Origin of the sequence: Streptomyces sp. NPDC058371, assembly GCF_042723265.1 — a bacterium.
Lineage (GTDB): Bacteria > Actinomycetota > Actinomycetes > Streptomycetales > Streptomycetaceae > Streptomyces.
Genome location: NZ_JBHXJC010000003.1, coordinates 55,197 through 278,088 on the forward strand (window position 1 = coordinate 55,197; position 222,892 = coordinate 278,088).

Annotated in this window: 214 protein-coding genes, 1 tRNA gene, 2 pseudogenes and 1 riboswitch (2 of these 218 only partly in view); of the genes and pseudogenes, 122 read left to right on the forward strand and 95 right to left on the reverse strand. The window is 71.7% G+C overall.

The annotated features are described in order from the left end of the window. The 5 genes from ACFWM2_RS11795 to ACFWM2_RS11815 all read right to left on the reverse strand — a co-directional run. Window positions 1–17: the start of a response regulator transcription factor gene (locus ACFWM2_RS11795; protein ID WP_383276694.1), read on the reverse strand. The gene continues 715 nt to the left of window position 1, outside the view; 17 of the gene's 732 nt are visible here — the first part of the coding sequence; it begins with the start codon at window positions 15–17; its stop codon lies off the left edge, out of view. Between the two features lie 99 nt (window positions 18–116). Continuing rightward, window positions 117–320: a hypothetical protein gene (locus tag ACFWM2_RS11800; RefSeq protein ID WP_383276696.1), complete on the reverse strand. Its 204-nt coding sequence runs from the start codon at window positions 318–320 to the stop codon at window positions 117–119. Window positions 321–344: 24 nt separating this feature from the next. Further along, window positions 345–1,586, reverse strand: a complete 1,242-nt coding sequence (locus tag ACFWM2_RS11805) for a trypsin-like peptidase domain-containing protein (RefSeq protein WP_383276699.1) — start codon at window positions 1,584–1,586, stop codon at window positions 345–347. A 206-nt stretch (window positions 1,587–1,792) separates the two neighbouring features. Then, window positions 1,793–2,815, reverse strand: coding sequence for a LacI family DNA-binding transcriptional regulator (locus ACFWM2_RS11810; RefSeq protein WP_383276702.1), 1,023 nt, complete (start codon window positions 2,813–2,815; stop codon window positions 1,793–1,795). Between the two features lie 23 nt (window positions 2,816–2,838). After that, complete coding sequence (locus ACFWM2_RS11815) at window positions 2,839–3,693, reverse strand: response regulator transcription factor (RefSeq protein WP_383276705.1); 855 nt, start codon at window positions 3,691–3,693, stop codon at window positions 2,839–2,841. A 247-nt stretch (window positions 3,694–3,940) separates the two neighbouring features. On the opposite strand from ACFWM2_RS11815, the gene ACFWM2_RS11820 reads away from it, so the two are divergent. The 8 genes from ACFWM2_RS11820 to ACFWM2_RS11855 all read left to right on the forward strand — a co-directional run bounded on the left by ACFWM2_RS11820 (window position 3,941) and on the right by ACFWM2_RS11855 (window position 9,303). Continuing rightward, window positions 3,941–4,792, forward strand: coding sequence for an alpha/beta hydrolase (locus ACFWM2_RS11820; protein ID WP_383276708.1), 852 nt, complete (start codon window positions 3,941–3,943; stop codon window positions 4,790–4,792). A 39-nt stretch (window positions 4,793–4,831) separates the two neighbouring features. After that, entirely contained in the window at window positions 4,832–5,086 is a 255-nt protein-coding gene (locus ACFWM2_RS11825) for a MoaD/ThiS family protein (protein ID WP_383276711.1), read from the forward strand. Window positions 5,087–5,095: 9 nt separating this feature from the next. Then, on the forward strand, window positions 5,096–6,340 hold the full coding sequence (locus tag ACFWM2_RS11830; RefSeq protein WP_383276714.1) for a hypothetical protein: 1,245 nt from the start codon (window positions 5,096–5,098) through the stop codon (window positions 6,338–6,340). 171 nt (window positions 6,341–6,511) lie between these two features. Beyond that, window positions 6,512–7,273: a DUF2993 domain-containing protein gene (locus ACFWM2_RS11835; protein ID WP_383276716.1), complete on the forward strand. Its 762-nt coding sequence runs from the start codon at window positions 6,512–6,514 to the stop codon at window positions 7,271–7,273. Window positions 7,274–7,503: 230 nt separating this feature from the next. Beyond that, a complete protein-coding gene (locus ACFWM2_RS11840; RefSeq protein WP_350310325.1) occupies window positions 7,504–7,584 on the forward strand; it encodes a putative leader peptide in 81 nt (26 codons plus the stop codon). Between the two features lie 155 nt (window positions 7,585–7,739). After that, window positions 7,740–8,579, forward strand: a complete 840-nt coding sequence (locus ACFWM2_RS11845; RefSeq protein ID WP_383276719.1) for a sulfurtransferase — start codon at window positions 7,740–7,742, stop codon at window positions 8,577–8,579. A gap of 43 nt (window positions 8,580–8,622) precedes the next feature. Next, window positions 8,623–8,910, forward strand: coding sequence for a DUF1416 domain-containing protein (locus tag ACFWM2_RS11850; protein WP_054232391.1), 288 nt, complete (start codon window positions 8,623–8,625; stop codon window positions 8,908–8,910). Between the two features lie 135 nt (window positions 8,911–9,045). Continuing rightward, on the forward strand, window positions 9,046–9,303 hold the full coding sequence (locus ACFWM2_RS11855; protein WP_383276723.1) for a DUF3099 domain-containing protein: 258 nt from the start codon (window positions 9,046–9,048) through the stop codon (window positions 9,301–9,303). A gap of 36 nt (window positions 9,304–9,339) precedes the next feature. On the opposite strand, the gene ACFWM2_RS11860 is transcribed toward ACFWM2_RS11855, so the two are convergent. Then, window positions 9,340–9,702, reverse strand: coding sequence for a DsrE family protein (locus tag ACFWM2_RS11860; protein ID WP_383276726.1), 363 nt, complete (start codon window positions 9,700–9,702; stop codon window positions 9,340–9,342). Between the two features lie 138 nt (window positions 9,703–9,840). Between ACFWM2_RS11860 and ACFWM2_RS11865 the strand changes: the two genes are divergently transcribed. The 6 genes from ACFWM2_RS11865 (at window position 9,841) to ACFWM2_RS11890 (ending at window position 14,745) form a co-directional block, all read left to right on the forward strand. Beyond that, the gene (locus ACFWM2_RS11865) at window positions 9,841–10,641 is read left to right on the forward strand and encodes a hypothetical protein (protein ID WP_383276728.1); all 801 of its coding nucleotides are present in this window, start codon (window positions 9,841–9,843) and stop codon (window positions 10,639–10,641) included. After that, complete coding sequence (locus ACFWM2_RS11870) at window positions 10,638–11,525, forward strand: hypothetical protein (protein ID WP_383276731.1); 888 nt, start codon at window positions 10,638–10,640, stop codon at window positions 11,523–11,525. Before ACFWM2_RS11865 ends, ACFWM2_RS11870 begins: the two co-directional genes overlap by 4 nt. Further along, a complete protein-coding gene (locus ACFWM2_RS11875) occupies window positions 11,522–12,469 on the forward strand; it encodes a hypothetical protein (RefSeq protein WP_383276734.1) in 948 nt (315 codons plus the stop codon). Before ACFWM2_RS11870 ends, ACFWM2_RS11875 begins: the two co-directional genes overlap by 4 nt. 252 nt (window positions 12,470–12,721) lie before the next feature. After that, a complete protein-coding gene (locus tag ACFWM2_RS11880; RefSeq protein ID WP_383276737.1) occupies window positions 12,722–13,297 on the forward strand; it encodes an FABP family protein in 576 nt (191 codons plus the stop codon). 16 nt (window positions 13,298–13,313) lie between these two features. After that, complete coding sequence (locus ACFWM2_RS11885) at window positions 13,314–13,760, forward strand: Fur family transcriptional regulator (protein ID WP_383276740.1); 447 nt, start codon at window positions 13,314–13,316, stop codon at window positions 13,758–13,760. A 10-nt stretch (window positions 13,761–13,770) separates the two neighbouring features. Next, window positions 13,771–14,745, forward strand: a complete 975-nt coding sequence (locus ACFWM2_RS11890; protein WP_383276743.1) for a YgfZ/GcvT domain-containing protein — start codon at window positions 13,771–13,773, stop codon at window positions 14,743–14,745. Window positions 14,746–14,764: 19 nt separating this feature from the next. Here the strand turns inward: ACFWM2_RS11890 and dtd are convergent, their stop codons facing one another. Next, window positions 14,765–15,190 carry a D-aminoacyl-tRNA deacylase gene (gene dtd / locus ACFWM2_RS11895; protein WP_383276746.1) on the reverse strand — a complete coding sequence of 142 codons (426 nt, stop codon included), beginning with the start codon at window positions 15,188–15,190 and terminating at the stop codon, window positions 14,765–14,767. A 171-nt stretch (window positions 15,191–15,361) separates the two neighbouring features. Between dtd and ACFWM2_RS11900 the strand changes: the two genes are divergently transcribed. Both ACFWM2_RS11900 and ACFWM2_RS11905 read left to right on the forward strand, forming a co-directional pair. Beyond that, on the forward strand, window positions 15,362–16,009 hold the full coding sequence (locus tag ACFWM2_RS11900) for an AmfC protein (RefSeq protein WP_383276749.1): 648 nt from the start codon (window positions 15,362–15,364) through the stop codon (window positions 16,007–16,009). A 172-nt stretch (window positions 16,010–16,181) separates the two neighbouring features. After that, window positions 16,182–17,438 carry a GNAT family N-acetyltransferase gene (locus tag ACFWM2_RS11905; protein WP_383276752.1) on the forward strand — a complete coding sequence of 419 codons (1,257 nt, stop codon included), beginning with the start codon at window positions 16,182–16,184 and terminating at the stop codon, window positions 17,436–17,438. A 270-nt stretch (window positions 17,439–17,708) separates the two neighbouring features. On the opposite strand, the gene ACFWM2_RS11910 is transcribed toward ACFWM2_RS11905, so the two are convergent. After that, the gene (locus ACFWM2_RS11910; RefSeq protein WP_383276755.1) at window positions 17,709–17,894 is read right to left on the reverse strand and encodes a hypothetical protein; all 186 of its coding nucleotides are present in this window, start codon (window positions 17,892–17,894) and stop codon (window positions 17,709–17,711) included. Between the two features lie 232 nt (window positions 17,895–18,126). Here ACFWM2_RS11910 and ACFWM2_RS11915 point away from each other — a divergent pair, with 232 nt between their 5' ends. Next, the gene (locus tag ACFWM2_RS11915; RefSeq protein WP_383276758.1) at window positions 18,127–19,035 is read left to right on the forward strand and encodes a GntR family transcriptional regulator; all 909 of its coding nucleotides are present in this window, start codon (window positions 18,127–18,129) and stop codon (window positions 19,033–19,035) included. Between the two features lie 29 nt (window positions 19,036–19,064). Here ACFWM2_RS11915 and ACFWM2_RS11920 read toward each other — a convergent pair whose 3' ends face one another. Continuing rightward, on the reverse strand, window positions 19,065–19,253 hold the full coding sequence (locus ACFWM2_RS11920) for a hypothetical protein (protein ID WP_383276761.1): 189 nt from the start codon (window positions 19,251–19,253) through the stop codon (window positions 19,065–19,067). A 212-nt stretch (window positions 19,254–19,465) separates the two neighbouring features. On the opposite strand from ACFWM2_RS11920, the gene ACFWM2_RS11925 reads away from it, so the two are divergent. The 5 genes from ACFWM2_RS11925 to ACFWM2_RS11945 all read left to right on the forward strand — a co-directional run bounded on the left by ACFWM2_RS11925 (window position 19,466) and on the right by ACFWM2_RS11945 (window position 25,733). Continuing rightward, a complete protein-coding gene (locus ACFWM2_RS11925) occupies window positions 19,466–20,350 on the forward strand; it encodes a GntR family transcriptional regulator (RefSeq protein WP_383276764.1) in 885 nt (294 codons plus the stop codon). A gap of 32 nt (window positions 20,351–20,382) precedes the next feature. Next, window positions 20,383–21,084: an HAD family hydrolase gene (locus tag ACFWM2_RS11930; protein ID WP_383276767.1), complete on the forward strand. Its 702-nt coding sequence runs from the start codon at window positions 20,383–20,385 to the stop codon at window positions 21,082–21,084. Window positions 21,085–21,392: 308 nt separating this feature from the next. Next, complete coding sequence (locus ACFWM2_RS11935) at window positions 21,393–22,271, forward strand: winged helix-turn-helix domain-containing protein (protein WP_383276770.1); 879 nt, start codon at window positions 21,393–21,395, stop codon at window positions 22,269–22,271. Window positions 22,272–22,544: 273 nt separating this feature from the next. Next, window positions 22,545–24,806: a phosphotransferase gene (locus ACFWM2_RS11940; RefSeq protein ID WP_383276773.1), complete on the forward strand. Its 2,262-nt coding sequence runs from the start codon at window positions 22,545–22,547 to the stop codon at window positions 24,804–24,806. Between the two features lie 39 nt (window positions 24,807–24,845). After that, the gene (locus ACFWM2_RS11945; RefSeq protein ID WP_383276776.1) at window positions 24,846–25,733 is read left to right on the forward strand and encodes a hypothetical protein; all 888 of its coding nucleotides are present in this window, start codon (window positions 24,846–24,848) and stop codon (window positions 25,731–25,733) included. Between the two features lie 7 nt (window positions 25,734–25,740). On the opposite strand, the gene ACFWM2_RS11950 is transcribed toward ACFWM2_RS11945, so the two are convergent. Beyond that, window positions 25,741–26,712, reverse strand: a complete 972-nt coding sequence (locus tag ACFWM2_RS11950) for a zinc-binding dehydrogenase (RefSeq protein ID WP_383276779.1) — start codon at window positions 26,710–26,712, stop codon at window positions 25,741–25,743. A gap of 219 nt (window positions 26,713–26,931) precedes the next feature. On the opposite strand from ACFWM2_RS11950, the gene ACFWM2_RS11955 reads away from it, so the two are divergent. Together ACFWM2_RS11955 and ACFWM2_RS11960 are read left to right on the forward strand one after the other, a co-directional pair. After that, the gene (locus ACFWM2_RS11955) at window positions 26,932–27,543 is read left to right on the forward strand and encodes a TetR family transcriptional regulator (RefSeq protein WP_383276781.1); all 612 of its coding nucleotides are present in this window, start codon (window positions 26,932–26,934) and stop codon (window positions 27,541–27,543) included. 203 nt (window positions 27,544–27,746) lie between these two features. After that, complete coding sequence (locus ACFWM2_RS11960; protein ID WP_383276784.1) at window positions 27,747–29,789, forward strand: HelD family protein; 2,043 nt, start codon at window positions 27,747–27,749, stop codon at window positions 29,787–29,789. Window positions 29,790–29,875: 86 nt separating this feature from the next. Here ACFWM2_RS11960 and ACFWM2_RS11965 read toward each other — a convergent pair whose 3' ends face one another. The 3 genes from ACFWM2_RS11965 to ACFWM2_RS11975 form a co-directional block, all read right to left on the reverse strand. After that, complete coding sequence (locus tag ACFWM2_RS11965) at window positions 29,876–30,544, reverse strand: SDR family NAD(P)-dependent oxidoreductase (protein ID WP_383276787.1); 669 nt, start codon at window positions 30,542–30,544, stop codon at window positions 29,876–29,878. A 121-nt stretch (window positions 30,545–30,665) separates the two neighbouring features. After that, window positions 30,666–31,526, reverse strand: coding sequence for a nitroreductase/quinone reductase family protein (locus tag ACFWM2_RS11970; protein WP_383276790.1), 861 nt, complete (start codon window positions 31,524–31,526; stop codon window positions 30,666–30,668). 587 nt (window positions 31,527–32,113) lie between these two features. Next, window positions 32,114–33,025, reverse strand: a complete 912-nt coding sequence (locus tag ACFWM2_RS11975; RefSeq protein ID WP_383276793.1) for an NAD(P)-dependent oxidoreductase — start codon at window positions 33,023–33,025, stop codon at window positions 32,114–32,116. 49 nt (window positions 33,026–33,074) lie between these two features. Between ACFWM2_RS11975 and ACFWM2_RS11980 the strand changes: the two genes are divergently transcribed. Both ACFWM2_RS11980 and ACFWM2_RS11985 read left to right on the forward strand, forming a co-directional pair. Beyond that, the gene (locus tag ACFWM2_RS11980; RefSeq protein ID WP_383276796.1) at window positions 33,075–33,425 is read left to right on the forward strand and encodes a winged helix-turn-helix transcriptional regulator; all 351 of its coding nucleotides are present in this window, start codon (window positions 33,075–33,077) and stop codon (window positions 33,423–33,425) included. Between the two features lie 163 nt (window positions 33,426–33,588). Next, window positions 33,589–33,981, forward strand: a complete 393-nt coding sequence (locus ACFWM2_RS11985; protein ID WP_383276799.1) for a hypothetical protein — start codon at window positions 33,589–33,591, stop codon at window positions 33,979–33,981. 67 nt (window positions 33,982–34,048) lie between these two features. On the opposite strand, the gene ACFWM2_RS11990 is transcribed toward ACFWM2_RS11985, so the two are convergent. Then, window positions 34,049–34,978 carry a GNAT family N-acetyltransferase gene (locus ACFWM2_RS11990; protein WP_383276802.1) on the reverse strand — a complete coding sequence of 310 codons (930 nt, stop codon included), beginning with the start codon at window positions 34,976–34,978 and terminating at the stop codon, window positions 34,049–34,051. Window positions 34,979–35,187: 209 nt separating this feature from the next. Between ACFWM2_RS11990 and ACFWM2_RS11995 the strand changes: the two genes are divergently transcribed. After that, entirely contained in the window at window positions 35,188–35,640 is a 453-nt protein-coding gene (locus ACFWM2_RS11995; protein ID WP_383276805.1) for a hypothetical protein, read from the forward strand. 440 nt (window positions 35,641–36,080) lie between these two features. On the opposite strand, the gene ACFWM2_RS12000 is transcribed toward ACFWM2_RS11995, so the two are convergent. Together ACFWM2_RS12000 and ACFWM2_RS12005 are read right to left on the reverse strand one after the other, a co-directional pair. Further along, window positions 36,081–36,494, reverse strand: coding sequence for a DUF5958 family protein (locus ACFWM2_RS12000; RefSeq protein WP_383276808.1), 414 nt, complete (start codon window positions 36,492–36,494; stop codon window positions 36,081–36,083). A gap of 278 nt (window positions 36,495–36,772) precedes the next feature. Next, window positions 36,773–37,243 (reverse strand): DIP1984 family protein, encoded by a 471-nt coding sequence (locus ACFWM2_RS12005; RefSeq protein ID WP_383278273.1) that lies wholly within the window; start codon window positions 37,241–37,243, stop codon window positions 36,773–36,775. A gap of 378 nt (window positions 37,244–37,621) precedes the next feature. Here ACFWM2_RS12005 and ACFWM2_RS12010 point away from each other — a divergent pair, with 378 nt between their 5' ends. From ACFWM2_RS12010 to ACFWM2_RS12020, 3 genes are all read left to right on the forward strand, one after another. Then, on the forward strand, window positions 37,622–38,209 hold the full coding sequence (locus tag ACFWM2_RS12010; protein ID WP_383276811.1) for a helix-turn-helix domain-containing protein: 588 nt from the start codon (window positions 37,622–37,624) through the stop codon (window positions 38,207–38,209). Between the two features lie 75 nt (window positions 38,210–38,284). After that, a complete protein-coding gene (locus ACFWM2_RS12015; protein WP_383276814.1) occupies window positions 38,285–38,881 on the forward strand; it encodes a hypothetical protein in 597 nt (198 codons plus the stop codon). 131 nt (window positions 38,882–39,012) lie between these two features. Continuing rightward, window positions 39,013–39,360, forward strand: a complete 348-nt coding sequence (locus ACFWM2_RS12020) for a DUF2516 family protein (RefSeq protein WP_383278276.1) — start codon at window positions 39,013–39,015, stop codon at window positions 39,358–39,360. Window positions 39,361–39,677: 317 nt separating this feature from the next. Here ACFWM2_RS12020 and ACFWM2_RS12025 read toward each other — a convergent pair whose 3' ends face one another. The 3 genes from ACFWM2_RS12025 to ACFWM2_RS12035 all read right to left on the reverse strand — a co-directional run bounded on the left by ACFWM2_RS12025 (window position 39,678) and on the right by ACFWM2_RS12035 (window position 43,438). Further along, window positions 39,678–40,997, reverse strand: a complete 1,320-nt coding sequence (locus ACFWM2_RS12025; protein ID WP_383276817.1) for a PP2C family protein-serine/threonine phosphatase — start codon at window positions 40,995–40,997, stop codon at window positions 39,678–39,680. 279 nt (window positions 40,998–41,276) lie between these two features. Beyond that, on the reverse strand, window positions 41,277–42,359 hold the full coding sequence (locus ACFWM2_RS12030; RefSeq protein ID WP_383276820.1) for an NlpC/P60 family protein: 1,083 nt from the start codon (window positions 42,357–42,359) through the stop codon (window positions 41,277–41,279). 236 nt (window positions 42,360–42,595) lie between these two features. Then, on the reverse strand, window positions 42,596–43,438 hold the full coding sequence (locus ACFWM2_RS12035; RefSeq protein WP_383276823.1) for a class I SAM-dependent methyltransferase: 843 nt from the start codon (window positions 43,436–43,438) through the stop codon (window positions 42,596–42,598). A gap of 461 nt (window positions 43,439–43,899) precedes the next feature. On the opposite strand from ACFWM2_RS12035, the gene mshA reads away from it, so the two are divergent. The 3 genes from mshA to ACFWM2_RS12050 all read left to right on the forward strand — a co-directional run bounded on the left by mshA (window position 43,900) and on the right by ACFWM2_RS12050 (window position 47,769). Next, window positions 43,900–45,237 (forward strand): D-inositol-3-phosphate glycosyltransferase, encoded by a 1,338-nt coding sequence (gene mshA, locus ACFWM2_RS12040; protein ID WP_383276826.1) that lies wholly within the window; start codon window positions 43,900–43,902, stop codon window positions 45,235–45,237. Between the two features lie 203 nt (window positions 45,238–45,440). Beyond that, the gene (locus ACFWM2_RS12045) at window positions 45,441–45,932 is read left to right on the forward strand and encodes a YbjN domain-containing protein (RefSeq protein WP_383276829.1); all 492 of its coding nucleotides are present in this window, start codon (window positions 45,441–45,443) and stop codon (window positions 45,930–45,932) included. Window positions 45,933–46,050: 118 nt separating this feature from the next. Beyond that, on the forward strand, window positions 46,051–47,769 hold the full coding sequence (locus tag ACFWM2_RS12050) for a glycosyl hydrolase family 28-related protein (protein WP_383276832.1): 1,719 nt from the start codon (window positions 46,051–46,053) through the stop codon (window positions 47,767–47,769). Here ACFWM2_RS12050 and ACFWM2_RS12055 read toward each other — a convergent pair. After that, on the reverse strand, window positions 47,748–48,545 hold the full coding sequence (locus ACFWM2_RS12055) for an AraC family transcriptional regulator (protein ID WP_383276835.1): 798 nt from the start codon (window positions 48,543–48,545) through the stop codon (window positions 47,748–47,750). The two genes, ACFWM2_RS12050 and ACFWM2_RS12055, sit on opposite strands and share 22 nt — an antisense overlap. Between ACFWM2_RS12055 and ACFWM2_RS12060 the strand changes: the two genes are divergently transcribed. Next, window positions 48,544–49,074, forward strand: a complete 531-nt coding sequence (locus tag ACFWM2_RS12060; protein ID WP_383276838.1) for a DUF2000 family protein — start codon at window positions 48,544–48,546, stop codon at window positions 49,072–49,074. The two genes, ACFWM2_RS12055 and ACFWM2_RS12060, sit on opposite strands and share 2 nt — an antisense overlap. Before the next feature lie 87 nt (window positions 49,075–49,161). Here the strand turns inward: ACFWM2_RS12060 and ACFWM2_RS12065 are convergent, their stop codons facing one another. Beyond that, the gene (locus ACFWM2_RS12065) at window positions 49,162–50,418 is read right to left on the reverse strand and encodes an MDR family MFS transporter (protein WP_383276841.1); all 1,257 of its coding nucleotides are present in this window, start codon (window positions 50,416–50,418) and stop codon (window positions 49,162–49,164) included. 175 nt (window positions 50,419–50,593) lie between these two features. Here ACFWM2_RS12065 and ACFWM2_RS12070 point away from each other — a divergent pair, with 175 nt between their 5' ends. Beyond that, the gene (locus ACFWM2_RS12070; RefSeq protein WP_383276844.1) at window positions 50,594–51,355 is read left to right on the forward strand and encodes a phosphoglyceromutase; all 762 of its coding nucleotides are present in this window, start codon (window positions 50,594–50,596) and stop codon (window positions 51,353–51,355) included. Between the two features lie 94 nt (window positions 51,356–51,449). Here ACFWM2_RS12070 and ACFWM2_RS12075 read toward each other — a convergent pair whose 3' ends face one another. Further along, complete coding sequence (locus tag ACFWM2_RS12075) at window positions 51,450–52,058, reverse strand: DJ-1/PfpI family protein (protein WP_383276847.1); 609 nt, start codon at window positions 52,056–52,058, stop codon at window positions 51,450–51,452. Window positions 52,059–52,313: 255 nt separating this feature from the next. On the opposite strand from ACFWM2_RS12075, the gene ACFWM2_RS12080 reads away from it, so the two are divergent. Beyond that, window positions 52,314–52,601, forward strand: a complete 288-nt coding sequence (locus ACFWM2_RS12080) for a hypothetical protein (protein WP_383276850.1) — start codon at window positions 52,314–52,316, stop codon at window positions 52,599–52,601. A gap of 73 nt (window positions 52,602–52,674) precedes the next feature. Here ACFWM2_RS12080 and ACFWM2_RS12085 read toward each other — a convergent pair whose 3' ends face one another. Both ACFWM2_RS12085 and phoU read right to left on the reverse strand, forming a co-directional pair. After that, window positions 52,675–52,827, reverse strand: a complete 153-nt coding sequence (locus ACFWM2_RS12085) for a hypothetical protein (RefSeq protein ID WP_383276853.1) — start codon at window positions 52,825–52,827, stop codon at window positions 52,675–52,677. A gap of 210 nt (window positions 52,828–53,037) precedes the next feature. Continuing rightward, on the reverse strand, window positions 53,038–53,727 hold the full coding sequence (gene phoU, locus ACFWM2_RS12090; RefSeq protein ID WP_383276856.1) for a phosphate signaling complex protein PhoU: 690 nt from the start codon (window positions 53,725–53,727) through the stop codon (window positions 53,038–53,040). Window positions 53,728–53,952: 225 nt separating this feature from the next. Here phoU and ACFWM2_RS12095 point away from each other — a divergent pair, with 225 nt between their 5' ends. Together ACFWM2_RS12095 and ACFWM2_RS12100 are read left to right on the forward strand one after the other, a co-directional pair. Next, window positions 53,953–55,230, forward strand: coding sequence for a sensor histidine kinase (locus ACFWM2_RS12095; RefSeq protein ID WP_383276859.1), 1,278 nt, complete (start codon window positions 53,953–53,955; stop codon window positions 55,228–55,230). Next, window positions 55,227–55,907, forward strand: coding sequence for a response regulator transcription factor (locus ACFWM2_RS12100; protein ID WP_365445914.1), 681 nt, complete (start codon window positions 55,227–55,229; stop codon window positions 55,905–55,907). The genes ACFWM2_RS12095 and ACFWM2_RS12100 overlap by 4 nt, the downstream gene beginning before the upstream one ends. A 109-nt stretch (window positions 55,908–56,016) precedes the next feature. On the opposite strand, the gene ACFWM2_RS12105 is transcribed toward ACFWM2_RS12100, so the two are convergent. Further along, window positions 56,017–56,688 carry a DUF461 domain-containing protein gene (locus ACFWM2_RS12105; protein WP_383276862.1) on the reverse strand — a complete coding sequence of 224 codons (672 nt, stop codon included), beginning with the start codon at window positions 56,686–56,688 and terminating at the stop codon, window positions 56,017–56,019. A gap of 641 nt (window positions 56,689–57,329) precedes the next feature. On the opposite strand from ACFWM2_RS12105, the gene ACFWM2_RS12110 reads away from it, so the two are divergent. From ACFWM2_RS12110 to ACFWM2_RS12135, 6 genes are all read left to right on the forward strand, one after another. Beyond that, the gene (locus tag ACFWM2_RS12110) at window positions 57,330–57,812 is read left to right on the forward strand and encodes a CarD family transcriptional regulator (protein WP_003953493.1); all 483 of its coding nucleotides are present in this window, start codon (window positions 57,330–57,332) and stop codon (window positions 57,810–57,812) included. 359 nt (window positions 57,813–58,171) lie between these two features. After that, a complete protein-coding gene (gene ispD, locus ACFWM2_RS12115; RefSeq protein WP_383276865.1) occupies window positions 58,172–58,960 on the forward strand; it encodes a 2-C-methyl-D-erythritol 4-phosphate cytidylyltransferase in 789 nt (262 codons plus the stop codon). Next, window positions 58,950–59,441 (forward strand): 2-C-methyl-D-erythritol 2,4-cyclodiphosphate synthase, encoded by a 492-nt coding sequence (gene ispF, locus ACFWM2_RS12120; RefSeq protein WP_383276868.1) that lies wholly within the window; start codon window positions 58,950–58,952, stop codon window positions 59,439–59,441. Before ispD ends, ispF begins: the two co-directional genes overlap by 11 nt. A 149-nt stretch (window positions 59,442–59,590) precedes the next feature. Beyond that, on the forward strand, window positions 59,591–60,991 hold the full coding sequence (gene cysS, locus ACFWM2_RS12125; RefSeq protein WP_383276872.1) for a cysteine--tRNA ligase: 1,401 nt from the start codon (window positions 59,591–59,593) through the stop codon (window positions 60,989–60,991). A gap of 88 nt (window positions 60,992–61,079) precedes the next feature. Further along, window positions 61,080–62,021 carry a 23S rRNA (guanosine(2251)-2'-O)-methyltransferase RlmB gene (gene rlmB / locus ACFWM2_RS12130; protein WP_383276874.1) on the forward strand — a complete coding sequence of 314 codons (942 nt, stop codon included), beginning with the start codon at window positions 61,080–61,082 and terminating at the stop codon, window positions 62,019–62,021. 126 nt (window positions 62,022–62,147) lie between these two features. Beyond that, on the forward strand, window positions 62,148–63,824 hold the full coding sequence (locus ACFWM2_RS12135) for a DoxX family protein (RefSeq protein ID WP_383276877.1): 1,677 nt from the start codon (window positions 62,148–62,150) through the stop codon (window positions 63,822–63,824). A 217-nt stretch (window positions 63,825–64,041) separates the two neighbouring features. On the opposite strand, the gene ACFWM2_RS12140 is transcribed toward ACFWM2_RS12135, so the two are convergent. The 3 genes from ACFWM2_RS12140 to ACFWM2_RS12150 all read right to left on the reverse strand — a co-directional run bounded on the left by ACFWM2_RS12140 (window position 64,042) and on the right by ACFWM2_RS12150 (window position 66,680). Then, on the reverse strand, window positions 64,042–64,773 hold the full coding sequence (locus ACFWM2_RS12140) for an NDP-sugar synthase (RefSeq protein WP_383276880.1): 732 nt from the start codon (window positions 64,771–64,773) through the stop codon (window positions 64,042–64,044). An 84-nt stretch (window positions 64,774–64,857) separates the two neighbouring features. Next, window positions 64,858–65,319 (reverse strand): hypothetical protein, encoded by a 462-nt coding sequence (locus tag ACFWM2_RS12145; RefSeq protein WP_383276883.1) that lies wholly within the window; start codon window positions 65,317–65,319, stop codon window positions 64,858–64,860. A gap of 224 nt (window positions 65,320–65,543) precedes the next feature. Next, entirely contained in the window at window positions 65,544–66,680 is a 1,137-nt protein-coding gene (locus ACFWM2_RS12150) for an ABC transporter ATP-binding protein (RefSeq protein ID WP_383276886.1), read from the reverse strand. Window positions 66,681–66,918: 238 nt separating this feature from the next. On the opposite strand from ACFWM2_RS12150, the gene ACFWM2_RS12155 reads away from it, so the two are divergent. Next, window positions 66,919–66,995 (forward strand) — tRNA-Thr (locus ACFWM2_RS12155). A gap of 171 nt (window positions 66,996–67,166) precedes the next feature. Here the strand turns inward: ACFWM2_RS12155 and ACFWM2_RS12160 are convergent. Next, window positions 67,167–68,078: an alpha/beta fold hydrolase gene (locus ACFWM2_RS12160; RefSeq protein WP_383276889.1), complete on the reverse strand. Its 912-nt coding sequence runs from the start codon at window positions 68,076–68,078 to the stop codon at window positions 67,167–67,169. Between the two features lie 114 nt (window positions 68,079–68,192). On the opposite strand from ACFWM2_RS12160, the gene ACFWM2_RS12165 reads away from it, so the two are divergent. Further along, entirely contained in the window at window positions 68,193–68,810 is a 618-nt protein-coding gene (locus tag ACFWM2_RS12165) for a TetR/AcrR family transcriptional regulator (RefSeq protein WP_383276891.1), read from the forward strand. 154 nt (window positions 68,811–68,964) lie between these two features. On the opposite strand, the gene ACFWM2_RS12170 is transcribed toward ACFWM2_RS12165, so the two are convergent. Both ACFWM2_RS12170 and ACFWM2_RS12175 read right to left on the reverse strand, forming a co-directional pair. Next, window positions 68,965–70,380: an NAD(P)/FAD-dependent oxidoreductase gene (locus tag ACFWM2_RS12170; RefSeq protein ID WP_383276894.1), complete on the reverse strand. Its 1,416-nt coding sequence runs from the start codon at window positions 70,378–70,380 to the stop codon at window positions 68,965–68,967. A gap of 9 nt (window positions 70,381–70,389) precedes the next feature. Further along, the gene (locus ACFWM2_RS12175) at window positions 70,390–71,037 is read right to left on the reverse strand and encodes a rhomboid-like protein (RefSeq protein ID WP_383276897.1); all 648 of its coding nucleotides are present in this window, start codon (window positions 71,035–71,037) and stop codon (window positions 70,390–70,392) included. 3 nt (window positions 71,038–71,040) lie between these two features. Between ACFWM2_RS12175 and ACFWM2_RS12180 the strand changes: the two genes are divergently transcribed. Together ACFWM2_RS12180 and ACFWM2_RS12185 are read left to right on the forward strand one after the other, a co-directional pair. Beyond that, window positions 71,041–71,883, forward strand: coding sequence for an aminoglycoside phosphotransferase family protein (locus tag ACFWM2_RS12180; RefSeq protein WP_383276901.1), 843 nt, complete (start codon window positions 71,041–71,043; stop codon window positions 71,881–71,883). Window positions 71,884–71,912: 29 nt separating this feature from the next. Next, a complete protein-coding gene (locus tag ACFWM2_RS12185) occupies window positions 71,913–72,389 on the forward strand; it encodes a GNAT family N-acetyltransferase (RefSeq protein ID WP_383276905.1) in 477 nt (158 codons plus the stop codon). 27 nt (window positions 72,390–72,416) lie between these two features. Here the strand turns inward: ACFWM2_RS12185 and ACFWM2_RS12190 are convergent, their stop codons facing one another. From ACFWM2_RS12190 to ACFWM2_RS12200, 3 genes are all read right to left on the reverse strand, one after another. Further along, a complete protein-coding gene (locus ACFWM2_RS12190) occupies window positions 72,417–73,907 on the reverse strand; it encodes an MFS transporter (protein WP_383276909.1) in 1,491 nt (496 codons plus the stop codon). Window positions 73,908–74,023: 116 nt separating this feature from the next. Then, window positions 74,024–75,004 (reverse strand): zinc-binding dehydrogenase, encoded by a 981-nt coding sequence (locus ACFWM2_RS12195; RefSeq protein WP_383276912.1) that lies wholly within the window; start codon window positions 75,002–75,004, stop codon window positions 74,024–74,026. Window positions 75,005–75,046: 42 nt separating this feature from the next. Then, the gene (locus ACFWM2_RS12200) at window positions 75,047–76,213 is read right to left on the reverse strand and encodes an FAD-dependent oxidoreductase (protein WP_383276915.1); all 1,167 of its coding nucleotides are present in this window, start codon (window positions 76,211–76,213) and stop codon (window positions 75,047–75,049) included. A gap of 223 nt (window positions 76,214–76,436) precedes the next feature. Between ACFWM2_RS12200 and ACFWM2_RS12205 the strand changes: the two genes are divergently transcribed. Next, window positions 76,437–77,168 carry a pentapeptide repeat-containing protein gene (locus tag ACFWM2_RS12205; RefSeq protein ID WP_383276918.1) on the forward strand — a complete coding sequence of 244 codons (732 nt, stop codon included), beginning with the start codon at window positions 76,437–76,439 and terminating at the stop codon, window positions 77,166–77,168. 294 nt (window positions 77,169–77,462) lie between these two features. On the opposite strand, the gene ACFWM2_RS12210 is transcribed toward ACFWM2_RS12205, so the two are convergent. Beyond that, window positions 77,463–77,963, reverse strand: a complete 501-nt coding sequence (locus ACFWM2_RS12210; protein ID WP_383276921.1) for a hypothetical protein — start codon at window positions 77,961–77,963, stop codon at window positions 77,463–77,465. 7 nt (window positions 77,964–77,970) lie between these two features. On the opposite strand from ACFWM2_RS12210, the gene ACFWM2_RS12215 reads away from it, so the two are divergent. Continuing rightward, window positions 77,971–79,404 carry a M1 family metallopeptidase gene (locus ACFWM2_RS12215; RefSeq protein WP_383278279.1) on the forward strand — a complete coding sequence of 478 codons (1,434 nt, stop codon included), beginning with the start codon at window positions 77,971–77,973 and terminating at the stop codon, window positions 79,402–79,404. Window positions 79,405–79,455: 51 nt separating this feature from the next. Here ACFWM2_RS12215 and ACFWM2_RS12220 read toward each other — a convergent pair. The 3 genes and pseudogenes from ACFWM2_RS12220 to ACFWM2_RS12230 all read right to left on the reverse strand — a co-directional run. Beyond that, a pseudogene (locus ACFWM2_RS12220) lies at window positions 79,456–79,965 on the reverse strand (GNAT family N-acetyltransferase); the annotation flags it as partial. 160 nt (window positions 79,966–80,125) lie between these two features. Further along, window positions 80,126–80,431 (reverse strand): hypothetical protein, encoded by a 306-nt coding sequence (locus ACFWM2_RS12225; protein WP_383276924.1) that lies wholly within the window; start codon window positions 80,429–80,431, stop codon window positions 80,126–80,128. Continuing rightward, window positions 80,428–80,736 carry a hypothetical protein gene (locus ACFWM2_RS12230; RefSeq protein ID WP_383276927.1) on the reverse strand — a complete coding sequence of 103 codons (309 nt, stop codon included), beginning with the start codon at window positions 80,734–80,736 and terminating at the stop codon, window positions 80,428–80,430. The genes ACFWM2_RS12225 and ACFWM2_RS12230 overlap by 4 nt, the downstream gene beginning before the upstream one ends. A 160-nt stretch (window positions 80,737–80,896) precedes the next feature. Between ACFWM2_RS12230 and ACFWM2_RS12235 the strand changes: the two genes are divergently transcribed. Then, complete coding sequence (locus ACFWM2_RS12235) at window positions 80,897–81,721, forward strand: Scr1 family TA system antitoxin-like transcriptional regulator (RefSeq protein ID WP_383276930.1); 825 nt, start codon at window positions 80,897–80,899, stop codon at window positions 81,719–81,721. Beyond that, window positions 81,708–82,034 (forward strand): DUF397 domain-containing protein, encoded by a 327-nt coding sequence (locus ACFWM2_RS12240; RefSeq protein WP_383276933.1) that lies wholly within the window; start codon window positions 81,708–81,710, stop codon window positions 82,032–82,034. The genes ACFWM2_RS12235 and ACFWM2_RS12240 overlap by 14 nt, the downstream gene beginning before the upstream one ends. Before the next feature lie 203 nt (window positions 82,035–82,237). Here ACFWM2_RS12240 and ACFWM2_RS12245 read toward each other — a convergent pair whose 3' ends face one another. Further along, the gene (locus ACFWM2_RS12245) at window positions 82,238–82,813 is read right to left on the reverse strand and encodes a TerD family protein (RefSeq protein ID WP_306938732.1); all 576 of its coding nucleotides are present in this window, start codon (window positions 82,811–82,813) and stop codon (window positions 82,238–82,240) included. 176 nt (window positions 82,814–82,989) lie between these two features. Here ACFWM2_RS12245 and arfB point away from each other — a divergent pair, with 176 nt between their 5' ends. The 3 genes from arfB (at window position 82,990) to ACFWM2_RS12260 (ending at window position 84,970) form a co-directional block, all read left to right on the forward strand. Next, window positions 82,990–83,418, forward strand: a complete 429-nt coding sequence (gene arfB, locus ACFWM2_RS12250; protein ID WP_383276936.1) for an alternative ribosome rescue aminoacyl-tRNA hydrolase ArfB — start codon at window positions 82,990–82,992, stop codon at window positions 83,416–83,418. A 209-nt stretch (window positions 83,419–83,627) separates the two neighbouring features. After that, window positions 83,628–84,689: a sigma-70 family RNA polymerase sigma factor gene (locus ACFWM2_RS12255; RefSeq protein WP_383276938.1), complete on the forward strand. Its 1,062-nt coding sequence runs from the start codon at window positions 83,628–83,630 to the stop codon at window positions 84,687–84,689. Between the two features lie 5 nt (window positions 84,690–84,694). Next, window positions 84,695–84,970 carry a DUF1876 domain-containing protein gene (locus ACFWM2_RS12260; protein ID WP_383276941.1) on the forward strand — a complete coding sequence of 92 codons (276 nt, stop codon included), beginning with the start codon at window positions 84,695–84,697 and terminating at the stop codon, window positions 84,968–84,970. Between the two features lie 81 nt (window positions 84,971–85,051). Here ACFWM2_RS12260 and ACFWM2_RS12265 read toward each other — a convergent pair whose 3' ends face one another. Further along, the gene (locus ACFWM2_RS12265; protein ID WP_383278282.1) at window positions 85,052–85,534 is read right to left on the reverse strand and encodes a flavin reductase family protein; all 483 of its coding nucleotides are present in this window, start codon (window positions 85,532–85,534) and stop codon (window positions 85,052–85,054) included. Window positions 85,535–86,117: 583 nt separating this feature from the next. Between ACFWM2_RS12265 and cdgB the strand changes: the two genes are divergently transcribed. Then, the gene (gene cdgB, locus ACFWM2_RS12270) at window positions 86,118–87,803 is read left to right on the forward strand and encodes a diguanylate cyclase CdgB (protein WP_383276944.1); all 1,686 of its coding nucleotides are present in this window, start codon (window positions 86,118–86,120) and stop codon (window positions 87,801–87,803) included. Window positions 87,804–87,922: 119 nt separating this feature from the next. Then, entirely contained in the window at window positions 87,923–88,897 is a 975-nt protein-coding gene (locus tag ACFWM2_RS12275) for a carbohydrate-binding protein (protein WP_383276947.1), read from the forward strand. An 86-nt stretch (window positions 88,898–88,983) separates the two neighbouring features. Here the strand turns inward: ACFWM2_RS12275 and ACFWM2_RS12280 are convergent, their stop codons facing one another. The 4 genes from ACFWM2_RS12280 to ACFWM2_RS12295 all read right to left on the reverse strand — a co-directional run bounded on the left by ACFWM2_RS12280 (window position 88,984) and on the right by ACFWM2_RS12295 (window position 92,691). Next, window positions 88,984–89,445 carry a hypothetical protein gene (locus ACFWM2_RS12280; protein WP_383276950.1) on the reverse strand — a complete coding sequence of 154 codons (462 nt, stop codon included), beginning with the start codon at window positions 89,443–89,445 and terminating at the stop codon, window positions 88,984–88,986. A gap of 74 nt (window positions 89,446–89,519) precedes the next feature. After that, the gene (locus ACFWM2_RS12285) at window positions 89,520–90,449 is read right to left on the reverse strand and encodes a 1-phosphofructokinase family hexose kinase (RefSeq protein ID WP_383276953.1); all 930 of its coding nucleotides are present in this window, start codon (window positions 90,447–90,449) and stop codon (window positions 89,520–89,522) included. A 146-nt stretch (window positions 90,450–90,595) separates the two neighbouring features. Then, window positions 90,596–91,741 (reverse strand): N-acetylglucosamine-6-phosphate deacetylase, encoded by a 1,146-nt coding sequence (gene nagA / locus ACFWM2_RS12290; RefSeq protein WP_383276956.1) that lies wholly within the window; start codon window positions 91,739–91,741, stop codon window positions 90,596–90,598. After that, the gene (locus ACFWM2_RS12295) at window positions 91,741–92,691 is read right to left on the reverse strand and encodes an ROK family protein (protein ID WP_383276959.1); all 951 of its coding nucleotides are present in this window, start codon (window positions 92,689–92,691) and stop codon (window positions 91,741–91,743) included. Before ACFWM2_RS12295 ends, nagA begins: the two co-directional genes overlap by 1 nt. Before the next feature lie 197 nt (window positions 92,692–92,888). Here ACFWM2_RS12295 and ACFWM2_RS12300 point away from each other — a divergent pair, with 197 nt between their 5' ends. The 3 genes from ACFWM2_RS12300 to otsB all read left to right on the forward strand — a co-directional run bounded on the left by ACFWM2_RS12300 (window position 92,889) and on the right by otsB (window position 95,377). Then, the gene (locus ACFWM2_RS12300; RefSeq protein ID WP_383278285.1) at window positions 92,889–94,106 is read left to right on the forward strand and encodes an ABC transporter substrate-binding protein; all 1,218 of its coding nucleotides are present in this window, start codon (window positions 92,889–92,891) and stop codon (window positions 94,104–94,106) included. Between the two features lie 68 nt (window positions 94,107–94,174). After that, a complete protein-coding gene (locus ACFWM2_RS12305) occupies window positions 94,175–94,402 on the forward strand; it encodes a DUF3263 domain-containing protein (RefSeq protein ID WP_383276962.1) in 228 nt (75 codons plus the stop codon). A gap of 120 nt (window positions 94,403–94,522) precedes the next feature. Further along, window positions 94,523–95,377: a trehalose-phosphatase gene (otsB, locus tag ACFWM2_RS12310; protein WP_383276965.1), complete on the forward strand. Its 855-nt coding sequence runs from the start codon at window positions 94,523–94,525 to the stop codon at window positions 95,375–95,377. Between the two features lie 85 nt (window positions 95,378–95,462). On the opposite strand, the gene ACFWM2_RS12315 is transcribed toward otsB, so the two are convergent. Further along, a complete protein-coding gene (locus ACFWM2_RS12315) occupies window positions 95,463–96,866 on the reverse strand; it encodes a trehalose-6-phosphate synthase (protein ID WP_383276968.1) in 1,404 nt (467 codons plus the stop codon). 106 nt (window positions 96,867–96,972) lie between these two features. Then, window positions 96,973–97,917, reverse strand: coding sequence for a glucosyl-3-phosphoglycerate synthase (locus ACFWM2_RS12320; protein WP_383276971.1), 945 nt, complete (start codon window positions 97,915–97,917; stop codon window positions 96,973–96,975). 171 nt (window positions 97,918–98,088) lie between these two features. Further along, window positions 98,089–98,248, forward strand: a riboswitch (SAM riboswitch). Between the two features lie 17 nt (window positions 98,249–98,265). On the opposite strand from ACFWM2_RS12320, the gene thrC reads away from it, so the two are divergent. From thrC to ACFWM2_RS12345, 5 genes are all read left to right on the forward strand, one after another. Next, window positions 98,266–99,567, forward strand: coding sequence for a threonine synthase (gene thrC, locus ACFWM2_RS12325; protein WP_383276974.1), 1,302 nt, complete (start codon window positions 98,266–98,268; stop codon window positions 99,565–99,567). 115 nt (window positions 99,568–99,682) lie between these two features. Next, the gene (locus ACFWM2_RS12330) at window positions 99,683–99,961 is read left to right on the forward strand and encodes a MoaD/ThiS family protein (RefSeq protein ID WP_383276977.1); all 279 of its coding nucleotides are present in this window, start codon (window positions 99,683–99,685) and stop codon (window positions 99,959–99,961) included. A 449-nt stretch (window positions 99,962–100,410) separates the two neighbouring features. Next, entirely contained in the window at window positions 100,411–100,614 is a 204-nt protein-coding gene (locus tag ACFWM2_RS12335; protein WP_005315736.1) for a cold-shock protein, read from the forward strand. Window positions 100,615–100,981: 367 nt separating this feature from the next. Then, complete coding sequence (gene groL, locus ACFWM2_RS12340; protein WP_383276982.1) at window positions 100,982–102,607, forward strand: chaperonin GroEL; 1,626 nt, start codon at window positions 100,982–100,984, stop codon at window positions 102,605–102,607. Window positions 102,608–102,882: 275 nt separating this feature from the next. Continuing rightward, a complete protein-coding gene (locus ACFWM2_RS12345; RefSeq protein ID WP_383276985.1) occupies window positions 102,883–104,016 on the forward strand; it encodes an NADH:flavin oxidoreductase in 1,134 nt (377 codons plus the stop codon). 3 nt (window positions 104,017–104,019) lie between these two features. Here the strand turns inward: ACFWM2_RS12345 and ACFWM2_RS12350 are convergent, their stop codons facing one another. From ACFWM2_RS12350 to ACFWM2_RS12365, 4 genes are all read right to left on the reverse strand, one after another. After that, window positions 104,020–104,607 (reverse strand): hypothetical protein, encoded by a 588-nt coding sequence (locus tag ACFWM2_RS12350; RefSeq protein WP_383276988.1) that lies wholly within the window; start codon window positions 104,605–104,607, stop codon window positions 104,020–104,022. Next, window positions 104,604–106,055: a PTS transporter subunit EIIC gene (locus ACFWM2_RS12355; protein WP_383276991.1), complete on the reverse strand. Its 1,452-nt coding sequence runs from the start codon at window positions 106,053–106,055 to the stop codon at window positions 104,604–104,606. Before ACFWM2_RS12355 ends, ACFWM2_RS12350 begins: the two co-directional genes overlap by 4 nt. A gap of 15 nt (window positions 106,056–106,070) precedes the next feature. After that, window positions 106,071–107,066 (reverse strand): N-acetylmuramic acid 6-phosphate etherase, encoded by a 996-nt coding sequence (gene murQ, locus ACFWM2_RS12360; RefSeq protein WP_383276994.1) that lies wholly within the window; start codon window positions 107,064–107,066, stop codon window positions 106,071–106,073. A 107-nt stretch (window positions 107,067–107,173) separates the two neighbouring features. Beyond that, on the reverse strand, window positions 107,174–108,100 hold the full coding sequence (locus ACFWM2_RS12365) for a MurR/RpiR family transcriptional regulator (protein WP_383276997.1): 927 nt from the start codon (window positions 108,098–108,100) through the stop codon (window positions 107,174–107,176). 55 nt (window positions 108,101–108,155) lie between these two features. Here ACFWM2_RS12365 and ACFWM2_RS12370 point away from each other — a divergent pair, with 55 nt between their 5' ends. After that, window positions 108,156–108,539 carry a hypothetical protein gene (locus tag ACFWM2_RS12370; protein WP_383277000.1) on the forward strand — a complete coding sequence of 128 codons (384 nt, stop codon included), beginning with the start codon at window positions 108,156–108,158 and terminating at the stop codon, window positions 108,537–108,539. Next, entirely contained in the window at window positions 108,536–108,808 is a 273-nt protein-coding gene (locus ACFWM2_RS12375) for a DUF4031 domain-containing protein (protein ID WP_383277003.1), read from the forward strand. The genes ACFWM2_RS12370 and ACFWM2_RS12375 overlap by 4 nt, the downstream gene beginning before the upstream one ends. Before the next feature lie 66 nt (window positions 108,809–108,874). Here ACFWM2_RS12375 and ACFWM2_RS12380 read toward each other — a convergent pair whose 3' ends face one another. Beyond that, window positions 108,875–109,978, reverse strand: a complete 1,104-nt coding sequence (locus tag ACFWM2_RS12380) for a GNAT family N-acetyltransferase (RefSeq protein WP_383277006.1) — start codon at window positions 109,976–109,978, stop codon at window positions 108,875–108,877. A 183-nt stretch (window positions 109,979–110,161) separates the two neighbouring features. Then, window positions 110,162–110,896, reverse strand: coding sequence for a hypothetical protein (locus ACFWM2_RS12385; protein WP_383278288.1), 735 nt, complete (start codon window positions 110,894–110,896; stop codon window positions 110,162–110,164). A gap of 65 nt (window positions 110,897–110,961) precedes the next feature. Between ACFWM2_RS12385 and ACFWM2_RS12390 the strand changes: the two genes are divergently transcribed. Both ACFWM2_RS12390 and ACFWM2_RS12395 read left to right on the forward strand, forming a co-directional pair. Beyond that, window positions 110,962–111,645, forward strand: coding sequence for a maleylpyruvate isomerase family mycothiol-dependent enzyme (locus tag ACFWM2_RS12390; protein ID WP_383277009.1), 684 nt, complete (start codon window positions 110,962–110,964; stop codon window positions 111,643–111,645). Window positions 111,646–111,741: 96 nt separating this feature from the next. After that, window positions 111,742–112,440: a copper homeostasis protein CutC gene (locus tag ACFWM2_RS12395; RefSeq protein WP_383277012.1), complete on the forward strand. Its 699-nt coding sequence runs from the start codon at window positions 111,742–111,744 to the stop codon at window positions 112,438–112,440. Window positions 112,441–112,495: 55 nt separating this feature from the next. On the opposite strand, the gene ACFWM2_RS12400 is transcribed toward ACFWM2_RS12395, so the two are convergent. Next, window positions 112,496–113,680 (reverse strand): MFS transporter, encoded by a 1,185-nt coding sequence (locus ACFWM2_RS12400; RefSeq protein ID WP_383277015.1) that lies wholly within the window; start codon window positions 113,678–113,680, stop codon window positions 112,496–112,498. Window positions 113,681–113,790: 110 nt separating this feature from the next. On the opposite strand from ACFWM2_RS12400, the gene ACFWM2_RS12405 reads away from it, so the two are divergent. After that, a complete protein-coding gene (locus tag ACFWM2_RS12405) occupies window positions 113,791–114,120 on the forward strand; it encodes an ArsR/SmtB family transcription factor (protein WP_383277018.1) in 330 nt (109 codons plus the stop codon). Window positions 114,121–114,138: 18 nt separating this feature from the next. On the opposite strand, the gene ACFWM2_RS12410 is transcribed toward ACFWM2_RS12405, so the two are convergent. Further along, window positions 114,139–116,187, reverse strand: a complete 2,049-nt coding sequence (locus ACFWM2_RS12410; RefSeq protein ID WP_383277021.1) for a HelD family protein — start codon at window positions 116,185–116,187, stop codon at window positions 114,139–114,141. 342 nt (window positions 116,188–116,529) lie between these two features. On the opposite strand from ACFWM2_RS12410, the gene ACFWM2_RS12415 reads away from it, so the two are divergent. Then, window positions 116,530–116,715 (forward strand): hypothetical protein, encoded by a 186-nt coding sequence (locus ACFWM2_RS12415; protein ID WP_383277023.1) that lies wholly within the window; start codon window positions 116,530–116,532, stop codon window positions 116,713–116,715. A 107-nt stretch (window positions 116,716–116,822) separates the two neighbouring features. Then, window positions 116,823–118,025 (forward strand): glycosyltransferase 87 family protein, encoded by a 1,203-nt coding sequence (locus ACFWM2_RS12420; protein WP_383278291.1) that lies wholly within the window; start codon window positions 116,823–116,825, stop codon window positions 118,023–118,025. Here ACFWM2_RS12420 and ACFWM2_RS12425 read toward each other — a convergent pair. The 3 genes from ACFWM2_RS12425 to ACFWM2_RS12435 all read right to left on the reverse strand — a co-directional run bounded on the left by ACFWM2_RS12425 (window position 117,973) and on the right by ACFWM2_RS12435 (window position 122,750). Further along, window positions 117,973–118,257: a type II toxin-antitoxin system RelE/ParE family toxin gene (locus ACFWM2_RS12425; RefSeq protein WP_383277025.1), complete on the reverse strand. Its 285-nt coding sequence runs from the start codon at window positions 118,255–118,257 to the stop codon at window positions 117,973–117,975. The genes ACFWM2_RS12420 and ACFWM2_RS12425 overlap by 53 nt on opposite strands. A 145-nt stretch (window positions 118,258–118,402) precedes the next feature. Further along, window positions 118,403–120,046: a DNA repair helicase XPB gene (locus tag ACFWM2_RS12430; protein ID WP_383277028.1), complete on the reverse strand. Its 1,644-nt coding sequence runs from the start codon at window positions 120,044–120,046 to the stop codon at window positions 118,403–118,405. Window positions 120,047–120,140: 94 nt separating this feature from the next. Then, window positions 120,141–122,750: a helicase C-terminal domain-containing protein gene (locus tag ACFWM2_RS12435; RefSeq protein WP_383277031.1), complete on the reverse strand. Its 2,610-nt coding sequence runs from the start codon at window positions 122,748–122,750 to the stop codon at window positions 120,141–120,143. A 233-nt stretch (window positions 122,751–122,983) separates the two neighbouring features. Here ACFWM2_RS12435 and ACFWM2_RS12440 point away from each other — a divergent pair, with 233 nt between their 5' ends. Together ACFWM2_RS12440 and ACFWM2_RS12445 are read left to right on the forward strand one after the other, a co-directional pair. After that, window positions 122,984–123,973: a hypothetical protein gene (locus tag ACFWM2_RS12440; RefSeq protein ID WP_383277034.1), complete on the forward strand. Its 990-nt coding sequence runs from the start codon at window positions 122,984–122,986 to the stop codon at window positions 123,971–123,973. Window positions 123,974–124,045: 72 nt separating this feature from the next. Beyond that, window positions 124,046–124,663 carry an HAD family hydrolase gene (locus ACFWM2_RS12445; protein ID WP_383277037.1) on the forward strand — a complete coding sequence of 206 codons (618 nt, stop codon included), beginning with the start codon at window positions 124,046–124,048 and terminating at the stop codon, window positions 124,661–124,663. Window positions 124,664–124,726: 63 nt separating this feature from the next. On the opposite strand, the gene ACFWM2_RS12450 is transcribed toward ACFWM2_RS12445, so the two are convergent. Then, window positions 124,727–124,978, reverse strand: a complete 252-nt coding sequence (locus ACFWM2_RS12450) for a hypothetical protein (protein ID WP_383277040.1) — start codon at window positions 124,976–124,978, stop codon at window positions 124,727–124,729. Window positions 124,979–125,174: 196 nt separating this feature from the next. On the opposite strand from ACFWM2_RS12450, the gene ACFWM2_RS12455 reads away from it, so the two are divergent. Further along, on the forward strand, window positions 125,175–125,558 hold the full coding sequence (locus ACFWM2_RS12455) for a cold-shock protein (protein ID WP_383277043.1): 384 nt from the start codon (window positions 125,175–125,177) through the stop codon (window positions 125,556–125,558). A 91-nt stretch (window positions 125,559–125,649) separates the two neighbouring features. Here ACFWM2_RS12455 and ACFWM2_RS12460 read toward each other — a convergent pair whose 3' ends face one another. From ACFWM2_RS12460 to ACFWM2_RS12475, 4 genes are all read right to left on the reverse strand, one after another. Next, window positions 125,650–126,528, reverse strand: a complete 879-nt coding sequence (locus ACFWM2_RS12460; RefSeq protein ID WP_383277046.1) for a 1,4-dihydroxy-6-naphthoate synthase — start codon at window positions 126,526–126,528, stop codon at window positions 125,650–125,652. Continuing rightward, window positions 126,512–127,264, reverse strand: coding sequence for a futalosine hydrolase (locus ACFWM2_RS12465; protein WP_383278294.1), 753 nt, complete (start codon window positions 127,262–127,264; stop codon window positions 126,512–126,514). The genes ACFWM2_RS12460 and ACFWM2_RS12465 overlap by 17 nt, the downstream gene beginning before the upstream one ends. Further along, entirely contained in the window at window positions 127,264–127,764 is a 501-nt protein-coding gene (locus tag ACFWM2_RS12470; RefSeq protein ID WP_383277049.1) for a DUF2771 domain-containing protein, read from the reverse strand. The genes ACFWM2_RS12465 and ACFWM2_RS12470 overlap by 1 nt, the downstream gene beginning before the upstream one ends. A gap of 165 nt (window positions 127,765–127,929) precedes the next feature. Then, window positions 127,930–129,351, reverse strand: coding sequence for an MFS transporter (locus tag ACFWM2_RS12475; protein ID WP_383277052.1), 1,422 nt, complete (start codon window positions 129,349–129,351; stop codon window positions 127,930–127,932). A gap of 456 nt (window positions 129,352–129,807) precedes the next feature. Here ACFWM2_RS12475 and ACFWM2_RS12480 point away from each other — a divergent pair, with 456 nt between their 5' ends. From ACFWM2_RS12480 to ACFWM2_RS12490, 3 genes are all read left to right on the forward strand, one after another. After that, window positions 129,808–130,734 carry a DUF3027 domain-containing protein gene (locus ACFWM2_RS12480; protein WP_383277055.1) on the forward strand — a complete coding sequence of 309 codons (927 nt, stop codon included), beginning with the start codon at window positions 129,808–129,810 and terminating at the stop codon, window positions 130,732–130,734. A 776-nt stretch (window positions 130,735–131,510) separates the two neighbouring features. Next, on the forward strand, window positions 131,511–134,669 hold the full coding sequence (locus tag ACFWM2_RS12485; protein ID WP_383277058.1) for a sacsin N-terminal ATP-binding-like domain-containing protein: 3,159 nt from the start codon (window positions 131,511–131,513) through the stop codon (window positions 134,667–134,669). Window positions 134,670–134,960: 291 nt separating this feature from the next. Then, a complete protein-coding gene (locus ACFWM2_RS12490; protein WP_383277061.1) occupies window positions 134,961–135,812 on the forward strand; it encodes a calcium-binding protein in 852 nt (283 codons plus the stop codon). Window positions 135,813–135,851: 39 nt separating this feature from the next. On the opposite strand, the gene ACFWM2_RS12495 is transcribed toward ACFWM2_RS12490, so the two are convergent. Further along, on the reverse strand, window positions 135,852–138,245 hold the full coding sequence (locus ACFWM2_RS12495; RefSeq protein ID WP_383277064.1) for an HAD-IC family P-type ATPase: 2,394 nt from the start codon (window positions 138,243–138,245) through the stop codon (window positions 135,852–135,854). 104 nt (window positions 138,246–138,349) lie between these two features. Continuing rightward, entirely contained in the window at window positions 138,350–138,607 is a 258-nt protein-coding gene (locus ACFWM2_RS12500; RefSeq protein WP_383277067.1) for a DUF2530 domain-containing protein, read from the reverse strand. Window positions 138,608–138,908: 301 nt separating this feature from the next. Between ACFWM2_RS12500 and ACFWM2_RS12505 the strand changes: the two genes are divergently transcribed. Next, window positions 138,909–140,360 (forward strand): NCS2 family permease, encoded by a 1,452-nt coding sequence (locus ACFWM2_RS12505; RefSeq protein ID WP_383277070.1) that lies wholly within the window; start codon window positions 138,909–138,911, stop codon window positions 140,358–140,360. Window positions 140,361–140,402: 42 nt separating this feature from the next. Here ACFWM2_RS12505 and ACFWM2_RS12510 read toward each other — a convergent pair whose 3' ends face one another. Continuing rightward, a complete protein-coding gene (locus ACFWM2_RS12510; RefSeq protein ID WP_383277073.1) occupies window positions 140,403–140,585 on the reverse strand; it encodes a ribbon-helix-helix protein, CopG family in 183 nt (60 codons plus the stop codon). Window positions 140,586–140,728: 143 nt separating this feature from the next. Between ACFWM2_RS12510 and ACFWM2_RS12515 the strand changes: the two genes are divergently transcribed. From ACFWM2_RS12515 to thpR, 3 genes are read left to right on the forward strand one after another with little or no spacing between them, the layout of a single operon-like run. Further along, window positions 140,729–141,166 (forward strand): MarR family winged helix-turn-helix transcriptional regulator, encoded by a 438-nt coding sequence (locus tag ACFWM2_RS12515; RefSeq protein ID WP_383277076.1) that lies wholly within the window; start codon window positions 140,729–140,731, stop codon window positions 141,164–141,166. 55 nt (window positions 141,167–141,221) lie between these two features. Further along, on the forward strand, window positions 141,222–142,571 hold the full coding sequence (locus tag ACFWM2_RS12520; RefSeq protein WP_383277079.1) for an MFS transporter: 1,350 nt from the start codon (window positions 141,222–141,224) through the stop codon (window positions 142,569–142,571). Window positions 142,572–142,610: 39 nt separating this feature from the next. Next, on the forward strand, window positions 142,611–143,189 hold the full coding sequence (thpR, locus tag ACFWM2_RS12525) for an RNA 2',3'-cyclic phosphodiesterase (protein WP_383277082.1): 579 nt from the start codon (window positions 142,611–142,613) through the stop codon (window positions 143,187–143,189). Window positions 143,190–143,449: 260 nt separating this feature from the next. Here the strand turns inward: thpR and ACFWM2_RS12530 are convergent, their stop codons facing one another. Beyond that, entirely contained in the window at window positions 143,450–144,439 is a 990-nt protein-coding gene (locus tag ACFWM2_RS12530; protein WP_383277085.1) for an aldo/keto reductase, read from the reverse strand. Between the two features lie 120 nt (window positions 144,440–144,559). Here ACFWM2_RS12530 and ACFWM2_RS12535 point away from each other — a divergent pair, with 120 nt between their 5' ends. Further along, window positions 144,560–145,339, forward strand: a complete 780-nt coding sequence (locus ACFWM2_RS12535; RefSeq protein ID WP_383278297.1) for an SAM-dependent methyltransferase — start codon at window positions 144,560–144,562, stop codon at window positions 145,337–145,339. Between the two features lie 29 nt (window positions 145,340–145,368). Here the strand turns inward: ACFWM2_RS12535 and ACFWM2_RS12540 are convergent, their stop codons facing one another. Further along, entirely contained in the window at window positions 145,369–146,043 is a 675-nt protein-coding gene (locus tag ACFWM2_RS12540) for an SGNH/GDSL hydrolase family protein (RefSeq protein WP_383277088.1), read from the reverse strand. A gap of 88 nt (window positions 146,044–146,131) precedes the next feature. Between ACFWM2_RS12540 and ACFWM2_RS12545 the strand changes: the two genes are divergently transcribed. After that, complete coding sequence (locus tag ACFWM2_RS12545; protein ID WP_383277091.1) at window positions 146,132–147,133, forward strand: WD40 repeat domain-containing protein; 1,002 nt, start codon at window positions 146,132–146,134, stop codon at window positions 147,131–147,133. Window positions 147,134–147,297: 164 nt separating this feature from the next. Here the strand turns inward: ACFWM2_RS12545 and serC are convergent, their stop codons facing one another. From serC to ACFWM2_RS12575, 6 genes are all read right to left on the reverse strand, one after another. Next, entirely contained in the window at window positions 147,298–148,416 is a 1,119-nt protein-coding gene (gene serC, locus ACFWM2_RS12550; protein ID WP_383277094.1) for a phosphoserine transaminase, read from the reverse strand. Between the two features lie 195 nt (window positions 148,417–148,611). Then, window positions 148,612–149,826 (reverse strand): cytochrome P450, encoded by a 1,215-nt coding sequence (locus tag ACFWM2_RS12555; protein WP_383277097.1) that lies wholly within the window; start codon window positions 149,824–149,826, stop codon window positions 148,612–148,614. Next, the gene (locus tag ACFWM2_RS12560; RefSeq protein ID WP_383277101.1) at window positions 149,823–150,488 is read right to left on the reverse strand and encodes an ATP/GTP-binding protein; all 666 of its coding nucleotides are present in this window, start codon (window positions 150,486–150,488) and stop codon (window positions 149,823–149,825) included. Before ACFWM2_RS12560 ends, ACFWM2_RS12555 begins: the two co-directional genes overlap by 4 nt. Continuing rightward, window positions 150,469–150,825 carry a DUF742 domain-containing protein gene (locus ACFWM2_RS12565; RefSeq protein ID WP_383277104.1) on the reverse strand — a complete coding sequence of 119 codons (357 nt, stop codon included), beginning with the start codon at window positions 150,823–150,825 and terminating at the stop codon, window positions 150,469–150,471. Before ACFWM2_RS12565 ends, ACFWM2_RS12560 begins: the two co-directional genes overlap by 20 nt. After that, window positions 150,822–151,229, reverse strand: coding sequence for a roadblock/LC7 domain-containing protein (locus tag ACFWM2_RS12570; RefSeq protein ID WP_383277107.1), 408 nt, complete (start codon window positions 151,227–151,229; stop codon window positions 150,822–150,824). The genes ACFWM2_RS12565 and ACFWM2_RS12570 overlap by 4 nt, the downstream gene beginning before the upstream one ends. Next, a complete protein-coding gene (locus ACFWM2_RS12575; RefSeq protein ID WP_383277110.1) occupies window positions 151,226–153,169 on the reverse strand; it encodes an ATP-binding protein in 1,944 nt (647 codons plus the stop codon). Before ACFWM2_RS12575 ends, ACFWM2_RS12570 begins: the two co-directional genes overlap by 4 nt. 230 nt (window positions 153,170–153,399) lie before the next feature. Here ACFWM2_RS12575 and ACFWM2_RS12580 point away from each other — a divergent pair, with 230 nt between their 5' ends. From ACFWM2_RS12580 to ACFWM2_RS12625, 10 genes are all read left to right on the forward strand, one after another. Next, window positions 153,400–156,531 (forward strand): FAD-binding and (Fe-S)-binding domain-containing protein, encoded by a 3,132-nt coding sequence (locus ACFWM2_RS12580; RefSeq protein WP_383277114.1) that lies wholly within the window; start codon window positions 153,400–153,402, stop codon window positions 156,529–156,531. 139 nt (window positions 156,532–156,670) lie between these two features. Next, a complete protein-coding gene (locus tag ACFWM2_RS12585) occupies window positions 156,671–157,645 on the forward strand; it encodes a DMT family transporter (RefSeq protein WP_383277117.1) in 975 nt (324 codons plus the stop codon). Window positions 157,646–157,843: 198 nt separating this feature from the next. Then, the gene (locus tag ACFWM2_RS12590; RefSeq protein WP_383277120.1) at window positions 157,844–158,683 is read left to right on the forward strand and encodes a TIGR03084 family metal-binding protein; all 840 of its coding nucleotides are present in this window, start codon (window positions 157,844–157,846) and stop codon (window positions 158,681–158,683) included. A gap of 91 nt (window positions 158,684–158,774) precedes the next feature. Then, a complete protein-coding gene (locus ACFWM2_RS12595; protein ID WP_383277123.1) occupies window positions 158,775–160,472 on the forward strand; it encodes an acyclic terpene utilization AtuA family protein in 1,698 nt (565 codons plus the stop codon). Between the two features lie 110 nt (window positions 160,473–160,582). Continuing rightward, a complete protein-coding gene (locus ACFWM2_RS12600) occupies window positions 160,583–162,190 on the forward strand; it encodes an acyl-CoA carboxylase subunit beta (protein WP_383277126.1) in 1,608 nt (535 codons plus the stop codon). Between the two features lie 17 nt (window positions 162,191–162,207). Next, window positions 162,208–164,049, forward strand: coding sequence for a biotin carboxylase N-terminal domain-containing protein (locus ACFWM2_RS12605; RefSeq protein WP_383277129.1), 1,842 nt, complete (start codon window positions 162,208–162,210; stop codon window positions 164,047–164,049). Between the two features lie 81 nt (window positions 164,050–164,130). Further along, a complete protein-coding gene (locus ACFWM2_RS12610) occupies window positions 164,131–165,291 on the forward strand; it encodes an acyl-CoA dehydrogenase family protein (protein ID WP_383277132.1) in 1,161 nt (386 codons plus the stop codon). An 8-nt stretch (window positions 165,292–165,299) separates the two neighbouring features. Next, window positions 165,300–166,874 (forward strand): 4-coumarate--CoA ligase family protein, encoded by a 1,575-nt coding sequence (locus ACFWM2_RS12615; protein WP_383277135.1) that lies wholly within the window; start codon window positions 165,300–165,302, stop codon window positions 166,872–166,874. Further along, window positions 166,871–167,605: an enoyl-CoA hydratase family protein gene (locus tag ACFWM2_RS12620; protein WP_383277138.1), complete on the forward strand. Its 735-nt coding sequence runs from the start codon at window positions 166,871–166,873 to the stop codon at window positions 167,603–167,605. Before ACFWM2_RS12615 ends, ACFWM2_RS12620 begins: the two co-directional genes overlap by 4 nt. Beyond that, window positions 167,593–168,237, forward strand: a complete 645-nt coding sequence (locus ACFWM2_RS12625) for a TetR/AcrR family transcriptional regulator (RefSeq protein ID WP_383277141.1) — start codon at window positions 167,593–167,595, stop codon at window positions 168,235–168,237. Before ACFWM2_RS12620 ends, ACFWM2_RS12625 begins: the two co-directional genes overlap by 13 nt. On the opposite strand, the gene pdxH is transcribed toward ACFWM2_RS12625, so the two are convergent. Further along, window positions 168,227–168,865: a pyridoxamine 5'-phosphate oxidase gene (gene pdxH / locus ACFWM2_RS12630; RefSeq protein ID WP_383278300.1), complete on the reverse strand. Its 639-nt coding sequence runs from the start codon at window positions 168,863–168,865 to the stop codon at window positions 168,227–168,229. The two genes, ACFWM2_RS12625 and pdxH, sit on opposite strands and share 11 nt — an antisense overlap. A 429-nt stretch (window positions 168,866–169,294) precedes the next feature. Here pdxH and ACFWM2_RS12635 point away from each other — a divergent pair, with 429 nt between their 5' ends. Then, window positions 169,295–170,395: a citrate synthase 2 gene (locus ACFWM2_RS12635; protein ID WP_383277144.1), complete on the forward strand. Its 1,101-nt coding sequence runs from the start codon at window positions 169,295–169,297 to the stop codon at window positions 170,393–170,395. 28 nt (window positions 170,396–170,423) lie between these two features. On the opposite strand, the gene ACFWM2_RS12640 is transcribed toward ACFWM2_RS12635, so the two are convergent. Then, window positions 170,424–171,452, reverse strand: coding sequence for an isopenicillin N synthase family dioxygenase (locus ACFWM2_RS12640; protein WP_383277147.1), 1,029 nt, complete (start codon window positions 171,450–171,452; stop codon window positions 170,424–170,426). A gap of 753 nt (window positions 171,453–172,205) precedes the next feature. Between ACFWM2_RS12640 and ACFWM2_RS12645 the strand changes: the two genes are divergently transcribed. Continuing rightward, the gene (locus ACFWM2_RS12645; RefSeq protein ID WP_383277150.1) at window positions 172,206–173,591 is read left to right on the forward strand and encodes a PAS domain-containing protein; all 1,386 of its coding nucleotides are present in this window, start codon (window positions 172,206–172,208) and stop codon (window positions 173,589–173,591) included. A gap of 58 nt (window positions 173,592–173,649) precedes the next feature. Here the strand turns inward: ACFWM2_RS12645 and ACFWM2_RS12650 are convergent, their stop codons facing one another. Then, complete coding sequence (locus tag ACFWM2_RS12650) at window positions 173,650–174,405, reverse strand: SIS domain-containing protein (protein WP_383277153.1); 756 nt, start codon at window positions 174,403–174,405, stop codon at window positions 173,650–173,652. A 307-nt stretch (window positions 174,406–174,712) separates the two neighbouring features. Between ACFWM2_RS12650 and ACFWM2_RS12655 the strand changes: the two genes are divergently transcribed. After that, window positions 174,713–175,405: a metal-dependent transcriptional regulator gene (locus ACFWM2_RS12655; protein ID WP_383277156.1), complete on the forward strand. Its 693-nt coding sequence runs from the start codon at window positions 174,713–174,715 to the stop codon at window positions 175,403–175,405. Between the two features lie 645 nt (window positions 175,406–176,050). After that, window positions 176,051–176,980, forward strand: coding sequence for an alpha/beta fold hydrolase (locus ACFWM2_RS12660; RefSeq protein WP_383277159.1), 930 nt, complete (start codon window positions 176,051–176,053; stop codon window positions 176,978–176,980). A 184-nt stretch (window positions 176,981–177,164) separates the two neighbouring features. Here ACFWM2_RS12660 and ACFWM2_RS12665 read toward each other — a convergent pair whose 3' ends face one another. The 3 genes from ACFWM2_RS12665 to ACFWM2_RS12675 all read right to left on the reverse strand — a co-directional run bounded on the left by ACFWM2_RS12665 (window position 177,165) and on the right by ACFWM2_RS12675 (window position 180,369). Beyond that, entirely contained in the window at window positions 177,165–178,802 is a 1,638-nt protein-coding gene (locus ACFWM2_RS12665) for a transporter (RefSeq protein WP_383277162.1), read from the reverse strand. Continuing rightward, the gene (locus tag ACFWM2_RS12670) at window positions 178,799–179,593 is read right to left on the reverse strand and encodes an ABC transporter ATP-binding protein (RefSeq protein WP_383277165.1); all 795 of its coding nucleotides are present in this window, start codon (window positions 179,591–179,593) and stop codon (window positions 178,799–178,801) included. Before ACFWM2_RS12670 ends, ACFWM2_RS12665 begins: the two co-directional genes overlap by 4 nt. Window positions 179,594–179,709: 116 nt before the next feature. Beyond that, window positions 179,710–180,369, reverse strand: a complete 660-nt coding sequence (locus tag ACFWM2_RS12675; RefSeq protein WP_383277168.1) for a bifunctional DNA primase/polymerase — start codon at window positions 180,367–180,369, stop codon at window positions 179,710–179,712. A gap of 429 nt (window positions 180,370–180,798) precedes the next feature. On the opposite strand from ACFWM2_RS12675, the gene ACFWM2_RS12680 reads away from it, so the two are divergent. Both ACFWM2_RS12680 and ACFWM2_RS12685 read left to right on the forward strand, forming a co-directional pair. Beyond that, window positions 180,799–182,184: a transcriptional regulator gene (locus ACFWM2_RS12680; RefSeq protein WP_383277171.1), complete on the forward strand. Its 1,386-nt coding sequence runs from the start codon at window positions 180,799–180,801 to the stop codon at window positions 182,182–182,184. Window positions 182,185–182,469: 285 nt separating this feature from the next. Further along, window positions 182,470–184,434 (forward strand): hypothetical protein, encoded by a 1,965-nt coding sequence (locus ACFWM2_RS12685; RefSeq protein WP_383277174.1) that lies wholly within the window; start codon window positions 182,470–182,472, stop codon window positions 184,432–184,434. A gap of 54 nt (window positions 184,435–184,488) precedes the next feature. Here the strand turns inward: ACFWM2_RS12685 and ACFWM2_RS12690 are convergent, their stop codons facing one another. Then, the gene (locus ACFWM2_RS12690) at window positions 184,489–185,796 is read right to left on the reverse strand and encodes an ABC transporter substrate-binding protein (RefSeq protein WP_383277177.1); all 1,308 of its coding nucleotides are present in this window, start codon (window positions 185,794–185,796) and stop codon (window positions 184,489–184,491) included. A gap of 117 nt (window positions 185,797–185,913) precedes the next feature. Between ACFWM2_RS12690 and ACFWM2_RS12695 the strand changes: the two genes are divergently transcribed. Continuing rightward, on the forward strand, window positions 185,914–186,414 hold the full coding sequence (locus ACFWM2_RS12695; RefSeq protein WP_383277180.1) for a hypothetical protein: 501 nt from the start codon (window positions 185,914–185,916) through the stop codon (window positions 186,412–186,414). Between the two features lie 47 nt (window positions 186,415–186,461). Continuing rightward, window positions 186,462–187,343, forward strand: coding sequence for a formyltetrahydrofolate deformylase (purU, locus tag ACFWM2_RS12700; protein ID WP_383277183.1), 882 nt, complete (start codon window positions 186,462–186,464; stop codon window positions 187,341–187,343). A gap of 166 nt (window positions 187,344–187,509) precedes the next feature. Here the strand turns inward: purU and ACFWM2_RS12705 are convergent, their stop codons facing one another. Beyond that, the gene (locus ACFWM2_RS12705) at window positions 187,510–188,946 is read right to left on the reverse strand and encodes a maleylpyruvate isomerase N-terminal domain-containing protein (RefSeq protein WP_383277186.1); all 1,437 of its coding nucleotides are present in this window, start codon (window positions 188,944–188,946) and stop codon (window positions 187,510–187,512) included. After that, a complete protein-coding gene (locus ACFWM2_RS12710) occupies window positions 188,943–189,524 on the reverse strand; it encodes a sigma-70 family RNA polymerase sigma factor (RefSeq protein WP_383277189.1) in 582 nt (193 codons plus the stop codon). Before ACFWM2_RS12710 ends, ACFWM2_RS12705 begins: the two co-directional genes overlap by 4 nt. Before the next feature lie 365 nt (window positions 189,525–189,889). Between ACFWM2_RS12710 and ACFWM2_RS12715 the strand changes: the two genes are divergently transcribed. Then, the gene (locus tag ACFWM2_RS12715; protein WP_383277192.1) at window positions 189,890–190,270 is read left to right on the forward strand and encodes an STAS domain-containing protein; all 381 of its coding nucleotides are present in this window, start codon (window positions 189,890–189,892) and stop codon (window positions 190,268–190,270) included. Between the two features lie 175 nt (window positions 190,271–190,445). Next, complete coding sequence (locus tag ACFWM2_RS12720) at window positions 190,446–190,958, forward strand: EF-hand domain-containing protein (protein WP_383277195.1); 513 nt, start codon at window positions 190,446–190,448, stop codon at window positions 190,956–190,958. Window positions 190,959–191,049: 91 nt separating this feature from the next. Here ACFWM2_RS12720 and ACFWM2_RS12725 read toward each other — a convergent pair whose 3' ends face one another. Beyond that, complete coding sequence (locus tag ACFWM2_RS12725) at window positions 191,050–192,582, reverse strand: class I adenylate-forming enzyme family protein (protein WP_383277198.1); 1,533 nt, start codon at window positions 192,580–192,582, stop codon at window positions 191,050–191,052. 166 nt (window positions 192,583–192,748) lie between these two features. On the opposite strand from ACFWM2_RS12725, the gene ACFWM2_RS12730 reads away from it, so the two are divergent. The 4 genes from ACFWM2_RS12730 (at window position 192,749) to ACFWM2_RS12745 (ending at window position 196,943) form a co-directional block, all read left to right on the forward strand. Then, entirely contained in the window at window positions 192,749–193,936 is a 1,188-nt protein-coding gene (locus ACFWM2_RS12730) for an amidohydrolase family protein (RefSeq protein ID WP_383277201.1), read from the forward strand. Further along, window positions 193,936–195,090 carry an acyl-CoA dehydrogenase gene (locus ACFWM2_RS12735; protein WP_383277204.1) on the forward strand — a complete coding sequence of 385 codons (1,155 nt, stop codon included), beginning with the start codon at window positions 193,936–193,938 and terminating at the stop codon, window positions 195,088–195,090. Before ACFWM2_RS12730 ends, ACFWM2_RS12735 begins: the two co-directional genes overlap by 1 nt. 8 nt (window positions 195,091–195,098) lie before the next feature. Beyond that, window positions 195,099–195,983 (forward strand): acyl-CoA dehydrogenase family protein, encoded by an 885-nt coding sequence (locus tag ACFWM2_RS12740; protein WP_383278303.1) that lies wholly within the window; start codon window positions 195,099–195,101, stop codon window positions 195,981–195,983. A 477-nt stretch (window positions 195,984–196,460) separates the two neighbouring features. Continuing rightward, window positions 196,461–196,943, forward strand: coding sequence for an ATP-binding protein (locus ACFWM2_RS12745; RefSeq protein ID WP_383277207.1), 483 nt, complete (start codon window positions 196,461–196,463; stop codon window positions 196,941–196,943). Between the two features lie 462 nt (window positions 196,944–197,405). Here the strand turns inward: ACFWM2_RS12745 and ACFWM2_RS12750 are convergent, their stop codons facing one another. Beyond that, window positions 197,406–198,332, reverse strand: coding sequence for a cyclase family protein (locus tag ACFWM2_RS12750; RefSeq protein ID WP_383277210.1), 927 nt, complete (start codon window positions 198,330–198,332; stop codon window positions 197,406–197,408). Between the two features lie 84 nt (window positions 198,333–198,416). Between ACFWM2_RS12750 and ACFWM2_RS12755 the strand changes: the two genes are divergently transcribed. The 4 genes from ACFWM2_RS12755 to ACFWM2_RS12770 all read left to right on the forward strand — a co-directional run bounded on the left by ACFWM2_RS12755 (window position 198,417) and on the right by ACFWM2_RS12770 (window position 203,184). Beyond that, entirely contained in the window at window positions 198,417–199,328 is a 912-nt protein-coding gene (locus tag ACFWM2_RS12755; RefSeq protein WP_383277213.1) for an SDR family NAD(P)-dependent oxidoreductase, read from the forward strand. A 214-nt stretch (window positions 199,329–199,542) separates the two neighbouring features. After that, the gene (locus ACFWM2_RS12760) at window positions 199,543–200,703 is read left to right on the forward strand and encodes an acyl-CoA dehydrogenase family protein (RefSeq protein WP_383277216.1); all 1,161 of its coding nucleotides are present in this window, start codon (window positions 199,543–199,545) and stop codon (window positions 200,701–200,703) included. 37 nt (window positions 200,704–200,740) lie between these two features. Next, the gene (locus ACFWM2_RS12765) at window positions 200,741–201,790 is read left to right on the forward strand and encodes a Zn-dependent alcohol dehydrogenase (RefSeq protein ID WP_383277219.1); all 1,050 of its coding nucleotides are present in this window, start codon (window positions 200,741–200,743) and stop codon (window positions 201,788–201,790) included. 101 nt (window positions 201,791–201,891) lie between these two features. Beyond that, the gene (locus tag ACFWM2_RS12770; RefSeq protein WP_383277222.1) at window positions 201,892–203,184 is read left to right on the forward strand and encodes an MFS transporter; all 1,293 of its coding nucleotides are present in this window, start codon (window positions 201,892–201,894) and stop codon (window positions 203,182–203,184) included. Here ACFWM2_RS12770 and ACFWM2_RS12775 read toward each other — a convergent pair. Further along, window positions 203,065–204,117 carry a GlxA family transcriptional regulator gene (locus ACFWM2_RS12775; protein ID WP_383277225.1) on the reverse strand — a complete coding sequence of 351 codons (1,053 nt, stop codon included), beginning with the start codon at window positions 204,115–204,117 and terminating at the stop codon, window positions 203,065–203,067. The genes ACFWM2_RS12770 and ACFWM2_RS12775 overlap by 120 nt on opposite strands. A 71-nt stretch (window positions 204,118–204,188) precedes the next feature. On the opposite strand from ACFWM2_RS12775, the gene ACFWM2_RS12780 reads away from it, so the two are divergent. Next, the gene (locus ACFWM2_RS12780) at window positions 204,189–205,505 is read left to right on the forward strand and encodes an MFS transporter (RefSeq protein WP_383277228.1); all 1,317 of its coding nucleotides are present in this window, start codon (window positions 204,189–204,191) and stop codon (window positions 205,503–205,505) included. A 58-nt stretch (window positions 205,506–205,563) separates the two neighbouring features. On the opposite strand, the gene ACFWM2_RS12785 is transcribed toward ACFWM2_RS12780, so the two are convergent. Then, window positions 205,564–206,190 (reverse strand): flavin reductase family protein, encoded by a 627-nt coding sequence (locus tag ACFWM2_RS12785; RefSeq protein WP_383277231.1) that lies wholly within the window; start codon window positions 206,188–206,190, stop codon window positions 205,564–205,566. Window positions 206,191–206,301: 111 nt separating this feature from the next. Here ACFWM2_RS12785 and ACFWM2_RS12790 point away from each other — a divergent pair, with 111 nt between their 5' ends. After that, a complete protein-coding gene (locus ACFWM2_RS12790) occupies window positions 206,302–207,276 on the forward strand; it encodes a hypothetical protein (protein WP_383277234.1) in 975 nt (324 codons plus the stop codon). Here the strand turns inward: ACFWM2_RS12790 and ACFWM2_RS12795 are convergent. The 4 genes from ACFWM2_RS12795 to ACFWM2_RS12810 all read right to left on the reverse strand — a co-directional run bounded on the left by ACFWM2_RS12795 (window position 207,261) and on the right by ACFWM2_RS12810 (window position 213,503). Further along, window positions 207,261–208,262, reverse strand: a complete 1,002-nt coding sequence (locus ACFWM2_RS12795; protein WP_383277237.1) for an enoyl-CoA hydratase/isomerase family protein — start codon at window positions 208,260–208,262, stop codon at window positions 207,261–207,263. The genes ACFWM2_RS12790 and ACFWM2_RS12795 overlap by 16 nt on opposite strands. Window positions 208,263–208,320: 58 nt before the next feature. Continuing rightward, window positions 208,321–210,546, reverse strand: a complete 2,226-nt coding sequence (locus ACFWM2_RS12800; RefSeq protein ID WP_383277240.1) for an acetate--CoA ligase family protein — start codon at window positions 210,544–210,546, stop codon at window positions 208,321–208,323. Between the two features lie 368 nt (window positions 210,547–210,914). Then, window positions 210,915–212,093 carry a serine hydrolase domain-containing protein gene (locus ACFWM2_RS12805; RefSeq protein ID WP_383277243.1) on the reverse strand — a complete coding sequence of 393 codons (1,179 nt, stop codon included), beginning with the start codon at window positions 212,091–212,093 and terminating at the stop codon, window positions 210,915–210,917. Between the two features lie 216 nt (window positions 212,094–212,309). Next, window positions 212,310–213,503 carry a flavin-containing monooxygenase gene (locus ACFWM2_RS12810; RefSeq protein WP_383277246.1) on the reverse strand — a complete coding sequence of 398 codons (1,194 nt, stop codon included), beginning with the start codon at window positions 213,501–213,503 and terminating at the stop codon, window positions 212,310–212,312. Window positions 213,504–213,843: 340 nt separating this feature from the next. On the opposite strand from ACFWM2_RS12810, the gene ACFWM2_RS12815 reads away from it, so the two are divergent. The 3 genes from ACFWM2_RS12815 (at window position 213,844) to ACFWM2_RS12825 (ending at window position 215,410) form a co-directional block, all read left to right on the forward strand. Then, window positions 213,844–214,296 (forward strand): DoxX family protein, encoded by a 453-nt coding sequence (locus ACFWM2_RS12815; RefSeq protein WP_383277249.1) that lies wholly within the window; start codon window positions 213,844–213,846, stop codon window positions 214,294–214,296. Next, on the forward strand, window positions 214,293–214,709 hold the full coding sequence (locus ACFWM2_RS12820) for a Zn-ribbon domain-containing OB-fold protein (RefSeq protein WP_383277252.1): 417 nt from the start codon (window positions 214,293–214,295) through the stop codon (window positions 214,707–214,709). The genes ACFWM2_RS12815 and ACFWM2_RS12820 overlap by 4 nt, the downstream gene beginning before the upstream one ends. Window positions 214,710–214,807: 98 nt before the next feature. After that, the gene (locus tag ACFWM2_RS12825; protein WP_383277255.1) at window positions 214,808–215,410 is read left to right on the forward strand and encodes a GNAT family N-acetyltransferase; all 603 of its coding nucleotides are present in this window, start codon (window positions 214,808–214,810) and stop codon (window positions 215,408–215,410) included. A gap of 137 nt (window positions 215,411–215,547) precedes the next feature. Here ACFWM2_RS12825 and ACFWM2_RS12830 read toward each other — a convergent pair whose 3' ends face one another. Together ACFWM2_RS12830 and ACFWM2_RS12835 are read right to left on the reverse strand one after the other, a co-directional pair. Then, complete coding sequence (locus ACFWM2_RS12830) at window positions 215,548–216,219, reverse strand: pyridoxal 5'-phosphate synthase (protein WP_383277258.1); 672 nt, start codon at window positions 216,217–216,219, stop codon at window positions 215,548–215,550. 278 nt (window positions 216,220–216,497) lie between these two features. Beyond that, window positions 216,498–216,725 (reverse strand): hypothetical protein, encoded by a 228-nt coding sequence (locus tag ACFWM2_RS12835; protein ID WP_383278355.1) that lies wholly within the window; start codon window positions 216,723–216,725, stop codon window positions 216,498–216,500. Here ACFWM2_RS12835 and ACFWM2_RS12840 point away from each other — a divergent pair. Continuing rightward, window positions 216,634–216,990 (forward strand): annotated as a pseudogene (locus ACFWM2_RS12840) (GtrA family protein); the annotation flags it as partial. The gene ACFWM2_RS12835 and the pseudogene ACFWM2_RS12840 overlap by 92 nt on opposite strands. Here the strand turns inward: ACFWM2_RS12840 and ACFWM2_RS12845 are convergent. After that, a complete protein-coding gene (locus tag ACFWM2_RS12845; protein ID WP_383278358.1) occupies window positions 216,915–217,193 on the reverse strand; it encodes a hypothetical protein in 279 nt (92 codons plus the stop codon). The pseudogene ACFWM2_RS12840 and the gene ACFWM2_RS12845 sit on opposite strands and share 76 nt — an antisense overlap. Window positions 217,194–217,271: 78 nt before the next feature. Continuing rightward, complete coding sequence (locus ACFWM2_RS12850) at window positions 217,272–218,564, reverse strand: acetyl-CoA acetyltransferase (protein ID WP_383277261.1); 1,293 nt, start codon at window positions 218,562–218,564, stop codon at window positions 217,272–217,274. A 146-nt stretch (window positions 218,565–218,710) separates the two neighbouring features. Between ACFWM2_RS12850 and ACFWM2_RS12855 the strand changes: the two genes are divergently transcribed. Together ACFWM2_RS12855 and ACFWM2_RS12860 are read left to right on the forward strand one after the other, a co-directional pair. Beyond that, complete coding sequence (locus tag ACFWM2_RS12855; RefSeq protein WP_383277264.1) at window positions 218,711–220,051, forward strand: acyl-CoA dehydrogenase family protein; 1,341 nt, start codon at window positions 218,711–218,713, stop codon at window positions 220,049–220,051. Continuing rightward, window positions 220,051–220,539, forward strand: coding sequence for a nitroreductase family deazaflavin-dependent oxidoreductase (locus tag ACFWM2_RS12860; RefSeq protein WP_383277267.1), 489 nt, complete (start codon window positions 220,051–220,053; stop codon window positions 220,537–220,539). Before ACFWM2_RS12855 ends, ACFWM2_RS12860 begins: the two co-directional genes overlap by 1 nt. 313 nt (window positions 220,540–220,852) lie before the next feature. On the opposite strand, the gene ACFWM2_RS12865 is transcribed toward ACFWM2_RS12860, so the two are convergent. After that, window positions 220,853–221,500 carry a TetR family transcriptional regulator gene (locus ACFWM2_RS12865; protein ID WP_383277270.1) on the reverse strand — a complete coding sequence of 216 codons (648 nt, stop codon included), beginning with the start codon at window positions 221,498–221,500 and terminating at the stop codon, window positions 220,853–220,855. A 296-nt stretch (window positions 221,501–221,796) separates the two neighbouring features. On the opposite strand from ACFWM2_RS12865, the gene ACFWM2_RS12870 reads away from it, so the two are divergent. After that, window positions 221,797–222,576: a VOC family protein gene (locus ACFWM2_RS12870; protein WP_383277273.1), complete on the forward strand. Its 780-nt coding sequence runs from the start codon at window positions 221,797–221,799 to the stop codon at window positions 222,574–222,576. Between the two features lie 223 nt (window positions 222,577–222,799). Further along, window positions 222,800–222,892, forward strand: the 5' portion of a protein-coding gene (locus ACFWM2_RS12875; protein WP_383277276.1) for a PQQ-binding-like beta-propeller repeat protein. 2,247 nt of this gene lie beyond the right edge of the window; 93 of the gene's 2,340 nt are visible here — the first part of the coding sequence; it begins with the start codon at window positions 222,800–222,802; its stop codon lies off the right edge, out of view.

Sequence of the window (222,892 nt, forward strand, 5' to 3'; positions counted from 1 at the left end):
CCTTCGGCGGGGCTCATGGGCGTGGGTTCCTAGGGGTGCGGGTGGAACGGGGCTGAACTCGTTCAGCCTCGCACGTTTCCTGGCGGGGACGGAGTGCAACGGCCGGGAAGGCCGGCTCAGCCCCGCAGCGCGCCGAGCCTGCTCAGCGGGACCTTGCGGCGGTGCGGGTGGGCGCCCGACGTACGCAGGCCCATCAGCTCCGGGACCGCCAGTTCCGGCGCCCGTGCCGTCGGCGGGTGCAGCTCACGGGCCACCGCGAGGGCCAGGATGAGCCCGGCCGGGCCGTCGTCCGCGGCCGGGTGGGAGACGAGAGTGATCATGTCGACCTCCAGGGTGGGTCAAGGTCAGTCGGAGCCGCCGGCCCGCAGGGTCGCCAGGTCGGACTTGACGGTGTTGATCGGGATGGCGAAGCCGAGGCCGACGCTGCCCGCGCTCGACGAGGACGTGGCGTCCGCCGCCGAGTACATCGCGGAGTTGATGCCGACGATGTTGCCGTTCATGTCGATGAGCGCGCCGCCGGAGTTGCCGGGGTTGAGGGAGGCGTCGGTCTGCAGGGCCTTGTACGTCGTGGTGGACGATCCGGTGTCGCCGTTGAACTGCTGCCCGCCGAACTCGAACGGCCACTGACCGCTGCCGCCGCCGCCCTGCTGGCCCTGCTGCCCCTGCTGTCCCTCGTCGGTGGAGACGGTGACGTCGCGATCGAGTGCGGAGACGATGCCGCTGGTGACGGTGCCGGTCAGGCCCTCGGGGGAGCCGATCGCGACCACGCTGTCGCCGACCTTGACGGCGTCGGAGTTGCCGAGCGTGGCGGTCTTCAGACCGGAGGGCGCGTTCTCCAGCTCGACCAGCGCGAGGTCCTTCTTGCTGTCGGTGCCGACGGTCTTCGCGGTGTACGACTTGCCGTTGCTCGTCGTCACCTTGATCGCGGAGGCGCCGGAGATGACGTGGTTGTTGGTGAGGATCTCGCCGCCGCTGCTGATGATCACGCCGGAGCCGGTGGACGTCCCGTTGGACAGGGTCGCGGTGATCTCCACGATGCTCGGGCTGACCGCCGCGGCGACACCGGCGACGGTGCCCTTCTGGGCGGCGGGCACGACGGTCGTGCTCGTGCTGCTCGACGCGTTGTCCGTACCGGTGAGCTCCTGGAAGGCGTACGCGGTGCCGCCGCCCACGGCCGCGGCCGCTATCGCCACGGCGGCGAGCAGGGCCAGCGGACCCTTGGCGCGCTTCTTCGGCGCGTGCGCCGGGCCCCCCGGGGCGGGTTCCGCGGCGAGGACCGCCGTGGTGCCGACGGGCGGCTCGGCGCCACCGGAGTAGGCACCACCCGGGGCACCGCCGTAGCCGTCATGACCGCCGCCACCGGCACCCTGGCCGGAGCCCGGCCACACGGTGGTGCCCGGCTCGACGGCGACCGGCTGGACCGGCTGGTAGGCAGGCGGGGCCGGCCACTCGGGGTCGACGGAGGAGGAGGCGTGCTGCTGCTGCTCGGGGTACGCGGGCCGCTGGTCGCTGCCCTGGACGTACCCGGACTGGTCGCCCTGCTCGTGCTGCTCGTACTCGCCGCTGCGGCGGAAGCTCTCGGTCATGGAAAAAAGACTGGCGCGCCATCATGAGAGCTCCCTGAGTGCCCGCTGAGAAGCCCGACAGAACCGCGTATGCCCGATATAAAGACGCCGGGGCCCGGGAAACAGGGGGTGGGGGCGCGCCCGTCAGCGGCGCGGGGGCCTGCGCGACCGGTCACAGCCGGCCCACAGCTCCCGTACAACGGGCTCCCGTACAACGGGCTCCCGTACTACGCGCAGCCGCACGACCGTCGGACGACCAGCTGCGACGGGAAGAGCTTCAGACGCTCACGACGCGACCCGGCCACCCGGAGCCCGTCGTCCAGGACGAGATCAACGGCCGCGCGGGCCATCGCCGACCGGTCGGAGGCGATCGTCGTCAGCGGCGGATCCGTCAGCGCCGCTTCCTTGACGTCGTCGAAGCCGGCCACGGCCAGCTCGCCCGGCACGTCGATGCGCAGCTCGCGCGCGGCCCGCAGCACACCGATGGCCTGGTCGTCGGTCGAGCAGAAGATGGCCGGCGGCCGGTCCGGCCCGGCCAGCAGCTGAAGGCCGACCTGATAGGCGTCGTAGCGGTTGTAGGGCGCCTCGAAGAGACGTCCCTCGGTGGGGATCCCGGCCTCCTGCATGGCGCGCCGCCAGCCCTCGACGTGGTCGGAGACCGGGTCGCCGACGGCGGGGGTCTCGGCCGTACCGCCGAGACAGGCGACGTAGTCGTACCCGTGCTCCAGCAGGTGGCGGGTGGCGAGCTGGGCGCCGCCGATGTCGTCCGTGACGACCGCGACGTCGTCGATGGCCTCGGGCCGCTCGTGCAGCAGCACCACGCGGGCGTCCCAGGCGTCGATCTCCGCGGCAGCGTTGTCGTTGAGCGCGTGGCTGACCAGGATCAGACCGGAGACCCGCATGCCGAGGAAGGCCCGCAGATAGTGGACCTCACGTTCGGCGATGTAGTCGGAATTGCCGACCAGCACCATTTTCCCGCGCTCGGCGGCGGCCTGTTCGACCGCGTGCGCCATCTCCCCGAAGAAGGGCTGGCGTGCGTCCGGCACGATCAGGCCTATCAGCTCGGTCTTGCGCGAGGCCATGGCCTGGGCGACCCGGTCGGGCCGGTACCCCAGCTCCTTGATCGCGGCGAGAACGCGCTCGCGCGTGGCCGGGGCAACCGGCCTCGGTCCGTTGTTGATGACATAGCTGACGACGGCGGTGGACGTACCCGCCAGTCGCGCTACATCATCCCTAGTCACCTTGGCCACGCGCGGAGTCTACGCGGATGGACCTACCTCTGGGCAGGGCGTACGGCGGCTTCCTGGGCCTCCGCTGCGACCCCCGCGGCGTCGACCGCGTCGAGGTGCGCCGTCTCGTCCGCATCCTCCGGCTTTGGCTGGGCCGCCTCGGGCTTCGCCTCTCCCGCGCTCTCGGCTTCGCTCGAGCGGGAGGAGCCCCCACCGGCGCGGTCCGCCTTCTCCGGAGTGACGAATCGATAACCGACGTTCCGGACGGTGCCGATGAGCGACTCGTGCTCGGGCCCGAGCTTCGCGCGCAGCCGTCGTACGTGGACGTCGACCGTGCGCGTACCGCCGAAGTAGTCGTAGCCCCAGACCTCCTGGAGCAGCTGGGCGCGGGTGAAGACCCGGCCCGGGTGCTGCGCGAGGTACTTCAGGAGCTCGAACTCCTTGAAGGTCAGGTCGAGGACCCGGCCCTTGAGCTTGGCGCTGTAGGTCGCCTCGTCCACCGACAGATCGCCGTTGCGGATCTCCATGGGGGAGTCGTCGTTGACGATCTGCTGGCGGCCCATGGCGAGCCGGAGCCGGGCCTCGACCTCGGCGGGCCCGGCGGTGTCGAGGAGGACGTCGTCGATGCCCCAGTCGGCGGTGACGGCCGCGAGGCCGCCCTCGGTGACGACGAGGATCAGCGGACAGCCCGGTCCCGTGGAGCGGAGCAGCTGACAGAGACTGCGGACCTGCGGGAGGTCACGGCGCCCGTCGATGAGGATGACGTCGGCGCCGGGGGTGTCGACGAGTGCGGGTCCCTCCGCCGGGGCCACACGCACGTTGTGGAGCAGCAGACCGAGGGCAGGAAGCACCTCCGTCGACGGCTGAAGGGCATTGGTCAGGAGCAGCAGAGAACTCATCGCGCCCCACCTGCCTGGGTCGTCACAAGGTCATGCACGGTTCGCTTGCCCATAACGTCGGTTCCTCCTCGGTCCCTGCGAGGACGTTTGCGGCACTGCTTTCGTACTGCGTGCGGGTCCCGCGCCCTGGGAACCGCTGTGCCGGCTCCGAACCTTCGTATACCGGTTTCGTATACAACGCTCCAGAAAGCACAAAAGGACCCGGGGGCTACGCTGCCCGAGTCCTCTGCCCAGCAGAATAGCCCACATGAGCTCAGGTACGGCAGGTCATGTGACGCGATCTTCCATTCGTCCACTGGGTGAGACGGCCGGGCGTACCCCTGTGCGGACGTTTCTGCGCACGGTCGACGGGATCACGATCGATGCGGAGTACGCCCCCGGAACGCGTCCGTCCGACGACCTGGTGACCGTTCTCGCGCACGGCTTCACCGGCGATCTGGACCGCCCGCACGTACGCCGGGCGGCGGCCGTCTTCGCGCAGTACGGGGCCGTGGTCACGTTCTCCTTCCGCGGTCACGGACGCTCCGGCGGCCGCTCCACGGTCGGCGACCGGGAGGTCCTCGACCTGGCGGCCGCGGTGGCCTGGGCGCGGGAGTTCGGGCACACCCGGGTGGCCACCGTCGGCTTCTCGATGGGCGGTTCGGTGGTGCTGCGCCATGCCGCGCTGCCCGGGTCGCCGGCCGCGGAGCACGAGGGGCGCACGGAAGCGCGTCCGGACGCGGTGGTGGCGGTGAGCGCACCGGCTCGCTGGTACTACCGAGGTACGGCCCCTATGCGGCGGCTGCACTGGCTGGTAACCCGCCCGGTGGGGCGCGCCGTCGGCCGCTACGGCCTGCGCACCCGGATCCATCACCGCGAGTGGGACCCCGTTCCCGCGTCCCCGGTCGAGTCGGTCCCGCTGATCGCCCCCACGCCGCTGCTGATCGTGCACGGCGACCGGGACGGTTACTTCCCGGTCGACCACCCGCGGATGCTGGCCGCGGCGGCCGGCGGACACGGCGAGCTGTGGCTGGAGCACGGGATGGGCCACGCGGAGAACGCGGCCGACGACGAACTGCTCGGCCGTATCGCGCAATGGGCCGCCTCGGCCGCGGGCTAGCCTGAACGTGTTCACGCAGACCACTGATTGAGGAACGAGATGGCAAAGGGCACGGTGCGGTACTGGGCCGCCGCCAAGGCCGCGGCCGGTGTCGCCGAGGAGCCGTACGACGCGACCACGCTCGCCGACGCGCTCGACGCCGCACGCGCGCGACACCCCGGCGAACTCGTCCGCGTCCTGCGGCGATGCTCGTTCCTCATCGACGGTGACCCCGTGGGGACCCGTGGACATGAGACGGTACGGCTTGCCGAGGGCGGCACGGTCGAGGTGCTCCCGCCGTTCGCAGGAGGGTGACCGGAGAGCATGAGCAACCAGCCCTACGAGCCGTACGAGCCTCCCTACGAGGGGTACGACCCGTATCAGCAGCAGGCGCAACAGCAGCAGCCTCAGCAGCAGCCCGAGTGGCAGCAGTACACCCAGCAGTGGGAGGGGCAGACCTGGGAGACCCAGGCGCAGCAGCCCGTCTCCGCGGCGGACACGGCGTATCTGCCGCCCCAGGGATACAACGACCCGTCCCAGGCGTACCACGACCCGTCCCAGGCGTACCACGAGCCGTCCCAGGCGTACGGCGAGGCGCCCCAGGCGTACGGCGAGGCCTCCCCGTACGGTGCCGCCGCCCGGCCGCTGCCGCCGGAGGCACCGGCGGCGGAGTGGACCTCGGGGTACGACCCCGCCGCCTACGCGGCACCCGGCCCCGACGGCTCGGGGGGTGCGGCCGCCCCCGACGGCAGCGGCAGCGGTGACGAAGCCGCTGCCGGCTACGGTCCGCCGACCGTCACCGGCAACCCCCGCGTCACCGACGCCCAGCGCGCCCGCGCGGAGGGCCGCTCCCCGATCATCGAGCCGGGGATGCAGCCGGCGGGGCTGACCGCCCTGCTGGGGCTGCTGCTCTCCGGGGCGGCGGCGATCGGCCAGTACGCCCTCGTCGTACCCCTGGTGCTGCTGCAGGCCGTCACGGCGGCCGGCTGGTTCCGGCTGAACGGCATGTGGCCGGCCCGGCAGGGCATCGCGCTGGCCTTCGCGGGAGCCCTGGTCGCGGACGCGGCGCTGCTCGCCGCGGGCCGGGAGAACGCGCCCGCGGCGATCCTCGGCACCCTCGGGGTGTGGGTGCTGCTCGTCCTGGTGCTCCAGCTGCGCAGCCATGCCGACCCGGACACGCGGATGTACGGCCTGATGGCGACGGTCGCCTCCGCGGCGCTCGCGATCATCGCGACCGGGCACCTCGCGGCCGAGCCCGACGCCGTCACGGTCGGCGCCGCCGCGGTCGCCGTGGCGATCCTCGCGCGGGCACTGCCGCTGCCCACCGCCGCGTCGGTGGTGGTGGCCCTGCTGGCCGCCGCGGGCGCCGGTATCGCGGTGGGCGGACTCACCGACTACGGGAGCCAGGGCGCCTTCCTGGGCCTCGGCGCCGGGGTCTGCGCGCTGATCGGCCACCGGGTCGCCGGCTACGACTACCCCTCCCGCTTCGTCCACTTCACCGCGGGCGTGGCCCTGCCGCTGGCCGCCGCGGCCCCGGCCGTCTACCTCCTGGGCCGCGCCCTGAGCTGAGCGCCGGACGGGCCCCGGCCCCGTTCCGGCCGGGCTCCGGGGCGCCGGCGGATCGTCACAGCTGATCCACAACCCCGCGGGACACCGGAAATCCGGGGTCCCGCGGGATTAGGCTCCCGCTCAACGGCCACTCAGGTCGTTGGCCGGCCGCCGAGTGGGGGAACACCGAGCATGCGCGCACTGCGAATACTTCTGATCGTCGTCGTGATCCTGGGCGGCCTCTTCGTGATCGCGGACCGCGTGGCCGTCGGTTTCGCCGAGGACAAGGCGGCCGAGAAGATCAAGAGCAGCGAGGGACTGGCCGACACCCCCGACGTCTCCATCGAGGGCTTCCCCTTCCTCACCCAGGTCGCCGGCGGCGAGCTGGACGACGTGAAGATCGGCATCAAGGACTACGAGGCGTCGACCGGCGGCACGGCCGCGGCCACCGACAAGATCCGCATCGACGATCTGAGCGCCGAGATGCACGGCGTCGTCTTCAGCGGCGACTACAGCTCCGCGACCGCCAACAGCGCCACCGGCACCGCGACCATCGCGTACGACGAACTGCTGAAGACCGCCAAGTCGGATCCCATCGACCTCGGACTCGGCGTCACCGCCAAGGTGACCGGCCTGTCGGACGGCGGCAACGGCAAGATCAAGGTCGCGGTCGAGATCAGCAGGGGCGGCACGAAGCTGCCGAAGCCGGTCTACGTGCTGAGCTCGGTCACCGTCCACGGGGACACCATCAACGTGCACGCCGACGAGATCCCCAAGAACGTGGACGTCATGGGCGTCTCGGTGCCGCTGCCCGAGTCGCTGGTCCGCAATGTCACCGACTTCAAGCAGAAGATCGACGAACTGCCCGGCGGCATCCAGCTCGACAAGGTCGAGGCGGCCGAGGACGGCGTCGAGATCACGGTGAAGGGTTCGGACGTCAACCTGGTCGGGTAGGAACGGCCGGGGCGGGGGCCGGCAGGCGGGCCGGGGACCGCGCCTGTCCGAGGAGCGAGACGACCCCGTCCGTACCGCAGATGCGCGGAAGATCGTGACCCGCGACATCGGCACCCGGACACCTTGCGGATAGGGCCCGTTGGTCACCTCGTCCCACATCGCGGACGATCGCATCTCATCATGCGACACGCCGGTGACATGTCCGGCTGTCCCTCCCTACGATCGAGGGCATGAAGCGACAGGCGGATCTCACGAAGCGGCGGGCAGTCGACCTGTGCCGCGTCGCCGCCATGCTCTGTCGCACCTTCTGAGCGGAAGCCTCGTTATTCCGCATTCCGGGCCCTCGGACTCTTCTGCCGGGGCCACCCTGCGCCGTGTACGCCACCGCAGCCGTCAGCGCCGGCCGCGTACCCGCACCTCTCACTACCGCACATCCCCGCCGTAACTGCCCCGGAGGAGAACGAGCATGAGCCGCAGCGACGTCCTGGTAGACGCCGACTGGGTCCAGGCACACCTGGACGACCCGAGCGTGGCCATCGTCGAGGTCGACGAGGACACGTCCGCGTACGAGAAGAACCACATCAAGAACGCCATCCGGATCGACTGGACCAAGGACCTCCAGGACCCGGTCCGCCGTGACTTCATCGACCAGGAGGGCTTCGAGAAGCTCCTCTCGGCCAAGGGCATCGGCAACGACACGCTGGTCGTCCTCTACGGCGGCAACAACAACTGGTTCGCCTCGTACGCCTACTGGTACTTCAAGCTCTACGGCCACGAGAACGTGAAGCTTCTCGACGGCGGCCGCAAGAAGTGGGAGCTCGACTCCCGCGACCTGGTCGTCGAGGTGCCCGAGCGCGCCGCCACCGACTACAAGGCCAAGGCCCAGAACACCGCGATCCGCGCCTTCCGCGACGACGTCGTGGCGGCCATCGGCTCGCAGAACCTGGTCGACGTGCGTTCGCCCGACGAGTTCAGCGGCAAGCTGCTCGCGCCGGCCCACCTGCCGCAGGAGCAGTCGCAGCGTCCGGGCCACGTCCCGAGCGCCCGCAACATCCCGTGGTCGAAGAACGCCAACGACGACGGCACCTTCAAGTCGGACGACGAGCTCAAGGAGCTCTACGCCGAGGAGCAGGTCGACCTGGCCAAGGACACCATCGCGTACTGCCGCATCGGTGAGCGTTCCGCGCTCACCTGGTTCGTGCTGCACGAGCTGCTCGGTGTGGAGAACGTCAAGAACTATGACGGCTCCTGGACCGAGTACGGCTCCCTCGTCGGCGTGCCGATCGAGCTCGGCGCCAACAAGTAAACCGCGGCCTCCGCGACCCCTCATCACCCGAAGGACAGAACTTATGTGTGGAGCGAAGGCCGGCGGCCCCGACGCCTCGACGATCAAGCCCGGTGAGACCACCATCCAGGGCCAGGTGACCCGCGACGGCGAGCCCGTCACCGGTTACGTGCGCCTCCTGGACTCGACGGGCGAGTTCACCGCCGAGGTCCCGACCTCGGCGACCGGACAGTTCCGCTTCTACGCGGCCGAAGGCACCTGGACCGTTCGGGCCCTGGTTCCCGGCGGCACCGCGGACCGTACGGTCGTCGCGCAGACGGGCGGTCTCGCGGAGGTCGCGATCGCCGTCTGAGGCACCACATGAACGGCTGAAGGGCCGCACCCCCGGGGGTTGGACGCTTACCGGATCGGGGTGCGGCCCTTCTCTGCCGTGTACGGGCCGGTCGCCGCCGTGTCGTCCGGGCCCGCGGCGGCCTACGCTGGAGGCATGTACGCGCGACGGCGCCACGTTTACTTCGCCATGATGGGGACGTGCATCGGCCTCTTCGTCCTGGCCTGGGGAGTCGTGCGGATCTGGTCGGTTCCGGTGGCCGTCGGGATGTGTGTGGTCGCCATGGTGATCCCCCCGGTGGCCGCGATGGTGGCCAACCGGCGCGGACCCGACGACCGCTGGTGGGACGACCCGTCCGGTGACCCCAAGTCCGACGACTGGTGGGACGAGCTGGACGGCAAGAAGCGGCGGTAGTCGTAGCCGAGCCGTAGCCGTCTCGCCGGGCGGCGGTCAGTACACGAGCGCCTGGGTCCCGTCGGCCGTCACTTCCTGCACGAACACCTGGGCTCCGGCGATGCGTACGCCGGTGAGGACATCGGCCTCCGTGATCTCACGGCGGGCCGCGCACTGGGTGCACAGGGTGATCCGGCCACCCGACAGGATCGAGTCGACCAGGTCGGGCAGCGGGGCGGCGTGCGGGAGCTCGAAGGTGGCGGCGCGGCCCGGGAGCGCGAACCACGCGGCCTCGCCGGTCAGCCAGAGGGAGACATCGACGCCGCTGGCCACGGCCACCGCCGCGACGGTGAACGCCTGCGAGCAGCGTTCGGGAGCCTCGGCCCCCGCAGTCACCTTGATCACGAGCTTCTTCGCCATGTCCGAATGGTAGTCCGAATCGTGATCAACCCTCGTGCAACCCAGGACGTCCGCTGCGGGTCTCCTGTGCGCGCGGATACGGAATCCGCGATTCACGTTCTGTGGGGGGACGTCTTGGAAGTATCAGAAGCGCCCGAAGTGGCCGAAGCGTCGGTTGTGCCGGAAGGGCCGGTGGCGCCGGACGGGCCCGACGAGGACGCGCCGAACGCGTCCGCGGAGCCCGCTGAGCGGGTGCGCCGGCGTGGGCGTACGACCCTGCTGATCGCCACGGCCGCCGTGCTGGGCCTGGTCGCCGGCACCTGCGCCGGCTATCTGGTCCAGGCCGACCGTGAGCCGACGAAGCTGCCGTCGCTCTCGCAGCCGGCCGTCGCGCAGGCGAAGGGCAGGGGGCCCGAGCCGCTGGCCGCCGCGCAGGACCGCCGGATCAGGACCGACGGCGATCTGCGCAAGCTGCTGCTGAAGCGGCCGAAGGGCGCACGGGCGGCCGCGTACCCCGAGGGCACGGACGGTTGGATGAACCTCGTCGAGTACGCGGACAACTACAACCATCCGGGTGTCGCCTTCAACGACCTCGCCGACGAGGGTTTCCGGCGGGCGGCCGTCACCTCCTGGAGCGTGGGCAGCACGGACTCCGTGGCGATCCGGCTCATCCAGTACAACCAGGAGGAGAGCCTGGCCGCGTCCAGCGCGGCGAACGAGGATCAGGTGTACGCGGGCACCGAGCCCGACACCGACAGCTGGACCATCCCCGGTACTGCCGACGGCTCGGCGTACGTGCACAACAAGCCCGAGCAGAAGGCCGGTTACCTGCCCCTGTACTCGGCCGTGGCGCACGCCTGGCGCGGGGACATCGCCGTACAGATCTGGGTCTACGACACCAGGCCGATCCCCAAGGCGAAGATCATGGACCTGGCCAAGCGGCAGATGGAGCGGCTGTGAGCGAGCAACCCACGCATCAGCAGCCGACGGGTGAGCCCGCTTCTCTGGAGCCGGCGGAGCCGAGAGAGCCGGTGGCGGTCACGCTGCCCGGGACGTCTGCACCGGAGCCCGCGGCGGAGCCCGCACCGGAGGCCGCGCCGAGGAAGCCCCTCCGTCGTGGCCGTGTCGCCGCGATCGCCGGTTCCGTGCTGCTGGCCATCGCCGTCATCGGCGGCGCCGGCTACACCGTTGTCACCGTCGGCGCCGCCGACCGTGACGCGGGCGCGCCCGTGTGGCGGCTCCCGAAGGCCGCGAAGGGCGACGGTGACAAGGCCGAGTCCGCCTCGGGACTCAGTGGCGTACTCGTGCCGTACGAAGCCGACGGCTGGCGCCGGGGCCCGGACATCGCCGACTTCGGTTCCGACGCCTCGCTCAGCGGTCGTCAGGCCACCGCGCTGCGCAAGGAGTCGCTGAGTGACCTGCCCCGCTCCCAGCGGCTGCTGCTGGAGAAGGAGATCGACGAGCAGCACATCAAGGGCATGGCGATGCGCAGCTATCTGGGTACGTCGGACGACGCGGTCACCTACTTCACGGTGAGCATCGTGCTCTCCCAGATGGAGGACGGGGCCGCGGTCCGGGGCATGTCGTCGTTCCAGAACGAGTTCTTCGCCGCCCTCAAGGTCTTCCGCAAGGGTCCGAAGATCGAGGGCCACAAGAACGCCGAGTGCTTCCTGCCGCGGAAGGACGCGGACGAGAAGCTCGACGCCATGGTCTGCTCCGCCTACGAGGGTGACGTGCTGGTCAGCGCCACCGCGTACGGCGCGAAGCCACTGGACACCAAGGGGGTCGCGCAGCTGCTCCGCAAGCAGCTCGACCGCATCAGCGAGCCGGGTGAAGCGGTATGACCGAGCAGACCGAACAGCAGGCGCCGGACAGCATTGAGCGGGCCGATCAGCAGGCGTCGGACAGCACGGCGCCCGCGCCCGCGCGGATACCGGCCGAGGTGTCCGCCGAGGCGCAGACCGCGCTGCCTGCCCCGCCGCCCATGCCCGAGGCGCCGCCCGTCGTGCCGCCGCCGGTGACGAAGGACCGCCGGGTGCTGCGGGCCGTGCTGCGCTGGAGCGCCGCCGCCGTGGTCTTCGCGGCGGTCGGCACGTCGGCCGCGTACGGCATCACGCGGATGGAGCGCACCGACGTACCGGGTCTGCAGACGCAGGCGGACGGACGCTGGGACTACCCGGAGATCGTCAGGCCGCCGCTGCCCAGCGGCCGACCGGGCCCCTTCGCCGAGGCGAACCCGGCCGGGGCCCACTACGCCGACCTGCGCGAGCTCGTCCTGCCCGCCCCCGAGGGCGCGCGGGCCGACAAGGCGCTGCGCGGCACGGACGGCTGGCTGGCGAAGAAGGACTTCCTGGCGGCGTACGGGTCCAAGGACGACCGGGAGACCCTCGGGCAGCTGCTGACCGACTACGGGCTGCGACACATCGCGGCGCGCGGCTGGACTACGCAGGACGGCACGCACACCGGCGTCTACCTGCTCCAGTTCGACACCGCGGCCGTCGTGGACGAACTGGAAACCGCGGAGATGGCCCCCTACAGCTCCCCGAAGTTCGCGCTGCGCGGCGCTGCCGAGGCCCGCCAGGACGAGGGTCTTCCCGAGGAGGCGTGGCTCGAAGGCGAACACCAGTCGGTGTACGACGAGGCCAGGCCGTACGGTGCCGCGCAGGTCCGGCAGGCGTACGTGACCGCGGGGGACACCCTCGCGCTGATCGTGCAGTCCAGGAAGGGCAGCACGAAGGCGGTGCCGTTCCAGCAGACGGTGGTCCTGCAGAGCCAGCTGCTGGGCTGACCCTCCCGCAGGGCGCACCTCACGGAGAGAGCCGGGTCCCGGGCCACTAAGCTGGGACCCGGCTCTTTAGTACCGATCACCCGCTCAATCGAGGAGCACCCCGTGCTTGAAGGATTCTTCGAAGCCCTGCTCGTCCTGGTCTGCGTCGGCGTTCTCGCCTTCACCGGCCTGGCCGTGAAGAAGCTCTACCAGGGCCAGCGCTGACCTCACGACGTCCCTGACCCTCCCGACGCCCCCGACGAAAAGCTGCTCATGATCGAGATCCCGTCCGACCTCCACAAGGACCTCGTCCCGCTCGCCTTCCTGCTCGGCACCTGGGCCGGCGCGGGCGTGCACGACTTCCCCGGCTCCGAGAAGTGCAACTTCGGGCAGGAGGTCACCTTCAGCCACGACGGCCGGGACTTCCTGGAGTACCACTCGCACACCTGGGTGCTCGACGCCGACGGGAACAAGGTCAGGCCGCTGGAGACCGAGTCCGGCTTCTGGCGCATCGACGGCACCCGCAAGGTCGAGGTCGTCATGACCCGCGACGACGGTGTCGTCGAGATCTGGTACGGCGACCTGGCCGACAAGAAGCCGCAGATCGACCTGGTCACGGACGCCGTGGCGCGTACCGCGGCCTCCGGTCCGTACACCGGCGGCAAGCGTCTGTACGGGTATGTGAAGAGCGATCTCATGTGGGTCGGCGAGAAGCAGACCCCCGAGGTCGAGCTGCGGCCCTACATGTCCGCGCACCTGAAAAAGGTCGTCACCCCGGACGACGTGGAGCGCTGGGCCAAGGCCCTCCCGGACGACATGCCGGACGACGGGATCGCTTTCTTCAAGTAGTCCTAGACTTTCGGGTGTGGTGAGCACCGAGAGCACTGACTGGAAGAGCGACCTGCGGCAGCGCGGCTACCGGCTGACGCCGCAGCGGCAGCTGGTGCTCGAAGCCGTGGACACCCTCGAGCACGCGACCCCCGACGACATCCTCGTGGAAGTGAGGAAGACCGCGTCGGGGGTCAACATCTCCACGGTCTACCGGACGCTGGAGCTGCTGGAGGAACTGGACCTGGTCAGCCACGCCCATCTCGGGCACGGCGCCCCGACCTACCATCTGGCCGACCGGCACCATCACATCCACCTGGTCTGCCGGGACTGCACGAACGTCATCGAGGCCGACATCGAGGTGGCCGCCGAGTTCACCGCCAAGCTGCGCGACACGTTCGGTTTCGACACGGACATGAAGCACTTCGCGATCTTCGGGCGCTGCAAGAACTGCTCCCTCAAGACTTCAACTACCAAGTCGTAGGCTTAGGCGTATGAAGAGCCCCCTGCTGTCCCTGCCCGGCGCCGTCCCCGCCGAAGGGGTGGACGAAGGCGTCGCCGCCCACTACGGCGACCTGTTCCGTGAACAGCGCGCCCTTGCCGAAGGCACCGGATTCGTCGACCTCTCGCACCGCGGGGTCATCGCCGTCTCCGGCCCGGACCGCCTCAGCTGGCTGCATCTGCTGCTCACCCAGCACGTCAGCGACCTGCCGGCCGGCCGCGCCACCGAAGCGCTGATCCTCTCCGCGCACGGCCACATCGAACACGCGCTGTACCTCGTCGACGACGGCGAGACGGTGTGGATGCACACCGAGCCGGACACCCAGGACGCGCTGATCGCGTACCTGGAGTCCATGAAGTTCTTCTACCGAGCCGAAGTCGCCGACCGCACGGACGAGTTCGCGGTCGTGTACCTGCCGGCCGGGTCCATCGCCGAGGTCCCCGCGGGCGCCGTCGTCCGCGAGACGCCGTACGGGCGTGATCTCTTCCTGCCGCGCGCGGACCTGGAGTCGTTCGCCCAGGACACCGAGAAGCACGGCCCGGCCGTCGGGCTGCTCGGCTACGAGGCCCTTCGGGTCGAGCAGCACCGGCCGCGGCTCGGCTTCGAGACCGACCACCGCACCATCCCGCACGAGCTGGGCTGGATCGGCAGCGCCGTGCACCTCCAGAAGGGCTGCTACCGCGGCCAGGAGACGGTCGCCCGGGTGCAGAACCTGGGCAAGCCCCCGCGCCGGCTCGTCTTCCTGCACCTGGACGGCAGCGAGGTGCATCTGCCGCCGCACGGCACCGAGCTTCGCCTCGCGGCCGACGGCCCGGACGGCCGCAAGATCGGCTTCGTGACGACGGCCGTACGCCACCACGAGCTGGGGCCGATCGCCCTCGCCCTGGTGAAGCGGAACGTGCCGCTGGACGCGCCGCTCCTCGCCGACACGACGGCCGCGGCCCAGGAGGTCGTCGTAGAGCCGTAGGCCGGGTCCGGAGCGGGCGTCACATCTCCAGCAGGACCGTGAACGGGCCGTCGTTCGTCAGCGCGACGCGCATCTGCGCACCGAACCGGCCCGTGGCCACCGTCGCGCCCAGCGAGCGGAGTTGGGCGACCACCTCGTCGACGAGGGGCTCGGCGACCTCGCCGGGGGCCGCCGCGTTCCAGGTGGGGCGGCGGCCCTTGCGGGCATCGCCGTACAGCGTGAACTGGCTGATCACCAGCAGCGGGGCGTCGATGTCCGAGCAGGACCGCTCGTCGCTCAGCATGCGAACCGACCACAGCTTGCGGGCCAGTTGGGCCGCCTTCTCCTTGGTGTCGTCATGGGTGACGCCCACCAGGACGCACAGTCCCTCGCCGCTGATCTCGCCGACCGTCTCGCCCGCCACGACGACGCTCGCGCCGTCCACCCTCTGCACCACCGCACGCATGGCGCCCATCATGCCGTGCGGTCCCTTCGCATGATTTCCGGGGTCCCGAACCCCCCATCTGGGGCCGATCGGGGGCACTCGGTCACATAGCGGGCCCTTGGGGTGGCACCATGCCTGTACCGCGACGCTCAACGCGGTGGACCGCACCGGTCGAGGGGACGGCAGAGGCACATGAGCACACCGAGTACCGGGCGACCGCCCGGGTCCGTGTCATTGACCCGTACGAGCCCGCGTGCGGGCGCCCGAGGCGTGGGCGTCCCGCACCGGGCACCCGTGCAGCGCACCGACAGCCCGCTGGCCGCCGATCCGCCCGAGCCCGACCTGGCGGTGCTGGGGCTGCCCCGGCTGCGCACCCTGCGCCGGGACGCCCAGCGGGACGAGGCCGACCTCAGCTATCTGCGGCGGCTGCTCCAGGGGCGTATCGACATCCTGCGGGCCGAGCTCGCGCGGCGCGGCGGCGGGGGTCTCGCGGCGCCCGCCGGACTCCTCCCGGAACCGTCGCTCCTCGACCGGCTCCCGGAGATCCTCACGGACGCGCCCGCCCGGCACCGCTCGTCCGCCCGGCACGTGACGGTGGGCACCCCGCACGGCGAGGAGTACCGGCGGCTGGCCACCGACATGCTCGCCGAGGTCGAGCTGTCCGACCTGGAAGCCCGTACGGACGAGGAGCTCAACGCCGGGATGGGCCGCCTCGTGCGCTACGAACAGCAGGTTTCCCGGCGCCGCCAGCGGCTCCAGCACACCGCGGACGGCTGCAGCGCGGAGATCGCCCGCAGGTACCGCGAGGGAGAAGCCCAAGTGGACGACCTGCTCATGTGACGCGGCGATTCCCGTACCTGGGGGCCTTCGCGCCCCCCAGCCCCCGTGCCGCCCCGGCGCGCTCGCCCTCGATCGCCGGGCGGGCCGAGGGACGGCCCGCCGGGGATCGCGGGGCAGCGGGGGCGAGGAAAACCGCACGACACCCCCGCCGTCGGCCACCTAGCGTGGCGGCATGACGTCCCGCGATGCCATCGACGTACGCGTGATCACCGAGGCCGAGATCCCGGACTGGATCCGCGCGCTGAACACGGGATTCGTGCGATCACCGGCCGTGTCGGAGCGGGAGATCGAGGACCGGAGTGCGCACATGCTGCCGGGGCGCACACTGGGCGCCTTCGACGGCGACCGCTGTGTGGCGACCTTCCGGTCGTTCCCGCAGGAGCTCACCGCGGTCGGCGGCGCCCTCGTCCCCGCCGACGCCATCTCGAACGTGACCGTCACCGCCACCCACCGCCGCCGAGGCCTCCTCACCCGCATGATGGCCACCGACCTCGCGGCCGCGAGGGAGCGCGGGGACGTGGTGGCGACGCTGATCGCCGCCGAGTATCCGATCTACGGCCGGTACGGCTTCGGCCCCGCGACCACCGCCGTCGAGTGGACCGTCGAGGTGCCGAGGACGGGCCTGGACCGCCGTTGGTCGGGCCCGGCCGACGGCGGCCGGATCGATCTGGTGGACGGCGAGGACGTACGCAAGGCCGGGCCCGAGCTGCACGAGCGGCTGCGGCGCGTCCAGCCGGGCGCCGTCAGCCGGAACGAGCGCTGGTGGCAGGTCAACACCGGCGCGCTGGTCCTGGGCGGCGACGCGTGGACCGAGCCGTTCTACGCCGTGTACCGCTCGGCGGACGGCGGGATCGAGGGCCTGGTCTCGTACGAGTCGGACGACAACTGGGGCGCGGTGAAGCAGCCGCTCAACACGGCGACGGTGAACTGGCTGATCGCGGTGACGCCGGCCGCCGAGCGCGCCCTGTGGCAGTACCTCTGCTCGATCGACTGGATCGCCACGGTCAAGACCGGCTGGCGGGCCCCCGACGATCTGATGCCGCACTTCCTGCCCGACCCCCGCGCCGCCCGTCTCACCACGCAGGCGGACTGGCTGTGGGTGCGGGTCCTGGATGTCGTACGTGCTCTGGAGGCGCGTACGTACGGGGGGTCCGGGGTGCTGGTGCTCCAGGTCACCGACCGGGACGGGCTGTCCGCCGGGCGGTACCGGCTGGACGCGGGACCGGACGGCGCGTCCTGTGCGCCGACCGCTCAGGACGCCGAACTCACGCTGGACATGGGTGAGTTGGCGTCCCTGTGGCTGGGCGACGAGTCGGCGGTGCGACTGGCCGCCCTGGGCCGGGTGCGGGAAGAACGAGCGGGCGCCGCCTCGGTGGCCGACGCCCTGCTGCGTACGTCCAGGCGACCGTGGTGCCCGGACATCTTCTGACCTCCTGGGTCAGACCTTCTGGCTCTGGCCTTCTGGCTCTGGCCTTCCGGGCCGGGGCCTTCGGGGCCGGGGCCTTCGGGGTCTGACCTCTTGGCCGGGGTCTCCTTTCGGGATCCGGGGTGGATGGCTGTCTTTGCGTATCCGTAGCGATTCAGTTGTTGTGCGTGCGCCCGCGCACGGGTGCGGTGGGCGCGGTGGTGCGACCGGCCGGGCTCCCGGCTCCCCTCCGGAGGGGAGCCCGGCCAGCCGGACTGCCGGACGTGCGTCCGATCAGCCGGACTGGGCGAGCAGCATCACGAGGATTACGGCCCCGATGCCGCTGATCACGGTGTTCTTGGCTTTGAGGCCGATGGACAGGGCGACGAACGCGATGATGCCCATCGGTCCGTACTTCCACTGGATGAGCTGCTCGAATCCGATGGCGAGTGCGGCGATGGCGAGGGCGATGAGCGGCATGACGGTCCCTCCTTCGGGACGTCGGTGGGACGCCTTCGGGATGGGGATGTGGATCCCCCGATGAGGGCCGGTCACCCGGTTGCCGACGGAGCTGCCCGGGATGGCCAACCACTGTGAAGCTTGACCATGTTGCTCAAGTTGGTAACCAACTCCAACTGAGTTATCTCCTCTTGGATGCGTCTCATAACCACCTTCCCGGTAACTGCCCAAAGATGGCCCGAAGTTGTAGTGTTTGGTCGTGGACCCGGAACACGCCCCCGTCAACGGGCGGAAGAGGTCACCAGGGCCTCAGAGGTCACATCGCGAGGTGGCCGAGGAGCTGCGCACCCGGATCAGGTCCGGAGTGCTGCGGCCGGGACAGCGCATGCCCACCCAGGCCAAGCTGGCCGACGAGTTCGGCGTCGAGCGCGGGGCCGTACGACAGGCGCTGCGCATCCTGCAGTCGGAACACCTGCTCGCCAACGTGTCCAAGGGAAGCCCGGCGATCGTCGCCCCCGACCCGGGGCGTGGGCAGGCCGGGGACGCGGCGCCCCCGCAGCCCACGATGGTCGGGCTGGCACCCCGCCTCACCGCCGCCTTCGCGACCCCGCACGTGGCGATCGACGCCCTGTGCCTGACGTCGGTGTCGCTCACGCTCGCCATGAGCGAGCCGTTGCGCCTGATCTACGCGGGGCGTATAAAACCGGCCAAGGTCGACGTCCGGGTGCTGCTGCCCGGTCGCGACATCGATCTCGCCTTCCCGGCCCGGGTGGACGACACGGGCGACGACCGGCTGCAGCGCCGCTGGCTGGCCCAGCGCAACGCCCAGGGGCAGGTGCTGAAGCACAACCTGCTGGCGCTGCGCTCCTCGCACGGCATCGACGTGCACGTCACGTTCCGGGCGCTGCCGTTCACCCCGCCCGTGAAGCTGTACCTGCTCAACGAGTCGGAGGCGCTCTTCGCGTACTACACGCTGACGAAGCGGGACGCGGAGATCGACCACGAGTATCTGGAGATGTACGACGCGCAGGGCACCCAGTCGATGCTCTTCGCGTTCGAGCAGGGTGCCGGACTGCGGGACACGACGTTCGTGGAGCAGTCGCATCTGTGGTTCAACGCGCTCTGGGAGACCATCAGTTCGGAACTGCGGTTCACGAACTGAGGTCTCGTTTCAGGAGCCGGGGCCCGGACTCACAGGGCGGGCGCGGCGACCAGCAGGGCCAGCACGACGGCCCCGATCGAGCTGCACATGGGGCTCTTCGCCTTGATGCCGATGGTGAGCAGCAGCAGTCCGACGATGCCCATGGGGCCGTACTGCCACTGGACGGTCTGCTCGAAGCCGACGACGAAGACGGTGGAGAGGAGGGCGAGGGCCGGCATGGTGGTTCCTCCTTCGGGGGCGGGTGCGGGGCGGGTGCGGACGAGGTGCTGTCTGCATGGGGCTACTACCTGCGGACGGTGTGCGAGAGGAAGCAAAACTTCCGCCAACTCGCTGAAGTTGGCGACCAACTATGCTTAAGTTGTCCCCACTTGGCAGCTACTCATAAACAACTTTCAAACAACTCCCCATAGATGGGCGAGAGTTGTAGCGTTTGGTTGTGACCCAGGAGAACGTTGCAGTGAACGGCGACAGAAAGCGCTCACCCCAGGAGATCGCCGACGCCCTGCGCGGCCGGATCAACGACGGCCGGCTCAAGGCCGGTGACCGGCTGCCCACCCAGGCGGAACTGGCCGAGGAGTTCGGCGTCGAGCGCGGCACGGTCCGCCAGGCGCTGCGCGCCCTCCAGGACGACGGTCTGCTGAGCAACGTCAGCAAGGGGAGCCCGCCGCGGATCGCCGAGGCGTCCCCGGGCCTGGAGGTTCCCCAGCCCACGATGGTGGGGCTCGCCCCCCGGCTGGCCGAGGCGTTCGCGGTCCCGAACGTGCGGGTGGACGCGGCCTGTCTGACCGCCGAGACCCTGATGCTCGCCCTCGGCGAACCGGTCCGGCTCATCCACGAGGGCCGTATCCGCCCGAAGTCCATCGACGTACGGATCCTGCTGCCGAGCCGGGAGATCAACCTCGCCTTCCCGGTGCCCGTCGAGAGCCGTGAGGAGGGCGGCCCGGATCCCGTGCACCGGCGCTGGCTGGACCAGCGCGACGCGCAGGTGCGGGTGCTGCGGCACAACCTCTGGGCCCTGCGCGCCTCGCACGGCATCGAGGTGCACGTGACCTTCCGCGCGCTGCCCTTCACCCCGCCGGTGAAGCTGTATCTCCTCAACGGCGTCGAGGCGCTGATCGCGTACTACATGGTCACCAAGCGCGAGGAGGAGGTGGGCAGCGGAACGCTGGAGATGTACGACGCCCTCGGCGGCAAGTCCCTCCTCTTCTCCTTCGAACGGCGAGCGGGCCGGCGGGACGCCGCGTTCGTGGAGGAATCCCAGAAGTGGTTCGACGCCCTCTGGGAAACCATCACCACGGACCTGACACTCTCCTAGTGACTTCTGATGCGGCGAAGCAGACTGTTCGTGTGACGGAAGAGACGGAATCCCTGCGGGAGTTGATCGAGAAAGCACGGTTCGTGCTGTTCGATTTCGACGGTCCGATCTGTGGGCTCTTCGCGGGCCACAAGGCGGAGCGGGTCGCGAGCGACCTGGTGCAGTGGCTCGAAGGGCGGGGACTGCGTGGCCTGTTGACGGAGAAGGAGCGGGAGTCGCTGGATCCGCACAAGGTCCTGCGCGCCGTCGACCGCCGGCACTCCGGCAGCGACCTGGTGGCGGAGCTGGAGGAACGTCTCACCCAGGAGGAACTGCGCGCCACCGGCTCGGCGATGCCCACGCCGTACGCGGATCCGCTGGTCCGCACCTGGACGGCGGTCGGCGCGCGTCTCGCCATCGCCACGAACAACTCCCCGCGGGTGGTCCGCAAGTACCTCGCGACCCGCGGCCTCATGCCGTGCTTCGCCCCCCACATCTACGGACGCACCCAGGACCTCCACCTGCTCAAGCCGAACCCCCACTGCCTGCACCGGGCCCTCAACGCCCTCGGCGCAGCCCCCAGCGCCGCCCTGATGATCGGGGACACCCCGTCGGACTTCCTGGCGGCTCGGGAGGCCGGGGTTCCGTTTCTGGGCTACGCGCGTAACGAGCGGAAGGAGAAGGCGCTGCGGGAGGCGGGGGCGGGGATGATGGTGGGGTCGCTGGAGCTGGTGCTGCAGACGCTTCGGGGGTAGCCGAGGGCGGCTGGGGAGCGGCAGGCCCCGCTCGCCTGCGCGCGGAGACCTGCCCCCGCCAGGTGAGCAGGGCGAGCAGCCCCGTGATCAACTCGCTCACGTCGATGTGTACGACTCCCCCGAACACTTGGAAGTCCATGATTCCCACCCCTGCCACTTCCAGTGGACCGATCATTTGCAGTCCGATTGGACTGGTTGCCTGAATTTGGTATGCCCTACCCGGCTGATCCCTTAACTGGCCGCAAAAACGGGCCAGTTGGATGTCCGAAAGTGGCATGGATGTCGGCCGGAAGAGGTACGGTCACTGTGTGAGCGGAGAGCAGGCCGGCGAGGGCGGCGGCAGAAAGTTCTGGCATGTTGCCGAGGCGCTGCGCACCCGTATGACCGACGGCACGTACCCGATGGGCGGCCAGCTGCCGGGCCAGCGGGCGCTGGCCCTGGAGTTCGGCGTCTCCCGGGACACCGTGCAGCGCGTGCTGACCGAACTGGCCGAGGACGGCTGGGTCGCTTCCTTCGTGGGCAGCGGAACCAGAGTGATCAGGACGCAGCGGAACCAGACCTCACCGGCAGGGACCGCGCGGCCGGGGCAGAGCGTCACACTGCGCTCGTTCATCGCCGGGGCCTTCGAGCAGGCCACGGTCGCCCTGGACGTCTACACTCTGACCTCGGAATCGCTGGACGCCCACGTCCGGGTGCAGGTCGAGCGGATCCGTGACCGGGAGATCACGCCCGAAAGCATCACGCTGCGCATGCTGTTGCCGGCCGAGACGCTGGAACTGCCGTACCCGAGGATAAAGGGCGACCCGGAGGACCAGCGGGGCAAGGAGCGGCTGCACAACATCACCAAGCGGCACACGTCCTCGCTGCGTGGGGTGCTGAGGGACCTGCAGATCGACGGCCTGGTCCCCTCGGTGGAGATGGACATCCGGCATGCCCGCCTGACGCCGACGTTCAAGCTCTACGCACTCAACAGGGTCGAGGCCTTGTTCGGTCCCTATCCAATGATCGAGCGGACCATCGAGCTGGACAACCACGAGGAGGTCACGGCGCTCGACGTCCTCGGCTTCGGCGCAACGCTGACGCACCACGTCAAGGACGAGGACCCGACCTCGCAGGGCTCCGTCTTCGTGGCGAGCATGCAGTACTGGTTCGACTCCATCTGGAACCTGGGCACGGAGGAAGGTTAGGCCGACGGGGCCCGGGGCCCAGGGCGCACAAGGGTTGCTCCAGGGGCGTGCTGTAGCATTCGCGCACCGCGTGAGCAACCGCACTCGTTGGTGCGTAAGAGAGGGCGGATCCGCCTACATCTCGAACGGCCCGACACAGAAGAGTGGCCACCCGTTCATTCCCCTCGTGGTGGCCGGTGAACCCGGATTCTGGTCGTGCGAAGCACCGCCTCACGATTTACCTTTGCCTCACCTTCCTCAGCTTCCACCTGCGCAAGTCTCCAGGAGCGGCCAGTGGGCCCACGTTCCGTTCCCCGTACGCCTCCCGGGGGACGCGCCACCGCCGACCTGCCGGCGGACCTGCTCGACGATTTTGTGCGGCGGGCTGTGGCAGAAGGTGCGGCGAGCCGTGGGCACCACAACAAGAACTATGTGCTGCCGCTGACCGAACCCATGGCGCGTCTGCTGGGCCGTGAGACCGGGATGTCGTCCATCGTGCGCATTCGGCAGACCGAAGCCCTGCCCGTGGTCATCAGGACCTGGCACGACGAGTCGGCGATCCTCCGCGCTCTCCAGGGGGCCTTGCCGCATGTGCCGGAGTGCCTTGTCTCCCGCAAGAAATTCGCCATCCACAGCTATGTGGAAGGTGTTTCGCTCGCCAGTGTCTGCGGGAACGGGAAGCCCGTCGACGGGTTGGTGATCAAGGCGCTGGCGGGTCTGCTCGCCCAGATGTCGCAGGTGCGCCGGGAGGCGTTACCCCCCCTGCCCGGCAGTTGGCCGCACAACGGCAAGGACGGCCAGGGTTTCCTCCGGGCGCTGGCGTATCTCGGTGACCGTCAGATCCGGCAGTCCAATTGGGGGTCCTTTGGTGGACTGTTCGCCGCGCTGGGCATCCCGGAGGATGCGCTGATCCGACTGGCCGAGCGGGTGCCTCCCATGGCGCGTCGCCCGTACAGCCTCCTCCACGCGGATCTTCACCGTGACAACGTCATCATGACGTATCGCGGTGACCCGCCCCTGATCTGCGTCGACTGGGAACTCGCGACGTACGGGGATCCCCTGCACGACCTAGCCACACACCTGGTCCGAATGCAGTACCCGGATTTCCAGTGGGACGAGGTGATTCAAGCCTGGGCGAAGGCCATGCAGGCCGTCAGGCCCGCGGCAGTCAGGGGTCTCAGCAGCGACCTGCGGCACTACGTCGCCTTCGAACGGGCCCAGTCCGTGTTCCCGGACGTGATGCGAGCGGCCAAATCGCTGGAGAACTCCCTCGGCCAGAAGGCCTTGGACGCTGCCACGGCTTCGGTGTCCAAGGCACTGCGGGCGGCGGCCGAACCACTAAGACTGCCCAATGTGCCGAGTGAGGCCGAGATCGAGCGGGTCCTCTTCCGGTGGCAGGCATCCTGCTGGGAGCGGAGCACCCATCCGCGGGCGGTCATCAACTGGGAACCCGACAATCGAGTGAAAGAGCATCCCGATTTCCCCCATTCCGCAGTCCTCGAAGCCCTGATCTCGGAGGGCGCGGCGCCGGCCGGGCGGGTTTTCAAGGGCACCGCGCATCTCAATTCGGTCGTCCGGGTGGCGGGCAGTGACCTTCCGGTCGTCGTACGGCGCAAGGTGGCATCGGTCTGCCGCCGTGAACGTGGCTTTCTGAGTGAGCACGCGGTGCTGCGGGCCATCGAGCAGTCGGATGTCGCTGTGACGGCGCCGCGAGTCCTTGCCCTGGGCCAGAGCCATCACCTGGTCGCGCCGGACGAGAGCAATCCGAAGGACCCCTTTGCCATCCACACCTACGTGGGCCCGGCCGACAGCGATCAGCCTCCGAATCACCCCGTGCACGGACTGCTGCCGCACGAGGCGGACGGACTCGTGGCACAGCTCGTGGCGCTGACGCAGGTCGACTACAGACAACTCGATCCGGCGGCGGAGGACTCGGACTTCTACGCCTCGCTCAGCGACCGGCTGGTCTCGCTGGTGAGGGATCTGCCGAAGGAGTCGCAGCAGTTGGCGCGTGTGCTGGGCCTGCCCAACGCCGCCCGGCTCAAGGAGATCCTGTCCGCGCATCGGGTCACTCCCCGGTCGCTCAGTCTCCTGCACGGCGACCTGAATCCCTGGAACCTGGTGCGCCGTGACGACGACTTGGCGCTCACGATCATCGACTGGGAGATGGCGATGGTCGGTGACCCGCTCTACGACCTGGTCCGGCACATGCACCTCACGCCGACCAGGCCGGAGATCCGGACGCGGATGTTCCGCCGCTGGGAGCGCGACCTGCCCAGCACACACACCAAGAACTGGCAGCAGGACCGCCGGATCTACCGGTGGATCGAGGTCGTCCGTTCCGCCTATGTGGACCTCGACCGCCTGGTGACGGGCGCCAGCCTGGACGCCCCCAACGTCCGCAGGGCGGTGGACTCGTACTCGATGACGCTGCAGGCCGCCACCGCCTCGCTGGGCCTGCCCCTGCGCTGGCAGGCGAACCCCTATCTTGCCCGTGCGCTGCCGTACGGCGACCATGGCAGCAACACAGTGCTTCGGTTGCCAGTAGGTATGTGACGCACCGTCGGGCGGCCGGGCTTCAGGAGGGGGCTGCGGATGTCCGGCGTGCCGAACAGCCCGGGCGAAGCCGGTGTGGGGGAGCGCCTCAAGCGGTATCAAGCCCGCTTCGAGCCCGTCGTGACGCGTGTCCTGCTGCTGGGGATCTTTGTCACCGGGCTGACGGCCCAGTTCGTCAAGCCGGTCGGGGACGCCCTGGAGGGCAAGGCCTTCGTCGGTGGAGCACTGCTCAGCCTGGTCGGCTACGTGCTGTACGACGCGGTGAAGGACCTCACCGCATTGGTCAGGGCGCCGACCCGTGCCGTGGTGAATTCGCGGCAGCTCGGTGGCTTCGTCAGCGAGGCGTTCGGGGCCCGCAAGGTCGAGATCAGCTTCCTTGGATACACCGGAGAAACGCTCTACAACGAGCTCTACCACCGGTTGGAGGGGCTGCTCGACGTCCCTGGCCCGAGCAAGCGCATCTCCATCCGGATGCTGGTCCCGGACTTCGGTCAGCGGATGACCGTTCCCTCCCGGGTCGGTGCGAACGGGATGCCTGTGGACGACCCGGATTTCCGCAAGCGCATGGAGAGGCGGTGTCAGGAGTACGACGGGATACTGTCCGGGCTGGCCGAGCGGCTCACGGCCGATGGCAGGGTGACCGTCGAGTGCGAATACCGCCTCTATGTCGGCATCCCGCGGGACAAGATCTGCATCTTCAACAGGGAGCAAGTGCTGCACGGGCTCTACAACCTGGCGGCGCGGATGCGTCTCCCTCCCCTGGACTCCGAGTTCTACGACCCCAAGGGCTACAGCACGGATCTCAACGTCTGGACCCGGGAGGGAACGTCCGCCGCAGAGGCAGCCGTCTCCACCTGGGCCAAGCACTTCGACGACTTGTGGAGTCTGGCCACGGTGCCTCATTGGCGCCGGACCGCCGGCACTTGATCCGCGCTCACACCTTCAGCACCACCTTCCCCACCAACCCCCGGCCCTCAATGGCCGTATGGGCGTCGGACGCTCGGTCGAGGGGGAAGGCTTCCGCGATCACCGGGCGCAGGCGGCCGGCCGCCGCTTCGGTCAGGGCGGTGGACGCGAGGCGGGTGCGGTCCGGGTCGGGGAACTGGAGGTCGGCGATGCCGAAGAGGGTGATGGCGCGGCGGGCGGCCGCCGCCGGGTCGACGGGGGTGAAGCCGCCGGTCGGGGCGCCGTGGGCCGAGAAGCGGCCCCCGCCGGCGGTCAGGGGGAAGGCCGCGGCGCCCAGCGCACCGCCCACGCCGTCCAGGACCACATCGGCGGACGGGTCGTCGCCGCCGAGGGCCGTACGGGCGGCGGACGGCCAGTCGGGATGCGTGGCGTCGACCGCCGCGTCGGCGCCCAACTCCCTTACCAGGGCGACTTTTTCGGGGCCGCGAGCCACCGCCACCACCCGGGCGCCCCGGGCGTGGGCCAGTTGCACGAGGAGGGTGCCCATGCCGCCGGAGGCGCCGAGGACGAGGACACGGTCGGTGGGGCCGACGCCGGTCAGCTCGATCAGGCCCGCGGCCGTCACGCCGTCGTGGACCAGGGCGGCGGCGGTACGCAGGTCGAGGCCGTCGGGGACCGGGGTGAGGGCCGACATCCGCGCCACCGCGCGCTCCGCGTAACCGCCCGTCACGAAGGCGGTCACCCGCCGGCCCAGCCGGCTCGACGGCACCCCCGGGCCCACGGAGCTCACTATCCCCGCCACGCCCCCGCCCGGCACGTACGGGAACGTCACCGGGAAGAACTCACGGCCCCAGCCCGACCTGATCTGGGACTCCACGAAGATCGTGTCCACGTATGCGACATCGATCACCACCTCGTCCGGGCCGGCGACCGGGTCCGGGAGCTCCACCGGCACCAGGACCTCCGGACCGCCGAACTCCTTCACCTGAACTGCGAGCATCGTGCTCTCCCCAAAGTCGGTACGTGACTGTCGGCGCGTGACTGTCGGCGCGTGGAAGCCGGTGCGTGGGATTCGGTACGTGCACCGGATTCGTGCGTATGCGATGCAGTCTTCGACCTCGAGTTCGGTTGAGGTCAAGGGGGCATGTCCGGTCGAGGGGCCACGGCGGGGGAGCCGCGGCGGTCGGGGCGGGGCGCGCGCGGTGCGTACGCTCGTCGCATGGGTGAGATCGGGCTGCGCGAGCGCAAGAAGCAGCGGATGTACCAGGCTGTCTCCGACATCGCGATCGGCCTCTTCCTGGAGAAGGGCTTCGACGCGGTGTCCGTCGCCGAGGTGGCCGCCGCCGCCGAGATCTCCAAGCCGACCCTCTTCCGGTACTTCCCGACCAAGGAGGATCTCGTCCTGCACCGGTTCGCCGATCACGAGACCGAGCCGGCCCGGCTGGTCGCCGGGCGGGCCGCGGGGCAGTCCGTGACCGGTGTCCTGCGCGAGCACTTCCTCGCCGGGCTGGAGCGGAGCGACCCCGTCACCGGGCTCAGCGAGGCGCCCGAGGTCCTCGCCTTCCACCGGCTGCTCTACGGGACGCCCTCGCTGGCGGCGCGGCTGCACGGATATCTGGAGCGGTCCGAGGCCGCGCTCGCCGAAGCGCTCGGCGGCGACCTCGACGCCCGGCTCGCGGCGGGACAGATCACCGCCGTGCAGCGCGTCCTCGCCATGGAGAACTGGCGGCGGATGGCGGGCGGGGAGACGGTGGCCGCGGTACGGGAGGACGCGGTCGCCGCGGCGGAGCGGGCCTTCGAGCGGTTGGGGCGGGCGGGCGTGGGCGGATAGGGGTGTACCGGCGCGCGGACGTACGGGTGCATGGGTGTGCTGGTGGCGGAGGTGTCGCCCCCGGGCGCCGGCCTCGGATGCCGGCCTCGGATGCCGGCCTCAGATGTCGGCCTCGGGAGCCGGCATCCGTCCGCGGCGCCGACACTCGTAGTGACCAAGTAAAAAATTTAACTCGGTTACGTTATTCCGTTACGCTCTCTGGAATGACGTCACTCGACCTCGCGCACGCCCTCACCCACGAACGCGCCCATCACGACGCCTGCCGTGCCGCCCTCGCCGCCATGGTCGAAGGGGCCCAGGAACAGGTCGTCACCGGCGAGGACGTCTCCGCCTCCGGTGCCGACGCCGAGGTCCTCGGCTACCGGCTGCGCAGCCACGCCAAGGAGCTGCGCGAGCTCCCCGAGGGGCCGTTGTTCTTCGGACGGCTCGACTTCGACGAGTCCGGGGACGACCACGCCGGGCAGAGCTACCACATCGGCCGGCTGCGGATCACCGAGCGGCCCGCCGCCCCGCCCCTCGTCGTCGACTGGCGTGCACCCGTCTCGCGCGCCTTCTATCAGGCGAGCGCCCGCGACCCGCAGGGCATCGCCGTGCGCCGCCGCTTCGGCTGGGCGCCGGGCAGCCGGGGCGCCTCCGCCGACCTCACCGGCCTGGAGGACGAGCACCTCACGGACGGCGACCAGCCCCAGCGCGGCGACGGCACCCCCGGCCGCATCCTCACCGGTGAGATCGAGCGCCCTCGCGTCGGCCCCATGCGGGACATCGCCGCCACCATCCAGCCCGAGCAGGACGATCTCGTACGAGGGGACCCGGCTGCCTCGGTCTGTGTGCAGGGCGCCCCCGGCACCGGCAAGACGGCGGTCGGACTGCACCGGGCCGCCTACCTCCTCTACACCTACCCGCAGCGCATCCAGCGCGGCGGCCTGCTGATCCTCGGGCCCAACCGCACCTTCCTGTCGTACATCTCGGAGGTGCTGCCCGCCCTCGGGGAGACCGGCGTACGGCAGTCGACCCTCGGTGACGAGATCGCGCGCCATCCCGTCACCGGCGAGGACGGCGAACCGGCCGCGCGCGTCAAGCACGACGCCCGGATGGCGCAGGTGCTGCGCCGCGCCCTGTACGCGCGGGTCGCCACCACGGGCGCCAACTCCCTCGCCGTACCGGACGGTTCGTACCAGTGGCGGATCCCGGCCGAGGCACTCGAACGGATCGTGGACGGCGTACGCGCCGAGGAGCCGCCGTACGCGACCGGGCGGGAGCGGGTGCGGACGCGGGCGGTGCGGTACATCCAGGCGCAGGCCGAGCGGCGCGCCGGGCCGCCGACGAACGCCTGGGTGCAGCGGATCTCCCGGGCCCGCGCGATCACCGCGTACGTCGATGCCGTCTGGCCCCGGGTGCGGGCGGAGGAGGTGCTGGCCGATCTGCTCGCCGGCCCGGACGCGCTGGCCGCGGCGGCGGACGGGCTGCTCGACGCGGACGAGCAGAGGGCGGTCCTGTGGACGAGGCCACCGCGCTCGTACAAGTCGGCGCGCTGGTCCGCCGCCGACCTGGTCCTCCTCGACGAGGTCGCCGGACTCCTCGAACACCCGCAGGGATACGGCCACTTGGTCGTGGACGAGGCGCAGGACCTGTCACCGATGGAGTGCCGGGCGATCGCGCGGCGGGCCGCCTTCGGGTCGCTGACCGTACTCGGGGACCTGGCGCAGGGGACGACCCCGTGGGCCGCCCGCAGCTGGCCCGAACTCCTCGCGCACCTGGGGAAACCGGACGCCGCCGTCGTCCCGCTGACCACCGGCTTCCGTGTCCCGGAGGCGGTGGTCGGGCTCGCCAACCGGCTCCTGGACCAGCTGGCGGTGGACGTACCGCGTGCTCGATCCCTGCGCAGGGACGGGCAGTTGAGGATGCTGGAGGGCGACGACGTGCCGTCCCTCACCGTACGCGCCGTGCGCGAGGCGCTGACGCACGAGGGCTCCGTCGGGGTCATCGCGGCCGACGCGGATGTCGTACGGGTCCGGGAGGCGCTCGGCGCGGCCGGGATCCCGTACGCCGGTCCCGACGAACTCGGCGTGCGGGTCGCGGTGTTGGCCGCGAGCGTCGCCAAAGGGCTCGAGTACGACCACGTCGTGGCCGTCGAGCCGGCGGCGATCGTGGAGGCGGAGGCGCGGGGAGCGCACCGCCTGTACGTGGTGCTGACCCGGGCGGTCTCCCGCCTCGATGTGGTGCACGCACGTCCGTTGCCGTGGTGATGTGGTGCATGCGCGTCCGTCGCCACGGTGAGGCGGTGAGGGGCGCGTCGCGTCCGGGTGCCCTGGGGGTGACCCGGACGGTCGTATCACCAGGGCACCGGCCGGCCGTCGCGGAAGAAGCCGCCGGTCGGGCCGTCGTCCGGGAGGGTCGCCGCCCAGACGACGCTCGCCGCGCCCTCCGTGACCGGCCGGCCGCCGGGGCCGCCCATGTCGGTGGCGACCCAGCCCGGGCAGACCGCGTTCACCAGGATCCCGTCGCCGCGCAGTTCGGCGGCGAGCATGCGGGTGAGGGCGTTGAGCGCCACCTTCGACGCGGTGTACGCCGGGGTCCCGCCGCCCATGCTCGCGAAGGAGGCGGCCTCGCTGGAGACGTTCACGATGCGGGGGTGCGCGCTCGCCCGCAGCCGGGGGAGCAGTGCCTGGGTGAGCCGCCAGGGTCCGTACAGATTGGTCTCGGCGGCTTCCCGTACGACGTCCAGGTCGGCCGTGGCCGCGCGCTGCCAGGTGTCGTACGTGATCGCCGCGTTGTTGACCAGCACGTCGAGGGCGTCGATCCGGCCCGCCACCTCGGCGATCCCGGCCGCCGAGGTGACGTCAAGGCGCAACGGGCGGGCGTTCGGGCCGATCGCGCGCGCCGCCTCCGCGGCGGCTTCACCGGACCGCGCGGTCACGAGCACGGTGTGACCCGCGGTGGCGAGCTGCCGGGCGACTTCGCGGCCGATGCCGCGGTTGCCGCCGGTGACGAGCGCGATCATGAGAACTCCCCGGGAGGCTGGTGGTGATCTCAGCGTACGGAGGAGGATCCGGAGGCCGACGCCTCTCCAGGACGGGGAGGGGGATCCGGAGGCCGATGCCTCTCCAGGACAGGGAGGGGGCTCAGGAAGCCGACGCCCCCTCCAGTACGGGGATCAGCACCTCCTCCTCGTACGTCAGATGCGCTTCGAGCTCACGCGTGAGCCGCTCCACCTCGGGGAGTACGGCGGCGGGGTCCACGTCCTCGGCCGCGAGGACCCGGCGCAGCTCTTCGAGGAGCGCGGCGATCCGCTCGTGCTCGTGTCGCAGCCGGTCCAGGGCCGGTGCGAGTTCCGGGCTCCGCTCGGCGGCGAACGGGAACAGGGCCATGTCCTCGCCGGTGTGGTGCAGGGTGAGGCCCGTGCAGAGAGTGAGGCAGTTGACGCGGAGCTGGGCGCCGAGGGCGGTGCCCGATGCCGCGAACTCCTTCCGGATCAGGGCGAGTTCGCGGCGGAAGGCGTCATGGATCACCTTGACGGCTTCTCCCGGGGAACTCGCCGTGAAGTTCGGCGGGCCGCCCCTGGGGATCTCGCGGAGGGCCACGACGGGGATGACCCGTTCCGTCTTCGCCTGGTACTCCGCCCAGCCCGGGTCGGCCTCGACCGCCCGCGCGAACAGCTCGTCGCGCTTCGTGCCCGTGAGGACGACGGCTTCGGCCTCGTAGGTGAAGACGCCGTTCTCCACGGTGACGCGGGGGTCGGCGACCAGGTTGTGGAACCAGTCGGGGTGCTGGGGCGCCCCGCCGGCCGAGGCGATGACGAGGACCTGGTCGCCGCCGTCGGGGTAGTAGGCGACCGGGGTCGTGTGGCGGGTGCCGGTGCGGGCGCCGGTGGTGGTCAGCAGGAGCAGACGTGCTCCCTCGAAATATCCGCCGACCCGGCCGCCGTTGGCCCGGAACTCGTCAATGACCTGCTGATTGAAGGGGTTGGGCGTTGAGTTGGGCATTCTCTGCTTTCTTCCGTGATGTGGGTGTCTTCCGTTCCGCGTCCGTCATTCCGTGCCCTCCATTCGGCGCCCTTCCTTCGGCCTGCTTTCCGCTGTGTTTTCTCCTGTTTCAAGGCAGGGGAAATCGCCGCGGGGCGGAGGCGTGGGGGTCCGCCCGCGGTGCGGTTGGTGTGTCTGGCGCGGCATGCGCGGCGTGCGCGTCTTGCATGCCCTGCACGGCTTACGCGGCCCAGGGAAAGGCGTCCGACCGGGAGATGGGTCGGAAAAGGGGCAGGGCGGCGCGGAGCCGGGAAGGCAAGGGAGGAGGGAAAGGTGGATCAGGCGCGGGGTGCTCAGGGGAAGAAAAGAGGGGCGGGCTCCTGGCCCGCCCGGGCCTCACTCGGAGGCCGGGCACCCAACTCGCTCACGGCACAAGGCCGACCCGGCAGTCATGAGGGCAACGGTAATGCCGGACACGGCATTTGGGCAATGCCGTATCGGCTCATCGCTCACTTCAATTCTCTGTCGGCTGCTTCAAGGGCGTCCCCGGCCGACGGCCCATTCACGAAGTCCGTGGACGAGCCGTCGCCGGGTGTGCGAGGTGAGACTCAGCCGCGGCCGAGGAGTTCGGTGATCCGGCTGAACCCGTCGGCGCCGTGGCCCCGGCCGATGGCCCGGCGGCCCAGCCCTTCGGCGGCCCGCATCACGCTCGCGTCGATTCCGTGGGCCTCGGAGGTGTGGACGATATGGGCCATGGACGACACCGCCGAGGTGAGCGGGTTGCCCTCGCCGGAGAAGCCGCCGCCGTCCACGTCCTGCGCCCACTCCGCGAAGAGCGGCGGGAGGATCGAGCCGATGCCCTGGGCGAACGGGGCCAGCTCCGGTGCGGAGATGCCTTCGGCCCGGGCCAGCGCGAGGGCGTGCGTGTAGCCGGCCATCGCCGTCCAGAAGATGTCGAGCAGCGCGATGTCGTACGCCGCCGCCCGGCCGATCTCCTTGCCGAGGTGGGTGTGGGTGCCGCCCAGCGCGTCGAGTACCGGTCGGTGTGTCCGGTGCAGGTCCGCCGGGCCGCTGTGGAGGAACACGGCGGCCGGTGTCCCGATCGTCGTGGTCGGCGTCATGATCGCGCCGTCCAGGTAGTGGATGCCGTGGTCGGCGGCCCAGGCGGCGGTGTCGCGGGCCCGGTCGGGGGTGTCGGCGGTCAGGTTCACCACCGTGCGTCCCTTGAGGGCGTCGGTGACAGCGGTACGGCGCAGTACGGCGTCCGAGGCGTCGTAGTTCACCACGCAGACGACGGTCAACTCGCTTGCGGCAACGGCCTCTTCGGCCGAGTGCGCACCGATCCCGCCCCGCTCGACCAGCTCCCGGTCCCGGCCGGGCGTCCGGTTCCAGACCGTGGTCCGCAGACCGGCGTCCAGGAACGCGCCCGCAAGCGACCGCCCCATGGGTCCCAGCCCGAGCACCGTGACGGCGGACTTTCCCGGCTGCACGGCGTGTTCTTGTCCCGTGTGTGAAGACATCGGACAACTCCCTTATCAATAACGGCAATCAGTGAGGAATAGGACGAAGATGACACGCAGCCGTGCCCAGGACCCGAACGTCTGTGGAGTGACCGCCGCGATCGCCGTGATCGACGGCAAGTGGAAGACGGCCCTGCTCTGGCTGCTGGAATCAGGCCCGCAACGGCCCGGCGAGCTGCGCCGGAGCCTGCCGGGCCTCACCGAGAAGGTGCTGACTCAGGCGCTCCGCGAGATGGAGACCGACGGACTGGTGCACCGCGAGGTCCATGACGTACTGCCGCTGAAGACCGAGTACTCCCTGACCCCGTTCGGCCGCGACCTCTCCGAGGCGCTGTCCCCTCTCTCCGACTGGGGCCACCGCCGCCTGGCCCGGCTCACTGCCCCCAACCCGCCTTCCTGACCCACCAGTTCGCCCCTCACCAGACTGACTCCGGGCCGGCTCGACGCCAAGTACCCACAAAAAGGTGGCTAGGGCGGGGTGGGCCACGGTTGGATCCCTCTCATGACGGACTGGCACCTTGAGCTATGACGTGTACGGACTGGGTGTGCGGCGGGAGGGCGAGATGGCTGCGTTCGGAGCCGGGGCGGATGACGACGGCGGTGTTCGCGCAGGGGCCGGGGTCTGGGTGCCCGGTCTGGTGAACCTTGGCCTGGGTGTGCCTGCGATGGTGCCGCTGTACCTGCTGTGGTGGCTGCTGACCGAGTACCTGCCGATGGACTGCAGGAGCGTCGAGGACGCGGCCAGGTCCGGGTCGGTCAACTGCAACTACACGACCCTCGATCATGCGGGTGTCGTGATGTTCCTGGCGGCTGTCACCGGAGCGCTGATCGTGGCGCTGGTACTCGTCGTGGACCTGCTCCTGCCCCTGCGTCGAGGCGCGCGCCTGGGTCCATGGCTCGGCATGGCGGCGCTGATCCCGGTCCCGTTCGCCGTGTGTGTGGCCCTGGCCCGTTAGTCGTGGCTGTGGCTGTGGCTGTGGCTGTGGCCCGTTGGCCGTGCGTGTGGCCCTGGCTCGTTAGTCGTCAACCGACTTCCGGTGCGGTGTACGAGAAGTCGTGCACCGCCCACTCGGTGAGCGGGACGTATCCGATGCGCTGGTAGAGGGCGTTGCTGGTGGGGTTGGACAGGTCCGCGAACAGGACGACGTCCCTCGCGCCCGCGGCCAGCGCGGCCCGGCTCACCTCCGCCGCCACGGCGCCCGCGTAGCCGCGACCGCGCAGGTGGGACGGGGTGTAGACGATGTCCAGCTGGATCTGGCCGCCGATCATCGGGTTCATGCCCGCGAGGGAGACGGGAGTGCCGTCCGGGGTCTCCCAGAGCGTGTAGCGCTTGTCGGCGAAGCGGGTGTCGGCCCACGTGTCGGCGTTGATGGAGACTTCCTCCCCGACGGACTTGGCGAACTCGCCGCACCAGTACATGACTTGATCGAGGTCCCGCTCGCCCAGGACGCGACCTCGGCCCGCCGGCAGCGGCTCCGGCGGGGTGAGGGTGCCGAGGCCGTAGAGACGGAGTCGCGTGTCGAGGAGTGTCGGCGTCGCGCCGGTGTGCCGCTGCCAGGCCTCGGCGAATGCGGTGGCCGTGCCGTGGTCCGCGCCGACGGAGGGAGGGGAGTGCCCGAGGGCGGCCAGGCGGGCGGCGAGGGAGTCGGCCTGCTCGTCCGTGAGCGGGGAGAGACCGATACCGCGGGGCGGGAGACGGTAGAAGGTGGCGTGGACCTCGCCTGCTCGCTCCAGCACGCCGAAGACGGGGGCCGCGCTGCCGAACGCCTCCGCCCCACGCGCTCGTACTCTCTCGGCCCAGGTCAGTTGCATGACGTGCCGGCCGGGCCGCGAGCGCAGGAAGTCCCCGGCTCGGGCGAGGAAGTCGTCGACGTCTTCGGTGAGGTGCCAGTCGTCGTCTTTGGCGAGGTGCCAGTCGTCGTCTTCGCTGAGGTGCCAGTCATCCGGGCGCATGCTTCATGATTCCCCCCGCTGTCCGTGCACCCCGCGGGTTTCCGCCAGGGCGAGGCGGGGGTGCACTGCACGAAGCCCGCATGGAGATCCAGGAGGCGAGGCAACCACGGGCGGCCAGACGCCGTAATCCAAGGCTTGACCGCACGAGCAGGGCAGGTCATAGTTCCCCAACTGATCGAACTCTCGAACTACCTTGGGGGAATGGCTTGTTGAGGAAGCAGCTGAGAAACCGAGTCGTCACGCTCCTGGCGGCGAGTGCACTCTTTATCGGCGGTTCCGTCACTCTCGGGGCGACCAACGCGGCGGCTGCCGACTGGACCTTCGAGAAGGGCGCGGTGTCTGCCGACGGGAGCTTCAGCATCGCGGCCTACAACAGCGGTACGTACGCGGGCGCCATGGTGTGGAACGCCGATCCGGGGTGTTGTGACATCCCCGGGGACGCGTTTCAGGTGGTGGACCGGTATGCCGACGGGTGGGGCATGGAAGCCTCCATGATCGACCCCACGACGGGGCGCGTTGCGACCACGCGCGGGCACTCGTCCCCCTACTCCAGCCCGTGGAACAGCGGCAATCTGGCAGAGGGCACCACCGTCTACATCCAGCTCTGCGCGGTCCAGGGCTCCTCGTGGGACTGCAGCATCGCGTACAGCGGCCACGCGTAGCCCCCGCCGACCGCCTGACCTCAGCGCATATCGCCGCCCGCCCCCGGAAGCCGGGGGCGGGCTGTTGCACGAGCTCCGACTCCAAGGCCAGGCACAGCAGATGGGAAGCAACGCCCGTGCCGGTGCTGCTGCCTGACGCCAAGGGGGTGATGGGGCCTCACTGCTTCAGCTTCAGGTAAGTGCCTGACGGGCACTCGGTGCGATGGCTCTCAGACGGTGATCTCCCTGTGCAGGCCGCCCTCGTCGGCATATGGCTCAAGGCCGAAGCTCCACCCGAACCGCGCGAGCAGCGTCGCAAGGGCATTGAGTTTGTCCGGGTCAATGACTCCGTTCAACAGAGGGACGTGCGATGCAAGGACCAGGCGATGCGCAAACCGCCCAAGCCGAGCGCGGTGGTTCCCCTCCGGCTGCCGGCCCAGTAGACGCGATGGCGCGAGGGATCAGGCCGAAGGTTCGGGGGTGCCGGCAGCCAGTCGATGCCACGCGTGGCCGCAACCGTCGGAGCAGAAGCGCTCCCGTCGGCGTTCGTCGGCGACGGCCAGCACCGCGATCAGTAGCCGGAATGACTTGAGACGCTCGTCGTGCGGGGTGAGACTGGCGATCTTCCCGAGTTGCTGGTCGATCCGCCCTCGTGCGATCAGAACTGCCGGTGTGTGCGTGGCGCGAAGTCCGGCGCGGCGGATGCTTTCCGGGCCGTCCCCGGCGGTGGCACGGGCCTGAATGCAGAAATGTGACAGGAGGCGCAGGGTGTTGGACTGCTCCTCAGTCGAGAGGCCCTCGAACCACTCGATTCCCTGCGGCATCGGCCGAAGTTCCTGGGCGAGCTCGTTGAGAATGATGTACGGATCAGCCACCCTCACTCCCCCCGCTGCGCTCTAATCGCCGCTCGCCATGGTGCTGCGATGTGGAAAGCCCCGAACCCGCCCTCGCCGCCTCGGATCTGCACGTGGTGATGTGCTGTGCGATGTGCACCTTCACCTGTACGCGGTGCTGAGCTGCGCTGTTGATGGGGAGTCGAACCCCCGCGTTGCTCTTCACGCGCCAGGAGTGGGCTGGAAAACCGCCGGCCCTCGGTGTGTGCACGCCTCCGAAGCTGCTACCTGCTCCACATCGTCCCCGCCTGCTGGACTACTCAGTCCAGCAGATCCACCTCCCAGTTCGTACGCTGGATCCGCACATCGACCTCGCGGATCTCCCGCGCGAGAACATCCGCCTGACCGCGCAGTTCCGCGACCGGAAGCGCGGAAAGCATCATCAGTTCGGACCGGAGTTGCCGACCGTATCCCCGCTCGCCGCTACCCGCCGCCGCGTCCGCCGCCGCGGTGACCACGGAGTGGCGCAACCGCAGGACGTCCCGGCGTGCGAGGGCATCGGTGAGCGTGCCGTCCGGACCCATCTCCACGGCGGCGTTGGTCCGGTTGATCCGCCGGATCAACGTTTCCAGAGCGTTCAGCACGTCACCGGCCTCAGCCAACAGCTGAGCGGCGTCCTCGGGGGGCGTCTCCCCTTCTTGGTACCGCGCGCTGCTGACGACGCGCGCTCGCAGCTGTTCCACCCGGCGAGTCGCCTCCGCACGTTCTGCCAGTGCCTCAGCAAGCTTCACTGTCTCCACCTCCCCCTCCAAGAGCTCGCACGAGTATACGAGTGCGAACCAGCTCATACGCACTTGGATTTTTGATCCGCAGAAGGCTCTGACCAGCCACTGGAGCGAGAGCGGACGGCCGCTCAGAGCGTTACGAAAGAGAATCCGACAGCACGACTGAGAACGAGTGGGAATCCGTCAGTTTCAGCGAGGCAGGACAACCGGCCGGCCAGCTTCGCCGGGACTCCGCCAAGTCGTTCGCCAGAAGCGCTGGGACTCGCCACGTCTACTGAGAACGGACACCTACGTTGCGACGGGACACCCGGTCGCAACGTGGCGTGGCGCACTTTTGCAAGCGGCTGCTTGCAATTGTTAGCGGAGGTGGGGCAAGGTAGACGCATGGCATCGCTCAACGTCGGCAATCTCGGTGAGTATCTGCGTGAGCAGCGGCGCAATGCGCAGCTGTCGCTGCGGCAGCTCGCCGACGCCGCCGGGGTGTCCAATCCGTATCTGAGTCAGATCGAGCGCGGGCTGCGCAAGCCGAGCGCGGAGGTGTTGCAGCAGGTCGCCAAGGCCCTGCGGATCTCCGCCGAGACGCTGTACGTGCGGGCCGGCATCCTCGACGCCGAGCGGGACCGGGACGAGGTGGAGACGCGTGCCGTCATCCTCGCCGATCCCACGCTGAACGAGCGGCAGAAGCAGGTGCTGCTCCAGATCTACGAGTCCTTCCGCAAGGAGAACGGATTCGAGATCGCGACGGCTCCCGAGAATGCCCGGAACGTCGACGGGCAGTCGGCCCAGGACGCGCGGCACACGCACGACGCGCACGATCCGCATGACACGCACGACACGCATGACGTACACGATGTGCGCGGTGTGCAGGGCATACAGAACGTGCAGGACATACAGAACGAGCAGGACATCGACCACCGCGGCCCCCGCACGGCCGACGGCAGCGATGCCGGCCCGCAGCAGACGGCCAGTTGAGAACGGCAGACAGGCCCTTCTCGCCGCGGACCGCCAAAACCCTCAGCTGAAAGCCAACCCGGGAGGACCCTCGTCATGGCCATCACCGACGACATCCGCAAGGCCGCCACCGACCCCACCCCGCTCTACTTCCTGGCCGGCACCGCCGACCTGGCCGTCCAGCAGGCCAAGAAGGTGCCCGGCATCGTCGAGCAGATCCGCGCCGAGGCGCCGGCGCGCTTCGAGACCGTCCGCAACATCGACCCGAACGCCGTGCAGGAGAAGGCCGGCGCCCGCGCCAAGGAGGCGCAGGAGACCCTTCAGGCCAAGGTCACCGGCCTCATCGGCACGCTCGACACCGACCTGAAGAAGTTCGGTGAGTCCGCCCAGGACTTCGCCCTGCGCGGTGTCGGCGTCGCCGCCGAGTACGCCGTAAAGGCTCGGGAGGCGTACGAGAAGGTCGCCGAGCACGGCGAGCAGACCGTGAAGACCTGGCGCGGCGAGGCCGCCGAGGAGATCGAGGAACTGGCCATCGCGGTCGAGCCGAAGGCCGAGCCGGCCGAGGGCGAGATCAAGGTCGAGGAGAAGCCCGCCGCGGCCGCCACCGAGACCTCCGCCGCGAAGCCCGCCGCGAAGAAGGCTCCGGCCGCCAAGAAGGCCACCGCCAAGAAGACGACCCCGCCGGCCAAGTAGGGCGGACGTCCGATCCGCCGGGCCGGTGGATCGACAGGGCAGTGTTCGGGCCGGGCACCCTTGGGGTGTCCGGCCCGTTCTACGGGTACGGTGACCGCGTAATTGTCGGGAAGGAACGGGCGGTGGGCAGCATGCTGATGTTGGGCTTCGCGGGGTTGTTGGGACTGCTGAAGATCGTCCTGATGGCCCTGGCCGCCTTCGGGCTGTTCGACGCGGCCTTCCGGCGCGAGGACGCGTTCCGCGCCGCGGAAAAGCAGACCAAGCCGTTCTGGCTGATCATCCTGGCGCTCGCCCTCGTGGTGAGCTACATCTTCTCGATCTTCTCGTTCCTGCCGATCATCGGCGTCATCGCCAGCATCGTCTACATCGTGGATGTCCGTCCCGCGGTCAGGACGGCCTCCGGCGGCGGTGGCGGCCGGGGCCGCCGCGGCGGCTCCAGCAGCGACGGCCCGTACGGCCCGTACAACGGCGGACGCTGACCGTCTGCGTCGACGCAGACACCGGTGACCGGACCCCGTGAGCCCATCACGGCTCCCGTGCAAAGCCGCACACCCGCTGACGCTGACCCTGACGGCCAACACAGCTGGCCCTGACGGCAAGGACAAATGCCGTACACCTGGTACGGCCTGTGCAGCAGTCGCGGTCGGCAGAACGGTGACGGCAAAGACGAATGCCGTACCCCGGTACGGCCTGTGCAGCGGCCTCGGTCCGTACGGCGGCGAGGGCGAAGACAATCGCCGTACGGCGGCCACGGCCCGTACGACAGCGGGCGTCAACGCTGCCCGCGGCGACCCGCCTACCGCCCCCGGTCCAGCAGCAGCACCGCCACGTCATCCGTGAGCTCGCCCCCGTTGAGGTCCCGGACCTCGCTCACCGTCGCCTGCAGGAGCTCCTCGCCCTCCAGGCCCTCGGCGAGCCGACGGCGGACCAGCTCCACCATGCCGTCCTGGCCGAGCCGCTCCTTGCCGGGGCCGATGCGGCCCTCGATCAGGCCGTCGGTGTAGAGCATCAGGCTCCATACGGCGCCCAGCTCCACCTGCATGCGCGGCCAGCGGGCCTGCGGCAGCAGGCCGAGCGCGGGGCCGTTGTACTGGTACGGCAGCAGCTCGGCGGGACGCCCCGGGCGGGCGATCAGCGGCGCCGGGTGGCCGGCCAGGCACAGCCCGGCCCGGCGGCCGTCCGGCGCGATGTCCACCGTGCAGAGCGTCGCGAAGATCTCGTCGTTGTCCCGCTCGTGCTCCAGCACCTGCTGAAGCGTCGAGAGCAGCTCGTCCCCGCACAGACCCGCGAGCGTCAGCGCGCGCCAGGCGATCCGCAGCTCCACCCCGAGCGCCGCCTCGTCCGGGCCGTGCCCGCAGACGTCGCCGATCATGGCGTGCACGGTGCCGTCGGGCGTGCGGACGGTGTCGTAGAAGTCGCCGCCGAGCAGCGCGCGGGAGCGGCCCGGGCGGTAGCGGGCGGCGAAGCGCAGCGGGGAGCCCTGAAGCAGGGGAGTGGGCAGCAGTCCGCGTTCGAGGCGGGCGTTCTCCTGGGCGCGCATCCGGGACTCGGTCAGCCGTCGCTCAGCCGTGTCGGAACGTTTCCGCTCGACCGCGTACCGGATCGCGCGGCTCAGCAGCCGTCCGTCGAGTTCGTCGCGCAGGAGATAGTCCTGGGCGCCGACGCGCACCGCTTCCGCGCCGCGCTCGGCGTCGCCGGAGCCGGTGAGCGCGAGGACGGCGTGCCGGGGCGCGAGCCGCAGCACGTGCTTGAGGGTGCCCAGCTCGTCGTCCCCGTCGGCTGCCCGGCCCGGAGCCGGCAGCGTGAGGTCGAGGAGAATGCAGTGGACGTCGTCGGTGAGCAGCCGCTCGGCCTCGGTGAGGTTGCGCGCGGTACGGATGCGGATCGGCTTGCCCGCGGCGTCCAGCATTTCGGGCACAGGGAGCGAACCGGCCGGGTCGTCCTCGATGACCAGCAGGGTGAGATGGGTGGCGGCGTTGTCGGCAGGGGCCGTGGCGCCCAGGGCCGATCCGCCTGAAGACAGGGCGCCGGACAGGGCACCGGTTGAGGACGCGGCTCGAGCCTGACCACTTTCCGCGGCCGGGATCGCTCTCTGCCGCGGTACGGGTACGGGCATCGTCTTGGGTTCCTTCCCTCCCCCCGAGGGCGTGGTGGGGCGAAGGTCCTCGACCCACCGACGGGGACCATAGCGGTAGCCGGCGCCGCAATGGAATGGTGTGCGGCAAACGGCCAACGTCATATGCCGCATCCCGTACCGCAATTGGGCATGGCGTCGCCCCGGCCAGGATGACGAAGGTCACGTCCCGGGGGTTGTCCGCCCGGGCGGACGTGACTCATCCCACGTGCGGTCCGTCACGTCGTACGGCAGTCGGCACGGATTCCGTGCCGGTATGCGTCACTTGTCGGGTCGTACGACGCCCAGGATCGGCATGGAGCCGGCGCCCGTGATCGTCACCGTGCGGCCCGGGCGGGGGGCGTGGACGATGGCGCCGTCGCCGATGTACATCCCGACGTGGCTGGCGTCGCCGAAGTAGATGACGAGGTCGCCGGGGCGCATGTCCTTGATGTCCACGCGCTCGAGCTGCTGCCACTGCTGCTGCGAGGTGCGCGGAATCGGGTGCCCCGCGGAGGCCCAGGCCTGGGACGTCAGCCCCGAGCAGTCGAACGACTTCGGGCCCTCGGCGCCCCATACGTACGGCCGGCCGACCTGCGCCGTCGCGTACTGAACGGCCTTCTTGCCCTGGGCGGACGCCTTGCTGTTGATCTCGTCGAGGACGCCGGAGCTCAGCCAGGCCGTCTGTGCCTGGTACGCGGTGTCCTCCTCCAGCTTCGCCAGCCGCTTCTTCTCGTCCTTCTCCAGCTGCGATTCCAGCTTCTCGGCGGCGGCGATCCGCTGCTTGATCTTCTTCTTGGCGGCAGCCCTGGTCTTGCGGTTGGCCTCCAGCCGCTCCCACTGCGCGGAGGCGTCCTTCGTGTACTGCGCCAAGTCCTGCTGGGTGCGCTTCATCTCGGCGAGCAGGCCCTTGGTGCCGTGCTCGCCCTGACGGACCCGGCCCGCGCCGTCGAGATACTCCTGCGGGCTGTCGCTCAGCCACAGCTGTGCCTCGGGAGGCAGCCCGCCGCCGCGGTACTGCGCGCGTGCCGCGGCGCCCGCGCGGTCCTGCAGGCTGTCCAGCTTCGCCTGGCCCTTGACGATCGCCTTGGCCAGCTCGACGATCTGCGTCGACTGCTTCCCGGTCTTCTCCTCGGCCGCGTTGTACGCGTCCGTGGCGACCGCGGCGTCGTGGTAGAGCTTGTCCAGCTTCTCGCGGACGGCTTCGAGGTCCTTGCCGGACTTGGTGGTCGGGGCGGCGGGCGGTGTCGGGGTGGGCGTGGGATTCGCGGGGGCCGCATACGCCATGCCCGGTGCGCCCAGCACGGTGATCGCGCAGACCAGGGCCACAGCCGCCGTGGTCAGGCTCCGCTTACCGCATCCCATTACGTCGCCCCCACCTGATTTACCGTCAGTAACTTACGAGCGCCTGGGGGATCGTGCCATGTCGGCGCGCAATACGACAGAGGCGGGCAAGAAGTCCCCTCCTCCGGCCCACGTCCCGCCGTCGCGTTCCCCTTCCCCACTTCACGCCGTCCCCAAGACGATCTCCCCGCCTGTGTGACGAACAACGCACGGAGATCGTTCCCCGCAGGTCACGGGCCCCGCGGCAGCCGGATCGATCAGACCCTCGGCGCCAACGCCGCCCAGCGCAGCGTCACTTCGCCCTGTCGCCAGCGCGACGGCCCGTCCGTCACCGGCCAGTCGGACGCCAGGGCGCGGACCGTCCGTATCCAGCGCTGCCGGGCGCCGTACGAGGCGTAGGGCGCGGCGGCCGCCCACGCGCGGTCGAAGTCCCGCAGGAAGGCGTGCACCGGTTCGCCCGGGACATTGCGGTGGATCAGGGCCTTCGGCAGCCGCTCGGCGAGGTCGGACGGGCGGTCCAGTGAGCCGAGTCGGGTGGCGAAGGTGACCGAGCACGGTCCTTCGGGGCCCAGGGCGACCCACACATGGCGGCGGCCGATCTCGTCGCACGTGCCCTCGACGAGCAGCCCTCCGGACGACCCGACGGTGGCCGGCGCGAGGCGCGCGCACAGCCGCTCCCAGACCGCGGCGACCTGCTCCTCGTCGTACTGCCGCAGCACGTTGGCCGCCCGGATGAGCAACGGGCGGCCGGGTACGGGCACCTCGAAGCCGCCGTGCCGGAAGACCAGCCCCTCGCGCTCGTAGGGGCGGGCCGCCGCGACACGGGCCGGGTCGATCTCCACACCGACCACGCGCGTGTGCGGAGCGACGGTGCGCAGCCGCTCCAGCAGCTCGACCGGCGTCCAGGGCGCGGCCCCGTAACCGAGGTCGACCGCCACCGGGTCGGTGGCGCGGCGCAGTTCGGCGCCGTGCACCGCGGCGATCCAGCGGTCCATGCGGCGCAGACGGTTGGGGTTCGTGGTCCCGCGCGTCACCGTTCCCACGACGGGAGTCCTTCCGGCCGAGCGAGGCCGAGAGTGGGGGAGGGCGCGGGCTGTCATGACTGCGAGGGTATGCGGAGGGGGCGGCCGCCCGGCGAGGCTGTGGACAACGGCCGCGCGCGCACCCGCGGCAGCGAGGCGCGGCTGTGGACGATGACCGCGTACGAACCGTGGCAGCGAGGCGCGGGTGTGGACGCTGGCCGTGTACGGACCGTGGCAGCGAGGCGCGGTTGTGGACGCTGGCCGTGTACGGACCGTGGCAGCGAGGCGCGGGTGTGGACGCTGGCCGTGTACGGACCGTGGCAGCGAGGCGCGGCTGTGGACAACAGTCGCGTACGGACCGGGGCAGCGAGCGGCGGCTGTGGACAGCGACCGCGTATGCACCCAGACGTCGAACGGTTGAGCGATCGACGGCAATGATTCGGCAAAGAGGAAATGGAGCAGACTGCTCCGGCGTTCCCCTTCTTGGAGGGCGCCCTGCACCCTCCTGACGGCATGCCCGCAGCAAGGAGGAACGCCACGTGAGCCAGTACGTCAGCAGGCTCGGGCGTCGCTCTCCGGCGGCGTCCTCAAGGCTCAGGCTGCACCGCAGGCCGCGTCGCGTCGCGATGCTCTCGGTGCACACGTCACCGCTGCACCAGCCCGGCACGGGCGACGCCGGCGGCATGAACGTCTACATCGTCGAGCTCGCCCAGCGCCTCGCCGCGATCAACATCGAGGTCGAGATCTTCACGCGCGCGACGACCGGCGCCCTGCCGCCCACCGTCGAGCTCGCCCCGGGCGTGCTCGTACGGCACGTCGACGCGGGCCCCTACGAGGGCCTCGCAAAGGAAGACCTGCCCGCCCAGCTGTGCGCCTTCACGCACGGTGTCATGCAGGCCTGGGCCGGCCACCGGCCCGGCTACTACGACCTCGTGCACTCCCACTACTGGCTCTCCGGCCACGTCGGCTGGCTCGCCGCCGAACGCTGGGGCACCCCCCTGGTGCACGCGATGCACACCATGGCCAAGGTCAAGAACGCGGCGCTGGCCGAGGACGACACCCCCGAGCCCGCCGCCCGCGTCATCGGCGAGACCCAGATCGTGCGCGCCGCCGACCGCCTCATCGCCAACACCGCCGAAGAGGCCGACGAGCTCGTCCGCCACTACGAGGCCGAGGCCCGCAAGGTCGCCGTCGTCCACCCGGGCGTCAACCTGGACCGCTTCCGCCCCGCCGACGGCCGCGCCGCCGCCCGCGCCCGCCTCGGGCTCCCACAGGACGCCCTGATCCCGCTCTTCGCGGGCCGCATACAGCCGCTCAAGGCCCCTGACGTGCTGCTGCGTTCCGTGGCCGTGCTGCTGGACGAGCGGCCCGAGCTGCGCTCGAAGATCCTCGTCCCGGTAGTGGGCGGTCCCAGCGGCAGCGGCCTCGCCAAGCCCGAGGGGCTGCAGAAGCTCGCCGCCCGGCTCGGCATCGCCGACGTCGTGCGCTTCCGGCCGCCCGTCGGCCAGGAGCAGCTCGCCGACTGGTTCCGGGCCGCGTCCGTGCTGGTCATGCCGTCGTACAGCGAGTCCTTCGGGCTGGTGGCCATCGAGGCGCAGGCGGCCGGCACGCCGGTGCTCGCGGCCTCGGTCGGCGGCCTCCCGGTGGCCGTGCGCGACGGGGAGACCGGCTTCCTGGTGCAGGGACACGACCCCGCCGCCTACGCGCGCGTGCTGCGTGATTTCGCCGACGACGCGGAGCTGTCCCGCCGGATGGGCGGGGCCGCGGCGCGGCACGCGCAGGGCTTCGGCTGGGACACGGCGGCCGCCGCCACGGCGGACGTGTACACCGCGGCGATGCACGACCACCGCAGGCGGGAGCGCGCACACCACGGCTGACGGTGCCCTTCGTGGGTCACGGCTGCGCGTGCCACGGCTGGGCGCGCCGCCGGGTGCGCCACGGCTGGGCGCGCCACCGGGTGCGCCACGGCTGGGCGCGCCACCGGGTGCGCCACGGTCGGCCGCTCCCGTCGAGCACCACGGCCGACCCCGCCGTCCCGGTCGGCACAGGCACGCCTCCCGCCCTGACGTACGCTCGCTCCATGGCTGACGCAGTGTCGATCATCGAGCAGGTTCTCACCGAGGCCGAGCTGGAGTGGGAGAGCCCCGAGACGGGCTCGTACGTCGTGAAACTGCCCGGCACCCGCAAGCTCTCGACGACCGTCTCGCTGATCGTCGGCAAGCACTCGCTCTCGCTGAACGCCTTCGTGATCAGGCACCCCGACGAGAACGCGGAAGCGGTCCACCGCTGGCTCCTGGAGCGCAACCTCAAGCTCTACGGGGTCGGTTACGCGGTCGACCGGCTCGGGGACGTGTACCTGGTCGGCAAGCTGCCGCTGGCGGCGGTCACGCCCGACGAGATCGACCGTCTGCTCGGCTCGGTCCTGGAAGCCGCCGACGGTTCGTTCAACACCCTGCTGGAGCTCGGTTTCGCGTCCGCGATCCGCAAGGAGTACGCGTGGCGGGTGTCCCGCGGTGAGTCGACCCGCAATCTGGACGCGTTCAGCCATCTGACCCAGCGTCCCGCCAACTGACCCTCCCCGCTTACCTGTCAGTTGCTGTTCGACCTCTTCCCCGGCCGGGATCTCCGTGGCATGCTCGCCGCCGACGCACATATGAACGTCGTTCACATCCTTGGAAAGTGGGGCGGGTATGGGCAACGGGTACGCCGATATCGGCAGCGGGCACACGGGCATCACCCGGCGCGGGCTGCTCGGCAGCGCCATCGCGGTGGCGGCCGTGGCCGCGACCGGTGGATCGGCGACGGCCGCCGACGGTCCGACGACCGCCACGGCAGCCGGTCAGCCGGGTCAAGTCCCCGCCATCTGGCGGGAGTTCACCCGTGACACCTTCACCCACCCGCAGATCCCGTACATCGGCAGGTCCGGCTACCGCGCCGGGGCGGCGCACCTCCCCCGCCGCCCCGTCGTGGCCGATGTCCGCGCCTACGGAGCCAAGGCCGACGGCACGACGGACTGTGCACCCGCGATCAACCGTGCCATCGCTGCCGCCGGAAGGGCCGGCGGTGGCACGGTGCTCATCCCGCCCGGCACCTTCCGCATCGACGACCTGATCCACATCGGGTACGACAACGTCGTGCTGCGCGGCGCAGGCAGCGGCCGTACCAAGCTGTACGCGACCAGGAACCTCACCGAGCTGATCGGCGTCTACGGCTCCCGCTACGGCGGGGACAAGTCGTCCTGGTCCTGGGCCGGCGGCCTCATCTGGCTGGCGCCGACGGCCCGTTGGGACTCGCTCGTCACCGCCGTCAAGGCCAGGGCGTGGCCCTTCGAGGGCTGGACCGGCAACAAGCGGGACGAGTGGGAGACGCTGACGACCGTCGCGCCCGCGACCCGCGGCTCCTGGTCGGTGACGGTCGCCGACGCCTCGGAGCTGAGGGCCGGTCAGCTCGTCCTGCTCCGCCTCGCCGACGACGCCGGCCACACGCTGCTGGAGCACATGTCGGGCGGCGGCCCGGGCCCCGAGGCCTACTCCTGGGACGACAAGACCAAGCTGACCAGCTACGTCCCCTACGAGTGGCCGGTGCGCATCGCGCGCGTGCAGGGCAAGAAGGTGACCTTCGAGCGCCCGCTCCCGCTCGACGTACGCCCCGAATGGGACCCGCGCCTGACCACCCACGTCAAGGCGCTGACCGGCTCGGGCGTCGAGGGCCTCACCCTGGAGGCGGTCGAGACCCCGCAGTCCCCGCACCTCCTCGACAAGGGCTACAACGGCGTCACGTTCCAGTGCGCGTACGACTGCTGGGCCGACGACATCGTCGTGCGGCACGTGGACAACGGCTTCGGCCTCGTCGCCGCCTCCGCCTGCACCCTGCGCCGTACGACGGTCGCGGGGCGCGGCTCCCACCACCCGTACTTCTGCCGCGAGGGCTCGCACGACAACCTCATCGAGGACTTCACGATCGAGCAGCGCACCGTCCCGGCCCCCGCCGGAACGCAGCTGCACGGCATCAACGTGGAGGGCCTCTCCTCCTACAACGTCTGGTCGCGCGGCGAGATGGCGATGGGCACGTTCGACTCCCACCGGGGGCTGCCCTTCGCGAACGTCCGCACCGACATCACCGTCCACAACGACGGCCGCCACGGCGGGGACGCCATCGCAGGACCCCTCTTCGGCGCCCGCTTCACCCACTGGAACATCCGCGTCACCAACGGCCGCGCGGGCCTGATGAAGATCGACGGCCTCGCGCCCTACAGCGCCACGGTCGGCGTCAACGAAGTCACCGAGTTCGACCAGATCGACGTACCCGACTTCACCGGAGCCCTCAACTCCCGCCTGGAGCTGTACGGCACCACGGACGTCGTACGGCCGCGGAATCTGTACGACGCTCAGCGCGAGCTGGAGCGGTAGCGGCCGGGGGAGACCCCCACCAACCGCTTGAAGTGGCGCGTGAGATGGGACTGGTCGTAGAAGCCCGCCGCCGTCGCCACCTCGGCCGGCTTCGCGCCTTCGAGCAGGAGCCGGCGGGCGCGATCGACACGGCGGGACATCAGGTACTGGTGCGGCGCGATCCCGAACGCTCCGCTGAACGCCCGTACCAGGTGGGCGGGATGGGCGTGCACGAGCCGTGCGGCCTCGTCCAGGGCCACGCCCTCGACGAGACGCTCGTCGAGGAGTTCGCGCAGGCGATGGGCGAGCGGGCGGTCGGCGCGCAGGGGGCCGACGGCCGGCCCGGGGCCGAGATGATCGCGCAGCCGTTCGCCGATCAGCGTCAGCCTGCTCGCCGCCTCCAGCTCGTCGCCCGGTTGCGCGAGGGCCGTGTGCAGCTGTCCGACGCGCGTGCGCAGTACGGGGTCGGTCAGGTCGGGCGTGTCCACCGCCGCCCCGATGAGGCTCTCGTCGAGGCGGCTCAGGTCGAGGTACAGGACGCGCTTGCGGAAACCGTCCGCGCCGACCGGTGAACCGTTGTGCGGAACGTGCGGCGGGAGCAGGGAGACCGTGTCGTGCGGGGTGCCGTGCTCGTGCCGGTCGAGGTCGTACCGCACGGCGCCGGCGTCGACGATCAGCAGCGTCCACGCGTCGTGCACGTGCATCGGGTACGCGTACTCGGTGTAGTAGGCGTGGAACACCTCCACGACGCCCGGGATCCGCGGGCGCCACGCGGAGATCTCGCGCTGGGCCACCATGCAAGAAACGTACAAGACCAGGTCGTACGACGGTCGGCAGTCTCAAGGCATGAGCACCGACAACCCCGAGGGCCCTGCGCGCCCCGAGACCTCGGAGGGTCCCGTCGACACCGGGCCCGTCCGTTTCGACAGCAAGATCGCCGTGCTGCTCCGCGACGACCTGGAGCCGTGGCAGCGCCTCAACGTGACCGCGTTTCTCGTCAGCGGCCTCGGGACGGTGCTCCCCGAGGTGATCGGGGAGCCGTACGCCGACGCGGACGACACCGCGTATCTGCCGATGTTCCGCCAGCCGGTGCTGGTCTTCGAGGGCTCGAAGGAGACCCTGACCGCCGCGCACACCCGCGCCCTCGGCCGGGCGCTGCCGCGAGCGGTCTTCACCTCCGACCTGTTCGCCACGGGCAACGACCGCGACAACCGGGCCGCCGTCCGGGCCGTCCCGACCGCGGAGCTCGACCTGGTCGGACTCGCGGTGTACGGGCCGCGCAACGGGGTGGACAAGGTGATGAAGGGGGCGCGGATGCACCGGTGAGGCGCCTGGCACCGCACCGCCGCTCCGAGCGCCGGCCGTCGAACCAGCCGAGGGACATGCTGCGCCACTCGGTCTTGACGCGCGGGGTCAGACCGCGCCGACCTCCTGCCGGGCGGCGCCGGACGGCGCGGCGACGGCCGGTTCGTCCACCGGGAGGCGCCGCATCAGGGCCCCGTACCCCACGGCCGCCGCCGTGCCCACCACCGCGCACAGCCCCCACAGCCACTCCGCGCCGAACCGGTCGATCACGAAACCGGACATCAGGGGAGCGACGAGGGAGGCGACGGCCCAGGACATCGTGTACATGCCCTGATAGCGGCCGCGGCCGTGGACGGGCGAGAGGCGGACGACCAGCCCGGTCTGCGTGGGCGCGTTGACGATCTCGGCCAGCGTCCACACGCACACCGTGAGGGCGAACATGCCGACCGAACCGGCGAACGCGGTGAGTCCGAAGCCGTATCCCGCGAGGAGGGACGAGATCACGAGCAGGCGCCGCGGGTCCCGGTGCTCGATGTAACGGGTGACCGGGATCTGCAGGACGACGATGAGCACACCGTTGACCGCGATCGCCATGCCGTAGTCCGCCGGTGTGAAGCCGGCCGCGCCCATCGCCACCGGGAGCCCCACCGAGCCCTGCTGGAAGACGAGGGCCACGAGGAAGGACAGCCCGACGACGCTCATGAAGCGGCCGTCGCGCAGTACCGCGCCGAGGCCGGCGGCCGGTTCGGCGGCGGTCTTGGCCGTGGGCGCCGGCCGGGACTCGGGCAGCTTGGCGAAGACGACGAGGGCGCAGACGAGGGTCATGCCCGCCTCGATGAGGAAGCCGGCGAGGTAGCTGAACTCGGCGATGAAGCCGGCGCCCGCCGAGGAGATCGCGAAGCCCAGGTTGATGGCCCAGTAGTTGAGGGAGAAGGCCCGGACCCGGTCCTCGGGCCGGACGATGTCGGCCATCATCGCCTGCACGGCGGGCCGGGAGGCGTTCGACGCCATGCCGACCAGGAAGGCGACCCCGGCGATCGCCACGGGGTCGTGCATGAAGCCGAGCAGCGCGACGGAGGCGGCCGTCGACGTCTGCGCGATGAGCAGCGTGGGCCGCCGGCCGAGCCGGTCCGTCATCACGCCCGCGCCGAGCGAGGAGATCACCCCGCCGAGGCCGTGCAGGGAGGCGACGAGACCCGCGTACGAGGCGGAGTAGCCGCGGTCCAGCGTCAGATAGAGCGCCATGAACGTGGCGACGAAGGCGCCGAGGCGGTTGACGAGGGTGCTGGTCCACAGCCACCAGAACTCGCGGGGGAGTCCCGAGACGGTCTCTCGGGCAGCGCGTCTCATGACGGCGAGCGGCATCGGTGTTCCCCCACGGGTGTAAGTGGCTCAGACGAAGAGCACAACTTACGAGTGGCGGGTCCCGGGCGGCCAGTCAATTAACAGAAGCCGTCAACCGACCGGCGTGGTGGGGTTCGTGTGTCCGCCTGCCGACCGGGCGCGCGAGGGCTCCGCCCGTTCCATTACGCTCGAAGGCATGGCCGACGCACCGTACAAGCTGATCCTCCTCCGCCACGGCGAGAGCGAATGGAACGCGAAGAACCTGTTCACCGGCTGGGTGGACGTCAACCTCAACGAGAAGGGCGAGAAGGAGGCAGTACGCGGCGGTGAGCTGCTCAAGGACGCCGGCCTGCTGCCCGACGTGGTCCACACCTCGCTCCAGAAGCGCGCGATCCGCACGGCCCAGCTCTCGCTGGAGGCCGCCGACCGCCACTGGATCCCGGTCCACCGCTCCTGGCGCCTGAACGAGCGGCACTACGGCGCGCTCCAGGGCAAGGACAAGGCGCAGACGCTCGCCGAGTTCGGCGAGGAGCAGTTCATGCTGTGGCGCCGCTCGTACGACACTCCGCCGCCGCCCCTCGCCGACGGCACGGAGTTCTCGCAGTCCGACGACCCGCGCTACGCGACCATCCCGCCGGAGCTGCGTCCTCGCACGGAGTGCCTGAAGGACGTCGTCAACCGCATGCTTCCGTACTGGTACGACGGCATCGTGCCCGACCTCCTCACCGGCCGCACGGTCCTCGTCGCCGCCCACGGCAACAGCCTCCGCGCCCTCGTCAAGCACCTCGACGGCATCTCGGACGCCGACATCGCGGGCCTGAACATCCCCACGGGCATCCCCCTCTCCTACGAACTCGACGCCGACTTCAAGCCGCTCAACCCCGGCGGCACCTACCTCGACCCGGACGCCGCGGCGGCGGCCATCGAGGCGGTCAAGAACCAGGGCAAGAAGAAGTAGGCCCGACTGATCAAGCCCCCTGCCTGCGGATTCTCCGCGGGTGGGGGGCTTTTTGGTGGGCCTGGGCCCGTTTCCGGGCCAGACGCGCGGGCCCTCAGCGCAGTACGACCTCGCCCGCGTGGACGGCGCGCAGGGCGCGCTCGACCGTCTCCTGCTCTTCGCCGACCGGAGCCACGTAGCCGATGACGTCGCGCGCGGCGTCCTCCCCGAGCGTCCTGGTGATCACCCACGTGGCGAGATACTGGGACGCCAGGCAACCGCCCGCCGTAGCGATGTTCCCCTCGGCGTGGAACGGCGCGTCCAGCACGGTGACGTTGCGAGCTTCCACAAACGGTCGGCTCTTCATGTCCGTGCACACAGGCATGCCGTCCAGCAACCCGAGCCGGGCGAGCACCAGCGCGCCGGAGCACTGCGCACCGATGAGCTGTCGCGAAGGATCGAGCGCCAGCCTGGAGATCAGCTCGTCGTCGGCGACCACCTCGCGCGCCTTCACCCCGCTGCCGATCAGCACGACGTCGGCCTCGGTCACGAACTCCATGGGGCGCTGTCCGGTCACGTCGACGCCGTTCATGGACGTGACCACCGGCGTCGGAGTCGTGATGAAGGCCTCCAAGCCGTCCTTCCGGCACCGGTTGATCAGCGCGGAGGCGATGAAGCTGTCGAGCTCGTTGAATCCGTCAAAGGTGACCACGGCTACCTGCATGCCATCTCCTCACGGCACGGCACTCGAGTGCAGTGTCTCAGGGCGCGGTTCCCAGGTCGCAGGCCAATCGGCAATCGGTGCCTCATCTGTCGGTGTGGTGGCACGTAGAAGAGAAGCGTGGTCCGGCTTGCGATGGGCCACTTGGCGGGGCACCGGAGACCGTTGCGCTGGATGGGTGCGGGCAGGTTTGCGTGTGACGCGCTCGGTCCATGGCTGTTGACGACCCTGCAACACCCAAGCAAAGGAAGTCTTTTCATGCGTATGCGCACGATTGTCACCGCGGTGATCCTGTCGGCCGGCTGTGTCCTCGGAAGCTCCGGCTCGGCGCTGGCGAACGGCTGGGACGGGCACGGTGACGACGACTCGGCCTGCGGGATCATCTCCGGCGCGGGTGGCGGCCACGCCTGGTACGCCGAGGGCTGTAAGGGCGACGACGACGGCCACGGCGACGACGAGGGTCGTGAGGACGGCCACGAGAACGGTCACGAGGACGGCCAGGAGGGCATGTCCGCCCCGCTGGACTTCGGCGGCTTCCACCACTGACCGGCCCGGCATGGAAAGGGCCCCGCTTCTCGAAGCGGGGCCCTTTCGCCGTCTTACGCGGTGTCGTGTGCGGTCAGCCGCACTGGCAGGGATTGCCCGACTGGCAGCCGCAACCGCAGCCGGAACCGCAGCCGCACGCTCCGAACAGCGGGAGGCTTTTGATCTCGGCGGGCTGCTGGGTGTCGCGGTCCACCGTGGGATCGGGCGTGCTGGGGGATTCGGCCATGGGTCCCTCCTTCGGACACGAAGGTGTACGAGACCGTGCCGGGCACACGGCGCGTCGCACATTTCCTGTTTGCCCATTGCATGCCCACTTCCGTGGGCGCATCAACGGCGCATGGAGGCTTGCGCGCGCCCCGCGGGTCCGTGAGCGCGGCGGAGGGTCCGGTTCCGGGCCGAACCCCGGGGAAGGCCCCGGAGCCCGGCCCCGCCGGGATCAGGCCCCCTCCACCCCCGTGACCGGCTGGATGTCCGCCTGGAGCTCGTCCGCGTGCTCGCCCGTCACCAGGTACACCACGCGCTTGGCGACCGACACCGCGTGGTCGGCGAAGCGCTCGTAGTAGCGGCCGAGGAGGGTGACGTCCACGGCCGTCTCGATGCCGTGCTTCCAGCGGTCGTCCATCAGGTGCTGGAAGAGGGTGCGGTGCAGCAGGTCCATCTCGTCGTCGTCCTGCTCCAGCTGGAGGGCGAGATCGACGTCCTTGGTGATGATGACCTCGGCCGCCTTGGCCATCAGGCGCTGGGCGAGCTGGCCCATCTCCAGGATGGTGGCGTGCAGGTCGTGGGGGATCGCCCGCTCGGGAAAGCGCAGCCGGGCGAGCTTGGCGACGTGCTGCGCCAGGTCGCCCGAGCGCTCCAGGTCGGCCGACATGCGCAGCGACGTCACGACGATCCGCAGGTCCGTCGCGACCGGCTGCTGGCGGGCCAGCAGGGCTATCGCCCGGGCCTCCAGCTCGTGCTGCAGGTCGTCGACCTTCTGGTCCGCAGCGATCACGGTCTCGGCCAGCTTCAGGTCGGAGTCGAGGATGGCCGTCGTGGCGCGCCCGATCGCCGACCCGACGAGCCGGGCCATCTCGACCAGGCCCTCGCCGATCGAGTCCAGTTCCTCGTGGTACGCGTCCCGCATCAGGGTGTCCCTCTCTTACGTCAGCTTCGGGGGTCCGGGGGGCTGGGCCCTGACCGCCGGACAGGCCCTGTGAACCCCACGCTCCCACGTTCCGGCTCGTACGCGTCCGTTTCCGTCACCCCAAATGAACCATCGCTAGCTCCCAGGTGAACTCTGGGCGACGAGTGTTCGAGGTCGCACCCGGATGGCTGTGGCCTGGAGTGACGACATGCCTAACCTGGAGGCATGGACGTGAACGCGGCGGTCGCCGCAGCGGCAGCGATCGCCGGAGTGCTCACCGGTGTCATCGCCGTGCTGGCGTTCCGCTGGAGCGAGCGCGACCAGAAACGCCCCACCCGCACCTCTCTGCACACGGACCCGGTGCTTCCGCCGGGCGTGGACACGGTTCTCTCCGTGCTCCGGTCGTCCGCCGTCGTACTCGACGAGGCGGACGCCGTGGTCAAGGCCAGCTCCGCCGCGTACGCCCTCGGGCTGGTGCGGGGCGGCAAGCTGGCCGTCGAGCCGATGCTCCTGATGGCGCGGGACACCCGCCGCGACGGGGAGATACGCCAGGTGGAGCTGGACCTGCCCCGGCGCGGGACCGGACGGGGCGACGCCCTCGCCGTCTCCGCGCGCGTGGCACCCCTCGGCTCCCGGCTCGTGCTGCTGCTCGTCGAGGACCTCACCGAGGCGCGACGTATCGAGGCCGTACGACGCGACTTCGTCGCGAACGTCAGCCATGAGCTCAAGACCCCCGTCGGCGCGCTCAGCCTGCTCTCCGAGGCTGTCATGGGCGCCTCGGACGACCCCGAAGCGGTGGAGCGCTTCGCCGGGCGGATGCAGATCGAGGCCACCCGGCTCACCAACCTCGTGCAGGAGCTCATCGACCTGTCACGGGTGCAGAACGACGACCCCCTCGAGGACGCCGAGCCCGTTCGCGTCGACGAACTGGTCGCCGAGGCGATCGACCGCTGCCGCCACCAGGCCGGCAGCAAACAGATCACCATGGCCGCCGGCGGCACCGCTGAACTGCACGTCTGGGGCAACCGCGGCCAGCTGGCCGCCGCCCTCGGCAACCTCGTGGAGAACGCCGTCAACTACTCGCCGGCCCGCACCCGGGTCGGCATAGCCGCGCGCCGGGTGAACGCGCCCGGCGGAGACCTGATCGAGGTCGCCGTGACCGACCAGGGCATCGGCATCTCCGAGAAGGACCGGGAGCGCGTCTTCGAGCGCTTCTATCGCGTGGACCCGGCCCGTTCCCGTGCCACCGGTGGCACCGGCCTGGGACTCGCGATCGTCAAACACGTGGCCGCCTCGCACGGCGGGGAGGTCACGGTGTGGAGCTCGGAGGGACAGGGCTCCACGTTCACTCTGCGGCTGCCGGAGGCGGGTGCGGCCCGCGACCGCGTGACCGATCACCACATGCCCGGCCTCGACGAAGAGGACGAGTCCGGCCAGCCCGACGGGACGACCACCGTCACATCCCCGTACGAACCGCTTCCTGCCCCGGAGGTCCTTCCGTGACCCGAGTGCTCGTCGTCGAGGACGAGGAGTCCTTCTCCGACGCCCTGTCGTACATGCTCCGCAAGGAGGGCTTCGAGGTCGCCATCGCGACCACAGGGCCCGACGGACTCGACGAGTTCGAGCGCAACGGCGCCGACCTCGTGCTCCTCGACCTGATGCTGCCGGGCCTGCCCGGCACGGAGGTCTGCCGTCAGCTGCGTGTCCGCTCCAACGTCCCGGTGATCATGGTCACCGCCAAGGACAGCGAGATCGACAAGGTCGTGGGCCTGGAGATAGGAGCCGACGACTACGTCACCAAGCCCTTCTCCTCCCGCGAGCTGGTCGCCCGTATCCGGGCCGTCCTGCGCCGCCGCGGGGAGCCCGAGGAGGTCTCCCCGGCCGCCCTGGAGGCCGGTCCGGTCCGGATGGACGTCGACCGCCATGTGGTCACCGTCTCCGGCTCCAAGGTCGACCTGCCCCTGAAGGAGTTCGACCTGCTGGAGATGCTCCTGCGCAACGCCGGCCGCGTCCTTACCCGGATGCAGCTCATCGACCGGGTGTGGGGCGCCGACTACGTGGGCGACACCAAGACCCTCGACGTCCACGTGAAGCGCCTGCGCGCCAAGATCGAGCCGGACCCGGGCGCGCCGCGGTACCTGGTGACGGTCCGCGGGCTCGGCTACAAGTTCGAGCCGTAAACCGGCCCCCGCCGGGACCACCACAGCGGCCCGGCAACGACAAAGGGCGGGACCCCTTCGTGGGGTCCCGCCCTTCGTGTGTACGACGAGGATGCGGGCGTACGGCCCGTCAGTTGCCGGCAGCCGAGTCGGAGGCCGACTCGGTGGCCGTGGCGCTGGCCGACGCCGCGTCCGACGGAACGCCGGAGGAGGACTCGGACGGCGAGCTCGACGCGCCGGCCGACCCCGACGGCTTGGTGCTCGCGGATGCGGAGGCCCCCGGCGCCGCCGGGACGTCGCTCGGGCCCCACTTGGAGAAGTAGCTCTCGGCGGGCACGACGAACGCCTTCAGGCTCACGTCACCGGTCTTGCTGAAGCTGAAGGTGACCTTCTGCGCGTTGCCGTCCTTGACGGCCTCACGGCTGCTGGCCAGGACCGCGGAGGCGTTGCCCTTGCCGCCGAGGACGACGTGGCCGCCGGCCGGGACGGTCAGCTTGCCGGAGCCCTTGGCGGGCTTGAGCGCGGCGGACTTGCCGGCGACGGTGACGGAGTCCAGCGTCTCCGCGGAGGTGCCGTTGTTGAAGAGGGTCGCGGAGATCACCGCCGGGCCCGTCGACTGGAGGTCGGGCTGGGTGATGACCAGGACGTTCTGGATCTTGATGTTCCCGACGGCGGTCGCCGCGTTGTCCGGCTTTACCTCCAGCGTCTGGGCGTTGTTGCCTGCGGCGCATGCGGCGAGCGAGGCGATCGAGAACGCGATGGCGGCGGCGGCGAGGGCGCCGCGTCGAAGGCTGCTGCTCACGGCGGCGGCAACTCCTAGAACGTGGGCGGTACGTGGGGTGGGCGGCCGTACGGCTGTAAAGCCGCCCTAAGGGTCTGTCAGCGGGCTTAGGTTACCGAGCCGTTCCCGTGCCGCCGCACCCGACCCGCCTCTACGCACCCACGGGCTCCGCTGCGCCGGCCGCGCGCCCCGTCCGGCACGGAGTTCCCGCGGGCCTCATCCGCTCCTTTGGCCGACATCTCGTCCGCCATTCACATAAGTGCCGACCGCATCGGCCTGCGGATTTTCTCGTAAGGATCGGTAAGGGTCGGTAAGGAATGCATGGCGGTCCTGGAAATTGATCATCGACCGTCGTGATCAATTCCGGATTGCTGTCGCACCGGACTGCGTTCACCGAACGGAGTAGCGGAAGTCGCCCTCTTGGAGTCGGACAAAATAGGACGTTCGGACGGTGGATGGCGGCTACGGGTGTGTGTAACGTGCGCGTTTCACTTGGCCCGGAGAGCCGCTCCGACCTGCGAATACCCTCTTCCGTTCGGCCTCCGAAGCACGTTCCTGTTGTTGTTGTCAAGCCCCGAGATATGCCCTGACCTGCGAAAACGCCATTCAGAAGAGGCGGTTCTCGTGTTAGGATGGATAGCCACGGAAGGGGTACCTGTCACATGACGTTCAAGGTTGGCGACACCGTGGTCTATCCCCATCACGGGGCCGCGCTGATCGAGGCCATCGAAACTCGCCAGATCAAAGGCGTGGACAAGACCTACTTGGTGCTGAAGGTCGCCCAGGGCGACCTGACGGTACGTGTGCCAGCGGACAATGCGGAGTTCGTCGGCGTACGTGATGTGGTCGGTCAGGACGGGCTGGACCGGGTCTTCGAGGTGCTGCGCGCGCCGTACGCCGAGGAGCCCACGAACTGGTCGCGTCGCTACAAGGCAAATCTGGAGAAGCTCGCCTCGGGCGATGTCATCAAGGTCGCGGAAGTCGTGCGTGACCTGTGGCGTCGTGAGCGTGAGCGCGGACTCTCCGCAGGTGAGAAGCGCATGCTCGCCAAGGCACGGCAGATCCTGGTGAGCGAGCTGGCCCTCGCGGAGAACACGAACGAGGACAAGGCCGAGGCCCTGCTCGACGAGGTCCTCGCGTCCTGACGCAGGCGGTCGTCAAGACGCTGGTCGTCCTGACGCGGACACAAGCCCGCTGAGCGCAATGAAATGCCGCGGTGCCCGATGACGCAATTGCTGTCGCCGGGCGCTGCGGCATGTTCGTACCCGGATGCCATGTTCGTATCCAGACGCCGGGCCCTGATGTCCTGCCTCGGGGCTCCGCCTGACCGGCTGGTCCGGCCGGCCCCGATACTTGGTGTGCCGGGCCCGGGCTGCTGGCTCGACCGGTTGTCACGGAAGGGTCCCCGGTCAAGGAGTCGCGCCCGGCACTCCCCCGACCTTCGGCCGGGGGTACCCCCAGGCCATACCCACCTCGGCCGAGCACACAAACCTGACGGGAACCGATGTCTGACGATTCGCGCCCTTCGCCTTCGGGAGGCCTCCCCGACGCCCGGCCGCGGCCGGCCGGAGGGGCCGCCACCGCGGCCGTGATCCCGGCCGCCGGCCGGGGCGTGCGCCTCGGTCCGGGCGCTCCCAAAGCGCTCCGCGCGCTGAACGGCACGCCCATGCTCATCCACGCGGTGCGCGCGATGGCCGCATCGCGCGCGGTCTCCCTCGTCGTCGTGGTGGCCCCGCCCGACGGTGCCGCCGAGGTCAAGACGCTGCTCGACGCGCACGCACTGCCCGAGCGGACCGACTTCCTGGTCGTCCCCGGCGGCGACAGCCGCCAGGAGTCCGTGAAGTACGGCCTCGACGCCCTGCCGCCCGGCATCGACATCGTCCTCGTGCACGACGCGGCCCGGCCGCTCGTGCCCGTCGACACGGTCGACGCCGTGATCGAGGCGGTCCGCGACGGTGCCCCGGCCGTCGTACCGGCGCTGCCCCTCGCCGACACGGTCAAGCAGGTCGAGCCCGCGGGGACCCCCGGCGCTCCCGAGCCGGTCGTCGCCACGCCCGACCGGTCCCTGCTGCGCGCCGTGCAGACCCCGCAGGGCTTCGACCGCGACACCCTCGTCCGGGCCCACGAGACGGTCACCGACAACGTGACCGACGACGCGAGCATGGTCGAGCAGCTCGGGCTGCGGGTCGTGGTGGTGCCCGGGCACGAGGAGGCGTTCAAGGTGACCCGTCCGCTGGACCTCGTACTGGCCGAGGCGGTTCTCGCGCGCCGGAGGCTGAACGATGGCTTCTGAGCCCGTGCTGCCGCAGGTCGGTATCGGCACCGACATCCACGCCTTCGAGGAGGGCCGCGAGCTGTGGTGCGCGGGGCTGCTCTGGGAGGGCGAGGGTCCCGGTCTCGCCGGGCACTCCGACGCGGACGTCGTCGCGCACGCCGCGTGCAACGCGCTGTTCTCGGCGGCCGGCCTCGGTGACCTCGGCGCCCACTTCGGCACCGGGCGGCCCGAATGGTCCGGCGCCTCGGGCGTCACGCTCCTGACGGAGGCCGCCCGGATCGTCCGCGCGGCGGGCTTCGTCATCGGCAATGTCGCCGTGCAGGTGGTCGGCCCCCGGCCGAAGATCGGCAAGCGCCGCGACGAGGCGCAGAAGCTGCTCTCGGAGGCGGCGGGGGCACCGGTCTCGGTGTCCGGCGCCACCACGGACGGCCTCGGATTCCCGGGCCGGGACGAGGGACTGATGGCGGTCGCCACGGCACTGGTCGTGCGAGCGGGGTGACGAAGGGGGGCGCGCGGGGGTGTTCTCGCCCCCTCCGGCCCAGCCCTCACCCATGACGGGCCGAATGTCCGCCCCCCGTTGTCACGAATACGTGTGCCTTGAGGCGTAAGGGGCTCTGGGCACTAGCCAGGGCCCACTACCCTGGAGTGGTGACGATTCGCCTGTACGACACCAGCGCCCGGCAGATCCGTGACTTCACCCCGCTCCTGCCGGGTTGTGTCTCGATCTACCTCTGTGGCGCCACCGTGCAGGCCGCACCGCACATCGGGCACATCCGGTCGGGCCTCAACTTCGACATCATGCGCCGCTGGTTCGAGTACCGCGGCTACGACGTCACCTTCATCCGGAACGTGACGGACATCGACGACAAGATCATCACCAAGTCGGCCGAGCAGGGCAGGCCTTGGTGGTCGATCGGGTACGAGAACGAGCGCGCCTTCAACGACGGTTACGACGTGCTCGGCTGCCTGCCGCCCACGTACGAACCGCGGGCCACCGGGCACGTCACCGAGATGGTCGAGATGATGCGCGGCCTCATCGAGCGCGGTCACGCGTACGAGGCCGACGGCAACGTCTACTTCGACGTGCGCTCCTTCCCGGGCTATCTGGAGCTGTCCAACCAGGAGCTGGACAACCTGCTCCAGCCGTCGGGCGAGGGCGAGACCGGCAAGCGGGACCCGCGCGACTTCGCCATGTGGAAGGCCGTCAAGCCCGGTGAGCCGTCCTGGGAGACCCCGTGGGGCCGCGGCCGGCCCGGCTGGCACCTGGAGTGCAGCGCCATGGCCCACAAGTACCTGGGCACGGTCTTCGACATCCACGGCGGCGGCATCGACCTGATCTTCCCGCACCACGAGAACGAGATCGCGCAGGCCAAGGCCTTCGGCGACGAGTTCGCCAAGTACTGGGTGCACAACGCCTGGGTCACCATGAGCGGCGAGAAGATGTCGAAGTCCCTCGGGAACTCGGTCCTCGTCAGCGAGATGGTCAAGGTGTGGCGCCCGATCGTGCTGCGCTACTACCTGGGCACCCCGCACTACCGCTCGATGATCGAGTACAGCGAAGAGGCCCTGCGCGAGGCCGAGTCGGCGTTCGCCCGTATCGAGGGCTTCGTGCAGCGCGTCATCGAGAAGGCCGGGGGAGCCGTCGAGCCCGCCGCCGAGGTGCCGCCCGCCTTCGCCGAGGCGATGGACGACGACCTGGGCGTCCCGCAGGCGCTCGCCATCGTGCACACCACGGTCCGGCAGGGGAACTCCGCCCTCGCCGCCGACGACAAGGAAGCCGCCGTCGCCCGCCTCGCCGAGGTCCGCGCGATGCTCGGCGTCCTCGGCCTCGACCCGCTCGACCCGCAGTGGTCCGGCGAGGGCGACCGCGGTGACGATCTGCACGGCGTGGTCGACACCCTCGTACGCCTGGTGCTCCAGCAGCGGGAGGCGGCGCGCGGCCGCAAGGACTGGGCCACCGCGGACGCCATCCGTGACCAGCTCAACCAGTCGGGCCTGGTCATCGAGGACGGCCCGCAGGGACCGCGCTGGACGCTGGGTCCGCGCTGAGCATTCCTTGATCGATTGTGCCGCCCGGCTCTCCGGGCGGCACACTGCATATACGTACACACGCACGCTTCACACAGACGGGTAGGTCATGGCCGCTAACAACCGCCGCATGTCCGGCAAGAAGGGCGCGCAGGTCGGCAGTGGCGGCCAGCGACGTCGGGGTCTCGAAGGCAAGGGCCCGACCCCGCCCGCCGAGGCGCGCAAGGGGCACAAGAAGAACCGCATCGCCAACGTCAAGGCGAAGCAGGCCACCCGCCGGCCCGCCCCGCGCGGCCGGGGCGGCAAGGGCACGTCCGAGATGGTCGTCGGACGCAACCCGGTCGTCGAGGCGCTGCGCGAGGGTGTGCCCGCCGTCACGCTCTACGTCCAGCAGTTCATCGACAACGACGAGCGGGTGCGCGAGGCGCTCCAGCTGGTCGCGGACCGCGGCGGCGTCCATCTCATGGAGGCGCCGCGCCCCGAGCTGGACCGGATGACCAACGGGCTCAACCACCAGGGTCTGGTCCTCCAGGTCCCGCCGTACGAGTACGCGCACCCCGAGGACCTCGCCGCCGCCGCGTACGACGAGGGCCGGGACCCGCTGATCGTCGCCCTCGACGGGGTGACCGACCCCCGGAATCTGGGCGCCGTCGTCCGTTCCGTCTCCGCCTTCGGCGGCCACGGCGTCGTGGTGCCCGAGCGGCGCGCGGCCGGCATGACCGCCGGTGCCTGGAAGACGTCCGCCGGCACCGCGGCCCGTACGCCCGTCGCCCGTGCCGCCAACCTGACGCGCGCCCTGGAGGCGTACAAGAAGGCCGGTCTCGTGGTGGTCGGTCTCGCCGCGGACGGTGAGGCCGAGATCGGTGACCTGGAAGCGCTGGGCGGCCCGGTCGTGATCGTGGTCGGCAGCGAGGGCAAGGGCCTGTCCCGACTCGTGGGCGAGACCTGCGACTTCCGGGTGCGGATCCCGATGCCGGGCGGCGCGGAGTCGCTGAACGCCGGTGTGGCGGCGGGAGTTGTGCTGTACGAGGCATCGCGGCGCCGGGTCTGAGGCACCTGAACAGATGTGCGCGTAGTCACCCCCGTGGGGCAATCCGGACGAGCGTGATGACCTTGACGCGGTCCGGACAGATCGGCGCGGTCAAAGCAGTGTCCTAAACACACGTCACTCGGTTAGATGAGTGTGGACACCAGAACACCCCGCACACCCACGGGGGACCGCTCGTCGGGATTCGACGACGCTCCCGCGCTGAGCATGGTGAAGGTGCCGAGCGATCCGGCGCAGATCATCGTCAATCATGCGAGCTTCCGCGTGCAGCTAGGAGCCTCCACGCGGACTCAATCCCCGCGTGTCGCACGGCACTTGAGCTCCTCGGACGACACCGCGCGCATTCCCGTCGTCGGCACCGCAGGCAGGGCGGGCGGGGGCGCCGGCGATCCGGCGGCCGTCGCGCGTCGGCGCGCGCCCGTCGTCTGGAGCGGGAAGTCCGCGCCCGACGACACCGGCGCGCACCGGCTGCTGCAGGCGGTGCGGAGCACGAGCGTGCGCCACGGCTCCGCGGATCCCGGCGGCGACGCCGGCGCGACGCAGGTCATCCCGCGCATCGACCTCGGCGAACCGGGCGGCTACGACGGCGACATGACCGTGGACACGGTCGAGACGCCCCTGGTCGGCAGCCAGCGCACCCACGCGCCCGGTGAGACCCGGCTGCTGCCGAACATGCGCAGTGTGGGCAGCACGTACGACGAACCCGGTTACGCGGACGAGGAGTTCGCCGGCGAGGACTTCGAGCAGGACGCGGGCGACGAGGACGATTCGCCGGTCAAGCGGCACGGCGCCGACCCGGTGCGGCACGCGTACTACCCCGGACGCCGGATGAACCTCGGCGTGGTCCTCCTCCCGCTGCGCGTCTTCCTCGGCTTCATCTCGATCTACGCCGGCATGGGCAAGCTCTGCGACCCCGTCTACTTCGACGGCGGCAAGCGCGGCTCCATGGTCAAGTGGCTGAACTCGCTGCACCCCTGGGAAATGGCCGAGCCGCTGCGCCAGTTCGCGCTCCAGCACCCCGTCGGTGCCGGGCTCGTCATCGCCTTCCTCCAGGTCATCGTGGGCGTGCTCACGGTGCTGGGGCTGTGGCAGCGGGTCGCCGCGGTGGTCGGCGCCGGGCTGTCGGCGGCGCTCATCCTCACCGTCAGCTGGAAGACGGTGCCCGCCTACGACGCGCCGGACATCATCTACCTCGCCGCCTGGTCGCCGCTGGTCATCGCGGGCGCCCCGGTCTACTCCGTCGACGGACGACTCGCCGGCGAGGCCTGGCGCACGCTCGGTCCGCGGGCCGAGCTCTGGGAGCTGCGGCGGCGCGTGCTGCGTCGCGGAGCGCTCGTCACGACCGTCGTGGTCGGGCTCACGCTGCTCATCGGCTCGCTCCTCGGCGGCGCCGTCCGCGACGCCGACCGGGTCGTCGTCCCCGGGCCCGGCGAGGCCCCGCGCAACGAACTGCCCGGCTCCCCGCTTCCCGAGGAGCCCGGCAAGCGCCACCACCGCGCCAGCCCCTCCGCCTCGGAGGCGCCGACCCAGGGCAGCTCCTCGTCCCCGTCGGGTGCGGCCACGACGCCGGGCGCGGCCCGCGAGTCGGGCACCGCGGGCACCAGCCCGAGCCAGACCCAGGGCACGGGACAGGCACCGCCCCAGCAGTCCTCGCCGGCCGGGCAGGCGCCGAGCACCAGCTCCGGACCGTCCTCGGGCGGCAGCGCGGGCGGTACGGGCTCGGGCGGCACGTCCGGCGGCAGTTCGGGCGGCGGGGGCAGCAGCTCCGGCGGTTCCGACCGGCTCGTCGGCGGCCTCCTGGGGTGACCCAGGCAGCCGTGCACGACGGTGGGGCCCCGCACATCAGGTGTGCGGGGCCCCACCGTCGTGTCCGAGGCGCTGTGGTCCGTTCTGTGGCCCTTTCGCCGCGCTGTGCGGCAGGGCGGCCGGTCGGCACTCGGAGCGGTTCCTGCGGGCCGCTGGGCGCCGCTGAGCGCTCGGAGGTGCCTGGCGCGGAGCACCGAGGGGCGTCTGCCGCGGGCGGTCAACGCCCCAGGGCCGCCAGCTCCTTCGCCGCCTCCGTCAGGTCCTTCGCCGTGTCGATGGCGCGCCAGTAGGCGCCCTGCGGGAGCGAGAAGCCGGCCAGCCGGCGTTCGCGGGCCAGCCGCGGGAACGTGGTGCGCTCGTGGTCGCCGCGCTCGGGGAGCAGGTCGGCGAACTCGGCGGAGAAGACGTAGACGCCCGCGTTGATCTCGTACTGGGTCGGCGGGGACTCGATGAAGTCCGTGATGCGGCCGAAGCCGTCCGTCTTGACGGCGCCCCACGGGATGCGCGGACGGGCCAGCGCGACGGTCGCGACGGCGTCGCGCTCGGTGTGGAAGTCCGCCATGTCGCGCAGCGAGAAACGGGTCCAGATGTCGCCGTTCGTCGCGAACCACGGCTTGTCCGGGTGGGGGAGATGCGCGGCGGCGTACTTGAGGCCGCCGCCGCGGCCGAGCGGTTCCGTCTCGACGACCGTCGTGACGTTGACCGGGAGGTCGGCCGAGTCCAGCCACTTCTGCAGGACATCGGCCAGGTGGCCGCAGCTGACGACCACGTCCGTCACGCCCTCTTCGGCGAGCCAGACGAGCTGATGGCCGATGATCGGGGTCCCGGTGCCGGGGATCTCGACCATCGGCTTCGGCCGGTCGTCGGTGTAGGGGCGCAGCCGGGAGCCCTGACCTCCGGCCAGGACGACGGCTTGAACGGGACGCGACGCGGCGTTCGGATCGGTCATGACCGAACTGTACGTGGCGTCCCGCTCGCGGCTTTGATCAGCAACCGTTCCGTAACCAGCTGTACTTGAGCGGTTGCCGGGAGCTCAGCCGCGCTGGGCCTCGAGGCCCGTCGCGACCCCCGATGCGAAGGCGGTGTCACAGGCGGGCCGGGCGTACGACTGGGCGCGCGTCGGCCCGTACGCGCGGACTGCTGCCCGGCCGAGTGCGCGGGCGATCGAGGCGCAGTGCTTCGCCAGCGAGGGACGGCCGTTCACCGCCTGCTGGAGATGCGTCAGCGCGACGCCCGGATTCTTCTCCTGGAGCTCCATCAGGAGTCTGTCGCGCAGGACGTCCTGCGGGGCGCGGGAGGACGCACGTGTGGACACGTTCGTCGAGGAGGCGGTGAGCACCGAGTCCGAGGAGTTCCCCGACCAGTTGACTCGGGTGACCGCGAGGGTCCCGGAGAGAACCAGGACGACAGGCAGAACGAGGGCGAGGGTGCGGCCGATCCGGCGGGCGGGGCCACGGCCACGCCGGGTCTGTTGGTTAGTGGTGGAGTGCTTCACGCGAGTGAGGGTAGCGCGGGGTAATGATTTGGCGACATTTAGTCACCGGTTCGGGGGACGGGAAAGCGTCGAATTCGCGGTACGAGGTTGACGTACACGTATCGAAATGACCGGTCTGCCGGGGTATTTGTCGACAACGTCAAGAGCCCCGCAGCAGGCCGCGGGGCTCTTGACGTCAACTTGCGGGAATTCACCCGTTAGCGGGGGTGTGGAACCCCCGCTCCTCAGTCGGTGAGGCGCTCGCCGGTGGAGCTCGAGAACACGTGGGTCTCGCCCGGGCGCGGCACGACGTGCAGCGTGGCGCCCTTCTCCGGGACCGCGCGGCCGCTGACGCGGACGACCAGGTCCGTGAGGTTGTCGTCGACCTTGGCGCTGCCGTAGACGTAACCGTCGGCGCCCAGCTCCTCGACGACGTTCACGGTGACGGCGAGGCCCGCCGGGGCGTCCTCGGTGTCCTTGGTCAGGGACTTCGCGGCGGCGCCACCGTGCTCGACGATGTCGAAGTGCTCCGGGCGGACGCCGACGGTGACCGTGCGGTCGCCCTTGTCGGAGGCGGCCTTGAGCGCCTCGCGGTTGACCGGCACGACCGAGTTGCCGAACTTCACGCCGCCGTCGGTGATCGGGACCTCGACGAGGTTCATGGCGGGCGAGCCGATGAAGCCGGCGACGAACAGGTTCGCCGGGCGGTCGTACATGTTGCGCGGCGAGTCGACCTGCTGGAGCAGACCGTCCTTGAGGACCGCCACACGGTCACCCATGGTCATGGCCTCGACCTGGTCGTGGGTGACGTACACGGTGGTGATGCCGAGACGGCGCTGGAGGCTCGCGATCTGCGTACGCGTCGAGACGCGGAGCTTGGCGTCCAGGTTGGACAGCGGCTCGTCCATGAGGAACACCTGGGGCTCACGCACGATGGCGCGGCCCATGGCGACGCGCTGGCGCTGACCGCCGGAGAGCGCCTTCGGCTTGCGTCCCAGGTAGTCGGTGAGGTCGAGGATCTTCGCCGCGTCCTCGACCTTCTGGCGGATCTCGGCCTTGTTGATGCCGGCGATCTTGAGCGCGAAGCCCATGTTGTCGGCGACCGTCATGTGCGGGTAGAGCGCGTAGTTCTGGAACACCATGGCGATGTCCCGGTCCTTGGGCGGCAGGTGCGTGACGTCGCGGTCGCCGATGTGGATCGAGCCGCCGTTGACGTCCTCGAGGCCCGCGAGCATGCGCAGGGAGGTGGACTTTCCGCAGCCGGAGGGACCGACGAGGACGAGGAACTCGCCGTCCGCGACGTCGAGCTCGAGCTGGTCGACGGCGGGCTTGTCGCCACCCGGGTAGATGCGGGTCGCCTTGTTGAACGAGACAGTGGCCATGGTGAGGGCCCCCTTCACCGGCAGGAACGTGCCGGACGATCCGTTGTAAAGGTGGTGTCCACTACGGAACGCTCCATAGTGGTGGAGTCCACATGAGTGAACTGGGTCAGGACGCTACCTGGCGTTCACCGCCCCTGTCAGTACTCCGGAGCCGGTGAAGTTCGCGGATATTTTCGACAGGGGCCCGCTGTGACGTGGGTACACTGCACGGGCACGCGCGCGCCGCGCACCCGTGCAGGCCTCCTTAGCTCAGCTGGTCAGAGCGCCGCTCTTGTAAAGCGAAGGTCGTCGGTTCGAATCCGACAGGGGGCTCCACGCCTTACCTGGGTCAACGCCCCCGCGATCTTGGATCACGGGGGCGTTGACGTTCATCGTCGGGGTCGCCTGCTTCGCTGCACGGATGATTACGGGGCTCTGGGTCTTCGTTGGCACGGTGTTGGCGCGGTGATCGGGACGGTATTCGTGGCAACGGCGGCGTGGGCGTGGTCAGTCGACGGAGGCCATGAAGTCCAGCATCTTGCGGTTGATCTCCTCCGCGTGGTCGATCTGCGGCCCGTGGCCGGTGTTGGAGATGATCTCGGCTCGGGCGCCGGGGATCAGGCGGGGCACACGCTCTGCCTGCCGCTGCGGGTGCACGAGAAGGCTTCGCCTGCCGAGCACCAGATAGAGCGGGGTCCGGATGGTGGAGAGCTCCTCCTCGGACAGCGGAAGTGGCGCCGGGCGGCGTATGCGGTAGGCGCGAACGGCCGTTCTGATCATGGTGCGCAGTTCCGGCATGACGAGGACCGGCTGCTCCAGCCAGGCCGCCAGCCGCGGGCGAAGCGCCTTGGGTGCGAATGTCGCGAAGAGGCCGGCGAAGATCCAGACGAAGAAGCGCAGCCCCACTTTCTCCAGGCCGCCGGGGTCGAGCAAGGTGACCGAGGCGAGGCGACCGGGCCTGCGGTGCGCCTGGTTCAGCGCGAGCCATCCGCCGTAGGAGGTGCCGATGAGGTGTACGCGATCGAGGCCGAGTCCGGCGAGTGTCTCGTCCAGCCACTGTGCGGCGCGTTCGGGGTCGTGGATCGGCTCGCGCTGCACGCTGCGGCCGGGATCCCCCAGGGTGTCGATCGCATAGATCGGGCGGTCTGCGCTGAGGGCGGGGGTGTTGGGGTACCACATGGCCGAGCAGGAGCCCGCGCCGTGCATCAGGACGACGGGGGTGCGGGATCGGGCCTCGTCGTTCGCGGGGCCGTAGCGGTAGACGTGCGTGATGCCGGAGGACGTCTCCACGTCCTCTTCCGCGAGCGCGGGCGCTCCCAGGGCGTAGACCGCATCGCAGGCCGTGACGTAGCGCTCCTGCCAGGCATCGCTCACGTAGCGGCCGACATCGGCCTGGGTGCGGGCAGCGGTCTCGGGCATGGCCACCTCCGGCGTCTCGGTTTTGTGATACGAACGTACCACGATGTTGGTACAGCTGTATCATTAAAAATTCCCACCGAGCCATGGCAAGAACGACGAGCGGAGAACCGGCCGATGCCCAAGCGCGTGGACCACGCAGAACGGCGCACCGAGATCGCCGAGGCGCTCGTCCGGGTCGCTGGACAGCGCGGGCTGCATGCCGTGGGGATGCGTGACGTGGCAGCGGAGGCGGGCGTATCACTGCGGCTGGTGCAGTACTACTTCCAGACCAAGGAGAAGTTGCTGCTCTTCGGGCTGGAACATCTGGCGGAGAGATTCGGGGAGCGGGTCTCCGCCCGTGTACGGGCTGCCGGGGACAGCCCTGGTCCGCGCGCGATGGTCGAGGCGCTGCTGATGGCGGCGCTGCCGACGGACGACGAGAGCCGCACCTTCCACTACCTCTACACCTCATACGCTGTTCTGGCCGTGAACGACCGGGCGCTCGCAGCGCAGCCCTTCATCAGGAACCCTGATGCCGCCGAAGACGCCCTGACCGATCTCCTCCGGCAGGCGCGGGAGGCGGCTTTGCTCGAGCCCGGTGTGGACGCACGGCTGGAGGCAGCCGGCCTGCTCGCCATGTCTGCGGGACTCGGCACCAGCATTCTCGTCGGTCAGCGCAGTCCGGAGTCCGCCGCCACGGTCCTGGACCATCATCTGAACCGAGTCTTCCGCACCAGTGATGCGGCCGGCTGACGGGCGGCCGCATCACCGCGTGGGAGGCGCTGCCGGCGGGGCGGCCCCACCTCCCACGGTCGAGCCGATCCCATCGCGACACGACGGGCGCTGGGCCGGCCGTCCGAGGTCCGGTCGCTGATCGTTCCCGCCGGGGTTTCCCGGCCGGGTGCCGTCAGTGGCGGCCCGCCGCTCTGTCTGCCAGTTGGGCCAGGTGGGAGGAGTGGGGGCTGCGGGTGGTGAGTTCGCGGGTGTCGGCGGTGCGGTAGGTGGCGTACATGCCGTGGACGCCGAGCCAGCGGAAGGGTTCGGGTTCCCATTTGCGGACCTTGTGGCCGACCCAGGGGAGGGCGGTGAGGTCGGTGGGGCCGGCCTGGCCGGAGTCCTGCTGGACGAGGTCGCGCAGGGTGCGGGCCGCGAGGTTGGTGGTGGCGACGCCGGAGCCGACGTAGCCGCCCGCCCAGCCGAGGCCCGTGGAGCGGTCCAGGGTGACCGTGGCGCACCAGTCGCGCGGTACGCCGAGGACGCCGGACCAGGCGTGGGCCACCCGGACGCCGGTCAGGGACGGGAAGAAGCGGATGAGGATCTCGTACAGGGCCTCGATGGTCGCCTGTTGGGTGCGGCCGTCGTTGTCGGTGCGGGAGCCGAAGCGGTACGGGACGCCGCGGCCGCCGAGGGCGATGCGGCCGTCCGCCGTGCGCTGCGCGTACATGTACGCGTGCGCCATGTCGCCGAGGGTCTCGCGGCCCTCCCAGCCGATGGACTCCCATTGGGACGGGGTGAGTGGATCCGTGGCGATCATCGACGAGTTCATCGGGAGCCAGGTGCGCCGCTGGCCCTTGAGGGACGCGGTGAAGCCCTCGGTGCAGCGCAGGACGTAGGGGGCGCGGACCGTGCCGTACGGGGTGACCGCGTGCCGGGGGCGGATCTCCGTGACCGGGGTCTGCTCGTGGATCGTGACGCCGAGGGCCTCGACCGCCGCCGCCAGGCCCTTGACGAGCTTGACCGGGTGCAGCCGCGCCCCGTGCGGGGTCCAGGTGGAGCCGACGGCGTCCGCGACCCGGACGCGCCCGGCGGTCTCCCGGGCGCCGTACAGCTCGCGGTCCTGCTCGCCGTACGACAGTTCGGTGGCGTGGAAGGCCTTCAGCCGGGCCAACTGGGCCGGGGTGTAGGCCACTTCGAGGACGCCGCCCTGGTGGATGTTCGCCTCGACGCCTTCCTCGGCGGCGACCCGGACGACCTCGCCGACGGTCTCGTTCATCGCCCGCTGGAGGCGTACGGCCGCCTCGTGGCCGTGGAGCTTCGCGTACCGGTCGCGGCCCGCGATGCCGTTGTAGAGCCAGCCGCCGTTGCGTCCGGAGGCGCCGTACCCGCAGAACTTCTGCTCCAGGACGGTGATCCGGAGGAAGGGGGCCGCCTTCTTGAGGTAGTACGCGGTCCACAGGCCCGTGTAGCCGCCGCCGACGATGACGACGTCGGCCGACGCGTCGCCGGGCAGGGGTTCGCGCGGTGCGGGAAGGCCGTCCTGCGCGTACCAGAACGAGATGCCGCCGTTCACCGGGCCGGGGGTGTGCGAGGTGCCGCTGCTCATGAGCGGACGCTAACCCCTGGAGGTGGGCAGTGTCTCCTTCGGATTTCGTGCTTTTCCGCAGCTCCGGACCAGCGGATGGCAGGCCAGACCGATCAGGACCGAGGTGAAGTGTCCGAGGTCGGTGAAGGTGCGCCCGGTGGCCAGCGGGACGCCGTAGACGGCGAGGACGACCACCAGATATGCGTACCGCCATGGCGTCGGGATGCGGTAGGTGAGGACGCCGACGACCCCGGCCAGCGCGTAACTCACGCCTACGTCCAGGGTGTTGACCGCCGAGTGTGGCGCCATGCCGTGCTGGATCGCCCACAGCAGCGCGCCCTCGCTCGCCAGGGTGGCCAGCACGTGCGCGGCGGCGCACACGGCGAGCCAGCGCGCGGTGCCGAGCCAGTGTTCGGCCGGCGCGTGGAAGACGGTGTAGAGCGCGACGTACGGAAGCCAGCGGCCGCCGTCGATCCACATCGCGCTGGCGATCAGCACCCGCACCGGATTGCTGGACAGCTCGTGGATGTTGGTCGAGCGCTGCCGCAGGAACTGCTCCTCGAACTCCGGTGACATGTGATGCAGTGCCACCGTGGTGAGGAAGAGGATCGTCAGCCAGATGTACGTTCCCGGGGCGCGGGCGACGTACGACCTGACGGCGCGCAGAGCTCGACTCATGGGGTGATTGTGCTGGTGCGGGACGCCCGGCTGCTGGAGCGGGGAGCGGAGTTTCTGCGGCGATGGGGGCTGCGGCAGGACGGGGAGGCGATGAGCGGGCATGCCTCGGTCGTGCTGCCGGTGGTGCGCGGCGACGGGACGCGGGCCGCGCTGAAGCTCCAGGACCTCGACGACGAGACGGCCGGTGAGGCGCTCGCGCTGCGCACCTGGGGCGGCGACGGGGTCGTACGACTGCTGGACGACGACCCGGGGACCGGCACGCTGCTGCTGGAACGCCTCGACGAGAACCGGCCGCTGGCCGCCGTACCGGATGTGCTGGAGGCGACCGGGATCCTCGCGGAGCTCCTCGCGCGGCTCACGTCCGTGCCGGCGCCGGCGGGCCTGCGGCACCTCGGCGATCTGGCCGCGGACATGGCCGAGCGGGTGCCCGGGGCGCTGGCGGCGCTGTCGCACGAGAGCGACCGGCGGCTGCTGCGGGACTGTGCGGCGGCGATGCGCGAGGTCGCGGGCGAGCCGGGGGACCGGCTCCTGCACTGGGATCTGCATTTCGAGAACGTGCTGGCCGCCGACCGCGAGCCCTGGCTGGTCATCGACCCGAAGCCGCTCGCCGGCGACCCGGGCTTCGACCTGCTGCCCGCCCTGTGGAACCGCTTCGACGAGGGGCAGTTGCTCCGGCGGTTCGACCTGCTGACCGAGGTACTGGACCTGGACCGGGACCGGGCGCGCGCGTGGACCCTGGGCAGGGTGCTGGAGAACTCGCTGTGGCGGGTCGAGGACGGGGAGGGCCCGGATCCCCGGCAGGCCGCGATCGCGCGGCTGCTGCTCGCGGGGAGGGGACGCGGCTGACCCGGGGAGCCGGCGCGTAGCCTGCCCGCATGATTCGCACCGCCACCCCTGCCGACGTCCCCGTCATCCGCTCGATGATCCGTGAACTGGCCGAGTACGAGAAGGTCGTGCAGGAGGCCCGCGCGAGCGAGGAGCAGCTGCACGAGGCGCTGTTCGGGGACCGGCCGGCCGCGTTCGCGCACATCGCAGAGGAGGCCGGCGAGCCCGTCGGTTTCGCGCTGTGGTTCCTCAACTTCTCCACCTGGCGCGGGGTGCACGGGATCTACCTGGAGGACCTGTACGTACGTCCGCAGGCACGCGGCGGCGGCCACGGCAAGGCGCTGCTCACCGAACTGGCGCGGATCTGTGCCGAGCGCGGTTACGAGCGCCTGGAGTGGGCGGTGCTGAACTGGAACCGGCCGTCCATCGACTTCTACGAGGCGCTGGGCGCCCGGCCGCAGGACGAGTGGACGGTGTACCGGCTGACGGACGACGCGCTCGCGAAGCTCGGCTCACCGGGCGCGTAGTCCGCCCCTGGGTGCCGGGCTCCGCACTCACGGGACCGACTCGGGTACGGGCGTCCCGGCCGGCTCGCGGTTCGGCGCCCGCGCCGTGACCATCAGGCCGGCGACCACGGCCGCGAGCAGCATGATGCCGGCGGCCCACCAGATGGCCACGGTGTAGCCGTGCACGACGCCCTCGCGGACGATCAGCGCCTTCTGCGCGGGGTCGCGGAGGTGGGCGGCGACGAAGGCCGTGCTGCTGGTGGTGGCGATGGTGTTGAGCAGCGCCGTACCGATCGAACCGCCCACCTGCTGGGCGGTGTTGACGGTCGCGGAGGTGACGCCCGAGTCGCGCGGGGCGACCCCCGAGGTCGCGGTGGCGAAGACCGGCATGAAGGTGAGACCCATGCCGAGGCCCATCAGCAGCAGCGCGGGCAGCAGTTCGGTGGCGTACTCGGAGTCGACCGTGAGCTGGGTGAGGATCACCATGCCGCCCGAGGCGAGCAGCATGCCCGGGACCATCATCATGCGGGGCGCGGCGTGCTGCAGCAGCCGGGCCGAGATCTGTGTCGAGCCGACGATGATCGCGGCTGTCAGGGGCAGGAAGGCCATGCCGGTCTTCACGGGCGAGTAGCCGAGGATGACCTGGAGGTAGTAGGTCATGAACAGGAACATGCCGAACATGCCGATGACGGCGAGCCCCATGGTCAGGAAGCAGCCGGCGCGGTTGCGGTCCTTGACGATGTGCAGCGGGAGCAGGGGCTGGGGCGCCCGCGTCTGCCACCACACGAACGTGGCCAGCAGTACGACGCCCGCCGCGAAGAGCCCGAGGACCAGCGGGTCGGTCCAGCCGCGCGGCTCGGCCTCGCTGAAGCCGTAGACGATCGCGACCAGTCCGCCGCAGCCCAGTACCGCGCCCGGTACGTCGAGGCGGGCGCCCGCGTGGCCGGGGCGGTCGTGGAGCAGCGCGAGTCCGCCGAAGACGGCGATCGCCGCGATGGGGATGTTCACGTACAGGCACCAGCGCCAGTTCAGGTACTCGGTCAGCAGCCCGCCCGCGACGAAGCCGATCGCGGAGCCGCCGCCCGCCAGTGCGCCGTAGATCCCGAAGGCCTTTCCGCGCTCCTTCGGGTCGGTGAAGGTGGTGGTGAGGAGCGACAGGGCGGAGGGGGCCAGTACGGCGGCGAAGACGCCCTGGAGCGCGCGGGCGCCGAAGAGCATGCCGGAGGTGGTGGCCGCGCCGCCGATCGCGGAGGCGACGGCGAAGCCGACCAGACCGACCAGGAACGTGCGTTTGCGGCCGACGAGGTCGGCGATCCGGCCGCCCAGCAGCAGCAGTCCGCCGAAGGCCAGCGTGTACGCCGTGATGACCCACTGACGGTTGCCGTCGGACATGTGCAGCGCGTTCTGGGCGGACGGGAGCGCGATGTTCACGATCGTCGCGTCCAGCACCACCATCAGCTGGGCGAGGGCGATGATCACCAGGCCCCACCAGCGGTGAGGATCGGCGCCTGCGGGTTCACCTGTTGGGGTGACACTCATCCGCCCAGAAGACCATGGAACGGGAGGTGTCGCATCTCCGGACGCCTCCTGTTCCGGGCCGGTGGATCCGGCCCGGTCACGGCCTGTTCCCGGGCGCGGCCACCACCCGCGCCCGGTCATGGCTCCAGCACCACCTTGCCGGTCGTGCCCCGCGTTTCGAGGGCGCGGTGCGCGGCGGCCGCCTCGGCGAGCGGGAAGCGCTGCACCGCGGGGGTGAGGCGGCCGGCCGCCGCCTCGGCGAGGGCGCGCAGTTCCAGGGTGCGTACGGGGTTGGGGCCGCCCGCCCTCCCCAGCATCACGGGGCCGAGGACCTGCTCGGACACCCCGTCGACGAGATACGGGGTCCCGCTGCCCAGACCCTCGCCGGCCCAGCCGAAGACGAGGTGCCGGCCGCCGGGACCGAGGAGGTCGACGGCGGCCCGGGCGACCGCGCCGCCGACCCCGTCGAAGACGACGGTGACCGACCGGGCGCCGAGATACTCGCGGACGCGTGCCGGCCAGTCCCCGTCCTTGTAGTCGACGGCCAGGTCGGCGCCGTTCGCCCGGACCAGGGCCACCTTCTCCGGGCCGCCCGCGAGGCCGATCACCGTGGCGCCCGCGTGCTTCGCGTACTGCACGAGGAACGTGCCGATACCGCCGGCGGCCGCGGGGATCACGGCCACGGAGGCGGGCCCGAGGTCGGCGAACTGCAGGATCCCCAGCGTCGTACGACCCGTGCCGATCATGGCGACGGCCTGGGCGAAGTCCAGGTTCTCCGGGATCTCGTGGAGGCGGTCGGCGTCGGTGACGGCCAGTTCGGCGTAGCCGCCCGGGGCGAAGCCGAGGTGTGCGACGACGCGCTTGCCGAGCCAGTCCCCGGTGACGCCCTCGCCGACGGAGTCGACGGTGCCTGCGACCTCGCGGCCCGGGACGGTGGGCAGGGCGGTGGGCCGCGGTGCCGGGCCCTGCGCCCCCTCGCGCAGGGCCGCGTCCAGGAGGTGGACGCCGGCCGCGGCCACGGCGATCCGGACCTGGCCCGGGCCCGGCTCGGGGTCCTCGGTCTTCTCCAAGGTCAGGTTCTCGGCGGGACCGAAGGCGTGCAGGCGGATGGCGTGCATGGCGGGCTCCTCACGGGACGAAGGTGCACCCAGCCTTCAACCTCAAGCTTCCTTGAGGTCAAGGCGGTCGCGGATCCTGAGGGCCAAGGTCACCGCCTCCAAGGCGCTGTTGAAGGACACCTCCGAGAGGACGCCCGGTGCCGCGACCTGGTCGCCGGCGAGATAGACCCCCTCGCCGCGGTCGACGGCGGGGCGGTCGCGCCAGCTGGTGCCGGGCAGGTCGACCGCGCCCGTACGGCCCTGCGCGGTGGCCTCCCGCCGCCAGGTCACGCGCTCGCGCCAGCCCGGGAAGGCGAGGTCGAGCAGCTGCTCGGCGCGCGCGACACCGTCGGCCCGGGACTCGTGCGGTCCGATGGGGATCTGGCCCTGGACGAGCTGCTGCCCGGCCGGGGCGAGGCTGCGGTCCTGGGCCGAGAAGCGTTCGATCCAGCCGGGTGCGTCCAGGTCGGAGACGGCGAACGCGTCACCGCGGCGGGTGCGCACGGCCAGGTCGACGAGGGCCGTACGGCCGCCCGGCCAGACCAGGGAGTCGTCCCCGAGGAGCCGGCGGGCGGCGTCGAGGGAGGTGGCCACGACGACCGGGCCCTGGTCCTCGGGGAGCGCGTCCACGCGCGCGAGGGTCTCCATCCGGACGCCGAGGTTCCAGGCGCGGGCCGCCATCCGGTCGATGACGCTCGCCCAGCCGCCGCGCGGGTAGTGCGCCTCCGGCGGCAGCTTGGTGGCCCGGCGCAGCCGCTCCTGCACGAACGCGGCGGACAACGCGCCGGGGTCGTGGTGGAAGAGGGCGACGGCGGAGTAGTTCGCGGCGGCCCTGGCCCCTTCCTCGCCCGCCCGTGCGGTCGCCCACGTCATGAAGTCGACGTCCACAGGCGCCTGTTGAGCCGTGTGGCGCAGCAGCTTGAGCATCGCGAAGGGCGGGGTGCGGCGCAGTGCGCCCTGGTGGCGCAGCCGCAGCCGGGCGGCCTCCAGGGGCGGCACGGGGGCGAGCGGGCCGAGCAGGTCGCGCTGCTTGAGCCAGGTCCAGTGCGGCCCGCCGCTGTAGAGGGCGTGCGGGCCCTCGTTCGTCCGGTACGGGCCCTCGGCGGTACGGGCCCGGCCACCGAGGGTGTGGTGGGCTTCGTAGACGGTGACCTTGGCGCCGGCCTCGGCGGCGGTGATGGCGGCGGTGAGTCCGGCGAAGCCGCCGCCGATGACGGTGATGCGGTGCATGACTGGGTCTCCCTCTGATCCGGTCCTGCCGGCCCCGGGTCTCGTCGGCCGGGCTGGTGGCTGTGCCTGTGACTGGGCGTCTTCGAGAAGGGCTGGGCGTCTGGCGCCTGCTGGAAGGGCTGTCTGTCTGTGAGAAGGACTGATCCAGGGCACTGGAATGTGACATCGGGGGTGAACTGGCAGGTCAGGGGCGGTTGTCAGTGGTGGGGTGCAGCATGGGGGCATGGTGCGGAAGACGGTGGGCGGGACGAGCGGGTCGGGCAGGGCGGGTCGGGCGGGTCGCGCGGAGAAGCTGGTGAAGGGGGCGCGGCGGCCCGGGGTGCGCCTGCCGCCGCTCGACCCCTTCACGGGCGGCGGGCTGGAGCCGGACGGGGACTACGACGGGCTGGAGTTCCGGGAGACGGATTTCGCCGGGCAGGACGGCGGGGGAGCGCGCTTCATGGACTGCGCGCTCACGGGATGCGCGCTGGACGAGACGCGGCTGCACCACGTGCGCCTGCTGGACTCCGTCCTGACGGGGATCCGGGGGGTGGGCACGGATCTCGCGGAGGCGACCCTGCGGGACGTCGAGCTGGTCGACGCCCGGCTGGGCGGGGTGCAGTTGCACGGTTCCGTGCTGGAGCGGGTGCTGGTGCGCGGCGGCAAGATCGACTATCTGAACCTGCGCAAGGCGCGGCTGAAGGACGTGGTCTTCGAGAGCTGCGTGCTCGTGGAGCCGGACTTCGGGGGCGCCCGGCTGGAGCGCGTGGAGTTCGTGGACTGCGTCCTGAAGGGCGCGGATTTCAGCGCGGCGACCCTGACGGACGTGGACCTGCGAGCCGCGGCGGAGCTGGACATCGCACGGGGCGTCGACCGGCTGGCCGGTGCGGTGATCAGCCCGAGCCAACTGATGGACCTGGCACCGGTGCTGGCGGCGGAGATGGGGGTGCGGGTGGTGGGGGTGGGGGAGGAGTAAGGGCGGCTGGACGGTTGGGCGTGCGGGGGTAGCCCACCTGGGGGTGGCGGGATGGGCCGGGACGAGGACTGTCGTGCGCCGTTCGACTGTGGGCGGGTTCAGCCCACCCAGGGCCGGCGGCCGGGACGGGCCGAGCAGGGGCCCGCCGCGCGCCGGCCGTCTGTGAACGGGCTCACCGCACCCGGGGAGGGCGGGCGCAGCGGTTTGGGGCGGGGGGCGTCCGTAGGTGGGGCAGCCGACGGTCGCCTGGCTCCAGCGGTGGACGTCACCCGTCGGCTCCGGCCGGACGCGGGTTCAGCTCACCCGGGGATGGCGGGCCTGGAGGGTCCAGATCGCCGGGTTGTCGCCCAGCCCCTCGTGCAGGTCGATGAGGTCGGCGAGCAGGTCGTGCAGGAAGTCGCGGGCCTCGCGGCGCAGTTCGGAGTGGGAGAAGGTCAACGGCTCCTCGTCGCGCCGCATCCAGTCGGCCTCGATGTCCACCCAGCCGAAGCGCCGCTCGAAGAGCATGCGGTCGGACGACTCGGTGAAGTCGAGCTCCGCGTGCTGCGGGCGGGAGGCCCGGCTGCCGCGCGGGTCCCGGTCGAGCAGCTCCACGATGTCGCACAGCGCCCATGCGAAGTCCAGTACCGGCACCCATCCCCAGGCTGTGGACAGCTCCCGGTCCGCCTTGGTGTCGGCGAGGTAGACGTCACCGCAGAACAGGTCGTGACGCAGCGCGCGGACCTCCGCGCGGCGGTAGTCGGTCTGCGGGGGATCCGGGAAGCGGTTGGAGAGGGCGTAGCCGATGTCGAGCACGTACGTGATGGTGTCACGGCCTCGTAGGATCACGGACGTGCCCCGATCTTCCGCCTCCGTACCCTCTGCCCTGGCCGCGGCCCTGGTACTCACCGCGTGCAGCGGAGGTGTGCACGGCACCCCAGGCGCCGCCGGCGTACGCGACCCGTACTTCCCGAAGGCGGGCAACGGCGGCTACGACGTGACGCACTACGGCCTGACCCTCTCCTACGACCCCGACGGCCGGGACCTCACCGGCAGCGCCGAGATCACGGCCCGCGCGACCAAGAACCTCAGCGCGTTCCATCTCGACCTGAAGGGTCTGGACGTCAAGAGCGTCACCGTCGAGGGCCGGGAGGCGAGCTGGAACCGCGCGGGCCAGGAGCTGACGGTGCGCCCGCACGACGACCTCGACCGTGGTGAAACGTTCCGCGCGACGGTCCGCTACTCGGGCAGCCCGGAGACGATCACCGACCCGGACGGCTCCAAGGAGGGCTGGCTGCACACGGCGGACGGCGCCCTGGCGCTCGGTGAACCCACCGGTTCGATGGCCTGGTTCCCCGGCAACCACCACCCGAGCGACAAGGCGTCGTACGACATCGCCGTCACCGTCCCCGAGGGCCTGCGGGCGGTCTCCAACGGGGAGTTGCGCAGCGAGACGACCCGGCAGGGCCGCAGCACGTTCCGCTGGCACACGGCGGAACCGATGGCGAGCTATGTGGCGATGGTCGCGATCGGCGCGTTCGACATCCGGCGCTCGACGACCAAGAGCGGCCTGCCGGTCTACGTCGCCGTCGACCCCGGCCAGGCGAAGGCGAGCGCCGAGGTGCTGGCGAAGCTGCCCGGGATCATGGAGTGGGAGGCGTACAACTTCGGGCCGTACCCGTTCGCCTCGACCGGCGCGGTGGTCGACCAGGGCGACGACGTGGGCTACGCCCTGGAGACCCAGAACCGCCCGGTCTTCCCCGGCGCCCCCGACACCGCGACCCTGGTCCACGAGCTGGCCCACCAGTGGTACGGCGACTCCGTCACCCCCAGGTCGTGGCGGGACATGTGGCTCAACGAAGGCTTCGCGACCTACGCCGAGTGGCTCTACGAGGAGGACCACGGCGGCGACACCGCGCAGGAGACTTTCGATGCGCTCTACCGGGGCGACTACTACGACGACGCGTCCGCCGGCGAGGCGGTCTGGGCCTTCCCGCCCGCGAAGCCGACCAGCGCCGCGCACATCTCCGACAGCCCGGTCTACGAGCGTGGCGCGATGGTCATCCACAAGATCCGCCGGACCGTCGGGGACGACACCTTCTACGACATCATCCAGGGCTGGGCCGCCGCCCACCGGCACGGCAACGCGGACACCGCCGACTTCACCGCGTACGTCGAGAAGAAGGCGCCGGACAAGGACTTCAGCGGGATCTGGAAGGACTGGCTCTACGGCGACGGGAAGCCGGCCAGGCCCTGACGCACCGGCCTCCGGTCACAGCGTTTTGCGCAGTACGGCGGCGGCCGGTCACAGCGGTTTGCGCAGTACGGTGCAGGATCGCCCCAGCTGAAGATCCTTGCGGCGGCCGATCACCTCGTAGCCCAGCGCGGTCCAGAAGGCGAGGCCGGCGGGGTTGTTGTCGAGGACGGCGAGGCGTACGGCGGCGCGGCCCGCGGAGCGGAACCGGTCCTCGACGAGGGACGCGATCTGCCGTCCGTGGCCCTTGCCCTGCTCGCCCCCGTCCACCAGGAGCAGCCCGATCCAGGGATCGGGGTCATCCGGGTCGGGATGGCGCGCGAGGGTGATCGCCACCCCGACGAGCCGCCCGGCACCGCGGGCCAGGAGCACCTCCGCGTCCGGATGGGCCAGCTCGTCGGCGAGCGCCGTCGCCACCTGCTCGGGCCGGATGTCGTCCGGGTCCGGGAAGTCCCCGCTGAGCGCGTAGAAGTCACGGTTGGAGACATGAAGCGCGGTGAGCTCGGTGAGCAGCGGGGCCGGGATGTCGTGGTCGGGGGTGAGACGGAGGGGTTCGAGGATCATGCGCGGCACCCTACAAAGGGCCGCCGGCCCTCGGTCGGATAAGTCGCCGCCCCATCTTCGCCGACTGCCGGTTGCGTCCCTTCGTCTCCCACCACTCTTCCGGATGGGCCGGCTGACCGACCTTGTAGGCCGTCAGGAGGTCGTTGACGTTCGCTGTCTGCTACGTGATCTCGTCGTAAGCGGGCCCCGGCAGGCGCGCGCCCCGGCTCTCCGCGATGCGGTGCACGTCGGTCAGGGACTCGCTCATCCGCGCGAGCAGAAACCGGAGCTGTGCGGAGGTGGACGTGTGGTCGGCGAGCATGTCCGCCGCGTGGTCCAGGAGGTCGCCCGCCATGCCCAGCTGGACGCTTTCGATGTTGTCCGCGACCCGGGAGAGATAGCCGGTGCCGTCCGTCACGAGGTAGCAGCACTTGCCCTCCGGGGTGGCCCACGGAAGAAGTCGCAGGGTGTCCGGTCGGCCGGTCATGCCGTCACCTCCATGCCGTGGATGAGGCGCGGTCCGATGTCGACGCCGTGCACGGCCAGCCACAGTGCACGTCGCCGTGCGCGTTGGCGCCGGGCTTCCTCACGTTGCTCGTGGGCGACCAGGTAGGGGCGTACGAGCCTGGTGTCCTCGCCTCGGATCAGGGCGGTGACGGCGTGTGGCCGACGCGGGGCCCGTGTTGCCGGGTGCGGTGCGATGGCGGGTGCGCCTGTCGCCCGGTGGCGACCCCGGGCAGGGAAGAGGAGTCGCAGCAGCGGTTCGATGAGGCGGGCGATAGCGTAGGTCATGTCCTCAACTCCCTAGTAGTTGATGGCCACGCCCCCGGGCCGGTGATGCGGTCGCGGGGGTCTTCTGTGTGACCCTTCCGTCACAGAATGTGGTCGCCATCGCTACCCTGCTAGTAGTTCGAGCCTGACAAAGCGGCTTTCAAGTCCGGGAGTTGATCGCATGGCGCAGGGGCACAAGCCGCGTTCACCCAGAGAGAAGTACGGACACGAGTTGAAGCTCCGGCGCACCGCGGCCGACATGACGCAGGAAGCGCTGAGTGACGGCGTTGTGTGTTCGCCCACGTTGATCAGCCACATTGAAGCGGGGCGCAGGCTGCCGAACCCTGAGGACGCCAAGCGGATCGACAAGGCGTTGGGCACGGACGGGTTCTTCGCCCGGTGGCTGCTGGACCTGGAGTCGAAGTACGCCGACCACTTTGCAGCTGCGGCCGAACTGGAGCGGATGGCGGCGCAGATCCAGCATTACGGCGCGTTGCTGGTGCCCGGCCTGCTGCAGACGGATGCCTACGCGCGGGCGGTTTTCCGTGCGTACAGCCCGAACTTCCGGCCGGACGACCTTGACAGGCGTGTTGTCAATCGCCTGGAGCGTGGGCGCATCCTTGATGATCCAACGGGCCCCGTGGTGTGGACTTTGCTGGATGAGGCGGTACTCCGGCGCAGGGTTGGCGGCCCGCAAGCGATGGCCGAACAGCTGCACAAGATCGCGGACATGGCCGAGGTCGGGCGTCTGCGACTGCACGTGCTGACGTTCGCGGATGGGGAGCATGCCCTCATGGAGAGCATGGTGTCGCTGATGAGCTTCACCGACGCTCAGCCGGTTGCCTACGTCGAGGGGCTGTGCAGCGGGCGTTTGATGGATGATCCGGCCCTGGTAAGCAGCTGCCAGTCCGCCTACGATCTGGCCCTGAGCGACGCTGAGTCGCACAAGGATTCCCTAGCCCTTGTGAGAGCGGCAGCGGAGGAACATGAACATGGCCAGCGGTAACCGCACCATTCCCGACGCGTCTGCCCTGACCGGGTGGCGCAAGTCCAGTTACAGCGGAGGCGGTAACGGCGACTGCCTCGAAGTGATAGACGGGCAGGGCGCCGTCCCCGTCCGCGCTTCCGCGCTCAGTGGCTGGCGCAAGTCCACGTACAGCGGATCCGACCAGGGCAGCTGCATCGAGGTTTTCGACGGCTTCCCCGCCGTCGTACCCGTCCGCGACTCCAAGGACCCGCACGGTCCTGCTCTGGTCATCTCGGCCGGCGGATGGTCCTCGTTCGTCGATGCCGTCAAGGGCGGCAAGTTTCCCGTCTGAGCTCGAGGCGCACCCCGAGCGAGTGGCCTCTGCCGTATGTGACAGGGGCCGCTGTCACATACGGCGCCATGCGGCTGTGTGCCGTGCGTACGACTGACGGTCGCCGGATGGTCAGCGAAGACGGTGCGGATCAGGGGTGTTGGGCAGGGCTGGGCCCCCGGTGGGTACCGGGGGCCCAGCAACTCGTGCCAGACGGGCGGAACTCAGACGTTCACGCCGAAGTCCTGGGCGATGCCCGTCAGGCCCGACGCGTAGCCCTGGCCGACGGCGCGGAACTTCCACTCGGCGCCGTTGCGGTAGAGCTCGCCGAAGACCATGGCCGTCTCCGTCGCCGCGTCCTCGGAGAGGTCGTAGCGGGCGATCTCGGTGCCGCCGGCCTGGTTGACGATGCGGATGTACGCGTTGCGGACCTGGCCGAAGTTCTGCGAGCGGGTCTCGGCGTCGTAGATCGAGACGGGGAAGACGATCTTGTCCACGTCGGCCGGGAGGCCGGCCAGGTTGACGTTGATCGCCTCGTCGTCGCCCGCGCCCTCGCCCGTGCGGTTGTCGCCGGTGTGGACGATGGTCTGGTCCGGCGTCTGCTTGTTGTTGAAGAAGACGAAGTGGGCGTCCGAGTAGACCTTGCCCTCGGGGTTGACCGCGATGGCCGAGGCGTCGAGGTCGAAGTCGGTACCGGTGGTGCTGCGGACGTCCCAGCCGAGGCCTACGGTGACGGCGGTCAGGCCCGGAGCCTCCTTGGTGAGCGAGACGTTGCCACCCTTGGACAGGCTTACAGCCATTGTTGGGAGTCCCTTCCCTCGTTGAGTACGAACGGGCTTCGCACTGAGGACGAAGCTACCGTCACCCCTATGAACGCCGAGGGGGGTACTCGAGGTTCCGCCTCCCTTTACTTTCTTTACCCGACCGCAGGGAAAACCGGGTGACGTGGACCGGACAGGCGCGCGACCATGGACCCATGTCCGGTCCCTACGTCATCCGCGGCTCCGTCTCCCTGCCCGAGGCCGAGCTCCTGTGGCGTTTCTCGCGGTCCTCGGGACCCGGCGGTCAGCACGTCAACACCAGCGACTCCCAGGTCGAGCTGCGGTTCGACCTCGCGAAGACCGAGGCGCTGCCGCCGGTGTGGAAGGAGCGCGCCCTCGCCAGACTCGCCGGCCGGCTGGTCGACGGGGTCATCAGCGTGCGCGCCTCGGAGCACCGTTCGCAGTGGCGGAACCGCGAGACCGCGGCCGTACGGCTCGCCTCCCTGCTCGCCGAGGCGAGCGCGCCGCCGCCCAAGCAGCGCCGGGCCACCCGTATCCCGCGCGGGATCAATGAGCGCCGGCTGCGCGAGAAGAAGCAGCGGTCGGACACCAAGCGCGGGCGTACCGGCCGCGACTGGGGTTAGGCCCTCAGGGCCGGCCTCCCCCGACCCGCGTCACCTTGGTACCGCTCTGTCCCTCGGTACCGCTGTCACCTTGGCGCCGCCTTACCTCGGTACTGCTGTCACGTCGGTACTGCTGTCACGTCGACGCCGCTGTCACATCGGCGGCCCCTCATCCGTCAAGCCACTGACGGATCAAGCCACTGACGGGCCGCGACCAGGAGATGTGAGCGATGAGCGACAGCGAATTCCCGAAGGCCGCCCCGCGGTATCCGGGGAGCCGGACCACCGCGCAGAGCCCTCTCCCGAAGGCACCCGTCTCCAAGGCGGAGGAGAACGAATTCCTCGCCGCCCGCTTCGAATCCCACCGAGCCCATCTGCGTTCCGTCGCCTACCGCATGCTCGGCTCGCTCACCGAGGCGGACGACGCCGTCCAGGAGGCCTGGCTCAGGCTCAGCCGCTCCGACACCACCCAGGTCGGAAATCTCGGCGGCTGGCTGACCACCGTCGTCGGCCGGGTCTGCCTCGACATGCTCCGCTCCCGCAAGAGCCGTGGCGAGGAGCCCCTGGAGGAGCCGGGCCTGCGGATGCCGGAGCCGGTGCTCAGCCCGGTGACCGGCGTCGACCCGGAGCAGCAGGCGCTGCTCGCCGACTCGGTGGGCCTCGCGCTGCTCGTCGTCCTGGAGAACCTGGCCCCGGCCGAGCGGCTCGCCTTCGTGCTGCACGACCTCTTCGCGGTGCCCTTCGACGAGATCGGGCCCCTCGTGGGCCGTACGCCGGCGGCGGCCCGGCAGCTCGCCAGCCGGGCCCGGCGCCGGGTCCAGGGCGGCGCTCCGGCGCCCGACGCCGGCCCGGTGCAGCAGCGGGAGGTCGTCGACGCCTTCCTGGCCGCGGCCCGGGGCGGCGACTTCGACGCGCTCGTCGCCGTTCTCGCGCCGGACGTGGTCGCCCGCTCCGAGGCCGGCGTGACGACCGGCGCGGCGGCCGTGGCAGCGGGCGCGAGCAGCTTCGCCCACCTGGCCCGTGTCGCACTTCCCGCCCTGGTCAACGGCGTCGCCGGCCTCGTGGCCGTCGCCGACGGGCGCCCCGTGAGCGTGCTGGCCTTCACCGTCGTACGCGGGAAGATCGCCGTCATCGACATCCTGCGGGACCCGGAGCGCCTGGCCGCCCTCGACGTGACGGTCCTCGGTCAGGCTCTGTCCGCCGCGTATCCGGTCGCACCCCGTGCGGTCACGGGCCCGGGGGCTCATTCTGGAAGGAGCGGGAAGCCCCGGTCCCAGGGGCCCCGGAGGTGATCGTGATGGCACAGACAGCTGTCGGATGGCATGTCGAGCTGGAATTCGCGGAGGACGACCACCGCACCCGTGCCGCCGCCCTCGTACGACTCCCCGACGGGAGCGAGGTGCGGGCGCACGGCTACTCCAGCCGCCACCCCTCCGACTCGAACCAGCCGCGGGTGGGCGAGGAGGTGGCCGGCGCCAGGGCGCTCAACGAACTGGCGATGCGGCTGCTGACCAAGGCGCACGACGAGATCGACGAGGAGTCGGGCCGGACGTCCCACCCGCTGACGGCGTGACGGCCCCTGCGCGCCGATCCGGCACCGATCCGGCACCGCCCAGACCGGAGCGGCGCCGGCACCGCTCCGGCCGGAGCGGCCCTAGCCCAGCTGCCGGTACCGCCCCTTGAAGTGCAGCAGCGGCGCCCCCTCGGCGCTGGGCACGGACGCGGTCAGGACGCGGCCGATGACGAGCGTGTGGTCGCCCGCGGGCACGCGCTGCTCCGTGCGGCACTCCAGGGTGGCCAGCGCGCCGCCCATCAGCAGGGCGCCGGACTCCGCGCCGCGTACGTACGGGATGTCCTCGAAGAGGAGCCGGTCGCTGATGCGGCCCTTCATGGCGAAGCGGCCCGCGATGTGGCGCTGGCTCTCGGACAGCACCGAGACCGCCCAGTCGGGCTGCTCGGCGAGCAGGTCGTCCATCCGGGAGCCGTCCCGCAGGCTGACCAGGACCAGCGGCGGGTCCAGGGAGACGGACATGAAGGCCGTCGCCGTCATGCCGATGTCGTCGCCGCCGGGCCCGTCCGGATCAAGGGCGGGCTCGTGCGCGGTCACCAGGACGACGCCGGCGGCCAGCCGTGACATGGCGGCGCGGAACTCTTCGTTGCTCACCCCCTCAGCATGCCCGTCGGCGGGAGACGCGTGAGCCGCGCGGGGCACAGCGGACCCGGTGGGGGCGGGGCCCTCGGCGGTACGGGCGGCAGGGGGAGTCTTCAGCACCCGGAAAACGCTAGTCCCCGGCCCCGGCCCGGCGCATCGGGCCAGGGCCCGAGCCAGGTCCTAGGACCAGCGACGGACCCGGCGGCCAACCCGGCGGCGGACCCGGTGACGGACCCCCTCGGCACCCGCTCCCCTGCGTGACGGACACAACCGCTCACAGGCTCCGCACAGTCCCCCAATTTGCGGTCGGTAAACGCACAGCGAAAATGCAGAAACTCCACTCAATTGCTCATGTTCTGCTGTGACTTGAGTCACAGGAGCCATATTTTGTTGACCCTGTGTACCGAGTGAGCAGCGCGCTGTGATTCAGTGGCTGGGACGCTGCGAGCAGCTGCCCGTGAAGCTACCAAGCAGTACGGAACAGGCGGTTCGAAGCAGTACGTCGAAGAGCACCCAAGTACGCCGAAGAGAACCCTGGAGTTGCTGCGAGGTCTCGGGGGGAGGGCGAATGGAGACCGAGTCGGAGCCGTACGTCCGCCTGACGACCCTGCGGCAACTGCATCAGGTGATGGCGGACATGAACACCGCGCGCAGCCTGGCGGACACGCTGCAGACGGTCGCCGACGGCGTGGTCAACGGCCTCGGCTACGAGCTGGCGTGTGTCAATCTCGTACGCCCCGACGGCGACCTCGTCGTCGCCGCGCTCGCCGGCAACTCCGCAGCCGAGGCCCTCATCACCGGCCGCGTCGGCTCCCGCACCTCCTGGGACCGTCGGCTCAACATGGGCGAGGCCTGGGGCGACCTGCGCTTCATACCGCACACCGAGGGCTGGGTCCTCGACGAGGACGACGTACCGCAGTGGTACACCGACGGGCCCGCGCCCCGCTTCGAGGACGAGTGGCACCCCTCCGACCGCCTCTTCGCGCCGATGCACACCCCCGGCGCCCAGGGCGGCGGCTCCGGTGAGCTGATCGGCGTGCTGTCCGTCGACCGCCCGCGCAACGGCCGCAGGCCCGGCGCCTGGGGCCGCGAGGCGCTCCAGATGTACGCGTTCCAGGCGGCCATCGCGATCAGCAACGCCCGGCTGCGCGCCAACATGCAGCGCGCGCTGGTGCGCCTCGAGCGCGAGCAGCAGGCCCTGCGCGCCAGCGAGGAGTCCTTCCGCCAGGCCTTCGAGTACGCGCCCTCCGGCATGGCCATCGCCGAGATGGGCGGCGACCAGCACGGCCGGATCCTGCGGACCAACGACGCCCTGTGCCGGCTGCTCGGCCGCCCCGCCTCCGCGATGCGCCGCTACTCGTTCTCCGACCTCGTCCACCCCGAGGACGTCGGCACGCTGCTGCGGACCTCCGCCGAGGGCGGCCGCGCCGAGCTGCGCCTCGGCCGTCGCGACGGCACGTATGTCTGGGTCAGCCTGCGCAACTCCGTGGTCGCGGACGCCGCCGACGGGCCCCGCTTCCTGCTCACCCACGTCGAGGACATCGAGGAGCGCAAGCGCCGCGAGCTGCAGCTTGCCCACCGCGCCTCGCACGACTCGCTGACCGGCCTGCCGAACTCGGCGGAGCTGCGCTCCCGGCTCGGCGCCCGCCTCTGCCAGCGGCCGCAGTCCCTGCCGCCCGGCGCCGTCGCCTCGCTGGACGCGGCGTACGGGCACGCCCCGCTCACACCGGAGCTTCCCGCCACGTACGACGGGGACAGCGGACACGCCTTCGACTTCCGGCCCGGCCCCGGGCCGTTCGACGCCTTCGACCACCATGTCCACACCATCGCGCCCGAGGGCGAGACCGACGACGGCGCCAAGGGCCTCGCGGTGCTCTTCTGCGACCTCGACGGCTTCAAGTCGATCAACGACCGCTTCGGGCACAACGCGGGCGACGCGGTGCTCGTCGAGGTGGCGAGACGGCTGACCAACGTCGTCCGGGACGGTGACACGGTCGCCCGGCTCGGCGGTGACGAGTTCGTGGTCCTCGCCGACGGGCTCGGCCGGGCGGACGCGCAGGACCTCGCCGTACGGCTGCGGAACGCGATCATTCCGCCCATCCGGGTCGACGGACGGGCCGTCCGGGTGGGTGCGAGTTTCGGCATCGGATGGGCACACTGCGGCATGACGGCGGACGAGGTGTTGAAATCCGCTGACGAGCGGATGTACGTAGAGAAACGGTCTCGTCCCAAACAGCATCGGCGTGCTGGATAACACCCTGGTCAGTGGATGGGTGAGGGCTGAGTCACCCGTTTGGACCCGCCGGAGCGGGTAGGCTCGCCATTCATCCATGTACCGCATCGCACCCGCACCCGTTAGAGGAGTACCTAGGGATGACGCCCGGCAACAACGGCGCGAGCACGCCCGAGGACGACGACCCGTTCGGCTATCTGTACGCCGACGGGCAGGCCGCCGGAGCCCAGCCGCCGAGTGGCGGCGGTGGCTACGGCTACCCCGGCTCGGTGAACCGGGTGCGCGCGGTCGGTGAACGGCAGTACGGCCAGGGCCAGACCGCGCAGTACGGTCAGGCCCAGACGGCGCAGTACGGCCAGGTCCCGCAGCAGCAGTACGGCCAGCAGCAGTCCTACGGGCAGCCGAGCGCGCACTACGCGGCGCCCGAGACCGGCCCCGGTGGACCGCCGCCCACTCGGCAGTCGCCCACCGGCGACGGCGGCGGGCGGGGCCGCGGTCCCAACACCAAGGGGCTGCTGATCGGCGCGATCGCCGTGGTGGCCGCCGTCGTGATCGGCATCGGCATCGCGATGCTCGGCGGCGACTCGGACGACGACAAGGGCGGCAGCGCGACGGGCGCGACCTCGACTGCCTCCAACAGCGCCGAGCCCAGCGAGTCGGCCACCCAGCAGTCCGGTGACGAGGGCGCCCTGCCCACGATCGACGCCAAGGCCCTGAAGCTGGACGGCGGCGCGACCACCGCGTCCGACGTCAAGGGCGCCAAGGCGGCCGGCGGCGTCTATGTGACGAACTTCAACCAGGCCGGCGCCGCGGTCACCTGGACGGTGAACGACATCCCGAAGAGCGGGAAGTACACCGTCTACACCGGCTACAGCGTGCCCGGCGTGGACGCCAACGCCACCCTCACGGTCAACGGCAAGCCGCAGACCAATCCGCTCGACCTGAAGAACTGGACGGGCGCGAGCCAGGGCGACTACGAGAAGGGCTGGACGAAGACCTACAACTACATCCAGCTCAACAAGGGCACGAACACGATCAAGGTCTCCTGCGAGCAGGGGAACCAGTGTGACGCCTATCTCGACCAGCTGTGGCTCGTAAAGGGCTGGAAGAAGTAGCCGATCCGTCGGCCTGCCAGGACGGTCCGCCGGCCTTCGCGTCCCGCTCCGCTGCTGCCGGGCGGGCGGGGAGGCCGCCGCTGTCCCTACTCTCCGGCGCGCTTCCACTCGACGACCCTGCCGCAGCGCCGGCAGCGATAGAGCAGGATGTTCCTCTCGGACACCGGGTGCCGTCGGCCCGTCTCCCTTATCTCCTTGATCCGGGTGTGGGCGCACCGGGTGCCGGCCGCTTCGGCTTCCGCACGGTGTCCGCGGTACCACCAGGAGCCGTCCGGCCCGAAGTTGAACTGTTTTCCCGACTCCTGGTCGCGTGCCGCCAGCCAGCACCGCAGCAGGCCACCGAGTCCGACCCACAGGGTCCATTCGGCGCCGCACACCGGGCAGCACCAGCCGCTCCCGTTCTCGTACCTGGCCAGCGAGTGGCTCCAGCCGGGCTGCCGCCGGTAAGGGGACAGGCCGGAATACTCTTCTCGCCAAGGGTGCAGGCTGTAGGCCCTGGGCCGGCCGTAGCTCTGACACGAGTGCCCCCACATGCGCCTGTTGCTCATGCTCCCCAACTCCAGCCGGATTCCCTGTTGTCGTGAGCGGCGGGCGCCCGGCGCCGGGCGGCGGGCGCCCGCACTCAGGCCGCCGTGGCGCCTTCCGTGACCGCCACCCGCTCCAGTAGTTCCTCGTATGCGGAGTGGTCGAACTCGCCCGCCACCGGGGCCAGTACGGTCGCCGCCGAGAGGGCCACCGCCCGGGCCAGGCGCTCCGGCCACGGCAGGCGTTCCACCAGCCCGGACAGCAGGCCCGCGACCGCCGAGTCGCCCGCGCCGGTCGGATTGCCGCGCACCCGGCGCGGCGGTGCCGCCCGCCAGCGGCCCTCCGCGTTCACCGCGAGCAGCCCCTGCGCGCCCAGTGAGGCCACCACCGTGTGCGCGCCCCGTCTGCGGGCGTCCCGGGTGGCCTGCAACGGGTCGTGGGAGCCGGTGAGTTCGGCCAGTTCGTCGGCGTTCGGCTTGACGATGTCAGGACGGGCGGCGATGCCCCGGCGCAGCGGCTCCCCACTGGTGTCCAGGAGGACCGGGACCCCTGCCGTGCGGGCCGCCCGGACGAGTCCCGCGTACGCCCCGACCGGCACCCCGGGCGGCAGGCTGCCGCACAGGGCCACCGCCGACACGGAGCGCAGCAGGTCCTCGTAGACCTCGTGGAAGGCGGCCCACTCGGCCGAAGTGATCGTCGGTCCCGGCTCGTTGAGCTGGGTCGTGTCGCCCGTCGCCGTGTCCGCCACGGCTATCGTGCGGCGGGTCGCGCCCGCCACCGGAAGCAGCGCGTCGACCACTCCCGCAGTGTGCGTCAGCCGGTCCCGCACGGCGTCTCCGGTCGCGCCGCCTACGAAGCCCGTGACCGTCACCTCGTGACCGAGGGCGGCGAGCACCCGGGCCACGTTCAGGCCCTTGCCGCCGGGGCGTTCGGTCACCTCCGTCACCCGGTGCGAGGTGTGCGGGGTCAGGGACCGTACGCGATAGGTGATGTCGAGAGCGGTGTTCAGCGTGACCGTGAGGATCATCTGGGCCGACCTCCCCCGAAGTTGAAGCTGGGTACCCGCTTGCCGGGCTGTTCCGGAGGTTCCGATCATGCCAAAGACAACGGCGGTCGGCCCAGTCCTCCGGGTCAACCGCCGTACGTTCGAGTGCGCTCCAACAAGCGGACGGATCACCCCAGTTGGGGAACGACCACCCATTCGCCGCGCCGCATCACGCCCTTGAGCTCGAACTCCGCGTCCAGGACCACCAGATCGGCGTCCTTGCCCGGTTCCAGGGAGCCCACTCGGTCGTACATGCCGAGCAGGCGGGCCGGGTTGGCGGACAGGGCCGTGACGACGTCCTCGACCGGCAGCCGGTCGATGGTGACCGCCCGCTTGAAGGCGCGGTCGAGGGTGAGGGTGGAGCCCGCGATCGAGCCGCCCTCCACCAGGCGGGCGACGCCGTCGCTGACCTCGACCCCCAGCGGGCCGAGCATGTAGAGGCCGTCGCCGAAGCCCGCCGCGTCCATCGCGTCGGTGATGAACGCCACCCGGTGCGCGCCCGCGTGGTGGAAGGCGAGCTCCAGGGAGGCGGGGTGCAGATGCGTGCCGTCGTTGATCAGCTCGACCGTGACGCGCTCGTCCTCCAGAAGCGCCGCGATCGGGCCGGGGGAGCGGTGGCCGAGCGGGGGCATCGCGTTGAACAGGTGCGTCGCCACGGTCGCGCCGGCGTCGATGGCGTCCTGCGTCTGCTCGTACGTCGCGTCCGTGTGCCCGATCGCCGCGATCACCCCGTGCTCGACGAGCAGCCGTACGGAGTCCAGGCCACCGGGCAGCTCGGTGGCGAGGGTGACCATCTTGGCGTGACCGCGGGCGGCGTCGATCAGCTTGCGGACGTCCGCCGGGTCCGGGTCGCGCAGCAGCTCCTCGGAGTGCGCGCCCTTGCGGCACGGCGAGATGAACGGGCCCTCGAAGTGGACGCCCGCGATATCGCCCTGCTCGGCCAGCTCGGAGAGCAGCCCGGCGCGCTGGGCGAGACCGTCCAGGTCACCGGTGACGGTGGAGGCGACGACCGTCGTCGTGCCGTGCAGCCGGTGGGTGTGGACGCCCTTGAGGACGTCCTCGACCGTTCCGGAGGTGAAGGACGCGCCACCGCCGCCGTGGTTGTGCAGGTCCACGAAGCCCGGGACGAGCCAGTGGCCGGAGAGATCGAGGGTCTCCGAGTCCGCGGGAGCGCTCCCGGCGATGCGCGTGCCGTCGACGATCACGCGGCCGCCGTTCACGGTCCCGGTGGGCAGGACCACCTGGGCGCCGGCGAGAACCTTGCTAGGGGCCATCAGGTGGTTACCTCCGAGCGGTCGGTGCTGTCGGTTTCGAGTAGATCCCAGGCGAGGAGTCCGGCGCCCAGACATCCGGCCGTGTCTCCGAGGTCGGCGGCGACGACGGCCGGCAGTTTCTGGAAGGTGACGCGCCGTTCCACGGCCGCCCGCAGCGGTGTGAACAAGGTTTCTCCGGCCTCGGCGAGACCGCCACCGATGATCAGGGTGCGCGGGTCCAGCAGGGTGAGCGCGGTGACGAGCCCGTCGGCGAGCGCGTCCACGGCGTCCTGCCAGACGCGTACGGCCCGTTCGTCGCCGGACTCCACGGCCTTGGCGCAGTCGGCCGCGTCCGCGCCCGGGTCCCCGGACGCCTCCGCCCAGGCCTGGCTGACGGCCGCCGCGGAGGCGTACCGCTCCAGACAGCCGCGCTGGCCGCAGGGGCAGGCGGTCCCGCCGGGCCGTACGACGATGTGGCCGATCTCGCCCGCGAAGCCGTGCGCGCCCGCCTCGACCTTGCCGTCGATGCCGATCGCGCCCGCGATCCCGGTCCCCAGCGGCACGAACAGGAAGCGGTCCGCTCCCTGCCCCGCGCCGATCCGGCCCTCCGCGAGGCCGCCGGTGCGCACGTCGTGGCCGAGCGCGACCGGGACGCCGTGCAACCGCTCGCTGAGCAGCCGGCGCAGCGGCACGTCCCGCCAGCCGAGGTTGGCCGAATACACCGCGAGGCCGAGGGCGGCGTCGACGATGCCGGGGACGGCCACGCCGGCGGCCGCGGCGGGTTCGCCGAGGTGCAGTTCGCCGTGGGCGCGCAGTTCGGCCGCGAAGCCGAGGATCGTCTCGACCACGGCGTCGGGCCCGCGCTCCCGGCCGGTCGCCCGGCGGGCCTGGTGGAGCAGCTCGCCCTCGGCGCCGACCAGGGCGGCCTTCATCCCGGTGCCGCCCACATCGAGGGCGATGACATGTCTCACGGGGACAGTGTCGCCCCTTACCCCAGGAGAGGTCTAGTCCACTTACGTGGTGTAGACCTTGTCTCCATACTTCGAGACAACTGTCGGGACAGTGACGTCCGGACGAAGCGCCCGACAACGGGCACTGAAGGCAGGGTTGGGGACGGGCTGTGCAGCGGCGTAGGACAGGACTGATCGCGGTGGGGTCCGCGCTGGGCATGACGGCGACCCTCGCCGGCTGCGGCGGCTCGGCGGGCTCAGGTGACGTGACCCTGCGGCTGGTGGCCGCGGACTACGGCGACTCCTCGGCGAACAGCTCGAAGAAGTACTGGGACGAACTGGTCAAGGAGTTCGAGGCCGAGCACTCCGGGATCAAGGTCGAGGTCAGCGTCTACTCCTGGAACGACGTCGACCGCAAGGTCCGGGAGATGGTCGACGCCGGCAAGGCGCCCGACATGGCGCAGATCGGCGCGTACGCCGACTACGCCGCCGCGGGCAAGCTGTACGAGGCCGACGACGTGCTCTCCATACCCACCCAGGCCGACTTCGTCCCCCAGCTCAGTGAGGCGGGGCAGATGAACCGGGTGCACTACGGCATGCCGTTCGCCTCCTCCACCCGGCTGCTCTTCTTCAACAAGACGCTGTTCTCCGAGGCCGGCATCACCCCGCCGCAGACCTGGAGCCAGCTCGCCGCCGACGCCAAGGTGCTGAAGGCCAAGGGCGTGAAGTACCCGTACGCGCTGCCGCTGGGCCCCGAGGAGGCGCAGGCGGAGACCATGCAGTGGCTGCTGAGCGGGGGCGGCGGCTACACCCAGGACGTCGGCACGTACTCGCTGGACTCGCCGGAGAACGTCAAGACGTTCGCCTGGCTCAAGAACGACCTGGTCGGCAAGGGGCTCACCGGCCCGACCGCGCCCGCGAAGCTCAACCGCGCCGACGCCTTCGCCGCCTTCGCGCGCGGCGAGGTCGGCATGCTCAACGGGCATCCCACGCTGATGAAGATGGCCGCCGAGAAGGGCGTGAAGTTCGGCATGGTGCCGATGCCCGGCATCAACGGCAAGGCCAAGGCCACGATGGGTGTCGCCGACTGGATGATGGCCTTCAAGCAGCACGGCCACCGCGAACAGGTCCGCGACTTCCTCGACTTCGTCTACAGCGAGAAGAACGTGCTCGCCTTCTCCCACCAGTACGACCTGCTGCCGGTGACCACGTCCGCGTCCGAGGCCATGGCCGCCGACCAGGACGACAAGGACCTCGCCTCCTTCCTCAAGGAACTCCCCTCCTCGCAGCTCTACCCGGTCGGCAAGACCTCCTGGGCCGGCGTCAGTGCCGACATCAAGAGCCAGATCGGCAAGGCGGTGAGCCCGAACGGCAGCTCGTCGGCCGTCCTGGGCGAACTGCAGCGCAAGGCGGCGCAGGCGGAGGCCGCGGAGTAGCCGGGCGGGGCGCCTGTCCCGGGCTGTGCCGCCTCTCGTTGTCGGTGCCGGGGGCTACCGTGTCGGCCATGGAAGAGCTCACCCCCCGGGAGCGGGCCGTCCTCGCCATGGAGCGCCGGGGCTGGCCGGGACCGGGCGCCAAGGAGCGGGCGATCCGCGAGCAGCTGGGCCTGGTGCCGGTCAGGTACTACCAGCTGCTCAACGCCCTGCTGGACGATCCGAGGGCGCTTGCCCACGACCCGGTGACGGTGAACCGACTGCGCCGGGTCCGCGACGCCCGCCGGGCGGAGCGCTGAGCCGGGGAGCGCCGCCGGTCACTTCCTGACTCACTGCCGGTCAATCCTGACGCGCTGCCGATCACTCCATGACCTGATGAGCCATGGGTGCGCCCGGCCCCGCCCGGATAGGGTCGAGGCATGGGCAGCCATACGGACTCCAGGGACCCCTTGCCGACCCCCGCGACCCCGGCCGGGCGCGAGGGTCTCGACGCCATCCTCGCGCGGCCGGGCCGCGCCGTGATCGCGCTCGACTTCGACGGGACGCTCGCACCGATCGTCGCCGACCCCGAGCAGGCCCGCGCCCACCCCGACGCGGTCCCCGCCCTCGCGGCACTCGCCCCGAAGGTCGCGTCCGTGGCGGTCGTCACCGGCCGGCCGGCCGGCGTCGCGGTCCGCCACGGGGGCTTCGCGGGCGTACCGGGCCTGGAACACCTCGTCGTCCTCGGGCACTACGGCGCCGAGCGCTGGGACGCGGTGAGCGGCACGGTCAACGCCCCCGCGCCGCACCCCGGCGTCGCCGCCGTCCGGGCCGAACTGCCCGGATTCCTGGACGAGATCGGCGCCTGGCAGGGCACCTGGATCGAGGAGAAGGGGCGCGCGGTCGCGGTCCACACCCGCCGTGCGGCGGACCCGCAGGCCGCCTTCGAGACGCTGCGCGAGCCGCTCGCCGGCCTCGCCACCCGCCACGGCCTGATCGTCGAGCCGGGCCGGATGGTCCTGGAGCTGCGGCCCCCCGGCATGGACAAGGGCGTCGCCCTCCTGGAGTACGTCCGCGAGATCGGCGCGGAGGCCGTCCTCTACGCCGGCGACGACCTGGGCGACCTGCCCGCCTTCGCCGCCGTCGACAAGCTCCGCTCCGACGGCGTCCCGGGCCTGCTGGTGTGCAGCGGCAGCGTGGAGGTGGCCGAACTGGCGGACCGCGCCGACCTGGTGGTGGACGGCCCGCCCGGCGTCGTCGCCCTGCTCACGTCACTGGCGTCCCGACTCGGCTGACTGCCGTAGGACGACGTGCCGGGCGTCGTGGGCTGCGGACCTTGTTCGAGGGCCGGCTCGGCTGACGGCCGTGGGCCGTTCGTGATCAGGCCTCCAGGGCGTGCAGCTGCTCCAGGAACCACTGGGCGGGCGGCAGCGCCGTCGCCGCGGCGGCCAGCCGCTTGGTGCGCCGGACGCGTTCGTCGACCGGCATCGTCAGCGCCTCGTGCAGCGCGCGGGCGGTGCCGATCACGTCGTACGGGTTCACCGTGACCGCGTCCTCGCCCAGCTCCTCGTGCGCCCCCGCCTCCCGGGACAGCACCAGCACGCATCCCTCGTCGGAGACGACCGGCACCTCCTTGGCGACCAGGTTCATGCCGTCCCGGATGGGGTTGACGAGCGCCACGTCCGCGAGCCGGTAGGCGGCCAGCGAGCGGGCGAAGTCGTCCTTGACGTGCAGCACCACCGGGGTCCAGTCCGCCGTCCCGTACCGGGAGTTGATCTCGTCCGCGACGCGCTGCACCTCGGCCGTGTAGTCCCGGTACACCGCCAGGTCCTGGCGGGAGGGATAGGCGAAGGCGACGTGCACCACCCGCTCGCGCCACGACGGCTGGTCCTCCAGGAGCTGCCGGTAGGCCAGCAGCCCGCGCACGATGTTCTTCGACAGCTCGGTCCGGTCGACCCGCACGACCGCCTTGCGCGGGGCCCCGTCGGAGGTGGTCCCGATCTGCTCCCGCAGTGCCGCCATCCGCTCGTCGACGTCCGCCTCGTGCGAGCGCCTCCGCAGGAAGTCCGCGTCCGCGCCCAGGCCGTGCACACCGATCCGGGTGTCCCCGACACCGCCGACGAGCGCGTCGCAGCAGGCCGTGAAGGCGCTCGCCCAGCGGTGGGTGAGGAAGCCGAGGCGGTCCGCGCCCAACATCCCGCGCAGCACCTGCTCGGCGATGTCGTCCGGCAGCATCCGGAAGTAGTCGACCGGCGCCCACGGGGTGTGCGAGAAGTGCCCGATGCGCAGATCGGGCCGCAGCTCGCGGAGCATCCCGGGCACCAGGGTCAGGTGGTAGTCCTGGACGAGGACGGAGGCACCGGACGCCGCCTCGTCGGCCAGCGCCTCGGCGAAGGCGCGGTTGTAGGTCTCGTACGAGGCCCACTGGCGCCGGAACTCCGCGTCGAAGGCCGGCTCCAGCGGGGTCTGGTACAGCATGTGGTGGACGAACCACAGCACCGAGTTGGCGATGCCGTTGTACGCGTCCGCGTGCACCTCGGCGTCGATGTCCAGCATCCGCACGCCGTCCTCGCCGACCCCGCGCCGCACCGCCTCGCGGTCCCCGTCGCCGAGCGCGGCGCACACCCACAGGGCGCCCGCGTCGGGCCCGATCGCGGACAGACCCGAGACCAGCCCGCCCCCGCCGCGCTTGGCGTGGAGCGAGCCGTCCTCGCGTACCTCGTAGGAGACCGGGCCGCGGTTGGAGGCGACGAGAATCTGGTGGGCGCCGTGCGTGGAAGCCATAAGCCTCAACCTAGCCCGGCTCGGAAACGCTCAAACGTACGGGCCGAGTACGGCGAGACCGTATACAACCGGCGGATTTCGTCACTGAGTGTGTCCGGCGGTCCGGTCAGGCCACTCTGCGTGTCTGGTACTCCCTGATGTCCACCATCGGCGGCCGTTCCTCCGTGTCCACGGAGTAGGTGCGCGGCTCGAAGCCGTCCTCGCCCCGCTCGAACTGGGTGAGGGCGGGACGGATCAGATGCCCGCGGGCCAGCCGCAGCTGCGCGGTCCGGTAGATCGCGGCGGCCATCCGGCCCAGCGCCTGCCCGTCCTGATGGCGGTGCTTGCGGACGCCGACGTCGACCTGGGCGAGCGAGTCGAGGCCCACCAGGTGCAGGGCGTCGACGAGCATGCCCAGCTCGACGCCGTACCCGACCGGGAACGGGAGCTGTTCCAGCAGGGAGCGGCGGGCGGCGTACTCCCCGCCGAGCGGCTGGACGAACCCCGCCAGCTGCGGCCAGTGCATGTTCAGCAGCGGGCGCGCCATGAGCTCGGTGACCCGTCCGCCCTGGCCCGCCGCCGAGCCCAGAGGCCGGTCGTACATGGCCTTGACGAGGTCCACTCCGGGGTCGGTGAGCAGCGGCCCCACGATCCCGGAGACGAAGTCGGACGAGAACTCCTTGAGGTCCGCGTCGATGAAGCAGACGATGTCACCGCTCGTCACCAGCAGCGACCGCCACAGGACCTCGCCCTTGCCGGGGACGGCCGCCAGACGCGGCAGGATCTCGTCCCGGTGGACCACGCGGGCGCCCGCCGCGGCGGCCACCTCCGAGGTGCGGTCCGTCGAACCCGAGTCGACCACGACGATCTCGTCGACGAGCGGGATCTGCTGCATCAGATCGTGGCGGATGACGGCGACGATCTCGCCGACGGTCTCCTCCTCGTTGAGCGCGGGCAGCACTACGCTGACCGTCGAGCCCGAGGTGCGTTTCGCGGCAATGAGCTTGTGGAGCGGGCGATCGGTCATGGACCAGGAGCGGGTGCTCAGCCAGCGCTCGACTTCTTCCAGCACAGTCTGCGGCTCCTCACTGTTCGATCACATGGTCCTTCAGGTATGTGATCCATCTCGCGGTTCGGACGACTATCTCAACTGTCCTGGCCTTCGGTTACAGTCTTGAACAACGCGGATGACCATCGCATGTCCTGGCGCGTCCCCGTGCACCACCGAACAACAACTGAATACCGCTCATCCAGAGGGGCAGAGGGATACGGCCCGTTGAAGCCCCGGCAACCCTCCAGTCGGTTCTCGTCACTGATCGCTGCTGATCAGTTCCGCGAGGCTCCCGACTAGGGAAGGTGCCAAATCCGTCTCACGGCGAAGTGCGTCGTGAGGAAGATGAGGAGAAAGGGCCTCGCCTCCATGGCTGCGCAGACAGTTGCAAGCACCACGAACTCCGCCACCGCCGCGAACTCCGTCGATCTGGGTCCCGCCGCGGCTCTCTCGTGCCGGGAATGCGGACACCGCGTGCCGCTCGGCCCGGTCTTCGCCTGCGAGGAGTGTTTCGGCCCGCTGGAGATCGCGTACGACTTCTCCGGCTACGACACCGAGGAGCTCCGCAAGCGCATCGAAGCGGGCCCCGCGAACATCTGGCGCTACGCGCCGCTGCTGCCGGTCCCCGCGGACGTCGCCGAGAAGCCGAACATCAACCCGGGCTGGACCAAGCTCGTCCAGGCCGACAACCTGGCGCGCGAGCTGGGTGTCGACTCCGGCAAGCTCTTCGTCAAGGACGACTCCGGCAACCCGACGCACTCCTTCAAGGACCGCGTCGTCGCCCAGGCGATCGAGGCCGCCCGCGCCTTCGGCTTCACCACCCTCTCCTGCTCCTCCACGGGCAACCTGGCCGGCGCCGTCGGTGCCGCCGCCGCCCGCGCCGGCTTCCGCTCCTGTGTGTTCATCCCGCACGACCTGGAGCAGGGCAAGATCGTCATGGCCGCGATCTACGGCGGCGAGCTCGTCGGTATCGAGGGCAACTACGACGACGTGAACCGCTTCTGCTCCGAGCTGATCGGCGACTCGGCCGGCGAGGGCTGGGGCTTTGTCAACGTCAACCTGCGGCCGTACTACGCGGAGGGCTCCAAGACCCTGGCGTACGAGATCTGCGAGCAGCTCGGCTGGCAGCTGCCGGACCAGCTGGTCGTGCCGATCGCCTCCGGCTCCCAGCTCACGAAGATCGACAAGGGTCTGAAGGAGCTGATCGAGCTCGGGCTCGTCGAGGACAAGCCGTACAAGATCTTCGGTGCCCAGGCCGAGGGCTGTTCGCCGGTGTCCGTCGCCTACAAGGCCGGGCACGACGTCGTACGGCCGCAGAAGCCGAACACCATCGCCAAGTCGCTCGCCATCGGCAACCCGGCCGACGGGCCCTACGTGCTCGACATCGCGCGGCGCACGGGCGGTGCGGTGGAGGACGTCAACGACGAGCAGGTGGTCGACGCGATCAAGCTCCTCGCGCGCACGGAGGGCATCTTCGCCGAGACGGCGGGTGGCGTGACCGTGGGTGTCGCGAAGAAGCTGATCGAGAACGGGCTGCTCGACCCGACGCTCACGACGGTCGTCCTCAACACGGGTGACGGTCTCAAGACGTTGGACGCGGTGGCCGGTACGGGGCTCACCGCGACGATCCGCCCGAACCTCGAGTCCTTCAGGGAAGCTGGGCTCGCGTAAAGGTCGTTGTTTCTCTGCGGGCCAGTGGGGGCTGGTCGCGCCCACGCGGCGGAGCCGCACAGTCAACGGAGCCCCGCGCCCCTGGAGGGGCGCTTCCGACCGGAGGTCACAAGGCATGAGCGTCAACGTCCGTATCCCCACCATCCTGCGCACCTACACGGGCGGCAAGGCCGAGGTCCCCGCCGAGGGCAAGACCCTCGCCGAGGTCATCGCGGACCTGGAGAAGAACCACACGGGCATCGCCGCGCGTGTCCTGGACGACCAGGGCAAGCTGCGCCGCTTCGTCAACGTGTACGTGAACGACGACGACGTCCGCTTCGAGCAGGGCCTGGAGACGGCGACGCCGGACGGCGCGGGCGTCTCGATCATTCCGGCCGTGGCCGGCGGCTGCTGACGGGCTGAAGGCCGGACAAACGGCCGCAGCCCCGGTCCGACCACTCAGAGTTCACCGAATTGCCCTCTCCGTGAGAGAAACGGAGGGGGCAATTCTGCATGGTTGAGCGCGGTACAGTTGGGGAAGCCGCTTCTCCTTTCATGCCGGGCGCATATGAGCCTTCGCTCGGTGCCCGACAAGAAGTAGCCAAAATGCCCGGTATTTTTGTGCCGATTACGGCATTTATGGGGCCCGACTTGCCCTGAATGTGTGCAAATTCTCCACATATTCCCGATCGGGCTTGCCCAGAATTCTCGTCCGATTGACCTGTTGCAGACGGCAGTTGGACAGATACATTCAGCCGCGGTCGACGCGTTCCGGCGCACACCCCCAACCGTTTGGGGGGTGAGGTCTGACCCGGATCCGCGAAGTGTGGATCTGTGCAAGGGCCAGTAATAGGGGAGTTAGGCATGGCTCAGGGCACCGTCAAGTGGTTCAACGCGGAGAAGGGGTACGGCTTCATCGCGGTCGACGGTGGTGCGGACGTCTTCGTGCATTACAGCGCGATTCAGATGGACGGCTACCGCACCCTTGAAGAGGGTCAGCGAGTGGAGTTCGAGATCTCGCAGGGCCAGAAGGGTCCGCAGGCGGACATGGTCAAGCTCGCCGTCTGATCTAGGCGCGATCGACCACCGACGCACGCACTCACGTCGAAGGGCTCCCATCCCCCCAGGGTTGGGAGCCCTTCGGGCGTTCCCGGGCAGCCCGCCGGGTACCGTCCGGGCGTTCCCGGATCGCCCGCCGGGTCCTGCTTCGCGCGTCCCCGGACCGCCCCGGGGTTCCCGACAGGCGCTTGCACTCGGAGGGGTCGAGTGCTAATCATTGGCGTTAGCACTCTGAAGGTGAGAGTGACAACTATGGACCGGGTCGGTGAGGCCCGCAGGCCAAGTGGGGCAAGGAACCACGAGGCACGCAGGCCGTCCGTCGCGGGCGCCAACACGGTCCGGAGCAATCCACCCCAGTCCGGGAGGACCACTTCACATGGCCAAGATCATCGCGTTCGACGAGGAGGCACGGCGCGGTCTCGAGCGCGGGATGAACCAGCTCGCCGACGCCGTCAAGGTCACCCTTGGTCCCAAGGGTCGCAACGTCGTCCTCGAGAAGAAGTGGGGCGCCCCCACGATCACCAACGATGGTGTTTCCATCGCCAAGGAGATCGAGCTCGAGGACCCGTACGAGAAGATCGGCGCTGAGCTGGTCAAGGAAGTCGCCAAGAAGACGGACGACGTCGCCGGTGACGGTACGACCACCGCGACCGTTCTGGCGCAGGCGCTGGTCCGCGAGGGCCTTCGCAACGTCGCCGCGGGTGCCAACCCGATGGCCCTCAAGCGTGGTATCGAGAAGGCCGTCGAGGCCGTCTCCGGCGCCCTGCTCGAGCAGGCCAAGGATGTCGAGACCAAGGAGCAGATCGCTTCCACGGCCTCCATCTCCGCCGCCGACACCCAGATCGGCGAGCTCATCGCCGAGGCGATGGACAAGGTCGGCAAGGAAGGCGTCATCACCGTCGAGGAGTCCCAGACCTTCGGTCTGGAGCTGGAGCTCACCGAGGGTATGCGCTTCGACAAGGGCTACATCTCGGCGTACTTCGCCACCGACATGGAGCGTATGGAGGCCGTCCTCGACGACCCGTACATCCTGATCGCCAACTCCAAGGTCTCCAACGTCAAGGACCTGCTCCCGCTCCTCGAGAAGGTCATGCAGTCGGGCAAGCCGCTGCTGATCATCGCCGAGGACGTCGAGGGCGAGGCCCTGTCGACCCTGGTGGTCAACAAGATCCGTGGCACCTTCAAGTCCGTTGCCGTCAAGGCTCCGGGCTTCGGTGACCGCCGCAAGGCCATGCTCGGCGACATCGCCATCCTCACGGGCGGCGAGGTCATCTCCGAGGAGGTCGGCCTCAAGCTGGAGAACGCGGGCGTCGACCTGCTGGGCCGTGCCCGCAAGGTCGTCATCACCAAGGACGAGACCACGATCGTCGACGGCTCCGGCTCTGCCGACCAGGTCGCCGGCCGGGTCAACCAGATCCGCGCCGAGATCGAGAACTCGGACTCGGACTACGACCGCGAGAAGCTCCAGGAGCGTCTGGCGAAGCTGGCCGGCGGCGTGGCCGTCATCAAGGCCGGTGCCGCCACCGAGGTCGAGCTCAAGGAGCGCAAGCACCGCATCGAGGACGCCGTTCGCAACGCGAAGGCGGCCGTCGAGGAGGGCATCGTCGCCGGTGGTGGCGTGGCCCTCATCCAGGCCTCCTCGGTCTTCGAGAAGCTGGAGCTGACGGGTGACGAGGCGACCGGCGCCAACGCCGTGAAGCTCGCCCTGGAGGCCCCGCTCAAGCAGATCGCCGTCAACGGTGGTCTCGAGGGTGGCGTCATCGTCGAGAAGGTGCGCAACCTGCCCGTCGGTCACGGCCTGAACGCCGCGACCGGTGAGTACGTCGACATGATCGCCGAAGGCATCATCGACCCGGCGAAGGTCACGCGCTCTGCCCTGCAGAACGCCGCGTCCATCGCCGCGCTGTTCCTCACCACCGAGGCCGTCATCGCCGACAAGCCGGAGAAGGCCGCTGCCGGCGGCGCTCCGGGCGGCATGCCGGGCGGTGACATGGACTTCTGATCCTGCCGGATCAGGCTCGTCCTTTCCGAGGGCGGCACCCCTTCTCCAGGGGGTGCCGCCCTCGGGTGTTTTCCGGTGCCGCCGCCGGTGTTCCCGGTGTGCTCCGTGCGGCCGATGAAGGCCGGCGTGGCCGGGATCACAGCCGGGGGAGGTGGGGCGGCGGAATGACCTGGCGGGTGGGTCGGTTGACGGGGGAGGGCTGGTTGATGCATGTGCACATACCAGCTGGAATGTCCGACTCCCGACCACTCCCCGAACTTTGAGGAATCCCCCACGTGACTACCACCGCCTCCCCCTCCGCCTCGGCCACCCGGGCGGCCCAGATCCTGTCCCGGCCGGTCTCGCTGAACGGCCTGACCGTCCCCAACCGGATCGTGATGGCGCCGATGACCCGGCAGTTCTCCCCGGGCGGCGTGCCCGGTGAGGACGTGGCGTCGTACTACGCGCGCCGCGCCGCCGCGGGCGTGGGCCTGATCGTCACCGAGGGCACGTACGTGGGCCACGAGTCGGCCGGGCAGAGCGACCGCGTCCCGCGGTTCCACGGCGAGGAGCAGCTGGCGGGCTGGGCGAAGGTCGCCGACGCCGTGCACGCGGCGGGCGGCCGGATCGTGCCGCAGCTGTGGCACATCGGCACGGTGCGCAACGCGGGCGACCCGCCCTTCGCCGACGCCCCGGCCGTCGGCCCCTCCGGTCTGCGCCCCGACGGCACCGAGGGCGGCAAGGCGATGACGCAGGCCGATCTGGACGACGTCATCGCGGCGTTCGCCGAGGCCGCCGCCGCAGCCGAGCGGATCGGCTTCGACGGGGTCGAACTGCACGGCGCGCACGGCTACCTGATCGACCAGTTCCTGTGGGAGGGCACCAACCGCCGCACCGACGCGTACGGCGGCGACCCGGTGGCCCGTACGCGATTCGCGGTCGAGCTCGTCGCCGCCGTGCGCGCGTCGGTCTCCCCGACCTTCCCCGTCCTCTTCCGCTACTCGCAGTGGAAGCAGGACGCGTACAAGGCCCGGCTCGCGGAGACCCCGGCCGAGCTCGACGCCCTGCTCACCCCGCTCGTCGAGGCCGGCGTGGACGCCTTCCACGCCTCCACGCGCCGCTACTGGCTGCCCGAGTTCGACGACTCCGACCTGAACCTGGCCGGCTGGACCAAGAAGCTCACCGGCAAGCCGTCCATCACCGTCGGCTCGGTCGGCCTGGACGGCGACTTCATCAAGGCCTTCCAGGGTCAGGGCGCCGAGACCAAGACGATCGACGACCTGCTGGACCGTCTGGAGCGCGACGAGTTCGACCTGGTCGCCGTCGGCCGTGCGCTGCTCCAGGACCCGCAGTGGGCGGCGAAGGTCCTCGACGGCCGCCTCGGCGAGCTGGGTGCCTACGACCCGGCGTCGCTGCGCAGCCTCGCCTGAGCCCTACACGTTCCCCATCGGCTCGATGTCGATCTTGACCGGGGTGCCCCAGATGCGCAGGACCTCGTAGTCCGTGAACTCATGGACCAGGCGGTAGGCCATGCCGGGCCGCGGGGTTCTGCGCTCGGCCGCGAGGTAGCGCTCGGCCTCGAGGCGGTCGCGCCGCGGGGTGCCGCAGAGCTGCCACGCCTGGCCGCTCCACACCTCCGGGAGCCAGCGCTGCTGAGGCTGGGGGCGGTCCTCGCGAACGCCGTAGCGGGACTTGGTGCGGTCGGGGGACTCGTCGGGGCCGGCGGAGCGGCCGTGCCCGTAGGCGCCGTTGACCTGGGAGCGGCGGGCGGTCCTGCGGCGGGTCTCGCAGAGCAGGCAGAGGTCGCCGGCCCCCTCGTCGACCGGCCCGTTCGGATGCTCGGCGCAGCGTGTGGTGGGGACCGCGGTGGTGACGGTGTCGTCGAGCAGGTCGAGGGCCCGCTTCAGGTCGGCCTTCACCTCGTGCAGCTTCGCGTCGGCGGTGTCGGCGCTCAGCACGTCCCCGTGCTCGCCGAGCAGCCGCAGGGCGCGGCCCAGAGCGGTCAGCTGTGCGTGGTTCACGGTGTTGGGTTCCCTCCCCGGGCGGTGCTCTGTCCTACCGCAGAATCGCACACGTCTCGGACAGTCCCGTCGAAGCCGAAGAACCAGGTGGCCGCGAAGCCGGTGAGATAGCCGGTCAGCAGGCCGCCCGCGTAGATCGCGGCGGTCAGGGCCAGGGACCGGTTGCCGGACAGCAGGGGGAACAGGGCCCAGCCCGAGGGGCCGATCGCCGTCGAGCCGACCCGGTCGCCGAGCATCGAGAAGAACCCGACGAACGCACCGCCGGCGGCGCCGCCCGCGCAGGCCGTGACGAACGGCCGCCCGAGCGGCAGCGAGACGCCGTAGATCAGGGGTTCGCCCACGCCCAGCAGGCCGGCCGGGAGCGCCGACCTGATCGTCGTCCGCAGCGACTGGTCGTGGCGCAGCCGGACGTACACCGCGAGTGCCGCGCCGACCTGGCCCGCGCCCGCCATCGCCAGCAGGGGCAGCAGGACGGTGTAGCCCTGCTGCTCGATGAGGGTGGTGTGGATGGGGATCAGCGCCTGGTGCAGGCCGAGCATCACCAGGGGCAGGAAGAGGCCGCCCAGGACCAGACCGGCGAAGGCGCCCGTGGTGGACAGCAGCCAGTTCGCCGCCGTACCGATGGCGGCCGAGACCTCGCCGGCCACGTACATCAGGCCGTAGAGCGTCACCAGGCCGGCGACGAGCACGGTGACGGCCGGGGTGAGCAGGACGTCGAGGGTGCCCGGGACGCGGCCGCGACAGGCCTTCTCGACGTACGTCGCCAGGAGGGCGGCGGCCAGGGCGCCCAGGACGCCGCCCTGGCCGGGGGAGAGCGTCATGCCGAAGGCCGTCACCTTCGCGACCCCCGCGTACACGACGATCGCCGCGACGGCGCCGCCGAGGACCGGGGTGCCGCCGAACTCCTGCGCGGTGTTGTAGCCCACGAAGACGGCGATCAGGGCCATGAAGCCGGAGGCGATGGCGGTGAGCGCGGGGGTGAGGGACGGCAGCAGGTGGAGGTTGACGAGCAGGCCGTTGAGGCCCGCGATGATGCCGCAGCCGATCAGGGCGGGGATCAGCGGGACGAAGATGTTCGCGAGGCGGCGGAGCAGCAGCCTGAGCGGTGTCGCGTTGCGCTGCCGCTGGGCCGCCTTCAACTGGGCGCCCCTGACCGTCAGTTCGTCGGCGGTGGTCGGGCGCGCGGCCACGAGCGCCTCGAACTCCCCGGCCACCCGGGCGACCGCGCCGGGGCCCAGGACGATCTGGTACGTGTCGTCGTCGACGACGCCGAGTACGGCAGGAAGGGCCCTGAGGGCGTCCTCCCGGACCTGGGCCCGGTCCCGCAGACCCAGCCGCAGGCGGGTCATGCAGTGGGCCACGGAGACGACGTTCTCGGCGCCGCCGACGAGCGGGAGCAGCGCGGCGGCGGTGGTGGTGTGGGGGGCGGGGCCGTTCGTTGTGGGCACCCCCCGAGGGTGCGGTCAGTCGCGGGCGGCGGCCAGCGCGGCGCGCAGGTGGCCCGCGCTGTCCTCCAGAAGGCGGGCGGCCGTCGGCCCGTCCACCCCGCCCAGGATCGTCAGGATCGCGTTCTTGACCTCGCCGTCCGTGGCGGCGAGGGCGGACTCGATCTCCTCGTCAGAGGCGCCGGTGGCCAGGGCCACGATGCGCCGGGAGCGGGCGCGGAGCTTCTCGTTCGACGCGCGGACGTCGACCATCAGGTTCCCGTACGTCTTGCCCAGCCGGATCATCGTGATCGTCGAGAGCATGTTGAGGACCAGCTTCTGGGCGGTGCCCGCCTTCAGCCGGGTGGAGCCGGTCAGCAGCTCGGGACCCACCACGACCTCGATGCCGTGCTCCGCGGCGGCCGCGAGGGCGCTGTCCGCGTTGCAGGACAGGCCGACCGTCAACGCGCCTTGGCCGCGGGCGTGTTCGACCGCGCCGATGGCGTACGGGGTGCGGCCGGAGGCGGAGACGCCGACCACCGTGTCGTCGGCCGTCAGCGAGAGGGCCGCCAGATCGGCCGCGGCCAGCTCCCTGGAGTCCTCCGCGCCCTCGATCGAGGTGACCATGGCGCTCGGACCGCCCGCGATCAGGCCGACGACCTCGGACGGGTCGGTGTTGAACGTGGGCGGGCACTCGGACGCGTCCAGGACGCCGAGCCGGCCCGCGGTGCCCGCGCCCGCGTAGATCAGCCGGCCGCCGCGGGACATCCGCTCCGCGACGGCGTCGATGGCGGCGGCGATGAGCGGGAGCTGCGCGGCGACCGCGGCCGGCACGGTCGCGTCCTCGCCGTTCATCAGCCGGGCGATCTCGACCGTGGGCAGCCGGTCGATCTCGGAGAGTTCGGGGCGGAACGCCTCGGTGGTCAGCGTCTCCAACTCGGCCCGCAGATCGCGGTAGTGGTCGTCCGGGAGGGAGCGCTGGCTCTCGCCCCGGAGATCGCGGTGGTTGGAGGAGGCGTCGGCGGTGGAGGTCATGTGGAACGGCTCTTTCCGGTGCTTTCCGTACGCACGGTGGCGGGTGCGTACGTTCCGTGGATGCGTCGTCGGATCTACGGCAGGCAAGGGCAGGGGACGGGCGGGCGTCAGCGGCGCGCGCTGCCGCGCGGGCTGTGGCGGTGCGCCAGTGCCTCGTACGAGGCGGACAGGGCGGGCGCCGCGGTCTCGTAGGTCCGCTGGGCGACCCCCACGAACAGACAGTCCACGACGAGCAGCTGACTCGTACGGGACGACATCGCCGCCGGCCGCAGCTCGCTCTCGCGGGCCGTCGACGTCGTGAGGATGTGGTCCGCGTACTGCGTCACGGGCCCGTCGGGGCGGCCGGTGACGGCGATCGTCGTCGCACCGCGTTCGAAGGCGACCCGGAGGGGCTCGATGATGTCGCCGGTCGACCCCGAGTGGGTGATCGCGATCGCCACGTCCTTGGCGCGCAGCTGCACCGCGTTGGTGACGGCGAGGTGCGGATCGCTGTGCGCGTGGGCTATCAGGCCGATGCGCAGCAGCTTCTGGGCGAGGTCCTGGCCGACCAGGCCGGACGCCCCGACGCCGTAGATGTCGACGCGGCGGGCGGCGGCGAGCGCGGTGACCGCCGCGCCGAGCTGGACCGTGTCGAGCCCGGCCGCCGTGTCGGCGAGGGTCTGCTGCTCGTCGTAGGCGAGCTTGGCGACGACGTCCGCGATCGGGTCGTCGACCGCGATGTCCGCGGTGACGGCGGGCGCCCGGCCCGACTGCTGCTGGGCGGCGAGGCCGGCCAGGGCGAGGCGCAGGTCACGGTAGCCGGGGTAGCCGAGGAGGCGGGCGGTGCGGACCACCGTCGCCTCGCTGGTGCCGGTGAGCTCGGCGAGGCCGGTGACCGTGAGGGCCGCGCAGCCGGCCGGGTCGCCTGCGACGGCCTCGGCGACCCGCTGCATGGAGCGGGTCATCGACGGAGCCAGCGTGCGCACCTTGGCCGCGAGGGCGGCGGGGGCGGGCGGCGCCTCCCCGGCGAAAATTTCCTTCACAACATGGGTCACCTCTGAAAGATATTTTCCGTTGGGGCATACGGTCAAGGGTGCGCACAATGGGTGCATGGACCCCATCAGCCCCCTGGAGCAGGCGTTGCACGCGGCGCGCGCGCTCGTGCTCGCCGATCTCGTCGCGGGCCAGGTCGCCGAGGCCGACGTCGTCTCCCTGGTCGAGGAGTCGGTGACGCAGCGCCGCTGGTGGGTCGAGCAGTGGCCGGAGGGCACGGCGTACGTGGCGGGTCTGGTCGCCCAGGACGTCCAGGACGCGCTCCTGGAGCGGTACGGGCGGTGGCCGCTGTGCCCCGTCTGCGGCTCGGGCGACCCGCACGCCCTCGACGTGGAGCCCGAGTTGGGGCCCGACCCGCACTGGGTCTGCCACCAGGCGGGAGTGAAGGTCGCGTCGGTGGGCTCACTGGGGCCGGCCCTGGGCGGGACGCCCTCGTCGTGACGCTCTACATAGATCCGCCCACCTGGCCGGGGCACGGGCGGATGTGGTCCCACCTGGTCAGCGACGTGTCGTACGACGAACTGCACCTGTTCGCTGAGGGGTTGGGCGTGCCGCGGCGCGCCTTCGAGCGGGACCACTACGACATCCCGTCGCACCGGTACGCGGAGGTCGTGCGGGCGGGCGCGGTGGAGGTCGGCAGCCGCGAGGTGGTGCGGCTGCTGCACGGCTCCGGACTGCGCAGGGCCAAGCGGTGGGCGGGCCCCCGCTGATCCGTCGGCAGCGGGGGCCCTGCTGACCCGTCGCCGCGTCGGTCGCCGCAGGCCTGCGTGCGTGGCTCAGCTTTCGCGCGCGTACAGCTGCAACGACCGGTCCAGACCGTGCAGTTCGTACGCCTCCCGCTCCACGTCCGCGCTCGCCCGGCCGAACCCGGCGCGCGAAACCACCTTCTGCGAAGGGACGTTGGAGCGCTCGACGGCCGCGAAGAGGAGCTTCACGTCGTCGCGGGCCAGGGCCCACTCGGAGAGCGCGCGCAGGGCCTCGGTGGCGTAACCGTTGCCGCGGGCCGCCTCCACCAGGTCGTAGCCGACCTCGGCGCGGCTCTCCCCGTCCGGGACGCCGTGGAAGCCGATCGCGCCGACCGCGCGTCCGTCCTCGCGCCGGACGAGCACGAACATGCCCCACTCCGGGCGGTGCGTGCCGGCCGCGTACGCCTTGGCGACCATGCCGGCCGCCGAGACCGTGCCCTCGAAGGGGCCGCCCTCGATCCACTCGAAGCCGCCGGTGCCGCCGGCGGTGAGATCGGCGGCGGCCGCGGGCGTGACGCCCTGCAGGGTGAGGCGCTCGGCGGGGACGACCAGGTTGTTGTTCCAGCGCCACTCGGTGAGCGGCGCGCGGTCCGGCAGGTCACCGCGGCCGGTGGCCCACAGCAGGGTGCGCCAGTGATCGGGGCCGGGCCGGACGTGCGGGAAGATCCGCGCGAGGACGTCCTGGCAGAGCTGGGCCGGGGGCTCGTACGACAGGCCGAGTCCTTCGGCGATGTCATGCGTGTGCAGCAGGACTTCGGTGATGCCCATCGCGGCGAAGCCCTCGCGGTTCGCGCCGCCGAAGGGGTACGGGTGGAAGGCGCGGGTCTCGCGGGGCGTGGTGCGTACGGTGGCGGCGAGCAGGGCGCCGGTCGTCTCGATCACCTCGATGACGCCCGCGTTGTCGGTGCCCTCCTCGATCACGATCTCGAAGGGGACGTACGCCGTGGACGCCCGGCCGGCCAGCTGGCCCGCGTACGCGATGAGATCCTCCGCGACGTGCACGGCGGTCGCCCGGCAACTCCACTCCACGCGGCCCGCCTTGACCCCTTCCCAGTCTCGTCCGGCCACCGTCCGCAGCAGTGCCGCGGCCCCCGCGACGGCTTCCTCGACCTGATCCCCGCCCATGTCTCGCATGCGGCGAGAATAGGGGGTTCATACCTCTGTGCGAACCGGATTCCTGGCCGCGGCCGGCCGGCCACCGGGCGTGGGCCGTCGAGGCGCAGCCGAACCCGGCGTCGACGACCGTGCCGTCGAGCCAGGGTCCGCCGGTGGTGCCGATACGGGCCGGTCCAGCGTGCGTGCGGACCCGGACAGGAGCTAGGCGAGCCGGTCCAGCTCCGCGCGGAGGTTGTCCCGGGCGGGTGTCTCCCATTCCCGCTGCCCGTACGGCGTCCGGAACAGCCTTGGCAGGTCCAGGAGTTGACTCAGCACCGCCGCCCGGCCCGCGCGGAAGGCGTCCGGCGGGACGAAGCCGTACTCCTCGCGGACGGCGGCCGTGTAGGCGGCGTACGCCTCCGGGGGTGCGGCCAGGATCCCGAGGTCGGCGTCGCAGAGGACGGCGCCGTCGGCGTCGCCCGGCTGCGGGTCGTGGGTGACGGTGAGGCGGACCAGGCGGGCGACCTCGGCCGTGCGGGACGCGGCCACGCCCAGCTCGGGCAGGGCCCGCTCGGCGAGCCGCGCGGAGCGCTCCTCGTTCGTCGACCGGTCGGGGAGGTACACCGCGTCGTGGAACCACGCCGCGAGCCGGACCACGGCCGGGTCGTCCGCGTACTCCTCCAGTACGTCGACCCGGTCCAGCACCGCGACGAGGTGATCGACGGTGTGATAGCGCCGCTGGGGCTCGGCCCAGCGGGCGAGGAGGTTCTCGGCGTAGGGGAGGGCAGGCGTCCTCCGGATCTCCGGGTCCGGCGCCGCCGGGGTCCGCGAGGGCGCGCTGTCGCCGGAGTCCGTGCCGCGGGCCTCCGCGACCGCCGCCGCCCAGCGCTCCGTCAGGGCCTCGTACGCGGGGTGCCGTGCCGCCGCCCCGGCCCTCGCCGCTTCTTCCTCCGCCATTTCTGCCATGGCGTTCATTGTCCTCTCCGCCCCCACGGGCGGCCCCGCCGCCTAGCGTGGGGGACATGACTTCTGTGGATGCGACGGATGCGACGGACGTACGGGACCCGGAACTGCCCGGGCGGCTGCTGCTCACCGAGCGGGACGCGCTGATACCGCTGCTGCGGGCGCGCCCGGACGGGGACTTCGCGGCGCGGACCGCGTGTCCCGGGTGGACCGTGCGGGATGTGCTCGCGCACTGCGGGGCCGCGTTGATGCGGGTCGTGGAGAGCCGGTTCGAGAAGGGGGTGTTCGAGCCGGCGGCGAACGACCGGGACATCGCCGAGCGGGACGACTGGCCGACGGAGCGGGTCGTCGACGAGCTGGAGCGCGGGATGACCGAGGCCGGCCCGGTGATCGCCAAGGCCGGCGGGATCCTCGACGCGGTCGCGCTCGGCGAGTGGGTGCACGCCGGCGACGTACGCGAGGCCTTCGGGGAGCCGGGGGCCTACGCCGGTGAGGGTCTGCCGTCCGCCCTCGCGCTGCTCGCGCGGATCACCCGTGAGAAGGGCCACGTCCCGCTGCACGCCGACCTCGACGACCTGGACGAACCGCTGCGGCTCGGGGCGGCGTCGGGGACCCGGCCGCCGGCCCGCTACATCGGCGACGCGCCCACTCTCGTACGGCTGTACGCGGGGCGCTCGCTGGTCGGCACCCGGTACGAACTGGCGGGGGCCAGGGAGGCCGAGCTGAACATCTTCGGAGGCTGAGCGGCGCGCTTCTGCTGATCTTCTCGCGGGCGCGGGCCCGACCGGCGTAGTCTTGGATTGGACTAGACCTGTAGCCGCCCCAAGGGAAGAGGTCCTATGAGCAAGCGTGCGGTCCTGGAGGTGATCGCCCTCGATGTCGAGGACGCCGTCGCCGCCCAGGCTGGAGGCGCGGACCGGCTCGAACTCGTCGCGGACATGGCCGCCGACGGGCTCACCCCGGCGGTGGAGACGTTCGCCGGGATCCGCGCCGCCGTCGACATCTCGCTGCGCGTGATGCTCCGGCTGGCCGACGGCTTCGCGGCGGGCGACGCCGCCGGAGTCGACGCGCTCGTCGGGACCGCACAGCGGATGCGGGCCGCCGGTGCCGAGGAGTTCGTGCTCGGGTTCCTCGACGAGGACGGCGGTCCCGACCTCGCCGTCGTGGAGCGGCTGGTGGCGGAGCTGGACGGGTGCCGGTGGACGTTCCACCGCGCGATCGACCGGGCCGCCGACCGTGACGCCCTGCGCAAGCAGCTCGCGGACCTGCCGGGCCTCGACGCCTATCTGACGGCGGGTTCCGCCGCCGGCGTCGACGACGGGCTGCCCACCCTCCTCGCGGAGATCGCGCGCCGCGGCGAACCCGGCTACGAGCCGCAGCTCCTCGTCGGTGGCGGCCTCCGCCTCGACCACCTCCCCGGGCTGCGCGCCGCCGGCCTCGACGCCTTCCACATCGGCGGCGCGGCCCGGCCCGGCGGCTGGACCGCACCGGTCGCCGCCGAGGCGGTACGGGAGTGGCGCGACGCCCTGGACGCCTAGGGAGTGTCCGGAACCCCGGCGAGCCAGGGTTCCGGGTTCCGGCCGTGCTCCTGCCTCAGACCTGTACGGGATCCGGGACCGCGGGTGTCCGGGGTGCGGGTGCGGGTGCCGGTCGGGTCGTGAACACCGAGACCCCCACCGCCAGGGTCATGAGCGCCGTCCCCGCCAGCAGGAACCAGCGGTCGCCGAGCAGCGCCATGGCGAGGCTGCCGGTGCCGCCGGCCGCGGCGATCCCCAGGTACAGCGCGCTGCTGTTGAGGGAGATGAGCAGCGGCGCGTTGGCGGGGTCGAGCGAGGCGAGACGGGCGATGAGGGCGACGGTGACCGCCCAGCCGGCGACCGGGGTGAGCGCGGAGGTCACCAGAGCACTGGGCATGGACTGCAGGGTCCAGGGGGACGCGGCCGACAGCACCGTCGCCGCCGTACCCGCGAAGAGGATGACCCGGCGCGGGCCCAGCCGGTCCACCAGCCGTCCGCCCACCGCGCTGCCGCCGACCGAGGCGATCCCGGACACCAGGAGGAGCAGCGTCAGCCGGTCCTGGTCGCCGCCGGTCGCCGGGTGGGCGGCCACCGTGTAGTAGATGAAGGTCGTCTGGAAGGCGAGGAAGACCAGGAAGGTCGTGAGGGCGGCACCCAGGACGCGGGAGTTCGCGAGCGGTGCGAGACGCTCCCGAAGACCCAACACCTTTGCCGGCTGCGGGAGTTCGCGCAGCATCAGCGCGAGCCCCGCGAACGCGGCCACGCCCAGCGCCGTCACCAGCCACATCGTCAGCCGCCAGTCCGTACGGCCGATCCAGGTGCCGAGCGGCACACCGAGGGCGGTGGCCGCCGTGAGGCCGCCCATCACCACGGCGATGGCCCGCCCGCGCCGCTCCGGTGGCACCAGCGCGGTGGCGACGGCGTTGGCGGTGGGCGTGTAGAGCGCGGCGCCGGCCGCGGCCAGGACGCGGGTGACGAGCAGGACGCCGTACGAAGGGGCCAGCGCCGTAAGGGCGTTGGCGATGCTGAACACGGTGAGCGCGATGAGCAGGGCGCGGTGGCGCGGCCAGCGGGCGGTGACGGTGGCGAGCACCGGCGCCAGTACCGCGTACGACAGGGCGAAGACGGTCACCACCTGACCGGCGACCGAGATGGAGACATCCAGATCGCCGGCGATGAGCGGCAGAATGCCGGCCATCACCATGCCATCCGTTCCCACGGCGAAGGTGCCGAGAGCGAGCAGGAGCAGACGTAGACGCACAGGTCCCCCAGAATCCGTCCGGCGCTGAGCGCAACGGTAAACGGTTTGACGTTGGTCAAACAATAGAGACTGTTGGATGATTGTCAAACGGTCTGGGACGAGGAGGGTCCGTGCACGACGAAGAGGGCGAGTGGCTGCCGCAGCCCGACGTGGCCGACATCGAGCTGGTCAAGGTGCTGCACGCGCTGGGCGACCCGGTGCGGCTGGCCCTGCTGACGGTGTACGCGGGCGGGGAGCAGTTCAGCTGCGCGCCGGGTGCGCTGGGGCTGGCCCATCTGCACAAGTCGACCGTCTCGCACCACATGCGGATCATGCGCGAGGCCGGGATCACGTCGACGCGGGCCGTCGGCCGCAACCGCTATGTGCAGCTGCGGCGCGCCGACCTCGACGCCAGGTTTCCCGGCCTCCTCGAGGCGCTGCTGAAGTCCCTGCCCGAATAGGGCCTCCGCCCCGGCGGTTCAGGCCAGTTGGCCCGGCAGTGGGGCCGCGTGCGTCACGATCAGGCCCGACACCGCTCGGGTCAGCGCCACGTACAGGCGGCGCAGTCCGGTGCGTTCGTCCGGTTCGCCGTCGACCACGGCCCGCGGTTCGTCCAGGACCACGTAGTCGTACTCCAGGCCCTTGGCGAGGGAGGCGGGCACGAGGGTGAGGCGGGTGTCGGGGGTCGTCTCCTCGCCGGGGCCGAGGCAGGTGATCCCGGCCGCGGCCAACGCCTCGGCCAGCGCCGGGATCCGGGCGTCGGCGGCGATCAGCCCGATCGACCCCTCGCGGCGCAGCGACTCCTCGCAGGCGGCGACCACCTCACCGTCCGCGGCGACGGCGCGCACCTCGAACGACCCCGGGTTCTCCCGCACCGACGCCACCGGCGTGAGCCCCGGCGCGATGTGCGGCAGCAGCCGGGACGCGTAGGTGATGACGTCCGCGGGCACGCGGAAGCCCGCCGTCAGCTCCTCGACGACGGCCTCGCTCTTGCCCAGGTGCTTCAGGGCCTCGTCCCAACTCCGGGTCGCCCAGGGCGTCGTGCCCTGCGCGAGGTCGCCGAGCACGGTCGCCGAACCGGTCGTGCAGCGCCGGCCCACCGCCCGGTACTGCATCGGCGACAGGTCCTGCGCCTCGTCGAGCACCACATGCCCGAGCGAGTGCGTGCGCTGAACGAGATCGGTCGCCTCGTCGATCAACACCGCGTCCGCGGCGGACCACTTGGCCGACTTCACCGACCGCGCGGGCTTCGCCTGGAGGATCGTCTTCTGCTCGTCCTCGTCGAGGAGGCCCTCCGCGTGTTCGGCGAGGAAGTCCGCGTCGGACAGCAGGCGCAGCACGAGCCGGGCGGGGTCGACGGGCGGCCACACCGCCTTCACCGCCGCCTTGACCGCGGGGTTGCGGGCGACGGCGTCCTGCACCCGGTCGTCCGGCGCCTCGCCCGACCGCTCCATCTGGACGAGGACGGCATGCGCGATCCGCTGTGGCAGCGCCTCGCGGGCGGCGCCGTAGCGGATGTCGCGGTCCTGCAACTGCCGCACGATGTCGTCGAGTTCGTATGCCGGGACCCGCCAGCGGCGCGAGCCGCGGACGACCACGACCGGCTCGGCGGGCGGGGTCACATGGGAACGGACCGCCCTGCGCAGCACCTCCGCCATCCTGGCGTCGCCCTTGATCACGGCGGCGGGGGCGTCGTCCGTGCCGCGGATCTCCACGTGGGCGACGAGATCGTCCACCGTCGCCTGCTTGACCTCCAACTCGCCCAGTGCGGGCAGCACTTGCTCGATGTAGTGGAGGAAGGAGCGGTTCGGTCCGATGACCAGGGTGCCGGTGCGGGCGAGCCGATCCCGGTGGGCGTACAGCAGATAGGCGACACGGTGCAGACCGACGGCCGTCTTTCCGGTCCCCGGGCCGCCCTGGACGCAGACCGAGCCGGAGAGCCCCGCCCGGACGATCTCGTCCTGCTCGGGCTGGATGGTCGCCACGATGTCGCGCATCGGACCGACACGTGGCCGTTCGATCTCCTGCTGGAGCAGCTTGCTGGTGGCCGCGGCCTCGGCGGGATCGGAGAGGTGCTCGTCCTCGTACGCCGTGAGGTCCCCGCTCGTGTACCCGAAGCGGCGGCGCAGCGCGACGTCCAGCGGGTCCTTCTTGGAGGCCCGGTAGAACGGCTGGGACACCGGGGCGCGCCAGTCGATGACCATCGGGTCCCCGTCGGCGTCGTGCACATGCCGGCGACCGATGTAGAAGCGCTCGCCCGCCGCGCCCTCCGCCCGGTCGGCGCCCGGAGCGTGCAGATAGTCGAGCCGTCCGAAGAACAGCGGGGTGTGGCTGAGGTCGGCGAGGGACTTGATGCGCTCGCCGATCTGGCGCTGGAGGACCTCGGCGTTCACCCAGTTCGCGGTGACGTCGCTGATGTCGAGGGACTCCGCGTCCTCCCGCATCGCGCGCAGAGCGGCACGGGAGTCGGCGAGATGCGTCCGCTCGCGCACCAGGGGGTCGTCGGGAGTTTCCGGCAAGGGTGACACGGGCGTTGCCTCCGGGAGCGACTGTGAGTGAGGTGGCGGTCTGCCGTCCGGTTTCCGTCCGGACGACGGCACTCCGTGAAGGGAGGCGGGCAAGAGCGGAGATTTTAGGCGAGGGCGGGGGGTGGGGGCGAATGGTTTTGCCGGGGGCGACCGTCCGGCGCTGCCGCCGGGCCCGTCGACCCCGGCGACGTCAGGGTTCGTGACCCCGAATTCCCTAGGGGTCGCCGGGGGACGCGTCCCTCCGGAGGTGTAGGACGGGCGGCCCGCAGGTGTACGACGCGGCGGCCGAGGTTACATCCGAAGGCCGACGCGTCCGGGTGGCCGGGATTCCATCATGGAGGTATGAGCGCAGCCACCTTCACCCCACATCACCTCCCCCCGAGCGGGGCGAGCGCCCTCGAGGGGAGCCGCCACCAGCGCCACCGCCTCGGCGACGCCCTGCGCGCCGTCAAGGTGTTCGCCGGCGCCGCGATAGGCGTCGTCCTCCTCGGCGAATACGGCGAGGACGCGGGCGTACGACGCCGCTGACTCCGGGGCCGCCCCTGGAGCCACGGCCCGGGCCGACCGGTCCCGGAGGCTAAGGTTCCGTCGTGATTCGACGGAACGTGACCTTTCGTGCACCCTCCGCAGTCCTCCTGCTCGCCGTCTCCCTCGCCGCCTTCGCCGCGCTGTGCGTCCTCCAGCGCGCCCCGATGGCCGACGCCCTGGTCTACCGGGCGGAAGGCGCGGCCGTCGCCCGCGGCGGCGATCTGTACGGCTTCACTGTCACCGAGTGGCAGCTGCCCGCCACGTACCCGCCCTTCGCGGCCATCCTCTTCGTGCCGCTGGCCTGGCTCCCGCCGGCCGCCCTCAAGGTGGCGTTCCTCGCCGGCAACGCGGCGCTCGTCGCCCTCCTGGTCCGGCTCTCCTGCCGCTTCGCCGGCCTGCCCGCCCCCGCACCCGTCGTGTGCGCCGCCACCGCCTGCGCCCTCTGGCTCGAACCGGTCTTCCAGACGCTGCTCTTCGGGCAGATCAATCTCGCGCTCGTCTGTCTGATCCTCTGGGACCTGAGCCGTCCGCCGGGAGCCCGGGGCCGGGGCATCGCCCTGGGCATCGCGGCCGGCGTGAAGCTGACGCCCGCCCTCTTCGTCGGGTATCTGCTGCTCTCCGGGTGGCACCGGCACCGCGCCGGGAACGAACGGGAAGGGCGGGAGCGGGTCCGGGACGGGCTCACCGCGCTGGCCTCCTGCGGCGGCACCGTCCTGGTCGGCGCGCTCGCGCTCCCCGCCGCGAGCCTCGACTTCTGGACCCGCCGCGTCTTCGAGACGGGACGGGTCGGCAAGGCGTGGCTCGTCGACAACCAGTCGTTGCAGGGGCTCGTCGCGCGAGCCCTGGGCGACCCGTCACCGGGCCCGGCCTGGGCGCTCCCCGCGGTGGCGGCCGGGTGCGCCGGCCTCTGGGTCGCCTGCCGTACCCCGGACGCCCGTTGGGGCGTTCTCGGCACGGCGTTCACCGCGCTCCTCGTCTCGCCGATCAGCTGGTCCCACCACTGGGTGTGGTGCGTACCGCTGCTGGCGGTCCTGCTCGCCCAGGGCCGTACCGCGGTCGCCGCGCTGACGGCCGTCGTCTTCACCGCCCGGACCCTGTGGCTGGTTCCGCACCAGGGGGACCTGGACCTGCGACTGCCGTGGTGGCAACAGGTGTTGGCGTCCCCGTACGTCCTGCTGGTGCTCGCGCTGACCGTGTCGGCCTGGGTGTCGGTGCGCCGCGCGCCCGCGCCGGGCACCGACCAGGGCCCGGCCGCGCTCAGCCCTCTTCGGGAAGCAGAATGTCCGCGTCGTCGAAGATCCGCAGCATGACCAGCAGCAGCCGGCCCCGCGACACCATGTACTCCGCGACGATCTGCGACGTCAGCCGGATCTCCCGGTCCTGGTCGCCCACGCCTATCGCGCGGGACAACTCCGTGTAGGGATCGCGGGCCAGCAGCTCGACCGCCTTGTCGAGGGACGCCCGGCGCGCGGGATCCAGCCGGTCACGGTCACGCGCCGCGGGCTCGGTGTACACCACCTCGTAGAGGTCCTCGTGCCGCATACGCCCTCCCAGCCGTGCCTCGCCCCGTACGGCCAGCGTACCCAGGGAATGCGGGGCCGCACCGGGCGGCCTTCGAGTGGGTGAGGGCGACCGGAGAGCGTGGGCGGTCAGGGACCGGCCGCCCACGTCTGCGATTGCCGCCCCGTCAGCTGCCGGCCAGCAGTTCGTCCGCGTCGACGATCCGGTACGCGTACCCCTGCTCCGCCAGGAAGCGCTGGCGGTGGGCCGCGAAGTCCTGGTCGATGGTGTCGCGGGCGACCACGGAGTAGAAGTGCGCCTGGTGGCCGTCGGCCTTGGGCCGCAGCACCCGGCCGAGCCGCTGCGCCTCCTCCTGCCGCGACCCGAAGGTCCCGGACACCTGGATGGCGACCGTCGCCTCAGGAAGGTCGATCGAGAAGTTCGCGACCTTCGACACGACGAGCACACTGATCTCGCCCTGCCGGAACGCCTCGAAGAGCTTCTCGCGCTGCGCGTTCGACGTCTCGCCCTTGATGACGGGCGCGTCCAAGTGCTCGCCCAGCTCGTCGAGTTGGTCGATGTACTGACCGATCACCAGGGTCTGCTGCCCGGCGAACTTCCGGACCAGCGCCTCCGTCACCTTCCGCTTGGTCGCGGTGGTCGCACAGAAGCGGTACTTCTCCTCGGCCTCGGCGGTGGCGTACGCCAGCCGCTCGGACTCCGTCAGATTGACCCGTACCTCGACGCAGTCGGCGGGCGCGATGTAGCCCTGCGCCTCGATCTCCTTCCACGGGGCGTCGAACCGCTTCGGGCCGATCAGCGAGAACACGTCCGACTCGCGTCCGTCCTCACGCACGAGCGTCGCGGTCAGCCCGAGCCGCCGGCGCGCCTGGAGATCGGCGGTGAACTTGAAGACGGGAGCGGGCAGCAGATGCACCTCGTCGTAGACGATGAGCCCCCAGTCCCGGGAGTCGAAGAGCTCCAGATGGGGATAGATCCCCTTCCGCTTCGTCGTCAGCACCTGGTACGTGGCGATCGTGACGGGCCGGATCTCCTTGCGCGTACCGCTGTACTCGCCGATCTCCTCCTCGGTCAGCGAGGTCCGCTTCACCAGCTCGTGCTTCCACTGGCGGGCGGAGACGGTGTTGGTGACGAGGATGAGCGTGGTCGCCTTCGCCTGCGCCATCGAGCCGGCCCCGACGAGTGTCTTGCCGGCGCCGCAGGGCAGTACGACGACCCCGCTGCCGCCGTGCCAGAAGTTCTCCACGGCCTGCTTCTGGTAGGGCCTGAGCGCCCAGCCGTCCTCGGCCAGCTCGATCGGGTGCGCCTCCCCGTCGACGTACCCGGCAAGGTCCTCGGCGGGCCAGCCCAGCCGCAGCAGCGTCTGCTTGATCTGCCCGCGCTCGGAGGGGTGCACGGCGACGGTGTCCGGGTCGAGACGGGCCCCGACCAGCGGCGCGACCCGCTTCGAGCGCAGCACCTCCTCCAGCACCGGACGGTCGGTGGTGGTGAGCACCAGACCGTGGATCGGGTGCTTGCTGAGGGTGAGCCGCCCGTAGCGGTCCATCGTCTCCGCGATGTCCACCAGCAGCGCGTGCGGCACGGGGTAGCGGCTGAACTCCACCAGCGCGTCCACGACCTGCTCCGCGTCGTGGCCCGCGGCCCGCGCGTTCCACAGCCCGAGCGGGGTCACGCGGTACGTGTGGATGTGCTCGGGCGCCCGCTCCAGTTCCGCGAACGGCGCGATGGCCCGACGGCAGGCGCCGGCCAACTCGTGATCGACTTCGAGCAGGAGTGTCTTGTCGCTCTGGACGATGAGGGGTCCGTTCACACCCGTCCCTTTCTGCGTGCCGGCACCGCCGCGCGGATGCCCGGCCAAACGTCCAGTGTGCCGCACCGGGCGGCGATCATGCGGGGCCCGCGGCTCACGCCTGTTCGTCGGCCAGCTCGGCGACGCCCGTGATGCGGTGCAGCGGATAGGTGCGGACCTCGTCGGCCGTGTGGTCGTACGCGGTGACGAAGCCGCCCTCGACCCGGACGGGGGCGATGACGCGCTGGGTGGCGGCGCCCTCGGCGTTGACGTATCCGATCCAGACGGTCTCGCCGGTCAGGACGGCGGCCTGCATGGTGGCGAGGGTCTCGGCGGAGCCGGTGCGCGGGAGGCCGCCTTCGCCGGCCGGGGCGGTGGCCGGGCCGGTCTTGCGCGGGGTGGTGGAGGCCAGGTCGCCGGCGCGGACGGCACGGATCGCGGCGCCGAGGAGCGTGGCGTCGGGGACCGGGGGCCCCTCCGGGACCGGCTCGGGTGCCGTGCGCGGCGGAGTGCGGTGGGCGTGGGCCCGGGTGATCAGGACGTCGCCCTCCGCGGACTCGGCGGCCGGCGCGAACCCCATCGCCCGCAGGCCGTCGAGGAGCGTCGCCGGGTCGGCCTGGGCGGCGAGGACGGTGGGGGCGAGCCGGCGCAGCCGCAGTCCGGCGGAGCGCTTGTCGGCGAGGATCTCGTTCAGCACCGCGTCGTCGTCGCAGCGGACGTACGCCGAGGCCGCGCCGATCCGCAGATGGCCGTGGCGGCGGGCCACGTCGTCGATCAGATACGTGAGCGGCTGCGGAACCGGGGTGCGCGAGTGGGCCGCGAGGAAGGCGTGCAGGTCGGCGGCGGCCCGGCCGGCGTCGAGCGCGCGGCGCACCGAACCGGGGGTGAACCGGTACACCGTCGCGCCGCCCTTCGACTCGACGTCCGCGAGCACCCCGAGCGTGTCGGCGAGCGGGCGCCGCAGCGGGCCGGGCGCGACCGCGGTCAGGTCCGCCTGGAGGAGGACGTGGTCCAGCGGCTCGGGCAGCAGCGGCGCGAGCAGCCGGGCGGCGTGGGAGGCGTCCGCGGCCCGTTCGGCGGGGGAGCGGGGGGCGCGGGGGACCTCGGCGGCCGGGTGGTGGCGCTTGTGGGCGGGGAGCTTGTCGCCGGGACCGGACGGTTCGGTGTCCTGGGCGGCCACGGCGGGCAGCCCGAGCAGCGCCCGGCCGTGCGAGGAGAGCGCTCCGCGACCCGTGACGCCCAGCGACTCCGCCTCGGAAAGGGTCCAGCGGGCGAGCCGGCTGCGCAGGTCGTCGGTCGGGACACGGGTGCCCGGGGCCGCGGTGCCCGGCGGCTGGGTGCCGCGCAGCGGGCGCTCCCAGTGCAGGCGGGCCAGGACGGAGTCCGGGGCGGCGGAGGCGCCCTCGGGGAGCGTGCCGAGGAGGGCGAGGACGCGGTGGCGGACCTCGGGGGCCGCGGAGCGGTCCAGGCCGGGGCCGAGCGCCGAGAGCGTACGGTCCTTGGCGTCCCGGCCGCCGACCAGGCCCGCCGTCCGGGTCCCGGCGAGCCAGGCCGTGGCGAGCCGGGCCCAGCGCTCGGCGGCGGGCCGCTCCATCCACTCGTCGTACCCGGGCGTGGCGGCGTACCGCTCCTCGGCCTCGCCGTCGGACGCCAACAGGCCGGCCGCGTAGGCGAGTTCGATCCAGAAGGCGGCCACCGGCTCGGTGACGTCCAGGGCCGCCGCCGTCCGCTTCAGGTCCCGCACGCTCAGCCCGCCGGCGCGCATCACCGTCGGCCCGCCCTCGTCCCAGTCCTTGAGCAGTTCCTCCACCGTGGCGAGCGCCGTGTAGGCCTGGCCGGCCGCGGTCGCGTCCACCATCGGCGGCCGGTGCGTCGCGGCCGGCTCGACGGCCGGCGGCAGCGGCTCCGTCTCGCGGTGCGCGCGGCCGGCCCGCAGATGGAGGGCGGCCTCCCGTGGCAGTACGACCGTGCCGGGCGCCGTCGGCAGCAGCAGACCGCAGTCCAGGAGCCGGCGCAGCCTGGGCGCGGGGTCGGCGGTCACCTGGCCGTAGGGCGGGCCCCAGACGAGCCGGGACAGCACCTCCAGCGCGTCCGCGGGGACTTCGTCGAGCAGCGCCGACATCCGCGTGCGGTCCGTGAACAGCCCGGTCAGCGAGGTCACGGCCGAGACGGCGTCGTGGGTGGTCGGCAGCCCGGCCGCGGTCACGATCTCCTGGATACGGCCGGGGGACATGCCCGACGTGGCCTCCGCGACCGTCGGGCCGAGGCCCGTCGGGGACGGGTGCTGCGGGGACGGGGCGAGCAGCTCACGGGCGGTGCGGACCAGCCGGAGCCGGTCGTCCGCGCCCCACACCAGGGCCTGCTCGCGGAGCGTGCCGAGGGCCTGCGGGAGCGCGCCGGTGACCGCCGGGTCGCGGTCGTCGCCGGCCATCAGGGCGAGGAGTTCGTCGTACGTCGCCGGTTCCGGCGCCACGGCCAGGGCTTCCGCCGTCTGCAGCGCGAAGCGGTCCAGCCGTTCCAGGGCGCGGACGACGGAGGCGCGGGTGCCGGCCCGGGTGGCGAGTTGCGTGAGGTCCGTGGGGACCGGGGTGATGAGGTCGGGGCGGGCACGCAGCAGCGCGGAAAGGGAGGCGTCGTCCCGGGTGCGGAGGGATTCCGCGAGGGAACGCGGGGCCGCCCCCGTACGCTCCTTCACCGGCTCCGCCGGGTGCTCCTCGGTGCTCATCCGGTCCACGGTAGCGGGTGCCCGCACCGCGCGGGCCCCCGCCGCTGCCGCCGCGGCCGCCCGGGGACACGGCCGTCGGGCGCCTTCCGTCCGGAGGTTCCCGGGCCCGTCGTCGCGGGGCGGCCCGCAGGCGCGGCGGGGCGCCGGCGTGGGGCGGTGCTGCGTATGTCGGGTATGTACGCGGTACCGTCGGGTCACGGGATGTTCAACGTGCCTGTCCCGGAGGGGACTTCGTGGGGATTGAGAGCGATCAGCTCGTCTTCGACTATCTGAGCCGGGTCGGTGACCTGGCCCAGCAGCGCCAGCTGCCGTCCGGGACGCGGATGCGCCTCGTGTCGGAGCTGCGCGGCGAGATCGACCGGCGCCGGGCGAAGACCGGCATGGACAGCCCGGCCGGCGTACGCCGCATCCTGGCCCGGCTCGGCAGCCCCGACGAGGTCGTCGCCGCCGCGGGCTCCGGCGCCCCCGGGGTGACCTCCGACGCGACGCAGACCCGGGCCGCCGTCCCCGTCCAGCGCACCCGGGAACAGCGACCCCGGGAAGCGCGGGGCCTGCGCCGGGTCGTACCGCGGCCGCGTCCCGCCGAATCCGAACCGGCCGAGGCCCCCCGCGACGTACCCTCCCCGCCGCACCTCGCCTCCGCGCACGAGCTGGGCGACAGCGCCACACAGCCGGACTGGTGGCGGGTCGACAGCAGCCCGTTCGGGCCGGGGGAGAGCGTGCCGGGGTTCGTCGGCGGTGTGGAGATCCCCGAGATACTCAAGCCCCCGCCGGAGCAGCGGGACCCCGCCGACGAGGACGACGAGGGCAAGGACGCCGTCCCGGCACCCGCCGAGGACGTCGTGGAGGCCGCGCCCGCGCGCCGCCGCCGGCTCCCCCGCCTCAGCGGCTGGAGCAACCCGCTCCTGCTGCTCGCCGCCGCCCTCCTCGTCGCCGGCGCGATCCTCGGCAACTGGATCGCCCTCGGCCTCGGCTGGCTGATCGCGTACTCGTCCCGCCGGCTGACGCCCGCCGAGTCGAAGTGGGCGGTCCTGGTCCTGCCGGGGCTGGTGGCCACCGCGGGTGTCGTCTGGCTCTGGGGCCGGACGAACGGCCGGTGGGGCGATCCCGTCGCCGACGGCCACCTGAGCGACGCGATCACCGAGACCTGGCCCTGGGTGGTCCGCGGCGCCGCCGTCACCTCCGCGCTCTACCTGGCCTGGCGTTCCCAGCGCCACCGCTGACCCGGCCGGCCGGCGCGGTCGGCCGCCGGGCGGCCCGGAGGCGGCCACGGGTCACTGGGCACAATGGCCCATATGACTTCGCGCGCGCTGACCGTCGGCTTCGACCTCGACATGACCCTGATCGACTCCCGCCCCGGTATCCACGCCTGCTATCAGGCGCTTTCCGCGCGCACAGGGGTGGCCATCGACTGCGATCTGGTCGTCACGCGGCTCGGGCCGCCGCTGGAGGAGGAGCTCGTCAACTGGTTCCCGGCGGAGCAGGTCGCCGCCGTGGCCGACGTCTACCGTGAGATGTACCCCACACACGCGATCACCGGCACGCTCGCGCTGCCCGGCGCCCGCGAGGCCGTCGAGGCCGTGCACGCGGCGGGCGGCCGTGCGGTCGTCGTCACCGCCAAGTGGGAGCCCAACGCGAAGCTGCACCTGGAGCATCTGCGCATCGACGCCGACGCGGTCGTCGGCAACCTGTGGGCCGAGCGGAAGGCGGAGGCGCTGCGCGAGTACGGCGCGAGCGTCTACGTCGGCGACCACACCGGCGACGTCCGCGGCGCCCGTACCGCGGACGCGTACTCCGTCGCCGTGGCCACCGGCCCCTGCGACGCGGCGGAGCTGCGCGCGGCGGGCGCGGACGTCGTCCTCACGGACCTGACGGAATTCCCGGACTGGCTGACGGCCCACACGGCCGGCTGAGCCCACCGGGGCCGTCCGGCCGCCGTTCCGGGAACGCCCGGCCGCGCCCCGGGGGCGGCCCGGTCACGACCCCGACGCGCGGGCCCGGCGGCGACCCGCGGTGACCGACTGGAACACCCCCGCCCCGGCCATCAGGAAGCCGACGCCCATCAGCATGCTCAAGCCGAACATGTACGTCGGAAAAGGCGTCGTGTCGAGGAGCAGCGGTGCCACGGTGACCAGAGTGGCCACGGCTCCGATGAAGAAGACAATGGCGCCGGCACGGATCAGCCAGTCACCGGCTTCTGCGGAATTCGGTTGGGTTTTGTCACGCACCCGACCAGGGTAGTTCCCAGCGCGAAGGAACAATCCGGCGACGTCTTGTCACCAGCCCCCGGACCATTAGCCTTGGTACCGGCGGGTCCGACGACCCGCTGTAGTGCTATCCAGAGCAGTTTCCGGGCAGTTGCCGACGCGGTTGTCCCAGCAGTTTTCCGAGCAGTTTCCGACGAGTACGAGGACGAGGACAGACGTGCCTACCGGCAAGGTCAAGTGGTTCAACAGCGAGAAGGGCTTCGGCTTTCTCTCCCGCGACGACGGCGGCGACGTCTTCGTTCATTCCTCGGTCCTGCCCGCCGGAGTCGAAGTCCTCAAGCCCGGCCAGCGGGTGGAGTTCGGTGTTGTCGCGGGCCAGCGCGGTGACCAGGCACTCTCGGTGACCATCCTGGATCCGACCCCGTCGGTGGCCGCCGCGCAGCGCCGCAAACCCGATGAACTCGCGTCCATCGTCCAGGATCTGACGACCCTTCTCGAAAACATCACGCCGATGCTGGAGAAGGGCCGCTACCCCGACAAGGCCTCCGGCCACCAGATCGCCGGTCTGCTGCGCGCGGTCGCCGACCAGCTCGACGTATAGCCGCATCCCGCATCCCGTATCCCGCCGAGCGCCATTTCCCGCCAACCAGTACCGCCGGCACCATCCGTTCCCGCCGGTCTCGCGTGGCGTTCTACGGGAAGTTCAGCGCGTCCGGGCCGAGGGGCGGCACCAGTCCCTCGGCCGCCGCGCGGGTGAGCAGCCCGCGGACCGCGGCATAGCCGTCCTCGCCCAGGTCGGCCGTGAACTCGTTGACGTACAGGCCGATGTGCTGGTCCGCGACCGCCGGGTCCATTTCCTGGGCGTGCTCCAGGACATAGGCGCGGGAGGCCTCCGGGTCGTCCCAGGCGGCGCGGACCGAGGCGCGCGCCGACTCGGCGAGCCGCCGCAGCCGCTCCTCGCCCAGCGACCGCCTGGCGATGATCGCGCCCAGCGGGATCGGCAGACCCGTCGTCCGCTCCCAGTGCTCGCCCAGGTCCGCGAGCTTGTGCAGACCGTAGTTCTGGTACGTGAAACGGGCCTCGTGGATGACCAGTCCCGCGTCGACCTTCCCGTCCCGCACGGCCGGCATGATCTCGTGGAACGGCATGACGACGATCTCGCCGACCCCGCCGGGCACCGTGTCCGCCGCCCAGAGCCGGAAGAGCAGATACGCCGTCGACCGCTCGCTCGGCACGGCGACCGTGCGGCCCCTCAGGTCCGCATCCGGCTCCCGGGTCAGGACCAGCGGGCCGCAGCCCCGGCCCAGCGCCCCGCCGCACGGCAGCAGCGCGTACTCGTCGAGGACGTACGGCAGCACGGCGTACGACACCTTCAGCACGTCGAACTCGCCGCGCTCGGCCATGCCGTTGGTGATGTCGATGTCCGCGAAGGTCACGTCGAGCGCGGGCGCGTCCGGGATGCGGCCGTGGGCCCAGGCGTCGAACACGAAGGTGTCGTTCGGACAGGGCGAGTAGGCGATCCGCAGGGGGCCGGCGGGCGTGGACGCGGTGGGTTCAGTGGGTGCGGTCATGTGGGTTCCAACTCTCCAGGACGGGCACGAGCTTCCCGAACGCCTCGGTGAGTGCCGCGAGGGCGTCGCCGATGCGCCAGGCGGCACGGTCGCGCGGGCCGACGGGATTGGAGACCGCGCGCAGCTCCACGACGGGCACGCCGTGCGCGGCGGCCGCCTCCGCGACGGCGAACCCCTCCATCGCCTCGGCGAGGGCACGGGGGTGGCGCAGCCGCAGCTCGGCGGCGCGCGCGGCCGTCCCGGTGACGGTGGAGACCGTCAGGACGGTCCCGGTGCGCGCTCCGGAGGCCGCCGCGAGCTCTCGTACGAGTGCTTCCGGCGGACGGTGACTGACGGTTCCGAAGCCCAGCTCGGTGACCGGGACGAACCCGTCCGCGGTGTCCGCCCCCAGGTCCGCCACCGTGATCTCGTCGGCGACGACGAGCGAACCGACGGGCGCGTCCGGCTGGAAACCGCCGGCGATGCCCGCGGAGACGACGAGGTCGTACGGCGCGCCGCCGAGCGCGGCCGCGGTGAGCGCGGTGGCCGTGGAGGCGGCGGCGAGGGCGGGGCCGACACCGGCAACGAGCAGGTCGTGGCCCCCGACCCGGTGCAGTGCCGGGGTCCGCCCGGGGAGCGGGACCTCATGAACGGCGGACGCGAACGCCCGGGCCACCGCGTCCCGCTCGGCGGGTACCGCGGTGGCCACCAGGACACGTACGGCGGCCGTGTCCGGGAATCCTTCGGCAGACGTGATCAGGAATCCTTCTTGAGCTTGAAGGTCCACAGGCCGGTGACCTTCTGCTCGGTGCCCTCCCTGACGGAGACGAGCGTCGAGTTGCCGCTCGCGCCGTACTGGGCGTTGAAGAACACGCTGCCCGGGATCGTGCGGTAGGTCTTCTTGCTGGAGTCGGTCAGCGGCTGACCGTTCATCAGGATCGTCCAGCCCTTGTCGGCGATGTCGGGGTCCACACCGAACCGCACGGTCTCGTCGGGGTCGACCTTGATGGACTTGATGTCCTTGGCCTTGAGGCACTTCGCCAGGTCGGCGGTGGTCACCGCCTTGCCGTCGTCGTAGCAGTCGGTCTCGGAGTTCACCGAGCTCTTGCCCACCGTGATCGTGGCCAGCGGCGTCGGCTTGTCACAGGCGGACAGGGTGAGAAGTCCGGCGGAAACGGCGCCGATGGCGGCAACGGCGCGGCGGCGGCGCGCAAGGCGGTGTCCATTAGCGGCTCTGCCGCGGGGCAGGGAGGTCATGGCCGAAGGCTATCGGGCACGCCCACCGCTCCCCCCACGTGGGGTGCGGCGTGCCGCGCGCGGCAACGGGTCCTGGGCTTGTCCGGCGGACCCTGCCTCCGCGCAGGGCGGGGCGGGTCCCAGGTCCGACCGGCGTGCCCCCGGATTCCGCGCGGCGGGCGGGCCCTACGTCACTCGCTCCCGCGCCGGCCCGCCGCGGCGGGCCGTGCCGAGCAGCCCCCGCACGGTGGTGAGCCAGCCGGTGGCGACGATCGCGGCGGCCACGGAGAGACCGAGCGTGCCGTTCAGCGGCAGCGCCATGCCGATCCCGCCGCCGATCACCCACGCCACCTGCAGCAGGGTCTCCGAGCGGGCGAAGGCGGACGTACGGACCAGCTCCGGCACGTCCCGCTGGATCAGCGCGTCCAGGGACAGCTTGGCGAGCGCCTGCGCGAACCCGGCCACCGCGGCCAGACAGGCCACCAGGACCGCCCCGAAGAACACGGCCGCGGTGATCGCCGCGCCCAGCACGAACGCGACGACCGTCACGATGATGATCTCGGGAGCGCGTGATTTCAGCCAAGCTCCGACCGCCGTGCCCAGCGCGTTGCCCGCACCCGCCGACACGCCCACTATCCCGAGGGAGACCGCCGCGCTCTCGCCGGTCAGCGGATGCTCGCGCAGCAGGAAGGCGAGGAAGAAGATCAGGAAGCCGGACAGGCAGCGCAGCGCCGCGTTGGCGGCGAGGGCGTGCGTCACGGCCGTACCGACCGTACGGAGCCCCGGGCGCGGGACCTTCAGATGCGGCCCGTGCAGATGCTCCTCGTCCGCGGCCAGCAGCGCCTTGTCCTCGCCCTTGGCCGAGTCGACCTTGGACGGCAGCGAGAACGACAGGAACATGCCTGCCACGAAGATCACGAAGGCGCCGTAGAGCGGCCAGCGCGCCCCGAGCGCCTGGAGACCCGCCCCGATCGGCGCGGCCACCCCCGTGGCGAGCAGGCCGCCGAGCGTCACCCGGGAGTTCGCCTTCACCAGGGAGAAGCGGGGCGGCAGCAGCCGGGGCACCACGGCGCTTCTGACGACCCCGTACGCCTTGGACGCGACGAGCACCCCGAGCGCGGCCGGATACAGCTCGATGCCGCCGGTCACCACCGCGCCCGAGAGCAGCAGTGCGAGCAGCGCCCGGGCGAGCATCGCGCCCGCCATGGCCGCGCGGCGGCCGTGCGGCAGACGGTCCAGGAGCGGGCCGATCACCGGCGCGAGCAGCGTGAACGGCGCCATCGTGATGGCCAGATAGAGGGCGACGCGGCCGCGGGCCTCGTCGGTGGGGACCGAGAAGAACACCGTCGAGGCGAGCGCGATGGTGATCATGACGTCGCCCGCGCCGTTCACCGCGTGCAGTTCGATCAGTTTGCCGAGTCCGGACTCGCCCGCGCCGTGCGCGTGCGTCGCCTTGCGGATTCCGCGTGCCGTCCCCGTCACCGGGAAGTGCAGGGCACGGCCGACCGCGCGGACGGACCCGCTCACCCGGGCCGATCCGCCACCTCGGCTGCTCCCCTTGGCCCCACCGATGCCGGTGGACCCATGGGACGACCTCGCGGCTGCCACTCCGTCATAGTGCCCCGAGAAGGGCGAACGTAGTGCCGTTACCGCGCGTATGGAGCTGTACGGAGGTGTGGCGGGACGGTGTCCGCAGGGCCGATCCGCCGCCTGGCAGGCGGACGTGCGGGCCGCCTGCGCGTGCCTGCCGGGTGGGCGGAACGCCCGTCCGACGCCCGTCCGACGGGCGGACGGACGGGCCAAAACGCCCGCCGCGAGCGGCGGAGAGCCAACCTGGCCGCACGCCGGTGTGGGCCCAGGCGCCGGAAGAAGGTAGCGTGCGTAGCGCGCCTGCGGCGGTTGTTCTCGGCCGCGCGCCTCTCGGCCATCCCGCAGAATGGATGGCGTAGGTGCGCCCGAGCGCGATCGGGCGCGGACGTCGACGCGGTCCTTTGGTCCGCTCCGTCCGCACCCCCGCCGAGTACTGGCGCACCCGTGAGACGGCGTAGGAGAGAAGCGATACCTGTGAGCGCAGCGACAACGCGAAGCCGCACCCCTGACCGCTTGTGCGCCGAGGCCGTCGACCTCGCCCGTGCCGCCGCCGAGGAGGCCGCCGCACCCGGCGTCGTCGGTGAGCACGTGGGGCTGGTCTCCGAAGGAGACCGTGTGGTCACGCACTACTTCGAGTGCAAGGAGCCGGGGTACCGCGGGTGGCGCTGGGCGTCGACCGTGGCCCGGGCCTCCCGCGCGAAGGTCGTCACCCTCGACGAGACCGTGCTGCTGCCCGGTTCCGACTCGCTGCTCGCGCCCGAGTGGGTGCCGTGGAGCGAGCGGCTGCGGCCCGGTGACATGGGTCCCGGCGATCTGCTGCCGACGGACGCGGACGATCTGCGGCTTGAGCCCGGTTACTCCGGCGAGGACGAGCCGGCGCCGAACTCCGCCGTGTCCGACGAGATGGCCGAGCTGGTCGAGGCGGAGGACGCGGAGGTGGCGGGCGGGGCGCCCGCGACGCTGCCGGTCGTGCCGTCCCGCGGGTCGATCGCCTCCGTGGCCGAGGAGCTCGGTCTGCGTCGCGCCCGGGTCCTGTCCCGGTACGGGCTGCACACCGCGGCCGACCGGTGGGAGGAGGCGAGCGGGCCCAAGACCGCGATGGCGCAGGCGGCGCCCGCGGCGTGCGTCAGCTGCGGCTTCCTGCTGCGGGTCGGGGGGTCGCTCGGGCAGGCGTTCGGTATCTGCGCGAATGAGTTCTCGCCGGCGGACGGTCGAGTGGTGTCGTTGGCGTACGGGTGCGGGGGGCACTCGGAGGCGGCGGTCATGCCGAAGCCGCCCCGGCCGGCTCCGCCGGTGATCGACGAGACCCGGGTCGACCCGTTCCCGCTCCGTCCCTCCCCGGACTCGGGGTCGGTGCCGACGGCGGCGGACGAGTCGTCGGCGGAGCTGGGCCACTCTTAGCCGGCGTGGGCCTTTCGCTGGCGGGGGCGCCTTGAGCGGGGATCGCCTTGGGTTGGTGGGTGCGCTGTCCGGTGGGTGGGTGGTTCGCCTGGCGCCGGTGGGTGGGTCGGGTCCGTGCCGGTACATCCGCCCGTCGCCCTACCGGCTGTGCTGTCTTCTGGGGGCGCTCTGTTGCCTGTCCTGACGCATGGCGACGGGCATTTGATGTACCGGCACGGCCCCTTCGGCCGGTTCGCGACCGCGGGTGCGTGGGGGTTGCGGGCCAGGGTGGCCCGCCGTCGCCGGCTTGTGCTGCGGGCAGCGGCAACCGTCTTTGCTGCGAGCAGCGAGCAGCGGGCATGCGGTGGCGGCGAAGCCGCATGGCTGCGGGCGGCGGGCACCCCGGGGGGCGGCGGAGCCGCTATAGCTGCGGGGCAGCGGGCACGCGGTGGGGCCGTACGGTCATAGCTGCGGGCATGCGTGCCGCTAGGGGCGGCACGGGTGGGCGCAGCGGCACCCGCTAGGCGCCGGGCTCGCCGACCCACCCCCACGCCAGCCCCGATGCCGGGTGCCCATGCGGGTACGGGACCGGGCCCACCCGGGCGGCACCCCCGTGGCGCCGGGCTCGCCGACCCACCCCGCGCCAGCGCCAGCACAGGGTGCCCAGGCAGGTAGGGGAATGGGCGCCGCCCCGTGGAGCATGTGGGCGCCGGTGGGGGAGGGGGCCGCGCGCGGTACCTTCGTGCGGCGGCCCGCCCTGCGCTCGCGGCCGCGCCACACGAGAGGGAGAGTGAACCGTGAGCAAGTTCGTGCGGCCGGCAGCCGAGGGCGCGGACCCGTTCGGAACGGCGCGTCTGCGCCGCGGGGTGCTGGACGCCTGGGCCACCAGCCCGGCCCGCTTCCGCGAGGACGCCAACGCCGAGGAAGACCTCGTACTCGGCGGCTACCGGGACAGACTCGTCGTCGAGCTCGCTCAGAACGCCGCCGACGCGGCGGGCCGCGCCGGGGTACCGGGCCGGCTCCGGCTCACCCTCCGCGACGGAGTCCTCGCCGCGGCCAACACCGGCGCCGCCCTCGACGCGACCGGCGTCGAGTCGCTCTCCACCCTCCGCGCCTCCGCCAAGCGCGACGCGGACGACACGGCCGTGGGCCGCTTCGGCGTCGGCTTCGCCGCCGTGCTCTCCGTCACCGACGAGCCCGCCGTCCTCGGCCGCCACGGCGGAGTCCGCTGGTCCCTCGCCGAGGCACGGGAGCTGGCCGGCGACACGGCCCGGCACAGCCCGGGACTCGGGGACGAGATCCGGCGCCGCGACGGCCATGTGCCCCTGCTCAGGCTCCCGTTCGCCGCCGAGGGCAGCGCTCCGGACCCGTACGACACCGTCGTGATCCTGCCGCTGCGGGACACCGCCGCGGAGGATCTCGCCGAGCGGCTGCTGCAGGGCATCGACGACGCGCTGCTGCTCGCCCTGCCCGGCCTCGAAGAGGTCGTCGTCGAGATCGGGGACGGAGAGGTCCGCACGCTGCGGCGCCGTGCCGACGAGGACGGCGTCGTCGTCGAGGACTCCCGCGACGGCAGCACTCGCTGGCGTACGGTCTCCCGCCACGGCCCCCTGGACGCCGTACTCCTCGCCGACCGCCCGGTCGAGGAGCGGCTGCGCCCGCACTGGTCGGTGACCTGGGCGGTGCCCGTCGACTCCGACGGCACCCCGGCCCGCCCCCGCACCAGCCCCGTCGTGCACGCGCCCACGCCCAGCGACGAGCCGCTCGGCGTGCCCGCGCTGCTCATCGCCTCCCTTCCGCTCGACACCACCCGGCGGCACGCCGCTCCCGGGCCGCTGACCGGCTACCTCGTGGAGCGCGCGGCGGACGCGTACGCCGAACTCCTCGCCGCCTGGCGGCCGGTGGGCCCGGGGATCATCGCCCTGGTGCCCGGCCCGCTCGGCAAGGGCGAGCTGGACGGCGCGCTGCGGCAGGCGATCCTGGACCGGCTGCCGCGTACCGCCTTCCTGCCGCCGGCGGTGGAGCCGAGCGGACCGCCAGCCCCGGCCGACTGGGCGGAGCCCGGCGACGAGGAGACGGTGGCCCTGCCCGTCGCGCTGCGGCCCCGTGACGCCGAGATCGTCGAGGGCGCCGGTGACGAGACCGTCCGGGTGCTCGCCGAGGTGCTGCCCAGCCTGCTGCCCGCCGGGCTCGAACGCCGGGTGGAACTGCGCACGTTGGGCGTCGCCCGGGTGCCGCTCACGGAGGCCGTGGACCGGCTGGCCGGTCTGGAGAAGGAGCCCGACTGGTGGCGGCGGCTCTACGACAGCCTCGCGGGCGTCGACCCGGACCGGCTGTCGGGGCTTCCGGTACCGCTCGCGGACGGGCGTACGACCATCGGGCCGCGCCAGGTCCTGCTGCCGACCGCCGACGGCCCCCAGGCCGCCCCCGAGGCGCTCGCCCGGCTCGGTCTCAAGGTCGCCCACCCGGACGCCGCGCACCCGCTGCTGGAGAAGCTCGGCGCGCTGCCCGCCACGCCCCGCGCCGTCCTCACCACCCCCCAGGTCCGGACCGCCGTCGCCGCCTCGCTGGACGACGAGGGCGGCTGGGACCAGGAGGGCCCGGACTCCGAGGAACTCGCCGAGACCGTGCTCGCGCTGGTCCGTGACGCCGGCCTCGAAGCGGGCGACGAGCCCTGGCTCGGCGCACTCGCGCTTCCCGACGAGGACGGCGAACTCGCGCCCGCCGGCGAACTGGTGCTCCCCGGCAGCCCCTTCGCGCAGGTCATGCGGGAGGGTGAACTCGCTTTCGTGGACGCCGAATTCGCGGACCGCTGGGGCGAACAGCCGCTGGCCGCCTGCGGTGTGCTCGCCACCTTCGCCCTCGTCCGGACCACCGACGTGGTCCTCGACCCGGACGAACTGGAGCCGCGCGACACCGACTTCGCCGAGCCGGACGACGCGGGCCTGCTGGACGCCGTCGACGTGTGGTGCGAGGACGTCCTCGACCAGCTGCCCGACACCCCGGTGCCGCCCGTCGCCACCGAGATCGTCGCCGTACGGGATCTGGATCTCGTGGACGACGAGCGGTGGCCGCAGGCGCTGGCGCTGCTGTCCCGGCCACCGCTGCGGGACGCGCTCACCCAGCCCGTGCGGATCCTGCTGCCGGACGGCACCCACGAGATCGTCCGGCCGTACACCGCCTGGTGGCTGCGCGGTCACCCCGTGCTCGACGGGCGCCGGCCGGCCGGTCTGCGCGCGGCGGGCGGCGATCCGCTGCTGCACGGCCTGTACGACGAGGCCGACGCGAGCGGGTTCGACGACGAGCAGGTGCTGCGGGCCCTGGGCGTCCGCACCTCCGTCGCCGCCCTCCTCGACGAGCCCGGCGGCGCGGCCGAGCTCCTGGACCGGCTCGCCGACCCGCAACGGCAGGTCTCGGCCGCCCAACTGCACGCCCTCTACGGCGCGTTGGCCGACCTCGACCCCGAGAAGGTCACCCTGCCGGACGACCTGCGGGCCGTGCTGGACGGCCGAGTGAGCGTCGTGGACGCGGCCGACGCCGTGGTCGTCGACTCGCCCGACCTGCTGCCCTTCACCGGCGGCATGCCACTGCTCCCCGTACGGCCGGCCCGGGCCGCCGATCTCGCCGAGCTGTTCCAGGTACGGCGGCTGAGCGAGTCGGTGACCGGCGAGGTGACGTCCGAGGGCGTCGAGCACGAAGTCCCGGATTCCGTACGGGTGTTGCTGGGCCCCTCGACTCCCACGACGTACGTCGAGCACGAGGAACTCGTCGTCGACGGCACCGAACTCGACTGGCGCCGCACCCGCGACGGCGTGCTCCACGCGTCCACCCTGGAGGGCGTCGCGGCCGGCCTCGCCTGGGCCGCCGCCCAGTGGCCCCGCCGCTTCGAGGTGGCCGCCCTCCTGGAGGACCCGTCCCGCACGGAGGAACTGGAGCGGGACCGCTGGTTCGACTGAGGCCGACACGGACGGCAGGGCCGCCCCACCGGTGAGACTCCGGTGGGGCGGCCCTGTTTCGGCTATCCCCAGATGTGTGCGTACATCGCTGCGTACCGCGTGTACATCCGCCCCAGTTCTCGCGAGCCGTCCCGGTAGATGTGACCTTCGTCATGTGCGCACAAAAACTTCACCCCTCGTACAACCATCCGTCCCCCTGGTGGATCTGATCACCGGAGTCAACAGACTCACGACCCACTTGGGCCCCACGTGACGACTGCCGTCGGGGCCCCTTCTCCTAATGGGGAACGCATGCGCATACGAGCCACCGTGGCCGCTGTCACCGGCGCCCTGGCCCTCTCCGCTTTCGCTGTTCCGGCCGCGCAGGCCGATGAGAGCCCCGCCGCCGGCGCCCTCGCCGCGAAGGTCTCGCCGTTCGGCGCCGTGAAGCCGATGGACGAGAACGTCGGTGACACCAAGATCACGAGCGTCTCCGTCAACGGCGGCAAGGACGTCGTGGTCGGCACCAGCGCCAAGAAGACCTTCACCATCGCCGTGACCGCGACCGACCCGTCGGGCATCCAGGACGGCTTCGCCTTCCTGTGGCACGGCACGGACCTGGACTCCGAGGACGGCGTCGACGGCGCCATCGTGCCGGACGCGGACCACGGCACCTGCACCACCGTGAACGCGACCACCGCGACCTGCAAGGTCACCGTCGTCGCCGACCCGAACGAGAACATCTACGGCAACATCCTGGCCGGTTCCTGGAAGGTGTACGCCGCTGCCCAGGGTGTCGACACGGACTACGTGATCAAGGACGCCTACAAGACCGCCAAGGTCCAGCGCGCCTCCAAGCTCACCGTCAACGCCTCCCCCGAGCCGGTCAAGAAGGGCAAGACCATCACGGTCACCGGTGCCCTGACCCGCGCCAACTGGGACACCCTCAAGTACGCGGGCTACACCAGCCAGGCCGTGCAGCTGCAGTTCAAGAAGAAGGGCAGCAGCACGTACACGACCGTCAAGACGGTCACGTCCGGCACCGGCGGCGCCCTGAAGACGACCGTCAAGGCCTCGGTCGACGGCTACTTCCGCTACAGCTTCGCGGGCACCTCGACCACCCCGGCCGTCAACGCCGCGGGTGACCTCGTCGACGTGCAGTAGAGCGGGCCACCGGGCGGTCGGTAGTCATCCCCACCCGGTTCACGCGGGAAAGCGGCGGTCGACCTGCCTCCACAGGAGTTCCAGGACGGCCGCCGCCACCGCCGCGATGGCCACCGCGGTCCACGGCATCACCGAGCCCACCAGCTTCAGCGCGAAGAAGTGCTGCAGTGACGGCACGACGAGCACGAACAGGAACGCGCCCGCCATCGCCGCCACCAGGCAGATCCGCCACCAGGTGTACGGCCGGGCGATGATCGCGAGCACCCACATGGAGATCAGGAACAGCGTCAGCGTCGCGGCGCTCGTCTCCGCGTCCAGGGCGCCCGGCCCGCTGTAGTAGTGCCGGGCCAGCAGATACGTGACGAAGGTGGCCACCCCGGCGAGGACCCCGCCCGGGATCGAGTACCGCATGACCCGCCGTACGAAGTTCGGCCGCGCGCGCTCCGTGTTGGGGGCGAGGGCGAGGAAGAAGGCCGGGACACCGATCGTCAGGGTCGAGAGCAGGGTCAAGTGGCGCGGCAGGAACGGGTATTCCACCTGCCAGCACGCCACCAGCACCGCGAGCAGCACCGAGTAGACGGTCTTGACCAGGAAGAGGGTCGCGACCCGGGTGATGTTCCCGATCACCCGGCGGCCCTCCGCGACCACCGAGGGCAGCGTCGCGAAGCTGTTGTCGAGCAGCACGATCTGCGCCACGGCCCGGGTCGCCTCCGACCCCGAGCCCATGCTGACGCCGATGTCGGCGTCCTTCAGGGCGAGTACGTCGTTCACGCCGTCGCCCGTCATCGCCACCGTGTGGCCCTTCGACTGGAGCGCGCCCACCATGTCCCGCTTCTGCTGCGGGGTGACGCGCCCGAAGACCGTGCCGTCCTCCAGCGCGTCCGCCATCTCCCGCTGCTCCGTGGGGAGCCGGCGGGCGTCCACGGTCTCGCCGCTGAGCCCCAGCTTGGCGGCCACCGCGCCGACGGAGACCGCGTTGTCGCCGGAGATCACCTTGGCCCGTACGTTCTGCTCGTCGAAGTACCGCAGGGTGTCCGCAGCGTCGGGACGCAGCCGCTGCTCCAGGACGACCAGCGCGGTGGGCCGGGCCCCGTCGGTGACCGCTGGGTCGTCGAGGTCCTTGGCGACCCGGGCGAGCAGCAGGACCCGCAGCCCCTGTTCGTTGAGCCGCTCGGTCTCGGCGAGCGCCGGGTCCCCGGCGGGCAGCAGCACGTCGGGGGCGCCTAGCAGCCACGCGCTCGTCTCGCCGTCGCCCTCGCTGAACGTCGCCCCGCTGTACTTGCGGGCGGAGGAGAAGGGCAGCGACTGGGTGCAGCGCCACTCCTCGCTCTCGGGAAAGGCAGCGATGATCGCCTGGAGGGAGGCGTTCGGGCGCGGATCGGACTCGCCGAGGGAGCCGAGGACCCGGCGGATGTACGTCTCGTCGCCGCCGTCGAGGGGGCGCAGCTCGGTGACGTCCATGCCGCCCTCGGTGAGTGTGCCCGTCTTGTCGAGACAGACGGTGTCGACGCGGGCGAGCCCCTCGATGGCCGGCAGTTCCTGGACGAGGCACTGCTTGCGGCCGAGACGGATCACGCCGATCGCGAAGGCGACCGAGGTCAGCAGGACCAGCCCCTCCGGGACCATCGGCACGATCCCGCCGACCGTCCGCGCGATGGAGTCCTTCAACGCGTGCTGCTTGACCACCAGTTGGCTGATGCCCAGGCCGATCGCGGTCGGGATCATCATCCACGTCACGTATTTGAGGATGGTGGAGATACCGGTCCGCAGCTCGGAGTGGACGAGCGTGAAGCGGGACGCCTCCTCGGCCAGCTGCGCCGCGTACGCCTCCCGGCCGACCTTCGTCGCGGCGAACGCACCGCCGCCCGCCACCACGAAGCTGCCCGACATCACCTGGTCCCCGGCGTGCTTGAGCACCGGGTCGGCCTCACCGGTGAGCAGTGACTCGTCGATCTCCAGCCCGTCGGCCTCGACGCACGAGCCGTCGACCACGATCTTGTCTCCGGGGCCGATCTCGATCAGATCGCCCAGCACGATCTCCGAGGTGCTGATCTCGGCGGCCAGCCCGTCCCGGCGGACCGTCGGCTTCGCCTCACCGATGACCGCGAGGGAGTCCAGGGTCTTCTTGGCCCGCCACTCCTGGATGATGCCGATGCCGGTGTTGGCGATGATCACGTATCCGAAGAGGCTGTCCTGGAACGGCGCCACGAACAGCATGATCACCCAGAGCACGCCGATGATCGCGTTGAACCGGGTGAAGACGTTGGCGCGGACGATCTCCGCCAGCGAGCGGCTGCTGCGCACGGGGACGTCGTTCACCTCGCCGCGCGCGACGCGCTCGGCCACCTCGGCGGCGGTCAGCCCCCGGGCCCGCCCGGGCAGGGCCACGGGATGCACAGGATCGAGTTCGGCGCCCGCGTCGATGTGCGTCATGCCTTCGACGGTACGTGCGGATATACGGCTTCACCTGCCGAGTGCCCCAAAGATCCGACCAGGGGAGGACGGGCCTCGTGCCGTGGTTGTACGCGGGCGTCCGGCTACCGGGGCCTGCTCGCCGCGTCCCGCTTGATCGCCGCGTCGCGCCTGCGGACGTACCAGATGCCGATCAGTCCGAGGCCCGCGCCGGCCAGGCACGTCCACACCCACCAGGTGTGCCCGTGGTCGTCGAACCAGCCGTAGAAGGGGAGCTGCACCAGGAAGAGGACGAACCAGAGGATCGTGCCGCCGGTGATGGTGGCGACGACGGGCCCCTCCAGGGGCTCCGGCGCCTCGTGCTTGGGGGTCCACTTCGCCATGGGCACAGCTTACGAGGGTGCCGGACGGGCTCGGTCGGGGCCGTCCCCCGGCCGACAGCGGAACCTCCCGTTCCCCCGTATACCCGGTGTCTACGCGCGGAGATAGCGATTTCGACCTCATATGTTCATACTGAAACGGCCTGAGTCTGGCTCTTTCTGTTCGTACGAAACCCCAACAGACATCTCGGAGAAACCTGTTGGTGATCATGGGAAGGCCAGACTCGATCACGTTCTCAGCCGCGCGCCGTCCTCGCCCGGCGCCCGCACCGGCCCCCAAGGCCCCGCACGTATGAGGTCCCGCATGCCCACCTCGGCCACCACGGCCCCCGCCCCGGAGAAGCAGCCGTCGCCGCGGCCCGCGGGGAGCGCCCTCGACCGCTACTTCAAGATCTCCGAGCGGGGCTCGACCCTGAGCCGGGAGGTGCGCGGCGGGTTCGCCACCTTCTTCGCGATGGCCTACATCATCGTGCTGAACCCGATCATCCTCGGCAGCGCGAAGGACATGTACGGGCACCACCTCGACAACGGCCAGCTGGTCACCGCGACCGCCCTGACCGCCGCCTTCACCACCCTGCTCATGGGCGTCATCGGCAATGTGCCGATCGCGCTGGCCGCCGGGCTCGGCGTCAACACGGTCGTCGCCCTCCAGCTCGCGCCCCGTATGTCGTGGCCGGACGCCATGGGCATGGTGGTCCTCGCCGGCGTCATCGTGATGCTGCTGGTCGCCACCGGTCTGCGGGAGCGCGTCATGAGCGCCGTGCCGCTGGGCCTGCGCAAGGGCATCTCGATCGGCATCGGCCTGTTCATCATGCTGATCGGCCTGGTCGACTCCGGGTTCGTCTCGCGCATCCCGGACGTCGCGGGAACCACCGTGCCGCTCCAGCTCGGCGCCGACGGCCACCTCAACGGCTGGCCCGTCCTGGTCTTCGTCCTCGGCGTGCTGCTCACCCTCGCGCTGATGGTGCGCAAGGTGTCCGGCGCGATCCTCATCTCCATCGTCGCCATGACCGTCCTCGCGGTGGTCGTCAACGCCGTCGCCAAGGTCCCGTCCTGGGGCCTGACCACCCCGAAGTGGCCGGGCAGCCCGGTCGCCACCCCGGACTTCGGTCTGATCGGCAAGGTCAGCCTCTTCGGCGGCTTCGACAAGGTCGGCGCACTGACCGGCGTGCTGTTCGTCTTCACCGTGCTGCTGTCGTGCTTCTTCGACGCGATGGGCACGATCATGGGTGTCAGCGACGAGGCCAAGCTGACCGACGCCGAGGGCAACATGCCCGGCATCAACAAGGTCCTCTTCGTCGACGGCATCGCGGTCGCGGTCGGCGGCGCCAGCTCCTCCTCGGCCACCACCTGCTTCGTGGAGTCCACGGCCGGCGTCGGCGAGGGCGCGCGCACCGGCTTCGCGAACGTCGTCACCGGCGCGCTGTTCGCCGTGGCGCTCTTCCTGACCCCCGTCGCGACCATGGTCCCGTCGCAGGCGGCGACCCCGGCACTGCTCGCGGTCGGCTTCCTGATCCTGTCCCACTCGATCAAGGACATCGACTGGGCCGACTACACGATCGCGATCCCGGCCTTCGTGACGATGATGATGATGCCGTTCACCTACTCGATCACGAACGGCATCGGCATGGGCTTCATCACCTTCGTGGTGCTGCGCCTGGCGGCCGGCCGCGTCCGCGAGGTCCCGCTCGCGATGTACGTCGTGGCGGCGGTGTTCGGCTTCTACTACCTGATGCCGGCGCTGGGTCTGACCTGATCCCGCATCGGTCCCCGTCCCCGGTCACGTGAGCCCGCGGGCTCACGTGACCCCGTAGAACTTCTCCGTCTCTTCGACTGCGGCCTGGAACCGCTCGTCGAAGTCATCCCGCACGAGCGTCCGGACGACATAGTCCTGGACGCTCATTCCTCTTCTGGCGGCGTGGTGTCGGAGCCGGTTGAGCAGCTCCCCGTCTATCCGCAGGCTGAGCACGCTGGTCCCCATGGAGTCGAGGGTCGCCCTACCCCGGGCGGTAGTGGTCACTTTCCGAAGCGCGCTCACTCATATGAGTGACGTAACGGTTCAGTGGCCTGTTTCACGGGCATCCCGGTGGTCTTTAGTCAGAGTAATGAGTTACGCTAAAGAACATGCCTGACCTCACCCATGGCGACGACGCTGCCGCCGTGAACTCCCTGCGCTCCGCCGTGATGCGCCTGTCGCGCCGGCTCAAGCACCAGCGCGTCGACGAGTCGCTGAGCCCCACCGAGATGTCGGTGCTCGGCACCCTCGCCCGCTGCGGATCGGCCACGCCGGGTGAGCTCGCCCGCAAGGAGCATGTGCAGCCGCCCTCGATGACCCGCATCGTGGCGCTGCTCGAAGCCAAGGGCCTGGTCAGACTGGAGCCGCACCCCGAGGACCGGCGCCAGAAGGTCGTCACGCAGACCGAGCAGGCCGAGGCCATGCTCGAAGAGAGCCGCCGCAAGCGGAACGCGTGGCTGGCCGGCCTGGTGGACGCCCTCGACGAGGACGAGTGGGCGAAACTCCGCGCCGCCGCCCCCGTACTGGAGAAGCTCGCGCATCTGTGACCCAGCCGTAGCCGTCGGACGCCGACGTCCGCGATGCCCAAGGAGGCGAACGCTTTTGAGTTCGGGACCCGGAGCAGACTCCGCCCCCGCACCAGCCACCCACGACTCCCCGCCCACCCCCAGATCCGCCAAGTCGTCGATGTTCAGCTCGCTGAAGATCCGCAACTACCGCCTGTTCTTCCTCGGCCAGGTCGTCTCCAACACCGGCACGTGGATGCAGCGCATCGCCCAGGACTGGCTGGTCCTGAGCCTCACCGGCTCGTCCGCCGCGGTCGGAATCACCACCGCCCTGCAGTTCCTGCCGATGCTGCTCTTCGGGCTGTACGGCGGCGTCCTCGTCGACCGCCTCCCCAAGCGCCCGACGCTGCTCGCGACCCAGACGGCCATGGGTCTGACGGGCCTCGCGCTCGCCTTCCTCACCCTCTCCGGCCACGTCCAGGTCTGGCACGTCTACCTGGCCGCCTTCGTCGTCGGCCTCGCCACCGTCGTCGACAACCCGGCCCGCCAGTCCTTCGTCTCCGAGATGGTCGGCCCCGGCCAGCTGCAGAACGCGGTCAGCCTGAACTCCGCCAACTTCCAGTCCGCCCGCCTGGTCGGCCCTGCCGTCGCGGGTCTGCTGATCACCGGCGTGGGCACCGGCTGGGCCTTCCTGCTGAACGGCCTGTCCTTCGTCGCGCCCCTCGCCGGGCTGCTGCTGATGCGCGCCCGCGAACTGCACGTCGTCGAGCGCGCCCCGCGCGGCAAGGGCCAGCTCCGCGAGGGCCTGCACTATGTCGCCGGCCGCCCGGAGCTGATCTGGCCGATCGTCCTGGTCGGCTTCATCGGCACCTTCGGCTTCAACTTCCCGGTCTGGCTGTCGGCCTACGCCGACGACGTCTTCCACGCCGGAGCGGGCGCGTACAGCCTCTTCAACACGCTGATGGCCGTCGGCTCACTGGCCGGCGCGCTGCTCGCCGCCCGGCGCGGCACCGCCCGGCTGCGGGTGCTGATCGGCGCGGCGGTGGCCTTCGGAGCCCTGGAAGTGGTGGCCGCCATGGCCCCCTCCCTGTGGCTCTTCGCCCTGCTCATGGTCCCGATCGGCATCTTCGGCCTGACGGTCAACGTCACGGCGAACACCTCGGTCCAGATGGCCACCGACCCTGCCATGCGCGGCCGGGTGATGGCCCTGTTCATGATGGTCTTCATGGGCGGTACGCCGCTGGGCGCGCCCCTCGTCGGCTGGGCCACCGACGCGTACGGAGCCCGGGTGGGCTTCGCCGCGGGCGGTCTCGTCTCGCTGGTCGCCTCCGCCGCCGTCGGCCTGGTCCTGGTCCGGCTGGGCGGACTGCGCCTGTCGGTCGGCTGGCACCGCGGCCATCCGCAGGTCCGCTTCGTCCCACGGGAGCAGCTGGCGACGGCCGCATAAGCCGTCGCCCGGTGATCCGGTCCCTGGCAGGGTGACGCCATGAGACTCTTTGCGGCGGTGTTGCCCCCCGAGGACGCGGTACGTGAACTGGGCGCGGCGGTCGACGAGTTGCGACGGCTGCCGGAGGCGGACGAGCTGCGCTGGACCGGCCGGCCGGGGTGGCACTTCACGCTCGCCTTCTACGGCGAGGTCGACGAGTCCCTCGTCCCGGAACTGTCCGCGCGACTGGAGCGGGCGGCACAGCGCACTGACCCCTTTCCGCTGGCCCTGCACGGCGGCGGCCACTTCGGCGGGCGGGCGCTGTGGGCCGGGGCGGCCGGGGACGTCGGCACGCTGCGGCTGCTCGCCGAGCGGGCCGAGGCGGCGGCCAGGAAGGCCGGCCTGCCGACCGAGCAGCACCACCGGTACCGGCCGCATCTCACGATTGCCCGCAGTCGCGCCGACGCGGACTTCGGGCCGTACGTCGCCGCGCTTTCCGCGTTCGCGGGACGGGAGTGGACCGTGGGCGAGCTGTGTCTCGTACGCAGCAATCTGCCCGTCGCGGGCATTGCGGGGGAGCAGCCGCGGTACGAGGCCGTGGGGCGGTGGGGGCTCGGCTCCGCCAGGGCGCGTGACTGAGGTGGCCGCCCGACAGCGCCCGGCGGGGGGCGGTTAACCTCGTGAGCGTGGACCCGAAGACCCGTAACCGGATTATGGCCGGCGTGCTTGTGCTGATGTTCGTCGTGGTGGCCCTGGCGGCGGCGGTCAAGTAGTCGACCGCCGCCGTTGCGCTCCGCTGTGAGCGCCGTGAGCCGCGGGTTCGTTGTCTGCTGCGGGCCGGTGGGGGCCGGTCGCGCCGTTCCCCGCGCCCCTGGAAGGGGCGTTGGCCCTGCCCGGAGTTACCAGGCGAAGGCCTCCGGGGACGGGCCCGGGCCCGGGAAGATCTCGTCCAGGGACGTCAGGAGCTCATCACTCAGCTCCAGCTCGACCGCACGAAGCGCGCTCTCCAGCTGCTCGGCGGTGCGCGGACCGACGATGGGGCCGGTGACGCCGGGGCGGGTCAGCAGCCAGGCCAGGGCGGCCTCGCCGGGCTCCAGTCCGTGCTTCTCGAGCAGATCCTCGTACGCCTGGACCTGTGCGCGTCCGGCGGGGTTGGCGAGGGTGTCGGCGGCGCGTCCGCTCGCCCGGCGTCCGCCCTCGACCTCCTTCTTGATGACCCCGCCGAGCAGACCGCCCTGCAGCGGGGACCAGGGGATGACCCCGAGGCCGTACTCCTGCGCGGCCGGGATGACCTCCATCTCGGCGCGGCGCTCGGCGAGGTTGTAGAGGCACTGCTCGCTGACCAGGCCGTAGCTGCCGCGTCGCGCGGCGATCTCGTTGGCCTGGGCGATCTTGTAGCCGGGGAAGTTCGAGGACCCGGCGTAGAGGATCTTGCCCTGCGCCACGAGGGTGTCGATCGCCTGCCAGACCTCCTCGAAGGGAGTGTCGCGGTCGACGTGGTGGAACTGGTAGATGTCGATGTAGTCCGTCCGGAGCCGCTTCAGGCTGGCGTCGACCGCCCGCCGGATGTTCACGGCGGAGAGCTTGTCGTGGTTGGGCCAGGCGTCGCCGTCGGCGGCCATGTTCCCGTAGACCTTGGTGGCGAGGACCACCTTGTCGCGACGGTCGCCGCCCTTGCCGAACCAGCTGCCGATGATCTCTTCGGTACGGCCCTTGTTCTCGCCCCAGCCGTACACGTTGGCGGTGTCGAAGTAGTTGATGCCGCTGTCCAGCGCCGCGTCCATGATCGCGTGGCTGTCGGCTTCGTCGGTCTGCGGTCCGAAGTTCATGGTCCCGAGGACCAGCCGGCTGACCTTGAGTCCTGTGCGTCCGAGCTGCGTGTACTTCATGGTTCTCAGCCAACGGCGTGGAGTGCGCTCTAGGCAAGGGGAGACCGGCGAGGGGGTCACCCGGTGGACTCCCCGGCGGGCAAACCCGGTTGTGCCGTGGGGGCCGGTCCGCTTGAGTCGCTGACCGTGACTTCCCTCGACGCTCTCGTGCGCCCCGACCGCTACCCCCGTGCGTCCGGTTACGACCCCGGCTGGCTGGTCGGGCTGGACATGGGGCCGAACCCGCTGTGGCTGCTGGAGGACCTCGCGCGGGACCTGGAGCTGCGGCCGGGGATGCGGGTGCTGGACCTCGGGTCGGGGAAGGGGGCGACCTCCGTGTTCCTCGCGAAGGAGTACGGGGTCCAGGTCGTCGCCGCCGACTGGTGGGTGGCGGCGGAGGAGGCGGCCCGGGTCTTCGCGGAGGCGGGGGTCGGCGGACAGGTCGAGGCGGTGCGGGCCGAGGCGCACGCGCTGCCCTTCGAGGAGGAGAGCTTCGACGCGATCGTGAGCATCGACGCGTTCGAGTACTTCGGGACGGCGGACGGCTATCTGCCCCAACTCTTGCGGTTTCTCCGGCCCGGCGGACAACTGGGCATCGCCACGCCCGCGTTGACCCGCGAGGTGCGCGAACTCGGGGCGATCCCGCCGCACGTCAGGAAGCTGGTCGGCTGGGAGGCCCTCGCCTGGCACACGGCCGACTGGTGGCGGTTCCAGTGGGAGATCACCGAGCTGGTGACGGTGACGTCCGCGCGGCTTCAGGAGGGCGGCTGGGAGGACTGGCTGCTGTGGAGCCGGGCCTGCGCCGCGCACCTGCCGGACGGGCCGGCCGCGCATCAGCCCGTCATCGACATGCTCACGGCCGACCGCGGCGAGTTCCTGACCTTCGCACTGGTCACCGCGCGCAGGCCGCCCCGCCCCTGACCTGATCGGCGGAGCCCGCCCGAGCCCGGTCAGGCCGAGTAGGGCTCGCCCAGGTCCCAGGCCTGGTACATCGCCTCCGCGAACCCTTCCGCGATCTTGTGCTCGCCGTCCGCGTTCGGGTGGGTGCCGTCGTAGGTGTCGAGATGGACGACGTACGACGGTGGCGGGGACGCCAGGAGCAGGGGGGAGCGGGACTCGTCCAGGTCGGCCACGGCCTTGGCGAGGAGCTCGTTGAAGGACGCGACCTCGGCGGCGAACGCGGGGTCCGTCTGGACCCGGGCGTTCGGCAGCACCGGGAAGAACACCATCCGGATGCGCGGGTTCGCCGAGCGGGCGTGGGCGATGAAGGCGCGTACGTTCTCCGCGGTCTGCCGCGCGTCGGTGTAGAAGCCGAGGTCGATCAGGCCCAGGGAGACCAGCAGGACGTCGGCACGCTGTGCGCGGACCGCCTCCTGGATCAGCGGGGTCAGATGGAACCAGCCCTCGCCCCAGCCGGCGAGGTGCGCGCGCGGGAAGTCCGGATCCGCGTACTCGTACGAGGACGGGGAGTCCGTCGCCTTGTCGTGGAGCGTCTCGCGCGGTCCCACGATCTTGAAGGGGCCGTTGTACGTCGCGCGCAGGTGCTGCCACATCCGGTAGCGCCACGTGTGTTCGCCCGCGCTTCCGATCGTCATGGAGTCGCCGACGGGCATGAACCTGAGCATCCGCTCATCATCGTCGATCGCGGCGGCGGACGGGGTGTGAGGATGGACACCCGGGGTGAACGGCGGCCGCGGATGGCAGGCTTGGCGCATGCGTCGCTCGTGCTCGTACCTCGCCGGGGCCCTTCTCGCCCTCTCCGCGGCCCTTCTCGCCGTCGGGCCCGCCGCCCCCGCCGTGGCCGACGACGGAGGCTTCACGATCAAGGACCCGAGGATCACCGAGTCCAGCGGGCTGGCCGCCTCGCATCTGCACCCCGGCGTCTACTGGACCCACAACGACAGCGACGACGGGCCGTATCTCTACGCCGTCGACAGCCGCACCGGCAAGACCGTCGCCACCCTCACGCTGACCGGTGTCGGCGCGCCCCGGGACGTCGAGGCCATCTCGATCGGGCCGGGCAACCAGATCTATGTCGGTGACATCGGCGACAACCTCGGCGGCACGTGGGACCACGTGTGGATCTACAAACTGCCCGAGCCGAAGGTGCTCAAGGACGAGACCGTCCGCGCCACGCAGTACGTCGTGAAGTACGCGGACGGCGCCCGGGACGCGGAGGCGCTGATGGTGCATCCGAAGACCGGGCGGGTCTACATCGTCTCGAAGAACGAGGACGGGGGCGGGCTCTACGAAGCCCCGGCCACGCTCTCCGCCTCCGGTACGAACGTCTTCCGGCGGGTGGCCGACATCGACCTCTGGACCACCGACGGGGCGTTCTCGCCGGACGGCAAGCAGCTCATCGTACGCGGATACCTCGGCGGGATCGCCTACCGGTGGAACGACGGGAAGATCAAACGGCAGGGGCGCGTCGATGTGCCGTTGCAGGGGCAGGGGGAGTCCGTCACGTACACCGCGGACGGCTCCGAGCTGATGTACGGGACCGAGGGGGAGAACAGCTCGGTGCAGCCGGAGAGCGTGCCCGGCTACTCGGGGGACAAGTCCGCTGCCGAGGGCGGCAGTTCGGACACCGCGGGCGGGAGCGGGAGTGCGGGTGACGGGGGCGGGATGAGCGGCGACGTCAAGGTCGGCGCGCTCGCCCTGGTCGTCGTCGCGGCGGTGGTCTTCGGGTTCAAGCGGCTGGGGCGCCGGGACTGACACCCGGGCGGCCCGGCGGACGGCTCCGCCTTCGTGGCGGCCCGGAGCCCCGCCGGGTCACGGCAACGGGAACGGGGGCTCCCGGCACCGTTCCCAGTGCCGGGAGCCCCCGTCGCCGTACCCGTTTCCGTACGAGACCTACGAGACCCGTACCCGTACGAGTGTCAGAGCTTCTCGATCACGTAGTCGATGCAGGTCGTCAGCGCCTCGACGTCCGCCGGGTCGATCGCCGGGAACATCGCGACACGGAGCTGGTTGCGGCCGAGCTTGCGGTAGGGCTCGGTGTCCACGATGCCGTTGGCGCGCAGCGCCTTGGCGACGGCCGCGGCGTCGATCTCGTCCACGAAGTCGATCGTGCCGATGACCTGCGAGCGCTTGGCCGGGTCGGTGACGAACGGCGTCGCGTACTTGGACTCCTCGGCCCAGCCGTACAGCGTGCGCGAGGAGGTGGCGGTGCGGCGCACCGACCAGTCCAGACCGCCCTGGCCGTTGATCCACTCCAGCTGCTCGTTGAGCAGGAAGAGGGTCGCGAGGGCGGGGGTGTTGTACGTCTGGTTCTTGCGGGAGTTGTCGATCGCCGTCGGCAGGCTGAAGAACTCCGGTACGTGGCGGCCGGACGCGTGGACGCGTTCGGCGCGCTCGATCGCGGCCGGGGAGAAGACGCCGATCCACAGGCCGCCGTCGGAGGCGAAGGACTTCTGCGGGGCGAAGTAGTAGACGTCGGTCTCGGCGATGTCGACCGGGAGGCCGCCGGCGCCGCTCGTCGCGTCCACGAGGACCAGCGAGCCCTCGTCGGCGCCCGCGACCCGCTTGAGGGGGGCGGCGACACCGGTGGAGGTCTCGTTGTGGGTGAACGCGTACACGTCCACGCCCGCCTCGGCGGCCGGCTCCGGGTGCGTGCCGGGGTCGCTGGTGATCACGGTGGGCTCGGCCAGCCAGGGAGCGAGCTTCGAGGCCTTCGCGAACTTCGACGAGAACTCGCCGAAGCTCAGGTGCTGGGACTTGTTCTCGATCAGGCCGTGGGTCGCGATGTCCCAGAACGCGGTGGAGCCGCCGTTGCCGAGGACGACCTCGTAGCCGTCGGGCAGCGAGAACAGCTCGCGCACGCCGTCGCGCACCTTGCCGACCAGGTTCTTGACGGGGGCCTGGCGGTGCGAGGTACCGAGGAGGGAACTGCCGGTGGCGGCCAGCGCGTCCAGCGCTTCCGTCCGCACCTTGGAGGGGCCCGCGCCGAAACGTCCGTCGGCGGGCTTGATGTCAGCGGGAATCTGGATCTCAGCCACGACGGGAGCCTAACCGTTTCCGGAAACGTGGGTGAAACGTCGTCCGTCGGCTGAGACGCGCGGGGTCCTACGGGGTTTTCGCCCCCGCCGCCCCTACCCGTCCCGTACCTGGGCTCCGCCCCGGACCCCGCCCCTCGAACGCCGGAGGGGCTGCATCCCGCCCCTCCGTTGACGGGGGCGGGGAAACCCGCTGGTCTACAGGGCGGGCACCGGGGTGAAGCGCACCGGCAGTTCGGTGAGGCCGGGGAGCCACGGGGAGGGGCGGCGGGTGAGCGACTCGGCCGGTACGGCGAGGTCGACGTCCGGAAGCCGGTCCAGCACGACCTCGATGCCGGTGCGCGCGATGACCTCCGCCACCTCCTGGGCCGGGAACGGGCACCGGTGCTCGCCGTGCCCGAAGGAGAAGTGGGCGCTGTTGCCACCGGTGAACGCGGACCCGTCGGTGCGGACCTGCGGGTCGGAGTTGGCGCCCTGGAGACCGAGCAGCAGCAGATCGCCCGAGCGGACCGGGCGGCCACCGAGCCGGGTGTCGCGGGAGGCCCAGCGGCCGGCCACGTTCTGCAGGGGGGTGTCCTCCCAGAGGACCTCGTTCATGGCCTCGGCGACACTGTGCCGGCCGCCGAACAGCGAAGCCGCGAACCGTTCGTCGGTCAGCATCAGCCGCAGCGAGTTCCCGATCCAGTCCGCGGTCGGCTGGTGGCCCGCGACCATCATGACCATCAGGTCGTGGGTGATCTCCTCGTCGGTGAAGCCGGCGGCATCGGCGAGCATGCGCGACGCGACGTCGTGCGCGGGTGCGGCCCTCCGCTCGGCCAGCAGCCGCACCGTCGAGGAGGCGAGGTGCTGCCGGCCGGCCGCCGCGCCCTCCCGCCCGTTGACCAGGTCGTTGAGGGCGGTGACCAGCCCCGGGCCCTGTGCGTCGGAGAAGCCGTACAGCCGTGCCAGGACGCGGGCCGGCAGCAGGGCCGCGTACTCCGTGACGATGTCCGTCTGGCCCTTGGCGCAGATCGCGTCGATCAGTTCGTCGGCGAACTTCTCGGCCTGCGCGCGCAGTTCATGGGGGTCGACGGCCTCGATCGCGTTGCCGATCATCGCGGCGCGCTCACGGTGGCGTTCGCCGACCGTGTGGAGGACGGACGGCTGCCTGGGTCCGATCATGGGCAGCAGCGGCCAGTCGGCGGGGATGCGCTCCCACTGGTTCCACAGGCCGGAGTCCCGGCTGAACAGCACGGGGTCGCCGGTGACCTGATGCAGCTCGCGGTAGCCGAGCACCAGCCAGGCCGGTACGTCACCGTCGAGCACGACCGGCGCCACTGCACCGTGCTCGCGCCGCAACTCCCGGTACAGCGCGGCGGGTTCGGTCCGGAACCTGGGCCCGCTCAGGGGCACGGGGGCGGGCGTCGGCTTCACAGGGCCAACTCCGGGGACTGGCAGGCGTTTTCGGGGACGAGGCCGGAGGGGGCGGGCGTCCGGAGGTCGGCCGGCTGGGCCGCGTACCGGGCCTTGAGGTGTTCGACGAGTGTGATCAGCACGCGCTTGGCGGACTCGCGGGAGCGGGCGTCGCAGTCGAGCAGGGGGACGTGCGGGTCGAGATCCAGGGCCTCGCGGAGCCGGTGCGGGGTGCAGGCCGGGCCGCCGAAGTCGTTGCGGGCGACGATGAACGGTGTGCCGTGGTGCTCCAGGCGGTCGATGGCGTACCAGGAGTCGTCGATCCGGCGGGTGTCGACCAGGACGACCGCGCCGAGCGCCCCGGCGAACAGCCGGTCCCACAGGAACCCGAAGCGCTCCTGGCCGGGCGCGCCGAACAGGTACAGCACATTGCGCGCGTCGAGCGTGATCCGGCCGAAGTCGAAGGCGACGGTGGTCGCGGTCTTGCCGCGGACCTCGCTGATGCCGTCGACGGTCTCGCCGGCCCGGCTGATGGTCTCCTCGGTGTTGAGGGGACGTATCTCGCTCACGGAGCGGACCAGGGTCGTCTTGCCGACGCCGAAGCCGCCGACGATCACGATCTTCAGGCCGTTGTCGGCGGTGGGCCCCAACGGGGTCCTCACGTCAGAGGTTGCGGAGTCCAACGAGCACCTGCTCCAGGATGTCGGGATCGGGCGGACCGGAGGGAACGGTCCTGCGGGGGTGGCGGGCGCTGACCCGGCCCGCGGCGAGGAGGTCGGAGAGCAGGATCCGGGTGATGGTCACCGGCAGCCGCAGCTCGGCCGCGATCTCCACGACGGCCGTGGGCCGTTCGGCCAGGCGCAGGATCGCCGCGTGCTCCGACTGCATGCCCGGTGCCGGATCGCACTCGGCGACCACCAGCGTGACCAGGTCGAACGGGGTGTCGGGCGCGGACCGGCTGCGCCCTCCCGTGAGGGTGTAGAGCCGGTCGGGCGCGTCGTCCCTGCCCGGCCGGCTCATGACGTACGCGGTTCCGCGCGCAGGTGTTCGCCCAGCTGCTCGACCAGCTCGCTCATGTTGTGCCCGACCAGGCCCGGATCGGCGTCCTCGGCCGCGATCACGGCCAGATGCGCGCCCTCGCCCGCCTCCACGATGAACAGCACCCCGCCGTAGAACTCCGCCATGGCCGAGCGCACGCCCCCGCTGCCGTCGCCGAACTCCATGGACGCCCCGTAGGACAGCGACTGGATGCCGGCGGCGATCGCGGCGAGCTGATCGGCCTGGTCGACGGAGAGCTCCGGCGTCCGGCACAGCTTCAGCCCGTCACGGGAGAGCACGAGCGCGTGCCGCGCGCCCGGGGTGCGCTCCAGCAGGCCCTTGATGTGCCAGGCGAGCTTCGCGTCGGCGGTCGTGATGCCGGTCATGGGGTGGTGTCGCCTTCCGGATGCGAGGAGGTGGGGGAGGTGGAAGGGGAAGGGGAGGTGGAAGGGGAAGGGGAGGCGGAGGGGGAGTAGTCGGCGAGCGGCGCTTCCCGAGGTGCGGTCCACATGGGGGCACGCGCCGGGGCCGCGGGGGCACTGGCGCGGGTCGCGGTCTCCTCGGGTGTGCCGCCGTCGGCGAAGCGGCTCTCGGCCGCGTCCTCCCGCGCGGCGGCCAGGTCGTGCATCGAACCGCGTACGGCCTGGCGGAAGCTGCTGAAGCGGGCGGCCCGGGCCCTGGAGCCGTCGGTGTCGGTGTCGGTGTCGGCGGAGGCGTCGGGGGAGGCTGTCCGTCCCGCGGTGCCGGCGGTGTACGCCGCCTGGGCGAGCCCGCGCTCGGCCGCGGCGAGGGTGCGGCCCCGGTGGCGCTTGGGCAGGCCGCCGGCGGACTCCGGGTCGTTGTCGGTGTGGGTGTCGGTTTCCGTAGGGGTGTCGGCGTCGGACCGGGTGGGCGACTCGTGGGTCGGGACCGGGTCCGGGTCGAGATCAGCGACGGCGCGGCCGGCGGCGTACGACGAGCGGGGCCGTACACCGCCGTCCTCGACAACGCCGGGCGCGGGCAGAGCGCTCGGCCGCGTCGCCGCGGGTTCGGCCGGCCACGGCAGTGCGGCGGTGGGCTCGGGCAGCGCGGGCAGGGTGGCCGCGGGCTCGGTCGGCGGGGCTGCCGGTACCGCGAGGAGGACCTGGGGGATGAGCACCAGCACACCCGTGCCGCCGCGCGCGGACGGCCGGAACGACACCTTCAGACCGTGCTTGCGCGCCAGCCGGCCGACCACCGCGAGGCCGAGCCGGGTGCCCGTGAGGCCGCCGAGCCCGCCGGTGTCGCCGGACACGGCCCGCTCCGCGCGGCGCAGCTGTACGTCGCCCATGACCAGGCCGCTGTCCTCGACGGAGACGATGACACCGGCCGGCACCTGCTCGACGTACACATGCACTTCGGCGGTCGGCGGGGAGAAGTTCGCGGCGTTGTCGAGGAGTTCGGCGAGCGCGTGCATGACGCCCTCGGCGGCGTGGCCGGAGACGGCGGCCTCGCTGGCGGAGTGGACGCGGACGCGCTGGTAGCCGCTGATGCGGCCCATCGCGCCGCGCAGGATCGACTCCATGACGATCGGGCGGGCCCAGCGGCGCCCCGAGCGGGCGCCCGCGAGGACGGCGACGGAGTCGGCGAGCCGGCCCGCCTGCGCGGTGCGGTGGTCGAGGCGGAGGAGGTCCGCGAGGACCTCCTCGTCGGAGTGCCGTTCCTCCATCGCGCGCAGGTCGGCGAGCATGCCGGTGGCCAGCGCCTGCATCCGGCCGGCCGCGTTGGCGGTGGCCGAGACGGCGGCGTCCCGGGCGCTCGTGGCCTGCCGGGCCTGCTCGGCCAGCCGGGCGTTCTCGTCGGCGAGGCGGCCCCGGTCGTCCGTGAACCGCATCCGCTCCTGGGTGAACTCCTCGGTGAGCAGGGCCCGTTCCCGTACGAACTCCTCGGTGAGCCGGACCCGGTCGCGGGCGGCCTCCTCGGCGAGCCGCGCGCGCTCCTGCGCGAACTCGCCCGTCAGGCGCGCGCGTTCCTGCGCGAGCTCGGTCGTGAGGCGGGCGCGTTCCTGGGCGAACTCCTCCGCGAGCAGGGCCCGTTCCCGCAGCAGCCGGGCAGCGTCCGCGGTCGCCGTGTCGAGGCGACGGCGTGCCAGCTTCGACTTCTGCGCGGCGCGGGACGCCACGGTGACGGCCGCGCACAGCAGGACCGCGGCGGCACCGGCACCCCAGGCGAGGGGCAGGCGCACCGAGCCCGGCGCGCGAAGGACCACGCCGAGGACCGCGACGGCACAGAGCGCGGCGGTGAGCAGGGGGGCGGGTGCGACCGTGCGGAAGGTGGGCCGTTCGCCTGGGGGGAGGGGCGCGGTCATGAATCGTGTCCTCGGTCGGGGCCGCGGTCGTGTTCTGGGCGAGATTCCTGTTTCTGCGCGGGGAGCGACGCCTGATGCCCAACAAGGCGTCACTATATGAGAGTTGGTGATCGAATTGGGCAGGTTCGGCTTCTGCCCGCGGAATCCGGCCGGTTCCGGACGGCGCCGTCGAGCACTCACCGGAAGCGCGCCGTGCGGTCACTGTCAGTGACCGGATGCATCCTGGAGGCATGACAGATCTCGGGGAGCTTCGAGCCGCACTGGTCAGGGCCGTCCGCGGCGAGGTCGCGTTCGACGTGACGGCGCGGGCGCTGCACACGATGGACGCGTCCAACTACCGGCGCGTCCCGCTCGGCGTCGTCTCCCCGCGCGACGCGGACGACGTGGCGGCCGCCCTGTCGGTGTGCCGGGAGCGCGGGGTGCCGGTCGTGCCGCGCGGCGGGGGCACGTCGATCGCCGGACAGGCGACGGGCACGGGCGTGGTCCTGGACTTCACCCGCCACATGAACCGGCTGCTGTCGCTGGATCCGGACACGCGAACGGCCGTAGTCCAGCCCGGACTTGTCCTCGACCGGCTCCAGGAGGCGGCCGCCCCGCACGGGCTGCGCTTCGGGCCGGATCCCTCCACCCACGGCCGCTGCACGCTCGGCGGCATGATCGGGAACAACTCGTGCGGCTCGCACTCGGTCGCCTGGGGGACGACGGCGGACAGCGTGCGCGAGCTGTCGGTGGTCACCTCGGGCGGCGCCGCGCTGCGCCTCGGCCAGGACTGGGCCGGCGCCCCCGAGGGCCTGCGCCCGCTGGTGGACGGCGAGTTGGCGCGGCTGCGGACGGGCTTTCCCGACCTACCCCGCCGTATCTCCGGATACGCCCTGGACGCTCTGCTCCCCGAGAAGGGCGCGGACGTCGCCCGCTCCTTCTGCGGCTCCGAGGGCACGCTGGGGGTGCTGACGGAGGCCGTGGTGCGCCTGGTCGAGGCGCCCCGCGCGCGTGCGCTGGCCGTGCTGGCGTACGCGGACGAGAGCGCGGCGGCGGAGGCGGCCGCGGGCCTCCTGCCGTACGGGCCGCTGACCGTGGAGGGGATGGCGGCCGACCTGGTGCGCTCCGACGCGGGCCTGCCCAGGGGCGGGGCCTGGCTGTTCGTGGAGACGGGCGGGGCGGACGCCGGGGAGGCGCGGGCGCGTGCGGACGCGGTGGTGCGCGCCGCCGACGTCCTGGACGCCCTGGTGGTCACCGACCCGGCCGGGCAGCGCGCCCTGTGGCGCATCCGCGAGGACGCGAGCGGTACGGCGACCAGGATGCCGGACGGCAGCGAGGCGTGGCCCGGCTGGGAGGACTGCGCGGTGCCGCCCGCCCGGCTCGGGGCGTATCTGCGGGACTTCCGGGGCCTGTTGACGGCCCACGGCCTGCGCGGCACCCCGTACGGGCACTTCGGCGACGGCTGTATCCACGTGCGCATCGACTTCGACCTCATCACGACCCGCGGGGTGGCCCGCTTCCGCCGCTTCTCGGAGGAGCTGGCGGAGCTGGTGGCCGCGCACGGCGGCTCCCTGTCGGGTGAGCACGGGGACGGGCAGGCGCGGGCGGAGCTCCTGCCGAGGATGTACGGCGCCGAGCTGGTCGCGCTCTTCGAGCGGGCGAAGGCCGTCTGGGACCCGGACGACCTGCTCAACCCCGGGATGCTGGTGCGGCCGCACGCGCTGGACGAGAACCTGCGGTTCGCGGTCCTCCCGCGCGAGCCGGTGGACGTGGTGTTCGGATATCCGGCCGACGGCGGGGACTTCTCGGCGGCCGTGCGGCGCTGCGTGGGTGTCGCCAAGTGCCGTACGGAAGCGGGCGGTTCGGCCGGTTCCGAGGTGATGTGCCCGTCGTTCCGGGCGACGGGGGAGGAGGAGCACTCCACGCGCGGCCGGGCCCGGCTGCTGCACGAGATGCTCGCGGGCGAGGTGGTGACGGACGGCTGGCGCTCGACCGAGGTCCGGGACGCGCTCGACCTGTGCCTGTCCTGCAAGGGATGCCGGACGGACTGCCCGGTCGGGGTCGACATGGCCACGTACAAGGCGGAGTTCCTCCACCACCACTACGCGGGCCGCCGTCGCCCGGCGGCGCACTACGCGATGGGCCGGCTGCCCCGCTGGCTGGATCTGGCCGCCCGGACCCGCTCGGCCCGGCTCCTCAACTTCCTTGCCGCCGTAGGGCCCTTGGCGGCCGTGGCCAGGCGACTGGGCGGGATCGCGCCCGAGCGGCAACTTCCCCGGCTGGCCCGGGAGCCGTTCAGCCGCTGGTGGTCACGGAGGTTCCGCGAGCGCGCGGGGGAGTTCGTACGGGGCGCGGGCCGAGGTTCTCGGGAGGGGCTCCCCGGGGGCGAGCGGGTCGAGGAGCTCGGTGCGCGGGAGAGGTTCCCCGAGACCGGGCGGGACGCCGGGCGTGGTGCGCGGGAGAGGGTTTCCGGGGTCGGACGGGTTGAGGAGCGTGGTGCGCGGGAGGGGTTCCCCGAGACCGGTCGGGACGCCGGGCGTGGTGCGCGGGAGGGGTTCCCCGGGGCCGGGCGGGGCGCGGTCATTCTGTGGCCGGACACGTTCACCGAACACCTCTCGCCGTCCGTGGGGCGGGCGGCCGTCCGCGTGCTGGAGGCGGCGGGCCTGACGGTGCTGCTGCCGCCGACGGCGCGACCGGCGTCGGCTCCGATCGGCGACGGGGTGTCGCGGGGGCCGCTCCAGGCAGGAGCCCTGGCGTTCCCCCTCCTGTCGTCCCTGCGCCGTCGCCGCGTCTGCTGCGGTCTGACGTATGTCTCCACCGGCCAACTGGACCGCGCCCGCACGGTCATGCGCCGCACGCTGGACCTGATGGAACCGGCCCTAAAGGCCGGCCTCCCCGTCGTCGTCCTGGAACCGAGCTGCGCCGCCGCCCTGCGCACCGACTTCCCGGAACTGCTCCACGACGACCCGCGGGCGGCTCGCCTGGCGGCCGCGGTGCTCACGTTCGCGGAAGCGCTGGAACGCCATGCCCCGCACTGGACCCCGCCGCGCGTCGACCGCCCGGTCGTCGGCCAGACCCACTGTCACCAGCACGCGGTCCTCGGCGACGCGGCGGACCGCCGGCTGCGCGAGGCGGCCGGCCTCACCGGCGCCCTCGCCGGCGGCTGCTGCGGCCTGGCCGGGAACTTCGGCTTCGAGAAGGGGCACTACGAGGTGTCGACGGCCTGCGCGGAGGAGCAACTGCTGCCCGCGGTGCGGTCCGCGCCCGGGAACGCAATGCTCCTGGCGGACGGCTACTCCTGCCGTACGCAACTGGACCAGCTCGCAGGTCGCCGGGGCAGGCACCTGGCGGAGGTGCTGGCGGAGGGGCTGGAGTCCGGGTGACCCATCGCACCTCGGCGTAAGCTGCAAAAGGGGTTCACAGCCCTGACGTAGGTCTATTACCCTGGACTGGCAAGTACAGCACGCTGGACGCAGTTCGATGCGCACGCCAGCTCGACCCGAACACCCTGGACGGCCCCTCGTGAACCTCCCCAGTGCTGACCGGTCCCCGTCGGTCGCCGCGGCCGCGTCGGCGAGCGAGCCGTCCCTCGCCGCGGCGGCGGAGTCGGCGACCAAGGGCGGCTCCCGGGGCCTGGGCGCGCTCGGGCCCGTGGGGCTGGTCCTCGCGGGAGGGATCTCCGTGCAGTTCGGCGGGGCGCTCGCGGTGACCCTGATGCCGCGCGTCGGGGCACTCGGCGTGGTGACGTTGCGGCTCGTCGTGGCCGCGATCGTGCTGCTGCTCGTGTGCCGGCCCAAGCTCCGCGGGCACTCGCGCGCCGACTGGGGCACGGTCGTCGTCTTCGGCATCACGATGGCCGGGATGAACGGGCTCTTCTATCAGTCGGTCGCCCGGATCCCGCTCGGTACCGCCGTCACCCTCGAAGTGCTCGGCCCGCTGGCGCTCTCCGTCGTCACCTCCCGCCGCGCGGTCAACCTCGTCTGGGCCGGCCTCGCCCTCGGCGGTGTCTTCCTGCTCGGCGGCGGCGGATTCAGCGGCCTCGACCCCGTGGGTGTCGCCTTCGCCGTGTCCGCGGGCGCCATGTGGGCGGCGTACATCATCTTCAGCGCGCGTACCGGGCGCCGTTTCCCGCAGGCCGACGGGCTCGCCCTCGCCATGGTGGTCGCGGCGGTGCTGTTCCTGCCCCTGGGGATCGTCGAGTCCGGTACGAAGCTGCTGGTGCCGGCCACGATAGGACTCGGTGCCGCGGTCGCCGTGCTGTCGTCCGTGCTGCCGTACACCCTTGAACTGCTCGCGCTGCGCCGGCTGCCCGCCGCCACGTTCGCGATCATGATGAGTCTGGAACCGGCCGTGGCCGCCACCGCCGGCTTCCTCGTCCTGGACCAGGCACTCTCCGTCGCCGAGGCGCTCGCGATCGCCCTGGTCATCGCCGCGAGCATGGGCGCGGTGCGGACCCAGGTGGGCCGGGGCCGGGCCAAGGGGCTCGACACCCCCTAGTTCCGGCCGGGGCCGGCCCAAGGGGCTCGATACCCCCTGGTTCCCGCAGCATTTCCTCTCAGCGGGGCTTCTTCAGGCGCGACCCCTCGGGCACTTCTTCCGGCGCGGCCAGAAACAAATGCAAGCACGCTTGATTGTTTCTGTGGCCGCTGGCATGCTCCGGGGCACACCGTCGTGCCCCGAGGGGAGCATCGCATCGTGTCCGATCCGTCGTCCGTGATTGACGATCTGTGCCGCGAGAGTACGGAACTCGACCGGCTGGTGGGCGAGTTGGCGGAGGCGCGCTGGGCCCTCGCCACACCCGCGCCGGGGTGGACCGTGGCCCATCAGATCGCGCATCTCGCCTGGACGGACCGGTCCGCCCTGCTGGCCGTGACCGACGCGGAGGCCTTCGCGGCCGAGGTGGAGAAGGCCCTCTCGGCACCCGCCACGTTCGTCGACGAGGCGGCCGACGCGGGGGCGGGGCTGCCGCCGGACCGGCTGCTCGCCGTATGGCGGGAAGGGCGTGCGGCGCTGGAGCGGGCCCTGCGGTCGGCGCCCGCCGGGACACGCTTCCCCTGGTACGGGCCGCCCATGTCGGTCGCCTCCATGGCCACCGGCCGCCTTATGGAGACCTGGGCGCACGGGCAGGACGTCGCCGATGCGTTGGGTGTGGTCCGCGCACCCACCGGCCGGTTGCGGCATGTGGTGCGCATCGGGGTGCGGGCGCGGGACTTCGCCTTCGGGGTACGGGGGTTGAGCGCGCCGGCGGAGGAGTTCCGGGTGGAGGTCGTGGCGCCGTCCGGGGAGCTGTGGACGTACGGTCCCGAAGATGCCGCCCAGCGGGTGACCGGACCGGCGCTCGACTTCTGCCTGCTGGTCACGCAGCGGGCCCACCGCGCCGACCTCGCGGTACGCGCCGAGGGTGCCGATGCCGACCGGTGGCTGGACATCGCCCAGGCGTTCGCCGGCCCGCCGGGGCCCGGCCGCCCGGCCGGAAGCGCGCCCGTCGAGGCGCCCCGCGGCCCTCGCACCCCCACCGAGGAGACCGGCCGATGACAGCCCTCCGAAGCCAAGTGTCCGCGAGCCCGTCCTCGACCCCGTGCGTCCCGAAAACCCTCGCCTGCACCCCCGCCGCAGGGGGTCCCGCATGACCGGGCCCCTCCGGATCGGGAACGCCTCCGGGTTCTACGGTGACCGCTTCGACGCGTTGCGCGAGATGCTCACCGGTGGGCCGCTGGACGTGCTGACCGGTGACTATCTCGCCGAGCTGACGATGCTCATCCTGGGCAGGGACCGGCTGCGCGACCCCGCGCGGGGTTACGCGACGACCTTTCTGCGGCAGCTGGAGGAGTGCCTCGGGCTGGCCCATGAGCGGGGTGTGCTGATCGTCGCCAACGCCGGGGGCCTGAATCCCGCCGGACTGGCCGACTCCGTACGGGAGTTGGCCGGCCGGCTCGGCATCCCGGCCCGGGTCGCGCACGTCGAGGGCGACGACCTCACACGCCACCACCCGACGAGCCTCGCCGCGCACGCCTACCTGGGCGGGGGCGGGATCGCCGCCTGTCTGCGGGAGGGCGCCGACATCGTGGTCACCGGGCGGGTGACCGACGCCGCGCTCGTCACCGGGCCCGCGGTCGCGCACTTCGGCTGGGGGCCGGGGGAGTACGACCGGCTCGCGGGCGCCGTCGTCGCCGGGCACGTCCTGGAGTGCGGAACCCAGGCGACCGGCGGCAACTACGCCTTCTTCGCCGAGCACCCCCCGGAGCGGCTCCGCCACCCCGGCTTCCCCCTCGTCGAACTCCACGAGGACGGCACCGGCGTCATCACCAAGCACGACGGCACCGGCGGCGTCGTGGACCTCGGCACGGTCACCGCGCAGCTGCTGTACGAGACGGGCGGCGCCCGGTACGCGGGGCCCGATGTGACCGCCCGGCTCGACACCGTCCGGCTCACCCAGGAGGGCCCCGACCGGGTCCGGATCGAGGGCGTACGCGGGGAGGCCCCGCCGCCGACCCTCAAGGTCGGGCTCAACCGGCTCGGCGGATTCCGCAACGAGGTCGTGTTCGTGCTGACCGGGCTCGACATCGAGCGGAAGGCCGCGCTCGTACAGGACCAGATGGAAGCCGCGCTGGACACCGCCAAGTCCCGGCCGGCGCAGGTGCGGTGGGAGCTCGCCCGCACCGACCATCCCGACGCGCCGAGTGAGGAGACGGCGAGCGCCCTGCTCCGGCTCGTCGTGCGCGACCCCGACCAGAACGCGGTGGGGCGGACCCTCAGCGGCGCCGCCGTCGAGCTGGCGCTGGCGAGCTACCCCGGCTTCCATGTGCTCGCGCCCCCAGGAAAGGGCGCCCCCTACGGGGTCTTCGAGGACGTGTACGCCGAGCAGGGGGCCGTGGAACAGGTGGCCGTCCTCCACGACGGCCGCCGCGTCCCCGTCGCACCGCCCGAGGACACCCGCGTACTGGAGACGCCGGAGGCGCCGCCGCTGCCCGAGCCGCCGCCGGCCGGGGAGAGGACCCGCCGGGCGCCCCTGGGCCTGGTCGCCGGTGCCCGCAGCGGCGACAAGGGCGGCAACGCGAACGTGGGCGTGTGGGTGCGCACGGACGAGGCCTGGCGCTGGCTCGCGCACACCCTGACGGTCGACCGGTTCCGCGAACTCCTCCCGGAGACGGCCGACTTGACCGTCGTACGCCATGTCCTGCCGAATCTGCGCGCGCTCAACTTCGTCATCGAGGGGATCCTCGGTGAGGGCGTCGCGGCGCAGGCCCGCTTCGACCCGCAGGCCAAGGGCCTCGGCGAATGGCTGCGCTCCCGCCACCTGGACCTACCGGAGGCCCTGCTGTGACCGCCCGCCACCCGCACCTCCCGGAGGCCCTGCTGTGACCGCCCGCCACCCGCACCTCCCGGAGGCCCTGCTGTGACCGCCCGCCACCCGCACCTCCCGGAGGCCCGCAAGTGACCGTGCTCGCCTCGGCCCTGAACACCGGGGGTCCCGACTACACCGCGAACCGCGAGGCCATGCTCGGCAGGCTCGCCGAACTGGACGCCGAGCACGCCAAGGCGCTGGCCGGCGGCGGTGAGAAGTACGTCGCCCGGCACCGCAAGCGCGGCAAGCTGCTCGCCCGGGAACGCATCGAGCTGCTGCTCGACCCGGACACCCCGTTCCTGGAGTTGTCGCCGCTCGCGGCCTGGGGGAGCGACTCCCCGGCGTACACGGTCGGCGCCTCGCTGGTCACCGGGATCGGGGTCGTCGAGGGTGTGGAGTGTCTGATCACCGCGAACGATCCGACCGTGCGCGGCGGGGCCAGCAACCCCTGGAGCCTGAAGAAGGCCCTGCGGGCGAACGACATCGCCCTCGCCAACCGGCTGCCCTGCATCAGCCTCGTGGAGTCCGGCGGCGCCGATCTGCCGTCCCAGAAGGAGATCTTCATCCCCGGGGGCGCGATCTTCCGGGACATCACTCGGCTGTCCGCCGCCGGGATCCCGACCGTGGCCGTCGTCTTCGGCAACTCCACCGCGGGCGGCGCGTACATCCCCGGTATGTCCGACCACGTGATCATGGTCAAGGAGCGGGCGAAGGTCTTCCTCGGCGGACCGCCGCTGGTGAAGATGGCCACCGGCGAGGAGAGCGACGACGAGTCGCTGGGCGGCGCCGAGATGCACGCGCGCGTGTCCGGTCTCGCCGACCACTTCGCCGTCGACGAGCAGGACGCCCTCCGGCAGGCCCGGCGGGTGGTCGCCCGCCTCAACCACCGCAAGGCGTACGGCGATCCGGGCCCGGCCGCGCCGCCCAAGTACGACGAGGACGAGCTCCTTGGGATCGTCCCCGGTGACCTCAAGCACCCCTTCGACCCGCGTGAGGTCATCGCCCGCATCGTCGACGGCTCGGACTTCGACGAGTTCAAGCCGCTCTACGGGACGAGCCTCACGACCGGCTGGGCGAGCCTGCACGGCTATCCGGTCGGGGTGCTGGCCAACGCGCAGGGCATCCTGTTCAGCGCCGAGTCCCAGAAGGCCGCCCAGTTCATCCAGCTCGCCAACCAGCGCGACATCCCGCTGCTCTTCCTGCACAACACCACCGGCTACATGGTCGGCAAGGAGTACGAGCAGGGCGGCATCATCAAGCACGGCGCGATGATGATCAACGCGGTGAGCAACTCGCGGGTACCGCACCTGTCCGTGCTCATGGGCGCCTCCTACGGAGCGGGCCACTACGGCATGTGCGGGCGTGCGTACGACCCGCGCTTCCTGTTCGCCTGGCCCAGCGCCAAGTCGGCCGTCATGGGCCCGCAGCAGCTCGCCGGCGTTCTGTCGATCGTCGCCCGGCAGTCGGCGGCCGCCAAGGGACAGCCCTACGACGACGAGGCCGACGCCGCGCTGCGCGCGATGGTCGAGCAGCAGATCGAGTCGGAGTCCCTGCCCATGTTCCTGTCCGGGCGGCTGTACGACGACGGGGTCATCGACCCGCGCGACACCCGCACCGTCCTCGGCCTGTGCCTGTCCGCGATCCACACGGCGCCCTACGAAGGCGCGCGCGGCGGCTTCGGCGTCTTCCGGATGTGAGGGATTTCGTGAACTCCATGATCACTTCAGTGCTCGTCGCCAACCGCGGCGAGATCGCCTGCCGCATCTTCCGTACCTGCGGTGAGCTGGGCATCCGTACCGTTGCCGTGCACTCGGACGCCGACGAGAACGCCCTGCACACGCGCGTGGCCGACGCGGCCGTCCGGCTGCCGGGCGCGGCGCCCACGGAGACGTATCTGCGCGGCGAACTCATCGTGAAGGCGGCCCTGGACGCGGGCGCGGACGCCGTCCACCCCGGCTACGGCTTCCTGTCCGAGAACGCCGACTTCGCGCGGGCCGTGACCAACGCGGGCCTCGTCTGGATCGGACCGCCGCCCGAGGCGATCGAGGCGATGGCGTCCAAGACGCGCGCCAAGAAGCTGATGGGACTCGAACCCCTGGCCGCGGTGACGGCCGGCGACCTGCCCGTGCTGGTCAAGGCGGCGGCCGGCGGCGGCGGACGCGGCATGCGGATCGTGCGCGAACTCGCCGAGCTCGACGCCGCGTTGACCGCCGCCCGCGCCGAGGCGCTCAGTGCCTTCGGCGACGGAGAGGTCTTCGTCGAGCCCTATGTGGAGGGCGGCCGGCACGTCGAGGTGCAGATCCTGGCCGACACGCACGGCACCGTCTGGGCGCTCGGCACCCGGGACTGCTCCCTCCAGCGGCGTCACCAGAAGGTCATCGAGGAGGCACCGGCCCCCGGGCTCGCACCCGAACTCGCCGCGGAGATCGGCGAGCTGGCCGTACGCGCCGCCCGCGCGGTCGACTACGTGGGCGCCGGCACGGTCGAGTTCCTGGTCGCGGACGGCAGGGCCCACTTCCTGGAGATGAACACCCGCCTCCAGGTCGAACACCCCGTCACGGAAGCGGTGTTCGGCATCGACCTGGTGGCCCTGCAACTCCAGGTCGCCGAAGGCGCGGCCCTCGACGACGACCCGCCCCGCGCGCGGGGGCACGCCGTCGAGGCCCGCCTCTACGCGGAGGACCCGGCGCACGACTGGGCCCCGCAGACCGGCACCCTGCACCGTCTCGCCGTACCGGACGGCATCCGCCTGGACACCGGATACGGCGACGGCGACTCCATCGGCGTCCACTACGACGCCATGCTCGCGAAGGCCGTCGCCCACGCCCCCACCCGCGCCGGGGCCCTGCGCGCCCTCGCCGGCGCGCTGGAGCGGACGGAGCTGCACGGCCCGGTCACCAACCGGGACCTCCTCGTACGGTCCCTGCGGCACCCCGAGTTCGTCGGCGCCCGCATGGACACCGGGTTCTACGAACGCCACCTCACCGAGCTCACGACGGCCGCCCCGGACCCGTACGCACCGCTCGCCGCCGCCCTCGCGGACGCGCACGGCCGCTCCCGGTTCGGCGGCTGGCGCAACCTGGCCTCCCAGCCGCAGTCCAAGCGCTACCTGATCGACGGCACCGAGCACGAGGTCCACTACCGGCACATCCGCGACGGCCTGAGCGCCGACGGGGTGCGCGTGGTGCACGCCGACGCCCGTCTCGTCGTACTCGAAGTGGACGGCGTACGAAGGAAGTTCGCGGTGACGCGATATGCCGACCAGGTGTATGTGAACGCCACCGCCCTGACCGCGCTGCCCCGGTTCCCCGACCCGGTGGCGGACCGCGCCCCCGGTTCCCTGCTGGCGCCGATGCCCGGGACGGTCGTCCGCGTCGCCGAAGGGCTGGCCGAGGGGGCCAGGGTGGAGGCGGGCCAGCCCCTGCTGTGGCTGGAGGCGATGAAGATGGAACACAAGATCTCCGCACCGACGGCGGGCACGCTCAGCGCCCTGCACGCCACCCCGGGCCGACAGGTCGAGGTCGGCGCGCTGCTGGCCGTGGTCGAACCCCTTTAGCGGCGCGGGACCGTAACACCATGCGGCACCGCCGCGTGGGCGTGACCAGCCACGACACAGCCGCACCGTCGAGGAGACCCCATGAGCCCCGTCATCGAATCCGCAGAGCACAAAGCCCTCCGAGCGGCCGTAGCGGCGCTCGGCAAACGCTACGGTCGCGACTACATCACCAAGGTCATCGCCGAAGGCGCCCACCCCGACGCGCTCTGGTCCGAGGCCGCCAAGCTCGGCTACCTCGGCGTCAACCTGCCCGAGGAGTACGGCGGCGGAGGCGGCGGCATAGCCGAACTCTCCCTCGTCCTGGAGGAGTTGGGCGCGGCGGGCTGCCCCCTGCTGATGATGGTCGTGTCGCCCGCGATCTGCGGCACGGTGATCGCGCGCTTCGGCACGGACGCGCAGAAACAGGAGTGGCTCCCCGCCCTGGCGGACGGCACCCGCACCATGGCCTTCGGCATCACCGAACCCGACGCCGGCTCCAACTCGCACCGGATCACCACCACCGCCCGCCGGGACGGTGAGGAGTGGCTGCTCAGCGGCCGCAAGGTGTTCATCTCCGGTGTCGACATCGCCGACGCCACCCTCATCGTCGGCCGCACCGAGGACGCCCGCACCGGTCGCCTCAAGCCCTGTCTGTTCATCGTCCCGCGCGACGCCGAGGGGTTCGGGCGGCGGCAGATCGACATGGAACTCCAGGGCGCGGAGAAGCAGTTCGAGCTGACCCTCGACGACGTACGGCTGCCCGCCGACGCGCTCGTCGGCGACGAGGACGCGGGGCTGCTCCAGCTCTTCGCCGGACTCAACCCCGAACGCGTCATGACGGCCGCGTTCGCCCTCGGCATGGCCCGCTACGCGCTGTCCAGGGCCGTCGAGTACGCGCGCGAACGCACCGTCTGGAAGGAGCCCATCGGCTCCCACCAGGCCATCGCGCACCCCCTCGCGCAGGCCCACATCGACATCGAACTCGCCCGCCTGATGATGCAGAAGGCGGCCTTCCTGTACGACTCCGGGGACGACATCGGCGCCGGCGAGGCCGCCAACATGGCCAAGTACGCGGCCGGCGAGGCCTGCGTACGGGCCGTCGACCAGGCCGTGCACACCCTCGGCGGCAACGGTCTGACCCGGGAGTTCGGCCTCGCCTCGCTGATCACGGCGTCCCGCGTCTCTCGTATCGCACCGGTCAGCCGGGAGATGATTCTCAACTACGTCTCCCACCAGACCCTGGGCCTGCCCAAGTCGTACTAGGAGGACCCGTGTTCCGCAGCGAGTACGCCGACGTCCCGGCCGTCGAAGTCCCCATCCACGAGGCGGTCCTCGGCCGGGCCGCGGAGCGCGGTGACACCCCCGCGCTGATCGACGGCGTGGACGGCACCACCCTCACCTACGCACAGGTGGACCGCTTCCACCGCCGGCTCGCCGCCGCGTCCGCCGCGGCAGGCGTCCGCAAGGGCGACGTACTCGCCCTGCACAGCCCGAACACCGTCGCCTTCGCCCTCGCCTTCTACGCCGCCACGCGCGCGGGGGCGTCGGTCACGACCGTCCACCCGCTGTCCACGGCCGAGGAGTTCGCCAAGCAGCTGCGCGACTGCGGCGCCCGCTGGATCGTCACCGTGTCGCCCCTGCTGAAGACGGCGAGCGCGGCGGCCGAACTCGCCGGCGGCATCCAGGAGGTCTTCGTCTGCGACAGCGCGCCCGGGCACCGCTCGCTGATCGACATGCTCGGTTCGACCGCTCCCGAGCCGGTGGTCGACATCGACCCCGTCGAGGACGTCGCCGCCCTCCCGTACTCCTCGGGCACGACCGGCATCCCCAAGGGCGTCATGCTCACCCACCGGTCCATCGCCACCAACCTCGCGCAGCTCTCGCCGTCCGTGCCGATGGGCCCCGGCGACCGCATCCTCGCCGTGCTGCCGTTCTTCCACATCTACGGGCTCACGGCCCTGATGAACGCGCCGCTCCGGCAGGGCGCCACCGTCGTCGTACTGCCCCGCTTCGACCTCGACACCTTCCTCGCGGCCATCGAGAAGCACCGCATCACCGGCCTGTACGTCGCCCCGCCGATCGTCCTCGCCCTGGCCAAGCACCCGGCGGTCGCCCAGTACGACCTGTCGTCCCTGCGCTACATCATCTGTTCCGCCGCACCCCTGGACGCCGGACTGGCCGCCGCCTGCTCCCAGCGGCTCGGTCTGCCGCCGGTCGGCCAGGCGTACGGCATGACGGAGTTGTCGCCCGGCACGCACGTGGTGCCCGTGAACGCCGAGAACCCGCCCCCCGGGACCGTCGGCAAGCTCATAGCGGGCACGCAGATGCGCATCCTCTCCCTCGACGACCCCGACAAGGAGCTGGGCGTCGGCGAACCCGGCCAGATCGCCATCCGCGGCCCCCAGGTCATGAAGGGCTACCTCGGGCAGCCCGACGCCACCGCCGCGATGATCGACGCCGACGGCTGGCTGCACACCGGGGACGTCGGGTACGTGGACGCCGACGGCTGGCTGTTCGTCGTCGACCGGGTCAAGGAACTCATCAAGTACAAGGGCTTCCAGGTCGCGCCCGCCGAACTCGAAGCGCTGCTGCTCACCCACCCCGGCATCGCCGACGCCGCCGTCATCGGCGTCTACAACGACGACAACAACGAGGTCCCGCACGCCTATGTGGTGCGCCAGCCCGCCGCGGCCGGCCTCTCCGAGAGCGAGGTCATGATGCACGTCGCCGAACGCGTCGCCCCGTACAAGAGGGTCCGCGGAGTGACCTTCATCGACGCCGTGCCCCGGGCCGCCTCCGGGAAGATCCTGCGCCGGGAACTGCGGGACCTCCGGGAGCGCTCATGACCCTCGTCGGCGTCACCCACGCGCACGGCGTCGCGACCCTCACCCTGGACTCCCCGGAGAACCGCAACGCCCTCTCCGCCCCGCTCGTCCAGGACCTCACCGATGCCCTCACCCGGTGCGGCAAGGACCCCGCCGTACGCGCCGTCGTCCTCACCCACACCGGCACCACCTTCAGCGCCGGCGCCGACCTCACCCGGCCGCCCGACCCCGCCGCGTTCGTGGCGCTCCTGCGGCAGGTCGTGGAGCTGCCCCAGCCGGTCCTCGCCCGGATCACCGGCCACGTACGGGCCGGCGGACTCGGCCTGGTCGGCGCCTGCGACCTGGCCGCGGCCGGCCCCGGAGCCACCTTCGCCTTCACCGAGGTCCGTATCGGGGTCGCCCCCGCCGTCATCTCCATGCCCCTGCTGCCCCGCCTCGACCCGCGGGCCGCCGCCCGCTACTACCTCACCGGCGAACGCTTCGACGCCGCCGAAGCCGCCCGCATCGGCCTGCTCACGGCCGCCTCGGACGACGTCGACGAGGCCCTCGCGCCGCTGCTGGACGGGCTGCGCAGGTCCTCACCCCAGGCCCTGGCCGAGACGAAACGACTGCTCACGGCTATCGTGCTGGAGACCTTCGACCGGGACACCGCCGCGCTGACCGCGCTCTCGGCACGGCTCTTCGCCTCCGCCGAGGCCCGCGAGGGAATGACGGCCTTCCTCGAACGACGGGATCCCGCATGGGTGCTGTGACCTCGACCGCTGTCGACCGCGCCCCGAAACAGGACCGCAGCCGGGCCACCCGCCGACGGCTCCTGGAGGCCGCCGTGGCCTGCCTCGCCGACCACGGCTGGGCGGGCTCGACCGTCTCCGTCGTCGCCGAACGCGCCGGCGTCTCCCGCGGCGCCGCCCAGCACCACTTCCCGACCCGCGAGGACCTCTTCACCGCGGCCGTCGAGTACGTCGCCGAGGAACGCTCCACCGCCCTGCGCGCCCTCTTCCCGGACGGCGCGGCCGACCGTCGCGCCGTCGTCGCCGCCCTCGTCGACCTCTACACCGGCCCCCTCTTCCGCGCGGCCCTGCACCTGTGGGTCGCCGCCTCCAACGAGGACCAGCTCCGCCCCCGCGTCACCGAACTCGAAGCGCGCGTCGGCCGCGAGACCCACCGCATCGCCGTCGAGCTGCTCGCCGCCGACGAATCCCGCCCCGGCGCCCGGGAAACCGTCCAGGGCCTGCTCGACATGGCGCGCGGCCTGGGCCTGGCGAACCTGCTCACGGACGACGCGGGCCGCCGCGAACGCGTCGTCGCCCAGTGGGCCGCCCTCCTCGACGCGGCACTCGGCCCCGCCGTGGCGGCGCGGCTCGCCGCCGACGTCACGGACTGAGCCGCTCCACCCGCCAGCCGCCGTCCGGCTCGGCCACGTACCGCAGCCGGTCGTGCAGCCGGTTCTCCCGGCCCTGCCAGAACTCCACCGCCTGCGGCGCCACCCGGAAACCACCCCAGTTCGGCGGCACCGGCACCTGCTCGCCCTCCGGGTAGCGGGCCGCCAACTCCGCGTACGACGCCTCGAGTTCCGTGCGCGACGAGATCACCGAGGACTGGGAACTCGCCCAGGCGCCGAGCTGCGAGCCGTGCGGGCGGGTACGGAAATACGCCGCCGTCTCGTCCCGCCCGGTCCGGCGCGCCGTGCCCGAGACGATCACCTGGCGGGCCATCGGATGCCACGGGAACAGCAGCGAGACGTACGGATTCCCGGACAGCTCCAGCGCCTTGCGGGACTCGTAGTTCGTGTAGAAGACGAAGCCCTGCTCGTCGTACTGCTTCAGCAGCACCGTACGAGAACTCGGCCGGCCCTCCGCGTCCGCCGTGGAGACGACCATCGCGTTCGGCTCGTAGACCATGCCCTGGACGGCCGCCCGCGCCGCCTGCCGGAACCAGCGGGCGAACTGGCCCATCGGGTGCGGGGTGAGATCGTGCTCGTCCAGGCCCTCGGCGCGATAGTGCGCGCGCATCGCGGCGGGGTCGTCGACGGGTTCTTCGGAAGCGGGGCCGGCGGCCTCGGCTGCGCGCTGGACGAGGGGCTCGGCGGCGGATTCATCCGGGAAGCGGTCGTTCACGCCGTCATCCTGCCGTATGCGCCCGCCCGGCGACGGGGGTGCGCTTCATCACTGTGTGGCACTGAGTGCCGCGTACTCTCCCCAAAGGTGGCACTCAGGGATATCGTGCTGCTGCCGTTTCGGTTGGGTGACCGCCAGCCGCACGGGGCATGACCGGAGTGACCGCTCCGGACCGCGAGCCGTGGAAGACACTCGGGCAGACCTGCACGAGTCTTCGTATACGACCGTGGAACCGGACCGGACACCACCACCATCACGTCCGGCACATGGTCGCCACCGTCCCCCCGCACACCATCTGTCGCCCACATCACGAGGAGCCGCCTGATGTCCGACTTCGTACCCGGACTAGAGGGAGTCGTCGCGTTCGAGACGGAGATCGCCGAACCGGACAAGGAGGGCGGCGCACTCCGGTATCGAGGCGTCGACATCGAAGACCTGGTCGGTCACGTCTCCTTCGGAAACGTCTGGGGACTCCTCGTCGACGGCGCCTTCAACCCCGGCCTGCCGCCCGCCGAACCGTTCCCCATCCCCGTCCACTCCGGCGACATCCGCGTCGACGTGCAGTCCGCACTCGCCATGCTCGCCCCCGTATGGGGCCTCAAACCGCTCCTCGACATCGACGAGCGGGAAGCCCGCCACGACCTCGCCCGCGCCGCCGTCATGGCCCTGTCGTACGTCGCCCAGTCCGCCCGCGGCCAAGGCCTGCCCATGGTCCCGCAGCGCGAGATCGACAAAGCCCAGTCCGTCGTCGAACGGTTCATGATCCGCTGGCGCGGCGAACCCGACCCGAAGCACGTCGCGGCCGTCGACGCCTACTGGACCTCCGCCGCCGAACACGGCATGAACGCCTCCACCTTCACCGCCCGCGTCATCGCCTCCACCGGCGCGGACGTGGCCGCCGCCCTCTCCGGCGCCGTCGGCGCCATGTCCGGCCCGCTGCACGGCGGTGCCCCCTCCCGCGTCCTCGGCATGATCCAGGAGATCGAACGCACCGGGGACGCCGAGGCCTACGTCAAGCAGGCCCTCGACAACGGCGAACGTCTGATGGGCTTCGGCCACCGCGTCTACCGCGCCGAGGACCCCCGCGCCCGCGTCCTGCGCCGCACCGCCCGCGAACTCGGCGCCCCCCGCTTCGAGGTCGCCGAAGCCCTGGAGAAGGCCGCCCTCGCCGAACTCCACGCCCGCCGCCCGGACCGGGTCCTGGCCACCAACGTCGAGTTCTGGGCGGCCATCGTCCTCGACTTCGCCGAGGTCCCGGCCCACATGTTCACCTCGATGTTCACCTGCGCCCGTACCGCCGGCTGGTCCGCGCACATCCTGGAGCAGAAGCGCACCGGACGGCTCGTACGGCCGTCCGCGCGCTACACCGGCCCCGGCACCCGCAACCCCCAGGAGATCGAGGGATACGAGGGCATCACGCCCTGACCGGCGTCCAGCGGTGCGCCGCCGGCCGTCACGCGGGAACGAGCAACTCCGCGTGATGGCGGGCGGCCACCAGCGGATGCGCCCGCAGCTTGCCCTTCAGTTCGTTGCGCCCGTACTCCGCGAAAAGCGGATTCGCCGGATCCGTCGTCACCCCGGGTGCGGCGGACGCGTGCGGGAAGACCAGCGGTTCCACCCGCGCGTCCAGCCGCGGGTTGTAGAAGAAGGGCACCGAGAACCGCTCCATGGCTCCGGGCGGGCTGACCACCCGGTGATTGGTGGCCACCAGATACCCGTTGGTCGCCACCTCCAGCAGCTCCCCCAGATTGACCACGAAGGCCCCCGGGATCGGCGGGACATCATGGAAGTTCCCGTCCCCGCGCTGGACTTGGAGCCCCCCGACCTCGTCCTGGAGCAGCAGCGTCAGGAACCCGTAGTCCTTGTGCGCGCCCACCCCCTGATCGGCGCCGTCCCCCGCACTCCCCGGATACCGCACCAGCTTCAGCTGCGGATGCGCCCGCTCCCCGAAGGCCGGCTCGTAGAAGTCGGCGGGCGCGCCGATCGCGGCCAGCAGCTCCCGCAGCAGCCGCGCCGCGACGGCACTGAGCCGGTCGATCCACGCCAGCGCGGCCGTGCGCAGCTCGGGCAGCGCGGCGGGCCACTGGTTCGGACCCTCCAGCCACCAGTACGCCGGCTCACCCGGACCCGGCGTCCGCGCGGGCCGCTCGGCCCCGATGTCCAGCTGGTCCCGCCAGTCCCGGCTGCCACCCGTGCGCTCGTCACCGGTCCGCGTATACCCGCGGAAATGCGGTGAGTTGACGTTGTCGAGGGCCAGCCGGTCGGCCTCGGGCAGCGCGAAGAACCTCCGCATCGCCCCGAGCAGGGCGGCGGTCTCCGCGTCCCCCACTCCGTGCCCGACCAGCTGGAAGAAGCCCACGTCATGGGCGGCACTGTGCAACTGCGCGTGCAACAGCGCACGCGCCTGAGGACCGCGGTCGGCGGCCGACAGATCGATGATCGGAAGCTGCTGGTACGACGGGTTCGTCGCGATGTTCGTCATGGGATGCGTCCGCAGGGGTCTACGGGTGCCCGGACAGCCGCCAAGGGTGGGGCGGAGCCGCGGGAGCCGAATGGGCGAGGAGAGGTGAAGAGGAAAACCGGGGCTGGGGTCAGAAGGACCGTCGACAGCCCATGCTCGTGACGCGGAGGAAGTCCACGTGGCGGCGCCGTACGAGCGAAAGCATGCGCCCACAGTACTGCGGCCCGCGCGAGAAGGATGTGTCCGCGGTCACCCCTGTGCACCGCCGCCCCCGCGCACCTCCGCACGCACACGCAGACGACCCGCAGGCTCGGGTCCCTCGCCTCGGCGAGGAGCCGGCCGGACTTACCGGCGAGCCTGCGGGTCGGGTGACTGCTTGAGATTGGGCCGGCTGCGCGCTTCGCTCACACGCTGGTCCGGCACCGCACTGGATGTGGTGACGGGCCGCTAGCCCGCAGCCACCTCACGCGTCCGGTTTGCATACATCTGCCAAACCACCTCCCTTCTCGTGTAGCCCACACCTTAGGAACCGATCGGGCGCGGCTCAAGCGATTTATTCGAGGCGGCCGCGGGTGCGCATCCGGTACCGGGCGAGGGATGATTGAAAGCGTCTGGTGCGGGGGCTCCCGGGAAGGTGGGACGGGGATTCCATGGACAACGATTTCGTTCGAACTTCTGAGAACGTGATGTGGGCTGGGTCACGTTCGAGTTGAATGATTCCGAGTGAGCGAACCGACGCGCCGTACGTGCGGACGCAGCCTGCAGGGGGTCCAGGTGAGTGCTTCCCGGCGTAGTGGGACCACCGATGAGCTGGGGCCGGACGAGCCCGAGCGGGATGGTTCGGATCTTCTTGCCGCGCTGCTTGACGGCATGGACGCGGCTTTGTGCGCCTTCGACGCCGACGGTGTCGTCACCCACTGGAATCGCGAGGCCGAGCGGATTCTCGGGTGGACCGCGGCGGAGGCCGTGGGGCGGCGCGGCTTCGCCGGCTGGGCCGTGCGGACCGCGGACGCCGAGGAGGTCGAGGGACGGCTGCTGTCGGCGATGCAGGCGCCCGGGCGGCAGGTGCACGAGTTCGCGCTGCTGACGAAGGACGGCGGGCGGGTGCTCGTGCGGACCCAGTCGGCGACCGTGCGCGGTCCCGACGGGAAGCCCGCCGGGCTCTACTGCGCGTTCAGCGAAGTGCACACGCAGATCGATCTGGAGCGGTCCATCGCGCTGAGCGAGGCGCTCTTCGAGGACGCCAGCTGGGGTGTCGTACTGGTCGACGTCGATCTGCGGCCGGCCGTGGTCAACGCGCACGCGGCCCGGGCGCTCGGCATAGGGCGTACGGCCGTACTGGGGCGCCCGCTCGGCGAGCTGCTCTCGGCGGGTGTCGAGGAGCTGGAGAGCGCGCTCACGCACGTGCTGGCCGAGGGGGCTCCGCCCGCGCCCGCCGAGATGTGGGTGAGTGTGCGGGCGGCCGAGGGCGAGAAGCGGCGCTGCTGGCGCAGTGGGTTCCTGCGGCTGGCCTCGCCGCTGGCGGAGGAGCCCGTTCCGCTGGGCGTCGGCTGGCTCTTCCAGGATGTGACCGAGGCGAAGCAGACGGAGCAGGAGGCCGCGCTGCTGCGGTTCCGCGCGAACCAGCTGCACCGGGCCGGGCGGGCCGCCGCCGAGTGCGAGGACCCGGGCGAGGCGGCCACCGTCTATCTGGACTTCTCGCTCGCCGGCTTCGCGGATCACGCGGTGATCGACCGGGTGGCCGCGGGTGCGGTGGGCGACGCCGGAGGGCCGGTGCGGCTGGTGCGGGCCGTGGCCACGCCCGCCGGGCCGCCGGGACCGAGCCTGCTGGCCGGCAAGGCGGGGCTGCCGATCCGGTACGGGGACGGGCATCCGGCGTTGCAGTGCGTGGACCGGGTCGGGTCGGTGCGGGCCAGCGCGAGCGCTTCGGCGTCCGCCGACTCCGTGCGGGAGTGGGCCGTGAGCCGGCAGTGGCCGCCGGGCTCCGTGCACGCCCTGTGCGCCGTCCTGCGCAGCCGGGGCCGCACGCTGGGTGTGGTGACGTTTCTACGGGGCGCGGGGCGCACTCAGTTCGAGCGCGCGGACGCCTCGTACGCGGAGGATGTGGCGGTGCGGATCGCGGCGGCGCTGGATCTGGCGGGGACGGCGGGACACGAGTAGACCGCCGGGTCCGTCCCACCGCGGGCACGGACCCCCGCGGTGACGGCGGCCGACGTGCTCAGCGGCGGTAGAAGATCCGGTCTCCGTACTCGTCGAACACGCGCCCGTTCCACTCGTGGCCGCCGTCCACGTTCCCGGAGCGCAGCAGCGGGGGCTCGATGCCGCGGTCGGCCAGGGTGCCGGCGGCGGTGGCCATGACGGCCTGGAGCAGGGCGGTCGTGATGACGGTGGAGGCGGGGGCGAAGGGGGCCGGGACGGTGTCCACGGTGATCTCCGCGTCGCCGACCGCGATCTTCGAGTCGAGGACGAGGTCGCAGTGGTCCTTGAGGTAGCTGCCGGAGCTGTGCCGGGACTTGGTCTCGGTGGCGTACGCGACGGACGTGACGCCGATGACCTTCACTCCCAGGGCCCGGGCGTTCATGGCCATCTCGACGGGGAGGGCGTTGCGGCCGGAGAGGGAGATGATCACGAGGAGGTCGCCGGAGCGGACGGGGCTGGTGTCGAGGACGGCGCTCGCGAGGCCGTCGACCCGTTCGAGGGCGGAGCCGAGCGTGGCCGGCATGACGTCGACGCCGACGACGCCGGGGACAGCCAGCAGGTTCATCAGGGCGAGGCCGCCCGCGCGGTAGACGATGTCCTGCGCGGCCAGCGAGGAGTGCCCGGCGCCGAAGGCGAACAGCCGGCCCCCGTCGGCCACCGTGTCGGCGATGAGCGCGCCCGCGGCCGCGATGGACTCGGCGTCCTCGTCCCGTACCTGCTGGAGCAGTGCGATCGCGGCGTCGAAGAACTGTCCGGCCAGCTTGCTCTCGCTCATCGGCGAAGCTCCTTCGAAGTCGCGTCGGCGTCGTCACGGCATCGGCACGGCGGCGGTGCCGGCCGGGTGAACCGGCGGCCCGGCGCGGCCGTACTCCCGTCGTGTCGCGGATCACGTTGCGGTCTGGACCAGTGCCCTGTCAATACGGCCCCTCGGGGGCCGGCGGGGGTGTCCGCGGGGGCACACGTAACCACCCGGTATCAACGGCGCGGCACGGTTGTCAGTGGTATGCGTCAGAATTGAGTCCAGGGCCAGCGCACAAGCCGGGAGCGGTAGAGCCTCCGGCAGAGCAAATCGAGGGGCACGTATGTCCGGACTGATCGACACCACGGAGATGTATCTCCGCACCATCCTCGAGCTGGAGGAGGAAGGTGTGGTCCCCATGCGCGCCCGGATCGCCGAGCGGCTCGACCAGAGCGGGCCGACCGTCAGCCAGACGGTGGCGCGGATGGAGCGCGACGGCCTGGTGGCCGTCGCCAGTGACCGGCACCTGGAGCTCACCGACGAGGGCCGCCGTCTCGCCACCCGGGTGATGCGCAAGCACCGGCTGGCGGAGTGCCTGCTCGTCGACGTGATCGGTCTGGAGTGGGAGCAGGTGCACGCCGAGGCGTGTCGCTGGGAGCACGTGATGAGTGAGGCGGTGGAGCGCCGCGTCCTCGAGCTGCTGCGCCACCCGACCGAGTCGCCGTACGGCAACCCGATCCCGGGCCTGGAGGAGCTGGGCGAGAAGGACGGGGCCGACCCCTTCCTGGATGCGGGCATGGTGTCGCTGGCCGACCTCGACCCGGGCGCGGACGGCAAGACCGTGGTCGTGCGGCGCATCGGCGAGCCGATCCAGACGGACGCGCAGCTGATGTACACGCTGCGCCGGGCGGGCGTGCAGCCCGGCTCGGTCGTGAGCGTTACGGAGTCGCCCGGAGGGGTACTGGTGGGCAGCGGTGGCGAGGCCGCCGAGCTGGAGGCCGACGTCGCCTCCCATGTGTTCGTGGCCAAGCGCTGACCTCGGGGCCGCCCCGGTCACCGCACTCGGCGAGCGGTCGCCGAGGCTTCCGGGGTTGTCAACTACCGCGCCTGCAGAGGCAGTTGTGACTTTTCCGCGAACGTACCGAATCCAAGATTCAGTGTGCGGAAGCGCAGCGCGGGGACAGTTTGCGTGCGACGCTGTCGCGTGAGGCATATGACCGAGGGGCTCTTGGCCGTCGTCCGACAGCGATGTCGCGCGGCCGGGGAGGGGGCGGGAAGATGTGCCGAAGACATGGAGAGGGCCCCGGCGCCGCATGGCGCCGGGGCCTGTCCTCCCCTGTGCTGACCCGGAGCCCCGAGCTCCCAGGGTCATTCCCTCCGGACCGGTTTCCCCGAGCGGTCCGCCTCCCGCTGAAAGATCTCCCCTCGGCGGCGGCGGCCAATCCCCCCAGGGGGTCACTCGAATGAGGGGTGTTGCCCTCAGGAACCGCTCTCTCGAATTCGCATTCGATAGCGTGAGGGTGACGGACCACGTGGGGCGCGCGCTGTAACAACCGGCGCGTGCGGTGACAGCGCACACGGCGTGCGACAGAGCCCAGCAGGAGCAGCGGGACGACCAGCGGTACGAGGGTGGACCGGCGGGAGTGAGCGGTCCGAGCGAGCCAGGGGGGTGCCAGGACCTATGGTGCGGCGCATCGACGTGACCGGAGCAGGCGGCGTACGACTGGCTGCCTGGGAGTTCGGCGACCCTCCCAAGACCGATCCGGCGCGGTCCGCCGAGCCGGTCAGGACGGTGCCCGCGCAGGGCGGCCCCGGACAGCTGGCGGAGGAGCGGGCCGAGCACGGGCCCGGCGTGCTCCTGCTGCACGGCCTGATGGGCCGGGCCTCGCACTGGGCGTCCACGGCACGCTGGCTCTCCGAGCGGTATCGCGCCGTCGCGCTCGACCAGCGGGGGCACGGCCAGAGCGACAAGCCGCCCGAGGGCTGCTACACCCGCGAGGCGTACGTCGAGGACGCCGAGGCCGCTCTGGAGCAGCTCGGTCTCGCGCCGGCCGTCGTCATCGGTCACGCCATGGGCGCGCTGACGGCCTGGCAGCTCGCCGCCCGGCGTCCCGATCTGGTGTGCGGCCTGATCATCTGCGACATGCGGGCCTCGGCGTTAGGGGCCGCGTCGCAGCGTGAGTGGGAGGACTGGTTCAAGGCCTGGCCCGTCCCGTTCGCCACGCTGGCCGACGTCCGCAAGTGGTTCGGCGAGGACGACCCCTGGGTGGAGCGTCCGAATCCGGCCCGCGGGGAGTTCTACGCCGAGGTGATGTCCGAGTCGGCGGACGGCTGGCGCCCGGTCTTCGAGCCGGAGCAGATGCTCACGTCCCGCGAGACCTGGGTGTACGACGCGCACTGGGAGGAGCTCGCCCAGGTCCAGTGCCCCGCGCTGGTCGTCCGGGGTCTCGACGGCGAGCTGGGCCGGGCCGAGTCGCAGGAGATGGTGCGCGTCCTGCCGCGCGGGCAGTACGCGGAGGTCGCCGACGCCGGCCACCTGGTGCACTACGACCAGCCGGAGGCGTGGCGGACGGCCATCGAGCCGTTCATGGAGGGCGTGCTCACGCCGTGAGCCCCGCGGCGCCCGCCCGCCGGCAGAGACGAGCCTCGGGACGGCGGCCCGCGACCTGCGCACGCCGTGAGCCTCGCGACGCCCGCCGGCCCGCCGGCAGAGACGTGTTCACGCAGTGAGCCTCGGGACGGCGGCCCGCGACCTGCGCACGCCGTGAGCCTCGCGACGCCCGCCCCGGGGACCGTCACCCCTTGCTGACCGCCGCGAGGATCTCCGGCAGCCGCCGTGCCGTGCGCGGTGCGGCCAGCCGCAGTCCGAGCAGCGCGAGCAGCGCGCCGTACCCGGCCCCCAGCGGCAGCAGCAGCCAGGTCCACTCGTCGCCGTCCGCCGCCACGTTCAGCCAGATGGTGAGGGCGATGACCGGGGCGCACAGCAGCGCGGCCGAGACCATCCCGCCGAAGATCGAGATCCAGGCGAGGCCCGCCTGCCCGGGGGCCACGTTCTTGTAGCCCTCCTGCGGGATGGAGTACGGGAAGCGGGCCGACGACCAGGCGCCGGTCGCCAGCATCGCGCCGAGGAGCGCGAAGGACAGCCCGAGCACCTCGGGCAGTTGGGGCCAGTCGCCGAGCATCGCGGTCGTCAGGACGGTCACGAGCGTCGCGTACGGCAGGGTGATGACCAGCAGCGCCAGGGCCCGTGCGCGCAGTTCGACGTACGCGTCCCGGGTGGACGAGATCGTCATCGCGACCATCCAGAACGCGGACGTGTCCTGCCCGAACTGGTTGTACATCTGGATGCCGAGCATGCCGGCCGCGAAGCAGGCGAAGTAGATCGAGCCGGTGCCCTGCAGGGCGTTGAACACCGGCACGATCAGCCCGATGGCCAGCGAGGTCACCCAGGCGGCCTTGGTCTTCGGGTCGCGCCAGATGTAGCGCAGGCTGCGTTCCATGACGGTTCCGGTGCGGCCGGCGGGCAGCAGTCGGCTGAGGCCCGTCGAGCTCCGCTCCCGGGCGGCCGGCTCGGCCGACTGCAACGTGGACCCGTCCGGTGAGGTCATCAGCCGGGTCAGGTGCCGCGTCCAGAGCGCGAGGAGGCCCGCCAGCGCGGCCGCGGACAGCAGGAGTTGGACGGCTCCGGCGCCGTAGGACCCCTCGCTGACCGAGCGCACCGCGCCGATCGCGGAGGCGGGGGGCACCCAGCGCAGTACGTCCGCGGCCGGGTCGAGCTGGGACAGGCCCCCGGCGGAACCGAGGCGCTGCGCCCCGAAGTTGACCACCTGGGCGCCGATCGCGACGACCAGGCCGCTGAGCACCGCGAGATCGCGGCCCCGGCGGCTGGTCAGCAGCCGGAGGTTGGCAGCCGCGACGGCCCGCGCCAGGGCCACGCAGACGAGCAGCGCCAGCACCGCGCCGAGCACCGCGGTGACGTACGCGGCCGGGCCGTGTGCCACGGAGATCACCGAGCCGGCCAGCAGGCACAGCGTGAACAGCGGCCCGATGCCGACCAGCGAGGCCGCGAGGAGCGCGCGGACGAGGGGGCGGGGACGCAGCGGCAGCATCACCAGCCGGGTGGGGTCGAGCGTCTCGTCGCCGCTGGGGAAGAACAGCGGCATCACGGCCCAGCCGACCGCGAGGACCGCCACGAGCAGGACGGCGAGGGCGGTGGCGTGCGCGTTGCCGCGCAGCGCGATCAGGCCGATCAGCTGGAGGGCGGCGACGAGCAGCACGAGAACGGTCGTGGTGACGTACGCGGCCCGCCGCCCGGCCGACTGCCGCAGCCCGTTGCGCAACAGCGACAGCTTCAGGCGTACGAGGACGGGGGTGACGGACTCGGCGGGGGTACGGGTCCGCGGCGGGCCCTGGGTGTCGGTTCCGGTGCTCATCGCGCGCCGCCGCCCAGCCAGTCGAGGTCGGAGCCGGTGACCCGGCCGTGCGCGCCGACGAGTTCGAGGAAGGCGTGCTGCAGGGAGGGGGCGCTGCCGCGCACCTGCGCGAGCGGCCCGTGCGCACGGATGCGTCCGGCGGCCATGACGGCCACCCAGTCGCACAGCGACTCGACGAGCTCCATGACGTGGGAGGAGAAGACGACGGTGGCGCCCGAAGCGGTGTAGCGCTCCAGGACGCCCCGGATGATCTGCGCGGAGACGGGGTCGACGCCTTCGAAGGGCTCGTCGAGGAAGAGGACTTCGGGGTTGTGGAGCAGCGCGCAGGCCAGCCCGATCTTCTTGCGCATGCCGGTCGAGTAGTCGACGACGAGCTTGTGCTGGGCGCCCGCGAGGTCGAGTACGTCGAGGAGCTGGGTGGCCCGTTTGTCGACCTCGGCGCCGGGCAGACCGCGCAGCCGGCCGGTGTAGGCGAGCAGTTCGCGACCGGAGAGGCGCTCGAAGAGGCGGAGTCCCTCGGGCAGGACGCCGATCCGCGCCTTGACCTCGACCGGATCGCGCCACACGTCGTGGCCGACGACCTCGACGCTGCCCTGGTCGGGCCGGAGCAGCCCGGTCACCATCGACAGAGTCGTGGTCTTCCCGGCCCCGTTCGGTCCGACGAGCCCGATGAACTGGCCCGCGGGCAGCTCCAGGTCGATCCCGGCGACCGCGACCTGCTCCCCGAACCGCTTCCAGAGCCCTCGTACACGTACGGCGGCCGCGCCTGTCCCTGCTGGTCCCTCGGTCATGCAAGCACCCTAAGGGGAAGCGCCGCCGCTTTCGGGGGCGCGGAGAAGTGCGCGATCAGCCACGACGCATCCGCGGTCTGCCGCCACCCGCTGACGCATCCGCGGCCCGGCCCCCGCTACCGGCGCCCGTCCCGCCCGCAGGCGTAGGCGAGCGGCGAGATCAGCTCCTCCGCGTCCGGCAGCCAGCGGTTCGCGGGCGTGGGCCGGCACGCCCACTGGACGGCGCCCCGGGACCCGTAGCGGGTGGGCGGAGCCGCCACGTACGCGCCCTCGCCGAGCGGGACCAGGTCGAGGGAGGCGGGCGGCCAGCCGATCTTGCGGACGAGGTCGGGGAGCTTGGCGGCGGCGCCGGGGAGCACGAAGAACTGCATACGACGGTCCGGCGTGCAGGTCACCGGGCCGAGGGTCAGCTCCATGCGCTCCATTCGCGCCAGCGCCAGGAACCCGGCCGTCTCGGGCACGTCCAGCGCGTCGAACGTGCGCCCGGTGGGCAGCAGGATCGACGCCGTCGGCTGCTTCGACCACAGGCGGCGCGCGACGGTCGCGCTGCCCGTCGCCTGCGTCGCCCAGTCCTCGCGCGCCGGGTGCGCGCCGGGCACGGCGCACGAGGGCTCGCCGCAGGAGCAGCGCTGCACCCCGTCGACGGCTTCCAGCCAGGTGCCGGGGAACACGTCCCAGTGGCGCTCCTCGGCATAGCGCACGGCGGTGTCCAGCAGCGTTTCGCCGCGCTGCTGGGGGATCTGGGCGGTCTCGGTGCCTGCGATGGTCTCTTCCACGGTGAACTCAACTCCCGGGCCCACCTCGGGTTACGGCTGACACGCGCGCGGGGGCGGAGCATCGATTCCGCATGTGGGGCGCATGGATGCATGTACGGGGGCGCGCAGGAGGAACGACAGCGGGGGCTGGGTAACCAGGTGAGGGGTCGGGCAATCGCCTTTACCCCGGCAATCCTCACATGTCTCGCATCTTCCGTATCTCGGCGGGGCATTGATCTTCCTGGCCGGCTTCTTTCCGTGGAGCCGGTCGCTGAGGTCACGTCAACTCGGTGCGTGGGCAGGCACCGCAGACACATGGCGAGAGAGCCGAAGGGCGCGCCGGTGTCGAGGGGACGAGCGCGCGCGGGCCCGCAGGGCCGGCCGCGGTCGCCCTCCGGCACGGGCACCGGCGCCCGGCAGGCGAACCCGCCAGAAAGCAGGGGGTACGCCATGGCCGCAAGGCCTCTCGTCGCGCGGCAGCCGAACGAACGGCTGCAGGCGCTCATCCAGGAAGCGGGCTGCTCGAACGCCGGGCTGGCCCGCCGGGTCAACATGTGCGGCGCGGAGCACGGACTCGATCTGCGGTACGACAAGACGTCCGTGGCGCGCTGGCTGCGCGGACAGCAGCCGCGGGGGCGGGCACCGGCGATCATCGCCGAGGCCCTCGGCCGCAAGCTGGGCCGTACGGTCACGATCGACGAGATCGGCATGGCCAACGGCAAGAACCTCGCGTCCGGCGTGGGCCTCCAGTTCTCGCCGACCGTCCTGGGAGCCATCGAGCAGGTCTGCGAGCTGTGGCGCAGTGACGTGGGGCGGCGGGACTTCCTGTCCGGCTCGTCGGTCGCCGCGTCCGCCCTCGTCGAGCCCAGCCGGGACTGGCTGATCTCCGCGCCGGACTCGCAGGTGGCGCGGGCCGCCGGCCCACGGGTCGGGCTCTCGGACGTGGCCGCGGTCCGCGCGATGACCCAGGCGCTCACCGACCTGGACCACCAGTACGGCAGCGGGCATGTGCGCCCGGTCGTCGTGCACTACCTCAACAGCGTGGTCTCCGGGCTGCTCGCGGGCTCGTACCGGGAGGCGGTCGGGCGCGAACTGTTCGCCGCGGTGTCCCGGTTGACCGAACTCGCCGGGTACATGGCCATCGACACCGGCCAGCCGGGGCTCGCCCAGCGCTACTACATCCAGGCGCTGCGGCTCGCCCAGGCGGCGGGCGACCGCGGTTACGGCGGATATGTGCTGGCCGCGTCGATGAGTCACTTGGCCGCGCAGCTCGGAAACCCGCGTGAGATCGCGCAGTTGGCGCGTGCGGCGCAGGAGGGGGCGCGGGGACGTGTCACGCCGCGCGCCGAGTCGATGTTCTACGCCGCGGAGGCCCGGGGGCACGCGCTCATGGGCGACGCGCGCGCGGCCCAGGTGACGTCGGGGCGGGCGATCGCCGCGCTGGAGGGGGCCGACGCGGCCTCCGGGGACGACCCGGTGTGGATCACGCACTTCGACGAGGCCTATCTGGCCGACGAGTTGGCGCACTGCCACCGGGACCTGGGGCAGGCGGAGGCGGCCGCGCGGTGCGCGGAGGAGTCCCTCGCCGGGCATCCCGAGTCGCGGGCGCGGCGCCGGGCGATCGGGTTCGTACTGCTGGCCACCGCTCAGGTGCAGCGGCGCGAGATCGAGCAGGCCTGCCACACGGGCCTGCGTGCCGTCGAACTCCTCGGCACCGTGCGCTCCAACCGCGGCGCGGAGTATCTCGAAGACTTCCAGCAGCGCCTGGAGCCGTTCCGGGACGAGCCAGTGGTACGGGAGTTCGGGGCGCGGATGGAGTTGCAGGCAGCGGCGTGACCGGGGGCGTGCCGCAGGTACGGCGGGTGGTGCGTGCCTGCGGACGCGTGCGGGCGTGCGTGGAGGTGTCGCGCGCGATGTGAACGCGAGGAGTGCGCGGGCGTGAACGGGCGGACAACGGGCGCGCGTGGGGTGAAGGGAGGCATGTACAGCGCGCTGAGGGGCGGTTTCGTTACCCCGGTCACATGGGTAGGGGGTCTCGTCATGTGCTGCGTGGCACCTGGTCGGCGGGACCCGGTAGCGTGAGCCGACGATTCCGAAGGTCCCCCATCAGTAGGAGTCCCGGTGACGCAGAGTGGACAGGGCGAGGAGCCCTCGGCGCGGCCCGCGCGCGAAGGCATCGTGCTGCCCTCCGACGGCGGCGAACCCCTGTTGCCGGGTATGACGGGCGATCGCGCGACGCCGGCCGGCGGACAGGCCTGGGGTCAGCCGTGGGGTCCGGCCCCGTCGGCGCCGCCGGCTCCGCAGCCGGGACACGGCCCCGACCAGGGCCTGGACCAGCACGCCGGGCAGGGCATGGACCACGGCCCCGCCTACGGCACCGGTCACGGAACGGGCCCCGGCCAGGGGTACCCCGGATACGGCCCCGGCCAGGACGCGGGACACGGTCAGGATCAGGGCCCCTCCGGATACGGCACCGGTCACGGGCCGGGCCAGGACGCGGGACACGGCTGGGGAGCGGTCCCGGACGGCGCCGCCGCGCCGGCCCAGAACTGGGGGGCGCCCGAGCAGCCCCCGTCCGAGCCGGCCCCGGGCTGGGGCGCTCCCGACGGATCACAGGGCTGGGACGCGTCCGGCGGGCAGCGGGGCTGGAACTCGTCCGGCCAGGAGCAGAGTTGGGGCGGGGTGCCGTCCCAGCCGCAGCCGTTGCCGCCGGAGGGCGCGCAGTCGGGGTCGTACGCCCCCGGCGGCTACCCGGCGCCGCAGGGCCCCGGTGCGCACGCCCCAGGGGCGCAGGCGCCCGGCAGTGCGCCCGGCGCGCACGCCTCCGCGCTGCCCCCGCAGGGACCTCCCGGCGCTTCGGCTGCCGCGCCGGGCGCCGGAGCGGGCTCGCCGCTGCCGCCCGCCGCTCCCGTCGACGAAGGCGCCACCCAGTACATTCCGTTCGTTCCTCCGGCCGGATCCCCTGCCGACGAGGGGGCGACCCAGTTCCTCCCGCCCGTCCCGGCGGCCGGGCAGCACGAGGGCGCCACGCAGTTCCTCCCGCCGGTGGGCCCGGGTGCGCTGCCGCCCGAGGTGCCCGCCGACGCCACGCAGTACCTGGGGCGCACCCAGGGCGGCGCCGGACCCCTGCCGCCCGCCGCGCATCCCGACGCCCAGGCCACGCAGTTCATCGCCCCGGTGCCCGCGCAGCAGGACGCCCCGTACGGGATACGTCCCGGGGGCCCGGAGGACCGTCAGCCGCCCGCGGAGTTCGACAACCTCTTCCGCACGCAGGGCGAAGGGCCCGCGTCCACGCAGCAGCTGCCGCGGTTCGACGCACAGCACCAGCACCAGCAGCACCAGCAGCATCCGCAGAGCCCGCGCGCCGCGCAGCACCCGCAGGGCCCCGGCGGACCCGGTGCGCCGGGCGGACGGGCCGCCGCACGGCGCGGCGCCTCCGACGGTGGCGGTGGCCGTACCGGCTCGCGTGTGCCGGTGATCGTCGCCGTCGGCGTCGGTATCGCCGTGCTCGGGATCGGCGCCGGCGCGCTGCTCAGCACCGGTTCGAGCTCCGACACCAAGGACGACACCAGCAAGACGGTCTCGGCGACGGCACCCGCCTCGGACGGTTCCGGTTCCGCGTCGGCCGACCCGGCGAAGGAACAGGCCGTCGCGCTCGACAAGCTCCTGGCGGACAGCAACGACAGCCGCGACTCCGTGATCAGGTCGGTCGCGAACGTCAAGGTCTGCAACAACCTGGACCAGGCGGGCACCGATCTGCGGGACGCCGCCCAGCAGCGCGGCGACCTCGTCACCCGGCTCTCCGGTCTCAAGGTCGACAAGCTCCCGGACCACGCCGCGCTGACCACCGCGCTCACCAGCGCCTGGAAGGCGTCCGCCTCCGCGGACAACCACTACGCCGCCTGGGCCGACCAGGCGGCCGGCAAGCACGGCTGCAAGAAGGGCCAGGCCCGCACCACCGGCCAGACCCAGGCCGGCAACCGGGCGAGCGGCACCGCCAGCGCCGAGAAGGCCAAGGCCGCGAAGCTCTGGAACTCCATCGCGTCCACGTACGGACTGACGCAGCGCCAGCCGACCCAGCTGTGACGGCCGGCGCCCGGTGAGGGTGCCGCTGCGGAGTGCGTACGTCGCGCTCCGTCGTCACAACGTGCTGGAGGCCGCGCTCTCCAGGGTCTTCGACATGTTGGCGAACCCGCGCCGCGCGGAGACCAGTTGGCCCTCTCGCACGACCTGGTAGGTCACGTCGGCGTTGATCAGGCGCGGGAAGTCGACGGCCGCGAGCAGGTCCTCGAAGCGCCAGCTCAGCGTCGGTGTCAGCCCGCCCGTGGTCACCTTGAGCCCGTCGTCGAGGGTCCGCCGGATCGTGCGGGAGCTCACCTCGCCGTCGCCGAGCGCCTCGACGATCTGCTGGAACACGGTGTACGCGATCCAGGTGGTCTGCACGCCCGCGTCCGCCGGGTCGATCCGGTTGTCGCCGAAGGCGTGCTCGCGGATCACCTTCTTCATGTCGGCCCAGCGGCTGTCGTGCGCCGCCGGGTACCAGCCGGTGACGTACGCGTCCTCGTACGGCCCCGACTTTCCGCCCGTCGCGTCGATCACGGTCTGGTCGACACTGCCGAGCACCGAAGCGGTGCGCACCTTCGGATAGTCCTCGCGGTCGTGGCGGAAGGAGTCCATGAAGGCGTCCGTGTGGTCGCCGAGCGCGGAGACCACACAGCCCCGCTTCAGCGGGTCGGAGGTCGCCCGCTCCAGGGCCTGCGCCGTCTGCCCGGAGTACTCGGTGGAGTCGTCGGGCGCCCGTACGTCGGTGGCGGCCGGGTGCCGGCCCGCCTTGAGACCGGCGCTGAGCAGCACCGGGAGTTCGTCGCCCGCGATGGTGTCGGGGCGGACGAGCGAGACGGGACCGCAGTCCTTGGCGAGCTCCTCGCCGAGGCCGGCAAGGAGCGCGGGCTGCCCGCCGTTGACGGGATACGAGAGCGGGCTCTTGAACTCGTCGTCGGTGAGGCCGTAGCCGCCGATGTACGGAATGCCGGCGGACTGCAGCGGGGAGAGGAAGGAGCCGCCGTACTGGCTGTAGGAGCCGACGACCGCGACGACGTTCTCCTTGGCGGCGCGCCGGGCGCACTTCGCGGCGTCGACGCCGTCGTTGTGGTCGTTGCAGGTGAGGACCTTGAGCTCGCGGCCGTTGATGCCGCCCTGGGCGTTGATCCAGCGGGCGTAGGCCTGCGCCATGGCGGGCATGCCGGGCTTGTTGGTCGCGGCCGTCTTCTCCGGCGCCCAGGTCATGACGGTGATCGAGTCGTCCCCGGAACCCCCTGTGACACCGGGGACGACTCCACAGCCGACGGCTATCGACGCACACACCGCCAATGCGCCCGCGGACAGGACCGCGGTTCTGATGGGGCGGGAGAGGACGGGTGAGGTGCGCGTGCGACGCCTGCCGGTCATGGACATGCACGATTCCGTCACATCACCAACCCCGGAGTGACCCGCGGTCGACGTGTGGTGACGCGCAGGTGAATTAAGGGGGGCGATGAGCGGATTCCCGGGGGGAACGTACGATCGATGACCGTGCAAGGTTCGGAGAACTCTTCCCGTCGTGGCCGCCGCTCATCCACCATGGGCGGCATGCCACTGAATGACATGCCCTGGTGGCGCTGGCGCAGCAATGTGCGCTCCGCGCTGCACATGCTCTCCGACCTCGCGTTCCAGCGGGACGTCTGGCTCGCGGGCGTGGACGGATACGGAGACGTCACCGACGCCGTCTACCGCCTGGTCGAGGACACCTGGCTCGACAACTGGTCCGCCGAGAAGTACGTCGGGACGATCTTCCGTGACTCGCAGGAGGCGGCGCTCGTCGACACCGCCGTGCTGCGCGTGCTGCGGATCATGCACCAGGTGGGCCCCGACGCTCCCGTCTCCGCGTACCTCGACCACCACGCGTGGCCCGAGGCCGTCCGCGCCGCCCGTGACGCCCATGTCCGCCTGGCGACCAGCGACGGGGAGGAACCGGACACACCACCCCGCACCCTCGAAGTGCTGCGCATCCTGACGCGGTCCGCCTAGCGGGACGGCGGCTCGCCCGGGGCGACGCGTATGGGACCCTGGCGTGCATGAACGAGCAGTCCGTCCGCGCCGTCGCGCCCGCCGAGCAGTACGTCCTCACCCTCTCCTGCCCGGACAAGCAGGGCATCGTGCACGCCGTGTCGAGCTACCTCTTCATGACCGGCTGCAACATCGAGGACAGCCAGCAGTTCGGTGACCACGACACGGGCCTGTTCTTCATGCGGGTCCATTTCTCGGCGGAGGCGCCGGTGACCGTGGACAAGCTGCGCGCCAGCTTCATGGCGATCGGCGACTCCTTCCACATGGACTGGCAGATCCACCGGGTCGAGGACCGGATGCGCGTCGTCCTGATGGTCAGCAAGTTCGGTCACTGCCTGAACGACCTGCTCTTCCGCGCCAGCATCGGCGCGCTGCCGGTCGAGATCGCCGCCGTGGTTTCCAACCACACCGACTTCGCTGAACTCGTGGGGTCGTACGACATCCCCTTCCACCACATTCCGGTGACGAAGGACACGAAGGACGAGGCCGAGGCGCAACTGCTCGAACTGGTCCGCGGGGAGAACGTCGAACTGGTCGTCCTCGCCCGCTATATGCAGGTCCTCTCGGACGACCTCTGCAAGCAGCTCAGCGGCCGGATCATCAACATCCACCACTCCTTCCTGCCGAGCTTCAAGGGCGCGAAGCCCTATCACCAGGCGCACGCCCGTGGGGTGAAGCTCATCGGGGCCACCGCGCACTATGTGACGGCCGACCTCGACGAGGGGCCGATCATCGAGCAGGAGGTCGAGCGGGTGGGCCACGGCGTGACTCCGGACCAGCTGGTCGCCATCGGGCGCGATGTGGAGTGCCAGGCGCTGGCGCGGGCCGTCAAGTGGCACGCGGAGCGGCGCATCCTGCTGAACGGGCGCCGCACGGTCGTCTTCGCGTAGCCCGCGGACGTCTTCTTTCGGCCCTTCGCCCCTGCCGACCCGTGCCGCAGGGGCTGGAACGAGTCGTCCAGCCGTGCCGGAAGGGCGCTCCAGCCCCACCGGAGGGGTTGAAACAAGCCATCCAGCCCCTGCCGGTCCCGCCGGAAGGGGGCTGAAACGAGCCGTTCTACATGCGGCTCAGTGACGCCGCCGCGAACAGCACGTCCTTGATCGCCTCGCGGTCGCCGTCCTGACCGGCGGCGGCCTCTTCGGGCGCCACATGCCCCGCCGCCAGCCGGCAGAACTCCACTCCGTCCAGGGCGACATGGGCGACCTCGCGCTCGGCGGAGGCGATCGCGCCGGGGGAGTCGAGCGGGATGAGCCACTCGCCGCCGCCGGACCCCTCGATCTCCAGCCGGAGGCTGCGGCCGGCCGCGCCGGCCGCGACGAGGTGCCGGGACGGTGGGGCGGACAGGCCCGCCCGGCGCCGCTCGGCCAGCGAGGCGGGCAGCATGCGGACGGCCAGATCTATCATCCGGTGCAGATGACGCGGGGCCGGCGGCTCGTACGGATAGTCCACCGCGTCCGCGATGTCCCCCGCGTGCACCCAGCACTCGAAGGCCCGGTCCAGCATCGAGTCCCGCAGCGGCAGGTCGAAGCCGCCGTACGGCACGGAGAGGCGGCCGGAGCCGCCGCCGGCGAACGACACCGTCCGCACGAGGTTGTGGCTCTGCTCGCGCCAGGGCCCGCGCAGGGCACGGGTCGGCGGGAAGTGGGAGGCCGCCCAGAAAGCCTCGGTGCGGCCCGCGGGAGTGCTCTCGTCCGGCCGTGTGTCACCGAGCGGGTCCTCCAGGCCCAGCGCGACGGCGACCAGGCCGTCGACGGTGAGCAGATGGGCGATCACCCCGGCGACCGTCGTACGGCGGCTCGCGGGCCCGGCGCCCGAGAACCAGCGCAGCCGCACGGGCGCGTGCCACTCGGCACCGGCGATGTCCTGCAGCAGTGCGTCGAGCCGCGCGGTCTCCGCGTCGTACGGGGCGGCCCAGTCGGGCACCGGGATGCGCGGTGGCCGCCGGTCGAGGCAGCCCTCCAGGACCCTGGTGCGCAGCGTCGGGTCGAGGTCGAGGCTCTCGGCCGGGTGCAGCAGGCCGACGGCCTCGCGCAGCCGGCGCGCCTCGTCCGCGCACGCACCGCAGTCGCCGAGGTGGTCCTCGACGGCCATCGTCTCCTCGGCCGAACAGGCGGCGAGCGCCCACGCGCCGAGCAGTGACTTCAGCACGTGGTGCTCCAGGACGAGAGGCGCAGGGGAGAAGGCCGCCGTGGTCGTGTCCAGCTCGGGGAGCGGGTGGCCGGTGTCCTCCACGGAGGCGCGCGGCAGGGGTATGCGCGGCGGCTGCCCGGACTCGGGCCCGGACCCGTTGTCCGGGCCGACGGGATCATGCGGGCCGCCGGAGCCGGACTTACCGGACTTACCGGATGCGTCGGCGTCCTCGGGCTCCTCCTTCTCGAGCTTCTCGTCGAGCCCCTCGGAGCGGTCGACACCTTCGGAGCCCTCTGAGCCCTCAATGCCCTCTGAGCCGTCGTCCCCGTCGAACGCCTCGAAGCGGTTCGCGCCCGCGTTCACCGCGCACCCCCGTATTCGGGGGGTGCCCCGGACGGCCCGGTGTCGTGGGCGGTCGACAGCAGCTGGAGGCCGAGGCGGAGCCGGCGGCGGGCCTCGTCCTCGGTGATGCCGAGGTCGACCGCGGTCTGGCGGTAGTCACGGCGCTGGAAGTACGCGCGCTCCAGGGCGGCCCGCAGCGGGGTGGGCATCGACGTGACGATGTAGTCCGCGCGGGCGGCCACCGAGGCGCGGCGCACCTTGCGCTCCAGTTCCTCCGTGCTGCCCCGGCCGCCGTCGGCCAGCGCGGCCGTCTCGGTGGCGCGCAACCGCTGGACGGCGAGGCGGTGGGTCAGCGTCGCGACCCAGGAGCGCAGCGGGCCCCGCTTGGGGTCGTACGCGTCCGGGTTCTCCCAGACCTGGACGAAGACTTCGCGCGTGATTCCGTCGGCGGCCCGCTCGTCTCCGAGCACGCGATGGGCGAGGCCGTGCACGAGCGAAGCGAATCGGTCGTAGAGCTCGCCGAGCGCCGCCGCCTCGCCGCGTGCCAGCCGCTGCTGCATCTTGCGGTCCCAGCGGGGCGGTGCGTCCTTCTTCGCCATGCGGCTCCCTCACCCCTGCCCGTTCCGGCGCCTGTTCCTCTGTCCGGCCTGTCCAGCCTGTGTCCATCGCTGTCTCGAATGTAGTCGGCACGTCCGACAGCGCACGCCCCTTTGCGGCAATGTGCGCCCCTTGACGCGCCGGGGATGGTAGAGGACGCCCACTCGATGCCCACTCGACTCCCACTGGCCCGGCGCCTACCCGGCTCCGCCGTGATCAGGCCTGATCGAATCGGACCGTGAGTGATTGAAATGGCTCGACCAGTACGCGCTTTCGATCGTCCGTAGGTGTTTCATGGAATCGACGGCCGGGCAGCCGCGCAGGAGAAATGAAGGAACGGGTTCCGTTTCTGTCAGCGACGAGAGGCGTGGCGGTGACGCTCAGAGTGACCGACGGGGAGCGCGGCGAGTGGGCCGTGCTCCAGGTGACGGGCGAGATGGACCTGGTCACGTCGCCCGTGGTGCGCCAGGGGGTGCACGACGTGGTGGCCGACGGGCGTCACGATCTTGTCCTCGACCTCTCGGAGGTCTTCTTCTGCGACTCCAGCGGGGTGGGCGTGCTGATCGCGACCCGTCGTCTCATCCGCTCCTGCCAGGGACGTCTGCGGCTGATACTGCCCGCCCAGGGCGCGGAGGACGGTTCGCACGTCAACCGAGTCCTCGCCGCCCTCGGAGTGCGCCGCCTGTTCGACGTCTACCCGGACCTGGTCACCGCCCTCGACGAGGAGTCCCGCCCCATGTCCGCGTGACACGGCCCACTCCGCGGGACCGGAGTGCCACACAGTTGTCCCGGAATTCCCGCGGTCTTGGTACAAGCGTCGTTTTCCCGCTCCGGCGGGGCCCTCGGCGTCGTACGCTCCCTGCCAGATGCACCCGCAGTCCGGCTGAGAGTCCGGCTGAGATGTAAGGCGGTCCGAAAACACCATGGCCAGCACCGAGTACGAGCGGAGGATCGCCGCCCGGTTCTCCACGTTCGACCAGGACGGCAACGGCTACATCGACCGGGAGGACTTCAACGCGGCGGCCAAAGCGGTCCTCGCGGCATTCGGCAAGGCGGCCCGATCCGATCAGGGCCAGGCCCTCTACATCGGCGCCGAGGCCTTCTGGCAGGGCATGGCGGGTATAGCGGACCGGGACGGCGACCAGCGCATCACGCGCGCGGAGTTCGTCAACGGCGCCGTGAAGCGGCTGCACGACAACCCCGACCGTTTCGCCGAGATCGCCCGCCCCTTCCTGCACGCGGCCCTCGCGGTGGCGGACACGGACGGCGACGGCGCGGCCACGGTCGAGGAGACCGCCCGTGTCCTCAAGGCCCTGGGCGCCACCGAGGAGGTCGCCGCCTTCGCGGCCGGCGCCCTCGACACGGACACCGACGGCCGGATCGGCGAGACGGAGATCGTGACCGCGTTCGCCCGCTACTTCACGGTCCCCGAGTGAGACAGCCGGTCACGGGCCCCTGAGTGAGGCCCACTTGGGCGCACGTTCACGGCGTCGCGTGAGACGCACGTGCACGGCCGCCGGGTGAGCCTCACCCCGAAAAGCGCTCCCGCAGCTTGTACTTGAGCACCTTGCGCAGCGCCTCGTTGCGCGGAAGGGCGTCCACCACCTCCAGCTGTTCCGGCAGCTTGTGCACGGACAGCCCTTCCGCCCGCAGATACGACGTGACGGCCGCCAGCGTCAACTCCTCGGCCCCCGGCGGCTGTTCGATCACCGCGCAGACCCGCTCCCCGCGCTCGGCGTCCGGCAGCCCGACGACCGCCGCGTCGGCCACACCGGGGTGGGGGTGCAGCAGATCCTCTATCTCCTTGGCCGAGATGTTCTCGCCCTTGCGGATGATGATGTCCTTGAGCCGTCCGGTGAGGACGAGATGACCGCTCTCCGTCAGATGCCCGACGTCCCCGGTGACCAGGAACCCGTCCGCGTCGAAGGCCTCGGCGGTCTGCTCCGGGTTCAGATACCCCTGGCAGACGGCCTCCCCGCGCAGTCGTACGTCCCCGTCGACACCGTACGGAACCGGCCGTCCCGCGCCGTCCACCACACGTATCTCCATGCCCTCCGGCGGCCTGCCCTCGGTGGTCGCGAGGTTCTCGGCCGAGTCGTCCGGAGCGCCCATCGTGATCATCGGGACCTCGGTCATCCCGTAGCCGTGGGTGAGCTGCACGCCCATCTCGCGGACGACCGAGTGATAGACCTCGGGCGGCTTCGGCGCCCCGCCGCCGGCCAGCAGCCGCAGGGTCGGGATGACCGGCTCGCCCGGCTGTTTGCGCTGTTCGGTGAGGAACATGGAGTAGAAGGCGGTGGATCCGCCGGCCACCGTCACGCCGTGCCTGCGGTAGCCCTCCAGTGCGGCGGGCAGCGCGAAGTGCTCGAACAGCACGGCCGGGAAGCCGTACAGCAGCAGCATCACCGTGTAGTCGGGCCCGGCGATGTGCGCGTACGGGAAGGCCATCGAGCCCACGTCGTCGGCGGACAGACGCAGCGCGTGCGCCAGGCAGGAGCCGCCCGCGATCAGTGAACGGTCGGTGTGCAGCACGCCCTTGGGGTCGGAGGTGGTGCCCGAGGTCCAGTAGATCCAGCGCACCGAGGTGCCGTCGGCGGGCGGCGCGGGCAGCACCGAGGGGTCGCCGTCCGGCAGCCGGTCGTACGCCTCGAAGACGTTCTTGGCGCCGAGCCTTCGTGCCATCTCCGCGTGGTCGAAGCCGCGCCACTCGCCCGGTACGGCGAAGAACTCGGCCTTGGACTCCCGTAGCGCGAAGCCGACTTCGCGGTCGCGGTAGAAGGGGATCACCGGCGACTGCACGGCGCCCAGTCGGGCCAGCGCGAAGGACAGCACCGCGGTCTCGATGCGGGTGGGCAGCTGCCAGGCGACCACTGTGCCGGGCCGTACGCCCCTGTCGAACAGGCCTGCCGCGACCCGCTCGGCCCGGTCGCGCAGCTCGCCGAAGCTCAGCGCGCGGTCGTCCTGGAGCAGCACGGGACGGTCGGGGGTGAGGTCGGCGCGGCGGGTCACCAGCTCCCAGAGCGTGCGGGACCGGCCGAGGGCGTGCGCGGTGTCGTTCACTTCAACCCCCTGTAGCTGACGGGTAGTCAGATCGTGGGCAGAGCGTAGGGCTCGCCGCCTTGTCGGTCCAGGGGTGCGGGGATAGCCTGCTATCTGACGGGTCATCAGATATGACGGGTCGTCGGACACGGACCTCACGGTCACGGACCGCACGGTGGAGGGACCCATGACGGAACTGCCGCGGATCGTCAGCGTCGACGACCATGTGATCGAGCCCGCGCACCTCTTCGAGACCTGGCTGCCGAAGAAGTACCGGGACCGCGGGCCCAAACCGCTCACCGCGGGCATCGGTGAGCTCGCCTACATCGCCGGCAAGTACCGGATCACGATGGACCCCGAAGGACCGCCCACCGACTGGTGGATCTACGAGGACCTCAAGTTCCCGTACAAGCGCAACATCGCCGCCGTCGGCTTCGACCGCGACGAGATGACGCTGGAGGGCATCACGCGCGCGGAGATGCGGCGGGGCTGCTGGGACCCCAAGGAACGGCTCGCGGACATGGACCTCAACCACGTCGAGGCGTCCCTGTGCTTCCCCACCTTCCCGCGCTTCTGCGGACAGACCTTCGCGGAGGCGCACGACAAGGAGGTCGCGCTGGCCTGTGTGCGCGCCTACAACGACTGGATGGTCGAGGAGTGGTGCGGCGACAGCGGCGGCCGGCTCATCCCGCTCTGCCTGATCCCGCTCTGGGACATCGACCTGGCCGTCGCCGAGATCAGGCGGAACGCCGCCCGGGGCGTGAAGGCCGTGACCTTCTCGGAGATCCCCACCCACCTCGGGCTGCCGTCCATCCACTCCGGCTACTGGGACCCGTTCTTCGCCATCTGCCAGGAGACCGGCACGGTCGTGAACATGCACATCGGGTCGAGCAGCCAGATGCCGGCCGCCTCCCCGGACGCACCCCCGGCCGTACAGGCCTCGCTCAGCTTCAACAACGCCATGGCCTCGATGATGGACTTCCTGTTCTCCGGCGTGCTCGTGAAGCATCCCCGGCTCAAACTCGCCTACTCCGAGGGGCAGATGGGCTGGATCCCGTACGCCCTGGAGCGCGCCGACGACGTCTGGGAGGAGCACCGCGCCTGGGGCGGGGTCCGCGATCTGATCCCGGAGCCTCCGTCGACGTACTACTACCGGCAGATCTTCTGCTGCTTCTTCCGCGACAAGCACGGGGTGGCGTCCCTGGACGTGGTCGGCCGCGACAACGCCACCTTCGAGACCGACTACCCGCACGTCGACTCGACCTTCCCGCACACCAAGGAGGTCGCCCTCGACCATGTGAAGGGCCTCGACGACGAGACGATCCACAAGCTGATGCGCGGCAACGCGATCCGGATGCTCGACCTGGACCTCTAGTGGACCTGGCGTACACCCCCGAGGAGGAGGACTTCCGCGAGCGGCTGCGGGAGTGGCTCGCCAAGGTGCTCCCCGGGCTGCCCGCCAAACCGTCGCCCGACGACTGGCCCGGCAGGCGCGCGTACGACCTCGGCTGGCAGCGGATGCTGTACGACGCCGGGTACGCGGGCCTGCACTGGCCCGTCGACGCGGGCGGGCAGGGCGCGACCCCGACCCAGCACCTCATCTTCCTGGAGGAGACGGAAAAGGCGGGCGCACCCTACGTAGGGGCCAATTTCGTCGGGCTGCTGCACGCCGGGCCGACGATCGCCGCCGAGGGGACGGCCGAGCAGCGGGCGCGCTGGCTGCCGCCCGTGCTGCGCGGCGAGCAGGTCTGGTGCCAGGGATTCAGCGAACCGGACGCTGGCTCGGACCTCGCGGCTCTCCGCACGCGCGCGTGGCGGGACGGCGAGGACTACGTGGTGAACGGGTCCAAGATCTGGACCTCCCACGCGGAGGTCGCCGACTGGTGCGAGCTGCTGGTGCGGACGGACTCCGCGGCCCCCAAGCACCGCGGGATCAGCTGGCTCGCCATGCCGATGGACGCGCCCGGGATCACCGTCCGGCCGCTGCGCACCCTCGCCGGCTCCACCGAGTTCGCGGAGGTGTTCCTCGACGACGTGCGGATCCCGGTGGCCAACCGCGTCGGCGCCGAGAACGACGGCTGGCGCGTGACCATGGTGACCCTGTCCTACGAGCGCGGCACCGCTTTCGTCGGCGAGGTCGTCGCCTGCCGCCGCGTGCTGGGCGCGCTCGCCCGTGAGGCACGCGCGAACGGCCGCTGGGACGACGCCGTACTGCGTCGCCGGCTGGGCAGGCTCAACGCCGAGTTCCGCACGCTGTGGCGGCTCACGCAGTGGAACGTCAGCGAGTCGCAGACGACGGGGGGCGTGCCCGGCGTCGGCGGGTCCGTCTTCAAGCTGCGCTACTCGCACGCCCGCCAGGAGCTGTACGACGCCGCCGCCGAGGTGCTCGGTCCCGAGGCGCTCGACCTCGGGCGGGACTGGACCCTCGACCGGCTGTCGTCGCTGTCGTACACCATCGCGGCCGGCACCTCGCAGATCCAGATGAACATCGTGGCCGAGCGGATCCTGGGCCTGCCGAAGGGGCGGTGACACTCTCCGTGCACTTCCAACTCACCGATGACCAACGGGCCTTGAAGGCCGGCGTGCGCGAGCTGCTGGCGCGGCGCTTCGGGAGCGAGGTGCTGCGGGCCGCGGTGGACGGCGGCGGCCTGGACCGCGCGCTGTGGCGGGAGCTCGGTGCGGCCGGGTTCTTCGCCCTGCGGCTGCCGGAGGCCGACGGCGGAGTCGGACTCGGCCTTCCGGAGGCGGTGTTGGCCTTCGAGGAGGCCGGCCGGGCGCTGCTGCCCGGGCCGCTGGTCGCCACGCATCTGGCGGCCGGGACCGTGGCCGGCGCGGCGACCGGCGAGAGCGTCGTCACGGCCGTCCACGGCGGACTCGTGGAGTGGCTGGAGGCGGCGGACGTCGTACGCGGTGACATCGCCGGAGCGGCCCCGCTGCGGTCGGTGGACCCGCTGACCCCGCTGCACCGCGTGCCCCGCCCGGCCGCCGCGGACAGCGCCGATCCCGTTGCCGTGCTCCTCACCGCCGCCGAGCAGCTGGGCGGTGCGGCCCGCAGCTGCGAGCTGGCCGTGCAACACGCCCGGGCGCGCGAGCAGTTCGGACAGCCGATCGGGGCCTTCCAGGCGGTCAAGTACCTGTGCGCGCAGCTGCTGGTGCGGGTGGAGGTGGCGCGCGCGGCCGTCTACGCGGCCGCGGTGACCGCCGACCCGCTGGACATCGCCGCCGCCCGGCTGCTCGCCGACGAGGCCGCCGTACGCGGTGCCCGGGACTGCCTCCAGGTGCACGGCGGCATGGGCTTCACCTGGGAGTCCGAGGTGCATCTGCAGCTGAAACGGGCCTGGGTGCGTACACATCGTGCCGGAGAGGCAACACAGAGTGAGGAACTGTTGGCCGGGAATCTGCTGTCCGGATCGGGCCAGTGAGGCCCTGTGCAGGGGCCGGTAAGGGAAGTGCCCGGACGGATGTCGCGGATTGTGGCATACCGGAATTACGGAGCGTTGATATCGGGTTGTGTCCTACGTGTGACTTGTCACGGCCTGGAGTCGGCGCCGTGCTCCGGTACCTTGTGTGGGATGCGAGTGGTTCTGAGGCTGGACCATCCCGGTGGCGCCCACGAGGCGACGCCGGATCCGGCGATGCGTGCCGCTCGCAGGGCAGGACGGACCCCCGACCCTGCCTGTTCGACTCCCCGTAATGAGCGTCGCACAGTATGCCGTACGCGTACTCCTTCGCGCTGGAATATGCCCGAAGCGCTTGTTGGGGTGACTGTACGTCAACCATGCTGTCTCTCAAGGGAATCACGTTCCGTGACCCTGGTTCTGGCCATGCAGGCGATGGCCACGATCGTGGCCCTGGTGAGGCGCGAGGCGATGTGTCCGCCGGTTCGGATGGTGTGAGCGGTGCAGGTGCTTCAAGTGCAGCTGGAGATCCGGCCCGACCCCGCGGAAGTGGGGCGCGCCCGGAGGTGGGCCCGCTCGCGGCTCGCGGGGTCCGGGATAGGAGCCGACGAGCCGCTCGCCGAGACGCTGATCCTGCTCGTCTCCGAGCTGGTCACCAACGCGGTGGTGCACACCGGCTGTCCGGCCGTGCTGCGCCTCCAACTGCAGGGCGTGCGGGACGACTCCTCCGGTGCGCCCTCGGGCACGGTCCGCCTGGAGGTGGCCGACTCCAGTGACTGCCCTCCGGCGCCCCGGCACGCGCAGGGCGACGAGACCAACGGCCGCGGGCTCGAGCTGGTCGACGGTCTCGCCGACCGCTGGGGCTGGACCCCCGAGGGTCGCGGCAAGCGCATCTGGTGCGAGGTCGACCGCTGTACGTCGCCGGGTGTCACGCGGGCGGCCGCGTACCCGGCGTACGACGGACTCGCGTACGAGGCCGTGTAGCGGGCGGTGCCCCGGGTGGGACGGACCCCGTACGACCGGGGTCCGCTGACGCCACCGGCGTGGCTGGACGCGCCGGTTGCGGAGCGGTGCCGTGCATACATGCACGGGTTTCCGTTTCCGCGGCGTGAACCAAGGCCGAATGCGCCGTGCAGTGCTTCCATACGCGCCGTCACAAAGAGGGCTTACGTGATGAATCCCCGATCGGGTGTTGACGTGACGTGTCCGTTTGATCACGCTTGTGGACAGCGATTCGCCGCGAGGGGACGACGAGGGTTCCGGTGACGGGAGCCCTCGGCGAGTGCGGTTCGCGATTCGGCGTCGGCTCCTGAAGGGCCAAGAGGGAGCAGGACGGGGTACGCCGGAGGCGGATGGCGGCGCGCGGTGCCGTGCTCGGGGCGGGCAGTGGCGCGCCGCCAGCCGATTCTTGCCGAGTGGCCCCTGGAGTGGACCTCCTGGTGGTCGCTACAGCACGGCGACCGGAGCCACCGGGGTTCCCGTGCCGCCCACGAAGGGCTCGGGCATCGCCGACAGCAGGAAGCTGTAGCGCTTTTCTTCTCCACAGGCTGTGGACAATTCTTCGAGATTCCAGTTCTGGCCCTGCAACATCCCCATTTCGACCAGATCGAGCGCGTGCACAGGAAGCCACAAATTCTCTATTTCCGGAGGAAATATCTCAAAGGTGAGAGTGTCATTGGCGACCGCGGCGACATCGCGCGCGTGGAACCACTCGGGAGTGCGCACGGAGAGGCCCGGTGACGGGTAGCCGTACGCGTGCTTGTCGCCCGCCAGAAGGACCTGGAGCTGCCCGGTCCGCACCAGGACGATGTCGCCTGCGCGCACGCGCGTGCCCGCCAGTTCCTCGGCCGCGTCGAGGTCCTCGGGGGTCACGGCATGGCCGCCGTCGAGCCGGTGCTCGCCCCGTGCGCGCGCGACGTCGAGCAGGACGCCGCGCGAGACGATGTGCCGGGCCTTGTCGATCCCACTGAACTCGGCGCCGCCGTGGGCCGTGACGGTGCCGGCCGGACGGCCGTTGTAGAGCCTTCCCGAGTGGGAGACGTGGGTGAGCGCGTCCCAGTGAGTGGCCGCCTGGAGCCCCATGGTCACGGCGTCGTCGCTGCACGCGACGGTGCCGGGCCCGAACAGCTCCTGATTGATCTGCACCATCACGTGCAGGGGATTGACCCGCCCGGGGATCATCCCGGTCTGGACGCCGTCCTGCTGGAGGGGCAGCGCGAGGGGGACCCGGCGTCCGGTGCGGATGCCGGCGGCAGCCTCGCGCACCACCTCGTCGGTGATGAGGTTCAGGGTCCCGATCTCGTCGTCGGCCCCCCAACGCCCCCAGTTGTTCACGCGCTTGGCGATGTCGTGGAACTCGGCCGGCAGTGACATGAGTCCTCCCCGGGGCTTGTCTCCAGGTATCTGACGGGTCATAGAATCTAACGGACCGTCAGAAACCACGGGAAGGGGCCGGGCGTGGGGAACTTCTTGGCAGGCAAGGTCATCGCCGTGACGGGGGCGGGGCGGGGGATAGGCCGCGCCGTCGCGCTCGCCGCGGCGGCCGAAGGGGCACGCGTCGTCGTCAACGACTACGGGGTGTCCATCGAGGGCGCCGAGCCGACCAGTTCGATCGCCGACGCGGTGGTGAAGGAGATCGAGGCGGCGGGCGGGGACGCGGTCGCGGTGGCCGACGACATCTCGACGATGGCGGGCGGGCAGCGGGTGGTCGACGCGGCCCTGACGTCGTACGGGCGGATCGACGGAGTCGTGTGCGTGGCGGGGATCCTGCGCGAGCGGATGCTCTTCAACATGTCCGAGCAGGAGTGGGATCCGGTGGTCGCCACGCATCTGAAGGGCACGTTCACCGTCTTCCGCGCGGCCTCGGCCGTGATGCGCAAGCAGGGCTCCGGCACCCTGATCGGCTTCACCAGCGGCAACCACCAGGGGTCCGTCGCACAGGCCAACTACAGTGCGGCCAAGGGCGGGATCATCTCGCTGGTCCGCAGCGCGGCGCTGGGTCTGCACAAGTACGGGGTCACGGCGAACGCGGTCGCGCCGGTCGCGCGTACCCGGATGTCCGCCAACGTCCCGATGGAGCTGGCCGAGATCGGTGAGCCGGAGGACGTGGCCGCGCTGGTCGTGTACCTCCTGTCCGAGCGCGCCCGGGAGGAGCGGATCACCGGGCAGGTCTATACGATCGCCGGCCCCAAGATCGCGGTCTGGGCCCAGCCGAGGGAGCTGCGGGCCGGTTACGCCGAGGGCTCCTGGACGCCGGAGAAGATCGCCGACTTCCTCCCGGGGACGGTCGGCGTGGACCCGATGCCGCTGCTGGAACGGGTGGAGGCGATGGCGCGGGCGGCGGCGGAGAAGGGGCGCCCGAACGCCTAGTCCCGCGGTTGCCGTCGCGGGCGGGCATTTTCCGGCGGCGGGGTGGCGGGGTGGCGGGGTCGCGGTGGCTGTCGCGGGCGCCGGGGTCGTCGTCCCGCCTCCGTCGGCTGTCAGGGGCCGCCGCGCACCGGACCCGGTGGCCCGCCCCGCACCGGCCCGAGCGCCGTCGGGCAGCAGATGTGAGCGTGAACCCAGCCAACGTAAGGCGGTCACCGTGGAGTTCGGGTTCGGAGCAGAGGACGAGGCCTTCCGGGAAGAGGTGCGCGCCTGGCTCGCTGCGCGTCCCGAAGGGACGCCGTCCCGCCGGGCGTGGGAGCGGGAGCTGGGCGCGGCCGGCTGGATCGGCCTCGGCTGGAGCGAGGACGGCTACGGCAACCGGACCGCGAGCCTGACCCAACAGGTTGTCTGGGCGGAGGAGTACGCCCGCGCCAAGGCCCCCACCCGCACCGGCCACATCGGCGAGAACCTCCTCGCGCCCACGCTGCTGGCCCACGGCACCCCCGCGCAGAAGCAGCGGTTCCTGCCTCCCGTCGCGCGCGGCGAGGAACTCTGGTGCCAGGGCTACAGCGAACCGGGCGCGGGCTCGGACCTGGCCGGCGTCCGTACAACCGCCGTACTGGACAGTGGACTTGAGTCCTCGGGCTCGTACCGCGTCACCGGACAGAAGATCTGGACCTCCCTCGCGCGCGAGGCGGACTGGTGCTTCGTCCTCGCCCGTACGCGGCCCGGCTCGACCCGCCACCACGGCCTGACGTTCCTCCTGGTCCCCATGGACCAGCCGGGCCGCATCGAGGTCCGCCCGATCCGGCAGCTCACCGGGACCAGCGAGTTCAACGAGGTCTTCTTCGACGGCGCGGTGGCGCGCGCCGAGCATGTCGTCGGCGGCGAGGGGAACGGCTGGCGCGTGGCGATGAGCCTCCTCGGCTTCGAGCGGGGTGTCTCGACGCTGGCCCAACAGATCGGGTTCGCCGAGGAGTTGGGGCGCGTGATCGAAACGGCCGTCGCCACGGGCGCGGTCGCCGATCCCGTCGTACGGGACCAACTCGTACAGCAGTGGGCTCAGCTGCGCGCGATGCGCTGGAACGCCCTGCGCACCCTGGGGGGCGCGGGCGACCTCGAGGGCGCTCCGAGCGTGGCCAAGCTGTTGTGGGGCCGGTGGCATCAGCGGCTCGGCGAGCTGGCCATGCGGGTGCGCGGGGCCGCGGCGGCGGTCGGGCCCACGGACTGGTCGCCGTCCGCACCGTACGAACTCGACGCGTTCCAGCACCTGTTCCTCTTCGGCCGGGCCGACACCATCTACGGCGGTTCGGACGAGATCCAGCGCACGATCATCGCCGAGCGGGTGCTCGGCCTGCCGAAGGAGCCCAGGGGATGACCACGGGACAGCCAGGGACCAGAGGGGAGCCGGCGCGATGCGAGGTGTGATCTTCGACGGGAAGCAGACCCGGGTCGTGGACGATCTGGAGATACGGGATCCAGGACCCGGCGAGGTGCTGGTCGCGATCTCCGCGGCCGGGCTCTGCCACAGCGATCTGTCAGTGGTGGACGGGACCATACCTTTCCCCGTTCCCGTGGTGCTCGGACACGAGGGCGCGGGTGTCGTGGAGGCGGTCGGCGCGGGCGTCGTCCATGTCCGGCCGGGTGACCATGTCGCGCTCTCCACGCTCGCCAACTGCGGTGCGTGCGCGCAGTGCGACCGGGGGCGGCCGACCATGTGCCGCAAGGCGATCGGGATGCCGCAGCAGCCGTTCAGCCGGGAGGGCCGCACGCTCTACCAGTTCGCGTCCAACTCGGCCTTCGCGGAACGCACGGTGGTGAAGGCGGTGCAGGCGGTCAAGATCCCCAAGGACATTCCGCTGCCGTCGGCCGCGCTGATCGGATGCGGTGTGCTGACCGGTGTGGGCGCCGTGCTGAACCGGGCGCGGGTGGACCACGGGGACCGTGTGCTGGTCATCGGGACGGGCGGCATCGGGCTCAACGTCATCCAGGGCGCGCGGCTCGCGGGCGCCCTGACGATCGTGGCGGTGGACGCGAACCCGGCGAAGGAGGCGGTGGCCCGCCAGTTCGGCGCCACGCACTTCCTCACGTCGACGGAGGGGGTGCGGGACATCCTGCCCACCGGGGCCGACCACGCCTTCGAGTGCGTCGGCCGTGTCGAACTCGTCCGCCAGGCCGTCGATCTGCTCGACCGGCACGGCCAGGCGATCCTCCTGGGTGTCCCGCCGGCGACCGCCGAGGCGTCCTTCCTCGTCTCCTCGATGTACCTGGACAAGTCGATCCTCGGCTGCCGCTACGGCTCCTCGCGACCGCAGCGGGACATCGCCCTGTACGCCGAGCTGTACCGGGACGGACGGCTGCTGCTCGACGAGCTGGTGACCGAGACGTATCCGATCGAGGACTTCGAGAAGGCGGCGGACGACGCGCATCAGGGGAGGGTGGCGCGGGCGGTGCTGACGTTCTAGAGCGCACGGTCCCCGGGTCCTCGGGGGCACGGAGGACGTGGTTGTCCACAGGGCGGGAAATCTCCTGGGGCACTGTCGGTGGCGTCCCCTAACGTCGTCGCATGAGTTATCGAGACATCGCCTCCAAGCAGGTGCTGACCTGGGCCGTCGTGGCCGTCGGCGCTCGGATGCCGGTGGCCATGGCGCCGTTGGCCCTGGTCTTCCTGGCCCGCGAGCGCCCGGGTGGCTATGCGCTGGGAGCGATCCTCGCGGCCGCGTACGTCGTCGGCGAGATCGTCGGCGCACCGCTGCTGGGGATGCGCATGCGGCCCGAGCGGGCCAGGGCGCAGATGGCGGTGGGGCTCGCCGCCGGTGCCGTCGCCTTCGCGGTTCTCGGCGCGTTTCCGGGCGCGCACGCGGTGGTTCTCGCCGCGTTCGCGTTCCTCGCCGGCGCCGCGCCCGCCGCGACCCCGGGCGGCCTGCGCACGCTGCTCACCGGCATCGTCCCGCAGAGTGCCGTCGCCCAGGCGCTCTCGGCCGAGTCGATGCTGATATCCGGGATATGGGCGCTGTCCCCGGCCGCGGTCACCGGCCTCGCGCTCGGCCTCGCCCCCAGGCTCCCGCTGCTGCTCGCCGCCGCCCTGATGGGCGCGTCCGTCGCGGGCCTGTGGCTGCTGCCGGCGGGCTGGGAGGCGGACGTGACGGACCGCGGCGGTGTCTCGATGCCGCGCATCCTGGCCCGCGCCTGGCCGGCGTACGTCATGGGCGCCGCGAGTCTCTCGCTGCTCGCCCTCGCCGAACTCGTCCTGCCCGCCCTGCTGGAGCAGCGCGCCATCGGCGTCGGCTGGTCGGGGCCGCTGCTCACCGGGTTCGCGCTCGGCTCCGGCCTGGGCGCGTTCGTGTACGGGCTGCGCTCCTGGCCGGGGCGGCTGCGCACCCGGAGCGTGGTGCTGATGTGCGGGGTCTCGGCCTGCGTGGCGCTGGTCGCGCTGATACCGGCCACCGGCTGGATCGCGACCGCCCTCGTCGTCGCGGGCGTGCTCCAGGCCGGCGCGATGCTCACCCGCAATCTGTCCCTGCGCGAAGCGCTTCCGCCGAGTGCGCTGGCCGCCGGCTATTCGGTGATGTACGCGGCCGTCGGTGTGGGGTACGCGGCGACGGGCTCGCTCGCCGGCGCCCTGCTGCACTTCGTCGCGCCCTCCACGGCGATCCTCGCCGGGGTCGGACTGACGCTGCTGCTCACGGCGGTGGGTGCGGTGGGGGAGAGCCACCGCACCTCGGGCGGCGGATCGCCCTCAACTCACGCTTCCGGCACGGGAGTCGCCGCGGTGGCCGGCGGCACCGGCCCGGGTGCCGTTCCCGGCCCGGAAGGTGCGCCGGTAAGCGGTGGGGGTGACGCCGAGGCCGGCCTGTAGGTGCTGGCGCATCGACTGGGCGGTGCCGAAGCCGGCGTCCCGGGCCACCTGGTCTATCGACAGGTCGCTGGACTCCAGCAGGTGCCGGGCCCGTTCGACGCGCTGCTGGGTGAGCCACTGCCCGGGGCTGATGCCGGCCTCCTCCCGGAAGCGGCGCGTGAAGGTGCGTACGGACATGGCCTCCTGCTCGGCCATGTCGCGCAGCTGGATCGGTTCGTGCAGGCGGCCCAGCGCCCAGGCGCGGGCGGCGGTGGTGGTCGCCACCTGCGGCTCGGGCACCGGCCGGTGGATGTACTGCGCCTGTCCGCCGTCGCGGTGCGGGGGTACGACGGTGCGGCGGGCCACGTCGTTGGCGACGCCGGTGCCGTGGTCACGGCGTACGAGATGGATGCACAGGTCGATCCCGGCGGCGACGCCGGCGGAGGTGAGGACGTCGCCGTCGTCGACGAAGAGGACGTCCGGGTCCACCTTGATCTTCGGGAAGAGCCGCTGGAAGTGCTCGGCGGAGGCCCAGTGGGTGGTGGCGGGGCGGCCGTCGAGATAGCCGGCGGCGGCGAGCACGTATCCGCCGGTGCAGATGGAGACGAGCCGGGTGCCGGGCCGGATGTGGGCGAGGGCGGCGGCCAGCTCGGGGGTGAGGACGCCCTCCTCGTGGACGGGGCCGAGTTCGTACGAGGCGGGTACGACGACGGTGTCGGCGGTGGCCAGCGTCTCCGGCCCGCTGCGGACGAGTACGGCGAAGTCGGCGTCCGTGTCGACCGGGCCCGGCGGGCGGATCGAGCAGGTCACGACCTCGTACAGCATGTTTCCCTCGGCGTCCCTGGCGCGTCCGAAGATCCGCTGCGGGATGCCGAGCTCGAAGGGCAGCAGCCCGTCGAGGGCGAGCACGACGACGCGGTGCCGGCGGGGGGCGGTTTCCGAAGGGCGGGTCATGGCCCGATTCTAGCGAATGCTGTCCTTCCGGCCACTCGTTCGCGGAAGCCGCAGGCCCGAGGCTCTATGACGTGACCCAGACAACCGAAGCCATCACCGCCGGAGAGGCAGCCGGACCCGCGCCGTCCCGTCGCGTACGTGTCCACCGCGCGTGGTTCGTCGCCGCCGTGGCCTTCGTGACGATCATCGGGGCGGCCGCCTTCCGCTCGCTGCCGAGCCTGCTGTTCGACCCGCTGCAGGACGAGTTCCACTGGTCGCGCGGCACGATCGGGGCGGCGGTCTCGATCAACCTCGTGCTGTACGGGCTCACCGCGCCGTTCGCCGCCGCGCTGATGGACCGCTTCGGCATCCGCCGGGTGGTCGCGGTCGCCCTGATGGTGATCGCGATCGGCTCCGGACTGACCGTCTGGATGACGGCGGCCTGGCAACTGCTGCTCTGCTGGGGCCTGTTGGTGGGAATCGGTTCGGGCTCGATGGCGCTCGCCTTCGCGGCGACGGTCACCAACCGCTGGTTCACCGCGCGCCGCGGCCTGGTCACCGGCCTGCTCACCGCCGCCTCCGCCTCGGGTCAGCTGATCTTCCTTCCCGTCCTCTCCTGGATCGTGACGCACCACAGCTGGCGCCCCGCCGCCGTGACGGTGGCCCTCGCCGCCCTCGCGGTCGTCCCCTTCGTCTGGCTGCTGCTGCGCGACCACCCGGCGGACGTGGGCCTGAAGCCGTACGGGGCAACGGAGTTCGTGCCGAAGCCCGCGCCGGCGCAGGGGGCCGCCCGCCGGACGCTGAAGGTGCTGTCCTCCGCCGTCCGCACCGGGCCCTTCTGGCTGCTGGCCGGTTCCTTCGCGATCTGCGGGGCGTCGACCAACGGCCTGGTCCAGACCCACTTCGTGCCCGCGGCCCACGACCACGGGATGCCGATCACGGCTGCTGCCTCGCTGCTCGCGGTCATCGGCGTCTTCGACGTGGTCGGCACGGTGGCCTCCGGCTGGTTCACCGACCGCTTCGAACCGCGCCGGCTGCTGGCGGTCTACTACGCGCTGCGCGGCATCTCGCTCCTGTTCCTGCCGATGCTGCTGGTCACGCCGTCGGTGCATCCCCCGATGATCTTCTTCATCGTCTTCTACGGCCTCGACTGGGTCGCCACCGTGCCGCCCACCATCGCCCTGTGCCGCGAGCTGTACGGCGAGGACAGCGCCATCGTCTTCGGCTGGGTCCTCGCCTCCCACCAGGTCGGTGCCGCCCTCGTCGCCTTCCTCGGCGGTGTCGCGCGCGACACCTTCGGCGAGTACGACGTGGTCTGGTACGCCAGCGGGGCGCTGTGCGCGGTGGCGGCGCTGATGGTGCTGGTGATCCGGCGGCGGCCGGTGCGGGTGGGCGCCGCCCTGGCCTGAGGCGGCCCGGGGTCCGGAGGGGCGCCGGAGGAGACGCCCCCGGGACCCCGGAGGAACGCTAGAGGAAGCGTCCCCGGTGGAAGAGCAGGGGCGCCGCGTCGTCGGCGGACGTGCCGAGCGCGTCCACCCGGCCCACCACGATGAGGTGGTCGCCGCCCGTGTGGACGGCGTGGATCGTGCAGTCGATCCAGGCGAGGGCGCCCGCCAGCCGGGGGGAGCCGGAGGCGGGTGCGGCGTCGTACACGACGCCGGCGAACTTGTCCGAGCCGCTCACCGCGAAGCCCCGGCACAGCTCGCCCTGGTGCGCTCCCAGCACGTTCACGCAGAAGACGCCCGCACGGGCGATCCGCGGCCAGGTCGTCGACGTACGGCCGACCATGAACGCGATCAGCGGCGGGTCGAGGGAGAGCGACGAGAAGGACTGACAGGCGAAGCCGGCGGGGGTGCCGGGTGCGTCCGTGTCTTCGGCTCCGGGGGCGGCTGCCGGTGCGGTGATCACGGTGACGCCCGTCGCGAAGCTGCCCATCACCCGCCGGAACTCGCCCTGGTCGAGGGGTGCTCGCTCGTCGTCGCCGACCGCGCGCAACTCCGGTCGCGGCAACGCCTCGACGGGCCCCGCGACGGTGGGGGCCCCGGCCGACCTGAGATACCGGACGGCGGCGGCCGCCATCCCTGCGTGTCCCATCACATCCCCCATTGAAGCTGACGGGGCGTCAGCTGGGAAGGGGTCGGGCGCTCGGAGCCGGCACGGGGCCCTTGCCGCGGGCGTCCGGCGGCCTGCGCGTATGTTCGCCCCATGGGGTGGGCAGACAAGGTGCGCCGGCGCCGGCGTGAGGGGTTGAACCGGGCGGACAGCGACGTCAACGGGGCCGCCGCGGTCTGGGCCGCGCAGCTTCCGGTGTTCCTAGCGATCTACGTCGTCTCGACCTTCGACGACAATCCCTACGGCTCGGGGTACGGGGGCGCGTTCGGCCTGATGTGCGTGCTGGTGTTCGCGCCGCCGGTCCTCGCCGTCGGCGGTGTGCTGCACGCCGTCACGCACGCGATGCCCGCCGCCGTGCTCGCCCGTCTCGTGGTACGACGCGCGGGTGGCCCCGAGTGGGCCTGGCACCTGGTGTTCGTCCTCGTGCTCGGTGCGGGGTGGGCTGCGGCCGGTGTCGTACTCGTGCACTGGTCGTTCACCGGCGCGGCCACGCTGATCGTGGGAGCGGGCGTGCTGCCCGCGCTGGGCATCGCCCACGTCCGCCGACGGGCCCGGCTCACCGGGACGGCGATGCGCGGCCGGAGCATCTGGCTCCGCTCGGCGCTCGGTGCCGTCTGCCTGGGAGTTCTGGTCCTCGTCACGGGCTCGGTGGCCGTCGCCACGGGCCTCATCGACGCGTACGAGCCTCCGCGACTGTCCGCCGATCGGCTGGCCGGAGTCTGGAACGGCGACGACGGCGCCGAACTGCGGCTCCGGCCGGGGGGACGAGCCGAACTCACCGCGGTGCCCGCACAACCTGAGTCCGAGTACGACGGGACCAGGGACTTCCTGCTGTGCGACGGGACAGGCAGCTGGCTCCTCGACCGGGACGGCGACCGGGAGGACGCGGGGGACGGCGACCGCGAGGGGGACGCCGAGGTGCCGGACGGTGTCGCCGTCCGCCTCGGCGGCTGCGGTGACGAGACGTTCTGGACGATCGGCGGCACGGCGGACAGGCCGGAGCTCTACGTCCGCTTCGGGGACCCGGACGACGGGGATCTGCGCGTCCTGACTCAGCGTCCCCGGTAGTGCGGGCTCCTGCGTTCCACGAAGCTGCTGACGCCTTCGTCGGCGTCCGACGTCGTCATGTTGATCTCCTGGGCGGCGGCCTCGGCGGCGAAGGCGGTGGTGCGGTCGGTGTCGAGGGAGGCGTTGACCAGCTGCTTGGTGAGGGCGAGGGCACGGGTCGGTCCGGTCGCGAGGCGCTCGGACCACGCCCGGGCCGTCTTCTCCAGGTCCTCCGGGGGGACGACGCGATTGACGAGCCCGAGCCGTTCGGCCTCCGGGGCGGTCAGCGCGTCGCCGAAGAACATCAGCTCCTTCGCCCGCTGCGGCCCGACCAGGCGCGGGAGCAGATAGGCGCCGCCGCCGTCCGGGACCAGACCGCGGCGCACGAACACCTCGATGAACTTGGCGGATTCGGCCGCGAGGACCAGATCGCAGGCGAACGCGAGATGGGCGCCGATACCGGCCGCGGTGCCGTTCACCGCGGCGATCACCGGCTTCTCGCAGTCCAGGACGGCGGAGATCAGGCGCTGGGCGCCGAGACGGATGGTGCGGGCGACGTCTCCGGGCACGCGGGCGCCGGGGCCGGCGGGGGGTGCGGAGGCTGGGCCGCCGGTTCCCGTGCCGGTGGCGGAGGCGGTTCCCGTGCCGGTGCCGGTGCCGGTGCCGGTGCCTGTGGCGGTTCCCGTGCCGGTGCCGGTGCCGGTGCCGGTGGCGCGGTTGCCGGGTGCGGGTGCGCTGCGGAGGTCCGCGCCCGCGCAGAAGCCGCGGCCCGTCGCCGTGATGACGACCGCGCGTACGCCGGGGTCGGCGGACGCCTCCGCGAGCAGGGCGATCACCCGTTCCCGCTGGTCCCAGGTGACGGCGTTCATCGCCTCCGGCCGGTTCAGGGTGATCCACGAGACGGCGTTGTCAGTGGCGTGCAGTACCAATGAGTCGAGGGATTTCTCCGGGGCCTGGGGGACAGGGCCCGGAGAGCCGTCGGGGGACTCACGGGGGGAGTCGGACATGGGGATGCTCCGTTTCGTACGGGGAGTGGGGTGGCTGCTGTGGGCCCGGCTGCGCCGGCTACCGGCACACCGCCAGCGCGTCCAGAGCCACCGCGCCCTGCCCCCGGGGCAGCACCATCAGCGGGTTGATGTCCAACTCCGCCATGTCGTCGCCGAGTTCCAGGGCCATCCGCTGCACCCGGAGGATCACCTCGACCAGCGCGTCCACGTCCACCGGCGGCCCCCCGCGCACCCCGTCGAGAAGCGGCCGCCCCCGCAGCTCGTCCAGCATGCCGCGCGCCTGGTCCTCGCCGAACGGCGGTACGCGCACGGCCACGTCGCGCAACACCTCGACGAGGACGCCACCGAGCCCGACGGTCACGGTCGGCCCGAAGAGCGGGTCATGGGTGACGCCCACGACCATCTCGACGCCCCGCTCGACCATCTGGCACACCAGCACCCCGTCGAGCGAGATCCCTTCGTAGCGCGCGATGTCGGTGAGCTCCCGGTAGGCGTCCCTGACCTGGCTCGCGGAGGTCAGCTCCACCTTCACCAGGCCGAGTTCGGTCTTGTGGGCGATCTGCGCGCCCGACGCCTTCATCACGACGGGGTAGCCGACCTGGCTCGCCGCCCGTACGGCCGCCGCCGCGCTGGTCACCAACTGCTCGCGCGGCACGCGGATGCCGTACGCCCGCAGCAGCTGTTTCGCGGCGTGCTCGCTCAGCTGGTGGCCGGGCCGCATCAGCGCCTGCGCCTTGCGGAAGGAGGGCGAGGGCAGACGGGGCGCCTCGTCGAAGGGGGAGCGGTAGGCGGCGACGAACCGGTGGTGCTCCAGATAGGCGCGGACGGCCGTGATGCAGTTGGCGAACGTCCGGAAGGTGGCGACCCGCGACGACCCGAGCAGCGTCTCGCGGTACGCGGACTCCGTGCCGACCGGCGAGCCCCACACCACGCACACCAGCTTGTCCGTCTGTTCCGCCGCGTCCACCAGATCCTGCGCGAGCTTGTCGCTCATCGGCGGGAAAGGGCCGGTGATGGGGCAGATCAGCACCCCGACCGCAGGGTCGGCGAGAATCGCGTCGATGATCTTCCGGCCGCGCCAGTCGCCCACCGGGTGACCCCCGTTGTCGACGGGATTGGCGACGTTCAGGTACTCCGGGATCCACTCGTGCAGCTCCGCCTGCTTGGCGGCGGACAGCGTGGGCAGCGACAGCCCGGCCCCGGTCGCCAGATCCGAGAAGTGCGCGCCCGTGCCGCCCGAGATCGAATAGACGACGACCCCGTCGGCCCGCGGGGCGCGAGCCCGGGCCAACAGGGCCGCGGTGTCCTGGAGTTCGTCGAGTCCGTCCACGCGGATCACGCCGTACTGCCGCATCGCCGCGTCCACCACCGAGTCCGCGCCGGTCAGTTTGCCGGTGTGTGAGGCGGCGGTGCGGGCGCCGGTCTCGGTGCGGCCGACCTTCACCGCGACGACCGGCACCCCGCGCCGGGCGGCCCGGTCGGCGGCGAGCAGAAAGGAGCGGCCGTCCTTCATCCCCTCGACGTAACAGGCGATGGCACCGACCTCGGGCCGCTCGGAGAAGTAGGAGATGAAGTCGGCGGTCTCCAGATCGGCCTCGTTGCCGGTCGGTGCCCAGTGGGAGAGGCGGATGCCCAGTTCCTGGAGGGCGAACACCGGCCGGCCCTGGTGCCCGGACTGGGTGATGAGGGCGATCGCGGGCCCGTCGAGATCGTCACGGAACTTCTCGAAGGCGTTGAGATTGGTGTTCGGGCCGAGCAGTCGCAGCCCGGACCGGGCGACGGCGCCGGCCAGCCGGGCCTGGGCGGCAGCGCCCTCCGCCCCGGTCTCGGCGAACCCGGAGGCGAAGGCGACGGCGAACTTCACCTTGGCCTCGGCCAGTTCCTCGATCACGGGAAGGGGGTCGGCGACCAGGAGCACGGCCAGATCCACCTGCTCGGGCAGGTCGGCGACGGAGGGGGAGCAGGGGATGCCGAAGACCGACTGACGGGTGGGGTGCACGGGGTGCAGCCGCGCGCCGACCCGCTCGGCCCACGCGACCAGCTGCCGGGTGATCCCGGTGTTCGGCCGGCCCTCGGCGTCCGAGGCGCCGATCACGGCGACGGACTCGGGACGGAAGAAGCGGTCGAGATCGGGTACGGGGGCGTACAGCGGACGGCCGCTGACGTCCAGGTCGTCGACCTCGGCGGGCCTGCCGTGGACGACCGGTGAGGGTTGCTCGCCGCAGGCGATGACCCGGGCCCGGCGGGAGTCGGTGGTGAGGGTGCCGTGGGTTGATCCAAGCATCGGTCCGCCCGCTCCTGTGTGACAGCCAATTAACTGACGCAGTGTCAGATTACTTAACTGACGCCGTGTCAGGAACCGTTGTGCACGCAAAGGCTGTGCGCGAGGCGGGTGTTCGTGGCTTCCCAGCGCCGACGCCCGGTTCTCGGCGGAGGCGTCCAGCGGCCGCCCGCAGTCTCAGGTGTACCCGTGAGAGCGGTGGCCTGACCCTCCGGCGTCCGCTGAGATCGGGGGCCTTCACGTGCCCGACTTCCTGCTACCGACCGCATCGGGACCAGTGGTCGTGGAGGTGGAGCCGGCTCATCCTCCGGACGCTCCGGTACCTCCGTTGCGGCGGCGGCCGGCCGTGTTGGGCGCCCGGACGCCTTCGCTCACGAGGTGCCGCCGCCCTCGGTGCACAGCGCGTTGTCGATCAGGGCGGCGGCCGCGTTCTCCTGGGCCAGGATGTGCTCCGCGGTGTCGCCGCGCGCCTCGGACATGGAGACCACGGCGCTTTGCCGGCCGTCGTCGGTGACACCGTTGAGGGTGATGTAGCCGCCGTCCCCGCCCTCATGGCTCCAGTAGGTTCCTCCGCAGGTCAGGGGGCGTTCGACCAGGCCGAGCCCGTATCGGCCGCCGGGCCACAGCTGTTGGACCTCCGCGCTCACGGGGACGGTCTGCTTCATCTCGGCGAGCTGCCGCGGCGGCAGCAGCCGGCCCGCGAGCAGCGCGCGGAGGAAGCGGTTCTCGTCCCGCGTGGTCGTGGCGAACGAGGTCTCGTGGTCCACCGCGACCTGATCGGTGACGTCCACCAGGGAGCCGGGGCCGAAAAGCTGGTAGGCCCGGGCGTGCGGCCGGGGCAGAGTGGAGGAGGTGCCGGTCCATCGGGTCCGGTCGAGGCCGAGCGGGCGCAGGACGCGGTCTTCGATCTCCTGGTGGGCGGGGCGACCGGTGACCCGCTGGATGATCATGCCGAGCGCGACGTAGCCGGGGTTGGAGTACGCCCAGCCCTCGCCGGGCGGGAAGTCCGGCGCGTAGGCCATGGCGCGGGCCACCAACTGCTCGGGGCTGTAGACGTCGTGGCGCTGCTGGTAGTACTCCTCCGCCGTGGTGTATCCGGGCCCGGCGTTGTGGATGCCGCTGGTGTGCTGGAGCAGCCGGCGGATGGTGATCCGGCCGCCGTCGTTGCCGTTGCCCCGCACCACTCCGGGCAGCCAGTGGTCGACGGTGTCGTCCAGGGACAGCCCGCCCTCGGCCTCCAGTTGGAGGACCACGGTGGCGACCAGCGTCTTGGCCGTGCTGGCCATGCGGAAGTAGCCGTCGGATGAGACCGGATGGCCGGTGCGCAGGTCGGCCGTGCCGCTGGTGGCGACGGACTGCCGTCCGTCAGGTGCGACCGCGCGGGCCTGTACGCCGCTGACACCGAGGGCGTGGATCGCCTCGGTGTCCCGGCGCAACTGGTCCCCGGCGGAGTCACCCGCGGGCCGGGCCACGGCGGTGGCCGTCTCGGCGGCGAGCAGCACGGCGGTGGCCAGTACCACGGCGAGGCGCGTGCGCGAAGTCGAAGGCATGGCCAAACGCTAGGTCCGCACCGGGGCGGAGGCGATCCGGTGCACCCCAGGATCGGGAGGGGGATATCCCCCGGCACGAGCTCGACGGGTGCCGCATCGCTGACAGCAGGAGGGTGTCGAGGTGGCGGCGCCCGCGGGCGAGGCCCAAGACGAACGGCCCGGGCGCCGAAGCCCCGGGCGCCGAAGAGATGGTGACCGTCGTGGGAGGAACGTTTCTCAGTCGGCGGCGCGGGTTCGGGCCGCCTCGCGGGACACGGCCTTGGCGATCTTCTCGGCGTCGAGGGCCAGTTCGCGGAACATGCCGCTGATCGGGTTGGTGAAGCCGGTGAAGTACAGGCCGGGCGCGTCCTTCGGGGTGTGCGCGCCGTGCACGACGGGACGTCCCCGCTCGTCCAGTACGCCGAGGTGCCCGACGATGCCCTCCAGCGCGCGGACGTAACCGGTCGCGGCGATCACGGCGTCCGGGCCCACCCGGCTCCCGTCGGCGAGGACGACCTTGCCGTCCTCGAAGGAGTCGACGGCGGCGACGATCTCGACCTTGCCCTTGCGCACAGCGTCGATGAGGCCCACGTCCTGGACCGGGATCGACCCCTCGTTCACCCGGGAGTAGAGGCCGGTGTCGGGGCGGGGCAGCCCCTGGGCGGAGAGGTCGGGGACGCTCAGCCTGGCCATCGGCCCGGCGAGGCGGTCGACGACGCCGACCGGCAGTCGTCGTACGACGATGCCCGTGAACTGGGCGGCCCAGCCGGCCGTCGAGCGGCGCACGATGTGCGGCGCCGTGCGCACCGCGAGCCGGACCCGCGAGGCGCCACCCTCGACCAGGTCGACGGCGATCTCCGCGCCCGTGTTGCCGACGCCGACGACGAGTACGTCGCGGCCGGTGTAGGGGGCCGGGTTGCGGTAGTCGCCGGCGTGCAGGAGTTCGCCGGTGTAGCTGTCGCGGCCGGGCCAGTCGGGGACGTGGGGCGTGTGGTTGTAGCCGGTGGCGACGACCACCGCTCTGCCGGTCAGCTCGCGGCCGCCGGTGGCGTGCAGCAGCCAGTCGTCGCCGGACCGTTCGACGCGGGAGACCTCGACGCCGGTGACGATCTCCAGCTCGTGGTGCTCGGCGTACTTCTCCAGGTAGCGCACCACGTCGTCCCGCGACACCCAGCGCCCGAAGGAGCGTGGCATCGGCAGTCCGGGCAGGGCGGACAGCCGCCGTGTGGTGTGCAGCCGCAGCCGGTCGTAGTGGCGCCGCCAGGACGCGCCGACCTTGTCGGACCTCTCCAGTACGACAGCCCGTACGCCCCTGGAACGCAGCGCGTACGCCACGGCGAGTCCGCCCGGGCCGCCACCGATCACGTACACGGGGCGGTCTTCGTGGGACGGCACCACGCGGGGTGTCGAGGAGGAAGTCGAATGGGCCATGAGCTGAGCGTAATCACACCATCACTTGATGGGTCTCGGTCAAGACCGGAATCGGTTGCGAATCGATCACGGCTGTAGGAGGGATGGGTGGAGCCCGTGACGTAGGTCACTTGGTTGTGGCGGTGGCGTGCGGACGGGGCAACCGGGCGCGTACGACGCGGAGTCGGCCCTGGTGCGCGGGCCGGGCCGGTCTCGTACGCCTCCTGCGTCGACACCCTCGCCGCGTACGGAGTCTGCCCTGACGTGTGGGCCGGTTCCGCCTCGTACGCCTCTTGCGCCGGCGCCCTCCGTGCGCTGAACTGACGTACCGTCAGAAACTGATTCGAAGGCGTGGGCATCCATGGACACGATCTGGCTCACCGGCGCGGAATGGCTCGCCGTGCTCCGTATCGGCCTCGGACTGTGGTGGCTGGAGAGCTGGCGGCACAAGGACAAGAAAGCCTGGTTCGAGCGGGGGACCGGGATCGCGTGGGCGGCGGACGTCGCCGGAAAGCACCGCTGGAACGCCGTCCGCAGCGGCTTCGACGTGATGGTCGCACCGCGCCCGCGGACGATGGCGTACGTCGTCGTCTACGCCGAACTCGCCCTGGGCCTGGGCCTGATCGTCGGCTTCCTGACCCCCGTCGCCCTGATCGGAGGTCTGCTCCTCAATCTCCTCTACCTCGTCCTGATGATCCACGACTGGGCCGAGCAGGGGCAGAACTCGATGATGGCGCTGATCTCGGTCGTCGGCCTCTTCGGAATGGCGTGGCAGACGTGGTCGCTGGACAGCGCGATCGGGCTCTTCGGATGAGCGCGCGCTTCGACCTGCCGGAGACCGACGCGTTCACCCGCCCCTACTGGGAGGCGGCCGCCCGGGGCACACTGCTGCTCCGCCACTGCGCCGGCTGCGGACGCGACCATCACTACCCTCGCGAGTTCTGCCCGCACTGCTGGAGCGAGGACGTGGACTGGCGGCCCGCGAGCGGCCTCGCGACCCTCTACACCTGGTCCGTCGTCCACCGCAACGACCTCCCGCCGTTCGGCGGGCGCACACCGTACGTCGCCGCCGTCGTCGATCTCGCCGAGGGGCCGCGGATGATGACGGAGGTCGTGGCGTGCGAGGAGAGCGCGCTGCGGATCGGGATGCCGCTGGAGGTGACGTTCCGGGAGGCCGGGGCGGGGGAGGCGCCAGTGTGGGTGGCGGTGTTCCGGCCCGCCAGGTAGGCCGGAGGTAGGCCGCAGGTGGGCCGGGAGGGGTCGGCGCCGCACCCGTCCCCCGGCCCGGGTGTCACCTGCAAGGGATCGCGGGTTTCAATGGCTGGATGGCCGACGTCCACGAGCAGTACGCCCCCCAGTCCTTCCCCGAGCCGCAGGGCCACGGTCTGCGGCTGCGTCCCTGGAACGCGGAGTCCGACGCCGATGCCAGGGCCTGGCTGCGGGGACTGTCCGATCCGGAGTTCCAGCGGTGGAACACGCCGCTGAAGGCGGTGCGGGACATCGACGACGCGCGGGATTCGCTCCGGGCGCGGGCCGAGAGCGCGGCCGACGGAAGCGGCGTTTCCTTCCGGGTCACGGATGCCGGTACCGGTGCCACGCTCGGCCACATCGGCGTCAACGAGATCGACTACGTCATCCGCGTCGCCCGCGTCGGCTACTGGGTCCTGCCGGAGGCCCGCGGGCAACAGGTCGCGACGCGCGCCCTGCTGCTGGCCGCGCGCTTCGCCTTCAGTGAGCTCGGGCTCCATCGGCTGGAGCTCGGGCACGCGCTCGGTCACGACGTTTCCTGTCGGGTGGCCGAGCGGTGCGGGTTTCTCTGGGAGGGGACGTTGCGGGGGGCGATGTTCGAGGCGGGGCGGAGCGATGTGTTCCGGGACGTCCATCTGCACGCGCGGCTCGCCACGGACCCGGAGCCGGCGACTCCGTGACCGGTGGGGTGTCCGCCGGGGTGGGTTTCGCCCCCCTCCGCCCTGCCCTTCCCGTGCCTGGGGGCTGCGCCCCCGGACCCCCTATCGGCCTGGACGGCCGCGTCCTCCAACGCCGGACGGGCTGGACGGTGCCTCTGTCATGGCCATAGGAGTTCCTTGAGCCAAACCCCGCTCGTGCGGCGGTAGTTGACCCGTACGTGACGTCGGCGGGTGTCTCCCTGGAAGAACTCCGCCTCCTGCGGCTGGAGGCGGTACAGGGTCCAGGTCGGGACGGGGGCGTCCGGTTCGTGCTCGGCGTGGGTCCAGGCGGCGTCCGAGGCGCGCTCCAACTCCTCGTACGAGGGCAGGACTTCGCTCTGGTGGCCGACCAGGGCGGCGGCCAGCGCGCCGGTGGAGCGGGCGTGCAGATCGGCCTGCCCCTCCTGCGCCGGCGCGACGGTGACGGGCCCGCGCAGACGGATCTGGCGGCCCTGCGCGGGCCAGTAGAAGCCGAGCGCGGCGTACGGGCGGCCGGCCAGCTGGCGGCCCTTGCGGCTGGTCGTGTGTGTCGCGAACGACCAGCCGTCCGCGTCCGCGCCGTGCAGCATCACCGTACGGACGTCGGGCAGACCGTCCGCGTCCGCCGTCGCCAGGGACATGGTGTGCGGCTCGGTCTGGCCGGCCGCCACCGCCTCCGCGAACCACCGCACGAACAGCGGCAGCGGTTCGTCGGGGGCGGCGCCCGGATCGAAGGAGGGCAGCTCGGTGTCCCAGACCCGCTGGGACCGCAGCAGGCCGGTGAACTCGGAGGAGGTGTCGGCAGCGCTCATGCCTCGATTCTCCACCGACGACCTTGGACCTGGCCCGATGGCCTCGGCTGTTTTGCCGTGACGGGGCACGGCTGTTTCTGGTGCTGCTCCGCCTGCTCCGCGCGCTCCGTCTGCTCCGGCCTGCTCCGCCTGCTCCGCCCGGAGCAGGGGCCGCCCAGCAGGCACTGCGGGACGGCACCCGGTCCATGGTGGGGCTACCCATACCTCCGGTCCGGGAGTCCGCCTTATCGTGCCGGGGAGCGGACGACGACATCGTTGAACCCAGTTGATCCAGAGGTTCACATGCCCCGTCCGGAAGGAACTCCCACCATGAAGTCGCTGCTCTCGCCGAAGCCGGGGACGGCGTTCGCAGCGCGGGGTTCCGAGGCGAAGGAGGCGGCTCCCGGTCCGCTCGCCTCGTTCGTTCGGTTCGTCGTGTGCGGTGGCGGGGTCGGGCTCCTCTCCAGCGCGGCCGTGGCCCTGCTCGCCGGGCCGCTCGCCTGGGCCGCCGCGAACGCGCTGGTCACCGTCGCCTCCACCCTCCTGTGCACGGAGCTGCACGCGCGCTTCACCTTCGGGGCCGGGCGGCGGGCGGGATGGCGCCAGCACTGGCAGTCCGCGGGATCGGCCTCGGCCGCCTACGCGGTCACCTCGCTGGCCATGTTCGTCCTGCACCTGGTGCAGTCGTCGCCCGGGATGCTGACGGAGCAGGTCGTCTACCTCAGCGCCTCCGGGCTCGCCGGAGTCGGACGCTTCCTGGTGCTGCGGCTGTTCGTCTTCGCCGGCGCCCGGAAGCCGGTCGTGGTTCCGGTGGTGGTTCCGGCCCTGGTGGTGGTCCCGGCCACGGTTGCGATCCCGGCCCCGGTCGCGGCCCCGGTCGCGTTCACGGCCACGGCCACGGCCCCGGTCGCGTTCACGGCCACGGCCACGGCCACGGCCACGGTCCCGGTCCCGGTCCGGGCCCCGGTTTCGGCGAGCAGGCCGAATGCGCGCACGCGGATGCGGACGCGGACGGGGACGGGGATGCGGACGGGAACGCGGACCCCGGCGTACGCGGGCAGCCGGCCGTGGGCTCACCCCCGGCCCAGTACCACCGTCCCCGAAGAGCAGAACCATCCGCCGGTCCCCGAGGCGACGGCCAGTTCCGGCAGGCGGCCGCCGGCCTTGTGCACCTGGCGTTCCCCGGCCTCTCCGCGCAACTGCCGTACCGCCTCCACGAGCAGGAACAGCCCCCGCATTCCCGGGTGCTGGGCGGAGAGGCCGCCCCCGTCGGTGTTCACCGGCAGGTCCCCGTTCAGCGTCAGCCGCCCCTTCTCCACGAAGGCGCCGCCCTCCCCCTTGGCGCAGAAGCCCAGGTCCTCCAGCGTCACGAGTGTCATGTAGGTGAAGGCGTCGTAGATCTCGGCGAGGTCCATCTCGTCGGGGCGCAGGCCGGCGCGTTCGAACGCGAGCCGTCCGCTCACCGTCGCCGGGGACACGGTGAAGTCCGCCCACTCGGACATCGTGGTGTGCGAGACGTGCTCCCCGGTGCCGAGGATCCACACCGGGTCCGTACGGCAGTCGCGTACGTACTCCTCGGCCGCCAGCAGGACCGCCGCGCCGCCGTCGGAGCGGATGCAGCAGTGCAGCTTGGTGAACGGGTCCGCGATCATCGGGCCCGACAGGACGTCGTCGACGGTGATCGGGTCGCGGAACATGGCCTGCGGGTTGTCCGCCGCGTTCGCGCGCGCCTGTACGGCGACGGAGGCGAGCTGTTCGAGCGTGGTGCCGTACTGGTGCATGTGCCGGCGCGCGGCCATCGCGTACTTGGCGACGAGGGTGTGGCCGTACGGGACCTCGAACTGGAGCGGCCCGCGGGCACCGAACGACAGATTGCCGGTACGGCGGCCGGCCTTGATGTCGGCGCGGGCGGTGGAGCCGTAGACCAGCAGGACGGCGTTCGCATGGCCCGCGGCGATCGCGTCGGCCGCGTGGGCGGCCATGACCTCCCAGGTGGAGCCGCCGACCGAGGTGGAGTCCACCCAGCAGGGCTTCAGCCCGAGGTACTCCGCCACTTCTATCGGGGCGAGGGTGCCGAGGCCAGCGGACGCGAGACCGTCGACCACCTCCCGGCCCAGCCCCGAGTCGGCCAGCGCGCGACGGGCGGCCTGGGCGTGCAGGGCGTAGGGCGTCGCCTCGTCCACACGGCCGCAGTCGGAGAGCGAGACGCCGACGACGGCGACCTTGCGCTTCCCCACAGCGCCGGAGCCGGAACCTGAACCGGAGGTGGAGCCGGAGCCGGTGACCGAGTCGGTGACCGAGCCCGAGCTGGGGCCGTGTCCGGTGGTCCGGGGTAGCCGGGGAGTCCCAGGGGGCGTTGGGGTCATGAATCTGACGGTACATCAGACAATGGCGGTCGCGGGAGGGCGTCACGCCCCTGTGCATCTGCCTGGCACCGCCCTAATATGACGGACCGTCAGATCTGGAGCCGGAGCCCGGTTGTCGGGAACCGGCCCGGGGGAGGAGCCCGCCCATGGACGCCCGCTTCACCGCCGAACAGGACGAAATCCGGCGAACGGTACGGGAGTTGCTGCTCAAACGGTGCGGGCCGGAGGAGGTGCGGGCCGCGGTCGGGACCCCCGCCGGATACGACGGGGCGCTATGGGAGGGGCTCGCGCGCCAGCTCGGACTGCCCGGACTCGCCTTCCCCGAGACCTACGGCGGTGTCGGCTGCTCGGTGACCGAACTCGCCCTGGCCTGCGAGGAGTCGGGACGCGCCCTGGCCCCCTCCCCGCTGCTGTCCACGGCCGTGCTGGCCGCGCCGCTGATCCTGGCCCTCGGCACCGAGGCCCAGCGCGTCGAGCTGCTGCCCCGGATCGCGGCCGGGGAACTGACCGCGGCCCTCGTCGTGCCGGGGGCCGGCCTCGCCACCGCCCTCGCCCTGGTCGGCGACAACCGCGGGGACTGGGCGGGCGGCGGACGCGCCGGTGGCGTACAGGCCAGGCGGGCCGCCGGCGGGTGGCGCCTCTACGGACAGGCGTCCCAGGTGCTCGACGGACACAGCGCCGGGCTTCTCGTGGTCGCCGCCCACACCGGCGGCTTCGCCCGGTCACGTACGCAGCTGTTCCTCGTACGACCGGGAGAAGGTGGGGGAGGGGGAGTCGACGGGCTCGTCCGGGTGCGGCAGACGTCGCTGGACGCGACGCGGCCCCAGGCGCGGATCGAACTGCGGGAGGTGGCGGCCGAGTTGCTCGGAGACGAGGCGGCCGATGGTCGCGGCCCCGAGGCCGCCGATGTGCCCGGCGCGCTCGCCCGCGTCGGGGACGCGGCCGCCGCCGTCCTCGCCGCGGAGGCCGTCGGCGCCGCGGACCGTGCGCTGGAACGGACGGTGGAGTACGTGCAGCAGCGGGAGCAGTTCGGGCGGGCGATCGGCTCGTTCCAGGCGGTCAAGCACCGGCTCGCGGATGTGTACGTCCAGGTGCAGGCCGCGCGCTCGGCGGCGTACTACGCGGCCTGGGCGAGCGGCACGGGCGGCGGTGAGCGGGTGGACGGTGAGCGGGTCGACGGTGCCGGCAGGGGTGAGGGGCCGGCCGCCGCGGGGGCCGGCGAGCGGGTCGGAGGCGGAGGGGTCGCGCAGTCTGCCGGTGAGCGGGTCGGCGGCCTTGCTCTCGCGCAGGCGCTGGAGGCGCTGCGCACCGCGGCCTCCGAAGGGATCCAGCTGCACGGAGGAATCGGTTTCACCTGGGAGCACGAGGCGCATCTGTACTTCAAGCGGGCATCGGGCGACGAGCTGCTGTTCGGGCCGGTGCACCGGCTGCGGGCGCACGCGGCGGACGCGGCGCGACTGTTCGACGCGGGAGAGGTGGCGGTCTGATGGCGCCGGGAGTCCGGCTGGTGCAGAAGGTGTCGTCGACCCGGACGTTCGCCCGGATCGCGCCGCATGTCGTCCCCGCCCTCGACCGTGCCGTGCACCGGCTGACCCGCGGCAAGGTGCTGCTCAGCGCCCAGATGCTGCCCGGCGTCATCCTCACGGCGCGTGGTGCCAGAAGCGGGCTGCCACGGCGGACGCCGCTGGCGTGCATGCCGGAAGGTGCGCCTGGGGCCGCGGCCCCGGACAGCTGGATTCTCGTCGGGTCCAACTTCGGCCGTACGGGCCACCCGGCGTGGACCGCCAACCTGTTGGCGCATCCGGAGGCCGAGGTCAGCTGGAAGGGGCGGGACGTTCCCGTCACGGCGCGCCTCCTGGAGGGGGCCGAGCGGGCCGCGGTCTGGCAGACGGCGCTGGCCTTCTGGCCGCCGTACGCCACGTACCAGGCGCGGATCAGCCGCGAGATCCGGCTGTTCCGGATCGTCCGGCGGTGAGCACGGGGCGTGGGCTGTGCACCCGGCGGTGAGCGCGGGGCGTGGGCTGTGCACCCCGCGGTGATCAGGGGGCGTGGGCTGCTCCACCGGCAGTGAGCGCGGGGTTCGGGCTGTCCACCGGCGGTGATCAGAGCGCGGCGAGTGGCTCCACCGGCGGTGACCGCAGCGCGGCGAGTCGCTCCACCGGCAGGAACCCGCCGATGCCGAGCATGGTTGCTCGAGAGTGATCGCCCGCACAGCGCAGCGGGCGGCAGTCCACCGGAGTGGACTGCCGCCCGCATGACAGGACTTGGGCCGGGCAGAAAGGGCGGAGTTACTTCGTCGGCTTCTTGCCCGTCACGCCGAGGTGCACCAACAGGGCGAGATTCGGCTTGAGTTCAGCCTGCTTGACGCCCCACGACTGGAAGCCCTTCTGGTGCGAGGCGACCGCCGCGAGCATGGCGACGAGCGAACCGGCCATCGCCGCCGGGTTCACGTCCTTGTCGATCTTTCCCTTGGACTGGAGCTCGGTGATGGAGTCTGTCAGGGAGTTGTTCACGGAGTTCAGGATCTTCATACGGATCTTGTAGAACCGCTTGTCGCCCTCGGCGGCGCCCAGGTCGACGACGCGCAGGATCGCGTCGTTGCGGCGCCAGAACTCCAGGAACCCGTCGACGAGTTCCTGCGCGGTGGTCCAGCCGGCCTTGCCGACCCAGGAGCGGCCCGCGAGCAGCTGGGTCAACCCGGCGCCCTCCGCCGCCATTTGCTCGGCGATCTCCAGGACGGCGCCTTCGACGTCCGGAAAGTACTGGTAGAAGGTCGCCGGGGAAGTGCCCGCCTTCCGGGCGACATCAATGACTTTGACGTCCCGGTAGGGCGACGAGCTGAGCATTTCGCTGAGGCAGTCGAGCAGCTTCTGCCTGGTCGCCTGCCCACGCCGTCCGGCGACACGGCCGTCGACGGTACGCACTTGTCCTGTCATGCCGTCAGCTTACCGAGGGGTGATCGGAGCGCGATTCGGCCGACTGCAAATGGGGAGTGGACCCCGTCCTGAGGCGTGGGGAGACGCATGATCAGGGCCACCGGAGGCCTCTGGGAGCTCATCCTTCCCGCCGCCCGGTGGCAGAGCCGGGCGCATCCTTCCTCCCGCCCGGTGAACAGGGCCGGGCCCCTCACGCCCCCCGCCCGGTGAACGGGGCCGCCTCCGCGCTTCTCCCCGCCCGGTGTCAGGGCCGCGCCCACCGTGCGGGGGGCGTGAGGGGCCATTAGCTTGGCGGCATGGCCGAATCCACGGCATCTGCCGCATCTGGCGCATCCGCCCCGTTCGCGGAGGGCGCCCCCTGCTGGGTCGACGCCCAGCTCTCCGACGTCGAGGCGGGCAAGCGTTTCTACGGTGACCTCTTCGGGTGGACCTTCGAGACGGCGTACAGCACTCCTCGTATTCCTCGGATCCCCCGGGGCCCGCGGGACGCCACCGGGGAGCGGAGCACCTCCGAGTGGGCGTACCGCGACGGAGAGTCCGTGGCGGCCCTCGTGCCCAAGCGGGACGGACGGATGCCCACGGTGTGGACGGTGTACTTCGCCACCCCGGACGCGACCGCTCTCGTCGAGCGGATCCGCGCGGCCGGCGGGCAGGTGATCACGGAAGCCGTGCCGGTGGACTCCCTCGGTACGACGGTGCTGGCCGCGGACCCGCAGGGTGCCGTCTTCGGCCTCTGGCAGCCCGACAGCCACCCCGGCTTCGGCCGGCACCACGAGCCGGGCTCCTTCTGCTGGGCCGAGCTGTACGACCGCGAGCCGGCCGACGACTTCTACGAGGACGTCTTCGACAGCGGCAAACAGCCCGACGTGGGCCGCGCCGCCGTGTCCGACGTCTTCCCCGTCGAGATGCCGCCGCACTTCCTCGTCCATTTCGGGGTACCGGACTGCGAGGCCGTGCTGGAGACGGTGCAGCGGCTCGGCGGCCGCGTCCAGAAGCCGCCGTTCGACACCTCGTACGGAAGGGTGGCCGTGGTCACGGACAATCAGGGGGCGTCGTTCGCGGTGCTGCAACGCTGAGACGAGCTCCCGCTCGGGCGTTCCACCATCCGGCCGCCGCTTCTCAGGAGACGTGCGGCATGGTTTTGTCCTGAGACACCCCGATCCGCCCCCGGGTTCGCAACCAGTGCCCAGGACAGGAAGAATCAGGGTGCGTGCCGCCATGGCGGTTCGGTGGTGAGACGCTGCACGGGGCCGCGTTCATACGTGGATGACGTGGCCCGTACGGGGAGGTGGCAGGCAAGTGGTGGATCAGCTGACGCAGCACGATCCGCGGCGGATCGGGCCGTTCGAGGTGCTGGGACGGCTGGGTGCGGGCGGCATGGGGCTGGTCTAT

Bases quoted from the DNA above. Each gene is read 5' to 3' on its own strand.
- ACFWM2_RS12165 (WP_383276891.1), top strand. From the start codon at position 68,193: ATGCCCAAGCGCGTGGACCACGCAGAACGGCGCACCGAGATCGCCGAG.
- ACFWM2_RS12285 (WP_383276953.1), bottom strand. From the start codon at position 90,449: ATGATCCTCACGGTCACGCTGAACACCGCTCTCGACATCACCTATCGC.
- ACFWM2_RS12660 (WP_383277159.1), top strand. From the start codon at position 176,051: ATGGTGCGGCGCATCGACGTGACCGGAGCAGGCGGCGTACGACTGGCT.
- thrC (WP_383276974.1), top strand. From the start codon at position 98,266: ATGGCTGCGCAGACAGTTGCAAGCACCACGAACTCCGCCACCGCCGCG.
- ACFWM2_RS12190 (WP_383276909.1), bottom strand. From the start codon at position 73,907: ATGAGTGTCACCCCAACAGGTGAACCCGCAGGCGCCGATCCTCACCGC.
- phoU (WP_383276856.1), bottom strand. From the start codon at position 53,727: ATGCGGGACGCGTACCACGAGGAACTGGACTCGATCGGCGAGGGCCTG.
- ACFWM2_RS12075 (WP_383276847.1), bottom strand. From the start codon at position 52,058: ATGCAGGTAGCCGTGGTCACCTTTGACGGATTCAACGAGCTCGACAGC.
- ACFWM2_RS12545 (WP_383277091.1), top strand. From the start codon at position 146,132: ATGCGTCGCTCGTGCTCGTACCTCGCCGGGGCCCTTCTCGCCCTCTCC.
- ACFWM2_RS12330 (WP_383276977.1), top strand. From the start codon at position 99,683: ATGAGCGTCAACGTCCGTATCCCCACCATCCTGCGCACCTACACGGGC.
- ACFWM2_RS12470 (WP_383277049.1), bottom strand. From the start codon at position 127,764: ATGACCTCCCTGCCCCGCGGCAGAGCCGCTAATGGACACCGCCTTGCG.
- ACFWM2_RS12185 (WP_383276905.1), top strand. From the start codon at position 71,913: ATGATTCGCACCGCCACCCCTGCCGACGTCCCCGTCATCCGCTCGATG.
- ACFWM2_RS12695 (WP_383277180.1), top strand. From the start codon at position 185,914: ATGACCGTGCAAGGTTCGGAGAACTCTTCCCGTCGTGGCCGCCGCTCA.
- ACFWM2_RS12670 (WP_383277165.1), bottom strand. From the start codon at position 179,593: ATGACCGAGGGACCAGCAGGGACAGGCGCGGCCGCCGTACGTGTACGA.
- ACFWM2_RS12785 (WP_383277231.1), bottom strand. From the start codon at position 206,190: ATGGGACACGCAGGGATGGCGGCCGCCGCCGTCCGGTATCTCAGGTCG.
- ACFWM2_RS12055 (WP_383276835.1), bottom strand. From the start codon at position 48,545: ATGGTGGCCCAGCGCGAGATCTCCGCGTGGCGCCCGCGGATCCCGGGC.
- ACFWM2_RS12795 (WP_383277237.1), bottom strand. From the start codon at position 208,262: ATGTCCGACTCCCCCCGTGAGTCCCCCGACGGCTCTCCGGGCCCTGTC.
- ACFWM2_RS12280 (WP_383276950.1), bottom strand. From the start codon at position 89,445: ATGAGCAACAGGCGCATGTGGGGGCACTCGTGTCAGAGCTACGGCCGG.
- ACFWM2_RS11950 (WP_383276779.1), bottom strand. From the start codon at position 26,712: ATGCTCGCAGTTCAGGTGAAGGAGTTCGGCGGTCCGGAGGTCCTGGTG.
- murQ (WP_383276994.1), bottom strand. From the start codon at position 107,066: ATGACCTCCACCGCCGACGCCTCCTCCAACCACCGCGATCTCCGGGGC.
- ACFWM2_RS12570 (WP_383277107.1), bottom strand. From the start codon at position 151,229: ATGACCGGCATCACGACCGCCGACGCGAAGCTCGCCTGGCACATCAAG.
- ACFWM2_RS12175 (WP_383276897.1), bottom strand. From the start codon at position 71,037: ATGAGTCGAGCTCTGCGCGCCGTCAGGTCGTACGTCGCCCGCGCCCCG.
- ACFWM2_RS12750 (WP_383277210.1), bottom strand. From the start codon at position 198,332: ATGTCACTGCCGGCCGAGTTCCACGACATCGCCAAGCGCGTGAACAAC.
- groL (WP_383276982.1), top strand. From the start codon at position 100,982: ATGGCCAAGATCATCGCGTTCGACGAGGAGGCACGGCGCGGTCTCGAG.
- ACFWM2_RS12195 (WP_383276912.1), bottom strand. From the start codon at position 75,004: ATGCACGCCATCCGCCTGCACGCCTTCGGTCCCGCCGAGAACCTGACC.
- ACFWM2_RS12730 (WP_383277201.1), top strand. From the start codon at position 192,749: ATGACGGAACTGCCGCGGATCGTCAGCGTCGACGACCATGTGATCGAG.
- ACFWM2_RS12205 (WP_383276918.1), top strand. From the start codon at position 76,437: ATGGTGCGGAAGACGGTGGGCGGGACGAGCGGGTCGGGCAGGGCGGGT.
- ACFWM2_RS12050 (WP_383276832.1), top strand. From the start codon at position 46,051: ATGGGCAACGGGTACGCCGATATCGGCAGCGGGCACACGGGCATCACC.
- ACFWM2_RS12200 (WP_383276915.1), bottom strand. From the start codon at position 76,213: ATGCACCGCATCACCGTCATCGGCGGCGGCTTCGCCGGACTCACCGCC.
- ACFWM2_RS12625 (WP_383277141.1), top strand. From the start codon at position 167,593: ATGGGTGCTGTGACCTCGACCGCTGTCGACCGCGCCCCGAAACAGGAC.
- ACFWM2_RS12765 (WP_383277219.1), top strand. From the start codon at position 200,741: ATGCGAGGTGTGATCTTCGACGGGAAGCAGACCCGGGTCGTGGACGAT.
- ACFWM2_RS11890 (WP_383276743.1), top strand. From the start codon at position 13,771: ATGAAGAGCCCCCTGCTGTCCCTGCCCGGCGCCGTCCCCGCCGAAGGG.
- ACFWM2_RS12640 (WP_383277147.1), bottom strand. From the start codon at position 171,452: ATGACGAACATCGCGACGAACCCGTCGTACCAGCAGCTTCCGATCATC.
- ACFWM2_RS12065 (WP_383276841.1), bottom strand. From the start codon at position 50,418: ATGCCGCTCGCCGTCATGAGACGCGCTGCCCGAGAGACCGTCTCGGGA.
- purU (WP_383277183.1), top strand. From the start codon at position 186,462: ATGAACGAGCAGTCCGTCCGCGCCGTCGCGCCCGCCGAGCAGTACGTC.
- ACFWM2_RS11980 (WP_383276796.1), top strand. From the start codon at position 33,075: ATGACACGCAGCCGTGCCCAGGACCCGAACGTCTGTGGAGTGACCGCC.
- ACFWM2_RS11875 (WP_383276734.1), top strand. From the start codon at position 11,522: ATGACCGAGCAGACCGAACAGCAGGCGCCGGACAGCATTGAGCGGGCC.
- ACFWM2_RS12720 (WP_383277195.1), top strand. From the start codon at position 190,446: ATGGCCAGCACCGAGTACGAGCGGAGGATCGCCGCCCGGTTCTCCACG.
- ACFWM2_RS11880 (WP_383276737.1), top strand. From the start codon at position 12,722: ATGATCGAGATCCCGTCCGACCTCCACAAGGACCTCGTCCCGCTCGCC.
- ACFWM2_RS12015 (WP_383276814.1), top strand. From the start codon at position 38,285: ATGGCCATCACCGACGACATCCGCAAGGCCGCCACCGACCCCACCCCG.
- ACFWM2_RS11800 (WP_383276696.1), bottom strand. From the start codon at position 320: ATGATCACTCTCGTCTCCCACCCGGCCGCGGACGACGGCCCGGCCGGG.
- ACFWM2_RS12870 (WP_383277273.1), top strand. From the start codon at position 221,797: ATGGCCGAATCCACGGCATCTGCCGCATCTGGCGCATCCGCCCCGTTC.
- ACFWM2_RS12815 (WP_383277249.1), top strand. From the start codon at position 213,844: ATGGACACGATCTGGCTCACCGGCGCGGAATGGCTCGCCGTGCTCCGT.
- ACFWM2_RS12530 (WP_383277085.1), bottom strand. From the start codon at position 144,439: ATGAAGTACACGCAGCTCGGACGCACAGGACTCAAGGTCAGCCGGCTG.
- ACFWM2_RS12020 (WP_383278276.1), top strand. From the start codon at position 39,013: ATGCTGATGTTGGGCTTCGCGGGGTTGTTGGGACTGCTGAAGATCGTC.
- ACFWM2_RS12370 (WP_383277000.1), top strand. From the start codon at position 108,156: ATGGACCCCATCAGCCCCCTGGAGCAGGCGTTGCACGCGGCGCGCGCG.
- ACFWM2_RS12150 (WP_383276886.1), bottom strand. From the start codon at position 66,680: ATGGCCACTGTCTCGTTCAACAAGGCGACCCGCATCTACCCGGGTGGC.
- ACFWM2_RS11900 (WP_383276749.1), top strand. From the start codon at position 15,362: ATGAGCACACCGAGTACCGGGCGACCGCCCGGGTCCGTGTCATTGACC.
- ACFWM2_RS12080 (WP_383276850.1), top strand. From the start codon at position 52,314: ATGCGTATGCGCACGATTGTCACCGCGGTGATCCTGTCGGCCGGCTGT.
- ACFWM2_RS11830 (WP_383276714.1), top strand. From the start codon at position 5,096: ATGAGCAACCAGCCCTACGAGCCGTACGAGCCTCCCTACGAGGGGTAC.
- ACFWM2_RS12030 (WP_383276820.1), bottom strand. From the start codon at position 42,359: ATGGGATGCGGTAAGCGGAGCCTGACCACGGCGGCTGTGGCCCTGGTC.
- ACFWM2_RS11835 (WP_383276716.1), top strand. From the start codon at position 6,512: ATGCGCGCACTGCGAATACTTCTGATCGTCGTCGTGATCCTGGGCGGC.
- ACFWM2_RS12095 (WP_383276859.1), top strand. From the start codon at position 53,953: ATGGACGTGAACGCGGCGGTCGCCGCAGCGGCAGCGATCGCCGGAGTG.
- ACFWM2_RS12605 (WP_383277129.1), top strand. From the start codon at position 162,208: ATGATCACTTCAGTGCTCGTCGCCAACCGCGGCGAGATCGCCTGCCGC.
- ACFWM2_RS12275 (WP_383276947.1), top strand. From the start codon at position 87,923: ATGACGCCCGGCAACAACGGCGCGAGCACGCCCGAGGACGACGACCCG.
- ACFWM2_RS12515 (WP_383277076.1), top strand. From the start codon at position 140,729: ATGCCTGACCTCACCCATGGCGACGACGCTGCCGCCGTGAACTCCCTG.
- ACFWM2_RS11975 (WP_383276793.1), bottom strand. From the start codon at position 33,025: ATGTCTTCACACACGGGACAAGAACACGCCGTGCAGCCGGGAAAGTCC.
- ACFWM2_RS12435 (WP_383277031.1), bottom strand. From the start codon at position 122,750: ATGAGCACCGAGGAGCACCCGGCGGAGCCGGTGAAGGAGCGTACGGGG.
- ACFWM2_RS12445 (WP_383277037.1), top strand. From the start codon at position 124,046: ATGACTTCGCGCGCGCTGACCGTCGGCTTCGACCTCGACATGACCCTG.
- ACFWM2_RS11815 (WP_383276705.1), bottom strand. From the start codon at position 3,693: ATGAGTTCTCTGCTGCTCCTGACCAATGCCCTTCAGCCGTCGACGGAG.
- ACFWM2_RS12580 (WP_383277114.1), top strand. From the start codon at position 153,400: ATGACAGATCTCGGGGAGCTTCGAGCCGCACTGGTCAGGGCCGTCCGC.
- ACFWM2_RS12680 (WP_383277171.1), top strand. From the start codon at position 180,799: ATGGCCGCAAGGCCTCTCGTCGCGCGGCAGCCGAACGAACGGCTGCAG.
- ACFWM2_RS12225 (WP_383276924.1), bottom strand. From the start codon at position 80,431: ATGACCGGCCGACCGGACACCCTGCGACTTCTTCCGTGGGCCACCCCG.
- ACFWM2_RS12170 (WP_383276894.1), bottom strand. From the start codon at position 70,380: ATGAGCAGCGGCACCTCGCACACCCCCGGCCCGGTGAACGGCGGCATC.
- ACFWM2_RS12665 (WP_383277162.1), bottom strand. From the start codon at position 178,802: ATGAGCACCGGAACCGACACCCAGGGCCCGCCGCGGACCCGTACCCCC.
- ACFWM2_RS12855 (WP_383277264.1), top strand. From the start codon at position 218,711: ATGGACGCCCGCTTCACCGCCGAACAGGACGAAATCCGGCGAACGGTA.
- ACFWM2_RS11970 (WP_383276790.1), bottom strand. From the start codon at position 31,526: ATGCCCAACTCAACGCCCAACCCCTTCAATCAGCAGGTCATTGACGAG.
- ACFWM2_RS12775 (WP_383277225.1), bottom strand. From the start codon at position 204,117: ATGACCCGCCCTTCGGAAACCGCCCCCCGCCGGCACCGCGTCGTCGTG.
- nagA (WP_383276956.1), bottom strand. From the start codon at position 91,741: ATGGCCCCTAGCAAGGTTCTCGCCGGCGCCCAGGTGGTCCTGCCCACC.
- ACFWM2_RS12045 (WP_383276829.1), top strand. From the start codon at position 45,441: ATGGCTGACGCAGTGTCGATCATCGAGCAGGTTCTCACCGAGGCCGAG.
- ACFWM2_RS11825 (WP_383276711.1), top strand. From the start codon at position 4,832: ATGGCAAAGGGCACGGTGCGGTACTGGGCCGCCGCCAAGGCCGCGGCC.
- ACFWM2_RS12385 (WP_383278288.1), bottom strand. From the start codon at position 110,896: ATGGCGGAGGAAGAAGCGGCGAGGGCCGGGGCGGCGGCACGGCACCCC.
- ACFWM2_RS12510 (WP_383277073.1), bottom strand. From the start codon at position 140,585: ATGGGGACCAGCGTGCTCAGCCTGCGGATAGACGGGGAGCTGCTCAAC.
- cdgB (WP_383276944.1), top strand. From the start codon at position 86,118: ATGGAGACCGAGTCGGAGCCGTACGTCCGCCTGACGACCCTGCGGCAA.
- ACFWM2_RS12690 (WP_383277177.1), bottom strand. From the start codon at position 185,796: ATGACCGGCAGGCGTCGCACGCGCACCTCACCCGTCCTCTCCCGCCCC.
- arfB (WP_383276936.1), top strand. From the start codon at position 82,990: ATGTCCGGTCCCTACGTCATCCGCGGCTCCGTCTCCCTGCCCGAGGCC.
- ACFWM2_RS12025 (WP_383276817.1), bottom strand. From the start codon at position 40,997: ATGCCCGTACCCGTACCGCGGCAGAGAGCGATCCCGGCCGCGGAAAGT.
- ACFWM2_RS11955 (WP_383276781.1), top strand. From the start codon at position 26,932: ATGGGTGAGATCGGGCTGCGCGAGCGCAAGAAGCAGCGGATGTACCAG.
- ACFWM2_RS12800 (WP_383277240.1), bottom strand. From the start codon at position 210,546: ATGCTTGGATCAACCCACGGCACCCTCACCACCGACTCCCGCCGGGCC.
- ACFWM2_RS12060 (WP_383276838.1), top strand. From the start codon at position 48,544: ATGCAAGAAACGTACAAGACCAGGTCGTACGACGGTCGGCAGTCTCAA.
- dtd (WP_383276746.1), bottom strand. From the start codon at position 15,190: ATGCGTGCGGTGGTGCAGAGGGTGGACGGCGCGAGCGTCGTCGTGGCG.
- ACFWM2_RS12825 (WP_383277255.1), top strand. From the start codon at position 214,808: ATGGCCGACGTCCACGAGCAGTACGCCCCCCAGTCCTTCCCCGAGCCG.
- ACFWM2_RS12830 (WP_383277258.1), bottom strand. From the start codon at position 216,219: ATGAGCGCTGCCGACACCTCCTCCGAGTTCACCGGCCTGCTGCGGTCC.
- ACFWM2_RS12240 (WP_383276933.1), top strand. From the start codon at position 81,708: ATGGCCAGCGGTAACCGCACCATTCCCGACGCGTCTGCCCTGACCGGG.
- ACFWM2_RS12495 (WP_383277064.1), bottom strand. From the start codon at position 138,245: ATGACGCACATCGACGCGGGCGCCGAACTCGATCCTGTGCATCCCGTG.
- ACFWM2_RS11805 (WP_383276699.1), bottom strand. From the start codon at position 1,586: ATGACCGAGAGCTTCCGCCGCAGCGGCGAGTACGAGCAGCACGAGCAG.
- ACFWM2_RS12595 (WP_383277123.1), top strand. From the start codon at position 158,775: ATGACCGGGCCCCTCCGGATCGGGAACGCCTCCGGGTTCTACGGTGAC.
- ACFWM2_RS11840 (WP_350310325.1), top strand. From the start codon at position 7,504: ATGAAGCGACAGGCGGATCTCACGAAGCGGCGGGCAGTCGACCTGTGC.
- otsB (WP_383276965.1), top strand. From the start codon at position 94,523: ATGGGCAGCCATACGGACTCCAGGGACCCCTTGCCGACCCCCGCGACC.
- ACFWM2_RS12255 (WP_383276938.1), top strand. From the start codon at position 83,628: ATGAGCGACAGCGAATTCCCGAAGGCCGCCCCGCGGTATCCGGGGAGC.
- ispF (WP_383276868.1), top strand. From the start codon at position 58,950: ATGGCTTCTGAGCCCGTGCTGCCGCAGGTCGGTATCGGCACCGACATC.
- ACFWM2_RS12305 (WP_383276962.1), top strand. From the start codon at position 94,175: ATGGAAGAGCTCACCCCCCGGGAGCGGGCCGTCCTCGCCATGGAGCGC.
- ACFWM2_RS12160 (WP_383276889.1), bottom strand. From the start codon at position 68,078: ATGCCCGAGACCGCTGCCCGCACCCAGGCCGATGTCGGCCGCTACGTG.
- ACFWM2_RS12315 (WP_383276968.1), bottom strand. From the start codon at position 96,866: ATGGCTTCCACGCACGGCGCCCACCAGATTCTCGTCGCCTCCAACCGC.
- ACFWM2_RS12865 (WP_383277270.1), bottom strand. From the start codon at position 221,500: ATGACAGGACAAGTGCGTACCGTCGACGGCCGTGTCGCCGGACGGCGT.
- ACFWM2_RS12820 (WP_383277252.1), top strand. From the start codon at position 214,293: ATGAGCGCGCGCTTCGACCTGCCGGAGACCGACGCGTTCACCCGCCCC.
- ACFWM2_RS12620 (WP_383277138.1), top strand. From the start codon at position 166,871: ATGACCCTCGTCGGCGTCACCCACGCGCACGGCGTCGCGACCCTCACC.
- ACFWM2_RS12565 (WP_383277104.1), bottom strand. From the start codon at position 150,825: ATGAGCCGGCCGGGCAGGGACGACGCGCCCGACCGGCTCTACACCCTC.
- ACFWM2_RS12265 (WP_383278282.1), bottom strand. From the start codon at position 85,534: ATGTCACGGCTGGCCGCCGGCGTCGTCCTGGTGACCGCGCACGAGCCC.
- ACFWM2_RS12490 (WP_383277061.1), top strand. From the start codon at position 134,961: ATGCGCATACGAGCCACCGTGGCCGCTGTCACCGGCGCCCTGGCCCTC.
- ACFWM2_RS12860 (WP_383277267.1), top strand. From the start codon at position 220,051: ATGGCGCCGGGAGTCCGGCTGGTGCAGAAGGTGTCGTCGACCCGGACG.
- ACFWM2_RS12655 (WP_383277156.1), top strand. From the start codon at position 174,713: ATGTCCGGACTGATCGACACCACGGAGATGTATCTCCGCACCATCCTC.
- ACFWM2_RS12805 (WP_383277243.1), bottom strand. From the start codon at position 212,093: ATGCCTTCGACTTCGCGCACGCGCCTCGCCGTGGTACTGGCCACCGCC.
- ACFWM2_RS12380 (WP_383277006.1), bottom strand. From the start codon at position 109,978: ATGCGAGACATGGGCGGGGATCAGGTCGAGGAAGCCGTCGCGGGGGCC.
- ACFWM2_RS12110 (WP_003953493.1), top strand. From the start codon at position 57,330: ATGACGTTCAAGGTTGGCGACACCGTGGTCTATCCCCATCACGGGGCC.
- ACFWM2_RS11860 (WP_383276726.1), bottom strand. From the start codon at position 9,702: ATGGCGAAGAAGCTCGTGATCAAGGTGACTGCGGGGGCCGAGGCTCCC.
- ACFWM2_RS12710 (WP_383277189.1), bottom strand. From the start codon at position 189,524: ATGGCGAAGAAGGACGCACCGCCCCGCTGGGACCGCAAGATGCAGCAG.
- ACFWM2_RS12635 (WP_383277144.1), top strand. From the start codon at position 169,295: ATGTCCGACTTCGTACCCGGACTAGAGGGAGTCGTCGCGTTCGAGACG.
- ACFWM2_RS12650 (WP_383277153.1), bottom strand. From the start codon at position 174,405: ATGAGCGAGAGCAAGCTGGCCGGACAGTTCTTCGACGCCGCGATCGCA.
- ACFWM2_RS12395 (WP_383277012.1), top strand. From the start codon at position 111,742: ATGAGCAAGCGTGCGGTCCTGGAGGTGATCGCCCTCGATGTCGAGGAC.
- ACFWM2_RS11820 (WP_383276708.1), top strand. From the start codon at position 3,941: ATGAGCTCAGGTACGGCAGGTCATGTGACGCGATCTTCCATTCGTCCA.
- ACFWM2_RS11845 (WP_383276719.1), top strand. From the start codon at position 7,740: ATGAGCCGCAGCGACGTCCTGGTAGACGCCGACTGGGTCCAGGCACAC.
- ACFWM2_RS11965 (WP_383276787.1), bottom strand. From the start codon at position 30,544: ATGATCGCGCTCGTCACCGGCGGCAACCGCGGCATCGGCCGCGAAGTC.
- ACFWM2_RS12850 (WP_383277261.1), bottom strand. From the start codon at position 218,564: ATGACCCCAACGCCCCCTGGGACTCCCCGGCTACCCCGGACCACCGGA.
- ACFWM2_RS11850 (WP_054232391.1), top strand. From the start codon at position 8,623: ATGTGTGGAGCGAAGGCCGGCGGCCCCGACGCCTCGACGATCAAGCCC.
- rlmB (WP_383276874.1), top strand. From the start codon at position 61,080: ATGGCCGCTAACAACCGCCGCATGTCCGGCAAGAAGGGCGCGCAGGTC.
- ACFWM2_RS11920 (WP_383276761.1), bottom strand. From the start codon at position 19,253: ATGCCGGCCCTCGCCCTCCTCTCCACCGTCTTCGTCGTCGGCTTCGAG.
- ACFWM2_RS12260 (WP_383276941.1), top strand. From the start codon at position 84,695: ATGGCACAGACAGCTGTCGGATGGCATGTCGAGCTGGAATTCGCGGAG.
- ACFWM2_RS12070 (WP_383276844.1), top strand. From the start codon at position 50,594: ATGGCCGACGCACCGTACAAGCTGATCCTCCTCCGCCACGGCGAGAGC.
- ACFWM2_RS12415 (WP_383277023.1), top strand. From the start codon at position 116,530: ATGAGCGCAGCCACCTTCACCCCACATCACCTCCCCCCGAGCGGGGCG.
- ACFWM2_RS12245 (WP_306938732.1), bottom strand. From the start codon at position 82,813: ATGGCTGTAAGCCTGTCCAAGGGTGGCAACGTCTCGCTCACCAAGGAG.
- ACFWM2_RS12035 (WP_383276823.1), bottom strand. From the start codon at position 43,438: ATGACAGCCCGCGCCCTCCCCCACTCTCGGCCTCGCTCGGCCGGAAGG.
- ACFWM2_RS12810 (WP_383277246.1), bottom strand. From the start codon at position 213,503: ATGGCCCATTCGACTTCCTCCTCGACACCCCGCGTGGTGCCGTCCCAC.
- ACFWM2_RS12230 (WP_383276927.1), bottom strand. From the start codon at position 80,736: ATGACCTACGCTATCGCCCGCCTCATCGAACCGCTGCTGCGACTCCTC.
- ACFWM2_RS12505 (WP_383277070.1), top strand. From the start codon at position 138,909: ATGCCCACCTCGGCCACCACGGCCCCCGCCCCGGAGAAGCAGCCGTCG.
- ACFWM2_RS11855 (WP_383276723.1), top strand. From the start codon at position 9,046: ATGTACGCGCGACGGCGCCACGTTTACTTCGCCATGATGGGGACGTGC.
- ACFWM2_RS11905 (WP_383276752.1), top strand. From the start codon at position 16,182: ATGACGTCCCGCGATGCCATCGACGTACGCGTGATCACCGAGGCCGAG.
- ACFWM2_RS12610 (WP_383277132.1), top strand. From the start codon at position 164,131: ATGAGCCCCGTCATCGAATCCGCAGAGCACAAAGCCCTCCGAGCGGCC.
- ACFWM2_RS11960 (WP_383276784.1), top strand. From the start codon at position 27,747: ATGACGTCACTCGACCTCGCGCACGCCCTCACCCACGAACGCGCCCAT.
- ACFWM2_RS12235 (WP_383276930.1), top strand. From the start codon at position 80,897: ATGGCGCAGGGGCACAAGCCGCGTTCACCCAGAGAGAAGTACGGACAC.
- ACFWM2_RS12135 (WP_383276877.1), top strand. From the start codon at position 62,148: ATGAGTGTGGACACCAGAACACCCCGCACACCCACGGGGGACCGCTCG.
- ACFWM2_RS12540 (WP_383277088.1), bottom strand. From the start codon at position 146,043: ATGCTCAGGTTCATGCCCGTCGGCGACTCCATGACGATCGGAAGCGCG.
- ACFWM2_RS12770 (WP_383277222.1), top strand. From the start codon at position 201,892: ATGAGTTATCGAGACATCGCCTCCAAGCAGGTGCTGACCTGGGCCGTC.
- ACFWM2_RS12500 (WP_383277067.1), bottom strand. From the start codon at position 138,607: ATGGCGAAGTGGACCCCCAAGCACGAGGCGCCGGAGCCCCTGGAGGGG.
- ACFWM2_RS12390 (WP_383277009.1), top strand. From the start codon at position 110,962: ATGACTTCTGTGGATGCGACGGATGCGACGGACGTACGGGACCCGGAA.
- ACFWM2_RS11910 (WP_383276755.1), bottom strand. From the start codon at position 17,894: ATGCCGCTCATCGCCCTCGCCATCGCCGCACTCGCCATCGGATTCGAG.
- ACFWM2_RS12425 (WP_383277025.1), bottom strand. From the start codon at position 118,257: ATGCGGCACGAGGACCTCTACGAGGTGGTGTACACCGAGCCCGCGGCG.
- thpR (WP_383277082.1), top strand. From the start codon at position 142,611: ATGAGACTCTTTGCGGCGGTGTTGCCCCCCGAGGACGCGGTACGTGAA.
- pdxH (WP_383278300.1), bottom strand. From the start codon at position 168,865: ATGCGCGCGCACTATCGCGCCGAGGGCCTGGACGAGCACGATCTCACC.
- ACFWM2_RS11945 (WP_383276776.1), top strand. From the start codon at position 24,846: ATGTCCGGCGTGCCGAACAGCCCGGGCGAAGCCGGTGTGGGGGAGCGC.
- ACFWM2_RS12140 (WP_383276880.1), bottom strand. From the start codon at position 64,773: ATGACCGATCCGAACGCCGCGTCGCGTCCCGTTCAAGCCGTCGTCCTG.
- ACFWM2_RS12215 (WP_383278279.1), top strand. From the start codon at position 77,971: ATGGTGTCACGGCCTCGTAGGATCACGGACGTGCCCCGATCTTCCGCC.
- ACFWM2_RS12460 (WP_383277046.1), bottom strand. From the start codon at position 126,528: ATGACCGCACCCACTGAACCCACCGCGTCCACGCCCGCCGGCCCCCTG.
- ACFWM2_RS12575 (WP_383277110.1), bottom strand. From the start codon at position 153,169: ATGACCGCGCCCCTCCCCCCAGGCGAACGGCCCACCTTCCGCACGGTC.
- ACFWM2_RS11990 (WP_383276802.1), bottom strand. From the start codon at position 34,978: ATGCGCCCGGATGACTGGCACCTCAGCGAAGACGACGACTGGCACCTC.
- ACFWM2_RS12790 (WP_383277234.1), top strand. From the start codon at position 206,302: ATGGGGTGGGCAGACAAGGTGCGCCGGCGCCGGCGTGAGGGGTTGAAC.
- ACFWM2_RS12010 (WP_383276811.1), top strand. From the start codon at position 37,622: ATGGCATCGCTCAACGTCGGCAATCTCGGTGAGTATCTGCGTGAGCAG.
- ACFWM2_RS12085 (WP_383276853.1), bottom strand. From the start codon at position 52,827: ATGGCCGAATCCCCCAGCACGCCCGATCCCACGGTGGACCGCGACACC.
- ACFWM2_RS12335 (WP_005315736.1), top strand. From the start codon at position 100,411: ATGGCTCAGGGCACCGTCAAGTGGTTCAACGCGGAGAAGGGGTACGGC.
- ACFWM2_RS12300 (WP_383278285.1), top strand. From the start codon at position 92,889: ATGACGGCGACCCTCGCCGGCTGCGGCGGCTCGGCGGGCTCAGGTGAC.
- ispD (WP_383276865.1), top strand. From the start codon at position 58,172: ATGTCTGACGATTCGCGCCCTTCGCCTTCGGGAGGCCTCCCCGACGCC.
- ACFWM2_RS11985 (WP_383276799.1), top strand. From the start codon at position 33,589: ATGGCTGCGTTCGGAGCCGGGGCGGATGACGACGGCGGTGTTCGCGCA.